General features: G+C 66.8%; 205 protein-coding genes, 1 tRNA gene and 2 pseudogenes (2 of these 208 running past the window's edge). 116 read left to right on the top strand and 92 right to left on the bottom strand.

Going from position 1 to position 230686, the window contains the following annotated elements:
* Positions 1-832 carry the 3' portion of a polysaccharide biosynthesis/export family protein gene (locus tag H0I76_RS04210; RefSeq protein ID WP_200607410.1) on the top strand. The gene continues 296 nt to the left of window position 1, outside the view, so the window shows 832 of its 1128 coding nt (coding positions 297-1128); its start codon lies off the left edge, out of view; it ends in the stop codon at positions 830-832.
* Between the two features lie 50 nt (positions 833-882).
* On the opposite strand, the gene ribD is transcribed toward H0I76_RS04210, so the two are convergent.
* Entirely contained in the window at positions 883-2013 is a 1131-nt protein-coding gene (ribD, locus tag H0I76_RS04205; protein WP_200607407.1) for a bifunctional diaminohydroxyphosphoribosylaminopyrimidine deaminase/5-amino-6-(5-phosphoribosylamino)uracil reductase RibD, read from the bottom strand.
* Positions 2014-2017: 4 nt separating this feature from the next.
* Positions 2018-2488 carry a transcriptional regulator NrdR gene (gene nrdR, locus H0I76_RS04200; protein WP_200607405.1) on the bottom strand — a complete coding sequence of 157 codons (471 nt, stop codon included), beginning with the start codon at positions 2486-2488 and terminating at the stop codon, positions 2018-2020.
* 224 nt (positions 2489-2712) lie between these two features.
* Between nrdR and H0I76_RS04195 the strand changes: the two genes are divergently transcribed.
* Positions 2713-3096: a DM13 domain-containing protein gene (locus H0I76_RS04195; protein ID WP_200607402.1), complete on the top strand. Its 384-nt coding sequence runs from the start codon at positions 2713-2715 to the stop codon at positions 3094-3096.
* Between the two features lie 72 nt (positions 3097-3168).
* Here the strand turns inward: H0I76_RS04195 and glyA are convergent, their stop codons facing one another.
* Complete coding sequence (gene glyA / locus H0I76_RS04190) at positions 3169-4464, bottom strand: serine hydroxymethyltransferase (protein WP_200607400.1); 1296 nt, start codon at positions 4462-4464, stop codon at positions 3169-3171.
* 287 nt (positions 4465-4751) lie between these two features.
* On the opposite strand from glyA, the gene H0I76_RS04185 reads away from it, so the two are divergent.
* From H0I76_RS04185 to H0I76_RS04145, 9 genes are all read left to right on the top strand, one after another.
* Positions 4752-5519 (top strand): NAD kinase, encoded by a 768-nt coding sequence (locus tag H0I76_RS04185; protein WP_200607398.1) that lies wholly within the window; start codon positions 4752-4754, stop codon positions 5517-5519.
* Positions 5520-5837: 318 nt separating this feature from the next.
* On the top strand, positions 5838-6197 hold the full coding sequence (locus tag H0I76_RS04180; protein WP_200607396.1) for a hypothetical protein: 360 nt from the start codon (positions 5838-5840) through the stop codon (positions 6195-6197).
* 162 nt (positions 6198-6359) lie between these two features.
* Positions 6360-7544, top strand: a complete 1185-nt coding sequence (locus H0I76_RS04175) for an AI-2E family transporter (protein ID WP_200607394.1) — start codon at positions 6360-6362, stop codon at positions 7542-7544.
* A gap of 5 nt (positions 7545-7549) precedes the next feature.
* Complete coding sequence (locus H0I76_RS04170) at positions 7550-8272, top strand: P-loop NTPase family protein (RefSeq protein ID WP_200607866.1); 723 nt, start codon at positions 7550-7552, stop codon at positions 8270-8272.
* Between the two features lie 5 nt (positions 8273-8277).
* Complete coding sequence (locus H0I76_RS04165; RefSeq protein WP_200607392.1) at positions 8278-10467, top strand: RNA degradosome polyphosphate kinase; 2190 nt, start codon at positions 8278-8280, stop codon at positions 10465-10467.
* 13 nt (positions 10468-10480) lie between these two features.
* On the top strand, positions 10481-12064 hold the full coding sequence (locus tag H0I76_RS04160; RefSeq protein ID WP_200607390.1) for a Ppx/GppA phosphatase family protein: 1584 nt from the start codon (positions 10481-10483) through the stop codon (positions 12062-12064).
* A 314-nt stretch (positions 12065-12378) separates the two neighbouring features.
* A complete protein-coding gene (gene proS / locus H0I76_RS04155) occupies positions 12379-13719 on the top strand; it encodes a proline--tRNA ligase (protein WP_200607388.1) in 1341 nt (446 codons plus the stop codon).
* 4 nt (positions 13720-13723) lie between these two features.
* Complete coding sequence (locus H0I76_RS04150) at positions 13724-14995, top strand: lipoprotein-releasing ABC transporter permease subunit (RefSeq protein WP_200607386.1); 1272 nt, start codon at positions 13724-13726, stop codon at positions 14993-14995.
* Positions 14988-15662, top strand: coding sequence for an ABC transporter ATP-binding protein (locus H0I76_RS04145; protein ID WP_200607384.1), 675 nt, complete (start codon positions 14988-14990; stop codon positions 15660-15662). The genes H0I76_RS04150 and H0I76_RS04145 overlap by 8 nt, the downstream gene beginning before the upstream one ends.
* An 88-nt stretch (positions 15663-15750) precedes the next feature.
* On the opposite strand, the gene H0I76_RS04140 is transcribed toward H0I76_RS04145, so the two are convergent.
* The 3 genes from H0I76_RS04140 to H0I76_RS04130 all read right to left on the bottom strand — a co-directional run bounded on the left by H0I76_RS04140 (position 15751) and on the right by H0I76_RS04130 (position 18103).
* The gene (locus H0I76_RS04140; protein WP_200607382.1) at positions 15751-16239 is read right to left on the bottom strand and encodes a hypothetical protein; all 489 of its coding nucleotides are present in this window, start codon (positions 16237-16239) and stop codon (positions 15751-15753) included.
* 127 nt (positions 16240-16366) lie between these two features.
* Positions 16367-17320 (bottom strand): agmatinase, encoded by a 954-nt coding sequence (gene speB, locus H0I76_RS04135; RefSeq protein ID WP_200607380.1) that lies wholly within the window; start codon positions 17318-17320, stop codon positions 16367-16369.
* Positions 17321-17323: 3 nt separating this feature from the next.
* Positions 17324-18103 carry a sterol desaturase family protein gene (locus H0I76_RS04130; RefSeq protein WP_200607378.1) on the bottom strand — a complete coding sequence of 260 codons (780 nt, stop codon included), beginning with the start codon at positions 18101-18103 and terminating at the stop codon, positions 17324-17326.
* Between the two features lie 160 nt (positions 18104-18263).
* On the opposite strand from H0I76_RS04130, the gene dnaE reads away from it, so the two are divergent.
* Entirely contained in the window at positions 18264-21716 is a 3453-nt protein-coding gene (gene dnaE, locus H0I76_RS04125) for a DNA polymerase III subunit alpha (RefSeq protein WP_200607376.1), read from the top strand.
* A 54-nt stretch (positions 21717-21770) separates the two neighbouring features.
* On the opposite strand, the gene H0I76_RS04120 is transcribed toward dnaE, so the two are convergent.
* Positions 21771-22250, bottom strand: a complete 480-nt coding sequence (locus H0I76_RS04120; RefSeq protein WP_200607374.1) for a DUF1330 domain-containing protein — start codon at positions 22248-22250, stop codon at positions 21771-21773.
* Between the two features lie 288 nt (positions 22251-22538).
* Here H0I76_RS04120 and H0I76_RS04115 point away from each other — a divergent pair, with 288 nt between their 5' ends.
* Both H0I76_RS04115 and H0I76_RS04110 read left to right on the top strand, forming a co-directional pair.
* On the top strand, positions 22539-24644 hold the full coding sequence (locus H0I76_RS04115) for an alkyl/aryl-sulfatase (RefSeq protein ID WP_200607372.1): 2106 nt from the start codon (positions 22539-22541) through the stop codon (positions 24642-24644).
* Between the two features lie 186 nt (positions 24645-24830).
* The gene (locus tag H0I76_RS04110; RefSeq protein WP_200607370.1) at positions 24831-26681 is read left to right on the top strand and encodes an adenylate/guanylate cyclase domain-containing protein; all 1851 of its coding nucleotides are present in this window, start codon (positions 24831-24833) and stop codon (positions 26679-26681) included.
* 202 nt (positions 26682-26883) lie between these two features.
* Here the strand turns inward: H0I76_RS04110 and hemA are convergent, their stop codons facing one another.
* Positions 26884-28107 carry a 5-aminolevulinate synthase gene (hemA, locus tag H0I76_RS04105; RefSeq protein WP_200607368.1) on the bottom strand — a complete coding sequence of 408 codons (1224 nt, stop codon included), beginning with the start codon at positions 28105-28107 and terminating at the stop codon, positions 26884-26886.
* Between the two features lie 427 nt (positions 28108-28534).
* Here hemA and H0I76_RS04100 point away from each other — a divergent pair, with 427 nt between their 5' ends.
* Both H0I76_RS04100 and H0I76_RS04095 read left to right on the top strand, forming a co-directional pair.
* Positions 28535-28846, top strand: coding sequence for a Rap1a/Tai family immunity protein (locus H0I76_RS04100; RefSeq protein WP_200607366.1), 312 nt, complete (start codon positions 28535-28537; stop codon positions 28844-28846).
* Positions 28847-28887: 41 nt separating this feature from the next.
* Positions 28888-29130, top strand: coding sequence for a glycine zipper family protein (locus H0I76_RS04095; RefSeq protein ID WP_200607364.1), 243 nt, complete (start codon positions 28888-28890; stop codon positions 29128-29130).
* 55 nt (positions 29131-29185) lie between these two features.
* Here H0I76_RS04095 and H0I76_RS04090 read toward each other — a convergent pair whose 3' ends face one another.
* From H0I76_RS04090 to guaA, 4 genes are all read right to left on the bottom strand, one after another.
* The gene (locus H0I76_RS04090; protein WP_200607362.1) at positions 29186-29422 is read right to left on the bottom strand and encodes an Lrp/AsnC ligand binding domain-containing protein; all 237 of its coding nucleotides are present in this window, start codon (positions 29420-29422) and stop codon (positions 29186-29188) included.
* 11 nt (positions 29423-29433) lie between these two features.
* Positions 29434-30258, bottom strand: coding sequence for an alpha/beta hydrolase (locus tag H0I76_RS04085; protein WP_200607360.1), 825 nt, complete (start codon positions 30256-30258; stop codon positions 29434-29436).
* Positions 30259-30363: 105 nt separating this feature from the next.
* Entirely contained in the window at positions 30364-31059 is a 696-nt protein-coding gene (locus H0I76_RS04080) for a DNA-3-methyladenine glycosylase I (protein ID WP_200607358.1), read from the bottom strand.
* Between the two features lie 52 nt (positions 31060-31111).
* Positions 31112-32677 (bottom strand): glutamine-hydrolyzing GMP synthase, encoded by a 1566-nt coding sequence (gene guaA, locus H0I76_RS04075; RefSeq protein WP_200607356.1) that lies wholly within the window; start codon positions 32675-32677, stop codon positions 31112-31114.
* Positions 32678-32906: 229 nt separating this feature from the next.
* Between guaA and H0I76_RS04070 the strand changes: the two genes are divergently transcribed.
* Entirely contained in the window at positions 32907-34475 is a 1569-nt protein-coding gene (locus H0I76_RS04070; RefSeq protein WP_200607353.1) for a trimethylamine methyltransferase family protein, read from the top strand.
* Here H0I76_RS04070 and H0I76_RS04065 read toward each other — a convergent pair.
* Entirely contained in the window at positions 34430-34780 is a 351-nt protein-coding gene (locus H0I76_RS04065; RefSeq protein ID WP_200607351.1) for a DUF6477 family protein, read from the bottom strand. The two genes, H0I76_RS04070 and H0I76_RS04065, sit on opposite strands and share 46 nt — an antisense overlap.
* A 208-nt stretch (positions 34781-34988) precedes the next feature.
* Here H0I76_RS04065 and H0I76_RS04060 point away from each other — a divergent pair, with 208 nt between their 5' ends.
* The 4 genes from H0I76_RS04060 to H0I76_RS04045 all read left to right on the top strand — a co-directional run bounded on the left by H0I76_RS04060 (position 34989) and on the right by H0I76_RS04045 (position 38298).
* On the top strand, positions 34989-36128 hold the full coding sequence (locus tag H0I76_RS04060) for a DUF6456 domain-containing protein (RefSeq protein WP_325166401.1): 1140 nt from the start codon (positions 34989-34991) through the stop codon (positions 36126-36128).
* 43 nt (positions 36129-36171) lie between these two features.
* Positions 36172-36804 (top strand): DNA-3-methyladenine glycosylase family protein, encoded by a 633-nt coding sequence (locus tag H0I76_RS04055; RefSeq protein ID WP_200607349.1) that lies wholly within the window; start codon positions 36172-36174, stop codon positions 36802-36804.
* A 4-nt stretch (positions 36805-36808) separates the two neighbouring features.
* Complete coding sequence (locus tag H0I76_RS04050) at positions 36809-37498, top strand: alpha/beta hydrolase (protein ID WP_200607347.1); 690 nt, start codon at positions 36809-36811, stop codon at positions 37496-37498.
* A 212-nt stretch (positions 37499-37710) separates the two neighbouring features.
* Positions 37711-38298 (top strand): HNH endonuclease, encoded by a 588-nt coding sequence (locus H0I76_RS04045; RefSeq protein ID WP_200607344.1) that lies wholly within the window; start codon positions 37711-37713, stop codon positions 38296-38298.
* A 191-nt stretch (positions 38299-38489) separates the two neighbouring features.
* On the opposite strand, the gene H0I76_RS04040 is transcribed toward H0I76_RS04045, so the two are convergent.
* On the bottom strand, positions 38490-38987 hold the full coding sequence (locus H0I76_RS04040; protein WP_200607342.1) for a disulfide bond formation protein B: 498 nt from the start codon (positions 38985-38987) through the stop codon (positions 38490-38492).
* Positions 38987-39568, bottom strand: coding sequence for a YqaA family protein (locus H0I76_RS04035; RefSeq protein ID WP_200607340.1), 582 nt, complete (start codon positions 39566-39568; stop codon positions 38987-38989). Before H0I76_RS04035 ends, H0I76_RS04040 begins: the two co-directional genes overlap by 1 nt.
* Before the next feature lie 98 nt (positions 39569-39666).
* On the opposite strand from H0I76_RS04035, the gene ypfJ reads away from it, so the two are divergent.
* A complete protein-coding gene (gene ypfJ, locus H0I76_RS04030; protein WP_200607338.1) occupies positions 39667-40551 on the top strand; it encodes a KPN_02809 family neutral zinc metallopeptidase in 885 nt (294 codons plus the stop codon).
* Positions 40552-40626: 75 nt separating this feature from the next.
* Positions 40627-40711, top strand: a tRNA-Leu gene (locus H0I76_RS04025).
* Positions 40712-40902: 191 nt separating this feature from the next.
* Here the strand turns inward: H0I76_RS04025 and H0I76_RS04020 are convergent.
* The 3 genes from H0I76_RS04020 to H0I76_RS04010 all read right to left on the bottom strand — a co-directional run bounded on the left by H0I76_RS04020 (position 40903) and on the right by H0I76_RS04010 (position 44935).
* Entirely contained in the window at positions 40903-41517 is a 615-nt protein-coding gene (locus H0I76_RS04020) for a response regulator (RefSeq protein ID WP_200607336.1), read from the bottom strand.
* 186 nt (positions 41518-41703) lie between these two features.
* Positions 41704-44289 (bottom strand): hybrid sensor histidine kinase/response regulator, encoded by a 2586-nt coding sequence (locus H0I76_RS04015; protein ID WP_200607334.1) that lies wholly within the window; start codon positions 44287-44289, stop codon positions 41704-41706.
* 94 nt (positions 44290-44383) lie between these two features.
* Positions 44384-44935 carry a molybdopterin-dependent oxidoreductase gene (locus H0I76_RS04010; RefSeq protein ID WP_234455067.1) on the bottom strand — a complete coding sequence of 184 codons (552 nt, stop codon included), beginning with the start codon at positions 44933-44935 and terminating at the stop codon, positions 44384-44386.
* Positions 44936-45490: 555 nt separating this feature from the next.
* Between H0I76_RS04010 and H0I76_RS04005 the strand changes: the two genes are divergently transcribed.
* The gene (locus tag H0I76_RS04005) at positions 45491-45976 is read left to right on the top strand and encodes a GNAT family N-acetyltransferase (RefSeq protein ID WP_200607332.1); all 486 of its coding nucleotides are present in this window, start codon (positions 45491-45493) and stop codon (positions 45974-45976) included.
* 19 nt (positions 45977-45995) lie between these two features.
* Here H0I76_RS04005 and H0I76_RS04000 read toward each other — a convergent pair whose 3' ends face one another.
* The 4 genes from H0I76_RS04000 to H0I76_RS03985 form a co-directional block, all read right to left on the bottom strand.
* Positions 45996-46835: an EamA family transporter gene (locus H0I76_RS04000; protein ID WP_200607329.1), complete on the bottom strand. Its 840-nt coding sequence runs from the start codon at positions 46833-46835 to the stop codon at positions 45996-45998.
* A 235-nt stretch (positions 46836-47070) separates the two neighbouring features.
* Positions 47071-47415 (bottom strand): ArsR/SmtB family transcription factor, encoded by a 345-nt coding sequence (locus H0I76_RS03995; protein ID WP_407704246.1) that lies wholly within the window; start codon positions 47413-47415, stop codon positions 47071-47073.
* Positions 47416-47426: 11 nt separating this feature from the next.
* Positions 47427-47930, bottom strand: coding sequence for a GlcG/HbpS family heme-binding protein (locus H0I76_RS03990; protein ID WP_200607327.1), 504 nt, complete (start codon positions 47928-47930; stop codon positions 47427-47429).
* A complete protein-coding gene (locus tag H0I76_RS03985) occupies positions 47927-48325 on the bottom strand; it encodes a thioredoxin domain-containing protein (protein ID WP_200607325.1) in 399 nt (132 codons plus the stop codon). Before H0I76_RS03985 ends, H0I76_RS03990 begins: the two co-directional genes overlap by 4 nt.
* 46 nt (positions 48326-48371) lie before the next feature.
* Here H0I76_RS03985 and H0I76_RS03980 point away from each other — a divergent pair, with 46 nt between their 5' ends.
* The 11 genes from H0I76_RS03980 (at position 48372) to H0I76_RS03930 (ending at position 58089) form a co-directional block, all read left to right on the top strand.
* On the top strand, positions 48372-49112 hold the full coding sequence (locus tag H0I76_RS03980; RefSeq protein WP_200607322.1) for a cytochrome c biogenesis CcdA family protein: 741 nt from the start codon (positions 48372-48374) through the stop codon (positions 49110-49112).
* A 17-nt stretch (positions 49113-49129) separates the two neighbouring features.
* Positions 49130-49690: a thioredoxin family protein gene (locus tag H0I76_RS03975; protein ID WP_200607320.1), complete on the top strand. Its 561-nt coding sequence runs from the start codon at positions 49130-49132 to the stop codon at positions 49688-49690.
* A 108-nt stretch (positions 49691-49798) separates the two neighbouring features.
* Positions 49799-50275 carry a sulfur oxidation c-type cytochrome SoxX gene (gene soxX / locus H0I76_RS03970; RefSeq protein WP_200607318.1) on the top strand — a complete coding sequence of 159 codons (477 nt, stop codon included), beginning with the start codon at positions 49799-49801 and terminating at the stop codon, positions 50273-50275.
* Positions 50276-50303: 28 nt separating this feature from the next.
* Positions 50304-50723: a thiosulfate oxidation carrier protein SoxY gene (soxY, locus tag H0I76_RS03965; RefSeq protein WP_200607316.1), complete on the top strand. Its 420-nt coding sequence runs from the start codon at positions 50304-50306 to the stop codon at positions 50721-50723.
* A 21-nt stretch (positions 50724-50744) separates the two neighbouring features.
* The gene (gene soxZ / locus H0I76_RS03960; RefSeq protein ID WP_200607314.1) at positions 50745-51074 is read left to right on the top strand and encodes a thiosulfate oxidation carrier complex protein SoxZ; all 330 of its coding nucleotides are present in this window, start codon (positions 50745-50747) and stop codon (positions 51072-51074) included.
* Positions 51075-51109: 35 nt separating this feature from the next.
* Positions 51110-51961 (top strand): sulfur oxidation c-type cytochrome SoxA, encoded by an 852-nt coding sequence (gene soxA / locus H0I76_RS03955; RefSeq protein ID WP_200607312.1) that lies wholly within the window; start codon positions 51110-51112, stop codon positions 51959-51961.
* A 125-nt stretch (positions 51962-52086) separates the two neighbouring features.
* Positions 52087-53778: a thiosulfohydrolase SoxB gene (gene soxB, locus H0I76_RS03950; RefSeq protein ID WP_200607310.1), complete on the top strand. Its 1692-nt coding sequence runs from the start codon at positions 52087-52089 to the stop codon at positions 53776-53778.
* A 23-nt stretch (positions 53779-53801) separates the two neighbouring features.
* A complete protein-coding gene (soxC, locus tag H0I76_RS03945; RefSeq protein ID WP_200607860.1) occupies positions 53802-55067 on the top strand; it encodes a sulfite dehydrogenase in 1266 nt (421 codons plus the stop codon).
* The gene (locus tag H0I76_RS03940; RefSeq protein ID WP_200607307.1) at positions 55051-56094 is read left to right on the top strand and encodes a c-type cytochrome; all 1044 of its coding nucleotides are present in this window, start codon (positions 55051-55053) and stop codon (positions 56092-56094) included. Before soxC ends, H0I76_RS03940 begins: the two co-directional genes overlap by 17 nt.
* Positions 56094-56795, top strand: coding sequence for a c-type cytochrome (locus H0I76_RS03935; protein WP_200607305.1), 702 nt, complete (start codon positions 56094-56096; stop codon positions 56793-56795). Before H0I76_RS03940 ends, H0I76_RS03935 begins: the two co-directional genes overlap by 1 nt.
* Positions 56796-56832: 37 nt before the next feature.
* Positions 56833-58089, top strand: coding sequence for an NAD(P)/FAD-dependent oxidoreductase (locus H0I76_RS03930; RefSeq protein ID WP_200607303.1), 1257 nt, complete (start codon positions 56833-56835; stop codon positions 58087-58089).
* 30 nt (positions 58090-58119) lie between these two features.
* Here the strand turns inward: H0I76_RS03930 and H0I76_RS03925 are convergent, their stop codons facing one another.
* The gene (locus tag H0I76_RS03925) at positions 58120-59184 is read right to left on the bottom strand and encodes a YeeE/YedE family protein (RefSeq protein ID WP_200607301.1); all 1065 of its coding nucleotides are present in this window, start codon (positions 59182-59184) and stop codon (positions 58120-58122) included.
* A gap of 167 nt (positions 59185-59351) precedes the next feature.
* Entirely contained in the window at positions 59352-60515 is a 1164-nt protein-coding gene (locus H0I76_RS03920) for a mandelate racemase/muconate lactonizing enzyme family protein (RefSeq protein ID WP_200607299.1), read from the bottom strand.
* Between the two features lie 616 nt (positions 60516-61131).
* Between H0I76_RS03920 and H0I76_RS03915 the strand changes: the two genes are divergently transcribed.
* Positions 61132-63384 carry an Ig-like domain-containing protein gene (locus tag H0I76_RS03915; RefSeq protein WP_200607297.1) on the top strand — a complete coding sequence of 751 codons (2253 nt, stop codon included), beginning with the start codon at positions 61132-61134 and terminating at the stop codon, positions 63382-63384.
* Positions 63385-63494: 110 nt separating this feature from the next.
* Here H0I76_RS03915 and H0I76_RS03910 read toward each other — a convergent pair whose 3' ends face one another.
* The 3 genes from H0I76_RS03910 to H0I76_RS03900 all read right to left on the bottom strand — a co-directional run bounded on the left by H0I76_RS03910 (position 63495) and on the right by H0I76_RS03900 (position 71656).
* Positions 63495-69536 (bottom strand): DUF5801 repeats-in-toxin domain-containing protein, encoded by a 6042-nt coding sequence (locus H0I76_RS03910; RefSeq protein ID WP_200607294.1) that lies wholly within the window; start codon positions 69534-69536, stop codon positions 63495-63497.
* 881 nt (positions 69537-70417) lie between these two features.
* The gene (locus H0I76_RS03905; protein WP_200607292.1) at positions 70418-70834 is read right to left on the bottom strand and encodes a hypothetical protein; all 417 of its coding nucleotides are present in this window, start codon (positions 70832-70834) and stop codon (positions 70418-70420) included.
* Positions 70835-71077: 243 nt separating this feature from the next.
* Positions 71078-71656: a cupin domain-containing protein gene (locus H0I76_RS03900; RefSeq protein ID WP_200607290.1), complete on the bottom strand. Its 579-nt coding sequence runs from the start codon at positions 71654-71656 to the stop codon at positions 71078-71080.
* A gap of 197 nt (positions 71657-71853) precedes the next feature.
* Between H0I76_RS03900 and gabT the strand changes: the two genes are divergently transcribed.
* The gene (gene gabT / locus H0I76_RS03895) at positions 71854-73311 is read left to right on the top strand and encodes a 4-aminobutyrate--2-oxoglutarate transaminase (protein WP_200607288.1); all 1458 of its coding nucleotides are present in this window, start codon (positions 71854-71856) and stop codon (positions 73309-73311) included.
* Positions 73312-73502: 191 nt separating this feature from the next.
* Entirely contained in the window at positions 73503-73967 is a 465-nt protein-coding gene (locus tag H0I76_RS19755; protein ID WP_200607286.1) for an alcohol dehydrogenase catalytic domain-containing protein, read from the top strand.
* On the opposite strand, the gene H0I76_RS03885 is transcribed toward H0I76_RS19755, so the two are convergent.
* From H0I76_RS03885 to H0I76_RS03865, 5 genes are all read right to left on the bottom strand, one after another.
* Positions 73874-74413, bottom strand: coding sequence for a carboxymuconolactone decarboxylase family protein (locus H0I76_RS03885; protein ID WP_200607284.1), 540 nt, complete (start codon positions 74411-74413; stop codon positions 73874-73876). The genes H0I76_RS19755 and H0I76_RS03885 overlap by 94 nt on opposite strands.
* A gap of 171 nt (positions 74414-74584) precedes the next feature.
* Positions 74585-75637 carry a ketopantoate reductase family protein gene (locus H0I76_RS03880; RefSeq protein WP_200607282.1) on the bottom strand — a complete coding sequence of 351 codons (1053 nt, stop codon included), beginning with the start codon at positions 75635-75637 and terminating at the stop codon, positions 74585-74587.
* A gap of 14 nt (positions 75638-75651) precedes the next feature.
* Positions 75652-75942 (bottom strand): hypothetical protein, encoded by a 291-nt coding sequence (locus H0I76_RS03875; RefSeq protein ID WP_200607279.1) that lies wholly within the window; start codon positions 75940-75942, stop codon positions 75652-75654.
* Positions 75943-75993: 51 nt separating this feature from the next.
* The gene (gene mdoH / locus H0I76_RS03870; protein ID WP_200607277.1) at positions 75994-78183 is read right to left on the bottom strand and encodes a glucans biosynthesis glucosyltransferase MdoH; all 2190 of its coding nucleotides are present in this window, start codon (positions 78181-78183) and stop codon (positions 75994-75996) included.
* Complete coding sequence (locus H0I76_RS03865) at positions 78180-79835, bottom strand: glucan biosynthesis protein (RefSeq protein ID WP_200607274.1); 1656 nt, start codon at positions 79833-79835, stop codon at positions 78180-78182. The genes mdoH and H0I76_RS03865 overlap by 4 nt, the downstream gene beginning before the upstream one ends.
* A 1961-nt stretch (positions 79836-81796) precedes the next feature.
* On the opposite strand from H0I76_RS03865, the pseudogene H0I76_RS19750 reads away from it, so the two are divergent.
* The 3 genes and pseudogenes from H0I76_RS19750 to H0I76_RS03850 form a co-directional block, all read left to right on the top strand.
* Positions 81797-82405, top strand: a pseudogene (locus H0I76_RS19750) (ATP-binding cassette domain-containing protein); the annotation flags it as partial.
* Between the two features lie 51 nt (positions 82406-82456).
* The gene (locus H0I76_RS03855) at positions 82457-84721 is read left to right on the top strand and encodes a glycoside hydrolase family 3 N-terminal domain-containing protein (RefSeq protein ID WP_200607270.1); all 2265 of its coding nucleotides are present in this window, start codon (positions 82457-82459) and stop codon (positions 84719-84721) included.
* Positions 84709-85998, top strand: a complete 1290-nt coding sequence (locus H0I76_RS03850) for a glucoamylase family protein (RefSeq protein ID WP_200607267.1) — start codon at positions 84709-84711, stop codon at positions 85996-85998. The genes H0I76_RS03855 and H0I76_RS03850 overlap by 13 nt, the downstream gene beginning before the upstream one ends.
* A 9-nt stretch (positions 85999-86007) precedes the next feature.
* Here the strand turns inward: H0I76_RS03850 and H0I76_RS03845 are convergent, their stop codons facing one another.
* The 3 genes from H0I76_RS03845 to H0I76_RS03835 are packed head-to-tail and all read right to left on the bottom strand — an operon-like array spanning position 86008 to position 89803.
* A complete protein-coding gene (locus tag H0I76_RS03845) occupies positions 86008-87387 on the bottom strand; it encodes a glycoside hydrolase family 15 protein (protein ID WP_200607265.1) in 1380 nt (459 codons plus the stop codon).
* Positions 87384-88223: an alpha/beta hydrolase family protein gene (locus H0I76_RS03840; protein ID WP_200607263.1), complete on the bottom strand. Its 840-nt coding sequence runs from the start codon at positions 88221-88223 to the stop codon at positions 87384-87386. The genes H0I76_RS03845 and H0I76_RS03840 overlap by 4 nt, the downstream gene beginning before the upstream one ends.
* A complete protein-coding gene (locus H0I76_RS03835) occupies positions 88220-89803 on the bottom strand; it encodes a glucan biosynthesis protein (protein WP_325166400.1) in 1584 nt (527 codons plus the stop codon). Before H0I76_RS03835 ends, H0I76_RS03840 begins: the two co-directional genes overlap by 4 nt.
* A 226-nt stretch (positions 89804-90029) precedes the next feature.
* Between H0I76_RS03835 and H0I76_RS03830 the strand changes: the two genes are divergently transcribed.
* From H0I76_RS03830 to cls, 4 genes are all read left to right on the top strand, one after another.
* Positions 90030-90842, top strand: coding sequence for a hypothetical protein (locus H0I76_RS03830; protein ID WP_200607261.1), 813 nt, complete (start codon positions 90030-90032; stop codon positions 90840-90842).
* A gap of 203 nt (positions 90843-91045) precedes the next feature.
* On the top strand, positions 91046-92023 hold the full coding sequence (locus H0I76_RS03825; RefSeq protein WP_200607259.1) for a tripartite tricarboxylate transporter substrate binding protein: 978 nt from the start codon (positions 91046-91048) through the stop codon (positions 92021-92023).
* 334 nt (positions 92024-92357) lie between these two features.
* Positions 92358-93113, top strand: coding sequence for an endonuclease/exonuclease/phosphatase family protein (locus H0I76_RS03820; protein WP_200607257.1), 756 nt, complete (start codon positions 92358-92360; stop codon positions 93111-93113).
* A complete protein-coding gene (gene cls / locus H0I76_RS03815; protein ID WP_200607856.1) occupies positions 93101-94522 on the top strand; it encodes a cardiolipin synthase in 1422 nt (473 codons plus the stop codon). The genes H0I76_RS03820 and cls overlap by 13 nt, the downstream gene beginning before the upstream one ends.
* A 169-nt stretch (positions 94523-94691) precedes the next feature.
* Here cls and ppsA read toward each other — a convergent pair whose 3' ends face one another.
* Positions 94692-97085 carry a phosphoenolpyruvate synthase gene (gene ppsA / locus H0I76_RS03810; RefSeq protein ID WP_200607255.1) on the bottom strand — a complete coding sequence of 798 codons (2394 nt, stop codon included), beginning with the start codon at positions 97083-97085 and terminating at the stop codon, positions 94692-94694.
* Positions 97086-97262: 177 nt separating this feature from the next.
* Between ppsA and H0I76_RS03805 the strand changes: the two genes are divergently transcribed.
* Positions 97263-98099 carry a GNAT family N-acetyltransferase gene (locus tag H0I76_RS03805; RefSeq protein WP_200607253.1) on the top strand — a complete coding sequence of 279 codons (837 nt, stop codon included), beginning with the start codon at positions 97263-97265 and terminating at the stop codon, positions 98097-98099.
* A 38-nt stretch (positions 98100-98137) separates the two neighbouring features.
* The gene (locus H0I76_RS03800) at positions 98138-98887 is read left to right on the top strand and encodes an SDR family oxidoreductase (protein WP_200607250.1); all 750 of its coding nucleotides are present in this window, start codon (positions 98138-98140) and stop codon (positions 98885-98887) included.
* A 34-nt stretch (positions 98888-98921) separates the two neighbouring features.
* Here H0I76_RS03800 and H0I76_RS03795 read toward each other — a convergent pair whose 3' ends face one another.
* From H0I76_RS03795 to H0I76_RS03785, 3 genes are read right to left on the bottom strand one after another with little or no spacing between them, the layout of a single operon-like run.
* Positions 98922-100211: an aspartate aminotransferase family protein gene (locus H0I76_RS03795; protein WP_200607248.1), complete on the bottom strand. Its 1290-nt coding sequence runs from the start codon at positions 100209-100211 to the stop codon at positions 98922-98924.
* An 11-nt stretch (positions 100212-100222) separates the two neighbouring features.
* Positions 100223-101326, bottom strand: a complete 1104-nt coding sequence (locus H0I76_RS03790; RefSeq protein WP_200607245.1) for a mandelate racemase/muconate lactonizing enzyme family protein — start codon at positions 101324-101326, stop codon at positions 100223-100225.
* 25 nt (positions 101327-101351) lie between these two features.
* Positions 101352-103802 (bottom strand): FAD-dependent oxidoreductase, encoded by a 2451-nt coding sequence (locus tag H0I76_RS03785; RefSeq protein ID WP_200607243.1) that lies wholly within the window; start codon positions 103800-103802, stop codon positions 101352-101354.
* 112 nt (positions 103803-103914) lie between these two features.
* On the opposite strand from H0I76_RS03785, the gene H0I76_RS03780 reads away from it, so the two are divergent.
* The 6 genes from H0I76_RS03780 (at position 103915) to H0I76_RS03755 (ending at position 111131) form a co-directional block, all read left to right on the top strand.
* A complete protein-coding gene (locus tag H0I76_RS03780; protein ID WP_234455066.1) occupies positions 103915-104781 on the top strand; it encodes a MurR/RpiR family transcriptional regulator in 867 nt (288 codons plus the stop codon).
* A complete protein-coding gene (locus tag H0I76_RS03775) occupies positions 104778-105878 on the top strand; it encodes an aromatic ring-hydroxylating oxygenase subunit alpha (RefSeq protein WP_200607238.1) in 1101 nt (366 codons plus the stop codon). The genes H0I76_RS03780 and H0I76_RS03775 overlap by 4 nt, the downstream gene beginning before the upstream one ends.
* 313 nt (positions 105879-106191) lie before the next feature.
* Complete coding sequence (locus H0I76_RS03770) at positions 106192-106815, top strand: FecR domain-containing protein (RefSeq protein ID WP_200607235.1); 624 nt, start codon at positions 106192-106194, stop codon at positions 106813-106815.
* Positions 106816-106821: 6 nt separating this feature from the next.
* On the top strand, positions 106822-108741 hold the full coding sequence (locus H0I76_RS03765; protein WP_200607232.1) for a CHASE2 domain-containing protein: 1920 nt from the start codon (positions 106822-106824) through the stop codon (positions 108739-108741).
* Between the two features lie 323 nt (positions 108742-109064).
* A complete protein-coding gene (locus H0I76_RS03760) occupies positions 109065-110465 on the top strand; it encodes a selenium-binding protein SBP56-related protein (protein ID WP_200607230.1) in 1401 nt (466 codons plus the stop codon).
* A 3-nt stretch (positions 110466-110468) separates the two neighbouring features.
* Positions 110469-111131 carry a hypothetical protein gene (locus tag H0I76_RS03755; protein WP_200607228.1) on the top strand — a complete coding sequence of 221 codons (663 nt, stop codon included), beginning with the start codon at positions 110469-110471 and terminating at the stop codon, positions 111129-111131.
* Positions 111132-111203: 72 nt separating this feature from the next.
* Here the strand turns inward: H0I76_RS03755 and H0I76_RS03750 are convergent, their stop codons facing one another.
* Entirely contained in the window at positions 111204-111944 is a 741-nt protein-coding gene (locus tag H0I76_RS03750; RefSeq protein ID WP_200607226.1) for a SpoIIAA family protein, read from the bottom strand.
* Positions 111945-112317: 373 nt separating this feature from the next.
* Between H0I76_RS03750 and H0I76_RS03745 the strand changes: the two genes are divergently transcribed.
* Positions 112318-113238 (top strand): DUF2189 domain-containing protein, encoded by a 921-nt coding sequence (locus tag H0I76_RS03745; protein ID WP_200607223.1) that lies wholly within the window; start codon positions 112318-112320, stop codon positions 113236-113238.
* Between the two features lie 39 nt (positions 113239-113277).
* Here the strand turns inward: H0I76_RS03745 and H0I76_RS03740 are convergent, their stop codons facing one another.
* From H0I76_RS03740 to H0I76_RS03720, 5 genes are all read right to left on the bottom strand, one after another.
* Positions 113278-114072, bottom strand: a complete 795-nt coding sequence (locus H0I76_RS03740; RefSeq protein WP_200607221.1) for an N-acyl homoserine lactonase family protein — start codon at positions 114070-114072, stop codon at positions 113278-113280.
* Positions 114069-114362 carry a putative quinol monooxygenase gene (locus H0I76_RS03735; protein WP_200607219.1) on the bottom strand — a complete coding sequence of 98 codons (294 nt, stop codon included), beginning with the start codon at positions 114360-114362 and terminating at the stop codon, positions 114069-114071. Before H0I76_RS03735 ends, H0I76_RS03740 begins: the two co-directional genes overlap by 4 nt.
* A complete protein-coding gene (locus tag H0I76_RS03730; protein ID WP_200607216.1) occupies positions 114359-115870 on the bottom strand; it encodes a tripartite tricarboxylate transporter permease in 1512 nt (503 codons plus the stop codon). Before H0I76_RS03730 ends, H0I76_RS03735 begins: the two co-directional genes overlap by 4 nt.
* Positions 115871-115873: 3 nt before the next feature.
* Positions 115874-116617: a hypothetical protein gene (locus tag H0I76_RS03725; protein ID WP_200607214.1), complete on the bottom strand. Its 744-nt coding sequence runs from the start codon at positions 116615-116617 to the stop codon at positions 115874-115876.
* A 61-nt stretch (positions 116618-116678) separates the two neighbouring features.
* Positions 116679-117686: a Bug family tripartite tricarboxylate transporter substrate binding protein gene (locus H0I76_RS03720; protein ID WP_200607212.1), complete on the bottom strand. Its 1008-nt coding sequence runs from the start codon at positions 117684-117686 to the stop codon at positions 116679-116681.
* A 122-nt stretch (positions 117687-117808) separates the two neighbouring features.
* Here H0I76_RS03720 and H0I76_RS03715 point away from each other — a divergent pair, with 122 nt between their 5' ends.
* From H0I76_RS03715 to H0I76_RS03690, 6 genes are all read left to right on the top strand, one after another.
* Positions 117809-118906, top strand: coding sequence for an isocitrate/isopropylmalate dehydrogenase family protein (locus tag H0I76_RS03715; protein WP_200607209.1), 1098 nt, complete (start codon positions 117809-117811; stop codon positions 118904-118906).
* Positions 118903-119931, top strand: coding sequence for a Gfo/Idh/MocA family protein (locus H0I76_RS03710; RefSeq protein ID WP_200607207.1), 1029 nt, complete (start codon positions 118903-118905; stop codon positions 119929-119931). Before H0I76_RS03715 ends, H0I76_RS03710 begins: the two co-directional genes overlap by 4 nt.
* The gene (locus H0I76_RS03705) at positions 119928-120605 is read left to right on the top strand and encodes a GntR family transcriptional regulator (protein ID WP_200607205.1); all 678 of its coding nucleotides are present in this window, start codon (positions 119928-119930) and stop codon (positions 120603-120605) included. Before H0I76_RS03710 ends, H0I76_RS03705 begins: the two co-directional genes overlap by 4 nt.
* A gap of 198 nt (positions 120606-120803) precedes the next feature.
* Positions 120804-121226, top strand: a complete 423-nt coding sequence (locus H0I76_RS03700) for a hypothetical protein (RefSeq protein WP_200607203.1) — start codon at positions 120804-120806, stop codon at positions 121224-121226.
* On the top strand, positions 121226-121753 hold the full coding sequence (locus H0I76_RS03695; RefSeq protein WP_200607201.1) for a plastocyanin/azurin family copper-binding protein: 528 nt from the start codon (positions 121226-121228) through the stop codon (positions 121751-121753). The genes H0I76_RS03700 and H0I76_RS03695 overlap by 1 nt, the downstream gene beginning before the upstream one ends.
* A complete protein-coding gene (locus H0I76_RS03690; protein ID WP_200607198.1) occupies positions 121750-122454 on the top strand; it encodes an RNA polymerase sigma factor in 705 nt (234 codons plus the stop codon). Before H0I76_RS03695 ends, H0I76_RS03690 begins: the two co-directional genes overlap by 4 nt.
* Before the next feature lie 57 nt (positions 122455-122511).
* Here the strand turns inward: H0I76_RS03690 and H0I76_RS19345 are convergent, their stop codons facing one another.
* Positions 122512-123354, bottom strand: a complete 843-nt coding sequence (locus H0I76_RS19345) for a LysR family transcriptional regulator (protein WP_200607195.1) — start codon at positions 123352-123354, stop codon at positions 122512-122514.
* 106 nt (positions 123355-123460) lie between these two features.
* Here H0I76_RS19345 and H0I76_RS03680 point away from each other — a divergent pair, with 106 nt between their 5' ends.
* The 4 genes from H0I76_RS03680 (at position 123461) to H0I76_RS03665 (ending at position 125421) form a co-directional block, all read left to right on the top strand.
* Positions 123461-123760, top strand: coding sequence for a hypothetical protein (locus H0I76_RS03680; protein ID WP_200607193.1), 300 nt, complete (start codon positions 123461-123463; stop codon positions 123758-123760).
* Positions 123761-123780: 20 nt separating this feature from the next.
* A complete protein-coding gene (locus H0I76_RS03675) occupies positions 123781-124464 on the top strand; it encodes a 5-formyltetrahydrofolate cyclo-ligase (protein WP_200607191.1) in 684 nt (227 codons plus the stop codon).
* Positions 124461-124823, top strand: coding sequence for a DUF488 domain-containing protein (locus H0I76_RS03670; RefSeq protein ID WP_200607189.1), 363 nt, complete (start codon positions 124461-124463; stop codon positions 124821-124823). Before H0I76_RS03675 ends, H0I76_RS03670 begins: the two co-directional genes overlap by 4 nt.
* A gap of 115 nt (positions 124824-124938) precedes the next feature.
* Positions 124939-125421 carry a PAS domain S-box protein gene (locus tag H0I76_RS03665; protein ID WP_200607187.1) on the top strand — a complete coding sequence of 161 codons (483 nt, stop codon included), beginning with the start codon at positions 124939-124941 and terminating at the stop codon, positions 125419-125421.
* A gap of 25 nt (positions 125422-125446) precedes the next feature.
* Here H0I76_RS03665 and H0I76_RS03660 read toward each other — a convergent pair whose 3' ends face one another.
* The gene (locus tag H0I76_RS03660; protein WP_200607185.1) at positions 125447-125989 is read right to left on the bottom strand and encodes a hypothetical protein; all 543 of its coding nucleotides are present in this window, start codon (positions 125987-125989) and stop codon (positions 125447-125449) included.
* Positions 125990-126304: 315 nt separating this feature from the next.
* Here H0I76_RS03660 and H0I76_RS03655 point away from each other — a divergent pair, with 315 nt between their 5' ends.
* From H0I76_RS03655 to H0I76_RS03640, 4 genes are read left to right on the top strand one after another with little or no spacing between them, the layout of a single operon-like run.
* A complete protein-coding gene (locus H0I76_RS03655; protein WP_200607854.1) occupies positions 126305-127426 on the top strand; it encodes an MlaE family lipid ABC transporter permease subunit in 1122 nt (373 codons plus the stop codon).
* On the top strand, positions 127423-128190 hold the full coding sequence (locus H0I76_RS03650; RefSeq protein ID WP_200607184.1) for an ABC transporter ATP-binding protein: 768 nt from the start codon (positions 127423-127425) through the stop codon (positions 128188-128190). Before H0I76_RS03655 ends, H0I76_RS03650 begins: the two co-directional genes overlap by 4 nt.
* A 27-nt stretch (positions 128191-128217) precedes the next feature.
* Positions 128218-129957, top strand: a complete 1740-nt coding sequence (locus H0I76_RS03645) for an MlaD family protein (RefSeq protein WP_200607182.1) — start codon at positions 128218-128220, stop codon at positions 129955-129957.
* A gap of 2 nt (positions 129958-129959) precedes the next feature.
* Positions 129960-130595, top strand: coding sequence for an ABC-type transport auxiliary lipoprotein family protein (locus H0I76_RS03640; RefSeq protein WP_200607180.1), 636 nt, complete (start codon positions 129960-129962; stop codon positions 130593-130595).
* A 217-nt stretch (positions 130596-130812) separates the two neighbouring features.
* Here the strand turns inward: H0I76_RS03640 and katG are convergent, their stop codons facing one another.
* Positions 130813-132987, bottom strand: coding sequence for a catalase/peroxidase HPI (gene katG / locus H0I76_RS03635; RefSeq protein ID WP_200607177.1), 2175 nt, complete (start codon positions 132985-132987; stop codon positions 130813-130815).
* A 349-nt stretch (positions 132988-133336) separates the two neighbouring features.
* Between katG and H0I76_RS03630 the strand changes: the two genes are divergently transcribed.
* Positions 133337-134284, top strand: coding sequence for a LysR substrate-binding domain-containing protein (locus H0I76_RS03630; protein WP_200607175.1), 948 nt, complete (start codon positions 133337-133339; stop codon positions 134282-134284).
* Positions 134285-134344: 60 nt separating this feature from the next.
* Here H0I76_RS03630 and H0I76_RS03625 read toward each other — a convergent pair whose 3' ends face one another.
* A complete protein-coding gene (locus H0I76_RS03625) occupies positions 134345-136324 on the bottom strand; it encodes a CocE/NonD family hydrolase (protein WP_200607173.1) in 1980 nt (659 codons plus the stop codon).
* A 67-nt stretch (positions 136325-136391) separates the two neighbouring features.
* Entirely contained in the window at positions 136392-137981 is a 1590-nt protein-coding gene (locus H0I76_RS03620) for an ABC transporter substrate-binding protein (RefSeq protein WP_200607171.1), read from the bottom strand.
* An 822-nt stretch (positions 137982-138803) separates the two neighbouring features.
* On the opposite strand from H0I76_RS03620, the gene H0I76_RS03615 reads away from it, so the two are divergent.
* The 11 genes from H0I76_RS03615 (at position 138804) to urtE (ending at position 150544) form a co-directional block, all read left to right on the top strand.
* On the top strand, positions 138804-139274 hold the full coding sequence (locus H0I76_RS03615) for a hypothetical protein (protein WP_200607169.1): 471 nt from the start codon (positions 138804-138806) through the stop codon (positions 139272-139274).
* A 169-nt stretch (positions 139275-139443) separates the two neighbouring features.
* Positions 139444-140034, top strand: coding sequence for a TetR/AcrR family transcriptional regulator (locus H0I76_RS03610; protein ID WP_200607167.1), 591 nt, complete (start codon positions 139444-139446; stop codon positions 140032-140034).
* The gene (locus H0I76_RS03605; protein ID WP_200607165.1) at positions 140031-140459 is read left to right on the top strand and encodes a cobalamin B12-binding domain-containing protein; all 429 of its coding nucleotides are present in this window, start codon (positions 140031-140033) and stop codon (positions 140457-140459) included. Before H0I76_RS03610 ends, H0I76_RS03605 begins: the two co-directional genes overlap by 4 nt.
* On the top strand, positions 140459-142135 hold the full coding sequence (locus H0I76_RS03600; protein WP_200607162.1) for an acyl-CoA mutase large subunit family protein: 1677 nt from the start codon (positions 140459-140461) through the stop codon (positions 142133-142135). Before H0I76_RS03605 ends, H0I76_RS03600 begins: the two co-directional genes overlap by 1 nt.
* Positions 142136-143071, top strand: coding sequence for a methylmalonyl Co-A mutase-associated GTPase MeaB (gene meaB / locus H0I76_RS03595; RefSeq protein WP_200607160.1), 936 nt, complete (start codon positions 142136-142138; stop codon positions 143069-143071).
* Positions 143072-143213: 142 nt separating this feature from the next.
* Positions 143214-144395: a M24 family metallopeptidase gene (locus H0I76_RS03590; RefSeq protein WP_200607158.1), complete on the top strand. Its 1182-nt coding sequence runs from the start codon at positions 143214-143216 to the stop codon at positions 144393-144395.
* Positions 144396-144928: 533 nt separating this feature from the next.
* Entirely contained in the window at positions 144929-146206 is a 1278-nt protein-coding gene (gene urtA / locus H0I76_RS03585; protein WP_200607156.1) for an urea ABC transporter substrate-binding protein, read from the top strand.
* A gap of 86 nt (positions 146207-146292) precedes the next feature.
* Positions 146293-147894: an urea ABC transporter permease subunit UrtB gene (gene urtB, locus H0I76_RS03580; RefSeq protein WP_200607154.1), complete on the top strand. Its 1602-nt coding sequence runs from the start codon at positions 146293-146295 to the stop codon at positions 147892-147894.
* Between the two features lie 23 nt (positions 147895-147917).
* Positions 147918-149096, top strand: a complete 1179-nt coding sequence (urtC, locus tag H0I76_RS03575; RefSeq protein ID WP_200607152.1) for an urea ABC transporter permease subunit UrtC — start codon at positions 147918-147920, stop codon at positions 149094-149096.
* A 4-nt stretch (positions 149097-149100) separates the two neighbouring features.
* Positions 149101-149847, top strand: a complete 747-nt coding sequence (urtD, locus tag H0I76_RS03570; protein WP_200607150.1) for an urea ABC transporter ATP-binding protein UrtD — start codon at positions 149101-149103, stop codon at positions 149845-149847.
* Between the two features lies 1 nt (position 149848).
* Positions 149849-150544, top strand: a complete 696-nt coding sequence (gene urtE / locus H0I76_RS03565) for an urea ABC transporter ATP-binding subunit UrtE (RefSeq protein WP_200607147.1) — start codon at positions 149849-149851, stop codon at positions 150542-150544.
* 251 nt (positions 150545-150795) lie between these two features.
* Here urtE and H0I76_RS03560 read toward each other — a convergent pair whose 3' ends face one another.
* From H0I76_RS03560 to H0I76_RS03535, 6 genes are read right to left on the bottom strand one after another with little or no spacing between them, the layout of a single operon-like run.
* Positions 150796-151101 carry an antibiotic biosynthesis monooxygenase family protein gene (locus tag H0I76_RS03560; RefSeq protein ID WP_200607145.1) on the bottom strand — a complete coding sequence of 102 codons (306 nt, stop codon included), beginning with the start codon at positions 151099-151101 and terminating at the stop codon, positions 150796-150798.
* Positions 151086-151895: an ATP-binding cassette domain-containing protein gene (locus H0I76_RS03555; RefSeq protein WP_200607143.1), complete on the bottom strand. Its 810-nt coding sequence runs from the start codon at positions 151893-151895 to the stop codon at positions 151086-151088. The genes H0I76_RS03560 and H0I76_RS03555 overlap by 16 nt, the downstream gene beginning before the upstream one ends.
* Positions 151888-152925 (bottom strand): FecCD family ABC transporter permease, encoded by a 1038-nt coding sequence (locus H0I76_RS03550; protein ID WP_200607141.1) that lies wholly within the window; start codon positions 152923-152925, stop codon positions 151888-151890. Before H0I76_RS03550 ends, H0I76_RS03555 begins: the two co-directional genes overlap by 8 nt.
* 2 nt (positions 152926-152927) lie before the next feature.
* The gene (locus tag H0I76_RS03545; protein ID WP_200607138.1) at positions 152928-153794 is read right to left on the bottom strand and encodes a heme/hemin ABC transporter substrate-binding protein; all 867 of its coding nucleotides are present in this window, start codon (positions 153792-153794) and stop codon (positions 152928-152930) included.
* Positions 153791-154846 (bottom strand): hemin-degrading factor, encoded by a 1056-nt coding sequence (locus tag H0I76_RS03540; RefSeq protein ID WP_200607136.1) that lies wholly within the window; start codon positions 154844-154846, stop codon positions 153791-153793. The genes H0I76_RS03545 and H0I76_RS03540 overlap by 4 nt, the downstream gene beginning before the upstream one ends.
* A gap of 11 nt (positions 154847-154857) precedes the next feature.
* Positions 154858-156960 (bottom strand): TonB-dependent hemoglobin/transferrin/lactoferrin family receptor, encoded by a 2103-nt coding sequence (locus tag H0I76_RS03535; protein WP_200607134.1) that lies wholly within the window; start codon positions 156958-156960, stop codon positions 154858-154860.
* A 365-nt stretch (positions 156961-157325) separates the two neighbouring features.
* On the opposite strand from H0I76_RS03535, the gene H0I76_RS03530 reads away from it, so the two are divergent.
* From H0I76_RS03530 to H0I76_RS03495, 7 genes are all read left to right on the top strand, one after another.
* A complete protein-coding gene (locus H0I76_RS03530) occupies positions 157326-157523 on the top strand; it encodes a hemin uptake protein HemP (RefSeq protein ID WP_200607132.1) in 198 nt (65 codons plus the stop codon).
* An 11-nt stretch (positions 157524-157534) separates the two neighbouring features.
* Positions 157535-158011: a hypothetical protein gene (locus H0I76_RS03525; RefSeq protein WP_200607130.1), complete on the top strand. Its 477-nt coding sequence runs from the start codon at positions 157535-157537 to the stop codon at positions 158009-158011.
* A gap of 49 nt (positions 158012-158060) precedes the next feature.
* On the top strand, positions 158061-159320 hold the full coding sequence (locus H0I76_RS03520; protein ID WP_407704248.1) for an imelysin family protein: 1260 nt from the start codon (positions 158061-158063) through the stop codon (positions 159318-159320).
* 248 nt (positions 159321-159568) lie between these two features.
* Positions 159569-160060, top strand: coding sequence for a bacterioferritin (gene bfr / locus H0I76_RS03510; protein WP_200607126.1), 492 nt, complete (start codon positions 159569-159571; stop codon positions 160058-160060).
* An 11-nt stretch (positions 160061-160071) separates the two neighbouring features.
* Entirely contained in the window at positions 160072-161610 is a 1539-nt protein-coding gene (locus H0I76_RS03505; RefSeq protein ID WP_200607124.1) for a di-heme oxidoreductase family protein, read from the top strand.
* Positions 161610-162647, top strand: coding sequence for an imelysin family protein (locus H0I76_RS03500; RefSeq protein ID WP_200607122.1), 1038 nt, complete (start codon positions 161610-161612; stop codon positions 162645-162647). Before H0I76_RS03505 ends, H0I76_RS03500 begins: the two co-directional genes overlap by 1 nt.
* A 61-nt stretch (positions 162648-162708) precedes the next feature.
* Complete coding sequence (locus H0I76_RS03495) at positions 162709-163746, top strand: DUF1513 domain-containing protein (protein WP_200607850.1); 1038 nt, start codon at positions 162709-162711, stop codon at positions 163744-163746.
* Between the two features lie 23 nt (positions 163747-163769).
* On the opposite strand, the gene H0I76_RS03490 is transcribed toward H0I76_RS03495, so the two are convergent.
* The 5 genes from H0I76_RS03490 to H0I76_RS03470 all read right to left on the bottom strand — a co-directional run bounded on the left by H0I76_RS03490 (position 163770) and on the right by H0I76_RS03470 (position 167976).
* On the bottom strand, positions 163770-164783 hold the full coding sequence (locus H0I76_RS03490) for an energy transducer TonB (protein WP_200607120.1): 1014 nt from the start codon (positions 164781-164783) through the stop codon (positions 163770-163772).
* On the bottom strand, positions 164783-165184 hold the full coding sequence (locus H0I76_RS03485; protein ID WP_200607118.1) for a biopolymer transporter ExbD: 402 nt from the start codon (positions 165182-165184) through the stop codon (positions 164783-164785). The genes H0I76_RS03490 and H0I76_RS03485 overlap by 1 nt, the downstream gene beginning before the upstream one ends.
* A gap of 3 nt (positions 165185-165187) precedes the next feature.
* Positions 165188-165574: an ExbD/TolR family protein gene (locus tag H0I76_RS03480; protein ID WP_200607116.1), complete on the bottom strand. Its 387-nt coding sequence runs from the start codon at positions 165572-165574 to the stop codon at positions 165188-165190.
* Between the two features lie 4 nt (positions 165575-165578).
* Positions 165579-166433: a MotA/TolQ/ExbB proton channel family protein gene (locus tag H0I76_RS03475; protein ID WP_200607114.1), complete on the bottom strand. Its 855-nt coding sequence runs from the start codon at positions 166431-166433 to the stop codon at positions 165579-165581.
* A gap of 856 nt (positions 166434-167289) precedes the next feature.
* Positions 167290-167976, bottom strand: coding sequence for a fumarylacetoacetate hydrolase family protein (locus H0I76_RS03470; RefSeq protein WP_200607111.1), 687 nt, complete (start codon positions 167974-167976; stop codon positions 167290-167292).
* A 170-nt stretch (positions 167977-168146) separates the two neighbouring features.
* Here H0I76_RS03470 and H0I76_RS03465 point away from each other — a divergent pair, with 170 nt between their 5' ends.
* The 5 genes from H0I76_RS03465 to H0I76_RS03445 all read left to right on the top strand — a co-directional run bounded on the left by H0I76_RS03465 (position 168147) and on the right by H0I76_RS03445 (position 172284).
* Positions 168147-168842, top strand: coding sequence for a FadR/GntR family transcriptional regulator (locus H0I76_RS03465; protein WP_200607109.1), 696 nt, complete (start codon positions 168147-168149; stop codon positions 168840-168842).
* An 86-nt stretch (positions 168843-168928) separates the two neighbouring features.
* Positions 168929-169900 carry an ABC transporter substrate-binding protein gene (locus H0I76_RS03460; RefSeq protein WP_200607107.1) on the top strand — a complete coding sequence of 324 codons (972 nt, stop codon included), beginning with the start codon at positions 168929-168931 and terminating at the stop codon, positions 169898-169900.
* Positions 169901-169975: 75 nt separating this feature from the next.
* Positions 169976-170737 (top strand): ABC transporter permease, encoded by a 762-nt coding sequence (locus H0I76_RS03455; RefSeq protein WP_200607104.1) that lies wholly within the window; start codon positions 169976-169978, stop codon positions 170735-170737.
* Positions 170724-171524 (top strand): ABC transporter ATP-binding protein, encoded by an 801-nt coding sequence (locus tag H0I76_RS03450; protein WP_200607102.1) that lies wholly within the window; start codon positions 170724-170726, stop codon positions 171522-171524. Before H0I76_RS03455 ends, H0I76_RS03450 begins: the two co-directional genes overlap by 14 nt.
* A 127-nt stretch (positions 171525-171651) precedes the next feature.
* Entirely contained in the window at positions 171652-172284 is a 633-nt protein-coding gene (locus H0I76_RS03445; protein ID WP_200607100.1) for an ABC transporter permease, read from the top strand.
* 446 nt (positions 172285-172730) lie between these two features.
* Here H0I76_RS03445 and H0I76_RS03440 read toward each other — a convergent pair whose 3' ends face one another.
* From H0I76_RS03440 to H0I76_RS03425, 4 genes are all read right to left on the bottom strand, one after another.
* The gene (locus tag H0I76_RS03440) at positions 172731-173579 is read right to left on the bottom strand and encodes a carbon-nitrogen hydrolase family protein (protein ID WP_200607098.1); all 849 of its coding nucleotides are present in this window, start codon (positions 173577-173579) and stop codon (positions 172731-172733) included.
* A 16-nt stretch (positions 173580-173595) separates the two neighbouring features.
* On the bottom strand, positions 173596-174666 hold the full coding sequence (locus tag H0I76_RS03435; RefSeq protein ID WP_200607096.1) for a C45 family autoproteolytic acyltransferase/hydolase: 1071 nt from the start codon (positions 174664-174666) through the stop codon (positions 173596-173598).
* Positions 174667-174831: 165 nt separating this feature from the next.
* Positions 174832-176283 (bottom strand): biotin carboxylase, encoded by a 1452-nt coding sequence (locus tag H0I76_RS03430; protein WP_200607093.1) that lies wholly within the window; start codon positions 176281-176283, stop codon positions 174832-174834.
* A 205-nt stretch (positions 176284-176488) separates the two neighbouring features.
* Positions 176489-177205 carry a type 1 glutamine amidotransferase gene (locus tag H0I76_RS03425; protein ID WP_200607091.1) on the bottom strand — a complete coding sequence of 239 codons (717 nt, stop codon included), beginning with the start codon at positions 177203-177205 and terminating at the stop codon, positions 176489-176491.
* Between the two features lie 259 nt (positions 177206-177464).
* On the opposite strand from H0I76_RS03425, the gene H0I76_RS03420 reads away from it, so the two are divergent.
* Complete coding sequence (locus tag H0I76_RS03420; protein WP_200607089.1) at positions 177465-178718, top strand: MFS transporter; 1254 nt, start codon at positions 177465-177467, stop codon at positions 178716-178718.
* Here H0I76_RS03420 and H0I76_RS03415 read toward each other — a convergent pair.
* Positions 178621-179628: a LysR family transcriptional regulator gene (locus H0I76_RS03415; RefSeq protein ID WP_200607087.1), complete on the bottom strand. Its 1008-nt coding sequence runs from the start codon at positions 179626-179628 to the stop codon at positions 178621-178623. The two genes, H0I76_RS03420 and H0I76_RS03415, sit on opposite strands and share 98 nt — an antisense overlap.
* 98 nt (positions 179629-179726) lie before the next feature.
* Here H0I76_RS03415 and H0I76_RS03410 point away from each other — a divergent pair, with 98 nt between their 5' ends.
* Entirely contained in the window at positions 179727-180050 is a 324-nt protein-coding gene (locus H0I76_RS03410; RefSeq protein ID WP_200607084.1) for a nuclear transport factor 2 family protein, read from the top strand.
* Positions 180050-180298, top strand: a complete 249-nt coding sequence (locus tag H0I76_RS03405) for a hypothetical protein (protein WP_200607082.1) — start codon at positions 180050-180052, stop codon at positions 180296-180298. The genes H0I76_RS03410 and H0I76_RS03405 overlap by 1 nt, the downstream gene beginning before the upstream one ends.
* On the opposite strand, the gene H0I76_RS03400 is transcribed toward H0I76_RS03405, so the two are convergent.
* The 5 genes from H0I76_RS03400 to fmdA form a co-directional block, all read right to left on the bottom strand.
* Positions 180288-180770 (bottom strand): hypothetical protein, encoded by a 483-nt coding sequence (locus H0I76_RS03400; protein ID WP_200607080.1) that lies wholly within the window; start codon positions 180768-180770, stop codon positions 180288-180290. The two genes, H0I76_RS03405 and H0I76_RS03400, sit on opposite strands and share 11 nt — an antisense overlap.
* Positions 180771-181395: 625 nt before the next feature.
* Positions 181396-182577 (bottom strand): MFS transporter, encoded by a 1182-nt coding sequence (locus H0I76_RS03395; protein WP_200607078.1) that lies wholly within the window; start codon positions 182575-182577, stop codon positions 181396-181398.
* A gap of 144 nt (positions 182578-182721) precedes the next feature.
* On the bottom strand, positions 182722-183021 hold the full coding sequence (locus tag H0I76_RS19745; RefSeq protein ID WP_200607075.1) for an FmdB family zinc ribbon protein: 300 nt from the start codon (positions 183019-183021) through the stop codon (positions 182722-182724).
* A gap of 66 nt (positions 183022-183087) precedes the next feature.
* Positions 183088-183639 (bottom strand): AmiS/UreI family transporter, encoded by a 552-nt coding sequence (locus H0I76_RS03385; RefSeq protein WP_325166397.1) that lies wholly within the window; start codon positions 183637-183639, stop codon positions 183088-183090.
* Positions 183640-183680: 41 nt separating this feature from the next.
* Positions 183681-184907, bottom strand: coding sequence for a formamidase (fmdA, locus tag H0I76_RS03380; RefSeq protein WP_200607073.1), 1227 nt, complete (start codon positions 184905-184907; stop codon positions 183681-183683).
* A 237-nt stretch (positions 184908-185144) separates the two neighbouring features.
* Here fmdA and H0I76_RS03375 point away from each other — a divergent pair, with 237 nt between their 5' ends.
* Entirely contained in the window at positions 185145-185921 is a 777-nt protein-coding gene (locus H0I76_RS03375; protein WP_234455063.1) for a response regulator, read from the top strand.
* On the opposite strand, the gene H0I76_RS03370 is transcribed toward H0I76_RS03375, so the two are convergent.
* The 21 genes and pseudogenes from H0I76_RS03370 to H0I76_RS03275 all read right to left on the bottom strand — a co-directional run bounded on the left by H0I76_RS03370 (position 185858) and on the right by H0I76_RS03275 (position 211727).
* The gene (locus H0I76_RS03370; RefSeq protein ID WP_200607069.1) at positions 185858-187078 is read right to left on the bottom strand and encodes a sensor histidine kinase; all 1221 of its coding nucleotides are present in this window, start codon (positions 187076-187078) and stop codon (positions 185858-185860) included. The two genes, H0I76_RS03375 and H0I76_RS03370, sit on opposite strands and share 64 nt — an antisense overlap.
* Positions 187075-189699 carry an ATP-binding protein gene (locus H0I76_RS03365; RefSeq protein ID WP_200607066.1) on the bottom strand — a complete coding sequence of 875 codons (2625 nt, stop codon included), beginning with the start codon at positions 189697-189699 and terminating at the stop codon, positions 187075-187077. Before H0I76_RS03365 ends, H0I76_RS03370 begins: the two co-directional genes overlap by 4 nt.
* Before the next feature lie 629 nt (positions 189700-190328).
* A complete protein-coding gene (locus H0I76_RS03360) occupies positions 190329-190799 on the bottom strand; it encodes an aminoacyl-tRNA deacylase (RefSeq protein ID WP_200607064.1) in 471 nt (156 codons plus the stop codon).
* Positions 190800-191311: 512 nt separating this feature from the next.
* On the bottom strand, positions 191312-193984 hold the full coding sequence (locus tag H0I76_RS03355) for a nitrate reductase (protein ID WP_200607062.1): 2673 nt from the start codon (positions 193982-193984) through the stop codon (positions 191312-191314).
* Positions 193985-194202: 218 nt separating this feature from the next.
* Entirely contained in the window at positions 194203-194544 is a 342-nt protein-coding gene (nirD, locus tag H0I76_RS03350; RefSeq protein WP_200607060.1) for a nitrite reductase small subunit NirD, read from the bottom strand.
* Positions 194541-196982 carry a nitrite reductase large subunit NirB gene (gene nirB / locus H0I76_RS03345; protein WP_200607058.1) on the bottom strand — a complete coding sequence of 814 codons (2442 nt, stop codon included), beginning with the start codon at positions 196980-196982 and terminating at the stop codon, positions 194541-194543. The genes nirD and nirB overlap by 4 nt, the downstream gene beginning before the upstream one ends.
* Positions 196982-198640: an ABC transporter ATP-binding protein gene (locus H0I76_RS03340; protein ID WP_200607056.1), complete on the bottom strand. Its 1659-nt coding sequence runs from the start codon at positions 198638-198640 to the stop codon at positions 196982-196984. The genes nirB and H0I76_RS03340 overlap by 1 nt, the downstream gene beginning before the upstream one ends.
* A 5-nt stretch (positions 198641-198645) precedes the next feature.
* Positions 198646-199731 (bottom strand): ABC transporter permease, encoded by a 1086-nt coding sequence (locus H0I76_RS03335; RefSeq protein WP_200607054.1) that lies wholly within the window; start codon positions 199729-199731, stop codon positions 198646-198648.
* Positions 199732-199827: 96 nt separating this feature from the next.
* Positions 199828-201207, bottom strand: coding sequence for a CmpA/NrtA family ABC transporter substrate-binding protein (locus H0I76_RS03330; RefSeq protein ID WP_200607052.1), 1380 nt, complete (start codon positions 201205-201207; stop codon positions 199828-199830).
* A gap of 258 nt (positions 201208-201465) precedes the next feature.
* Positions 201466-202629: a CmpA/NrtA family ABC transporter substrate-binding protein gene (locus H0I76_RS03325; RefSeq protein ID WP_325166396.1), complete on the bottom strand. Its 1164-nt coding sequence runs from the start codon at positions 202627-202629 to the stop codon at positions 201466-201468.
* Positions 202626-203210 (bottom strand): ANTAR domain-containing response regulator, encoded by a 585-nt coding sequence (locus H0I76_RS03320; RefSeq protein WP_200607049.1) that lies wholly within the window; start codon positions 203208-203210, stop codon positions 202626-202628. Before H0I76_RS03320 ends, H0I76_RS03325 begins: the two co-directional genes overlap by 4 nt.
* Before the next feature lie 132 nt (positions 203211-203342).
* Positions 203343-203456 (bottom strand): annotated as a pseudogene (locus tag H0I76_RS19660) (IS6 family transposase); the annotation flags it as partial.
* A gap of 308 nt (positions 203457-203764) precedes the next feature.
* Positions 203765-204784, bottom strand: a complete 1020-nt coding sequence (locus H0I76_RS03315; protein ID WP_200607046.1) for a cyclase family protein — start codon at positions 204782-204784, stop codon at positions 203765-203767.
* Entirely contained in the window at positions 204781-205875 is a 1095-nt protein-coding gene (locus tag H0I76_RS03310) for an SDR family oxidoreductase (RefSeq protein ID WP_200607044.1), read from the bottom strand. Before H0I76_RS03310 ends, H0I76_RS03315 begins: the two co-directional genes overlap by 4 nt.
* A gap of 1 nt (position 205876) precedes the next feature.
* Positions 205877-207037 carry an acyl-CoA dehydrogenase family protein gene (locus H0I76_RS03305; RefSeq protein WP_200607041.1) on the bottom strand — a complete coding sequence of 387 codons (1161 nt, stop codon included), beginning with the start codon at positions 207035-207037 and terminating at the stop codon, positions 205877-205879.
* Entirely contained in the window at positions 207034-207906 is an 873-nt protein-coding gene (locus tag H0I76_RS03300; protein ID WP_200607039.1) for a MaoC/PaaZ C-terminal domain-containing protein, read from the bottom strand. The genes H0I76_RS03305 and H0I76_RS03300 overlap by 4 nt, the downstream gene beginning before the upstream one ends.
* On the bottom strand, positions 207906-208820 hold the full coding sequence (locus tag H0I76_RS03295; RefSeq protein WP_200607037.1) for an SDR family oxidoreductase: 915 nt from the start codon (positions 208818-208820) through the stop codon (positions 207906-207908). Before H0I76_RS03295 ends, H0I76_RS03300 begins: the two co-directional genes overlap by 1 nt.
* A 12-nt stretch (positions 208821-208832) precedes the next feature.
* Positions 208833-209981, bottom strand: coding sequence for a thiolase (locus H0I76_RS03290; RefSeq protein WP_200607035.1), 1149 nt, complete (start codon positions 209979-209981; stop codon positions 208833-208835).
* Positions 209978-210367, bottom strand: a complete 390-nt coding sequence (locus tag H0I76_RS03285) for a Zn-ribbon domain-containing OB-fold protein (RefSeq protein WP_200607033.1) — start codon at positions 210365-210367, stop codon at positions 209978-209980. The genes H0I76_RS03290 and H0I76_RS03285 overlap by 4 nt, the downstream gene beginning before the upstream one ends.
* A complete protein-coding gene (locus H0I76_RS03280; RefSeq protein WP_200607024.1) occupies positions 210364-210939 on the bottom strand; it encodes a hypothetical protein in 576 nt (191 codons plus the stop codon). The genes H0I76_RS03285 and H0I76_RS03280 overlap by 4 nt, the downstream gene beginning before the upstream one ends.
* Positions 210940-210941: 2 nt before the next feature.
* Positions 210942-211727: an enoyl-CoA hydratase/isomerase family protein gene (locus tag H0I76_RS03275; protein ID WP_200607022.1), complete on the bottom strand. Its 786-nt coding sequence runs from the start codon at positions 211725-211727 to the stop codon at positions 210942-210944.
* A gap of 390 nt (positions 211728-212117) precedes the next feature.
* Between H0I76_RS03275 and H0I76_RS03270 the strand changes: the two genes are divergently transcribed.
* The 20 genes from H0I76_RS03270 to H0I76_RS03175 all read left to right on the top strand — a co-directional run.
* A complete protein-coding gene (locus H0I76_RS03270) occupies positions 212118-213263 on the top strand; it encodes an ABC transporter substrate-binding protein (protein WP_200607020.1) in 1146 nt (381 codons plus the stop codon).
* Positions 213263-214075 carry an ABC transporter ATP-binding protein gene (locus H0I76_RS03265; protein WP_200607018.1) on the top strand — a complete coding sequence of 271 codons (813 nt, stop codon included), beginning with the start codon at positions 213263-213265 and terminating at the stop codon, positions 214073-214075. The genes H0I76_RS03270 and H0I76_RS03265 overlap by 1 nt, the downstream gene beginning before the upstream one ends.
* Positions 214072-214803 (top strand): ABC transporter ATP-binding protein, encoded by a 732-nt coding sequence (locus H0I76_RS03260; RefSeq protein WP_200607003.1) that lies wholly within the window; start codon positions 214072-214074, stop codon positions 214801-214803. Before H0I76_RS03265 ends, H0I76_RS03260 begins: the two co-directional genes overlap by 4 nt.
* Entirely contained in the window at positions 214800-215669 is an 870-nt protein-coding gene (locus H0I76_RS03255; RefSeq protein ID WP_200606994.1) for a branched-chain amino acid ABC transporter permease, read from the top strand. The genes H0I76_RS03260 and H0I76_RS03255 overlap by 4 nt, the downstream gene beginning before the upstream one ends.
* Before the next feature lies 1 nt (position 215670).
* Entirely contained in the window at positions 215671-216675 is a 1005-nt protein-coding gene (locus H0I76_RS03250) for a branched-chain amino acid ABC transporter permease (protein WP_200606991.1), read from the top strand.
* Positions 216666-217826, top strand: a complete 1161-nt coding sequence (locus tag H0I76_RS03245; RefSeq protein WP_200606989.1) for an acyl-CoA dehydrogenase family protein — start codon at positions 216666-216668, stop codon at positions 217824-217826. The genes H0I76_RS03250 and H0I76_RS03245 overlap by 10 nt, the downstream gene beginning before the upstream one ends.
* Complete coding sequence (locus H0I76_RS03240) at positions 217823-218464, top strand: TetR/AcrR family transcriptional regulator (protein ID WP_200606980.1); 642 nt, start codon at positions 217823-217825, stop codon at positions 218462-218464. The genes H0I76_RS03245 and H0I76_RS03240 overlap by 4 nt, the downstream gene beginning before the upstream one ends.
* Complete coding sequence (locus tag H0I76_RS03235; RefSeq protein ID WP_200606978.1) at positions 218464-219795, top strand: phenylacetate--CoA ligase family protein; 1332 nt, start codon at positions 218464-218466, stop codon at positions 219793-219795. The genes H0I76_RS03240 and H0I76_RS03235 overlap by 1 nt, the downstream gene beginning before the upstream one ends.
* A 5-nt stretch (positions 219796-219800) precedes the next feature.
* Positions 219801-220886 (top strand): CoA transferase, encoded by a 1086-nt coding sequence (locus tag H0I76_RS03230; protein WP_200606976.1) that lies wholly within the window; start codon positions 219801-219803, stop codon positions 220884-220886.
* 4 nt (positions 220887-220890) lie between these two features.
* A complete protein-coding gene (locus H0I76_RS03225) occupies positions 220891-221688 on the top strand; it encodes an SDR family NAD(P)-dependent oxidoreductase (protein ID WP_200606973.1) in 798 nt (265 codons plus the stop codon).
* An 11-nt stretch (positions 221689-221699) separates the two neighbouring features.
* Positions 221700-222839 carry a CaiB/BaiF CoA transferase family protein gene (locus H0I76_RS03220; protein ID WP_200606970.1) on the top strand — a complete coding sequence of 380 codons (1140 nt, stop codon included), beginning with the start codon at positions 221700-221702 and terminating at the stop codon, positions 222837-222839.
* Between the two features lie 445 nt (positions 222840-223284).
* Complete coding sequence (locus tag H0I76_RS03215; protein ID WP_200606968.1) at positions 223285-223905, top strand: response regulator; 621 nt, start codon at positions 223285-223287, stop codon at positions 223903-223905.
* Entirely contained in the window at positions 223902-225284 is a 1383-nt protein-coding gene (locus H0I76_RS19655; protein WP_200606966.1) for a sensor histidine kinase, read from the top strand. The genes H0I76_RS03215 and H0I76_RS19655 overlap by 4 nt, the downstream gene beginning before the upstream one ends.
* Positions 225285-225407: 123 nt before the next feature.
* Positions 225408-226403: an AAA family ATPase gene (locus H0I76_RS03205; RefSeq protein ID WP_200606964.1), complete on the top strand. Its 996-nt coding sequence runs from the start codon at positions 225408-225410 to the stop codon at positions 226401-226403.
* Positions 226404-226407: 4 nt separating this feature from the next.
* On the top strand, positions 226408-227298 hold the full coding sequence (locus H0I76_RS03200; RefSeq protein ID WP_200606952.1) for a DUF58 domain-containing protein: 891 nt from the start codon (positions 226408-226410) through the stop codon (positions 227296-227298).
* Positions 227285-227647 (top strand): hypothetical protein, encoded by a 363-nt coding sequence (locus H0I76_RS03195; RefSeq protein ID WP_200606942.1) that lies wholly within the window; start codon positions 227285-227287, stop codon positions 227645-227647. Before H0I76_RS03200 ends, H0I76_RS03195 begins: the two co-directional genes overlap by 14 nt.
* Position 227648: 1 nt before the next feature.
* Positions 227649-228602, top strand: coding sequence for a VWA domain-containing protein (locus tag H0I76_RS03190; RefSeq protein ID WP_200606940.1), 954 nt, complete (start codon positions 227649-227651; stop codon positions 228600-228602).
* Complete coding sequence (locus H0I76_RS03185) at positions 228599-229534, top strand: VWA domain-containing protein (protein WP_200606938.1); 936 nt, start codon at positions 228599-228601, stop codon at positions 229532-229534. Before H0I76_RS03190 ends, H0I76_RS03185 begins: the two co-directional genes overlap by 4 nt.
* A 1-nt stretch (position 229535) precedes the next feature.
* Positions 229536-230162, top strand: coding sequence for a hypothetical protein (locus H0I76_RS03180; RefSeq protein WP_200606936.1), 627 nt, complete (start codon positions 229536-229538; stop codon positions 230160-230162).
* A protein-coding gene (locus H0I76_RS03175) for a BatD family protein (protein WP_200606934.1) crosses the window boundary here: on the top strand, positions 230156-230686 show its 5' portion. The gene runs 516 nt beyond the window's last position; the window shows 531 of its 1047 coding nt (coding positions 1-531); its start codon is at positions 230156-230158; its stop codon lies off the right edge, out of view. Before H0I76_RS03180 ends, H0I76_RS03175 begins: the two co-directional genes overlap by 7 nt.

Below are 230686 nucleotides of genomic sequence, written 5' to 3'. Positions count from 1 at the left end.
GCAGGGCGTGGGCGCGACGCCGCTGCCCAATGTCATGGTCGACGAGCGCGGCATGGTCTTTGTGCCCTATGTCGGACCGGTCCGGGCCGCGGGCCGCACGGTGAGCGAGCTTCGCGACGCGATCCAGACGTCGCTGGCCGAAAAGACGCTCAACCCGCAGGTCGACGTGCAGCCGGTCAGTTCGAACGGCCGGCGCGTCAGCGTGCAGGGGGCGGTCAACGCGCCGGGGCTCTACCCGATCGAGCGCTCGACCAACCGGCTGCTGCCGATGCTGGCGCGCGCCGGCGGCATCCGCGAGGATCCCGAGGTCATTCTCCTCAGCCTGCGTCGCAACGGGCACGAGGGCGAGATCTGGGTGCAAGACCTCTATGACAACCCGGCGCTGAACGTCGCGCTGCGCCCGGGCGACTCGGTGATCGCCGAGCGTGACCGGCGGGTCTTCACCATCCTCGGCGCGGTTGGCGGTCAGTCGCTGGTTCCCTTCCCAAGTCGCGACGTCACGCTGACCGAGGCGATGGCTCGCGCGGGCGGCCTGATCGACCAGATCGCGGACCCGACGGGTGTCTTCCTGTTCCGCGAGGAACTGCCCGAGGTCGCCGCCCGCGTGCTGGCGCTCGAGGGCGTCGAGGCAGCCCCACAGGGCACGCGCATCGCCTATGTCGTCGACATGACCAAGCCGGGCGGCATGTTCGTCGCCCGCGATTTCCGCCTGCGTGACCGCGACACGCTGTTCGTTACCAACGCGCCCTTCGTGCAGTGGCAGAAGGTCATGCAGTCGATCGCGCCGCTGGTCGGCTTCTCCGCCTCGGTCCGGACCCTCTCGGGGAACTGATCGCGAATACCCAAGACGCGCGCCTCCTCGCCAGGGCGCGGACGTCCCGCTCAACTGCGGCGCCAGACGCTCAGCGTGTCGGCGCCCACGCGCTCGATGCGATCGAGGGCGAGCGCCGGGGCCTCGGCCAGCCGGCCCAGGCCGAGAGGGCCTACCGACGCCGTGCCCTCCGCGCCGATTGCCTTGCCTGCGGTGAAGAGCCAGAGCTCGTCCACAAGCCCGGCTCGCAGCAGCGAGGCGGCGAGCCGGCCGCCCCCCTCGCACAGCACCCGGGTGAGCCCCGCGCCGGCGAGCGCGTCGAGCGCGGCACCGGGATCGACCTCGCGGCCGTCCCCGGGGATCGGGATCAGCCGGGCCCCGCTGTCGGTCAGTGCCTTCGCCCGATCCTCGGTCGCGGTGGCGCTGGGCCCGTGCAGGATCCACAGCGGCTGCGTGCCGGCGCTGCGTGCCAGCCGTCCGTCCGCGGGCAGCGTGAGCCGGCCGTCCAGCACGACCCGCACCGGTTGCGGCGCGTTCGCGCCAAAGCCGCGCACATCCAGCATGGGGTCGTCGGCCCGCGCCGTGCCCGCGCCGATCAGGATCGCGTCCGATCGCGCCCTGAGCCCGTGCACCCTCAGCCGCGCCTCGGGTCCGGTGATCCAGCGGCTCTCGCCGCTGGCGGTCGCGATCCGGCCGTCGAGGGTCGTGGCCAGTTTCAGCGTCAGATGCGGCCGCCGGTGCTCGATCCGACGGAGGAACCCGGCGTTGATCGCCGCCGCCTCGGCAGCCATCACGCCGATGTCGACCGTGAGGCCCGCGGCGCGCAGCCGTTCGAAGCCGCGCCCCGCCACGCGCGGGTCGGGGTCGCCAAGCGGGCAGACAAGCCGCGCGATCCCGGCGGCGACCAGCGCGTCCGCGCAGGGAGGGGTCAGTCCGTGATGGGCGCAGGGTTCGAGCGTGACATAGACGGTGGCGCCCTTCACCGCCTCGGGCCCGGCCAGGTCATTGGCCGCGGCCAGGGCCTGCGCCTCGGCATGCGGGCGCCCTCCGGGCGCGGTCACGCCCCGGCCCAGCAGCCGCTGGTCCTGCACGATCAGCGCCGCCACCGCGGGATTCGGCGCCACGCGCCCCAGCCCGCGCCGGGCGAGGCTCAGCGCCATGGCCATCCAGCGGCGGTCCTCGGCGGCGGTCGTCCCGCCCATCGGGTCAACTGTCCTGCGGCTGGGACTGCGGTCTGAGTTCGGACACGAAGTCCTCGAAATCCGTAACTTCCTGGAAGTTCTTGTAGACCGACGCGAAACGGACATAGGCGACCGTGTCGATCCGGCTCAGCGCCTCCATCACGATCTCGCCGATCGTGTCGGACGGGATGTCGGTGTCGCCCATGCTTTCCAGACGCCGCACGATGCCCGAAATCATCTGCTCGATGCGGTCGGGTTCGATCGGGCGTTTCTGCAGCGCGATCCGGATCGAGCGCGCGAGCTTGTCGCGGTCGAAATCCTCGCGCCGGCCGTTCTTCTTGACCACCACGAGGTCGCGCAGCTGCACGCGCTCGTATGTCGTGAAGCGTCCACCGCAAGCCGGACAACTTCGCCGCCGCCTGATCGCGACGTGATCCTCGGCAGGGCGTGAGTCTTTAACCTGGGTTTCGGTGTTGCCGCAGAACGGACAGCGCATCTGGCTCCCCTCGATCCTTCATCGCCGAGCACTATAGGGATACGCCAATGCGTTGTGTAGTAGGGGAAAGCGCCCCCCATATCTCGAATGGCGAATTATACCCGCGCTGTGGCTTCACGATGCGCCACAGACAGTCAATCGGGTGTGATCCCGTCTTCCACCAGATCACCATGACAATCACTTGCGCAGTGCCACGGCAGAACCATGAAAACCGGAGGGTCACAATGCGCGGGATCGTAGCAACCGGACTTGGCCTCGCCCTTTCGCTGGCGATGGCCCTACCGGCGTCGGCCGGCGCCGGCGGCGCGGGTGCGTTCACCGGCGACAGCAATCATGTCGCGAAAGGCGCGGTCGAACTCGTCGAGGCCGATGGCGGCTGGGAAATCCATCTCAAGGACGATTTTTGGTTCGACGGCGCGCCGGATCCGCGTGTGGGCTTCGGCACGCGGGGCAGCTTCGCCGCCGGCACCGATTTCGCGCCGCTGCACCGGAACGCAGGGGCACCGTTCTACAAGGTGCCCGCCGGCATCGACCCCGCCGATTTCGACACGGTGGTTATCTGGTGCCGCAAGTTCTCGGTCCCGCTGGGGCACGCAAGGCTGAACTGAGACACGCGCCCCCGGGAACGACAAGGGCCGGAGATGATCTCCGGCCCTTGGTTGTTCGGCGTGACTGTGGCGTCAGAGCCCTTCGTAGATCGGGAAGCGGTTGCAGAGCGCCTTGACCTTGCGCTTCACCGCCTCCTCGACCGCGCCGTTGGCTTCCTCGCCATGCGCCGCGAGGCCGTCGACAACCTCGCAGATCAGCTTGCCGATCTCGACGAACTCGGCCTCGCCGAAACCGCGCGTGGTTCCGGCGGGCGTGCCCAGGCGGATGCCCGAGGTCACCATCGGTTTTTCGGGGTCGAAGGGGATGCCGTTCTTGTTGCAGGTGATGTGCGCGCGGCCCAGCGCCTTCTCGGCAGCGACGCCCGTGACCTTCTTCGGCCGCAGGTCGACCAGCATCACATGGGTGTCGGTGCCGCCCGTGACGATGTCGAGGCCGCCCTCGATCAGCGTCGCGGCCAGCGTCTGCGCGTTCTTCACCACCTGCGCGGCATAGGCGCGGAACTCGGGGCGCAGCGCCTCCCCGAAAGCCACCGCCTTGGCGGCGATCACATGCATCAGTGGGCCGCCCTGCAGGCCGGGGAACACCGCCGAATTGATCTTCTTCGCGATGTCCTCGTCGTTGGTGAGGATGATGCCGCCGCGCGGACCGCGCAGGGTCTTGTGCGTGGTCGAGGTCGCGACATGGCACCACTCGAGCGGGTTCGGATGCTGGCCGCCGGCCACCAGCCCCGCGAAATGCGCCATGTCGACATGCAGGATCGCGCCCACGCTGTCGGCGATCTCGCGGAAGCGCTTGAAGTCGATCTGCCGCGGAATGGCCGAGCCGCCGGCGATGATCAGCTTCGGCTTGTGCTCGGCAGCCAGCGCCGCGACCTGGTCGTAATCGATCAGGTTGGTGTCACGCGTCACGCCATACTGGACCGCGTTGAACCACTTGCCCGACTGGCTGACCCGCGCGCCATGGGTCAGGTGCCCGCCCGAGGCGAGATCCATGCCCAGGATCGTGTCCCCGGGCTGGACCAGCGCCATCAGCACCGCCTGGTTGGCCTGTGCGCCCGAATGCGGCTGGACGTTCGCGAACTTGCAGCCGAAGAGCTGGCAGATCCGCTCGATCGCCAGTTCCTCGGCGACATCGACATACTGGCAGCCGCCGTAATAGCGCCGGCCCGGATAGCCCTCGGCATACTTGTTGGTCATCACCGAGCCCTGCGCCTGCATGACGGCGCGGCTGACGATGTTCTCGGAGGCGATAAGCTCGATCTCGTCGCGCTGGCGCGTCAGCTCATCCGCGATCGAGCCGAACAACTCGGGGTCGCGGGCGCTGAGATCCTCGGTGAAGAAACCCTTGTCGCGGGTTGTCGCGTCCATGTGGTCGCCTCCTTGCAGCGGTTGTCGTGGGCGTCTGGTGGTCACGGGGCATGGCCACCCTGCTGACGTCCCGTCAGCCGGTGGATTTCGCGCGCTTCTACACAAAAGCAAGCCGCTGGCAAACGGCAGTTCGCCAAAGAAAATCTTAAGGGCCCCATAATTTCCTCTCCGCGGAAGATGGCGCGCGGCGCGGCCTCCGGCGCGCGGGGTCGGATTGCCGCCTGACGGGGATGCCGCTAGGCTCGGTCCGACCATGACGCGGGGGCGACGGAGGGGCGGCGGGGCCGGTGGCAGTCACACGCATAGCATTCTTGGCGAGCTCCGCGGACGAGGCGCAGGCGGCGCAGGCGGCGCTCGAGCGCCGCTATGGCAGCGTGCAGCCAGAAGAGGCCGACGTGATCGTCGCGCTGGGCGGCGACGGGTTCATGCTGCAGACGCTGCACGCGACCATGGGGCTGGAGAAACCGGTCTATGGCATGCATCGCGGCACGGTCGGCTTCCTGATGAACGACTACGCCGAGGAGGGCTTGCCCCGGCGCCTTGCCGAGGCAAAGCGGGCCGTCATCAACCCCTTGCACATGGTCGCCGAGACCTGCGGCGGCAGCCGGCACGAGGCGCTCGCCATTAACGAGGTCTCGCTGCTGCGCCAGACGCGGCAGGCGGCCAAGATCCGCGTGATCGTCGATGGCGAGGAGCGGCTACAGGAACTGATCTGCGACGGCATCCTGGTCGCGACGCCTGCAGGGTCGACCGCCTACAACCTCTCGGCCCATGGACCGATCCTGCCGATCCGCGCGCGGCTGCTGGCCCTCACGCCCATCTCGGCCTTCCGGCCGCGGCGCTGGCGCGGTGCGATCCTCCCGCTCGAGACCCGTGTGACCTTCGAGATTCTCGAGAGCGACAAGCGCCCGGTCTCGGCGACCGCCGACCATGTCGAGGTCCGCGACGTGCTGCGCGTCGATGTCGCAGCGGCGCCCCAGATCGAGCTCCAGCTGCTCTACGACCCGGGTCACGGCCTCGAGGAGAGGTTGATTCGCGAGCAGTTCGCCACTTGAGGCGATTCTCGCGCATCGAGCCGCCCGAGAGGCCCTGACGCGGCGTCATGCCGGCACGAGTTGTTTCGATCTGACACAACCTGCGGCGGATTTCGTCCCTCTGAATGCCCGCCATATTTCGGCGACATTCTTGGCCAACCTTGCCTGCGGGTTGGGTGGAGCGTGAATGTGTCTTGTGTCGTGTTGTTTGGCTGCTTGGCGTCTGCTTCCCTCGTGGCGTCGTATGCTTTGGGGGCAAATGCGTCGGTGTGCCGCTTGCTATTTGAGTGCCGCGTCCACCCGCCGCGTCCGGTCTTGCCGGTCGCGGCGGGGAATTTCGTGGCCTTCGCGAGAGACACGCGCGGCGCGATCACGCTCGACTGGATGACCCTTTCGGCCGGTCTCGCGGTTCTGGCCGTCCTCGTCGTCGCCACATTCACTTACTTTGACCTGCTCAACGGCGAGGCGCTGGCCGCGCGCGTCGAGGCCGACGGGCGCGCGCATGCCGCCTCGAAACTCAAGGCCGAGCGGGTCGATCCCGGCGCCCAGTATGCACCCGGAACACCCGTCTTCGACCCGGGTGGCCGCGACCCCGGGGCGCTCGATGCACCTCCCACGTTGCCGTCTCCGGGCGCGGAAGCCTCCGACCCCGGATCATCGTCGCAGAACGCGGACGTTGTGCTGGCCCCGAACGCCTGAGCGGCCCCGGCGGGCACGGGACCGGCCCGCCTGCGCAGCTCACCGGCCCGGGTCATCCCGCGAGATTGCCTGCGTCGATCCGGTTGACGCGGCTGCGACGCGCCTGCACACCATGCCCGACGGAACGGGATCTTGAGCGCGCGAACGAGGCGGACGGACGGGATGACGATCGGCGAGCAGCTGAGATGGTGGGGCTTGGGCTTTGCCGTCGTCTGCGTTTTCGTCTGGCTTCTGGCCGATGCGCTGATGCCGTTCATCCTTGGCGCGGCCATCGCCTATCTCTGCGATCCGCTGGCCGACCGGCTCGAGCGCCTGGGCCTCAGCCGCCTCATGGCGACCGCGGTGATCACGCTCGCCGCGATCGGCGCGGCTGGGCTTGCCGTGTTGCTGGTCGTTCCCGCGCTGATCGAGCAGGTCCGCGCAGCGCTCGAAAGCGCCCCGATCTATCTCGAGCGCGCGCGCGGCTTCCTGGAGACCTCGCTGCCGCAATTGTCCGAGCCCGACAGCGTCCTGCGCAGCGGGCTCGAGGCCTTGCGCAGCCGGATCGAGGGCTGGAGCGTGTCGGCCGTCCAGAAGATCCTTTCGGGAAGCATCGCGGTCATCGACTTCCTGCTCGTGCTCTTCATCACGCCGGTTGTGGCCTTCTACCTGCTCTACGACTGGGACCGGCTGGTGGCGCAACTCGACGACATCTCGCCGCGCCAGCACCAGCCCGTCATCCACCGGCTGGCGCGCGAGCTCGACGATGTGCTCGCGGGGTTCGTGCGCGGACAGCTTACCGTCTGCGCGGTGCTCGGCACGTTCTACACCATCGCCCTCAGCGCGGTCGGGCTGCAGTTCGGGCTCCTGGTCGGCGCCTTTGCCGGGCTGATCAGCTTCATTCCCTTCGTCGGCTCGATCCTGGGCGGTGCGATCTCGATCGGCATCGCGCTCGCGCAGTTCTGGGGCGACTGGCAATACGTCGCGGCAGTCGCGGCGATTTTCGCCGCAGGGCAGGCGGTCGAGGGCAACGTGCTGACGCCCAAGCTGGTGGGCGGCCATGTCAAGCTGCACCCCGTCTGGCTGATGTTCGCCCTGTCCGCCTTCGGCTCGCTGATGGGTTTCGTGGGCATGCTGATCGCCGTTCCCGCGGCTGCCGCGATCGGGGTGCTCGTCCGTTTCCTCGTCGAGCAGTACAAGACCGGCCGGCTCTACCAGGGCAGCGCCGCGATGCAGGCGGCCGAGGCCCGGGCGCTGGGCCTCGCGCAGTCGGGCGCCGAAACGCATGCACCGGCGAAGCCCGCCGAGGCCGCGGCGGATAACGGGGAGCCCGATCCCGCGCGCGCGCATGAGGAGCAGTCAAGGTGAGCGCGATCGCCCGCCAGATGCCGCTCGACCTCGCCCATCGCCCCGCGCTGGGCCGCGGCGATTTCCTGGTCTCGCAGGCGAATGCCCAGGCGGTTGCGCTGATCGACGCCTGGCGCGACTGGCCCGGTGGCCGCCTTGCGCTGATCGGTCCGGCCAGCTCGGGCAAGACCCATCTGGCCCATGTCTGGATGGCCGAAAGCGGGGCTGCGCGCATCGAGGCGGCCGACCTCGGTGCGGGGATGGTGCCGGGGCTGGCCGCGCAGGGCTCCGTCGTGGTCGAGGATGCCGACCGGCTCGCCGGACTCGACCCCGAGCAGCGCCGTGCGGCCGAGGGCGCGCTTTTCCATCTGCTCAACCTCGTCGCGGCCGAGGGCGGGCGTCTGCTGGTGACCGGCCGGACCCCGCCCGCAAGCTGGTCGATCGACACCCCGGACCTCGCCTCGCGCCTCCAGAGCCTCGCGCTCGCCCGGATCAGCGCGCCCGACGACATGTTGCTGTCGTCGGTCATGATCAAGCTCTTTGCCGACAGGCAGTTGCCCGTCATGCCCGAAGTCGTGAATTATCTGGTCGAAAGGATCGACCGCTCCTTCGCCGCTGCCGAGCGCGCGGTTGCGGGGCTCGACGCCCATGCGCTGGGCGAGCGCCGCCGGATCAGCCGCCGGCTCGCGGCCGAGTATCTGGGCGAGGTCGACGACACCGACGAAACGGGCGACGCCCCGGGAGAGTGAGACGGATGCGCGCGGATTTCCTCAACACCACCGAGACCCACGTGCCCGCCGGGCACCGCGTCGAGATCGACCCCGCCTCGGCCGAGCGGTTCGAGAACCGCGAGCTGTCCTGGATCGCCTTCAACTGGCGCGTGCTCGAGGAAGCCGACAACCCGCACCAGCCGCTGCTCGAGCGGATCCGCTTCCTGTCGATCTCGGGCAACAACCTCGACGAGTTCTACACCGTCCGCGTCGCCGGCCTGCGCGCGCAGAAGCGGGCAGGGGTCGAGACCCGTTCGCTCGACGGGCGCACGCCGGCCCAGCAGCTCGACCTGATCGATGCCGACGCCGTGCGCCTGCTGGTGGCGCAGCAGCGCACCTGGGGCACGCTGCGACCGCTCCTGGCCGAGGCCGGCATTCATGTCCTGACCCGCGACGACCTGACCGAGGAGGACCGCGCGTCGCTCGCCGATTTCTTCCTCGCGCAGGTGTTCCCGGTCCTCAGCCCGCTGGCAATCGACCCGGCGCATCCGTTTCCCTTCATCCCCAACGGCGGCCTTGCGCTTGCGCTCCAGCTGGTGCGCCACCGCGACGGCGAGCCACTCAACGCGCTGATCCCCGTGCCCTCGCAGCTCAAGCGCTACCTTCGGCTGGCCGACGGCCCCAACGGCGAGGTCCGCTTCCTGCCGCTCGAGAAGCTGCTGGCGCTGTTCCAGGACGAGCTCTTCCCCGGCTACCGCTCCGAGGGGCACTGCATCTTCCGCGTGCTGCGCGACAGTGACCTCGAAATCGAGGAAGAGGCCGAGGACCTTGTCCGCGAGTTCGAGACCGCGCTCAAGCGCCGACGCCGCGGCGACGTGATCCGGCTCAAGATCTCGTCCGAGGCGCCCGAGCAGTTGCGCCGCCTGATCGTTGCCGAGCTTGGCGTCAGCCCCGAGGAAGCCATCACCGTCGAGGGCGTGGTCGGGATCGCGGATCTCGCCGAACTGGTGGTCGACGACCGGCCGGACCTGCGCTGGACGCCGCACCAGCCGCGCCTGCCCGAACGCGTGCGCGACCATGACGGCGACATCTTCGCCGCGATCCGCCAGAAGGACATGCTGCTCCACCATCCCTACGAGAGCTTCGAGATCGTGGTGCAGTTTCTCCAGCAGGCCGCGCGCGACCCCAACGTGCTCGCGATCAAGCAGACCCTCTACCGCACGTCGAAGGACAGCCCGATCGTCCAGGCGCTGTGCGAGGCGGCCGAGGACGGCAAGTCCGTCACCGCGCTGGTCGAGCTGAAGGCCAGGTTCGACGAGGCCGCCAATATCCGACAGGCGCGCGCGCTCGAACGTGCCGGGGCGCAGGTCGTCTTCGGCTTCGTGGATCTCAAGACCCATGCCAAGATCTCGACCGTCGTCCGCCGCGAGGGCAACGACCTCGTGACCTACACGCATTTCGGAACGGGCAACTACCACCCGATCACGGCGAAGATCTACACGGACCTCTCGCTCTTCACCTGCTCGACGCCGCATGGCCGCGACGCGGCCAAGATCTTCAACTTCACCACCGGCTATGCCGAGCCGCGCGGGCTCGAGAAGGTGCAGGTGGCGCCGCTGACGCTCAAGCGCACGCTGGTCGAGTGCCTCGAGGCCGAGGCCGAGCATGCAAGGGCCGGGCGCCCGGCGCAGGTCTGGGCCAAGATGAACAGCCTGATCGAGGACGAGGTGATCGACGCCCTCTACGCCGCCGGCCAGGCGGGGGTGAAGATCGACCTCGTGATCCGCGGCATCTGCGGCCTGCGCCCCGGCATCAAGGGGCTGAGCGAGAACATCCGCGTCAAGTCGATCGTCGGCCGCTTCCTCGAGCACAGCCGCATCACCTGCTTCGGCAACGGTCACGGCCTGCCCTCGCCCGACGCGCGGGTATTCATCTCGTCGGCCGACTGGATGGGCCGCAACCTCAACCGCCGGGTCGAGACCCTTGTCGAGATCGACAACCCCACGGTCCATGCGCAGATCATCGACCAGATCATGGCCGCCAACCTGCGCGACGAGGCGCAGAGCTGGGTCCTGATGCCCGACGGCCGGTACCTGCGCGCGAAGGCCGCGCCGGGCGAGGAACTTTTCAGTTGCCACGAGTTCTTCATGAAGTATCCCTCGCTCTCGGGTCGAGGACGCAGCGGTGCCGAGGATGCGCCGCGACTCACCCGGGAACGCAGTTCGGCCGCCTGACGCGAGAGGACCCGTGACGAGCGAGATGCTACGCCGCTCCGGCCTCGGTGACGCGCGCGTGCTTAGCGCCGCCGACATGCAGCGCGACTTCTTCGGCGCCCGTGCGCGGTCCTTCGCCAAGCCCGCGGCCGTCGGCACGGGCCGCATCGGCGTCATCGACGCGGGCTCGAACAGCGTCCGCCTCGTGGTCTTCGAGGGCGGGCAGCGCAGCCCCGCCGTCATCCACAATGAAAAGGTGATGTGCGCGCTGGGCGCGCAGCTCAACGACACCGGACGGCTCGATCCCGAGGGTGCGGTGCGGGCGCTCGCGGCGATCAGGCGTTTCGCCGCGCTGGCCGAGCATCTCGACGTCGCGGCACTGCAGGGCGTCGCGACCGCGGCGATCCGCGAGGCCGAGGACGGCCCCGAGTTTCGCGAGCGCGTCGAGCGCGAGGTCGGGATCAAGCTGATGGTCGCCAGCGGCGGCGACGAGGCGCGTCTCGCGGCCCAGGGCGTGCTGTTCGGGAACCCCGGGGCCGAGGGTCTCGTGGTCGACCTTGGCGGCGCCTCGATGGAGATCTGCCCCGTGGGCGGCGGCGGCGTGGGGCAGGGGGTGACCATGCCCCTCGGCCCGCTTCGCCTTGCGGCGATCGCGGCGCGGGGTCGCGACGTCGCGGCCGAGATCGGGCGTCACCTCGATGCCCTCGATCCCGCCCTCCGCGCCAAGGGTCAGTGCATGTACCTTGTCGGCGGCTCGTGGCGCGCATTGGCGCGGCTCGAGATGGACCGCAGCGACTATCCGCTCAAGGTGCTGCACGAATACACGATCACCCCGGAAGCGGCCTCCGACCTCGGTGCTTGGGCGGCGGCGGCCTCGCCCGAGGCGCTCGCCGCCTTCGCCGGGGTCTCGCAGTCGCGCGCGCCGGTCCTGCCCCATGCGGGCGAACTGCTGCGCGGCCTGATCGACAAGCTCGCGCCCAGTGATGTCAGGGTCTCGGCCTTCGGGCTGCGCGAGGGGGTATGCTTCGAGAACATGCCCCCGGTCCTGCGCCGCCAGGATCCGCTGATCGCGGGCTGCATCGACCAGGAACAGCGCCGCGCCCGCGCGCCCGGCTTCGGCGCCGAGCTGGGATCTTGGGTGCTGCGCGCGTTGCCCGCCGCAGACGCTGACGAGGAGCGACTGATCCGCGCTGCCGCGCATCTGGCCGACGTGAACTGGCGCACCCACCCGGACTACCGCGTGCAGGGCTGCTGGGAGACCGTGACCCGCGTGTCGATCAGCGATATCGGCCATCGCGCGCGCATCATTCTCGGCGCCGCGCTCTCGTATCGCCACAAGCGCGGCCGCAAGACCCTTGCCGATGTCGACGCGATGCGCCTGATATCCGAGGACGAGCGCGCGCGCGCCGAGCAGATCGGCCTTACCCTGCGCCTCGGCATCCAGATCGCGGCGGCGACGCCGGGTGTCCTTGAGGATGTCGATGTCATGCGCGACGCCGACGCGATCACGCTGTGCCTGAGGGGGGCGGCCGCCGAGCTTCAGGGCGAGGAGATCGAGCGCCGCCTGTCGCAGGTGGCCAAGGCGCTTGGGGTCCAGTCCCAGGTCACGACCGACTGACCCCGCAACCCGGATCCGGCGCGAAAAAGTCTGCTGACGATTGCGTTTGGAGCTTTACCTTGAGGTCCGGAACGTGATACGGCCCGCCGCGAGGCAGGCCGCTTCTCCCCTAGACCCGGACCGGACTCAGTGGGCCGTTCTTTTTTGTTGTGAAGCACCTATAGCGTGCCTGCGACCTGCTGTCACCCCCTCGCGATGGAACCTTTGCGAAAGAGTGCCGCGCCGCCGCCCGCGCTTGCCAGCGCGGCCCTTTGCCCCTACACCTCGGGCCCGATCGGCCCTTGCGGCCTCGCCCTTTCCGAAGAGAGTGACGCATGCGTCTGACCCGCTATTTCCTGCCCGTCCTCAAGGAAACCCCGGCCGAGGCGCAGATCGTCTCGCATCGCCTGATGCTGCGTGCCGGCATGATCCGCCAGGCATCGGCGGGCATCTATTCATGGCTGCCGCTGGGCTACCGCGTGCTGCGCCGGATCGAGGAGATCGTTCACCAGGAACAGCAGCGTGCGGGCGCGATCCCGGTGCTGATGCCGACCATCCAGTCGGCCGATCTTTGGCGCCAGTCGGGCCGCTACGACGCCTATGGCCCCGAGATGCTGCGGATCAAGGACCGCCACGATCGCGACATGCTCTATGGGCCGACGAACGAGGAGATGATCACCGAGATCTTCAAGGCCTATTGCGGCTCGTATCGCGACCTGCCGAAGAACCTCTATCACATCCAGTGGAAGTTCCGTGACGAGGTCCGGCCCCGCTTCGGCGTGATGCGCGGGCGCGAGTTCCTGATGAAGGACGCCTATTCCTTCGATCTCGACCACGCCTCGGCGATCCATTCCTACAACCAGATGATGGCGGCCTACCTGCGCACCTTCGAGCGGCTCGGCCTCAAGGCGGTGCCGATGAAGGCCGAGTCCGGTCCCATCGGCGGCGACCACGCCCACGAGTTCCTGATCCTTGCCGAGACCGGCGAGTCGGGCGTCTTCCTCGACCGCACGGTCGTGGACCTCAGCCTCGGCGGCCGCGAGATCGACTTCGACGACCGGGCACAGCTCCAGGCCATCTTCGACGACTGGACCGCGCCCTATGCCCGGACCGACGACACGCATGACGAGGCACTGTTCCATTCGATGGTCCCCGAGGAGCGCCGGGTCGAGGCCCGGGGCATCGAGGTCGGTCACATCTTCTACTTCGGCACCAAGTATTCCGAGCCGCTCGAGGCCCTCGTCGCGACGCCCGAGGGCGAGAAGGTGCCCGTGCATGGCGGCAGCTACGGCATCGGCGTGAGCCGCCTCGTCGGTGCGATCATCGAGGCCAGCCACGACGACAAGGGCATCATCTGGCCCGAGAGCGTGGCGCCCTTCGCCGTCGGCCTCGTCAATCTCAAGCAGGGCGACGCCGCGGTCGATGCGGCCTGCGAGGACCTTTATGCGAAGCTCGAAGCCGCCGGGCTTTCGGTGCTCTACGACGACACCGACGACCGGGCAGGGGCCAAGTTTGCCACGATGGAACTGATCGGCCTGCCCTGGCGTCTTACCGTTGGACCGCGCGGGCTCAAGTCGGGCGTGGTCGAGCTGGCCTGCCGCCGCACCGGCGCGTCCGAGGAACTGACGCCCGAGGCCGCGGTGGCGAAACTCGGGGCGATTTACGCGGGGCTCTGATCAAATGGCTTCTGGCGACTATGGCGGGGCCTTCTCGCGCCTCGAGTGGATGGTCGCGGGGCGCTATCTGCGGGCGCGGCGCAGCGAGGGCGCGATCTCGGTCATCGCGGGCTTCAGCCTCGTCGGCATCATGCTGGGCGTGGCTACGCTGATCATCGTGATGTCGGTGATGAACGGCTTCCGCACCGAACTGGTCGGCCGCATCCTCGGCGCGCAGCCGCATATCTCGGTCCTGTCGGCCGACGCCGGCGGCATCGCCGATTTCGACGGCATGGTGTCCCGCCTGCGCGAGAACCCCGAGGTGACGCGCGTCGCGCCGATCCTCGAACGCCAGGTGATGGCCTCGTCCGACGCCGGCAATTCCGGCGCCCTGATCCGCGGCATGCGGGCCCAAGATCTCGCGACGCTCGAGGCCGTGGCCGACCCCGAGGAAGCCCGCGGCAGCCTCGCCGAGTATGGCGAGGGCGGCGTCGCGATCGGCGCGGGCCTCGCCCAGCGCCTCCGGCTGGGCGTGGGCGACACGATCACGCTGATCAGCCCGCGCGGCCTGACCACACCCTTCGGCGTGGCGCCGCGCGTCAAGGGCTACCGCATCGCCTACATCTTCCGCATCGGCATGTCGGAATACGACCGCGCCTTCGTCTTCATGCCGCTCGCCGAGGCGCAGGCCTTCTTCAAGATGGACGGCCGGGTCGACGCGATCGAGGTGATGGTCGGCCAGCCCGACGAGGTCGAGCGCATCGGCGTGTCGCTTGGCCCGTCGATCGGCTCGGCGGGCTATCTCTGGAACTGGAAGCGCGCGAATTCGGGCTTCCTCTCGGCCCTCGATGTCGAGCGCAACGTGATGTTCCTGATCCTCGCCCTGATCATCCTGGTGGCGGCGCTGAACATCATCTCGGGTCTCATCATGCTGGTGAAGGACAAGGGGCGCGACATCGGCATCCTGCGGACCATGGGCCTGCCGAAAGGGGCCGTGCTGCGGATCTTCTTCATCTGCGGCGCCTCGATCGGTGTGGTCGGCACCGTGCTGGGCGTGCTGCTTGGCGTGGTGTTCACCCAGAACATTGCCGAGATCCAGTCGGCGGTCGAAGGGATCCTCGGCACCTCGGTCTGGGACCCCGAGATCCGGATGCTCACGCGCGTGCCGGCGGTGATGGTCCCCTCGGACGTGGTGATGACCACGGTGCTCGCGCTGTCACTCAGCTTCCTCGCGACGTGGTATCCGGCCTGGCGCGCCGCGCGTCTCGATCCGGTCGAGGCGCTGCGCTATGAGTGACGCCGTGCTCCGTCTCGACGGCATCACCCGGACCTTCCGGCAGGGGCCGCGGGTGATCGAGGTCCTGCGCGGCGCCGAGATGTCGGTCGCGCGCGGCGAGATCGTGGCCCTCGTCGCGCCTTCGGGCGCGGGCAAGTCGACCCTCCTGCAGATCGCTGGGCTGCTCGACACGCCCACCGGCGGCACGGTCTCGATCGGGGGCGAGCCGGTCTCGACCCTCGACGACCGCGGCCGCACCGGCGCGCGCCGGCGGCTGATCGGCTTCGTCTACCAGTTCCATCACCTGCTGCCCGAGTTCTCGGCCGAGGAGAACGTGTCGATCCCGCAGCTTGCGGCAGGCGCATCCCGCGCCGCCGCCCGCGCGCGCTCCGAGGCGCTCCTGACCCGCGTCGGCCTGACCGAGCGCATCAGCCACCGCCCGGCCGAGCTGTCGGGCGGCGAACAGCAGCGCGTCGCGATCTGCCGCGCGCTCGCGAACCAGCCCGCGCTTCTGCTGGCCGACGAACCCACCGGCAACCTCGACCCCGAGACCTCGGGCCGGGTGTTCGACATGCTGATGGAGGTGGTGCGCGAGACGGGGCTCGCCGCGCTGATCGCGACCCACAACCACGAGCTGGCGGCCCGGATGGACCGCACTGTCCGGCTCGAGGGTGGCGTGATCGTCTGACCCCCGTCACCCGCGGGGCCGAACGGACGAATGGGCGCGCATCGCCGGATGCGCGCCTTTTACGTTCATCGTGGCGGGCTGGGCCGGCTCAGGCCGCGAGCCGGGCCTCCCCACGCCCGCGCAAGAGCGTGTCGAGCGCCAGCCAATCCTGCTCGCGCAGCGCCAGCAGAAGCCACGAAACCGCGGCGACGATGATCGAGGGATAGAACAGCTGGCCGAACTGGAACGGCTTCTCGCCCGGCATCCAGAGCCAGAACGGGTCGATGAACCAGACCGAGACCGAGAACGCAACGAAAGCGTTCATCACCAGCTGGAAGGGCAGCAGCACCCGCCGGAACAGCCCCAGCGCAAGCGCGATCGCCGCCGCGACCTGGAACCAGCCGAAAGCCACCAGCAGCGCGTCGACGGTGAAAAGGCCTCCGTAGAACCCGTCGCTGACGGCCTGGCCGACGCCCAGGTTCAGGCCCTTGACCAGCCCCCACCAGAACATGAGCCCGGCCATCGCGATGCGGGTTGCGGCCAGTGCGAGGGCCTGCGAGGCCGGCGATGTGAAGGGGCGTTCGAGCGCGTCGAGCATGCGGCAATCTCCTGGCAATGGGCCCGGTGCGAACGCCCGGGCCGGGGTGGGGGCAGGTCGGAACGTCCCGGCAAAGCTAGGAATTTCGCCGCCGGATGCCGCCCCCCTCTCACGCAGGAGTGATGGCTCAGGCCGACCGCCCGCCTGTCATCGCGCATAAGAGCTCGAACATGATCGTCGCGCCGTTCAGCGCGGTGATGCCGCCCACGTCGTAGGGTGGCGAGACCTCGACCATGTCGGCGCCCCGGATGTCGAGCGCCGCCAGCGCGCGGACCATGCCTTGCGCCTCGCGCATCGTCAGCCCCCCCGCCTCGGGCGTGCCAGTGCCCGGCGCGAAGGCCGGGTCGAGGCTGTCGATGTCGAAGCTGACATAGGCGGGCGCGGAGCCGACGATGCCGACGGCCTCCTCGATGCAGGCGCGCCAGCCGCGTTCCTCGACTTCCTCGATCTTCATCACCCGCATCCCCGAGGCGTAGGAGAAGGCCCACATCTCGGGTGCGAACAGCGTGCCGCGAATCCCGATCTGCACGACCTTTGCCGGGTCGAGCAGCCCCTCGTCGACCGCGATCTTGAAGGGCGCGCCATGATGGAAGCGCGAGCCCAGGTAGTCATCGCCGGTGTCGCAATGGGCATCGATGTGGATCATGCCCAGCGGACCGTCCTTGGCGATCGCGCGCAGGATCGGCAGCGTCACCGAATGGTCGCCGCCGCAGGTCAGCGGCCGGATGCCGGCCGCGTGGACGCGCGCGTAGAAATCCTCGATCTCGGCATGGGCGGCGGTCAGGTCGAAGGGCCGCTTGACCCAGGCGTCGCCGATGTCGCTCACGGTGGCCGCCGCGAAGGGCGCGGCACCGGTCGCCTGGTTCACGCGCCGGATCAGCGAGGACTGGTTGCGCACCTCGCGCGGTCCGTGGCGCGGGCCCGGTCGGTTGGTGACGCCGCCATCATAGGGCACGCCGATCAGTCCGATATCGGGCGGGCTTGCCTCGAAGTCCTCGACATAGGGGAGCCGGAAGAAGGTCGCGAGCCCGGTAAAGCGCGGCCGCTGCTGCGGGTCGCTGTAGTCGAGGAATTCCGTCATGGCTCACTCCGCCGGATGCGTCTTCCCGGGCCGCGAGGGCGAGGGCGCCGCCCCCTCCGTCATCGCCTCAACCTTGCGGTCGTAGCCGGGATGGAGGGTGCCCATCAGCCGGTCCCAGACCGAGAAGAAATTGCCGAAGTTGTAATTGAAGAGTTCATGGTGCTGGTCGTGGAAGGTCGTGCAGACCAGCGGCCAGGGGCGCCGGGCGGTGGGGCTCGCGAAATACTCGAAGCCCGCATGCCCGATCTGGCCGTTGAGGTGGTCGTAGAGGCGATGCGCGATCAGCACCAGCGGCGGGATCGGCAGCAGCAGCGGCGCGACCAGCAGATAGCCCTGATGCACAAGCGCATCCACCGGGTCGTCCGAATAGGTCGACCAGACCGTGGGTGCCAGCGAGCGATGATGCAGCCTGTGGAACCGGTAGAGCGGCCGCCAGTGCATCAGCCGGTGGGCCCAGTAGAACCAGGCGTCGAACAGCAGGACCGAGACCACGAACATCCCCGCCGCCGCGACCCAGCCCTCGACCGGCGTCCACAGCGTCAGTCCGTGCCGCTGAAGGGTCAGGCCCGCGCCCATCATCGCGCAGATCGGGACCAGGGCCTTTAGGCTCTGGACGATCTCGGCCCGCGCATGGTCCTCGCCGCGCCGGTCGGTCTGGATGCGGCGCTCGGGATGGCGTCGGTTCCACCATGCCAGCGGCCAGCCCAGCCCGAAATAGGCCGCCATGTGCCCCGCGTAGAGCGCCGCCGTGATCCAGAGGAAATCGAGCGCGAAAGCCGCCATGCCCCGCCCATCCGCTTGCCGCCACCCGAAGGGGTAGGCCAAGGGGCGGGCGGGGTCAATGCGGCCGTGAGCGTCTCGGGGCACGGGCCACCGCGGATCCGCCGCGCTGATCCCGCTTCCGGGACTGGCGGTGCCCCGGGCCCGGCGCTAGGCTCGCGGCATGTCCGAGCCGCGATTCATCCACCTCCGCGTCCACTCCGCATTCTCGCTGCTCGAGGGGGCGATCCACGTCAAGAAGCTGCCCGCCATGGCCGAGAAGCTCGGCATGCCGGCGGTCGCGCTGTGCGACACCAACAACCTCTTCGGCGCGCTCGAATTCGCCGAGACGGCGGCCAAGGCGGGCATCCAGCCCGTGATGGGGCTCCAGCTCGCGCTCGGCTATGCCGAGACCCGCCCCGGCGAGAAGCCCGTCGCGCCCGCGCCGGTCGCGCTCTACGCCCAGAACCAGGCGGGCTGGCGCAACCTGATGGCGCTGACCTCGGCCGCGTGGCTCGACACCGACGCGGCCTCGGAGCCCTCGATCCCGCTCGACACCCTCGCGCGCCATGCCGAGGGGGTGATCTGCCTGACCGGTGGGGCCGACGGCCCGCTCGGCCGGCTCATCCGGCTCGGGCGCCAGGCGCAGGCCGAGGCGCTGGCCGCGCGCCTCGCAGGGCTTTTCCCCGGCCGGCTCTATGTCGAGCTTCAGCGCCACGGCACCGGCGAGAGCCTGCGCACCGAGGCCGAGGAAGCCGCCGAGCCCGCCCTCATCGGCATCGCCTACGACCAGGACCTGCCGCTCGTCGCTACCAACGACGTCTATTTCGCCGACCCCGCGATGTTCGAGGCGCATGACGCGCTGCTGTGTATCCGCGAGGGGCGCTACGTGAACGAGAGCGACCGCCGCCAGATCACGCCGGAGCACTGGCTCAAGCCACCCGAGGCGATGATCGAGCGCTTCAAGGATATCCCAGAAGCCATCGAGAACACGGTGGAAATCGCCCGCCGCTGCGCGGTTCGCCCGAAGACCCATCCGCCGATCCTGCCGAAATTCGCCGATGACGAGGTCGAGGAGCTTCGCCGCCAGGCACGCGAGGGGCTGGCCGCGCGGCTCGCCGTCATCCCCCACGCCGCCCCGGTCGAGGAGTACGAGCAGCGTCTCGACTTCGAGCTTGGTGTCATCGAGCAGATGGGGTTTCCCGGCTACTTCCTGATCGTCGCCGACTTCATCAAGTGGGCCAAGGCGCACGACATCCCCGTGGGCCCGGGCCGCGGCTCGGGCGCGGGCTCGCTGGTGGCCTATGCGCTGACGATTACAGACCTCGATCCGTTGCGTTATGGCCTCCTGTTCGAGCGCTTCCTGAACCCCGAGCGCGTGTCGATGCCCGACTTCGACATCGATTTCTGCCAGGACCGCCGCGAGGAGGTGATCCGCTACGTTCAGGAGCGCTACGGCCGCGACCGCGTGGCCCAGATCATCACCTTTGGCGCGCTGCTGTCCAAGGCCGCGGTGCGCGACGTGGCGCGCGTGCTGCAGATGCCGTTCAGCCAGGGCGACCGGCTCTCGAAGCTGATCCCGATGGAAGGGGTCAAGCCCGTCTCCATCGCCCAGGCCCGAAGGGAGGAGCCCCGCTTCGCCGAGGAAGCCGCCCGGGACGAGAATGTCGGCATCCTGCTCGACATCGCCGAGAAGATCGAAGGCCTCTACCGCAATGCCTCGACCCACGCCGCAGGCGTGGTGATCGGCGACCGCCCGCTGGTCGAGCTGGTGCCGCTCTACCAGGACCCCAAGTCCGACATGCCCGCGACCCAGTACAACATGAAATGGGTCGAGCCCGCGGGGCTGGTGAAGTTTGACTTCCTCGGGCTCAAGACGCTCACGGTGATCCAGAACGCCGTCGACCTGCTCAAGCTGCGCGGCGTCGAGCTCGACATCGGGACGATCCCGCTCGACGACCAGGCGACCTATGACCTCTACGCCCGGGCCGACACGGTCGGCGTCTTCCAGGTGGAATCGGCGGGCATGCGCGATGCGCTGCGCCAGCTCAAGCCCACCTGCATCGAGGACATCGTGGCGCTGGTGGCGCTCTACCGCCCGGGTCCGATGGAGAACATCCCGACCTACTGCAACGTCAAGCACGGGATCGAGAAGCGCCAGAGCCTGCATCCGTCAATCGACCCGATCCTCGACGAGACCCAGGGCATCATCGTCTACCAGGAACAGGTGATGGAGATCGCCCGCGTCATGGCGGGCTACAGCCTCGGCGGCGCGGACCTGCTGCGCCGCGCCATGGGCAAGAAGATCAAGGAGGCGATGGACGCCGAACGCCCGAAATTCGTCGAGGGCGCCGCCGCCAACGGCGTGAGCAAGACCAAGGCCGAGGAAGTCTTCGCGCTGCTCGAGAAGTTCGCGAACTACGGCTTCAACAAGTCCCACGCCGCGGCCTATGCGCTGGTCAGCTACCAGACCGGCTATCTCAAGGCCAACTTCCCGGTCGAGTTCATGGCCGCGGTGATGAACCTCGACCTGCATCTGACCGACAAGCTCAACATCTACGTGCAGGAATGCCGCCGCACCGAGATCGGGATCGAGGCGCCCTGCGTCAACCGCTCGGCGGCGCGCTTCACCGTCGAGGACGGGCGCATCCTCTACGCGCTGGGAGCGCTCAAGGGCGTCGGCGTTGAGGCGATGCGCGCCATCGAGCGCGCGCGGGCCGAGGGCGGGCCCTTCGCCGACCTCTTCGACTTCGCGCGGCGGGTGGACCTCAAGGCCATCGGCAAGCGCGCGCTCGAGATGCTGGCCAGGGCCGGCGCGCTGGGCGCGCTCGAGCCCAACCGCCGCCGCGCGCTCACGGCCCTCGACCGGCTGATCGACTACTCGGCTACGGTGCACGAGGAGCGGACCTCCTCGCAGGTCTCGCTGTTCGGCGGCGGGGGCGAGGCGCTGCCGCCGCCGCGCCTGCCCGACCCCGAGGACTGGTTGCCGACCGAGCGCCTGCGCGAGGAGCACGGCGCCGTTGGCTTCTACCTCTCGGGCCACCCGCTCGAGGACTACATGGGTGCGCTGCGGCGCAAGAAGGTCGCGACCCACGCCGAGTTCGCCTTCCGCACCCAGCGCTCGGGCGGGACGGGGCGGATCGCCGGGACGCTCGCCAGCGTGCAGGTCCGCAAGTCGGCCAAGGGCAACCGCTTCGCCTTCATCGGCTTCTCTGACACCTCGGGCGCCTTCGAGGTGATGGCCTTCTCGGACGTCCTGCTCGCTGCCGAGGGGCTCCTGGAGACCGGCAGCAACCTCGTCCTCACCGTTGAGGCCGAGGGCGGCGCCGAGGGCGGGCGCCTCATGCTGCGTGCCGTGCAGCCGATCGAGCAGGTGATCGCCGATGCCGCCGCCTCGGGCCTGCGCGTCCATGTCGAGGGCGAGGATGCGCTGACGTCGGTCCAGCGGCGCCTTGGCATCGGCCGCACCGCCGCGGGACGCGCCAAGCGCGGCGAGGGCCCGGTCTCGATCGTCGTCGCCCTGCCTGAGCTGAACCAGGAGGTCGAGATCGACCTGCCCGGCCACTTCCCCGTGGGCCCCGAAATCCGCGGCGCGCTCAAGGCCGTTCCCGGCGTGGCGGCGGTCGAGGAAATCTGAGGTCCGGGGCGTGCCCGTCGCACGGGGACCGCGCCGTCGTGCAGGGCAGGGACGTTAGCGCGCGGCCTCCGGCCCGCCTTCCCCGAACTCGCCGAACCGCGCGCCGGGCACGCCGGGCCACATCCGGATCAGCCGAGAATCCGCGACCGCGGCCTGCCGGTGGCGCACTGCCTCGCGATAGTCCGGGTCGCGCAGCATGGCGACGAAGGCCTCGACGCTTGGATACTCGGCGATGAAGGCGAGGTCCCAGCGCTCCTCGGCAGGGCCGATCAGCATGAGTTCGGGCTGCCCGATCCAGACCTGCCGCCCGCCCAGCCGTTCGAGCACCGGCGCGCTCTCGCGTGCATAGCTGCGATAGGCCTCGGCTCCAGTCACCTCGGCCCCAGTCACCTCGGCGCCCGTCGCCTCGGTTCCGTCGGGATACGCCGCTCTCTCGCGAAAGCGCAGCAGGTTCAGCATGTGGACGGGCCCCTCGCGCGTCATCTCGCGAAATCGCGCGAAGTCCTCCTTCGTCGGGTCGATGTAGCCGCTCATCCGATGCGCCCTCCCTCGGCTCGGCGTGACCGCGTTGCGCTCCGAGGCGCACCGGGCCCGGTCTCGGCATGCGTAGCCCGACGCGGGCCGCCCGTCGACGGCCTCGATCCAGAACCGGCCTGTGCCTCAATCGAAGTGCGCAGCCCCCTGGGCGCGGCGCGCTTCCCTTTCGCGATTTCGCCGCCCGGATCAGTGCCAAATCGAAACTGCACTGATCTGGGTCAATGAAGGGGCGCGCGGGCCGGGTTTCACTAAAAATATGAGTGGAACCATCCAGGAGGATCGATCATGACAACCCGGCGCGATTTCATGAAGGCGGTGCCATCGGCCGGGGCGTTGTTCGCCGTGGCGGGCCATGTGGCGCTCGAAGATGCCCCGGCGCGGGCGCAGGGCGCGGCGCCTCTCGAGGGGCATTTCCATCCCAAGGGCAAGGCGCCGTCCGAGCACACGCTCCGCGTTCTTGCCGAGGCGCGCAAGACGCTGCCCTTCGCCGACACGCGGGACTTCGACGAGCAGGCGAAGGGGCTGATCGCCGAGATGCCGCAAAAGCAGATCATGGCCGATGCCGGTCATGTCGCCTGGGACATGGCGCGCTTCGACTTCCTGAACGAGGATACCGAGTGGGACAGCATCCACCCCTCGCTCCTGCGCCAGTCGCGGCTCAACCAGGATTACGGCCTCTACGAGGTGCTTGAGGGCAAGATCTACCAGGTCCGCGGCTTCGATCTCTCGCAGATCTCGTTCGTGCGCGGCAAGACCGGCTGGATCTGCTTCGACCCGCTGATTTCCGCCGAGACCGCCCGCGCGGCCTGGGAGTTCTTCCAGGAGCACCGCGGCGAGGGCCTGCCGATCAGCGCGGTGATCTACTCGCACTCCCATACCGATCACTGGGGCGGCGTGCGCGGCGTCATCGACGAGGCCGACGTGACGTCCGGCAAGATCGAGATCATCGCGCCGCGCGACTTCATGGAGCACACGATTTCCGAGAACGTCTATGCCGGCAATGCGATGAACCGCCGGCTGTTCTACCAATACGGGGTTCTGCTGCAGGCGGGTCCGCATGGTTATGTCGGCCAGGGCCTGGGTCAGGGTACGTCGGCCGGAAATGTCGGCCTGATCGCGCCGAGCAAGATCGTCGAGGGCGATATCGAGTATCTCGATCTCGACGGCGTGCGCATGGTGTTCCAGAACACGCCGGGCACCGAGGCGCCCTCGGAGATGAACACCTACATTCCCGAGATGAAGGCGCTCTGGATGGCAGAGAACATCTCGTCGACGCTTCACAACATCTACACGCTGCGCGGCGCGCCGGTGCGCGATGCCCTGCGGTGGTCGAAGTACATCGCCGAGGCGCTCTATCTCTTCGGGACCGAGGCCGAGGTGATGTTCACGGCGCACCACTGGCCGCGCTGGGGCAATATGCGGATCCAGGAGGTCATGCGCGCGCAGCGCGACCTCTACGCCCACATGAACAATCAGGTCCTGCACTTCGCCAACCAGGGCGTCACGATCAACCAGATCCACGAGATCTACGAGCTGCCAAAGAGCATTCAGCAGCAGTGGCACTGCCGCGGCTACCACGGCTCGCCGGAGCACAACAGCCGCGGGGTCATCAACCGGTACCTTGGCTACTGGGACTGCAACCCGGCGACTTTGATCCCGCACGCGCCGTCCGACAGCGCGCCGCTCTATGTCGAGATGATGGGCGGGGCCGAGAAGATCCTGGTGAAGGGCCGGGAACTGCACGACGCCGGCGAGTACCGGCTCGCCTCCGAGATCCTCGACAAGCTGATCCATGCCGAGCCCGGCAACCAGGCTGCCAAGGAGCTTCTTGCCGATGTCTACGAGCAGCTCGGATACCAGCAGGAGAACCCGGGCCTGCGCAACAGCTTCCTCAACGGCGCCTACGAGTTGCGCTCGGGTATCGCCGAGGGCCAGTCGCCGAAATCGTCCGGGCCGGACGTGATCCGGGCGATGTCGACCGAGCTGTTCCTGAACTTCCTTGGCATCCGCATGGACAGCCGCAAGGCCGAGGGGATGCGCTTTACCATCAACCTGATCACGCCCGACAACGGCGAGAAGTTCGTGGTCGAGATGGAGAACGCGACGCTGACCAATCTCGAGGGCTTCCTCGCCGACCAGCCGGACCTCACGCTGGTTATCAACCGCGCCGATCTCGAGCGAACGATGACCGGTGAGATCACCCTCGAGGAGCAGATCGCCAGCGGCGTGGCGACGGTCGAGGGCGATGTCGGGATCCTCGGGGCGCTTGCCGCGACGATGGTCGACTTCGATCCGCTGTTCGAGGTCCTGCCGGGGACCGGGGCGACGGCCGGGCCGGTCTCCCATGCCGATCCATACGAGGCCGTCCCCGGCGCTCCGATCGCCGAGTGACCGGGGCGCGGGCGAGCCCGCATCGCAGGATCGTCTAGCCGGGGCGGCGCTTGCCGCCCCGTGTGGGGTTGCGCGGCAAAGTGCGCTCGGCACCGAAAGCTTCCAGGGCCGGAATGACCCGGCTTTTCCCGCGGCCGCTTTGGGGGGTGAACCTGCCGTGATAGGCTCGTCCGCATGGTTCGGCGAATGGCGGCGGTACTCGCGACCGACATGACGGGCTTCTCCCGCCTCATGGAGGCGGACGAAGCCGGAACGGTTGCGCGCCACAAGCGCCATTTCGAGGAGCTCATCCGTCCGACGATCGAGCGCGAGCAGGGCCATATCGTGAAGCTGACCGGCGACGGGTTGCTCGCCGAGTTCGCCTCGGTCGTGAACGCCGTGCGATGCGCGGTCGAGATCCAGCGGGAAATGGCTTTGCGCGAAGCGGATCAGCCTGATGCGCAGTCGATCCGCTATCGCATGGCGATCAACCTCGGAGACGTGATCTTCGAAGACGCCGACATCTATGGCGACGGCGTCAACATCGCGGCCAGGCTCGAGGAACTGGCCGAGCCCGGGGGCGTGCTGGTCTCGGGAACCGCCTATGACCATCTCAAGGCGAATATCGACGTCGGGTACGAGGACCTAGGCGAGCGCCGGCTGAAGAACATAACCCAGCCGGTTCGGGTCTACCGCGTGATCGACGTCCCCGGCGCCGTCGGCGCCCGCCAGCCCGGCCGGCGGCGCATGCCCTGGGCGGTCGCGGCGCTGGCGGCGCTGCTGGCGGCCGGTGGGGCATGGTGGTTCCTGAACCAGCCTGCCTCCATGCCGGCGGGTTCCGCATCGCTTGCCGAGCTGCAGGCGCGACCGGGCGTGGCGGTCTTGCCGTTCGACAATCTCAGCCCGGACCCCGAGCAGGCTTATTTCGCGACGGGGCTCACCGAAGAACTGACCGCACGCCTCGCGCAATTCTCGAACATCCGGGTGATTGCGCGGAACTCGGCCTCTCGCTTCGGCGGCGGCGCGCATGATCTTCGCGAGGTCAGCGCGGCCTTGAACGCCCGCTATATCGTCGAGGGAAGCGTTCGGCGCAGCAACGACCGCGTCCGCGTGACGGCACAGCTGATCGACGGCGAAACCGGCGACCACCTGTGGAATTCGAGCTACGACGAGGCCCTGACCGCAAGGGCGATCCTGGACATCCAGGACGAGATCGCGGCCAGCGTTGCCTCGAACATCGGTGGTCTCGGCGGCGCGATCAGGAAATCGGCAGCGATCCCGACCGCCTCGCGGCCGGATGATCTGGCCGCCTACGACTGCGTGCTCCTGCACTACAAGTTCTGGGACACCTTCGATCACGAGGTGCATGCCAAGGCGCGCGACTGTCTCGAGAGCGCAGTCAAACGGCATCCCGACTTCGCGCTCGGCTGGGCGGAACTCGCCTACACCTACTGGACGGAGCATGCCTACGGGGTCAATCCGAGGCCGGACGCGCTCGAGCGCGCGAAGGCGGCCGCCGAGCGCGCGATCGAACTCGACCCGCTGATGGCCGAGGGATACGGCGCGCTGTCGCAAACCTTTCGCGCCATGAAGCAGGCCGACGAGGCCGTCGCCGCCGCCGATCGTGCCTTCGCCATCAACCCCAACAATGTCGGGATCATCGGCGGCGCCGGATGCATGCTGACCTTCACCGGGCGGCTCGACCGCGCCGAGGTCTTTCTCGCCCGGGCAATGGCGCTCGATCCATTCGCGCCATGGTGGATCCCGTACTGCAAGTCGATCTGGTTCATCCAGAGCGGCGATCCTGAATCGGCGCTCGCCATTCTCGACGCCTACTCCGGCCCCGAGATCTGGCTTCTCGGATTTGCGCGGGTCGTCGCTCTTGTCGAAGCGGACCGGCGGGCCGAGGCACAGCAGGCGCGCGCAAGGCTTCTCGAAAAGGCCCCGGATCTGGATGCGAACGCGAGGTCCTATGTCGAGAAGAACTTCTGGGCACTTCCCGACTTCGCCGACCGGCTGCTCGTGGCGCTCCGGAACGCCGAAGGCCAGACGCAGTAAGCGGTGCCACGGGGCGGGCGTCCTGCGCTTGCCGCGCAGGCCCGAAGATTTTCGCACTCTCCATAGGGTAAGTAAATAAAATCAATGCGATAGATGCGGTTTCACGCGTGAAAGCCCGACGGCTTCGCGGTCCGGCGAAAAAGAAAGGGCCGGCGAGCCGGCCCGTAGGAGGAGGAATTCTTGGCCGCGTCCGGCCGGACGCTCACTCGGCCGCGCGCGGCAGCCTCGCAAGCTGGCACTGGGCCCACAGGCTCTCGAGCGCCTTCGCCAGGTGGTCGAGGTCCGCGTCGGTGTGCAGCGGCCCCGGGGTGAAGCGAAGCCGCTCGGTCCCGCGCGGCACGGTGGGGTAGTTGATCGGCTGCACGTAGATCCCCCACTGGTCCAGCAGCAGATCCGAGATGTACTTGCACTTCACGGGGTCCTTGACCATCACCGGGACGATGTGGCTGGGGTTCGGCAGGTGCGGGATGCCGATCGCGTCGAGCCGGGCGCGAAGCTCGGCCACGCGCCGCTTCTGAAGATCGCGCTCGGCGCTGCTTTCCTTGAGGTGACGGATCGCGGCGCGCGCGCCCGCCGCCACCGCCGGGGGCAGGGCGGTCGAGAAGATGAAGCCCGAGGCGTAGGACCGGACGAAGTCGCACAGCGCGCTCGATGCCGCGATATAGCCGCCCATCACGCCGAAGGCCTTGCCCAGCGTGCCCTCGATCACGTCGATGCGGTGCATCAGCCCCTCGCGCTCGGCCACGCCGCCGCCGCGCGGCCCGTACATGCCGACCGCGTGGACCTCGTCGATGTAGCTCAGCGCGCCGTATTCCTCGCAGACATCCAGGATCTCGGCGATCGGGGCGATGTCGCCATCCATCGAGTAGACCGACTCGAAGGCCACGATCTTGGGCCGGTCGGGGTCGATGGCCGCGAGCTTCTGCTCGAGGTCCATCACGTCGTTATGCTTCCAGATGACCTTTTCGGTCCGCGAGTGGCGGATGCCCTCGATCATCGAGGCGTGGTTCAGCGCGTCCGACAGGATCACCGCGTTCGGCAGCATGGCGCCCAGCGTGCCCAGCGCCGCCCAGTTCGACACGTAGCCCGAGGTGAACAGCAGCGCCGATTCCTTGCCATGCAGGTCGGCAAGTTCGTGCTCCAGCAGCACGTGGTCATGGGTCGTGCCCGAGATGTTGCGCGTCCCGCCAGCGCCGGCGCCGCAGCGGTCGAGCGCGTCATGCATCGCCGCGAGCACCTTGGGATGCTGACCCATGCCGAGATAGTCGTTCGAGCACCAGACCGTGACCTCGCCCTCGGCCTTGCCGCTGCGCCGGGTCGCGCGCGGAAAGGCGCCGCGATGCCGCTCGAGGTCGCAGAAGACGCGGTAGCGCCCTTCCTCGTGCAGCTTCGCGATGCGATCGCGGAAGAAGCCCTCGTAGTCCATGGGTCGTTCCCCTTGAAGTTCTGCCGGCTCCGGTCCCCGAGGCCAGGTCCCAAACCGGATTAAAAGTGACGTAAGCGGTTCCTCCGCCGATGTCGACCTCTCGCGGTGCCGCGAGGGACGCTTTGCCGCGCCTCGCTCAGGGATGCGGCGCAGGGCGAATACGTCCCTTCCGCATGTCCGCACTCTGGCATCGCCGCTTGCGTCCCTGCCTTGACCGTCGTCAAGCCGCCGACGGTGACGCGGCCGCCCGGGTGCACCGGGTGCAGATGCGTCGTTCGATGCGATGGTGCGGCTTCGTTCGCTCTGCTAGGGTTCGGGCGTTGAACAACCCGGAAGATGGGGACAGGGAAGGATCGGACCCTTGAGATATGCATTTGCGCTGGCGGCCGCGCTCGCGGCCTCGGGTGCGGCTGCGGCCGAACCCAGCATGGACGATTTCGACGCCGTCACGGTTGGATCGCTCGCGCGGCTGTGTGCGGCGGACGAGAACACCGAGGTCGGCAAATATGCCATCGGTTTCTGTTATGGCTGGATCGAGGGCGTGGAGCAGTTCTATGCCGCCCTGCTTCGCGACGAGCGATTCAACGTCGAGCCGGCGGCCTGTCCCGGCCGGGTCGTCTCGCGCGAGGAAGCCCGCGAGATCTTCGTCGCCTGGGCGGCCGGAAATCAGGGTGCGGCGAACCTGGAACCGTTGCAGGGCATCATCGAAGCGATGCGTGCAACCTTCCCCTGCAATTGACCGTTATCGATGCGAGACATGATGACGAGGGAGAATTCGTAATGTCGAGAAAAGGGATCTTCGTGGTGATGGCGGTTGCGGGCCTCACCCTTGCCGGCTGCGAGGGCTTCGACAACAAGTCGGTCCAGCGCACGGGTACGGGTGCTGCCGTCGGCGCCGCCACTGGTGCTGTGATCGGCGCGTTCAGCGGCTCGCCCGGCGCGGGCGCGGCCATCGGCGCCACGGTTGGCGGCGCGGGCGGCTACCTCTACGACCAGATGAAGAAGGACGGCACGCTGAACTGACGCGCCATCCGACCGAACAGCACGAGAACCGGCGCGGCGGGTATCTCCGCCGCGCTTAGAACGCCCGGAATGTGAGGGTCGTCAGCGAGCGGCTGATGCCCGGGATGTCCAACAGCTTCTCGTTGATGAAGCGGCCGATATCGGCGTCGTCGGGAACGTAGATCTTCATCAGCAGATCGTAGTCGCCCGAGGTCGAGTAAAGCTCCGACACGATCTCGCGCTCCCAGATGGCATCGGCGACGTCGTAGGTCTTGCCCGGCTCGCAGCGCAGCTGCACGAAGACACAGTGCATTCCGTCCTCCCTCAGATGTCGGTGAGCGCCCGCGTCAGCGCGCCGTCCGCCGCCGCGAGGCTGTCGATCACGTCGAAATGATGCTTGCCCGGCTCGACGACCGAGGTCGTCGCGGCCCCAAGCCCGGCCCAGACATTCGCCAGCAGCGCCGACTGGCGCTGAAACTCGGGCAGCTCGGCACCACCTGCCCAGGCGACGAGACGCGTGCCCGGGCGCGGTGTCAGGAGCGCGGGGCTCTCCGCCATCGCCTCGGCCGGATCGATCCCGAGATCCGCGTTCATCGCGGTGCGCATCAATGGCCGAAGGTCGTGCACGCCGCTGATCGAGACGACATGCGACACGCGCGAGGCGGTCTTCTCGTCCAGTGGCTCGTCGCCGCAGACCATGCGGGTCACCAGCTGTCCGCCCGCCGAGTGGCCGGCCAGCACGATCGGCCCCGGCACCTCGGCCGCGGCGGCGATGATGGCCGTGGCAACCTCGCGCGCGATCGTGGCGATCCTTGCCTGCGGTGCCAGCGTGTAGGTGGGCATCGCGACCGCCCAGCCGCGCGCCACCGGTCCCGCTGCGAGGTGCGACCACAAGCTGCGGTCGAACCGCCGCCAGTAGCCGCCATGCACGAACACGGCGAGACCATGCGGCCCGGCCTCGGGCAGGAACAGGTCGAACGCCTGCCGTGGGCCCGGGCCATATGCGAGGCCGGCACGCGCGCGATCACCAAGTGACGCGCGGAAAGAACGGGCATCGGCCTCCCATCGCGGGGGATAGCCGTCCGCATCCGGGACGTGATTCAGGTTCGAGTACGCCCCGTCCCAGTCGGTGATGTGAGTCCAGTGCATTCGCCGCCCGCAAGCTGTTCCGCCGACTATCATCAAAGTAGGGCCGCGTTGTCGAGACGTCGCCCTGCCGGCTCCCGCATGCCGCGATCGACGGCGAAGGGCGCTTCAGAACTCGACGCCCGCCGAGTTCGCGCCGATGCTGAGGCCCAGGATGCGGCTGATCGCCATCAGTGGCAGGCCGCTTTCCTGCGACCAGGCGTTGTAGGCCTTTTGAACGGCGGCCATCGCGGATTTCGAGGTCGGAGCCTTGTCGATAATGCCGGCATCGATCAGTGCCGCCACGCCGTCGCGCGAGAGCACGAAGCCGTCAACGCCCATCGCGCGCAGGAAATACTGTCCTGTCAGGCCGCCAAGCCGGTCTCCGCGACGCTTGAGGGTTTCGAGCAGGCCCGCGAAGTCTGACGCGGGCCAGGCGGCGATGAAGCTGCCCACGCTCCCATGCTCGTCCGCAAGCTCGCGGAAGAAGGCCGCGTTGCGTTCGACCGAGCGGATCTTGGCGGCATGGCGAACGATGCGGCGATCGGCGATCAGGCGCTCGAAATCCTCGGGCGTCATGACCTCCCAACGGGCAGGGTCGAAGCCCTCGAAGGCCGCCTCGAAGCCCGGCCACATCGAATCGACCACCTTCCAGTTGAACCCCATCTGGAAGACGCAGCGCGTTGCCTGCGCCAGCCACCGGTCGTCGGGCGTTTCCCGAATCTCGGTGGCCGGGCGCGGCTGTGGCAGCAGCCGCGCCAGGGCCTCGTCGCCGCCCTTGCGCTCGGCTGCGCGGGCATGGATGGCGGCGAAGGGAACGGTCATGTCGCGGTCTCCCGACCGATTGGGTGCCAGGTGATGGGGATCGGTCGCCGGCTCATTCCCACTCGATGGTTCCCGGCGGCTTCGAGGTGACGTCGTAGACGACCCGGTTGATGCCCCGAACCTCGTTGATGATGCGGCTCGCGGTGCGGCCCAGGAAGTCATGCGGGAACGGGTAGTAGTCCGCGGTCATGCCATCGACCGAGGTCACGGCCCTGAGCGCGCAGACATGGTCATAAGTCCGACCGTCGCCCATCACGCCCACGGTGCGCACCGGCAGCAGCACGGCGAAGGCCTGCCAGATCGTGTCGTAGAGCCCTGCCTTGCGGATCTCGTCTAGATAGATCGCGTCGGCCTGGCGCAGGATGTCGAGCTTTTCGCGCGTGATCTCGCCGGGGCACCGGATGGCGAGGCCGGGACCGGGGAAGGGATGGCGGCCCACGAAGGCGGCGGGCAGACCCAACTCGCGCCCGAGCGCCCGAACCTCGTCCTTGAAGAGTTCGCGCAGCGGCTCGACCAGCTTGAGCTTCATGCGCTCGGGCAGGCCGCCCACATTGTGGTGCGACTTGATCGTGACCGACGGGCCGCCCGAGAAGGACACCGATTCGATCACGTCCGGGTAGAGCGTGCCCTGGGCGAGGAACTCGGCTCCGCCGACCTCGCTCGCATGCTTGTCGAAGACGTCGATGAAGAGCCGCCCGATGGTCTTGCGCTTCTGCTCGGGGTCGGTGACGCCCTTCAGCTCGCCGAGAAACAGCTCGGAGTCGTCCGCGTGGATCAGCGGGATGTTGTAGTGGTCGCGGAAGAGGCTCACGACCTCGTCGGCCTCGCCCGCCCGCATCATGCCTGTGTCGACGAACACGCAGGTCAGCTGGTCGCCGATCGCCTCGTGGATCAGCACGGCCGCCACCGAGGAATCGACGCCCCCTGAAAGCCCGCAGATCACCTTGGCGTCGCCAACCTGGGCGCGGATCTTCTTGATCGCCTCTTCGCGGTAGGCCCCCATCGTCCAGTCACCGCTGAACCCCGCGATCCTGCGGATGAAGTTCGTCAGGATCTGCGTGCCCTTCGGGGTGTGGACGACCTCGGGATGGAACATCACGCCGTAGAAGCGGCGGTCGGGGTCGGCGAGAACGGCGAACGGCGCGTTGGGCGAGGCGCCCTGGACGTGGAATCCCGGCGGCAGGGCGGTGACCCGGTCGCCATGGCTCATCCAGACCTCGGTCTCCTCGCCGCGGCCGGCGACCCCCTCCATCAGCGCCGAGGTCTCGGCCATCTTCACGAAGGCACGCCCGAACTCGCGGTGATGGCCACCCTCGGCACGGCCGCCGAGCTGGTGGACCATCACCATCTGTCCGTAGCAGATGCCGAGCACGGGTACGCCCAGCTCGAACACCATCTGCGGCGCCCGCGGGCTTCCCTCGTCCTCGACCGAGGCGGGGCCGCCCGAAAGGATGATCGCCTTCGGTGCGAGGCGCCGGATGAGGGTCTCGTCCACCAGGTTGAACGGGTGGATCTCGCAATAGACGCCGGCCTCGCGCAGGCGCCGGGCGATGAGTTGCGTGACCTGGCTGCCGAAATCGACGATCAGGCAGGTTTCGTGCTGGGGCGTGGCGGTCATGGGGGCTCGGCCTCGGGTCGCGGTCCTGATTTTGCGCGATTCCATAGCCCGCGCGTGGCGCGCTGTCACCTGTCGCCGACCCGCCGATGTCGCCTTTCGCCAAGGGATGGCCGAAAACATCCGGTCAGGGGCGCGCCGCTCGGGCCATTCAGGAAGGGACGAGGCGGAGCCACCCGGCGCCGTGGCGCGCATTTCGCGCGCGCGAGCGCCGGGCCCGAAGGAGTGAGTAATGAGCACATCAGGCGCGGAACAGGACGGGGCGGGAGTTCGGCGCGGGCGGCGTGGCACGGGGGGCGGCGCGGCGCGGCGTGCCGAGCGTACGGCACCACGCCTCGAGGTCGCGCGCTACATCGAGCGCAATATCCCGGACTTCGAGATCCTGACGCCCGAGGCCATCGAGATCATCGAGGCCAATGCCGACACGGTGCTCGAAGAGATCGGCGTCAATTTCGTAGAGAACCCCGCTGCGCTCGATCGCTGGCGGGAGGCGGGCGCCGACGTGCGCGGCGAGCGGGTCCATATTCCCCGCGGCCTTGCGCGCGAGCTCTGCAAGACCGCGCCGTCGCGGTACATCCAGCACGCGCGCAACCCGGAACGCTCGGTCGAGATCGGCGGGAAGTCGCTGGTGCTGGCGCCGGTCTACGGGCCGCCTTTCTTCCGCGACCGCGACCGGGGCCGGCGCTACGCGACTATGGAAGACTTCAACACCTTCGTGAAGCTCGGCTACATGTCGAAATGGCTGCATCACTCGGGTGGCACGGTCTGCGAGCCGACCGACGTGCCGGTCAACAAGCGCCATCTCGACATGCTCTACGCGCACATGTCGCTGAGCGACAAACCCTACATGGGCAGCGTCACCGCGCACGAGCGCGCGGCCGACTCGGTCGCGCTCTCCGAGATCCTGTTCGGCAAGGAATTCGTGGCTGACAACACGGTCATGACCTCGCTCGTCAACATCAACTCGCCGCTGACTTTCGACGGCATCATGATGGGGGCGCTCGAGACATACGCCGCGGCCAACCAGGCGGCGATCGTCTCGCCCTTCATCGTCGGCGGCGCGATGGCGCCGGTGTCGGTGGCGGGCACACTGACGCAGGTTCTGGCCGAGGTTCTGGCGGGCGTCGCCTACAGCCAGCTCATCCGCAAGGGCGCGCCCGTGATCTTCGGCGCCTTCGTCACCTCGATCGACATGAACTCCGGTGCGCCGACCTTCGGCACGCCCGAGGCGTCGAAGATCCTCTGGGGTGCGGGGCAGCTTGCGCGGCGGATGAACCTGCCGTTCCGCTCGGGCGGCGGGCTGTGCGGCTCGAAGCTGCCGGATGCGCAGGCGGCCTACGAGACGGCGAACACGCTGAACGCGGCGCTGTTGGGCGGGGTCAACTTCATGCTCCACGCCTGCGGCTGGCTCGAGGGCGGATTGGTCTCCAGCCCGGAGAAGTTCGTGATGGATGCGGATCAGCTGGGCGTCCTGCATTCGATCGCATCGGGCATCGATATCTCGGAGAACGGTCAGGCGATGGACGCGATCCGCGAGGTGGGGCCGGGCGGGCACTATCTGGGCTGCGCCCACACCCAGGCGAACTTCAAGGACGCCTTCTGGCGCACGCAGCTTCTCGACTACAAGCCCTTCGAGCAGTGGTCTGACGAGGGCGGCGCGGACACCTTCGAGCTTGCCTCGCGGCGGGTGCGCCGGATGCTCGACGAATACGTGCAGCCCGCGCTCGATCCCGCGGTCGACGAGGAGCTGCGCGATTACATCGAGCGCAGGAAGGCGGCTGAACCCGACGCCTTCGTCTGATCCGAAAGTGCCGCGGGCGCCTTGTCGGGCGCCTGCGCACATGCCTCGCCAAGGCCGCAGAAGACAATCGCCAGCGCTTCGACATGCCGCGAAGGCCGGTAGACGGGTGAACCTGCCCGGCGCAACCCCTCGAGGGTTCGCTCGTGCTCGATCGCGTGTGCCAGCGCGGGCTTCGACATCGGCGCCGTCACGCGGTCGGCGCGGATCCGCGCGCCGATCCGCGCCGCCTCGACCAGGAGCCGCGGGCGGACCATCAGTGCCCCCGTCATCCCCCTCGTCGCCAGGTCGTTCTGCATCAGGCCCATTTCTGCCTCCGTTTCAGCGATGGCTCGATCTTGATCCGGGCGGGTTGTGCGTTGCAGCCCGGGTGGGGGCAGCGTGCGCCGTTAATGCTTTAGAAAAGTATCTTAATCTATTGTAAATAAATATATTTATCCACCTATTAACCATCGATTCATGTTCTGAGCCGTAGACAGGTTTCATAAAATTCGACGCAAACAAGGGCGTTTCACCGTGGCGAAAACACAGCAGGTTCTGGATCGGTGCGCGGATCTCGCGGGCACGGTCTTCGGGGAGCGGCGTACGTCATGCTCGGCGCATGATGCGGCGCTCTATCTCGCGCATACAGGGCTCGGCGAGAGCATCCGCGCGCTGGCGGCGGCAACCGGGACACATCCCTCGACCGTCTCGCGCACCATCCGAAGAGTCGAGGAGCGGCGCGACGATCCGCTGGTCGATCGAATGCTGACGCTCGCCGAGGAGCGGTTCTCGACCGGAGCCGAGGGGCCGGCACCGGCCCGTCCCGTGGCCGCGCCGGCCGACGATGCAGAGGTCGAGCGCGAGGCGCGGCGTTACCTGCGCCGTCTGGCCGAGCCGGGCAGCTTCCTGCTGGTGGCCGAGGGCGCCGAGCGCGCCGGCGTCTTCTGCGGCGCGAACGGGCACCGCAAACCGATCGCGATCTTCGCGATGCGCCTCGCCGCGGAATTCCTCAAGCGCGACTGGATCAAGCCCAGCAAGCGCGGGCATGCGAGCGTGCAGTATCGGCTGAGTGATGTTGGCCGCGCGTGGCTCAAGCGCAGGCTCGCCGAAGAAGCCGAGGGCCGGCGCAGGCGCGAGGAGCCACGCGGTTTCGCCGAGGCGCCCGATGCCTTCCAGCACCAGCACAAGCTGACGGCCGAGCGCGTCTTCCTCGATCCGCTCAGTGGCGAGGAGGAGGTCATCGAGGTGAACCTGGGCGAGAGCCCGATCGGCTGGCTTGCGCGGCGCAAGGGGCCGGACGGGCAGGCCTTCCTGACCCCCGCCGAGGTCGAGGCCGGCGAGCGTCTTCGCAGTGATTTCGAACTCGCGCAGATCGGCCCTTCTGTCGCGCAGGACTGGCGCAAGTTCCTGACGCCCGGCGATCGAAGTTCCGGGAATCCGCCGGCACGCGGTCCGGCCGAGGGGCCGATGATGGCGCGCGACCGGGTCATGAAGGCGCTCGACAGTCTCGGTCCGGGGCTATCGGACGTCGCGCTCAGGGTCTGCTGCTTCCTGGAAGGGCTCGAGGCCTGCGAGCGGCGCATGGGCTGGTCGGCCCGCTCGGGCAAGGTCGTGCTCAAGATCGCGCTGCAGCGGCTGGCAGAACATTATGGCCTTGCCGATTTTCGGCACTGACGGGCGTTGACCGTGGCCGCGGGGGCGGCAAGACTGCCCCCGCATGACGGGACGCATCATTCATTCCACCGACTGTATCGCCGAGGGCTGCGACTGGCTCGCCCGGGCCGAGCCACGCTTTGGCGAGGTGATCGCCCTGGCCGGGCCGCCGCCGCTGCGCCGGCGCGAAGGCGGGTTCCCGGCGCTCCTGAAGGCGATCTGCTCGCAGCAGTTGTCTGTGGCCGCCGCCGACTCGGTATCGCGCAAGCTCACGGCGCTGGGCGCCGAGGACCCCCGCGTCCTGATCGCTCTGGACGACGAGGACCTGCGCGGCTGCGGCCTGTCGCGGCCCAAGATCCGCTATGCGCGCGCGCTTGCCGAGGCGGACCTCGACTACGACGCGCTGGCGGTGATGCCCGAGGAGGATGCGATCGCGACGCTTACCGCGATCAAGGGCATCGGCGTCTGGACGGCCGAAATCTACCTGATGTTCGCGATCGGGCGCGCCGACGTCTTCGCCCCGGGCGACCTGGCGCTGCAGGAAGCGACGCGGCTGCTGTTCGACCTGCCCGCGCGGCCGCAGGAGAAGGCGTTGCGCGTCCAGGCCGAGAGCTGGAGCCCCTGGCGCGCGGTTGCGGCGCGGCTGCTGTGGCACTACTACCGGCACGCCAAGTCGCGCGAGGGAATCTCGGAGTAACCCAATGACCATCGCAGAGCCCGCCCTGACCGGGCCCCGGCATGCACCAAGCTCGGGCCAGACGAAATCGCTCGTGATCCTGCTGCATGGCTACGGGGCGGATGGTAACGATCTCATCGGCCTGGCCGAGCCGTTGTCGCAATACATGCCGGACACGGCCTTTCGCGCACCGAACGCGCCGGATCGCTGCAGCGTCAACCCGATGGGCTACCAGTGGTTCCCGATCTCGTGGATCGACGGGAGCCCCGAGTCCGAGATGAAGGCTGGTTTTCTTCGTGCCGCGGGGATCCTCGACGCCTACATCACCACAGCGATGGCCGAGGAGGGCGTGGGCCCCCATGAAACCGCGCTTGTCGGCTTCAGCCAGGGCACGATGATGAGCCTTCACGTGGCGCCCCGGCGCGAGGTGTCGCTGGCGGGCGTGGTGGGCTTCTCGGGCCGGCTCAACGCTCCCGAGCGGATCGAGGCCGAGGCGCGTGTGAAGCCGCCGGTCCTTCTGATCCACGGCGACATGGACGAGGTGATCCCTGTCGCAGCGCTTGGCGAGGCACATGATGCGCTGGCCGATGCCGGCTTCCCCGTGGCCGCGCATGTGAGCCGCGGCGTCGGACATGGCATTGCTCCCGACGGCCTGGGGCTTGCACTTGGCTTCCTGATGGACCGCTTCGGAATCGAGCGTCCGGTCGGCGCCTGAGCCGTCTTTCGCAAGGTTGTCGCGACGCCGCGCAGCCGTCATCTGCATGTCACGCCCATCTGCTATCTGCACCGTCAAGCAGTGGCTTATCTAGGCGCTTGCCTGTGAGCCGCCGCGAGATATAGTAATAGCGCAGGGGCGGAGTGTCCCCGGACCCACGCCCCGGCGGCGCCGCTTCGGATGCGGCGGCGGGAGTTGGAGGTGGGCTGACCATGCTCTACGGCAGTTTTGCAGGGCAGTTTGTTCGTCAGCCTGCCGGGCTGAGGGACCACCCCGCACTGGTGCTGAACGCCGATTTCCGGCCACTTAGCTATTTCCCGCTTTCGCTCTGGCCCTGGCAGGAGGCGATCAAGGCCGCTTTCCTGGACCGGGTGCAGATCGTCGCGGAATACGACGAGGTGGTGCACAGCCCGTCGATCGCCATGCGCCTGCCTTCGGTGGTCGTGCTGCGCGATTACGTGAAGCCCGCGCGCTACCCCGCCTTCACTCGGTTCAACCTGTTCCTTCGCGACGAGTTTGCCTGCCAGTATTGTGGCTCGCGCGGCGAGATGACCTTCGATCACGTCATCCCGCGTTCCCGCGGTGGCCGCACGACGTGGGAAAACGTCGTGGCGGCCTGCGGCCCGTGCAATTTGCGCAAGGCAAGCCTCACGCTGCGGCAGGCGGGCATGAGCCTCTCGCGTCCGCCCCGCCGACCCGACGCCGTCGAGCTGCAGAACAAGGGCCGCAAGTTCCCGCCCAACTTCCTGCACGACAGCTGGATGGACTTCCTCTACTGGGATGCCGAGCTGGAGAGTTGACGAGGCGCTTCCGGTGCAGGTGGTCAACGCCGAGACAGCATCGGCGGTGCTCCGACTGCGCCGCGTCAAACCTCGGGCGCAAAGCGCGGGTCAGTGCGCTACGAGAGCGAGCAATAGGCATATGGAACGCGGGGTCTGCTATATCGGCCGGATCAACTCGGGCCGGAGAGCTGATGTCGCGGTAGCGGCACTCAATCCCGCGCCGCGCCCTCGAAGGGCATGCGCCACCAGAGGAACGAGCCCGCCCAGAGCGCGGCAAAGCCGAGCGAGAATATCGCGTTCCAGCCGGCCATGGTCAGGCCCAGGAACTCCCAGACGATCTCGTCGCAGCGCACCAGCGGTGCGCCGAGAATCTGCGCCATCAACTCGTCCGCCGAGAGCTGGGTGATATCGCCCGAGGTGCAGGTCGTCGGCCCCTCCCACCAGTTCCATTCGACGCCGGCGTGAAAGGCGCCAAGCCCAGCCGACACCAGCATCGTGAGAGCGCCGAGCGCCGCGAGCCAGCGGCGCTGACGCCACAGGACCGTCACGGCGAGGAGGGCGATCATCACGGCGACAACATGCGGCCAGCGCTGCCAGATGCACATGGGGCAGGGGGGCAGACCTCCGAGGAACTGGAACGCGAGGGCCCCGAGCACGAGCGCAGCCGAGCCCGCGCCCGCCAGCAGGATGCGCCCATACGCCGTCATCATATCAGCACCTTCGCAACCACGAAGCCCCCGAGAAGGAGCGCCATCGACACCGTGAAGACGAGGCCCAGCCGCCGTTCGATGAAATCGCGCACGGCCGGCCCGAACTTCCACAGCAGCGCGGCGATCAGGAAGAACCGAAGCGCCCGTGCGATCAGCGATGCCACGGTGAACACCCAGATGTCGAGCGCGGTGACGCCGGACAGGATGGTGATGACCTTGTAGGGAAACGGGGTGACCCCCGCGATCAGCACGGCCCAGGCGCCCCATTCGTTGTAGCTCTGGCGAAACACGTCGAATTTCTCGGTGTAGCCGTAGAAGCCAAGGATTGGCTCGCCCACCTGCTCGAACAGGAAATAGCCGATCGCATACCCGGCCATGCCGCCTGCGACCGAGGCCAGCGTGCACACGCCGGCAATCAGCCAGGCGCGGTGCGGCGCTGCCAGGATCATCGGGATCAGCAACACGTCGGGCGGGATCGGGAAGACCGAGCTTTCGACGAAGCTGATCACGGCCAGGGTCCAGAGCGCGTGCGGCGTCCGGGCCTGGGCAAGAATCCAGTCGTAAGTTCGGCGGAGCATGTGGCAGCCTGATGCGAACGGAACGGAGCCTGCCGATTACAGGTGGTGGCCGCAGCTGTCCAGCGGCGCCCGCCACCGGCTCGAAGCGAGGACACGCGATGAAGTGGCGCGGACGCAGAACCAGCAGCAACATCGAGGACCGACGCGGCGCGGGGATGCGTGCCGGCCGTGGCCGCATGCCGCGCATGGTGCGGGTTGGCGGCGGGCGGGCGGGCGGCCTGGGTGCGATTGCCGTGGTGCTGCTCGGCCTCTATTTCGGCGTCGACCTTACGCCTCTTCTTACCGGTGGCGCGATCGTGGCACCGCAAGAGGAGGTCGCGGCTGCGCCTCCGCCGTCGGACGATCCGAGGGCGCAGTTCGTCGGCGTCGTGCTTGCCGACACCGAGGAGATCTGGAGCGGCATCTTCACCGGCATGGATCTGCGCTACCGGCCCCCGAATCTGGTCTTGTTCGATGGTCAGACCCGCTCGGCCTGCGGCTACGCGTCGGCGGCGACCGGGCCCTTCTATTGTCCCGGCGACCGCAAGGCTTATCTCGACCTCGATTTCTTCCGGGTTCTCGAGCGCGAACTCGGTGCGAAGGGTGATTTCGCGGCCGCCTATGTGATCGCGCATGAGGTCGCGCATCACGTGCAGAACGAGCTGGGCATCCTCCCCGAGGTCAGCCGCCTGCGCGCCGCGGCCGGCACGACCGAGGCGAACCAGCTTTCCGTGCGGCTCGAGCTTCAGGCCGATTGCCTGTCGGGCGTCTGGGCGCACCACGCCGAGGCACGCTTTGGCAGCCTCGAGCCGGGCGACATCGATGAGGCGCTGGGCGCCGCGAGCCGTATCGGAGACGACGCCCTGCAACGGCGCGCCGGTGGCGTGGTCGTGCCCGACAGCTTCACTCACGGCACGTCCGCCCAGCGCGTGCGGTGGTTCCGTGCGGGCTTCGAAAGCGGCAACCCGAACTCGTGCGACACCTTCGCGGCCGGCAGGCTCTGAGGCGAGCCGGCTACGGGTTGTGGCTGCAGCTTTCGCCTTGCGCAGTCCGCGCGCCCGCCTATAGTGCCGCCGAGTGCCCGGATGGCGAAATTGGTAGACGCAGCGGACTCAAAATCCGCCGCCGCAAGGCTTGTCGGTTCGAGTCCGACTCCGGGCACCATCTCGACGCTGCGCGTGCGGCGATCAACGCGCCGAGATTGCGCGTCATTCATGAGACCTTTGTAACTTCCGGATCGTCGTTCCGACGGGTGCTGTGATGCACACGCTGCGTGGAGCATCCGTGGGCAGGGCGCGATGCGGGTTCCGGGGCGTCGATCTAATCGATAGGGCGCCGGCTACGTCGCCGGCGGGTCAGCATAGACCGGCATCGCGCCCGATCATGGCCGCATGTGTCCGGTTCCGAGCGTCGAGCTTTCGACAGAGCGTCTTCACGTGGAGCTTTACCGTCACCTCCTTGAGCTCAAGCTCGCGCGCAATCTCCTTGTTCGAGAGGCCGCGGCCGAGGCCTTCGAGGACCTGCTGCTCTCGCTCGGAAAGCTTTTCCGACAACGGGTGCACCTGCGCCTCCTCGCGCTCGGTGATGAAGTTGAGCGGCGCGTATTGCTCACCGGCAGCCATGAAGCGCACCGCATTCACGAGCGACTTTGCCGCCATGGTCTTCGGCAAAAACCCGACTGCGCCGGCGGCGAGCGCCTGTTCGGCGATGTCGCGGCTCGCCGTTCCTGAAATCATCGCGACACCCTTTCCGCCGTTCTTGGAGAGCGCCGTGGCCAACCCCTCAAGGCCGTTCATGCCGGGCATCATGTAGTCCAGCAGAACCAGGTCGAACGGCCCCTCACCCTCGATCTTCTCGATGGAGCTCGGGAAGTCGGATGCCGACGACACCTCGATATCGTCCTCGCGTGCGAGGAAGGCCGAGATCGTGTCGCGGACCAGCTCGTGATCGTCAGCAATGAGGATTCTCACGCTTCCCCCCCGGAAACGATAATTCATTCGGATGCGGAGCTTCATCCTCGGATAAAGTAAACGCTTGGACGATACAATTTGCTTTGCGCCAGCGCCCGATATCGCTGCACCGGCCTGCGCGAACCCCTCGCCTGGCGTGCAGCCTTCGTCTCATTTGCAGCACTGCACCGCTGCAGCAGCGCGGGGTCAGTTCGCTGATGCCGGATCTCCCCCGGCTATACGCCGCGATGCGTCCTCGGGGCGCGCAATTTCGGTAAATTCCGCGATGATGGAGACGGCTTCCTCGGCAAGGGTGTCAACGCCGTCGGCGCAGATCAGGGCCCGGGCCAAGTCGCCGGTCTTGCAAGCGGTTTCGAGCCGATCAAGCCCGGAATGAAGATGCGCGGCGCCCAGGATGGCGGCGCTGCCAGCGAGGGCGTGCGCCTCATCGCGCAACGTGTCCAGATCTTCGCGCTCGACCGCCAGCCGAATTGCGGCGCGGGATGCGGCGACTTCCCGGAAGAAGCGATGAATCACTGCGTCGGCGCGGGAATCGCCGAGTGCCGCGCGCAAGGCGCCGAGCGTCTCCTCGTCGATAGGGTCGTCCTCGTTCATGTCGTCGTCGATGCTGCCGACGTCGAGTGGCGCCGGCAGTTTGGCGTTCGCCGAGCAGAGCTTGTCGACAATGCTCAGAAAAGACGAGCGTCGAACGGGTTTGACCATTACGGCGCTCATACCCGCCTCAACGAAACGCCGCTGCTCGCTGGGCAGGGCGTGCGCTGTTACTCCCAGGATTGGAACCTGTGCAGCAGCCGTGCCAAGTGCGCGGATGATCCGCGTCGCCTCGACCCCGTCGAGCTTGGGCATGCTGACATCCATCAGCAAGAGGTCGAACTCCCCGGTCGCTGCCGCCTCGATGCCGCTGGCGCCGTCGGTCGCCTCCACGACCTCGTGACCCGCTGATGCAAGCATTTCGCGCATCAGCAGCCGGTTGATGTCGTTGTCCTCGACCAGCAGGATCCGTAACCGTCGCGGCCTTGCGGTGCTCGGTTCCGGAACGCCGACCGGATGCGTATCGGCGGCCAGGCCGGTCGCCGCGCCGCGCAGGACGAGGCGGATCCAGAACCGGCTTCCTTTGCCGGCCGAGCTCTCGACGCCGATCTCTCCGCCCATCGCCGCGACGATGCGCCGGCAGATCGAGAGACCCAGCCCCGAGCCCGAGGCCTCGCGGTCGTAGCGCGAGTCGAGGGTCACGAAGTCCTCGAAGATCCGTGCCTGGTCTTCGTGCGGGATCCCGAGCCCGGTGTCTGACACCGAGATCTCGATCTCGGTGCCTTGCTTGGTTTGCCTGACGGGCCGAATGCCGACCTCGATCAGCCCGTCGCGCGTGAACTTCGCGGCGTTGCCGACCAGGTTCATCAGCAGCTGCCTGAGACGGTGCGGATCACCGGCAACCGTAGCCGCCGGGACCTCGCACAACGTCTCGATGCGGTTGCCCCGCAGACTGGCCAGCGGCTTGTTGATTGCCTCGACCTCGGCCGCGATCGCGCCCAGGTCGAGCGGCTCGCTGGTGAATTCCAGCCGCCCCGATTCGATGCGGGTAATGTCGAGGACGTCCTCGATGTGGCGGAGGAGGATCTCGCCCGACGTGAGCGCAACGCGGACCATATCGGCCTGCAGCTGGTCGAGCTGCGTTTCGCGCAGCAGGTCGAGGACGCCCAGAACGCCGTTGAGCGGCGTACGCATCTCGTGGCTCATGACCGCAAGGAAATCGGACTTCGCGCGGTCCGCGCTCATTGCGCGGTCGCGTGCGTCGCGCAACTCGCGCTCGACCGCCTGGCGCTGCGTGATGTCGCGCAGATACGCGATATAGATCGGCCCCGACGCATCGGAAACGCTTCCGATCGAAAGCTCGACCGGGAACTCCGAGCCGTCCGCCCTGAGTGCCGTCAGTTCGACGCGGCCGGCATCGATCACCCGCTTCTCGCCGGTGGTCAGAAAGCGGCGCATCCCCGCGCGATGCGCGGCCCGCATGTGCTCGGGGATCAGCAGCTTCGCCATTTCGCCACCAATCGCCTGGGCGCGCGGGTAGCCGAACACCTCCTCGGCCGCCCGGTTGTAATCGATGATCCGGCCGTCCGCGTCGACCACGACAATGGCTTCGAGCGACGAGTTGATCGTCGCGGTCAGACGCTCGCGGCTCCGAGAGAGGGCGTCGGCGCGCCGAATGGACTCGCGGTACTGCTTGACCAGAACCGCCAGCATCAGACCGAGCAGCAGGATCAGCACGAAGGCGACGGCTGCGGATTCGACCAGCAGGCTCTGGAATTCTTCGCGGCGCTGGTCGGACAGCACAGCCGTGATCTCCACGCTCTTGAGAGCGATCTCACGCGCCGTGTCCCGAAGCGCATCGAGCTGCTGGCCAAGGTTTCTGACGCCAGCGTCCAGAACCTCATCAGAGCCATCCACGATCGGCAGGGCGCTGTCGAGGAACCCCCTGATCTTGGCCAGGTCTTCTTCGACTTCCGGCTCCGCGCGAATTTCGGCGAAGACGCGGCCGCTCGCGATCGTGTCGAAGCGGCTGTAGAAGTTGTCGAAGCGCCGGCGGAACGCGTCCAGCCCCTCCGGCCCCGACGCTTCGCTTGCGGCCACGGCGGCGAGAAGGAGATCCACTTCGAGCTGCGACAGGGTCCAGCGAATGTTGTCCTGTGGTGCCGAGCGAAGCTCCTCGGCCTTCGAGAGCAGGCTGACAGAAAGCGCCACGACCGTCGCCGCGATGCCGGCCACCAGCATCACGAGTGCCGATGTCACGAAAAGCCGCGACGGGAGTCTCGAGGCGGTCATGGTGCGCCTATGCTTCCGGCCGCATCATGGCGCTATCCGCCGATCACTCGGTCACGATGATCCGCGCGAGTTGCCAGATGCTCAGAGAATAACTTCGCTCGGTCCTGAATTCGGGACGATCGTCGAATGGAAATATGATCCACAGCGGCCCCTTGCCCCGCGACGACATTGCCTCGCCGTCCATAAGATAAGCGACGATCGGGCCATCTTCGCGGGCTTCCGTCAATGGCATGGTGATGCTGTAGTCGTTCAGCGCCACTGCCTTGATCGCATCCCCGCGCGCGCCCACCGCCGCCAGGACGTCGCCAAGTGCGACGCCGGTAAACCGGTGCTTTGCCTCGGTCCAGATCGTCGTTGTCTCGAACTCGGTCACCGGCAGGGCCTCGAGCATCGCGCGATCGAAGCGCGCCGCGCCGTCCGCATTGGTATTCGAGATTGCGCCCTCGACCGTCAGCAACACGGACCCTTCGGGAGCCCGCAGCGGCTCGCTGAAGGCATTGGCACCGAAGCCGATGGCAAGCAACCAGACGGCGAAGTATCTGGTGAAAGTGCTTACAGCTACCATCCCGTGCATTCCGTCCCGCACATCGATCATCACGCGGTCATCACTCGAATTCCAATTTCTACCCTGCAAAATTGAGATTCTATAAGGCGATTTCGCGCTCGGACATATACGTTCGGATAGTCGAGGTGGCCGCGAGCGGTCCTTTCGGATCACCGCACTTGCGGGTGAGCGAGGTCGCGCCACCGGGTTCGACGACCGACCTGGCCGTGATGCAGTGGGTGGCGAGCCTGCCGTGAACGCATTGGGCGGGGACGAGAGCCTTCCCTCAATGGTGGTCTGTCCGCCGCACGGAGGCTCGTTTCTCATCCTCCGACGGTTGCCTTGTTTCCGCGCTCAGGCGAGCCTGCGCCCGAAAGCGCGGCTCGACGTCGGGCACGACGGCGTCCCAGTGATCGCGCACGGTTCGAGTGGAAGCCCCCGGGTTGGGGCAATTCGGCGATGTGTCACGAAGGGAGGCGGTCGGATGCGACAACCAAGGCAGGATGCGGCTGCGCGGGTTGCAGGGGGGCTGGTGTCCCGCGACATCTCGCGCGGGTCCCTGACCATCTGCGCGCGGCGGCCGAGGATTTCCGAGGGGGGGGAACGATGACCGGCTACACCATCCGCAGGGCGACGGCTGCGGATGCCGACCGGCTCCATGCGGCACTGGCTCGGCTCGCGCTTCATCTGGGCTCGCCTGAAAAGTTTCGCGCACGCCCGGCCGACTACCTGCGACACGGCTTTCAGGCCGAGCCGCTGTTCCGCGCGCTGATCGCCGAGGAAGGGGCAACGACCATGGGTGTGGCGGTGTATTTCCCTGAATTCTCGACCATGCGCGGCCGCCCCGGTGTTTACCTGCAGGATCTTTGGGTCGCGGACGAGGCGCGCGGCGGCGGCCTCGGCCCGCAGCTCCTTGCCGCCGTTGCTCGCGACGCAGCAGGCTGGCAGGCGAGCTACATGAAGCTGTCGGCTCATGTCGACAACCCCGGCGCCATCCGCTTCTACCGCCGGCTGGGTTTTGCCGAGGACGCGGGAGAGCAGGTCTTCGTGATCGACGGCGCAGGCTATGCAGGGCTTGCCGAGCGGGCATGACGGGCAGCAGGCAGGCCGCTCATGACGCCGTCGCCAAGGCCATGACCCCGCCCGCCACGATGACCGCGGCCATCAGTCGTCCCTTCCACGGTCGTTCGCCAAACAGGAGAACACCCATCAGCGCCGCGATCACGACGCTCGACTCGCGCACCGCCGACACCGCACCCAGCGGCGCAAATGACTTTACGTAGAGGACGATGCCGTAGGCCGCGACCGAGAGGCCGCCCGCGAAAAGCCCCAGCAGCAGTGTGCGCCGGTCCACATGACCGCCACGTCGCTGCCGGTGCCAGGCGATCGCGAGCGGAACTGGCGCCTCCAGCAGGAACAGCCAGCCCATGTAGCCCAGCGGGCTTTCCGACAGGCGCACACCGATGCCGTCGGCAGTCGAATAGACTGCGATGCAGACACCCAGCGTGAGCGCGAATGCGACGCTGCCGCGCGGCGCGTTGACCGCGCCTTTCTGCACCGCCAGCAGGCCGATCCCGGCCGAGACCGCAGCCACGCCCGCCCAGCCGCCCGGCGAGAGATCCTCGCCAATCAGCACCAGTGCCGAAACCGCCACCAGCGCCGGCGCGATACCGCGAGAGATCGGGTAGACCTGGCTCAGGTCTCCCAGCCGGTAGGAATGGAACAGCAACAGGTAGTAGGCGTAGTGAACCACGGTCGAGACCGCGAGCGAGGGCCAGCTGGCCATCGCGGGCAGGGGGGCCATGACCACCAGCGCGGCGCCAACGATGACGTTGGCAAGCGACACGCCCGTCAGCACCGCGGCCCGGTCAGTCGCGCCCTTGACCAGCGCGTTCCAGGTCGCGTGCATGAAGGCCGCGGCCAGCACCAGCGCAAGCGCGGAGGCGCTCATTCCTGTTCCTCCAGAATGGCCGCCTCGAGAATTCCGAGAGCCCGTTCGAGACCCTCGGGCGCAATCGGTGGTGACGGCGATTAGGCGAGAATGCGGATCGCCGCGATCTTGAAGCCGAGGTCAGCTTTGGGCAAGCGGGAAGACCTCGCCATGCCGCGCTGCCAACGCGGCCTGCCGTCTCAGGAGGGCTGTCGGGTGATGCCGTGGTCGCGCGCCGGAATGAGGCCGGGAGCCGTCACTTCGGCGCGCAGAAGATCTCGTGCAGAGTATCGAGGATCTGGCGCGCGCGCGGATCGGTCAGCGAATAGTAGATCGCCTTGCCTTCGCGGCGATTGGCGACGAGCCCCTGCAGCCGAAGCCGCGCAAGCTGCTGGCTGACGGCTGCCTGCTCCCAGTGCAGGAGCTCCTCGAGTTCGGTGACGGATTTCTCGCCCTCGGCGAGGAAGCAAAGGATCATCAGCCGGCCAGAATGGCTCATGGCCTTGAGCATCGTCGATGCTTCCTCGACGCGCTCGGCCATCTCCTCGGGTGTCATCTCCCGAGGCGGCTCGCCAGGTGCTCCTTGATTGGTCGCGAACATCGCGCAACTCCTCAGAATGCGATCTCGGCCTCGATGGCGGCGATGCCGGCCCGAGCGCAGGCGTCGTCGAGATCCGGGCCGGGTGCGCCCGAGACGCCGATCCCGGCCACGAGAGCGCCATCCCCGGAAACCACGGGAACCCCGCCGCCCAGTGCCAGCGCTCGCGCCGAATCACGAATCCCCGCCGACATCGTCCCCGGCTGGGTCTCGCGATCGAGGGCGAGCGTGTCGGTGCGGAAGCTCACGGCGGTCCATGCCTTGCGCGGTGCGATCTCCTCGACATGGGGCCCGGCGAAGCGGTCTCGAATGAAGGCTTGCAGCCCGCCATAGCGGTCAACCACGGCAACCCCGACCTGGTATCCCTGCTGCCGGCAGTCCTCCATCGCGGCGACGGCCATCTCGAGCGCGAGTTCCGGCTTCAGAATCTTCGTGTCGACGAACGCGCCATCGCCATCCTGCGCATGACCGGCGAATGGCACGAGCGCGATCGAAAGCCCTGCGAGAAACTTTTTCATCGTTTTGATACCTCTTGCTTTTCTGCCGGCAATCCCTCGATCAGCCGAGCCAGGAGCGGCCAGAAGAAATCCTCGCCGGGATAGCCTTCGATCCGGCCAACCTCGGCCCCGTCGTTGAAAAGGATGAAGGTCGGCGTGAACACCGGCGGTCGCGCGTAGTTGAAGCCGTCGGGCAGCGGGGAATGAAGATTGACGCGATGCAAGGGGGCGACGCGGCCTTCCGTCGTCAGGGCATAGGCGTCACCGACCTCGGCGTCCCAGCGCACGCACCACACGCAGCCGGGCTGCTCGACCATCACCAGGCGGACATCTGCCGCTGCGGGGGTCGCGATCCCCGGCAGTGCCGCGGCGAGAGCCGCGAAAAGTGCGGCGATTGACGTGCTCCGGATATTCATAGATATCTTTATATGTCTTCATACGTAGTGCGGGCAAGGGCAGTTCATGGATCTCGGCATCACTTTCGGAGGAGCGGCGCTCGCAGGCCTCCTTTCGTTCCTGTCGCCATGCATCCTGCCCATGGTGCCGTTCTACCTGTGCTACATGACCGGCATCTCGATCCATGAACTGCGCGGCGACGACGGCATCGCGCCGGGCGCGCAGCGTCGCCTCGTGACCCAGGCCGCGGTGTTCGCCCTGGGCGTCACCACGATCTTCGTGATGCTTGGCATGGGGGCCACCGCTCTGGGGCAGACATTCGCGCAGTGGAAGAACCAGCTCGCCTATGTCGCCGCCGCCGTGCTCTTCCTCTTCGGCCTGCATTTCCTCGGAGTGCTGCGCATCCCCTTTCTTTATCGCGAGGCGCGCATCGATGCAGGGACACAGCCCGCGACCCTGATCGGCGCCTACCTCATGGGGCTGGCATTCGGCTTTGGCTGGACGCCCTGCGTGGGGCCTGCGCTTGCCGCGATCCTGATGGTCGCCTCGGGCATGGGAGACATCGCGCAAGGTGGCGCGCTGCTCTTCGTCTATGGTGTCGCGATGACGTTCCCGTTCGTGATCGCCGCGTTCTTCGCGCGACCCTTCCTTGGCTGGATGCAGCGCAACAGGCGGCATCTGGGACATGTCGAGAAGGCGATGGGCGCGATGCTGATCGTCTTCGCGGTGCTGATCTCGACCAACTCGCTGACCTGGATCGCCGACTGGATGATCCGGTACGCGCCCTGGATGACCACACTCGGATAAGAGCTTGGGAGGACGATATGCGGATTCTCGCGGCGGCTTTCGCGGTAGTGGCGATTGCTTTTCCGGCCATTGCCGCGCCATTGGGCGATGACGGTCTGCACAAGCCCGACTGGCTGCGCGAGACCTTCAAGGTGATGGCGGAAGACCTCGAGGAGGCGAGCGCCGAGGGCAAGCGCATGCTGGTGATCTTCGAGCAGCGCGGATGCATTTACTGCACCAAGATGCACGAAGAGGTCTTTCCCACCCCCGAGGTGAACGCGCTTTTGCGCGAGAAGTACTTCGTCGTTCAGATGAACCTCTTCGGCGATGTCGAGGTGACCGATTTCGACGGCGTGACGCTGCCCGAGAAGGAGATGGCCGCGCGCTGGGGCGTCTTGTTCACCCCAACGCTGCTGTTCATGCCCGAGGAGGTGCCCGAGGGCGGCACGGCGGCCGAAGCCGCGGTGGTCGTGATGCCGGGAGCGTTCGAGAAGACGACGACGCGCAACCTTCTCACCTGGGTGCTCGAGCGCGGCTATGATGGCGAGGAGCATTTCCAGAAGTACCATGCGCGGAACCTTGGGCCCGCCACCCAGTGACGCCACACCTGTGTGCAGGTGCACAACATGCAAAAAAATAAATCTATGATTGCGTGCATACGTGTTTGCCACTAAGAGCATGTGAAAACGACAAGCGGGAGGAAATTCATGATTCGCGCGACGCTGGGTCTGGTGGTGGGGTGCGCTCTTGCGGGCGCCGCCGTCGCGGAGACCGCACCTGCTGACGTGAAATTCGGCGAATACGGGGAGGTTGCGGCATCCCTGACAGGTTCGGCTGGCGATCCGGCATCGGGGCGCAAGGTCTTCTCCGAGCGTTCGGCCGGGAACTGCGTTGCCTGCCACACGGTGAGTGAGATGGTCGAGGACGTGCAGTTCCACGGCGATGTCGGACCGTCGCTCGACGGGGTGGCCGACCGCTGGAACGAGGCCGAACTGCGCGGCATCGTGTCCAACGCCAAGAACGTGTTCGACGGCACCGTGATGCCCGCGTTCTACAAGACCACGGGATACATCAGGCCAGGTGACGCCTTCACCACGAAGCCCGCGACCGAGCCGCTGCCGCCATTGCTGACGGCGCAGCAGATCGAGGACCTGGTCGCCTACCTGATGACCCTCAAGGAATGAACTGAGCCGCATGGCACGGAGGAAACAGATGAACCTGACGAGACGAGGCGCCTTGGCGCTTGGCGCTGGCTTTGCGGCGACCGTGCTGCTGCCCGCCACTGCCCTGCACGCGGCTGTCGACGAGGCGCTCGCCAAATTCACCGGCGGTGCGGCGGTGGGCGAGGGCGGCATCACGCTCAGCACGCCCGAGATCGCGGAGAACGGGAACACCGTCCCCGTATCGGTGTCTGCGCCCGGCGCCGTCGCGATCATGCTGCTCGCCGAGGGCAACCCCAGCCCGGGCGTCTGCACCTTCAACTTCGGGCCGCTGGCCGCCAGCCAGTCGGCGACGACGCGCATCCGCCTCGCCGGAACGCAGCGCGTGATTGCCGTCGCGAAGATGGCGGACGGCTCGTTCGTTCAGGCGGCGAACGAAGTGAAGGTCACCATCGGCGGCTGCGGCGGCTGAGACGAGAGAGGAAACAGGACAATGGCCGACAACGTTAAGCCCCGGGTGCGTGTCCCCAAATCCGCCAAGGCGGGCGAGGCGATCGTCATCAAGACGCTCATCTCGCACCCGATGGAGAGCGGTCAGCGCAAGGACAAGCAGGGCAACCCCATCCCGCGCCAGATCATCAACCGCTTCACCTGCGAGTTCGAAGGGGAGATGGTTCTCGACGCGACGCTCGAGCCCGCGGTCTCGACCAATCCCTATGTCGAGTTCGAGGCGAAGGTGCCGGCGTCAGGGACTTTCAAGTTCACCTGGTACGACGACGACGGGTCGGTCTACGAGACCACCGAGGCGATCACCGTCAGCTGAGACTTCGGGGCCACCGAAGCGCAGGGAGGAAACCCATGTCTCAAAAATATGCACTGATCGGCGCACTGACGCTCGCTCTCGCGGCGGGTGCGAGCCAGGCGGACCCGGTGGAGGACACGCTCGTCGTCAACGGCGAGATCGAGATGACCACCGTGGCCCCTGCGCCCGAGCATCTCGGAGGCGCGCTCGACGTGGTGCGTTCGGGCTGGCTCTACCGTGGGGACGAGACGCGCGACATGCAGCGCGACGACTTCGAGAACCCGGCGATGCTCTATGTCGAGGCCGCGGCCACGGCATGGTCGACACCTGAAGGGACGGCCGGCAAGTCGTGTGCCGATTGCCATGGCGACCCCGAATCCATGCGCGGCCTGCGCGCGAGCGTGCCGAAGGTCAATCCGAACAACGGCGAGCTCTGGGCGATGGAGCAGTTCGTCAATGGCTGCCGTACCGAGCGCATGGGCGCCGAGGCCTGGAAGTGGGACAGCCAGGACATGCGCAACATGACGGCGCTGCTGTCGTCGGTGTCACGCGGTCTTCCGGTCAACGTGGCGATTGACGGTCCCGCTGCGCCGTTCTGGGAGCAGGGCAAGGAAATCTACTATACGCGCTACGGTCAGCTTGAACTGGCCTGTGCGAACTGCCACGAGGACAACAATGGCCGGTACATCCGTGCCGACCACCTGAGCCAGGGGCAGACCAACGGCTTCCCCGTCTACCGGCTCAAGCAGACGAACCTTGTCTCGCTCCACAACCGCTTCCGCGGCTGCATCCGGGACACGCGCGCCGAGCCTTTCGAGATCGGCTCGCCCGAATTCGTGGCTCTTGAGCTTTATGTAGCCTCGCGCGGCCAGGGTCTCTCGATCGAAGGTCCCTCGGTCCGGCAGTGACGCCTTGCCCGCTCCCCTGGATCGGGGGCGGGCGACACGGAAATCTTTTGTAGTGCCAGTCGATCCGGCGGGGCGGGGATGCCGCGCCGCACGGATCCGGCTTGCCTGATGACGGAGACGGACGAATGATCTCGCGGCGCGATTTCCTGCAGGCCACCGTGGCCGCCTCGGCAATCTGGGGGGCATCCGGCGTGGGCAAGTGGTCCCGGTTGGCGGCGCAACAGGTTCTGACGCAGGACCAGCTTCTGGAATTCGATCCGCTGGGCAATGTCACGCTGATCCACATCACCGATGTGCACGCGCAGCTCAAGCCGCTGTGGTTCCGCGAGCCCGAGGTCAACCTCGGTGTGGGTGATGTCGCAGGCCTGCCGCCGCATGTCACCGGAGCCGATTTCCTGAAGCTCTACGGGATCGACAGCGGCTCGCCCCACGCCTACGCGCTGACCTACGAGGATTTCACGGCGCTGGCCGGGACCTATGGCCGGATGGGCGGCATGGATCGGGTCGCGACGGTCGTGAAGGCGATCCGCGCCGAACGCCCCGAGGCGTTGCTGCTCGATGGCGGCGACACCTGGCAGGGCTCGCTCACCGCGCTCCGCACCAACGGGCAGGACATGGTCGACGTGATGAACGCCCTCGGCGTCGAGGCCATGACCAGCCACTGGGAATTCACCCTCGGCATCGACCGCGTCAACGAGATCGTGGAAAGCCTGCCGTTCCCGTTCCTCGGCGCGAACATCTTCGACGCGGAATGGGACGAGCCGGCCTACGAGCCCTACAAGATCTTCGAGCGCGGTGGCGCGAAGATCGCCGTGATCGGTCAGGCCTTCCCCTACATGCCGATCGCCAACCCGGGCTGGATGTTCCCCAACCTGTCCTTCGGCATCCGCGAGGAGCGCATGGCGGCCGTCGTGCAGGAAGTGCGCGATGCGGGCGCCGATCTCGTGGTCGTGCTGTCGCACAACGGGTTCGACGTGGACCGCAAGATGGCGGGCCGCGTCCCTGGCATCGACGTCGTCCTCACCGGGCACACGCATGATGCGCTGCCCGAGCCGGTGATGGTCGGCGAGACGCTGGTGATCGCGTCCGGCTCGAACGGGAAGTTCGTCACGCGCCTCGATCTCGACGTGCGCGAGGGCCGGATGATGGGCTTCAGGCACAAGCTGATCCCGATCTTCTCGGACGTCATCGCGCCGGATGCCGACATGGCAGCCGTGATCGACGGACATCGTGCGCCCTACCAGGCCGAGCTCGACGAGGTCCTGGGCACGACCGAGAGCCTGCTCTACCGCCGCGGCAACTTCAACGGCACCTGGGACGACCTGATCTGCAACGCGCTCCTCGAGGAGCGCGAGGCCGACATCGCGCTGTCACCGGGCTTCCGCTGGGGCCCCAGCCTGCTGCCGGGCGAGCCGATCCGGCGCGAGGATCTGATGAACGCGACCTCGATGAGCTATCCGGCCGCCTACCGCTCGGAAATGAGCGGCGAGCTCCTGCACACGATCATGGAAGACGTTGGCGACAACCTCTTCAACCCCGACCCCTACTACCAGCAGGGCGGCGACATGGTTCGCGTCGGCGGCATGGGCTACGCGATCGACGTGTCGAAGCCGATGGGCTCGCGCATCTCGAACATGACGCTGCTTAAGACCGGCGAGCCGATCGATCCGGCGAAGACCTACGTGGTTTCCGGCTGGGCCAGCGTCAACGAGGCGACCGAAGGCCCGGCGATCTGGGACGTGGTCGAGGCATACCTCAAGCGGCACGGCACTGTGTCCGTTGAGCCCAACACCTCCGTCAAGGTGTCGGGCGCATGACGAAGAACGGGAAGGAACTGGAGATGACCGACAGGAACGGCGCCTCGCGGCGCGATTTCCTCAGGGCGGGCCTCGCCGGTGGTGCGGCTGCGCTCGCGACGGGCACGGTGGCGCGGGCGGCAGGCCCCGATCCCGCGATCACCGAGCAGCAGCCCTGGCGGACGATGCTGGGCGAGGGTGTCGACGCGCGCCCCTATGGCGCGCCGTCGCAATACGAGGCGCATGTCGTGCGCCGCAATGTCGAGTGGCTGACCGCGGACCCGATCAGCTCGGTCAACTTCACGCCTCTGCACGAACTCGAAGGCATCATCACGCCGAACGGGCTGTGCTTCGAGCGCCATCACGGCGGCATCGCCGAGATCGATCCCGCCAAACACCGGCTGATGATCAATGGGCTGGTGGATACCCCGCTGGTGTTCACCATGGCGGACCTGATGCGCTTCCCGCGCGAGAACCGGGTCTACTTCCTCGAATGCGCGGCGAACTCGGGCATGGAGTGGCGCGGCGCGCAGCTCAATGGCTGCCAGTACACCCACGGCATGATCCACAACCTGGTCTACACCGGCATCCCGCTGAAGTACCTGCTGGACGAGGCAGGGGTGCGCACCAACGGCAAGTGGATCCTGCCCGAAGGCGGTGATGCCGCGGGCATGACCCGTTCGATCCCGATCGAGAAGGCGATGGAGGACTGCCTCGTCGCCTTCAAGATGAACGGCGAGGCGCTTCGCCCCGAGCAGGGTTACCCGCTTCGCCTCGTGGTGCCCGGCTGGGAAGGGAACATGTGGGTCAAGTGGCTGCGCCGCATCGAGGTCGGCGACGAGCCCTGGCATCACCGCGAGGAGACGTCGAAATACACCGACCTGCTGGCGGGCGGTAAGGCGCGGCGCTTCACCTGGGTCATGGATGCCAAGTCGGTGATCACCAACCCCTCGCCGCAGGCACCGATCACCCATGGCCGCGGGCCCGCCGTGCTAAGCGGCGTGGCATGGTCGGGCCGCGGGACGATCCCGCGCGTCGACGTCACCATCGACGGCGGCAAGAACTGGTACCAGGCGCGGATGGACGGCCCGTCCTTCGACAAGTCGATGCACCGCTTCTACTTCGAATTCGACTGGGATGGCTCGCCCCTGCTGCTGCAGTCGCGCGCCCATGACTCGACCGGCTACGTCCAGCCGACCAAGGACGAGCTGCGTGCCTTCCGCGGCTACGAGTCGATCTACCACAACAACGGCATCCAGACCTGGTACGTGAACGAGAAGGGAGAGGCCGAGAATGTCGAGGTTTCTTGAGACCGCGCTCGCGCTCGCGATCCTGGCCACTCCGGCGGTCGCGAGCGAGAAGCTGGGCATCGGCCGTCCCGCGCTGCCCGAGGAGGTTGCCGCCTGGGACATCGACGTTCGCCCCGACGGGCAGGGCCTGCCCGAGGGGCGTGGCGACGTGATGACGGGCGAGCCGCTCTACATCGACAACTGCGCGATCTGTCATGGCGATTTCGGCGAGGCCATCGGCCGCTGGCCGGTGTTGTCCGGCGGGCAGGGGACCCTGACCCGCGACGACCCGAACAAGACGATCGGCTCGTACTGGCCGTATCTGTCGACGGTCTTCGATTACGTTCGCCGGGCGATGCCCTTCGGCAATGCCGAGTCGCTGAGCGACGACGAGGTCTATGCCATCACCGCCTACCTGCTCTACCTGAACGATCTGGTGGATGACGACTTCGAGCTGAGCCGCGAGAACTTCACCGAGGTGCGGCTTCCGAACGAAGAAAACTTCTTCATGGACGACCGCGATACGGTCGAACTGCCGGCCCTGACGCGCGAGCCTTGCATGGAGAATTGCAAGGATTCGGTCGAGATTACCGCGCGCGCCGCGGTGATCGACGTGACCCCCGAAGACACGGCCGCGCGCGAACAGCGTGCCGAGGGAGCAGCCCAGGCCGAGGTCGCCGCCGCCCCGGTAGAACCCGCGCCCGAACCCGAGCCGGCGGTGTCGGAGGAGATGCTTGCCGCGGGCGAGAAGGCGTTTCGCGCCTGCCGCGCCTGCCACAAGGTGGGTGAGGGCGCCAAGAACGGGACGGGCCCGGTGTTGAACGGCGTCGTTGGCCATCCGGCTGGCATGGTCGAGGGATTCAAGTACTCGAAGGCGATGAAGAAGCAGGCCGATGGCGGGCTCGTCTGGACGCCCGAGCAGCTCGACGCCTTCATTGCTGACCCGCGTGGCTTCCTGAAAGGCACCCGCATGGCCTATGGTGGCATGAAGGACGACGATCAGCGGGCTGCGCTGATCGCCTATCTGGCGACCTTCTCGGAGGATTGATGCGTCTCTTCCTCGCCGCTTTCTCGATTAGTCTGCTGCTCGGCTTGGAGGCGCAGGCATCCGAGATCGGGGACCGGGAACGCGGCGAGCAGCTCTTCGAGGTCTGCGCCCATTGTCACGAGGTCGGGCCGGGAGCCGTCGACGGCATCGGCCCGCACCTCAACGGCATCTTCGGGCGGCGCGCGGGATCGGTCGAGGATTACGAGTATTCCGAGGGGCTCGCCCGGATGGGCGCGGACGGCGTTGTGTGGACGCTGGAAACTCTCGACATCTACATCGAGAACCCGCGCGCTTTCGTCTCGCGCACGCGCATGGCGTTTCCCGGGCTCGACGATCCGCAGGACCGTGCGGACGTGCTGGCGTATCTGCGGGATTTCTCTGACAACCCGCGGGATATTCCCGAGGCCGAGCCCACCGCGCGCCCCGAGCGCTACGCGGTCGCCCCCGAGGTCCTCGAAATCGTCGGAGACCGGGAATACGGCGCTTACCTCTCCTCCGAATGCCGGACCTGTCATCAGGAAAGCGGCGCGAGCGAGGGGATCCCCGACATCACGCAATGGCCGACGGAGCATTTCGTGCTGGCGATGCATGCATATCGCGACGGCGTGCGCCCCCACCCGGTGATGCAGATGATCGCCTCGCGCCTTGGTGACGAAGAAATCGCTGCGCTGGCCGCGTATTTTGCTACGCTCGGCGAATAGCTGCGCGAAAGCGGCACCAGACAGGGAGGATTGCGCCATGTTGATGAACCGGCGGGTGTTTCTTGGCGCTACGGCGCTCGTGCTTGCGGCTCCGGCGGCGATCGGACAGGCCAAGCCTCGGCTTGTCGTGATCGGCGGCGGCGCCGGCGGTGGCACGGTCGCACGCTATGTCGCCCGCGACGGCCAGGGCGCTGTCGATGTCACTCTGGTCGAGCCGAACGCGATCTATCACACCTGTTTCTTCTCGAACCTCTATCTCGGTGGCGTCCGGAGCTACGACTCGCTCGCCCACAACTACGACCGGCTGGTCGGTGACCACGGGGTGCGGCATGTCGTTGATCGTGCGGTGGGCGTCGATCGCGACGCGCGCGTCGTGACCACGGCCGGCGGCGAGCGGATCGAGTATGATCACCTGGTGGTCTCGCCCGGAATCGATTTCGTCGAGGGCTCGGTTCCCGGCTGGACGCTCGACGACGCCGAGATGATGCCCCATGCCTACAAGGGCGGCGAGCAGGTGCGGCGCCTGAAGTCGCTCGTCGAGGCGATGCCCGAGGGCGGGGTCTTCGGAATGGTCGCGCCGCCCAACCCCTATCGCTGCCCGCCGGGGCCCTACGAGCGGATCTCGATGATCGCCACGCTGCTGAAGGCGAAGAACCCCACCGCCAAGATCCTCATCGTCGATCCGAAGGAGAAGTACTCGAAGCAGGCCCTGTTCGAGGAAGGCTGGCAGCGGCACTACCCGGGCATGATCACCCGCATCGGTCCCGATTTCGGCGGCGGAAGTATCGAGGTACGTCCGGCGGCAGGAGAGTTCGTGGTCGACGGTGTGGTCGAGAAGGTCGATGCGGCCTGCGTGATCCCCGCGCAGCGCGCCGGCGACATCGCCGCTCAGGCCGGCCTGACGAACGATGCCGGATGGGTCCCAATCGATCCAGCCAACATGCGCAGCCTCGCCGATACGGCGATCACGGTGCTCGGGGATGCATCCCAACAGGGCGACATGCCGAAATCCGGATTCTCGGCCAACAGCCAGGCAAAGGTCGCGGCCAACGCGATCCTTGGCGAACTGACCGGCTCGCGCGTCTTCCCGGCGAAATACTCGAACACGTGCTGGTCTTTGATCGCGCCGGAGGACGGCGTGAAAGTCGGCGCATCCTACGAACCGACGCCGGAGAAGATCGCCAGCGTGCACAGCTTCATCAGCGAAACAGGCGAAGACGCGATGCTGCGCAAGGCCACCTTCGAGGAGAGCCTCGGCTGGTACGCGGGCATCACGGCGGACATCTTCAGCTGACGCTGGCGATGCTTTCAGGCGCGGCGCTGGTCAGGGCGTGGCGGTGACGCCACGTTCCTGGTCGAGAAGGAAGTCCGTCGTGACGGCGCCGATCCACATGCAGGTGAGGGCGAGCCAGGCGGTGGCGACGAAGATCGACCCGCCAGTGACGCCTGCGCCGATCGCGCAGCCGCCCGCCAACATGCCGCCGAAGCCCATGAGTGCCGCGCCCACCATCGCGCGGCGCATCGGGCCAGCGCCCTCGAAGCCTTGCAGCTTGAGCTCGCCGGCCGCGCCCGCGGCAATCAGCGCGCCGAGGAAGACGCCGGGCACTAGGCCGACATCGAAGCCGAGATCGGGAAACGGCTCGAGGAAGAACATCAGCGTCCGCGCCGAGGGGCCGGTGAAAGTGGCCGAGGTGATCGAGACAGGCTCGAAGCTGTTCTGCGCGAGCCAGAAGGTAAGCCCGTAGCCAAGCGCGATCGCGAAGCCGACGCCCGAGGCGAAGACCAGTCTGGACAAGCCGATCCGGTTCCGCCGGGCCAGGACCAGCGCGATCGCGGCGGTGATGATGCCCAGCATCAGCCCCGAGGCGTGAGGCACGCCCAGAAGGCTGCGCAGATCGAGGTTGCGGCCCCCTGGCGTCACCCAGAGCGCGGCGAGGCTGTTGCGCAGCGGTGCCAGCCAGCCATGCAGGCTCATCTGGGCCACGACCGCGAAGATCAGGCCCGAGATCACCGAGCGCAGGTTTCCCGTCGCGGCCAGAACGAGGAGCCGACCAGAGCATCCGCGCGCCAGCACCATGCCGACCCCGAACACAAGCCCGCCGATGATGGCGCCGGACCAGCTTCCGGTCACGGCCATCATCCGTGCCTCCTGCGCGCGCAGGAAGCCCAGCGCCTCGGCGCCCTGGACCCAGACCACGGCCGTCGAGAACGCGAGCAGCCACACCGCGACGCGCGCGCCAAGCTGGCCGCGGGCGAACTCGACCGTCGCGGCGCGCAGGCAGAACGCTGAGCGCTGCGCGGCGATACCGAAGACCGCGCCCGTCAAAAGGCCGAACAGGGCGGCGACGGGTCCTTCACCGATGGCGTCGATCAGGTCTACGAGCGACATGTGCTGCATCCCTCGGAACTTCGGCGGCACCATGGCCGAAGCGAAGGCCCCACGCCTTGACGCAGATCAGGTGATGGCCGCGCGGCATCCGGGAACGTGGATTCGCGCGCGCAGTGTGGCGCCGGCGCATCCCAACCCGCCCGTTACGGTCGGAACCGGCGAATGTCTCATTCCGCCAACTGGCGCATCTCGGCGATCAGCTCCGCTTTGCCCTCGAAGCCGATGCCCGGCAGGTCGGGCATCACGATATGCCCGTCCTCGACTTCGACGCCATCCGGGAAGCCGCCATAGGGCTGGAACAGGTCGGGGTAGCTCTCGTTGCCGCCAAGACCCAGCCCGGCGGCGATGTTGAGGGACATCTGGTGTCCGCCATGCGGGATGCAGCGAGACGGCGACCACCCGAACTGGGCCAACACATCCAGCGTCCGCAGATACTCCACGAGGCCGTAGGAGAGCGCACAGTCGAATTGCAGCCAGTCGCGATCGGGCCGCATGCCGCCATATCTGAGCAGGTTTCGCGCGTCCTGGTGCGAGAACAGGTTCTCGCCGGTCGCCATGGGGCCCGGGTAGAACTCGGACAGCGCTGCCTGGAGCGCGTAGTCGAGCGGATCGCCGGCTTCCTCGTACCAGAACAGCGGGTAATCCCGCAGCATCCTCGCATACGTGATCGCGGTCTCGAGATCGAAGCGCCCATTGGCATCGACGGCCAGCCGCGCCGCCGTGCCGATCTCGTCGAGAACGGCCTCGATGCGTCGCCGGTCGTCATCGATCGGCGCGCCGCCGATCTTCATCTTGACCACGGTGTAGCCGCGATCGACATAACTGCGCATCTCGCGGCGCAGGGCGTCGTCGTCCTTGCCGGGATAGTAGTAGCCGCCCGCGGCGTAGACGAAGACGCGAGGGTCGGCCTCGATCCCCTCTCGCTCGGCCAGAAGGCGAAACAGCGGCTTCCCCGCGATCTTGGCGACCGCATCCCAGACGGCCATGTCGATCGTTCCGACCGCGACCGAGCGCTCGCCATGGCCACCGGGCTTCTCGTTACTCATCATCGCCGACCAGATCCGGGCGGGGTCGAGGTTGGACCCGTCGTCATCAACCAGGCTCGCCGGATCCGCCTCGAGCACCCGGTCGCGAAAGCGCTCGCGGATCAGGCCGCCCTGGCCATAGCGCCCGTTCGAGTTGAAGCCGTAACCCACCACCCGTCGCCCGTCGCGGATTACGTCGGTGACGACGGCCACGAGGCTCGCGGTCATCTTCGAGAAGTCGATATAGGCGTTGCGGATTGGGGACGAGATCGGCTTGGTGACTTCGCAGATATCGACGATGCGCATGGAACGGTCCGTTGCTGCGGAAAAACGCGTTTGCGGCCACAGGTTAAGCATTCCCGGGGCTGTCAGGCGAGGGAAGTTTGGCTGCAGCACCCTTTCCGCTCCACCGGGCTGCGAAATCCTGCGTCTCCCTGCAAATCTACAATATCTAGTCAATTGATGCGCCGATGGCGCGACATATGGTGAAAACGCTCGCGCCGTCCGGCCTTGGATGATACTGTTTTCGCCAGCGAATGATTCCGCGTTCGACCGGGAACCGTCTCCGATCCTTGGCGTTGAAGGGTGGCGGGGACGAGCGTGGCAAGTGGGCTTTCCCCGGACGAATTGGCAGTGACCAGACCGCGGCGGTCTGTAGCGTAAGCATCCAGTCTCAGCGGAATGCGCCAAGCGCGCGCCGGCAGCTTTCAGACAATCAGCCGCGGGGGTCGAGAGGCGGTCAACAGGCGTCTTCCCTCAGGGTGACGTGAAAGGGTGCGCGCACGCGCACCCTCCGGGAACTTCGTGCCAGGGCCCGTCAGAGGCGCCGGCAGCGGGCGAACCGATCGGCGCAGTGTGATGGCGCATTTGACGACTGCCTCTCCGCTTCGAATGAACACGGAAGAACGGAGAGAAGACGAGCATGCCGAGGCAGGACAAGAGCGGAAAGGGCGGTCCCGGGGCGGGGGCTCCTTCCAAGTCGGGTACGAACGAAAACGATGTACTCGATGGGTCGGGCGGCTCGTTCCGACTGGAAGGGTTCGATGGGGACGACCTCTATATCGTGGATGATGTCGGCGACGAGGTCGTCGAGAAGCCCAATCGCGGGACGGACACTGTTGCTGCCTCGATCACTTACACGCTCCCGAGGAATGTCGAGAACCTGACGCTCACGGGTTCGGCAGCCATCGACGGCACCGGCAACGACGACGCCAACGAGATTACGGGCAACGCCGGTAATAACCGGCTGTTCGGGCTCAGCGGCGACGACATCCTCTCGGGCGGAGCAGGCGACGACATCATCGACGGCGGGGACGGCATCGACACTGCCGTCTATGGCGGGCTCTCATCCGCCTATTCGCTCACCCGGCTCGCCGATGGCAGCTGGAGGGTCGTGCACCTCGCCTCGGGCGACACCGATACGCTGACCGGGATCGAGCGGCTCGCATTCGACGATGGCGTCTTCGCACCGGATGACCTGCTCGGTGACGGGCCCGTGGCCAATGACGACACGGCCGTAATGCTCGAGGACGAGGCGACACTGATCGACGTGCTTGGAAACGACCAGGGCAACGGCCTTTCGATCGTGTCGGTGTCCGGCGGTGCGCTGGGGACGACCGTGATCGCCAGCGACGGCAAGGTTCAGTACGAGGCCGCGCCCGACGCCGCCGGCACCGACACGCTCACCTACGAGATCGTCGATGCGGCTGGACGCCGTTCGACCGCCACGATCCAGGTTCAGATCGACGAGGTCAACGATGCGCCGGTGGCCGTGGCCGACGACGCTGCCACATCGGAGGGGAGCGCGGTCACGATCGACGTGCTCGCCAATGACACGGACGTCGACGGTGACACGCTCTCGGTCGAGAGCCTCGGGACCGCGGTGCACGGGTCAGTGAGTCTGGATGCCCAGGGCCGTGTGATCTACACGCCCGAGGCCGGGTTCTCCGGAACGGACAGCTTCACCTACACCGTCGGTGACGGGCGAGGAGGGAGCGGATCGGGCACGGTGACGGTCAGTGTGGCCGCCGGAGAGCCGGACCCCGATCCGGGTTCCGATCCGGAGGAGCCTGGCTCGGAGACACCTCCGTACTACGTCACAAACCTTTTCAACGACGCCTGGCGGATGAATGCGCCCGAGCCTTACGGCACGTCGGCCGTGGTGACATTCACCTTCCTCGACAGCACTCCGAGCTACTACCAGAACGGCCTGAACAGCAGCGTGTACACGGACACCTTTGCCGCGTTCAACGAGACCGAGCGCCAGGTGACGCGCGATGCCCTCGCTGCAATCTCGGATTTCGCCAACATCGAGTTCGTCGAAGTTTCGAGCCCGGAGCTTGCTCAGGTCACCTTCGGTTTCGCCGATCTCGGCTTTGCCGCTGGGACGACGTTGTCACCGTCCGGTGATGGGACCGGATACTCGGACAACGATATCTGGCTGAATGTCGACTATCGCAGCGGGAGCTTCGTCGTCGGCTCGGAGGAATACAAGACCCTCATCCATGAAATCGGCCACGCGCTCGGGCTCGATCATGTTGGCCCAGGCATCGGCTGGGAGGAGAACCACAGATCCTACACCGTGATGTCCTATTCGGATCCGCTCGGGCTCGCCTACGAGCCATCGACCTACATGCTCTTCGACATCGCGACGCTGCAGTATCTGTATGGCGCGAACACCGGCTTCCGCACCGGCAACGATGTCTACCGCTTCGGTGAGTTCGACCAGCAGCTCAAGACGATCTGGGATGGCGGCGGCTACGACACGGTCGATTTTTCGGCCGCCTCCTACGGGGTTGAAATCGATCTGCGCGAAGGTGGTTTCGGCAGCGCCGATCCTTACGCGTCGAACACGTTCTCGGTCGCGTATGGCACGGTTCTCGAGGCAGCAATCGGCGGGGCCTACGGCGACCGTCTTATCGGGAATTCGTCGGACAATGTCCTGACCGGCGGCGGTGGCGCGGATGTTTTCGTCTTGGGCTCCGACTGGGGGCAGGACCGGATCACCGATTTCGTTCGCGGCGTCGACGTGCTGGACCTGTCGGCAACCGGGTTGTCGTGGTCCGACCTCTCCGTGTCCGAGACGGGCGGGGATACGGTGATCAGCAGCGGATCGAACAGGGTGGTGCTCGAGGGCGTGACCGGGCTCGACGCGGGCGACTTCCTCATGGCCTGAGAAAGGCTCGCCGCTCTCCGAGGACGCTCTCGCGAGAGGTGTGTCTCTGCTGAATGCGCCGGCCCCGGAGATGCTCTCCGGGGCCGGCAGCGTTTTCGTTGATGTGGTGATCAGACCGCGAACGTGTCGTCGACGCCCGCGATGATCCCGTCGGCATTCTCGAGCGTGCCATCGATGCCGGTGCGGAAGGTGGCGATGTCATAGTCGCCGTCGTCATCCATGATCTTCGCCTGCCAGTCGAGCGCCTGGTCCTCGGTCGGCTGGGGCAGGCCGATCTCGAAGTCGAGCAGCCGGACGCCGACATTGGTGTCAATCTCGCCATCGACGAGATCGAACGTGGTTCGAACATAGATCGCGTCGAAGCTCTCGCCTTCATGGCCGAGGTCTTCGCGCATGAGGGTGACCGGGACCTCGTTGTTGCCTCCCGGAACCTGGATGGGGGCTTGCCCGTAGTCCACGATCGCCCCTTCGTCGACGATGTACCAGTCGAGATAGACGGTGTTGAGCTGCGTCGGGCCTCCTCCCCCGACGTACTCGATGGAGAAGCTGAGGCTCGCCATCTCGACCAGCACGTCATCCGCGGTCGACACCGTGTTCTTGGTATCGAGAATGGCAGCCGTGAACGCTTCGTTGTGGTTGAACTGCGACGACTGGTTCCCCGTGCCGGACGGCCCCTTGATGCCGAAGCCCTCGTTGTTCGGGTTGCCGTCGTCGCCGGCATTGGCCGAGCCAGCGCCGGGCAGGTCCACGAGGTTCGTGCCGTCGTTGTCTTCCCTCGGGTCCTGAGCCTGGGCCAGGGTCCCGGTCACGTTCGGGGACCAGACTGCGTCGGTCACCAGCAGCCCGTCGAACAGCGCGACCAAGCCTGCCTCGCCGATCGGCGGGGACAGGATCTCCTTTGGCCCGCCCGACGCGATGGCACTGAAGTCCACCGGCAGCGAGACCGGAGGCGGGCTCTGGAACGCCTCCCACTCATACCACCAAGTGGTCGAGTCCGCGGCGCTGTCGTGGATGGTGAGGCGGAAGTATTCGTCTCCCTCTCCATCCTCCTCGTCGAAGTAGCCCACGATCTTGCCGTTGTCCGCGGGGTCGGCATAGGCGTAGAGCGTCAGCCCCTCGGCGTATTCGATGGTGGCGTCGAGCGCCGTGACGGTGACGCCGCCACCACCCTCGTTCTCGTCGGTGCCGATATGGGTCTCGAGGAGCGTCTGCTCGCCATCGCCCGAGCCGGCGGCGAAACTGATCGCCTTGTCGGGCACGTTGTCGGCGCCGTCCGGGTCGCTGATCTCGTCGCCATTCTCGCCATTGTCGCCGATGTCGGGGATGTCGTCCTCGATGGCCTGCTGGGCGAAGGTCGCCGGCAGGTCGAGAATGTCGCCATCGCCTTCGGTGACCAGCAGGGCCGGGGTGAGGTTCAGAACCTTGTTCTCCTCCTGGTCGTCGTCGTCCACGCCCAGGCCACTCGCCTCGATCCGTTCGGTCGCGGTCGCATGGTCGATCTGGTCGATGGCGAGGAAACTGGCGAGCCCGAGTCCCGTCACCGAGAAGGTGAAGACCAGGCGGTCTCCGTCATCGAGCCCGGCCGTGCCGCTGTCGACGAATCCGGTCAGGACGTAGGTGTCGTCCTCGGGGTCGTCGTCCTCGGGGTCGGCGATGTCGTCATTGAATCGTTGGACGTCGAAGGAGACCGTCTCGCCCTGCGACTGGAGCCCCACATTGGCGGCCGCCACTGCGGTCGTGTCGAGGTTCATCGAGAAGATCAGGGTCTTCTCGACGCTCGTCGTGATCGAGGGCTTGAGGTCGAAGTTGTCATACCGGTGGTTGGTTCCCGACCCGTCCTCGTCGAGGCCGGTCGACTGCACGTCGGCTGGCAGCGTCGCTGCGTCCGGCAGGTCGTCCTCCTCGATATCCGGCAGGTCGTTGGAACCGGCAGACGGCCCGTCGTCGTCGATCGACAGCACGGTCTCATCGTCGTCGATCAGCGTGATGTCGTGGAAGTCGGAGGCAGTGTCCTCATCACCATCCTCGACCATTGCGGTCCAGCGGACGCTGAGGAAGTCGGCTGCGTCCGTGGTGAGAAGCCGCGCCTCCTCGTCCGAGAGGTTGGGATCGCCGTTCTCGACCGGCGCGAACTGCTCGTAAACGAAGAATGCGCTCGCCGGCGTGTCAGCGTTCTCGATTGTCATGCGCAGGATGACATAGTCGTCGTCGCCCGTACCCAGCGTGCCGTCATCGCCGGGCACGCGGCCCTCGATGACGGTGTCCGAGACCTTGACCAGCCAGATCGTGCGGCTGGCCACGCCGAGCCCGTCGAGTGCCGAGCCCTCGACGTCCGTCGCGACGAGGGTCGTCTCGATCGGTGCCTCGTCGGTCGAGGAGAGCACGAAGCTCAGCGTGTCCGTACGGCCGGTGCTGCCGTTGAGGGCGCCCGCGCCGTCACTGCCGAAGTCGACATCCGTGGCGTCGAACAGCGCGGCGATCTGGCCGGCCGTCGTGCGCAACTCGCCGATCGCCTGCGAGACGGCGGCCTGCGTCGTGTCGTAGCCCGCCTCGAAGCCGTCCGGAGCGGTTTCCCAGACCGGCTGGTTGGCCGATGCCGCGCCGTTGGCGACGATCACGTCGTCGAGATCCCCGTTCACCGGGCCGCCATTCGACTCGCCCTCGCCCGTCCGGTAGCGATCCGCGTTGTCCGGGATCAGGTCCCCATCGGGGTTGATCGTCTCGTCGAGGTTCCGAGCAAGCGTGCTCACGTCGCCGTTGGCGGACCCGACGACGGTCACGGACGGACCGTCGTCGTCGATCTTCGTGATCGTGGTTATGTCGACGGTGGCGGAGGCCGAATCCCCGTCCTTGTCGTAGATCGTCTTTCGCACGACGACGAGGTCGGAGCCCGGATGGATCAGGGTCTCGTCATGGCTGCCCGGCGGGGTGGTGCCGTCGCCTTTGGTTGGATGCACGACCGCGCGCGATTGGCTGACCGTGACAGTGCCGGTCGAGGCATCGATCTCGTACCGGATCACCTCCTCGCCGTCATCCGGGCCACCGTCGACCGTGCCGATGATCACGCCGCCATCAAGATTGTAGACAACGGGCATTCCCGAGACGCTGTCGGTGAGCCCCGATGCTGCGTTTGTGCCCGGGTCATCAAGGGCGTAAGTCGTGGCAGTCAGGTCCTCGGTGTCGGTGCCGGCGTCCTTCGTTTCGGTGAAGTAGTCGATCGCGTCGATCGAGTCCTGGGCAAGATATGTCCCCGCCTCGTCGCCATCATCGGCCGTCTCGTCGAGTAACAGCTCGGCTCCAGCCTTGAGCGTGAGGCTGAGCAACGGCCCGTCATCATCGAAATCGAAGGGCGAGCCCGACATCGTGATCAGATCGCGCGAATGGCTGTCGGAATCCGTGTCGCCCTCGAAGTCGGTCCGGGTCACGGTGAGCTTCAGGGCGACCTTCTCGGTGCCGAGCAGGGTCGCGAGCGTGATCTCCTCGTCGAAGACCGACGGGTTCTCGGTGCCACCATGGTCATAGGCCAGGAACTGCTGCACTCGGATCTGCGAGGCCGGGTCGGTGGCGTCGAGGATGGCGATGCGCAGGGCGACGTCACCGCTCGCATCGGTCTCGCGCCCGATGATCTCGCCGCTCTCGAGGAACAGCACCACCGTCTCGCCATTGACCGTGGTCGTGAGGTTGGTGGCGATGCCGTCATCCCCGACCTCAGTGAACTCGAACTCGAACAAGTAGCCAAGCGCGCCGCCCGACCCGTCCGACCCGTCCGAGCCGGACTGGTTGAACAGCGAGCCGATGCCACCTGCCGCGGTGGTGTCGAGCTGGCCGATGGGCGTGAGCAAGCCGAAATCATTGACCGTATCGTCGGCCGCCGCGTTGTCATCGAACGGGGCGACGTCGCCAGCGCCGTAACGATCGTCCTCTCCGGCCGGCAGAGCAGCGCCGATCGTCTCGTCGAGATTGACGTTCAGCACCTCGTTGACGACAGCGGCGGACGCCGTCACCACCTGGTGCGGGCCGTCGTCGTCGAACGAAATGTCGTCGGTGACGTCGGCGATCGCGGTCTTGCTGTCGCTGTCGTCGTCGCCGTCCACGATCGTCTTGTCGCGTTGCACGCCCAGATAGGAGTCGGCGTCGGTGATCGACAGGACGAGGTTCTCGTCATGCGTCGTGGTCGTGCCGCTGTGCAGGATCGGAATGTAATGCGTCACCTTGAGGTTGGCGGTCGCGGGATCAGTGCTGGTGAGCTCGATCACGAAGGCGACGTTTGCCGTGACGGTGGTGTCCGTCTCGCCGTCGACCATTCCGTAGACCTTGCCGCCCGCAAGCACGAGGTCGATCGTGTCGTCGGTGAAGGCACTGCCCGGGTCGGACACGCTCAGGTCGGTGGCCAGCGTCGTCACGGTCGCGTCCGCGCCATCGACAAGCACCAGCTTCACCTCGTCCGACGCAGATAGGCCGCCCGGGTTCGTGGGGGCGCCGTTGCCATCGGTGTCGAAGGTCGACGACGTGTTGAACAGCGTTCCGACCACCTCGTTGGAGGTCACCTGGCCGATCGCGCCGGCAGGTAAGCCGCCGGGCTCGTCGTCGTCGGCGTTGTCGTCGCCGACGGCCGCTTCGGCCGCATCCGCATACCGGTCGTTGATGTCCTCGCCCACGCCGGGCAGGTCGGCGCCGATGGTCTCGTCAAGTTCGAGCCCGGTGAGCGAGTTCCCGTTCGCGGTCAGCGTCAGGGACAGACCCGCATCGTCGAGCGCGAAGATATTGAGCGGAATCTCGCTGTCGTTCGACTGGCTGGTGGAGAAGCCGCCGATGTCGCCCTTGTTGCCGCCGCCCGCGGTGGGGTCGACCCGCGCCGTCACCGTCGTGTACAGCCGCGAGAAATTGGTGCTGGTGCTGACGCTCGTGAAGTCGTTCTTGAGGAGGCCCATTACCTCGACGCCGCCGGATGACTCGTCAGGATTGGTGGCGCCCCAGTCACTCGGCGTGAAGTCGACGGTGATCGTCCGGCCGAAGCCAATCTGGGTGACAAGCCCGTCGGCGTCCTGGTCCGCCGAGTCGAAGGTAAGCTCGCCACCACCGGCCAGATCGACCGTGACGCTCACGATGGTAACGGCCGTGTCGTCCATCAGTTCGGTCGAGAAGAAGTCCGTTCCACCGTTCTCAGCGCCAGCGCCAGCGGCCGCGGCCGCGATGAGCACGCTCATCGTCCCGAAATCCTGGGCGATCTTGAAGGACGCCTCGTTGATGGTGTCGAGGGCCGAATATGAGATGTTGTTGATGTCTTTCGCCTGCTGGTTCGTCAGATTGTCGGGAAGCAGGAAGCTTCCGGTCCAGGTCTTCACGAACGTCGCGACAAGGGTTTCCCCCGGATCGGCCTGCTGATTGTGCCAGCCGAAGGCAGTGGGATCGGTCTTCGATGAATTGAGCTTGTTGAGCTCATACAATCCGGTGATCAGGAGCACTTCGCTGCCGCTGAATGCCGGTGCGGCCTGGAACAAGACATTGGTGGCGGGGTTGTCACCAAAATTGAACCCGCTCAGCTCCGAGGCCTTGATGCCGATGAAGTTGTCGAGGTTGATACTGTTGTCCGGATCGTTTGAACCGGTCAGGTCGTCCCGGATCGCCTGGAAGGTGACGACCGCGAAGCTCAGCTCCTTCTCGTCATCCAGCGGGTCGGCGTCCGCGACCTTCATAAAGGCCGCGAAAGCAAGATCGCCACCTGCGTCGACACCGAACACGACCTGCCCGGAAAGCGCGCCGGCCATGCCGTCATAATCGCCGAACAGGTAGACGGCCTGCTCGCCGTCGGTTGTGACGATGGTTGTCGGATGGCCAGTCGTCGGATCGGTGACGCCCGGGTCGTAGTTGTCGAGATCGACACTCGTGCCTGTGCCGCTGTTCCAGCCCGTGAGCGAGATGTCGGTCAGCGAGCCTTCGAAGCCGACGGTCATGTAATTGGTCTCGGCCGCGATCCGGCCGTTCGAGGGGAATGCCGGGTTCAGGGCAAGTGTCGTGAACAGCAGCGTGTCGAATGCTGCAAAGTCCGTTGCCAGCTGGGCTTTCGTGATGTCGCTATCGGCTGCATCTACGCCCGAGCTTTCATCGAGCACGATCTTCAGCGAAGGGTCGGTGATGGTGAAGGTAGCCATGATGTCCGTCCGTTGATTGTTCTTCTTCGGCGCCGTTGACGTGGCTCACGCTGCTGTACGGGAACTCCTCGGCCTGCGGCGGCGGCCCGAATGGGCTCGCGCGCGCCGCGCAAAACGACTGCGGGCGCTGATCGCCTATTGCGACCGCGCCTGTATCAGCGTCCTTGGCCTCTCGGAGGTTTTTTGCGGGCGTCCAAACTCGGGACACAACCTTAAGTTGTATTATGCCACATAATCACATAAATACAACCTTAAGTTGCGCAAATCTCTCGTGACTGAAAAAGTTCGCGCGATCATTCCGTTAAGGCCAACTAGCCGCGAATACTTGAGCCATATTGATACACGCGCAAATCGCGGCATCCATTCCGCAAGGGCGGAATAGTTGCCAGCTCCACGCCTAGATAACGACTCGGGGTCTTCGGTGTGTTTTGTCGGGCCACGTCCCCGGCAAGTTGTGCGCGACGCCGCCTCGTGCGAATGCCGTCATGGGAATTAAGACCGTGCGACGGGACTTCGAACCCGACGCGCGATGAGGACCACGGCGCATCATGGCGTCAAGCGCATGCTGGGCCGAGACTGCCGCCGGATCGACTTCGGGAGCGCGGCATCAGTCCCGCGAAATGCGCATGACCCCGTTCCTCGCTCTGAGGACGCGGGCCTGGTCATCCATGACCCGGCATCCCGGATGGTCGACTGTTCGACATTTCCGCGCGCAAAGAGCGCGCGGGGAACCCTGCGCCGGAACAGGAAGTCCATGTCGGGATCACGGTCGCAGCCGAAATCTGCGCCGCGACGCGCCACACAGCGGGTTCGCCGCGCGATCTCGAGCGGCGGATGGATCTCGTCCCGGGCCTTGCGAAAGCGGCCCGGGCGCGCGCGGCTCAGTCCTGCTCGACCTCGGCCGCGATCTTGTTCCACTCGGCCAGGACGCCGTCGAGGAAGATGCTGTACCAACGCCAGTTGCGGCTCCATTCCGGGACGCCGGACAGGGCTCTCAGCCGCGGTGCGACGGTGTCGAGCGGGCTTTCGGCAAAGGCGCGATGAAGCTTCTCGCGCACGCTGCCGCCCGCCTTGAGCCACAGCACACATTTGAGCTGGGCATAGCTCGCGTCCTCGCGGAGCCAGCGGGCGCCGGTGTTCCGGGCGTCCTCGGTCAGCGTGCGCAAGTATTCCGCGCGCGATGCCCGAAGGCGCTCGATCGCGGCGTCGGCCGCGCCAGCCTCATGCTCCTGGCTCGCCGGAGCGGCCAGGCTGAGCTCGTCGACTTCGTGCGATTGCTGCGTGTAATGCTGGTTCATCGGATCTCGAGATGCCTCGTTACGATGTCTCGCTCTGTATTAGCTGTGCGCCTCATGGGCGACTGAATCAAGGAAAAATCGCCAATCGGTTGCAAGGCGTGATGGCCGGTACGCCCGGAAGGCACCATCCTGGCAAGGCCTGCCCGCATCCGGGTCCGAAGAACCCGGCGCTCTGATTATGGTGTGAAGGTGGAGCGCGAGGCGATTGCCCGCCGGGGCCGCGCCAAGCGGCCTGCCGCTCGTTCAGAACGTGGGCGGCGTGCAGGCCGAGACGATCACGCAGTCGATGTCGCCGATATTGCGAAAGCGGTGGGGCGTGCGGCTGTCGAAAAGATACCCGTCGCCCGGGTTGAGCACGCGCACCTCGTCGCCCACCGTGATCTCGATGATCCCCGCAATGACCACGCCGCCTTCCTCGGACTCGTGCTGCAGCATCTCGGTTCCGGTGTCGGTGCCGGGCGGGTAGCGCTCGTGCAGGATCTGGAGCGTATGGCGCGACGCGTCGCCGACCTGCCTCAGCGACACGCGTGCCGCGCCGTGGCCGTTCATGCCGATATCGGCAGGCGAGAGCTCGGTGAACTCGGACGCGGCGTAGAAGCGGCGCGGCGCGTCCGCGTTCTCGGCGACCGCGAAGAACTCGGACAGGGTCATGGGGATGGCGTCGAGCAGGCTCTTGAGGGACGACACCGAGGGGCTGCTCTTGTTCTGCTCGATCAGCGAGATCGTGCCGTTGGTCACGCCCGACCGCGACGCCAGCTCGCGCTGCGACAGGCCGCGCGTCTCGCGCACCTCCTTCAGGCGCCTCCCGATGTCGATATCCATGCCGCCTCCTTGCTGCTGTTTAGAAAATCGATCATCCGGAAAATTTTTCAAGGGGCGTGAAGCATGGCGGTCAAGCCCATGAAAATCCGATGTTCTCTTATACAGTCCTTCCCCGTCGCGGCAAATCAAAATGCCGCTGGGATTTATAAATTAAACATGATACCGATATTTTAAACGTCGCTGTAAGGAGATTCGATATGGCCGACGCACGCACCCCCAAGACCAGCCGGGCCAGCACCGCCAAGAAGGCACCCGCCAAGCGCAGCACGCGGACCAAGGCGGAATCCGCCGGCGCCGTGGCGCCCGCGGCCTCGGCGCCGGTCGCGCCCCCGGCAACCGGCCAGACCAATGCCGGGCTTCTTGCCCGTCGCGAGGCCGCCGTCGCGCGCGGCGTCGCCTCGGCCACGCAGGTCTTTGCCGCGCATGCCGAGAATGCCGAGCTTTGGGACGTCGAGGGCCGGCGCTACATCGACTTCGCCGGCGGCATCGCCGTGCTCAATACCGGCCACCGCCATCCGAAGGTCATGCAGGCCGCGGCCGAGCAGTCGGACCACTTCACGCACACCAGCTTCCAGGTCGTGCCCTACGAGTCCTACGTCGCGCTGGCGGAGAAGCTGAACGCGCTTGCGCCGGGCGACTTCCCGAAGAAGACCCTGCTGGTCACGACCGGTGCCGAGGCGGTCGAGAACGCGGTCAAGATCGCGCGCGCGGCCACCGGCCGGCCCGGCGTCATCGCCTTCACCGGCGGGTATCACGGGCGCACGATGCTGACCCTCGGGCTCACGGGCAAGGTCGCGCCCTACAAGAAGGATTTCGGGCCCTTCCCCGGTGACATCTTCCGCGCGCCGCTGCCCGACGCGCGCGCCGGCACGACCGTCGCCAACTGCATCGAGGCGCTCAAGACCATCTTCCTCACGGATGTCGAGCCGTCGCGGGTCGCCGCGATCATCCTCGAGCCCGTGCTGGGCGAGGGTGGCTACATCCCCGTTCCTGCCGAGATGTGGCGCGCGCTGCGCGAGATCTGCGACCAGCATGGCATCCTGCTCATCGCCGACGAGATCCAGTCGGGCTTTGCCCGCACCGGCACCTGGTTCGCGGTCGAGCATTCCGGCGTGGTCCCCGACCTCATCACGGTCGCCAAGAGCATGGCCGGCGGCTTCCCCATCGCTGGCGTCATCGGCCGCGCCTCGGTGATGGATGCGGTCGCGCCCGGCGGGCTCGGCGGCACGTATGGCGGCAACCCCGTAGCCTGCGCCGCGGCGCTCGCGGCCATCGAGGCGATCGAGAGCGAGGGTCTGCTGGCTCGGTCGGCGGCGGTGGGCGAGTTGTTCCGCCAGCGCTTCGCCGAGATTGGCGCGCGCACGGCGCCCTGGCGCATGTGGGACATCCGCGGCATCGGCGCGATGCTGGCGGTCGAGTTCGTGACCGACTTCACCTCGGCCGCACCGGATGCGGCCCTGACCAAGGCGATCGTCGAGAACGCGCGCAAGCTGGGGCTGATCCTTCTGTCCTGCGGCATGCATTCGAACGCCATCCGCATCATGGTCCCGCTCACGGCCTCGGATGCGCTGATCGAGGAAGGCCTCGCCATCTTCGAGACCGCGCTGGCCCAGGCCATCGCGCAGGAGAACGCGGCCCGCCCCGCGGTCGCCTGAGCCGCGACCCTCAGCTGATGCTTGTGGCGCTCTCGGTCCGCCGGGGGCGCCTTTTCTTTTCTGGCGCCTCGGGAGCCGCTTAACGTCGTGTCGCGGGCACAAGATCTGCGGGCGCCTGACTCGACCGATCGCGAGGCGACGGCCGCATCTGCGTCTATCCTCGAACCCGATCGGGGGCGATCAAGGCGCGGATGCGCGCGATGGACTCCGAACGATCGGCCGGCCCGTTGTGCTCCGGGAAATGCCCGTGCCCATGCGCGGCCGCGGCCAGGGTCGCCACCGACGTGGCGGCCGGTGGCGGTTGCCGGACGGATCTTCACATCGTCGACGTCGATCTCGGCCAACCCAGGCTTCCGATCGTCTTTGACCACGAAATCGTCGGACTGATCCGCGAATGCGGGGCAGGGGGCGATGGGCTCGAGCCCGGCGTGCGCGTCGGCGTCCCTTGGCTCGGTCACACCTGCGGCGCGTGCCCCTGTTGCGCGATGGGGGCCGAGAACCTGTGTGCTGCGCCGCTCTACACCGATTATACCTGTTACGGCGGTTATGCCGGGCGCTTACGTCAGGTGTCGAGCGGCCTCGCAGCCAGCGCCTCGACAACATCGGCGTCGAGTGGCGTGCCGAAGCTTTTCACGATGAAGGCAAGCGTGGTGTAGAACCCCACGGTCGCGATCAGGTCGAGCACGCCTGTCGCCCCGAGCCTTTCGGAAAGCTCCGCCTGCAGCGGCTGGGGGAGGCGGGCCTCATCGACCAGCGCGTCGACCGCGCGGGCCAGCAGCGCGTCGTCCGGCGCCATCTCGTCGGCCGAGCCGCGAAGTGTTCGGATCCGGCTGTCCGACAGGCCGGCCTTGCGGCCACGGACGACGTGGTGATCCCACTCGTAGGCGGCATCCAGCCGGTGCGCGACACGCAGGATCACGACCTCGATGCGCTCGTTTCCCAGCGCGTTCTCGGTCACGACATGCTTGCGCAGGCCCGACCAGGCGCCGAGGAGTTCCGGGTGATGTGCCATCACCCGGTAGACATTGCCACGTCCCACGAAGCTGTCCCTCAGATGCGAAAGGGCTTCGGGCCAGTCGTCGTCGGTGAGCGGGGCGAGCATTGCCGAGTGCCTCCTGCGTCGTTGGAGGCCCAAGGTTAAACCCGCGGATCGGGAATCGAAACGCCGCGTGTCCCGGCTGGGGCGCGGCGTCAATGGCAGTCCCGGGGATGCGGGCGAGGCCGGGTCGCGGGACACGGGCACGGCACGCGCCCCCCAGCCCTGCCAAACGGATCAGGCCACCTTCACCCGGTTTGCCTCGAGGGCCGCGTCGACATTCGCGACGACTTCCTCGATGCCGGCATGGTTGAGGCGAAGCTGGCGGCCAATGCACTGCACCACGCGGTCCACGCGCTCGATCATCGGCGACCCGGCGACCACGGCGCGGGCGGCCGAGGACGGCTTGAGAAGGCTCTCGGCAGCGCGAGCATATTTCTCGAACGGCACCTGGGCCTCCGGCTCGGCGCCAAGGCGGCGGGCGATGGCGTCGACATGCTCGTAGATGGACCGCGACAGCTCGAGATCCTCATGCACGGCGTCGCGGATCGAGCGCGCGCCCGACGGCAGGATGCAACGGTAGTTGCCCGTGAGCAGCATGCTCCACTTGGCGAGCGGCGTGAACAGCGAGTCCGACACGCGCAGCTTCACCGGCACGTCCTTGCCGTCGATCGTCACGGCGTCGATGTCGGCCTCGAGCGTGCGCAGCATCTCGGTATGAGCCTCGTCCTCGAAGCCCGCGGCCTTGAAGTTGGTCGGCAGGCCGACATGCAGGACATTCGGCGCCTCTCCCTCGGGACGGAAGGCCTGCGGGTCGGGCGAGCAGAGCGTCACGAGGCCAGGCTCGAAACGGTCCCAGACGCGTGCGTCAGTGTAGGCGGGCTCCAGCAGTCGCGTGTCGATGCCGGGCAGCCGCTTGAGGAACGGCAGGGGCGGCATGTTCATGATCGACAGGCACGGCACGCGCGCGTCGGCGACGCGCATCATCAGCGTGCGGATCGCGTGCGCGCAGTACTGCGGCTCCTGCATCGCGAGGGCCACCAGGTCGTAGGCCGCCGGGTTGGCCTGCTCGGGGGTCACGGCGTCGATCCGGCCGGGCAGCCCGGCCGAGCGGATCGAGCGGTGCTCGTCCTCGTCCTTTAGCTTGATGCGGACCTCGGTGCCCTCGGAGTTGATCAGCTTCGCCGTGGCGGCGCGGCAAACCAGGGTCACGTCATGGCCGGCCATTGCCAGCTTGGTGCCCAGAAGCGAGCCATAGGAAGCGCCGAGGATCAGGATTTTATGGGGCATTGTCGCTCTCCCGCTCACTTGATTCGTTCGATGCCGGCGTTGCGTTTTCCCGACGCAATATTATTACCACCGGGATCGCCGACATGCATTTCAAACCGGGTTTCTGTGTTGATTGTAGGGTTTACAATCTTCACAAATGTAAATTTGTAAACAGGAAGGAATGCCGCCGACGATCCTGAAATCGGACCCGATCGCAACGCGGCGCGGGCCGACACCTCGCAGCGTCGTGTCCATAGCGCGTTGATTTGAAATGATATCTTGTCTGGCGCGAGCCAGACCGGCCGCAGCCGCACCGTGAGCCACACCGTGCGCACCGGCCAATGCGCCGCACGGTGCCGTCGTCGGGCAATCGGGGTTTACATGCCCAGTGCGCCCCTGGAGCTTGGGGCAGGCTCGTCCCAGCGCGCGCCCCACAGCCGCAGCAGGTCCGCCGAGCCGACCAGCACATCCCGCTCGGCGGGGCTGAGCCAGCGAACCGCCTGCGCGGGCGACGCTGCCGCCTCAATCTTTGCCCTCAGGGTGACGCGCAGGATGGTCTGCGACTCGGTCCAGTCGGGCTCCGGCCCGAGGGCCCGCAGATGCGCCGCCAGCGCGGCCCGATCGTCCGCCAGAGCCTCGAGCGAGGGGCTGGCGAGCGCCTCGAACTCTTCCTCGAGGTCGTGCGCCGTTTGCATCAGCGCGGGCTTCGACGTCTCCTCGGGCGTGGTCAGCAGGCCGGCGCGCTCCACCCACGAGGCGGCACTCCGCGCGCTGCTCCAGCGGGACAATGCGGGGGCGAGGATCAGGCCCGCCAGAACGGGCGTGATCCAGATCACCTGGTTCGGCGCGAACCATGCGAACGCCGCGCCCACGGTCAGGCCCGCGACGACGCTGGTCCAGTGGTGGGCTAACGCCTCGGGCCACGAAAGCTCGGCTCCCTCGCGCTGCTGGCGCCCCCAGCCCGAGTCGCGGCCGAGCAGGATGTCGGTCACGTGCCGCGCCTGCAGGAGCATCAGGACCGGCGCATAGAGCGCGCTCAGCACCACCTCGAAGACCGCGCTGGCAATCAGCCGGAACGCGCCGCCGGTCTTGCTCCGCACCCGGCGCAGCAGCAGAGCGCGGCACAGGCCCACCGCCTTCGGCAGCAGCAGAAGTGTCATTGCCAGCATGAAGAGACGGCGCATCCGCTCGGCATCGAACACCGGCCAGTCGGGGAATAGCTGCAGGCCGTCGGGGAAGTACTCGGGCCTGATCAGCAGGGTCTGGGCGGTCAGCACCATGCCGACCAGCAGCATGGCCAGCCAGATGGTGGACATGAGGTAGGCACCGATGCCGATCAGCATGTGGATCCGGTTCGGCAGCCTCAGCCGGTGGGCGCCGACGATCTTCGAGTGCTGCAGGTTGCCCTGCGCCCAGCGCCGGTCCCGGGTCGAGAGGTCCAGGAGCGAGGGCGGCGATCCCTCCCAACTGCCCTCGAGGTCGGGGTCCATCCGGACCTCCCAGCCGCCGCGCCGGATCAGGGATGCCTCGACGAAATCATGGCTCAGGATGTGGCCGCCGAAGGGCTTGCGCCCCGGCAGTTCAGGCAGGCCGCAGTTCTCGGCGAAGGCGCGCACCCGGATCAGGGCGTTGTGGCCCCAGTAGTTGCCGTCCATCCCCTGCCACGCGGCGACGCCGCGCGCGATGACGGGGCCGTAGATGCGCCCGGCGAACTGCTGGAGCCGCGCGAACAGGGTCGAGCCGCCGGCCAGGATGGGCACGGTCTGAAGGATCCCCAGCCGTGGCGCAGCGTCCATGCGCCGGACCATCTCGATGATCGTGGGCGCGTCCATCAGGCTGTCGGCGTCCAGCACCAGCATGTAGTCGTAGCGTGCACCCCAGCCGACCATGAAGTCGTGCAGGTTCCCCGCCTTCTTGCCGGTGTTCTGCCACCGACGCCGGTACCAGACGGCAATCCGCCCCGCCAGCCGGTGGCGCAGCTCGGCGAAGGCCGCGGTCTCGGCGAGCCACACGTCGGGGTCGCGGGTGTCCGAAAGGATGAAGATCTCGAAGGAAGTGCCGTGACCGCTGTCCGCCTGCGCTTCGCCCATCGCGGCCAGGGCACCGCAGGTCGATGCGGGGCTCTCGTTGTAGACCGGCATCAGGATCGCGGTCCGCCCCTTGAGCGGCCCGTCGCGCGGCACGTCAGGTCGTCCCGGCGCGCAAAGCAGGCCGGCAATCGTCTGCGTCGCCGACAGGGCGATCCAGCCGAAAGTGATGGTGAAGAGCCCCAGCAGCACCAGCTGCAGGAATGTGCGGGTCTCCTTGCCGAAGACCAGCAGCATCTCGTTGAAGCCATATGCCGTCAGCACCGCTGCCCCGCCAAAGGCGATCAGCCGCGCGAAGGCGGTCCCGAGGCTCGAGGGCGGGAAGGCCACGATCGGCCCGCGCGCCAGGTCCTGCGTCGGCATCTCGAGCGGCGCCGATGGCGGCGTGGGCGCGTGCAGGAAGTCGGGCTTGCGGATCTGCGCTCCCTCGGTGTCGTTGAAGACGACCGGGCGGTTTTCGCCCTGGCTCGCGGAGGTCATCGTTCTGCGGTCCATCTGTAGAGCCAGGTTTCCGATTGCCGCAGCCCGGCCTCGTCCTCGAGCGCAAGCTGCAGTTCGGCGGCTTCGGCGTCGCCGGGCTCAAAGGTAAAGGCGGCGCGGATCAGCTGGCCTCCGGGCAGGGGCGTCAGCGTGACCGGCGAGACCTTGCCGGTGCTGGCGGTCAACGTGCCCCGCAGCGCCGGGTTGCTGTCGGGCGCCGTCACGAAATCCACTGCGAAGTCGCGCATCGCCGCATTGTGGATCGAGCGGCCGCCGCGCGTCGCTTTCACCCGGGCCAGCGGCGCGGCGTCGGGCGGGGCAGCGCACCAGTGGAGCCGGTAGGAAAAGTCATGTCCCTCCGGTGACGGCTTCAACGGGTCGCGCGGACGCCAGAAGGCGACGATGTTGTCGTTGAATTCGTTCTCCACCGGGATCTCGACGAGCATGACGGTACCGGGCCCCCATCCGCCCAAGGGTTCCACCCATCCGCTCGGGCGCCGATCATAGCGCGCTTCGGCGTCCTGATAAAAGCCGAAGTCGAGGGGGCGCTGCGTCAGGCCGAAACCCTTGGGATTCTCGTCGACGAAAGCCGAAATCTCGACGCGATCCGGGTTCGTCAGCGGCCGCCACAGGCGCGTGCCCTGGCCGGTGATCATCTGCAACCCGGCGCTGTCGTGCACCGCGTCGCGGAAATCGTCGATGCCGCGCCGGCGCGCGGGGCCGAAATAATACATCGAGGTCAGCGGTGCGATTCCGATCTGGTCGATTTCAGTGCGAGGAAACAGCCGGCAGCGCGTTTGCATCACCGTGGACTCGCCCGGGCGGATCTCGAACTCGAATGCGCCCGTGGCCGACGCGCTGTCGAGCAGCGCATGTACAACGATGTCGCGCGCGTCGGGTTCCGGTTCGCGGATCCAGAAATGGCGGAAGACGGGAAATTCCTCGCCGCGGGGATCAGCAGTGCCGATCGCGAGGCCGCGCGCCGAGAGCCCGAAGATCATGCTGCGCGCGATGCCGCGGAAATAGCTCGCCCCCTGGAACACCAGGAACTCGTCAAGGACGTCGGGGCTGTTGATCGGGCTGCGCAGGCGAAAGCCCGAGAAATCCATGCCCTCGCCCGATCCGCTCGGGGCGATCCCGTCTGGGAAGGGGAAGATGGCCGGATCGAACTCGAACAGGTCGGACGAGAAGCCGAGATCCTCGATCCCCGTGGCCCGGACGATCGAGATGGCGACCCGCTGGCGGTAGACCGACCCCGGCGGCAGCAGGTCGATGGCGAAGGCGCTGCCCGATCCTGCAAGCGGGCGTGCCTCGGGCCGGAAGCGGATCGCCCGGTACTGGTCGTATTCGAGGTTCGCAAAGGGCCCGCGCAGCGTCATCGACGGCGCCGAGTATTCCTTCTCGGCGCGAGTGCGGGCGATCTCGGCGACATCCGCGAAGCCGAAGATCGGGGGTGCCGGCTCCGGCTCAGCAGGGGCGGCACTCGACCCGTCGCCGGCCTCCTGGGCCAGCGCCTTTCCGGTCGTGGCGCCCAGAACGCCCGTGCCCAAGACGCCCGCGCCTGCGCCCGCGATGAACTCACGCCGCGTCAGGCGCAGCCCAACGGCGGCCAGGGCAGCCAGCAGTTCCGAGCCATTTTCCGAACCGGGCATCGGTGATCCTCAGGAGAACGGTGCAGCACGACGAGCAACGACGCGTCCGGGCCCTTGCCTTTATGCTTGGGAAACCGGGTGTTAGAGCCGCTCACGCCTGCCACCCGGCAGGCACCCCGCGGCCCGTGCGCGAACGCGCCGCTAAATAATAGGCTTTGCTGCGCCCATCAATACGCAGCGCGAGCGTGGCGCGGAAGCAACGGCAACAAAACATATTTGGGCATTGTTGCCCTGAGCAACCCCACATTTCGTCTTGGTCGCAAGTTTGCCGCAATTGGTGACACATTTTGGGTCAGTTGGAGTTTGTAGAGACTGTTCCTGGGCGGTGGATGGTTCTGAATAGGTTGGAGCTTCGTGTGCGTCGATGGGGGCCGCTGCTGCGGATAACCGCCCCCCATTTCAATTTAAAGGCAGCGTGGATCTTAGGGATTTCTGCGCTGATCGCGTCGTTTCCGGTTGTATTAGCCAACGCGCCTCCCGAAATGCGGGAAACACTCGCCGTTGCTTGCACCATTACCTTTGACGTTTTCGCGATCACCCTTGCTGTCATCCTTTCGATCGGGCCGTGGAGCGCGGTACATCTGCTTGGTCGTGTCCCGCTTCTATCGCTCGCGCGGCGCCCTCTCGTCGCGCCCGGGCGAACGGCCACCTCGCGCATGCGTGGCTTCTGGGGCCTGCTGACGGCCTACTGGTTCTCAGACCGCTGGGTCGAGGCCTGGACGCTCACCATCGGCATGTTCGGCCTGACGACCCTGATCAGCAAGAGCAGCGTCTGGGCGGCGACCTCGAGCGCGGATTTCCTCAATTCCCTCGTGCGCTTCCACCGGCCCGAGGACGACATCGATCCGGTGTCCTACCTGATCACCGCGGCGGCGGTCTTCGCGGCGGTGCATCTTGGCCGGATCGGCGTCGTGGGCATTCGGCACCTGTGCTCGAGCACGCTGCACCGCAAGGCGCGCGGCTGGACACAGGAGCAGTTCTCGAAGGCGATCCTCGCCCAGAACCACGTCGCCGCCAGCCTGATGAGCGACCGCGACACCGCCGCTGGCGCCCGGTTGCCCGACAACATCGACCAGCGTGTCGATGAATGCACGATGAACGTCTATGCGGGCCTCGTCGGGCTCGCGATGGGGGTCTGGGGCGCGGTCGCCTCGATCTACTTCATCTCGGTCGCGGTGATCGAGCGCTCGACCGAGGTCGCGTTCCTCGAACGCGGCGCGCGGGCGTTCTCGGGGTTCATGTCAGACCGTTTCGGCCCGTCCGTCGGCGCGTGGTTCGACTTCTCGCCCGGCGAATATGGCAGCGCGCTCCTGGTTCTGCTGCTGGTCTGCATCTACGTGCCGGCCGGCCTCGTCTTCGCCTGGCGTATCGGCCGGGTGCTCGAGCGCCAGACGCTTGCGCAGCAGGCGACCGGGGGGTCGTGGCGCGGCGAGTTCAACGCCATGCTGGCGCGTTCGGGCCAGATGGCGACCTCGCATGGCGAGCGCGTGCAGGCCCGCGTCAACACCCGCCTTTACTCGGCGGTCGACAGCGTGTGGCACCGCGTGAACATCACGCGGCTCAACTTCATGGTCTTCACCGACGCTTACAACTTCATCGCCAGCCGCCTCGTCGCCTATCTGCCGGCGCTGCCCGCCTTCCTCGAGGGGGCAATGAGCTTCCGGCGTTATTCTGCGACCTCGGAACTGGTGGCGCAATTCATCAACGATACCTCGTGGTTCATCCAGGTGATGCCGGCCCTCGCGACGCTCAAGGCCAATGCGCGCCGGTTGAACGAGCTCGCCGTAGCTATCGAGGACGCGCAGGACCGCTCCGAGTTCTACACCCGCACCGGCGTTTCCGACTTCCGGTTCGAGACGCAGGACCGCGCCTTTGGGCTGGCCGTCCGCCAGGTCGAGCTGCGCCACCGCGGCCACGATGCCCAGCCGTTCCTGCGTGCCCGCGGCCTCGTGTTCCGGCCCGGCGCCTGGGTCTATGTCCGCGGCGAGAACGGCTGCGGCAAGAGCAGCCTGATGAAGGCGATCACCGGGCTTTGGCCCTATGGTTCGGGCGAGATCGCGTTCGGCGAGGGCATGCACTGCTTCTTCGCGGGGCAGGACCCGGACCTGCCCGAGCGGCTGACCCTGCGCGAACTGGTTTGCTACCCGCGCTACGACGAGGTCTATGCCGAGCGCGACGTGGCGGCGGTGCTGGCCGATGTCGGCCTTGGCAAGTTCATCCGCGAAATGGATGCGGCGCTGCATAACGGCCGCCCCTGGGAAAGTGTCCTCAGCGGCGGCCAGCGTCAGCGCCTGGTGCTGGCGCGCATCCTGCTCCAGCGACCCGAGATCCTGCTGCTCGACGAGGCGACCTCGGCCCTCGATCCGGATTCGGTGCGCGAGTTCCACCTGCTGTTGCGCGAGCATTGCCCCAACGCGGTGGTGCTCAGCATCATGCACGACGCCGAGATCCCCCGCGATCCCAAGGGCACGCCCTTCTACAACCAGATCCTGCTCATTGCGGATGGCGAAGCGATGCTGCTTCCGGTAGGCTCCGCGCTGGCCGAGCGTCGGGCGATCGCGGCAGAGTGATCCGCCCGAAAGGCGCGCCGGCGCGGCACGTCTGGCAGCACGGTCGAATAATTGAGACGCCCCCCGAACATCGACGAACTCCTGCAACGCATGACGCTTGCCGAGAAGATCGGCCAGCTCAACCTGCTCAGCGCGGGCGAGGGCCCCGAGACCGGGAGCGCCCACAGCCGCGACATCCGCGCCCGGCTCGAGGCGGGCCAGCTCGGCGCGATCTTCGGCACGAAATCCGTGCGCTCGGTGCGCGCCTGGCAGGAGATCGCGGTCGAGGGCTCGCGCCACGGCATCCCGCTGCTCTTTGCCGAGGATGTCATCCACGGCCATCGCACCATCTTCCCGCTGCCGGTGGCGCTGGTCTGCTCATGGGACATGGCGCTGGTCCGCGCCACCGCGCGGGTGGCGGCGACCGAGGCCGCGGCCGAGGGGATCAACCAGGTCTACGCCCCGATGCTCGATATCGCGCGCGACGCGCGCTGGGGGCGGATTGCCGAAAGCCCGGGCGAGGATCCGTTCCTCGCGGCGCGCTACGCCGAGGCGATGGTCGGCGGCCTGCAGGGCGATGACCTGACCGCGCTCGACACGGTCGCGGCCTGCCTCAAGCACTTCCTCGCCTATGGCGCGGCGGCGGGCGGGCGCGATTACGACAATGCAAGCCTCGCCCCGGCCGAGCTGATCGGCGTCTATGCCGAGCCCTTTCGCGCCGGCGTTGCCGCGGGCGCGGCAAGCGTGATGGCCGCGTTCAACGCCGTGAACGGGTGCCCCATGCACGCGCATCGCGGGCTGATCGAGGGATGGCTCCGTGGCGTTTGCGGCTTCGACGGCCTCGTGGTCGCGGATTACACGGGCGTGCACGAACTCATCGCCCATGGCTTGGGCGATCGCGCGACGGTTGCGGCGCGCGCCCTGCTGGCCGGGGTCGACATGGACATGATCGGCGAGGATTACCTCGCCTGCCTCCCCGAACTTGCCGAGGCGGGCCTTTCGCGGCCCGAAGCGGCGCTTGACCTGGCGGCCCCCGCGATCATTGCGGCGATCGACCGGTCCTGCCGCCGGGTGCTTTCACTGAAGCAGCGGCTTGGCCTTTTCGAAGACCCCTACCGCTACTGCGACGAGGCACGGGCGAAGGGCGCCGCCCTCGCGGCCCCTCATCGCGACCTTGCCCGCCGCGCCGTCGCGGCCTCCTGCGTTCTGCTCAGGAACGAGGGGGTCCTGCCGCTCAAGCCCGGATCGCGCGTCGCGCTGATCGGCCGGCTTGGCGACGATCGCGCCAACATGCTGGGCACCTGGGCCGTGTCGGGCGATCCGGGGCAGGCCGTCACCATCCTCGAGGGGTTGCGCGCCGTCCATGACGGTCCCGTCGATCATGCCAAGGGCGCGAATATCGTGGACGATGCGGACATCGCCGCGCGTCTCGACGTGTTTGGCCCGACGGTTCTGCCCGATCCGCGCCCCGAGGCCGAGCTCATCGCCGAGGCGCTCGCGCTCGCAGCCCGGGCCGATGTCGTCGTGCTTGTCGCGGGCGAAGCCAAGGAGCATTCGGGCGAGAGCTCGAGCCGCACCGAGCTCGACATCCCCGCGCCGCAGCGCCGCCTGCTCGAGGCGCTGGCGCAGGCGGGCAAGCCAATCGCGCTGGTGGTCATGGCCGGCCGTTCGCTGGTCCTCGCCCGCGAGTCGCGCCTCGCCGACGCGCTGCTTCTTGCCTGGTTCGGCGGCACCGAGGCGGGGCATGGTATCGCCGACGTGCTGACCGGCCGGGCCGAGCCCGGCGGGCGGCTTGCCGTGTCGCTTCCGGCGTGCTCGGGGCAGGTGCCAATCCACCACGGCGCCGAGACCACGGGCCGCCCCTGGACGGGGCAGTTCCAGAAGTTCCGCACCGGCTATCTCGATCTTCCCGGCGAAATCCCGCCGGCCAGAGGGCTTTATCCCTTCGGTTTCGGCCTTGGCTACACGCGCTTCGAGTGGGGCGAGCCCCGCGTCACGCCTGCGTCGCCCGGCGGGCCGGATGCACGGGTCACCGTCGCCGTGACCATCCGGAACGCGGGCGACCGACGCGGCACGGAGGTCGTGCAGCTTTACGTCTCGGACCCCGTTGCCCGCATCGTGAGGCCCTCGCAGGAACTCAAGGGGTTCGAGCGGGTCACCCTCGATCCGGGCGAGGCGCGCGAGGTGCGGTTCACGCTCGCCCGCGACGACCTCACCTATCTGGTGGGCGACAGCGTCGAGGGCCTGAGCCGGGTCTGGGACCCGGGCAGCTTCATCCTGCGCCTCGGCCCGAACTCGCGAGACCTCACCAGCATCGAGATCACATGGAACGACTGAACACCGGCCGCCCCGCTTCCGGCCTCGACGACGCCGCGCTGCTCGACGCCGTCAGCCGCGCGGCGCTCGACTACTTCTGGTCCTTCGCCCACCCGGTCAGCGGCATGGCGCGCGAGCGCAGCGGCGGCAGCTTCGGCTACGACACCGATGAGACCGTCACCACCGGTGGCACGGGCTTTGGCGTCATGGCACTGCTTGCGGGGGTCTCGCGCGGCTGGCTCGACCGCGACGAGGTCCGGCGGCACCTGTCGCGCATGGTCGATTTCCTGCTCGCGGCCGAGCGCGAGCGGGGCGTCTTCCCGCATTTCCTCGACGGTACGCTGGGCACCATCATCCCGTTCAGCCCGCTCGACGATGGCGGCGATCTTGTCGAGACCTCGTTCCTCATCGCGGGTCTTCTCGCCGCGCGGCAGGCTTTCGCCGAGGACGCGCGGCTTCGTACCGGCATCGACCGCCTCTGGCACGGGGTCGAGTGGTCCGCGCATCTGCGGCCCTCGGACGGCGCCCTGATGTGGCACCGCTCCGAGCGCCATCCCTGGAGCGCGCGCAGCCTGCCCATCCGGGGCTGGAACGAGTGCCTGATCACCTATGTGCTGGCTACCGCCTCGCCCACGCATCCGATCCCCGCATCGGCCTATCACGACTGCTGGGCGCGCGGTGAGCAGTTCCTGAACGGCAGGTCATATCACGGCATCCGCCTGCCGCTCGGGCCCGATGGCGGCGGGCCGATGTTCCTCTCGCACTACTCGTTCCTCGGGCTCGATCCGAACGGTCTGACCGACCGCTATGCCGATTACGGCGAGCAGGTCTGCGCGCATGCCGCCATCAACCGCGCACACTGCATTGCGAACCCCAACGGCCATGTCGGCTACGGCCCCGACTGCTGGGGCCTGACGGCGAGCGACAGCCCCGGCGGCTATGCCGCCCACTCGCCGACCGTGGATCTCGGGGTCATCACGCCCACCGCGGCGGTCGCGTCGATGCCCTATCTGCCCGAGGCCTCGATGCGCGCGCTCAGGCACTTCGTCGAGGACCGGGGCGACCGGCTCTGGGGACGGTTCGGGCTTGCCGACGCCTTCGCGCCCGCGACCGGCTGGGTGGCGCCCGCAACCCTTGCCATCGATCAGGCCCCGATCGTGGTGATGATCGAGAACCACCGCAGCGGCCTGATCTGGGATCTCTTCATGTCGGTGCCCGAGGTCCGGGCGGGCCTTGCGTCGCTGGACTTCACAAGCCCGCGCCTCGAATCCGACGTTCGGGGCGCCCCTTCGGTCTAGCGCCAGGCGTCACCCTTGGCCGCACAGCCGCTCGCGCGCCCGAAGCCGCGCATGCGCGGCCGATACCAGCGCGGCATGACTCCAGCTCAGGTCGGGGCACGAAACCGGCGCCCCCGTCTCGCGGTGGATCTGCTCGGGCAGCCGGCCGTCGCCTGGGACATGCCGGCGCAGCGTGGCAAGAAAAGCCTCTCCGCCGGCGACAAGCCATCGGGCCATCGCCCCGCTGTCGCCGGACGGCGCCGCCGGGCCGCCGTCTGCCGCACGCCGGAAGAGCGCGCTCGCGACGGCTGCATCCGGCACGGATGGCCCGGCGAGGAACCGCTCGGCCAGTGCGAAATGAAGCTCGGCCATGCCCAGCGTCGTCGGCACCCAGGGGTTGCCGCCGAAGAACCTGTCATCCGGCCCGCGCCCGATCGCGGGCGCCCCGTCGCGGTTGATGGCAAAGCTCTGGCGCGACCAGTCGATCAGCCATGCAGCCGCGCCGAGAACGCGCGGATCGGTCGGTCCGAACCTGTCATCCTCGGGGTCGGTCAGCAGCGCCCCGAGGATCACCGCCGCGTCACTCGTGCCCGGTCGCCCCCCCGCCCGCGCCCCAAGGACGCCCGAGGTCGCGTCCACGAGCCCCTCGAGTGCCGCCTCGATGTGTGCGAGCGCCACGTCCGCGCGGGCGCCTTCCGGGCGCCCGTGTGCGACCGCCATCCGCAAGGCTGCGCGCTGCGCCATCAGTGTGAACGCGTGCAGTTCGTGCTCGCCTTCCTCCTCCCACGGTCCGATGCAGGCTGCCGCGGCGTGGCCGAGCGTGTAGCCAAGGTCGAGCGCCAGCAGCGCGTCGGTCCCGGCGGCCCCGGCCGCCATCGCGGTCATGCAGGACAGCGCGCGCAGGGCAGGGCCGTCATGCTGGGGGCGTGACCAGCGCTCGACATCCACGCTCCCGTCGATGTTCGCGCGCGGCTCGCCCAGCAGCTTCTCGCCGCGCAGGGCGGCAAGCTCGGCATCGGGCCGCAGGAACCGCTGGAAGTCCGGCCGCGTCGTGGCCCGTAGGGGGTTCGTCTCGGGGCTGGGCCGCGTCGCCATGCGCAGGCTGAACGCGATGTAATCCTCCACGCGCGTGCGCCAGGTTTCTGGCTCGTCCTGTGCCAGCAGCGGCGCAAGCCGCATCACCACCGCCGCGTCGCGCACCCAGTGATAGGCATAGTCCGGCTCGGGATCCCACCGGGCTTTGTGGCGCGACGCAAGCACGCTGCCCGGCGCCGCGTCGACCACTTGCCCGAACCCCGGACGCTCGTGCCGGAATCCCTCGGCCGAGACGCAGGCGCGCAAGGCCTGTCGCGAGACGCGCTCCTGCCGCGCGAGCCATGCGTCGAGGCCGTCGGCGCCCATGTCCGTCATGGCTGGCGGCACGCGGACAGGATCCGGTCCAGCGCGCGGTCAAGGCTTGCCGCGTAGACGGCGCCCGAGGGGCAGTGCTCCTCATTCGCCAGGATGTCGAGCGCCACGACGTTCGGCAGCGCACGCGCCAGGCGCTCGGCATCCGCGGGCGGCGTCAGCGCGTCAGCGGCGCCCGTCATCACCGCAACCGGAACCGTGATCCGTGCCGCCATCGGCAGCAGGTCGTGCTCGAGCCAGGTTTCCAGCGCGCCGGGCACCTCCGACGCCAGGGCTTGCAGCGCCGCCGCGCCCATCCTGCGCCGCGCCGCGATCAGCGACGCGCCCGACACCACGGGCGAAACCGCGACCACGCCGCCGATCCGACCGCCCGCGTCCTCGGCGGCGAGGCGTAGTGCGGCATAGGCGCCCATGCTGTGCCCCATCAGGATCGGCGCCGCCGGCAGGTCGGTCAGCTCGGGCAACGCTTGGGTCCAGACGACGACGGCGCGCAGCTCGGCGACATGCCCGTTGATCGTGAAATCCTCGGGTCGGCCAGCCCCGTCGCCGGCCGCCGAGTTCGACAGCTGCGGCGCGACCACAATCAGCCTGCGCCGCAGGGCCGCGTCGGTCATGCACGCGACTTGCGGCTGGCCGGGCGCGCCGTTGCGGCCATGCGCGACGATCGCGATCCCGGCGGGAGTGCTGCCGGGGCGCACCACCTCGACCGGCATTGCCCCGCGCGCCGCGCAGGCCGCCAGCTGATGCCGCGATGATACGGGCGCCTCCCGGGTGGGCACTGTCGCGGCGGGGCCGGGCGGCCATCGCTTGGGCGGCGCGCCCGTTGCGTCGTCGCTCATCCCTTGCGGTCTGTCGTGGCCAGTGCGACCCAGGTTTCGGTCAGCGCGGCATCGCCACGGCGCAGATAGGCGCGCAATTGCACCGGCTCGGGACCGTCGGCCGAGAAGTCGAAGCTCAGCCGCCACCTGTCGGTGCCGACCACCGGGCGGCAGCCGATTGGCCCCAGGATCCTTCCGCCGACGGCCTCGATCACCGGCTCTACCCCGCTGTCGACGGTCAGGCCCTTGAGGGCCTGGCCCTGGAAATCGATCACCATCTTGTCGATCCCCTCGGGGATGTCCTGGCCGGGCGCTCCGCCCTGGCCTTGCCGGGTCGAGAACACCCGCGCCACCGTCGACGGCGGGTCGCGCTCGTCCCAGTGGATGCGGTAGTCGAAGGCCAGCATCTCTCCCGGCGCCGGCTGCTCTTCCGGGGTCCAGTAGGCGACGATGTTGTCGAAGGTCTCGTCCACCGTGGGAATCTCGATCAGCTGTACCGCGCCCTTGCCCCAGGGGCCCAGCGGCTCGATCCAGGCCGAGGGGCGCCGGTTGTAGAAGACGCCGTCGTCCTGGTAGTTCTCGAACGCCCGGTCGCGCTGGATGAGGCCAAAGCCTTTCGGGTTCTCGTCGAAGAAGCTCGATGTGCGCACGACGTTGGGATTGCCAAGCGGGCGCCAGATCCGCTCGCCTGCGCCGGTCTCGATCGCCAGCCCGTCGCTGTCGTGGATCTCGGGGCGCCATTCGTCCGCCAGGATCCGGCTGCGCTCCGAGAACCAGTACATGCTGGTCAGCGGCGCGATCCCTAGGCGCTCGACCGTGCCGCGCATGAACAGCCGCGCCGAGATGGTGGTCACATGCGGCTCGCCCGCGCCGCCCCGGCGCAGCCCGAACTGGTAGGCGCCCGACACCGATGGCCCGTCGAGCAGCGCCCAGGCGGTCACCGTGTCGTCGGGGTCCACGGCCGGGCCGATCCAGAAATGGCTAAAGCGGGGGAACTCCTCGGGCATGGCAAGGCCGGTATTGACCGCGATTCCGCGCGCCGAGAGGCCGTACTGGCCCATCGGCCCGTCGGTCCGGAAATACGAGGCGCCGAGGAACGAGACCCAGTCCGGCGCAAGCCCCGGCCGCATCACGCGAAAGCCCGCGAAGCCCACATCCTCGGGCAGGTCCCGGGCCGGGCTGTCATCGGGCATCGAGAAGAAGCCGCGCCGGTAATGGATCTCTCGCGCGGCGCCGTTCTCGACCAGGTGCACGCGCACTGGCTCGCGGAAATACCGCCCCGGATGGAACAGCTGGATCGGCGCCGACGGTCCGGCCGGCATCAGCGAGGCGTCGTCGCGGAAGCGGATCTGCCAATGCGCGTCGTAGTCGATCAGGTCGATCTGCTCGGGCACGGCAATCACGGGCGTGCGGTAGGGCTCGCTCGCGGAGCGGCGGGCAAGCTCGACCAGCCGGTCGAAACTGAAATCCGTCGGCGGGCCGAGAACGGGCAGCGTCTCGGCCGTTGCGTGCGCCGCGCCGGTAGCGCCGGCAATGGTCAGCCCAAGGGTGGCGGCGAGGCCGCCTCCGATCATCTCGCGACGCGAGAGCACAGTCGTCACTCGATCTCTCCGGGTCATGTGCAGGTGATTACAGGCTACCCACTCCTGATCGCCGCGCAATGGCAAGCGCGCAGAATGAAGCATGGCGCAAGCGACGGCGCGGGTCGGTTCTCACTCCGTACTCACAGTCGCTCGGGGCCTTGTGAACATTCTTACAGACCCGACTCGGGTATATTTGCATCCTGACAATCGAGCGAGACGACCCGCAAGGCGGGGGAGGCACAAGATGCCCAGCTTGAACAGTTTCATCATTACGGTCACCGCGAGCGCTCTTGTCGCCACGAGCGCGCTCGCCGAGCCATACGCCGTAAGCCAGACCGCGGCCTTCGAGGTCGAGGACGAGGTGCGCAACCTCTCGGCCCGGAGGATTCGCGAGGAAGATCAGAAGGATCGCCACCTCGCCATCTCGCGGCGCGTCGATTTCAAACCCTTCGATGCCTCGCTCGGCGCCCTGCAAACGGTCCGCGTCGACATGCAGCTGTTCCTGGAACAGGGTTTCTCGGGCGTGATCGGGGACGGGGCCCCGCTGGACGAGGCGCCGGGGCCGGTCGATGTCGAGGGCCGGCTGGCGACGCGCGTTGACGTTGTCGGCTCCGACGGCGGCTTTCTGCATGCCGAGGTGGTGCCCAGCGCCAGCGCGGGATGCGCCTCGATCGGAACCTGCGCCTTCGCGCATGATGAGCGGCGGGCGATGCAGCTCTCATTCACGCCGTCGACCCGAGTCTTTTCCGACGACGATCCCGTGAGGCTTACGATCCGCGCCACAACCATCGGCGGCGTGGTCTCGCAGCTCTGCGCGCCGTCGGACGGGTGGGACAACTGCCAGATCCGCCAGGCGCGGATCGGCGTCACCGTCCCGCGCGAGGGCATCCGCCTGACCTATCTCTACGCACCTGTGCCGCCGCCCAAGCGCGCATCCCTGATCCAGGATGGCGGCACCGGCTTCGTGCTCGACCGTCTCTCGGTCGTCGGCGTCCTCTTCGTGGTCAGCCTCGGGGTCGGGCTTTCCATCGGCCTTTACCGCAGGCGTGTCCGCTGAGGGCGGGGATCCCGACCACGCCCCAGCGGCGGCCGCCCGATCCGCCGCGAAAACCCTTTCCCCATCACGCACCGAGATTTCTGAGGGATTGCCGTGAGGCGCCGCTTGCCGCAGTCTGGGCAGTCTCAGGCGGCTGGTTGAGGGCGTTCGCCCGCTCGGCAGCGCTTTTTCCAGTACCGGCCGCGCAGATTTGAAGGCGCGCCATGAGTTTCAAGACTGCCTTCCCCGGCGCATTAGGGGCCATCGCCATCATCATCACCGCCTTTGCCGGTGCAGCGGCCGCGGCGGATCTCGACCGGCTTCACTTCCTGATCCCCGGCGGCAACGGGGGCGGGTGGGACACCACCGCGCGCGCGGTGGGCGAGGCGCTGACCAGCGCCGGCATCGTCGGCTCGGCCAGCTACGAAAACCTTTCCGGCCGCGGCGGCGGCAAGGCGATCGCCCACCTGGTCGAGACCGGCCCCGGCGGGGACGACATCCTGATGGTGAACTCGACGCCCATCGTCATCCGGTCGCTGCAGGGCGTCTTCCCTCACGATTTCCGCGACCTCACGCCGGTCGCCAGCATCATCGGCGACTATGCCGCGCTGGTCACGCGTGCCGGCAGCCCGATCATGAGCTTCGCGGATTTCAAGGCCGCCTATGACGCGGACCCCCAGACGCTTGCAATGGGTGGCGGGTCGGTCGCAGGCGGCATGGACCACCTCGTCGCCGCGCTGATCCTGCGCGAGGCCGGCTCCGATGCCACCAAGCTGCGCTACGTGCCCTACGATGCGGGTGGCGAGGCGATGACGGGCCTCCTCGGGAACGAGGTCGACGTCCTCTCGACGGGCTTCTCCGAGGCCGCCGCGATGACGCTCGCGGGCAAGGTGAACTTGCTCTGCGTCACCGCGCCGGCGCGGCTGCCCGATCACCCCGACCACCCGACCTGCGCCGAGGCCGGCGCCAACGCGGTCTTCATCAACTGGCGGGGGTTCTTCGCCGCGCCCGGCCTGCCCGCCGACCGGCGTGACGCCTATGTGTCCGCGCTCGAGCGGATGCTCGGCACGCCGGAGTGGGAGGCGATCCGAAGCCGTTATGGCTGGGTCGAACTGTTCAAGACCGGCGACGACTTCAAGGCGTTCCTTCTGGTTCAAGAGAAGCAGATTGGTCAGCTGATGCAGATGCTTGGATTTATTTGATAAGGTGGTGCACTAGGGAATGAATTGCCCTCGCCGCGCCCCAGCGCGTGCCGGGGGAGGTCGTCTGTTCGCGGCTTGCGGCAATGCCTTCGCGCCGCGTGTTCTTGCCTGCGCGCGCCGGCGTCACCAGATTGAGCCTGCATCCCCGCGCCGACCGAAGCTGCGCATGTCCCGGCCGGCGCACCATCTGCCAGCCACCGACGCCTGACGGGTCCGATTGACTCCAATGGCTTGCGCCGCCGCCTTCGACGCGGTGGAATGGGCGTGTAGGGCCGGGCTTTGTCGCGCCGGACCATGAGCTTGGAAGACAATCTTCCCGGAGGCGAGATCACCCGTGTTGCGTGTGGCAACCTACAATATCCGTAAATGCGTCGGCCTCGACTGGGTGCGCCGGCCCGAGCGCATCCTGTCGGTGATCGGCGAGTTGCGCGCCGACGTGGTGGCGCTGCAGGAGGCCGACCGCCGGTTCGGGGGGCGCCCCGCCACACTCCCGATGGACCTTCTGATCCAGCGCACGGGCCTCAAGGCGGTGACCCTTGGTGACGGCACGCGCAGTTCAGGCCATCACGGCAACGCCATCCTGGTGCGCGAGGACGCCGTGATCCATCGCGTCACGCCGCTCGACCTTCCCTCGCTCGAACCGCGCGGTGCGCTGATCGCGGATCTCTCGATCGACGGGGCCATGCTGCGCGTCGCCGGTGTCCATCTGGGCCTGCGCGCCACCGACCGCGCGCGCCAGGCAAGGGCGCTGGTGCGGGCGCTCGAAGACGCCCGCGATCCGCTGCCGACCATCGTGCTCGGCGACGTCAACGAATGGACCCCGCTCGGCGCCGCGGGGGCCGAGATGTGCAAGGCGTTCCAGCCGTCGCGCCCGCTCGCGTCGTTTCACACCTCGGTCCCGGTCGCGCCGCTCGACCGCATCTTCGTCGGGCCCGGCGTCAGCCTGGGGGCCGTGCGCGTCCATCGCTCGATCACGGCTCGACGGGCGTCTGATCATCTGCCCTTGTATGCCGAGGTCAGCCTTGCCGACGCGGCGACGGCTGTGGCCCGGTCCGCCGAGGCAGGGGAGGGCGCGTCATCGAACACCTGATCATCACCGTCGCCGTCATCGCGGTCCAGGCCGCGACCATCGCCGCCGCGATCCGAGCGACCCGCACGGCACGCACGCCCCAAGGAGCTGTCGGCTGGGTCGTGTTCCTGTTCTCCGCGCCGTTCATCGCGCTCCCCGTCTACCTGTTTCTCGGCCACTCGCGGTTTCCCGGCTACGTGACGGCCCGGCGCTCGTCGCACCGGGTCATCCGGGCGATCAAGGATTTCGGCCGCGAGCATCGCGCCCGCGTGTCGGACGACGCCGACGCGGGCGGCGGCGGCGTGAAGGCCTTCGAGAACCTCGCCGAGATGACTGTGGTATCGGGCAATGCGACGCGGCTTCTGGTCGACGGGGACGCGACCTTCGGCGCGATCCTCGAGGCGATCGGAAACGCCCGCTCCTACGTGCTCATCCAGTTCTACATCCTGCGCGACGACGCGATCGGCCAGGACCTCAAGAACGCCCTGGTCGAGAGGGCGCGCGCCGGCTGCCGGGTCAGGGTGCTCTACGACTCGATCGGCAGCCACGGCCTTGGCGAAGACTACATCCGCGAACTGCGCGAGGCCGGCGCGCACATCGAGAACTTCCACTCGATCCACCAGCCCCACAGCCGCCTCCAGATCAATTTCCGCAACCATCGCAAGATCGTCGTGATCGACGGCGAGGTCGGCTTTGTCGGCGGGCTCAATGTCGGGGACGAGTACATGGGCCGCGACCGCCGCTTCGGACGCTGGCGCGACACCCATCTGCGCCTCGCGGGGCCGGTGGTAGCGCAGCTCCAGCTGATCTTCGCCGAGGACTGGCACTGGGCGACCGAGGAGCGTCTCGAACTCAACTGGAACCCCGCGCGCCAGACCGACGACCGCGACGCGCTGATCCTTGCAACGGGGCCTGCCGATGTCCTCGAGACCGGCAGCCTCTATTTCTGCAACGTGATCAACGCCGCGACCGAACGGGTCTGGATCGCCTCGCCTTATTTCGTGCCCGACACCGACATTCTGCGCACGATGCAACTTGCCGCGCTGCGCGGGGTCGATGTCCGGATCCTTGTCGCGGACAAGCGCGACCACCTGTTCGTCTGGCTTGCCGCCTTCGCCTATTTCGACGAGGTGCGCGACGCCGGCGTGCGCATCTGGCGGTATGCCGACGGCTTCATGCACCAGAAGGTCGTGGTGGTGGACGACCGCTTCGCCTCGGTCGGAACCGTGAACCTCGACAACCGATCATGCCGGCTGAACTTCGAGGCCACCGCCATCGTCTTCGATCGCGAGTTCGTCGGCGAGGTCGTTGGGATGCTCGAGGCCGACTTCGCGCAGAGCCACCTCTACGAGACGCGCCTGAACGACCAGCCCAGCCTGCTCAAGAAATATGGCGCGCCCCTCGCCCGCCTGACGGCGCCGCTGCTCTGACGGCCCGCCGGGCGGCGGATCGCGCTTCGCGGGGCAGGGTCCTTGCCGATCGCATGCCCGAGATCGCGGGATGAATAGAAAAATCGATAAATTTCAAGATAATAATATCGATTTCACGCGTGAAAGCCACCCCGGCGGCATGATCTTCCGTCGTGCCGGCGCTCCCTGCCTACCGTCCCAACTCGCGCTCCGCTGCCGCGACATGCTGCTTCACCGCCAGGAAGCTGTCCGGCGTGACCGAGATCGAGTCGATCCCGTGCTCGACCAGCAGCCGCGCGAAGCCGGGGTCGTTGCTCGGCGCCTGTCCGCAGAAGCCCACCTTCACGCCCGCCTCATGCGCCCGCTCGATCACCGTGCGGATCATCCATTGTACCGCCGGGTCGCGCTCGTCGAAGAGGCTCGCGAGCCGCTCCGAGTCGCGGTCGACCCCTAGCGTCAGCTGCGTGAGGTCGTTCGAACCGATGGAGAACCCGTCGAAATGCCGGGCAAACTCGTCGGCCAGGATGACGTTCGAGGGGATCTCGCACATCACGTAGATCTCGAGCCCCTCGGCACCGCGCTTCAGCCCGTTCTCGGCCATTACCGCGAGCACCTGCTCGGCCTCCCCGGGCGTGCGGCAGAACGGGATCATCGCCACCACGTTGCGAAATCCCATCGCCTCGCGCAGGTGCCGGATCGCCTGGCACTCGAGCGCGAAGCCGTCGCGATAGGCGTCCGAGTAGTAGCGCGACGCACCTCGGAACCCGATCATCGGGTTCTCCTCGTCCGGCTCGAACTGGCGCCCGCCCAGCAGGTTCGCATACTCGTTGGTCTTGAAGTCGCTCATGCGGATGATCACGGGTTGTGGGTGATAGACCGAGGCGATCCGTGAAAGCCCGCGCGCCAGCGTCTCGACGAAATAGTCGGCCCGATTGGCATGTCCCGCGGTGAGCGCCGCGATCTCGTTCCGTGCGGCCCCGTCGGTCAGCTCGTCGAAGCGGACCAGCGCCATGGGGTGGACCTTCACGGCGTTGCTCACCACGAACTCCATCCGCGCGAGGCCCACCCCGTCGGCCGGCAAGCGCCACCACCGGAACGCCGCCGCGGGGTTCGCGAGGTTGACCATGACCTTCGTCCGGGTCTGCGGCAGCTCGGCCAGCGTGGTCTCAGTGACCTCGACCTCGGCTGTGCCCTCGTAGACGAAGCCCTGCTCGCCCTCGGCGCAGGACACCGTGACCTCCTGCTCGTCATGCAGGATCTCGGTGGCGTGCCCCGTACCCACGATCGCGGGCAGGCCCAGTTCGCGGCTGACGATGGCGGCGTGCGAGGTGCGCCCGCCGTGATCGGTGACCAGCGCCCTGGCGCGCTTCATCACCGGCACCCAGTCGGGGTCGGTCGTCGATGTCACCAGCACCGAGCCGTCCACGAACCGGCCGATGTCGGCGGCCCGCTCGATCAGGCAGACATGCCCCGACACCACCGCGTCGCCAATGCTCAGGCCATCGAGCAGCCGCGCGCCCTTCGAGGTGATCCGGTACGACCTGAGCGTGCCCTGCACCGCGCGCGACTGCACGGTCTCGGGCCTCGCCTGCACGATGAAGATCTCGCCCGTCTCGCCGTCCTTCGCCCACTCGATATCCATCGGCTGGCCGTAATGGCGCTCGATCGTCATCCCGCAGCGGGCAAGCTCGACGATCTCGGCGTCGCCGAGGACGAAGCGCCGCCGCTCGGCGCGCGAGGTCGGCACGTCGCGCGTGACCGCCTCGCCCCGCGTGGCGTAGATTATCTTGCTCTCCTTTGCGCCCAGCATCTTCGCGAGGATCGGGTCGCCCGCGCCATCGGCGAGGGCGGGCTTGAACACCTGGTACTCGTCGGGATCGACCGCGCCCTGGACGACGTTCTCGCCGAGGCCCCATGCCGCGTTGATCAGCACGACCTTGTCGAAGCCCGACTCGGTGTCGATCGTGAACATGACCCCGGCGCCGCCAATGTCCGAGCGCACCATCTGCTGGATACCGACCGAGAGGGCGACCTTCCCATGCTCGAAGCCCTTGAGGTTGCGATAGGTGATCGCGCGGTCGGTGTAGAGCGAGGCGAAGCAGCGCTTGCAGGCGGCAAGAAGCGCGTCCTTGCCGCGGATGTTCAGAAAGCTTTCCTGCTGGCCGGCGAAGCTCGCATCCGGCAGGTCCTCGGCTGTGGCGCTCGAGCGCACGGCGACGGGCAGGTCGGCCACGCCCGCGCGCGCCGCCAGCTTGGCGTAGTTCTCGACGATCGCTTGGCGCAGATCCTCGGGCCAGTCGGCCGCGACGATCATCTTGCGAACTGTCCTTCCGGTCTCGTCGAGCGAGAGCTTGCCGGCGTCGAAGGCGGCCAGCGTCCCGGCGATCCGCGTGCCCAGCCCGTGGGCCGCGAGGAAGGCCCGGAACGCGTCCGCCGTCGTTGCGAAGCCCGGCGGCACGCGCACGCCCGCCTGTCCGAGCCTGGCGATCATCTCGCCCAGCGAGGCGTTCTTCCCGCCGACGCGGCCGACATCGCCGCGCCCGAGGTCCTCGAACCAGATCACGTTTGCGGCGGTGCTCGGCATTGGCGGTCTCCGGGACAGGGGGGCGGCGATCCGGACATGCTGGGCCGAGAGCAGCTGCGCTTGCATTGACCTCCGTCAACGATCGGCGCGGCGTCCCACGCGGACCCGGGGTGTCCGCGGATGCGCAAGCGCAAGAATGGCATTGAGCACGGCGGTTGGTGCGCCTAGCCTCCGGGGATGACCCAGCCGATCCTGCGCCAGATGTCCCGGGACGAGCTCGCCACCGTCGTCGACTGGGCGGCGGCCGAGGGCTGGAACCCGGGTCTCGACGATGTCGTTCCGTTCTATGAGACGGACCCCGAGGGCTTCTTCGTCGCCGAGGTGGACGGACGCATCGCCGCCGCGATCTCGGTCGTCAATCACACGCCCGGTTTCGCGTTCCTTGGCCTTTATATCTGCCATCCCGAGTTCCGGGGGCAGGGGATCGGCTTCGCGCTCTGGAACCACGCGCTGGACCATGCGGGTACGCGCACCGTCGGGCTCGACGGCGTCCCGGACCAGCAGGAGAACTACGAGCGCTCGGGCTTCGTGCGGGCGGGCGAGACGCTGCGCTATGCCGGGGTGATCGAGGGGCGACCGCATCCCGCGGTCAGGCCAGCCCAAAGCTCCGAACTTCCGGCGCTCGCCGCGCTCGAGGCGGCGGCCAGCGGGGTGGAGAAGGAGCGCTTTTTCACCGGCTGGCTTGCCGACACCGCGGCGCGCAAGACGCTCGTGCTCGACCGCGGCGAGGGACCTCGGGGCTTTGCGACCCTTCGCGAATGCCGCGACGGCTTCAAGGTCGGCCCGCTGGTCGCGGAGAACCCGGAGGACGCGTTCGACCTGCTCCATGCCGTGGCCGCGCTGACCGAAGGCGCGCCTGTCATGGTGGACGTGCCCTCGGGCAACGAGGCGCTCGGCGACTATTGCCGCGAACTCGGGCTCGAGGTGCCGTTCTCGACGGCACGGATGTACAAGGGGCCGGCGCCCGCGACGGGGCGGCATCTGCGCGCCGTCGCGACGCTCGAGCTCGGGTGACGGCGCGGGCCACGGCAAGCGAAATCACGGAGAAGGCGATGAGACTGCAAGGCAAGACGGCCCTGGTGACCGGCGCGGCCTCGGGTTTCGGGCGGGCCATCGCCCGGCGTTTCGCGCGGGAGGGTGCGCAGGTCGCGGTCGTCGATCTCAACGCCGAGGGGGCGCGTGCGGTCGCAGCCGAGATCGGCGACGCGGCGATCGCTGTTGCCTGCGACGTGGCCGACGGTGCGCAGGTCGCATCCTGCTTCAACGATACCGTGCAAGCCTTTGGCAAGGTTGACGTGGTCGTGAACAACGCGGGATGGAGCCATCCCAACCAGCCGCTCCTCGACGTCGACTACCAGACCTTCCGAAAGGTCTATGCGATCAATGTCGACTCGATCTTCCACATGACCCATACGGCGCTGCCGCACTGGCGCCAGATCGGCGGCGGCGTGATGTTGAATGTCGGCTCGACCGCCGGCATCCGGCCGCGCCCGGGACTGACGTGGTACAACTCGTCCAAGGGCGCGGTGAACCTGATGACCAGGTCGCTGGCGGTCGAGCTTGCGCCCGACAAGGTGCGCGTCTGTGCGCTCGCGCCGGTGATGGGCGTCACCGGCCTGCTCGAAACCTTCATGGGCATGCCGGACACGCCCCAGAACCGCGAGAAGTTCCTGGCAACCATTCCGCTCGGCAGGCTCTGCGAGCCCGAGGACATGGCCAATGCGGCCCTCTTCCTTGCATCGGACGAGGCCGAGTTCCTGACCGGCGTCGTGCTCGAGGTCGATGGCGGGCGCACGATCTGAGCCCCCGCCAGCCACCACCCGCGTGCCGGCAGGCTCAGTTGCCGGCGCTCTCGCCCAGCGCGCGCGCGGCTGCGGCGATCGCCTCCTCGGTCAGGGCGAAGTCCTCTTCGGTCAGGGCAAGGCTGGGATAGACCTTGCCAGGTGACTTGAAGACGCCATTCTCGCGCAGCACCGCGTTGAGGCGGGCATTCATCCCGGCATCGGCTGCCAGCACGTCTCGATAGGTCCGCACGTCCCGATCGGTGAAGACGATGTCGAAGAGCGTCGGGTGCCCGACGATCCGGTGCGGGATGCCTGCATCCGACAGGTGGCGGGCGAACATGCCCTGCAGCCGCGCGCCATTGGCCCTGAGCTGGTCGAAGGCGCCGGGGCGGCGCAGGATCTCCATGGTCTTGAGGCCTGCCACGGCGGCAACCGGGTTGCCCGACAGCGTGCCCAGCATCATCAGCCAGCGTTCGGCGCCGACCGCGGCCTTGTCGAAATGGGCCATGACGTCGGCACGCCCCGCGACCGCGGCCAGCGGGAAGCCGCCGCCGATGATCTTGCCAAGGGTGCAAAGATCGGGAGTGACGCCATACGTCTCCTGCGCGCCGCCATAGGCGAAGCGGAAACCGGTCACCACCTCGTCGAATATCAGCACGATGCCGTAGCGGTCGCAGATCGCGCGCACGGCCTCGAGATAGCCGGGCTCGGGCGGGATGATGCGCTGAAGCGGCTCGATGATGATGCCGGCGATCTCGTCCCCGTGCTCGGCGGCAAGGCTTTCGAGATAGGCCACATCGTTGAAGGGGGCGATCAGCATCTCGGCGCGGACCGCCTCGGGGATGCCGGCGCTGTCGGGAACGGCCTGCGGGAAATTGACCAGCCGCGTGGGCGCGAGGCTCATCTGCGCCTCGGCCGACATGCCGTGATAGCCGCCCTCGAACTTGAGGATCTTGTCGCGGCCGGTAAAGGCGCGGGCGAGGCGCATGGCGTACATGTCCGCCTCGCCGCCCGACGACAGGAAGCGCGCCTGCTCGGCGCAGGCGACGGCGCGCACGATCTCCTCGGCCAGCTCGACGCCAGCGGCATTGTTGGCAAAGAAGGTCATGCCCTTGGGCAGCTGCTCGGCGACCGCCTCCAGCACCTCGGGATGGCCGTGGCCCAGCAGCATCGGGCCCGAGCCGATCAGGTAGTCGACATACTCGCGGCCGTCCTCGTCCCAGACGCGGCTGCCGCGACCCTCGCGGATGAAGATCGACGGGTCGAAATTGCCGAAGCCCCCGGCAGGCAGCACGGCGCGGGCGCGCTCGGCCCAGGTTTGCATCGCGGTCTTGTCGAGCATCGGGGTATCTCCTAGTCGATCACGGCCACGGGCTGGCCCAGCATGTCGGGGTCGGGCGCGACGCCGAGGCCCGGCCCCTCGGGCGGCCGGATGCGGCCATTCTGGCGCGCAGGTCCCGTCGGGTCGAGCCTTGGCGCGACATAGCCCGAGAGGTCGCAGGTGTTCAGCACCGAACGCTCCGGCGTCGCGGCGGCCAGGTGGAGCAGGGCGGCCGTCGTCACGTCCGAGCCCCAGGTGTCCTCGACGCACATCCGCGCGCCGAGGTGGAGGCACAGGTCACGCGCGCGCCGCGTGGCCGAGAGCCCGCCGAACTTCGAGAGCTTGAGCGCCACCGCGTCCATGCAGCCCAGCTCCCACGCGCGCAGCAGCGAGGCGGTATCGTGCGCGGTCTCGTCGAGCTTCATCGGCAGGCTCGTGGCGGCGCGCACGGCGGCGCATTCCTCGAGCGTGGCGCACGGTTGTTCGAGCATCACGTCGGCATCCGCGACCGCGCGGCCGACCCGCGTGGCGTCGAGCCTCGTCGCGCCGCAGTTCCAGTCGCCATAGACCAGCGGGCCGGGCCCCACGGCCTCGCGCACAAGCCGCAGCCGCGCGACATCGGCCTGCCAGTCGCCATCGGCGCCCAGCTTGGCCTGGAACTGGGTGATCCCCTCGCGCTGCGCCTCGCGGGCGATGCGGGCCATCTCCTCGGGTGCGACGCAGGTGATCGAGTGGTAGAGCGGCATGTCCGCCGACTGCCGACCGCCCAGCAGCGCGCAGAGCGGCAGCCCCGCGACCCTGCCGGTGATGTCCCAAAGCGCGATGTCGAGGGCCGACTTCGCGTAGCGGTGCCCCAGGAGCCAGGCATCGGCGCGGGCCATCAGCGCCTCGGGCCCCACCGGATCCCCGCCGATCACGACGGGCGCAAGCTCCTCCAGCGCGGCCTGTACGCCGCCCGCATAGGCGGGCAGGTAATGCGGGATGGGGCAGACCTCGCCCCATCCCGAGATGCCGGCGTCGGTCTCGACGCGCAGAACCATCGACGAGACCGTGTCGCAGGTCTTGCCGCCTGCCATGTGGTAGGCCACGTGGCTGGTCAGCGGCACGTCCCACAGCGTCAGGCGGGTGATTTTCACGACACGGCTCCTCGTCCAGCCGGTTTCACTGCGCCGCGACACGCGCCGCGTCGGCACGCGGCAGCAGGCTCTCGGCGTCGTAGGCAGGCTGCGACAGCACGGTCGCGGCGCGCGGCTCTCCCATGATCACCACGTCGAGGCGCGTCCCCGGCGTGGCGTGCGCGGGCTTCACATAGGCGAAGGACAGCAGCTTGCCCACAGCGTGCCCGTAGGCGATCGAGCTGACGGTGCCAACCTGGCGGCCGTCCGCCAGGACGGCCTCGCCGCCATTGCCGTCCGAGCGGCCATCTGCCTCGACCGCGAGATAGACACAGACCCAGCGCAGCGGCTTTGCCGCGGCCTGCTCGGTCGCCGCCTTGCCGCGGAACTCCTTGTCGAGCTTGACGAAACGCATCACATCGGCCTCGGGCAGGGTGACCTCGTTGGTCAATTCGCCCGCGCCCTTGAACGCCTTCTCCATGCGCATCGCGTTCATCGCGAAGGATCCGTAATTGACCAGCCCATGCGCCTTGCCAGCGGCCTTCATCGCCCGGAAGGCGGCCAGGATTGCGTCGCGCGGCCCGTGGAACTCCCATCCCAATTCGCCCGCATAGGACATGCGGAACGCCCAGAGATGGTGACCACCGACCTCGATTTCCTGCGCCGTCAGCCACTTGAACGCGGCATTGTCCAGCGCGGCAGGCGTGCAGTCGGCGAGGATCTCGCGCGAGAGCGGCCCGTTGAGCGCCAGCGCGCCCCAGTCGGTCGAGCGGTTGGTGATCTCGATGGACTCGTTCACGCGGGCATAGGTGAGGTAGTCGACCAGCCGCTGCTCGAAGAAGGCGGCGCAGACCAGGTAGAAGCGGTCCTTGGCCAGGCGCACGATGGTGGTCTCGAGCTCGATCCGGCCGTTCTCACCCAGAAGATGGGTCAGCGCGATCCGTCCCGGCGCCGAGGGCAGCCGGTTCGGCACCAGCCGGTCGAGGAAGGCGGCGGCGTCTGGCCCCGAGACCTCGACCTTGGCGAAGGCCGAGATGTCCATGATCCCCGCGCGCTCGCGCACCGCGCGAACCTCGGTCCCGACGATGTCGTGGAGCGCGGTGCGGCGGAAGCCGTAGATGTCCTTCGCCTCGACACCCTCGGGCGCGAACCAGCGCGGGCGCTCGTGGCCAAAGACCTCCTCGAAGACCGCGCCTTCGGCCTTCAGGTCGTCATAGAGCGCCGAGGGCTTTACCGGCCGCCCGTCCGGGCGGTTGAAATGCGGGAAGGGGATCTCGTGGCGCAGGAGGTAGTCCTCCTTCGCCTTGGTCACCTGGTAGGTCTGGTCGGCATAGGGCCCGAAGCGGCGCGGGTCGAACTCGCGCATGTTGATGTCGGCGGCGCCATGCACCATCCAGCGGGCCAGTTCGCGCGTCAGGCCCGGCCCCCAGCCGATGCCGATCTGCGTGCCGCAGCAGCACCAGTAGTTGCGCAGGCCCGGCGCCGGGCCGATCAGCGGGTTGCCGTCCGGCGGATGGCTGATCGCGCCATGCACCTCGCGCTTGATGCCCAGCTCGGCCAGGATCGGCATCCGGTCCATGGCGTTCTCGAGCCAGGGCATGATGCGGTCGTAGTCGGGGTCAAACAGCTCGTTCTCGGCCTCCCACGGGCAGTGGTCTTCCCAGACGGTGTTGGGATTGGCCTTCTCGTAGATGCCGATCAGCCCCGACTTCTGCTCCATGCGGATATAGCCCGAGACCAGCCGGTCATCGCGAACCACGGGCAACTCGGCATCGAGCGCGAGGAACTCCGGCACGGTGTCGGTGATCAGGTAGTGATGGGTCATCGAGGTGGCGGGCAGGTCATAGCCCGACCAGAGCGCGACCTGCCGCGCATAGGTGCCGCCGGCGTTGACGACATGCTCGCAGGAGATCGGCCCCTGCTCGGTCTCGACCAGCCACTCGCCGTTCGGCTGCTGGGTGACGTTGGTCGCGCGACAGCGGCGGATGATCTCGACGCCCAGCTGGCGCGCGCCCTTGGCAAGCGCGAATGCCGCGCCCGCAGGATCGACATGGCCGTCGTCGGGCGTGTGCAGCGCCGCCTTGACGCCGTCGAGGTTGTAGAAGGGGTGCAGTTCGCGGATCCGGTCCGGCCCGACGATCTCCATCGGGAATCCCAGGCCCTTGCCGACCGAGATGGTCTGGTAGAGCCAGTCGAGCTCGTCATCCGTGTAGGCCAGCCGCAGCGAGCCGCAGCCATGCCAGGTTACCGACTGCCCGGTCTCGGCCTCGAGCACCTTCGAGTAGAGGTCGATGTTGTAGCCCACGCATTTGCCGAGCGCATGGCTCGAGGTCGAATGCGTGATCTGGCCGGCTGCGTGCCAGGTCGAGCCGCTGGTCAACTCGGCCTTTTCCAGCAGGACGACATCGGTCCAGCCCTCATGCGCCAGGTGGTAGGCGAGGCCGCAGCCCATCACGCCGCCTCCGATGATCACGACCCGAGCATGTGAGGGAGCCATCGGCGAGTCCTTTCGAACGAATGTTTGATGTAGACTTCTCTAGGAGACATTCGTATCTTCGTCAATCATGGATGGTACAAACGTGTCAAAATCTCTGACGGCCCCGGAGGTCATGGATCGCCTGCAGGAACTCCGGGGCGATCTGACGCCCGAGCTGCGGAAATCCGCGACCTTCCTGCTCGAGAACCCCAACGAGATCGGCGTGAACTCGATCCGCAAACTGGCCGAGAAGGCGGGCGTGCGGCCAAACACGCTGGTACGTTTGTCCCACGTCCTTGGCATGGAGAGCTACGCCGCCTTCCGCGAGGTCTTCCGCAACGAGATCAGGCAGGGCCGCGAAACCTACCCCGACCGGGCGCGGTGGCTTCAATCGCTGTCGCGGCGGGGCGAGCTCGCGCAGCTCTACGCGACTTTCGCCGAGGCCTCGATCGACAACCTCGAAGGCTTCTTCGCCTCGACCGACCACGGCGCGATCGAACAGGTCGCCAAGGCCATCGTCGCGGCGCGGCGGACCTATGTGCTTGGCGTGGGCGTCAACCACGGGGTGGCCCAGAACTTCGCCTATCTGGTCGGGATGGCGATCGACAGCGTCCGCATCCTGCCGAACGGCGGGACGCTGCCGGTCGACGGCCTGTCGCGCGCCGATGGCGACGACCTTCTGGTCGCCGTGACCTTCCGGCCCTATCGCAGCGAGGTGGTCGACGCGGTCGAGGCGGCGCGAATGCGGGGCATTCCCTTCATCGCAATCTCCGACAGCCTGGCGAGCCCGATCATGCCGGGCGCGAAGCACCAGTTCGTCATCCCCACCGACACGCCGCAGTTCTTCATCTCGACGGTGGCATTGACCGCGTTCTTCGAGGTCCTCACCGCCTTCGTCATCGCCGCGGCGGGCGAGGATGTCGTCTCCAGCATCGAAGCCTTCCACAGCCGGCGCCACGCGCTCGGCATCTATGTCGAGGAAGAGGACACCGACAGATGACGGTTCAGGACACGCCCCAGCTCGTCCACTCGCTCGAGGCCCGCTACTACACCGACCCCGTCATCTTCGAGCGCGAGCGGCGCGGCCTGCTGGCGCGGACCTGGCAATATGCCGGGCACGAGAGCCAGGTGAGGAACACCGGCGACTATTTCAGCTTCGAGATCGCGGGCGAGAGCCTGTTCTGCATCCGCGGCCGCGACGGGGAGCTGCGCAGCTTCTACAACGTCTGCCAGCATCGCGCCCATCAGCTGGTCGAGGGGTCGGGCTCGACCCGTGTCGTCGTCTGCCCCTATCACGCATGGACCTACGAGCTGTCGGGCCAGCTCAGGGCCGGCCCGAACATCAAGGCCGTGCCGGGCTTCGACCGGGGCAAGGTCTGCCTCACGGGCGTGCGGACCGAGGTGTTCCACGGCTTCATCTTCGTCAATCTCGACGACAACGCCGCGCCGATGGACGAGTGGTATCCGGGCGTGCGCAAGGAACTGGCCGAATACGTCCCCGACATCGCCAGGCTCGAACCGCTCGAATGGGTCGAGATCCCCGAGCATTGCAACTGGAAGGTCTCGGTCGAGAACTATTCCGAGTGCTATCACTGCTCGCTCAACCACCCGACCTTCGCCACCGGCGTGATCAAGCCCGAGACCTACGACATCCAGCCGACCGCCAGGGGCTATTGCCTTCGCCACACGACCGAATGCCAGAACGTCGAGGCGATGACCTACGAGATCGACCTGGCCAAGCCCCATGCGGGCGAGTATCGGTCCTTCTTCCTCTGGCCGATGTTCTCGTTCCAAGTCTATCCCGGCAACGTGCTCAACACCTATCACTGGCGGGCGCATGACGCGGATCACTGCACTGTCTGGCGCGGCTGGTACACCGAGGGCGGCTGGGACAGCGAGGTGATCCGCCGCCTTGCCATCCAGGACCGCGCAACCACGGTCGAGGAGGACATCCGCCTCGTCGAGAGTGTCCATCGCGGACTCAAGAGCCGCGGCTACAAGCCGGGGCCCCTTGTGCTCGATCCCGCCTGCGGGCTGAACTCCGAGCACTCGATCCGGACGCTCCAGCAATGGATGCGTGAGGGCGTCGACGCCTGACGCGCGCGGGCGCGCCCCAAGCGCGGGGCGGGAGATGGGGGCGCGCCAAGGATCGCAGTGTTCACGATGGGCGCGAAGCTGGGATTCGGAGCGGCGTCGTCGGGCACGATGAAGTCGTGGAACGAACATCAATGAATGCCGGCCGGGAAGGGGCGGTCGTCCTTGCGTCTGGCGACATTGCTACCCCATGCCCGCGCCGCCCGTTTCCACGTCCTCCGACGATGCCCGGCAAGCCGAATTAACCTCGCGGTCAGGACCTGATAGTCTGGCAGGCGGCGGCGCCGGTCGGCCGCGCACGAGCGGGAAGGATGCCATGATCCGTATGGGCCTGATGGTGATCGGCCTCGGCGTCCTGCTGGCGCTGGGCTGGCAGGGTACGGCGCATGCCCAGGCCCGCACGGCCTGCACGGTTGTCGATGTCAGCGGCCCCTCGGCGCGGATGTGGGCCGACGGCACGTGGACGCAGCTGCGTCCGGGGGCGGCAGCGGTGCGCGATGCCAAGATCGTCACCGACGCACAGACGCGTGCGCGCATCGTCTGCGAGGACGGGCTCGCGGTGACGGTCGGCACCTCGACCGAGGTGAACCTCGAATCCCTGACCGACATCGGCGGCGGGCGCGTGATGCAGATCATCGAGGGCGTTCTGGGGATCTTCGGCGCCGCCGACACCGCGGCTGGCATGAAGGTGCGCACGCCGCTCCTGATCGCCTCGGTGCGCTCGACGCGATGGACGGCCGAACACTCGCCCTCGGATGGCAGCGCCGTCTTCGTGCGTAGCGGCGGGGTCCGAGTGGTCGGCCGCGACCGCGTGGCGGTGGTGCTGGCCGATGGGCAGGGCGTGACCGTAACCGGGCAGGGCGAAACCGGCGAGGTCAAGACCTGGGGCGAGGCCCGGATCCGCAAGACCATGGACGCACTCGGCTTCGACTGGAACTGACGCGGCATGGCCCGGCTTCCACGCCGCATGGTCTGGCCCGGCGTGGTGCTGTCGATCGTCGTGGCGGCGGCCCTCACTTTGTGGCGCACGGGCGTCGGCGATCCGCTGAGCGACGCCGCCGAGGCACGGCTGCTCGATCTGAGATTCGCGATCCGCGGGGCGGCCGCGGTGCCAGAGGACATCGTGATCGTCGCGATCGACGACGCGACCGTGGACGCGCTGGGCTGGATGCCACCGCCGCGCCTCGCGATCGCCGAGGCGATCGAGACACTGCGCGAAGCCGGCCCGGCGGTGATCGCGGTCGATCTCCTCTTTCTCGAACAATCCGCCGCGGGCCCGCGGCTGGCCGCAGCCATCGCCGCCGGCGGGGACGTCGTCGTCGCGGTCGCTTCTGCCGGGCGCGGCCTTCACGTGGTGGCCGAGGATGGGCTCTCCGCCGAGCAGATCGCGGCCTTCGAGCGCAGCACCTTCGACGTGGTGGTCGGCGCAGTCCCCACCGGCATGCCCGAAACCGGCCTCCTGATCCCGGATCCGGCGCTGCTGGGTGGTGCGACCCTCGGGCATGTGAACATTGCGCGCTCGGGCGACCGGGTGGCACGGATGGTGCCGCTCGCCCTCTGGATCGGCGGTGATCAGTTCCTTCCCGCGCTGTCGCTCGAAGCGGTCCGGCGCCTGCAGGGGCTCAGCACCACCGATGTCGTGCTCTGGCCCGGGCGCGCGGTGCGCCTCGGCGCGCACGAGATCGGCACCGATCCCAGCGGCGGTGTCGTGCTCAACCACTACGGCCCAAGTGCGACGATCCCCACGCTCAGCCTGCTCGACATCATCGAGGGCAGGGTTGCGGCCGGGGCATTGCGCGGCAAGGCCGTGTTCATCGGCGCCACGGCCGAGAGCCTGTCGGACCAGTTCGCCACGCCCTTCGGGCCCGATGTGCCAGGCGTCGAGATCCTGGCCACGCTCGCGGGCAACCTGGTGGACCGTGGCCCCCTGCGCCGCGACGCTTCGTCGGCACTGGCGACGCTGGTGCTTGGTACGCTCGGGGCGGGCGGCGTCGCTGCCGCCGCGCTCGGCATGCGGCGGCGCGGCCTGCTCGTGGCGGTGCCCCTGGTCTGGGCGGCGGCGCTCGCGGCGCTCCAGGCGGCGTTTGCCGGGCCGGGGCTCTGGCTCGATGCGACGGCCGTGATCGTGGCGCTCGGCTTCGCCACGCTCTGGGGCCTTGGCAGGCGCTTGCGCTGGCAGCGCGCGATGTCTGCCGGGCTCGGTGCGCAGCGCGACAACCTCTCGCGGTTCTTCTCGCCGCGGCTGGCGGGCAGGTTGGCCGAGGGCGGTGCCGCGGCCTTTGCCGAGCGTTCGGCCGATGCGGCCGTGCTGTTCGTCGACGTCGCGGGCTTCACCACGCTCTCCGAGATCCGCACTCCCGCCGAGACCACCGCGTTCCTGCGTGACCTGCACCGCCTGTTCCAGGCGTCGGCCGACCGCCGCGATGGCGTCGTCATCTCCTACGAGGGCGATGGCGCGCTGCTCGCCTTCGGTATCGATGCCGACGATGCCGGTGCCGGTGCGGCCACGAACGCGCTGCGCTGCGGCCTCGACCTGCTCGACGGCGCCAACGCACTCGGCCCAGTGGCGGGGGCAGGCGGCGGCGAGGCGCTGCGCCTGCGGGTGTCGATCCATCACGGCCCGGTCTCGGTCGCCGTCGTGGGCGGCGAGACGCATGCGCAGCTCACGGTGACTGGCGATACCGTGAACGTGGCGAGCCGGCTTCAGGACATCGCCAAGTCCTCGGGGCGTCGTCTGGTCGTTAGTGCCGCCTGCCGCAACGCGGCGCTTGCCGATGCGCCCGAGCTTGCCGCCCGGACATCGCGGGTTGGTCGGTTCCCGATCCGGGGCCGGCGCCAGGATCTCGAGGTCTGGGGGATCGAGTGAGGTCCGGCCGATCATGGCGGTATAGCCCGTGTGAGGGAATCTCCATATAATTTAATTAAATCAAATACTAGACGACGTTTTCACGCGTGAAAGCCCGCGTAACTCCTGCGCAAGCCCGCTCGTGCGCAGCGTCTCGCACCCCTTCCGGCCGCATCGTGCGCTTGACGGTCGGCGCGGTCGACCACAGGCTGATCGTGTATTATGCTCGGCGCCGGGCCGTTTGGGACCGGGCCTCACTTGCCCGCGTCGGATTTTCTTGTCGAACTTTGATCGCGACAGCCGGGCGCGAAGACCACGGCGTCGCCACCTTCCGGGAGAACGCCATGAACCTGAGACCTGATCCGACCTTCTACCCATCGCCGAAGCTTGCCATGGCAGGCCCTGCCGAGACGCTTGCCTACACGCTCATGCTGAGCCCGGACGCCTCGCAGCCCGATGGCCTCGCGGTCGTCAACGTCAATCCGCAGTCGGCGGAATACGGCCAGATCGTCCACAAGCTGATCATGCCGAACAAGGGTGACGAGTTTCACCACTTCGGCTGGAACGCCTGCTCGTCGGCCCTGTCGCCCCTGAGCGGGCACGCCTTCCTCGAGCGGCGCTACCTGATCATTCCGGGCATCCGCTCCTCGCGCATCTACGTCGTCGACGTGAAGGGCGGGCCGACGGCCGCCAAGATCCACCGGATCATCGAGCCCGAGGAGGTCTTCGCCAAGACCGGCTACTCGCGGCCGCACACGATCCACTGCGGGCCCGAGGGCATCTATGTCTCGACCCTCGGTGGCGGCGGCAAGGACGGCACCGACGGCCCGCCGGGCATCTTCATCATGGATTGCGAGACCTTCGACGTGATCGGCCGTTACGAGATCGACCGTGGTCCGCAGGACAAGCAGTACGACTTCTGGTGGAACCTGCCGCGCGACTACATGGTCAGCTCGGAATGGGGCCTGCCGCCGCAGTTCGAGGGCGGCGTGGTGCCCGAGGACCTGCTGTCGAACAAGTACGGCCACAGGCTTCACTTCTGGGACCTGCGCGCGCGCAAGAACGTCCAGACCATCGATCTTGGCGAGAACCACCAGATGGCGCTCGAGGTTCGCCCCGCCCATGATCCGGTGAAGGAATACGGGTTCTGCGGCGTCGTGGTGGACACCACCAACCTCGAGGGATCGATCTGGACCTGGTGGCGCGAGGGCGGCAAGTTCCATGCGAAGAAGACCGCCACGATCCCGCCCGAGCCCGCCAAGGCCGACGACCTCCCGCCGCTGCTCAAGGGCTTCGAGGCGGTGCCGCCGCTGGTCACCGACATCGACCTCTCGCTCGACGACCGGTTCCTCTATGTCTCGTGCTGGGGGACGGGCGAGATGCGCCAGTACGACGTCTCGGACCCGATGAACCCCAAGCTCGCGGGTTCGGTCCATGTCGGCGGGATCGTGCGGCAGGCCAAGCATCCCAGCGGTAACGCCTTCGGCTATGGCCCGCAGATGGTCGAGATCAGCCGCGACGGCAAGCGTGTCTACTGGACGAACTCGCTCTATTCGACCTGGGACGACCAGTTCTACCCGGGCGACCGGGGCGCGGCGATGGTCAAGGCCGATGTCGGCAAGGATGGGGGGCTCACGCTCGACAAGAAGTTCTGGGTCGAGTTTCCCAAGGGCTACCGCGCCCACCAGATCCGGCTCGAAGGGGGCGACTGCTCGACCGACAGCTTCTGCTATCCGTCCGCCTGAGCCTTGGAGGGTCTGACCGGCGCCGCGGCGGGTCTCTGGCTCGCCGTGGTGGCAAGCGGGGTCTATCACGGCGTCAATCCCGGAATGGGCTGGCCACTCGCGGTGTCGGCAGCCCTGATGGAGCGGCGGCGCGCGGCATTGTGGCGCGCGCTCGCGGCACTCGCCGCCGGGCATCTGGCGGCGATGCTGGCGATCCTTCTGCCCTTCGCTGCGCTGACGCTGCTGATCGCGTGGCAGGCCGAGATCCGCATCGTGGCGGCGGTGCTGGTCATCGCCCTCGGCGCGTGGATCTTCGTGACGAAACGGCACGCCCGATTTCTCGCGCGCGTGCCGCCCTCGCGCCTTGCCTTGTGGTCGTTCCTGGTCGCGATTGCCCATGGTGCGGCGCTGATGCTGGTTCCGATCTACCTGGGCCTGTGCCACGCCGGCGAGATCGATGCTGGCCACGAGGCGGCAGGCGAATTGATGGGGACGTCTGTCGGCATCGCCTTCGCGGTGGCTCTCGTCCATTCGGCGGCGATGATCGCCTCGGGCGGAGCGCTCGCCTGGGCGGTCTACCGCTGGCTCGGCCTGAAGGTCCTGACCCGCGGGTGGTTTGATCTCGATCGCGTCTGGGGCGCGAGCCTGGTCATCGTGGGTGTGGTCGCGCTGGCCACCGCCTGGTGAGCAGGGCGTCATGGGGCAGGGCGCCGACAGGTCCGGCGCCGCTGCCGTGTAGGTAATGCCGCGCAGAAGGCGTTACGCGCGCAGCCACTCCCACGCTTGGTCGAGCTCTGCCGGCTCGAAGACCTTGAGGGGGTAGGGAAGAAGGCCGCGCGGGAAATGCTCGGCGCACCAGCGCACTAGCCCGGGCCCGGCCACGACGGCAAGTTTTCCGACCCGATCGCGCCATGGCGAGAAGGCCATCGCGATGTCGTCGAGGCACGCCTTCGGCGTCCATCCCCTGAAATCGTCATCGATGATGGCGAGCAACCGCAGCTTGCCGTCCTGCGGCAGGCGCCGCGTCAGCTCGGCCTGCATCGCGTCGTAATCGTCTTCCCGGAGCCTGCCGGTCACCCGGATGCCGACGACGTCACCCCGGCTTTCCGGCAGGATCGCGACATTCGGCGGTTCGGGTTCGCTCTCGAGCAGCCAAGCCTTTGCCGCGTCCTGGTCTGAAGCCGCAAAGGTCCGGATCGGGGTTCCGTAGAGCGGCTCCATCATCGGCGCGGCGCGCAGCCACCACTGATCGCCCGCGATCGCGATGCGCGCGACCTTGGGTTGGTGCGCATGGACAAAGCGCAGATGCGCAATCAGCGCCTTGGTGTCGTCCCAGCCCTGAAAACCGCGCGCGTCGACCAGCAGCCCCTCGAGCCGCCCACGCCGAGCGATGACGGGGTCGATGACCTTTGCAACACTCTTGAAATCGTCGTCGTCGATCTCGCCATCCGGCCTGATCGCGAGGACCTCGTCCTCGCGGAGCCATTCGGTTCGGATCATGTCGTTCTCCCTTCGTAATACCGAAGCCTTCAGGTCCGGAGAGGAGTGGTGCCGGGCAAGCCACACTGAGGCGACGCTTGTGACACGGCCCCCGTGTGCCGGTCCTTGGTCCGGAACATCAGCACTTGAACGAATTTGGTCCCATGACGTGCGCCTATCCTAGACGCCGCTCGGACGGTGTCTACCGCGAGGCTGGACGTTCCGGAGTGGCGCGTTGTGCGTTCGGTCAGGCGCAATCGGACAATGCGGCCAACGAAAATTCTGCTATAGTTTCAATCCTAGATACACCGCCCGAACTGCCAGACCGACAAGTCGCAGATCGTTTGGGCTATGCCGGGGCGGCAGAGACGGCTCGTGACCAGGGAGGTTGACCATGGTCGCAGCAATACGCAACCCGATTGAATGGCTGGCAGATCAGATCGGCGGCGGATCGCATCACATCGGTGCCGCCACGGAAAGCCTCGGCGTCGAGAAGGGCGAGGTCGGGCTCGAAGACGTCCGCATCCAGCACATCGACATTCCCGACCTACGCGACGCCCTTCGTGCCGGATTGGCCGATCTGGCTGCCTGTCGCACGGACGTGGTCTTTCTTTGCCTCGTCTACTCCATCGGGGGGCTGATCCTCACGTTCATCGCCTTCGACCAGAACCTGCTGCAGCTGTTGTTCCCAGCGATGGCGGGTTTCGTGCTGCTAGGCCCCGTGGCGGCGGTCGGGCTCTACGAACTCAGCCGCCGGCGCGAGAAGGGCGAGGCGGCGGACTGGAGACATGCCCTGGCCGTGCTCGCGTCGCCGTCCTTTGGCGCGATCGTGGCGCTGGGTCTGCTGCTTGTCGGATTCTTCGTCGTCTGGCTGATTGCCGCGCAGATCATCTATGACGCGACGCTGGGGCCCGAGCCGCCGGCCTCGCTGGGGGCGCTTCTCAGCGATGCCCTGACCACCGGGGCGGGATGGGTCATGATCGTGGTCGGGTTCGCGGTCGGCTTCGTGTTCGCAGCCATCACGCTTGCGACCAGCGTCGTCTCCTTTCCGATGATGCTCGACAAGCATGTGGGTGCGCCGACGGCCATAGTGACGTCGCTCCGCGTGACCGCAAGGAACCTGCGTCCCATCGCGGCGTGGGGGCTTATCGTGGCTGTTGGGCTGGCGGTGGGTTCGATACCCCTGTTCCTGGGCTTGGTCGTGGTCCTTCCGATCCTTGGTCACGCGACATGGCATCTCTATCGGAAAGTCGTGACGTATGAGGGCGTCGGCACGAGCAAACGGAAAGCAGCGCGAGGCGCCAAATCCGGCTAGCGCCCGCGGGAGATTTCGCCGAGGGACGTCATCGGGCGATCAGCCTGGCTCGGAGACGGGCCCCCGGTCGAGCCGGTAGGCATAGGGCGGCCCATCCTGTGGGAAGCATCGGGTGACCAACGGGTCGTGCCCCGGAACGATCAGTCGGCGCGCCGAGGCAAGTCGTTCGAGCATCGCGAAGCCGTCGAGCATCTCCTGCAGGTCGACGACGATCGGGAAGGGTTTCCGGGTGAAAAGGTTCTCGTAGAAATGCGAGGCGTCCGATGCGAGGACCAGCCAGCCCGCCTCGGTCCGGACGCGAACGGCTTGCAGCCCGCGCGAATGCCCACCAATGCGATGGACCGTGACCCCCTCCGCGACCTCGCCATCGCCATCATGGAACACGACGCGCCCACTGTAGACCCGCTTGACGGCTTCGCAGACATGCTCGGCGGTGAAGGGCATCTGCAGCGTCGGATGGCACATGCAAGGTCCCGTGGCATAGGCCATCTCGCGCGCCTGCATATGAAGCGTCGCGTTCGGAAAAAGCGCGAGGCCGCCCGCGTGATCGTAATGCAGATGGGTCACGATCACGGTTGAAATCGCCTCCGGCACAAGCCCGAGCGGGGCCAGCGCCGTGCGAGGGTCGATCAGGATCGGCCGGCCGCGCCGTTCCGCCTCGGCGCCGTCATACCCTGTATCGACCAGGATCACCTCGTCCCCGCGGCGCAAGAGCCAGATGAAGTAGTCCATCGGGTGAGCCGCATCATGTGTCGCGTCGAACATGAAACTGTCTGCGCGGATGCGGCTGTTCCGCTCGGCGTATTTCAGAGCATGAACTTGCCACGCGCTCATGGTCCGACCTCCCGGAAGAGTTCCACATGCTTCTCGGCGACGAGATTTGACGTCGCTTCATCGAAGGCCCGGAAATGTGTGCTTCGCAAGTGGACGTCGAAAGCCGCGCGGTCGTCGTAGAGTTCGTAGAGAAAAACCTCGTCGGGACGGCCGGGATCGGTGAGCACGTCGAAGCGCGTGCATCCCGGCTCGACGGCCAGCGATGTGGCTGCGTTCTCGTGCATCAGCGGCATGAAGCGCTCGGCGCCGCCGGGATGCAGGCGAAAGCGGACGACGACCGCGAGCGTCATGACAGCACGCGCCCACGCCGGGTCAGCAACCGCTGCAATGCGGGCACCTGGCTCAGGATCAATGCAACATTCAGCACAAGAAACAGCGCGGCCATGGGGCGTGTCAGGAAGATTGTCGGGTCGCCATCCGATAGCAGCATCGAGCGGCGGAAGGTCTCGTCGAAGAGGCCTCCGAGTATGACGCCGATCACGAGCGGGGCAATCGGGTACTTCATCGCGTTCATCAGCGTGGCCACCGCACCGACGCCGAGCATCAGATAGAGATCGTTGATTCCGCCGCCCACGCTGAACGAGCCGATCGTTGTCAGCACCATGACCACGGGCAGGAATGCCACCGGCGGCACCTTAAGTATTCGCACGAACAGCCGCGCCGTGAGAAGCCCGACGGCGAACATGGTGATCGAGGCGAGCACCATGATCGCCACGACGCGCATGATGATCGCGGGGTCGATGGTGGGGCCCGGGATCACGTTGTTGATCTTGAGCGCGCCGAGAAGCGCCGCGGCAGGGGGCGAGCCGGGGATCCCGAGCACGAGGAGCGGGATCAGCGCGCCACCGATGCAGGCATTGTTTGCCGTCTCACTGCACAGAAGGCCCTCGACCGATCCCTTGCCGTAATTCGCACCGTCGCGGCCGACGCTCTTGCCGACGCCATAGCTGACCCAGCCGGCCACGTCCTCGCCGACACCGGGCAGGGCGCCCACACCGGTGCCGATGACGCCCGAGCGCGTGATCGTCGGAAGGTGCCGCAGGATGGTCCGGCCGTGAGGCAGGATGCGGCCAGTCAGCGCCAGCATCTCGCCGGGTCTTGCGGTTCGCAGACCCTCGATGATCTGGGGCACCGCGAACGCGCCCATCAGGACCGGGACCACCTGGAAACCCGACAGGAGATACGACCAGTCGAAGGTGTAGCGTGGCTCGGAGAGCAGCGGGTCGAGGCCGACCATCGCCATCGCGAGGCCGATCAGCCCCGAGATCCAGCCCTTTATCGCGAGGTCTTCACTCATCAGTGTCCCCGACAGGAGGATGCCGAAGAGCGCCAGCAGCGCCTTCTCGGGGCTCGCGATGTTGCTCGAGATCGCCAGCAGCAGCCACACGAACACAAGGAGCGCCGCGGTGCCGACGAGCGTGCCGATCAGGCTGGCAGTGGTGGTCAGCCCCAGCGCCTCGCCACCGCGGCCCTGCCGCGCCAGCGGATGGCCGTCCATGGCGGTTGCCGCGCTGGCGGCCGTGCCGGGGATGTTGAGCAGGATCGAGGGGTAGGAGCCACCGTAGATCGCGCCGACATAGGCGCCGAGAAGCGCGATGAGCGCATAGTCGATCGGAACCTTGTTGCCGAAGAAGCCCGTCAGGATGGTGACAGCGAGCGTCGCTGTCAGCCCCGGAAGGGCGCCGAAGACGATGCCAAGGATCATCGCCGACAGCATGTAGAGATAGGTCACCGGGTCCAGCACCAGCCCCGTGAAGGCGCCCCAGAAACCGGCGAGCTGCGCGACGAAGTAGTCCATTACTTACTGGCTCCAGAGTGGGCGCAGATCCAGGTAGTAGGTCCGCTCGATCTGGCTGAAGATCAGTCCACCGCGGTTCGGAACGTTCTGCCGGAAGCCGAAGGCCATCGCCGTGACAAGGATCAGTGGCGCGATCACGGCGATCAGGGGCATCGCGCGCGTCAGCCGGTTTCGGTCCGGCCGTGTGAGGGCCCAGGTCGTCAGCAGGATCCAGATGGCCAATGCGACCCAGTCGTCGTCATGCGGCTTGTTCCACTCGCTCTGCGGAAGATGCCGGATCAACGCGTAGCTTCCCGCCAGCACGACTGCCCCCGCTGCCAGCCCCATGCGGCCCGCCTGGCCGGTGGAATACCCCCAGATCAGCGCGGTGATCAGGAGCCCGCTCGCAATGATGAAATCGACACGCGGGACCAGCCCGAGGATGTAGGCGGCCATGGCGGCCGCAATGGTTCCGATGCGCCAGATCTCGGCGCAGTCGAGACCGATGCCGGCGCCGCTCAGGGCCCGGGCAGCGTCACCCGAGACGATCGAGTTGGCCAGGAGGATCAGCGACAGGATAAGCAGCGCGCCGAAGATGAAGTAGGGCACGACCGCCGCCGAGTCGTAGAACTGCACCGACGAGACGCCAGCCACGCGCGTCGCCTGGAGCGGTATCGACGTGGTCTGCCAGATGAAGAACCCCGACAGGGCAATCAGGCCCAGCGAGGCCCAGAAATCGCGTGCACGCAGTTGCGATTTGTCGTCCATGACGGCCTCCCCGCCGGAACGGCATTGGCCGGCCCTTTCTCCGGGCCGGCCGCGCCGTGCCTCAAGGCTTCGGGATGCCGAGCGAGGCCGGGTCGACAGTCGTCTGTCCCAGGTCCGCGAGTGTCCAGGCGAAGCTGCTCTCGAGCCGGGCGAACAGTTCGCTCGCCTCGGCACCCGACTGTCCGCCGATGTCATAGTGGTTCATCTTCGCCCATTCGGCGACGACATCGGATTTCATCGCTTCCTGGAAGGCATTGGTGAGCACCTGCTTCACGTCGTCGGGCGCGGAGGCCGCAACGGCAAATCCGATGGCCTGCTTCAGGGGCAGATATGCATCGAGCCCGTCATACATCGTGAAGGCGGATTCGACCGTCTGCCCGGCGATCTCGGCGCTCTCGGGCGTCAGCATCGCGAGCGGACGCAGCTTGCCGCCTTCGATCAGCGGGGCCTGCTCGGCGAGCGACGTCACGACCAGTTGCACCTCGCCGGCCAGGGCTGCTTCCTGTGCGGGGGCGGATCCCTTGTAGGGAATGAACTTGAAGGTCGCGCCTGCACCCTTTTCGAGTGCGAGGAGATTGAGATGGTGGATCGAGCCTGCACCGCTGGCTCCCGCCGGGATGGTGCCGGGTGCGGCCTTGGCCGCGTCCACGAGTTCCTTCAGCGAGGTGTAGGGCGACGAGGCCGGGACCGAGATGAGATCGGGCGATCCTCCGACGATGAACGGATACCAGACGTCGAACCGCTCGCCCCAGCCGCCCTGGACCGCGGCGGTGACGTTGGACTCGGATATCCCGGCGAGCGTATAGCCGTCGTCGGGCTGGTTCATCGCATAGACCATGCCGTTGGAGCCGGCGACGCCGCCCGTGACGTTGGTCACGCTGATGCTGACCGGGAGGTGTTTCTCCATCTCGGCCATGATCATCCGGTTTATCGTGTCGGTGCCGCCGCCGGCGCCCCATACGACCACGTTGGTGATGTCGCGGTACGGATAGCTCTGCGCGCTGGCCGCGGTCGCGGACAGCCCCAGCACGATGGCCGCGGAGGCCACGGCGCAGATCAGGCTTTTCATCCCGTCCTCCCCTTCTTGACGGTTTAATGTTATTAGTGTTGCATAAAGTTGCGTATACATTAAAACACGCACTGTCAACGACATTGAGACACGGCAAGGAGGCCGCGGCGACGCGGGGTGCGATGGCCCGAACATTCGAGATTGCGGTCTTTCAGGGCGACGGTATCGGCCCTGAAGTCATCGCGCCGACGCTGAGCCTGCTCGACGAGCTTGCCGAGGGATCGCGTGCCTACTCGCTGCGATTCATCGACCTGCCCGCGGGGGCGGGGCACTACGCCACGACCGGCGAGGCATTGCCGGCCGCATCGATCGCCGCGGCACGCGATGCCGACGCGATCCTCCTCGCGGCCATGGGGCTGCCAACGGTCCGCTATCCCGACGGCACCGAGATCACGCCACAGATCGACCTGCGCATGGAATTCGGGCTTTATGCCGGACTGCGGCCCGTCCAGATCCGCCCTGGCCAGCCGACGCCGCTCCGCCTCGACGGAGGGCAGCCTGTGGATTTCGCGCTGGTCAGAGAGAGCACCGAGGGGCTTTTCTTCACGCTCGGCAAGGGCGAGGTCGGCGCGGACGAGGCCCGCGAGACGCTGAGGATCACGCGCCGCACCTCGGAGAAGCTGTTTCGTTTCGCCTTCGAACTCGCCCGCAAGCGCCGCGAGGAGGGGAAGGGGCGCGGCCATGTCACCTGCGTCGACAAGGCGAACGTCTTTCGCGCCTTCGCCTTCTTCCGTGGCATCTTCGACGAGATCGCGCGGGAGTATCCCGATGTCACCCATGATCACGCCTATGTCGACGCGATCTCGCTGTGGATGGTCGAGCGGCCATGGAGCTTCGACGTGCTGGTGACCGAGAACATGTTCGGCGACATCCTCTCGGATCTGGGCGCGGGCCTGATGGGGGGGCTGGGGCTGGCGCCGTCGGCCGATATCGGGGACGCGAACGCCCTGTTCCAGCCATGCCACGGGACGGCGCCGGATATCGTGGGCAGGGGGCTCGCCAATCCGATCGCAATGGTGCTGTCGGCCGGCATGATGCTGGATTGGCTGGGCACGAGACACGGCATCTCAGAACTGCGGGAGGACGCGGCGCGTATCGATGGGGCGGTCGGGTCGGTGCTGGGCGAGGGCAACGTTCGGACGCGGGACATGGGCGGGACGCACGGGACCGAGGACATGATCACAGCGATCCGCACGGCGATGCAGCGCGTTTCGGCATGAGCGCCGGGCCGACGGTCGCCTGTCTCGGGGCCGGCTATTTCAGCCAGTTCCACTACGATGCATGGTCGCGCATGCCTGGTGTCGAGGTCGTGGCTTCCTGCGACCGGCAGATCGAACGGGCGCAGGCGACCGGCCTCGCCGCCTACGCGGAACTTGGCGAGATGCTCGAGCGCGAGCGGCCCGACCTGCTCGACATCATCGTCCCGCCTCCGGCCCATGCCGAAAGCATCCGCGAGGCGGCGCGGTTCGGCGTGCGCGCGGTGATCTGCCAGAAGCCCTTCTGCACATCTCTGGCCGAAGCGCGCGAGATGGCGGACCTGGCCGATGTGGCCGGGATGACCCTGGTGGTGCACGAGAATTTCAGATTTCAGCCCTGGTATCGGGCAATCCGCGCGGCGATCGATGGCGGCAAGATCGGCGCCGTACTTCAGGTGACGTTCCGGCTGCGCCCGGGTGATGGGCAGGGGCCGCGCGCCTATCTCGACCGACAGCCCTATTTCCAGACGATGCCGCGTTTTCTCGTGCACGAGACCGCCGTCCACTGGATCGACACGTTCCGTTACCTTCTGGGGCCGCCAACCGAGGTCTATGCCGACTTGCGCAAGCTCAATCCCGCCATTCTTGGCGAGGACGCGGGATATATCGTCTTCGGCTTCGAAGGCGGTGTCCGGGCGCTTTTCGACGGGAACAGGCTTCTCGACCACGCTGCGGGCAATCCGCGCCGGACGATGGGCGAGGCGCTGGTCGAGGGCATGGCGGGCACGATGATGCTCGACGGCGAGGGTGTCGTTCGCCTGCGTCGCTTCGGCGCCGTCGAGGACGACTGCCTCTTTACCAACGCGCCCGACCGGGGCTTTGGCGGCGACTGCGTCTTCGCGCTGCAACAGCATGTGGTTCAAGGGCTTGCAGGACAATGCAGCATCGAGAACACTGCTCGTGACTACCTGGCCGTGAAGATCATCGAAGAGGCTGTGTATGACTCTGCCCGCACAGGGCGTCTGGTGAGCCTCGCGGGGTCGCCATGAATGACGTTCGGATCAAGCCGCTCTCCACGAGTCATCGCGCCTACGAGGAGCTTCGCGATCTGATTTTCCGCGGGGAGCTGGCGGCCGGATCAGACCATCTCGAGACGGAACTCGCGGAACGCCTCGGGATGTCCCGCACGCCGGTGCGCGAGGCCGCGCTCATGCTCGAGGCCCAGGGGTTGCTGGAGGTGCGTCCGCGGAAGGGGGTGCGCATCCTGCCGATCTCTCCCGACGACATGCGCGAGATCTACGAGGTCCTGACCGAACTGGAAAGCCTGGCGGCCGAGCGCGCGGCTGCGGCAGGATACGATGATCCGGATCTGAAGGCGCTGAGCGTAGCCATGGATGACATGGACGTCGCTCTCGCCAGCAAGGACCTCGAGGCCTGGGCGCGCGCCGATGATGCGTTCCACACGGAACTCGTTCGACTGGGCGGGAATTCTCGGGTCTGCTCGATCGTCACCATGATGGCCGACCAGGTCCGCCGCGCGCGGCTGGTGACGCTTCACCTGCGCCCGCTGCCGACAAAGTCGAACGAGGATCACCGTGCCGTGCTGGAGGCGATCCGCAACCATGACCCGGCCTTGGCGCGCAAACTGCACCGCGCTCACCGTGCCGATGCGATGGCAATGCTCTTGGACCTGATCGAGCGAAGCCGCCTGCGACACCTCTGAGCCCGCTGCGAAGGCTGCCGTCAGACCTTGCGTGCGGGGCTGCGAGCAACGCCGAAGTGCCGGCTGCCCCAACTCATCATCTTTGCGCGCCGCACGAGCCGTTCAGAAATCTCTCCGGCTGCCCGGGAACCTTTGTCGCGTCGTCGCATCCAACGGGGTGAGCCAGGGCAGGGGTCCTGGTCGCCAGAGGAGACAGACATGTTCCACAGGATGATTATCGCCGCACTCGGCGCCACGCTTTTCATGGCGGCTCCCGCCAGCGCCCATGACGAGGAGGCCCTTCGCAACGCGCCTCCGGCCGCGCCCTATGCCAAGGTCAGTGACCTCGTCGCCCTGCCGGATTTCCTGCCCGGCCTTGGCATGCTCTACGTCGATCCCGCCACGCTGCCGGCCGGCCCGTTCCTCGGCTACGACCGCGACGGAAAGCTGGCGGCGACGATCTACATGACGCCGATCGAAGCGCTCGAGAGCGGCACTTCCTTCGACGACCTCGGGGTCGGCTCGCACAACGTGTCTGCGGTCGACATCTACTACAACGCCGGTCATCCGGGCGTCGACAAGCCCCATGCGCATGTCGTGCTGCTGCATGGCGAGGACGCTCGGGCGCGGCTGGCCGAGTGATGATCACGCGAAGACAGTTCGGAAGGGTGGCGGGCGGTGCGCTCGCCGCCCTGGCCTCCCGCAGGCCTGTCGGTGCGGCGGCGCCGCGCGACATCGAGATGCGCGGAACCGCGCGGGGCGAACGGGTCTGGTTTGCGCCGCTTGCGATCGCCGTCGCGCCCGGCGCAATGCTGCGTTTCGTGAACCATGACAAGGGCAACAGCCACACCGCCACGACGTATCATCCGGCGATCTTCGACCGCCCACGGCGCATTCCGTCAGGTGCGGCGCCCTGGGACAGCGACTTCCTGCTTCCCGGCGCGAGCTTCGAGGTCACGTTGAGCGTGCCTGGCGTCTACGACTATTACTGCATTCCCCACGAGCATGCGGGCATGGTCGGGCGCATCGTGGTTGGCCGACCGGGCGATCCCGGCTGGGAGGGTCCCGCGGGGGATGCGGGCGACTTGCCCGAGGCGGCGCTGAAAGCCTTTCCGAGGGTCGCCGAGATCCTTGCGAAGGGACGGATCATGCCCGAGGATCTGGCATGATCCCCAACAGCAGACAGCACCGAATTCGCGAGCCGCGCGATCTTGACGAAAGGGCGCTGGTCGCCGGCGCCCGCGATGGCGACGAGGCGGCGGTACGCGAACTGATCCGTCGCCTGAACCCCCGGCTCTTCCGTGTCGCGCGCGGCATCGTCGACAGCGATGCCGAAGCCGAGGAGGTTGTGCAGGAAAGCTATCTTTCTGCTTTTACACGGCTTTCCTCGTTTCGTGAGGAAGCGCGTTTCTCGACCTGGATCACCCGCATCGTTCTCAACACCGCGCGCATGCGCCGCCGCGCCGCGCGCCCTCAGGAGGAGTACGATACCGTGGCTGAGAACGAATTTCCGGGCGCCGATGTCCTGGCATTTCCGGCGCGGGGAACCGAGAGGCCCGAAGTGATGCTCGCCCGTACGCAGGTGCGCGCGATGCTCGAGACTGCCGTGGCCAGCCTACCCGACGAGCTCCGCGTCGTGTTCCTGATGCGCGAGGTCGAGGGCATGAGCGTGCGCGATGTGGCGCATGACCTCTCGCTCAACCCTGTTACCGTCAAGACGCGCCTCTTCCGCGCGCGCCGACGGTTGAAGGCAATTCTCGAATCCGAGGTAAGTGCGGGCTTCGAGGCAATCTTTCCATTCGATGGCGCCCGCTGCGCCGGGATGGCCGAGCGGGTTACTGAGAGGCTGAAGCAAGACGGTGTGCTCTGAGCTGCGCGGGGCAGGGAAGGTCGCGGGCCGATCCTGCTTTGGGTGGCGCTGTCGTGATCAGACAGTCGCCGCCGCCCGCCCTGCGAGCGCCTCGATCATCGGATCGATCAGCTTCGTGTCCCGGTCATGCGGATAGACAGCCCAGATCGGGAGCACGAAGGCGGGGGCGCCCGGGACCTCCTCGAGCCGGCCGTCAGCGACGAGGTGCCGGACCTGGCGCGACGGAAGATATGCCGATCCGCCATGATCGAGGATATGCTGCAGCGCCAGCCATCCCACATTGACCGAGAGATGCGGGCCCGGAAGATCCGGAAAGCTCGCGCTGTGCTGGGAATAGAACTCCGGCCCCCAGTTCACGTAGACATAGGCGCCTTCATGCGGCGCGGCACGTGCCGACCGGACCAGGACCAGCCTTTCCTCGGCAATGCGCGCCAGTTCCATGCCTGGTCTTCGCTGCGGGGCATACATCACGCCAATGTCGATGCGACCATCGATCAGGCCTTGCATCAGGTCGGGCTCGAACCCGATTTCCGCGCTGAACGAGATGTCGGGGATGCTCGTCGTCAGTTCCGCCAGCCAGTCGAGCATGAGGCCATCCCAAAGGCCGATACGAGCACCCACGACGACTCCGGCCCGGAAGCCGCGCGGGAGGCCGATGTCATGGCGCGCCTGTTCGACGGTCCGGACCAGCAACGCCGCATGTTTCTGAAACCTGCGCCCCGCGTCAGTGATGACGGCGCCTGCCTTGTTGCGGGTGAAGAGCCGGCGGCCGAACTGATCCTCGAGCGTCCGGATGCGCGCGCTCACGGTCGATTGGGTGACGTGCAGGCGTTCGGCTGCGGCGACGAAGCTCCCGGTCGCCGCGACGGCAAGGAAGGTGCGGGCGAGTTCCGTGTCCATGGCAGTTTAATATTGGAAATGTCGAATTTAAAATCAAATAACTTTTGTTTTCGTGATCTTATCGAACCCGCTATCGTCATGCTGATGGAGAGCATGGGTCAGTGTCATGCGCAGCGACGTTTCCGCATTTGATGTCATCGGCCATACCTTCTGGCTGGGCGCCGAGCCGGACATTGCAAACCCGCGGATGCGGCGCATCGCGGAATGCGTTGGCGATATCCGACCCGCTATCGTTCGGGCCGCGGCGGCCTATGGCGACCGGCGGATCGTCTGGGCACTCACGGCAATCATCGTCGACATGGCGATCGAGGCCGGCGACGCCGAGATGGTCGCGGCGATTTTCCGGACGAATGCGCGACTGCTCGAACGGGAAACGGGCGTCGACCTTCTCGGCATCGACCCGTGACCACGGAGGAAGGAGACGTGATGCAAGACGATACGGACGGCGCAAGCTTTGCCTCGCCCCCCTGCTTCGCTCACGAGCTGGCTCTGGGCCCCGACGGCTATGTCGTGATGGATGCGGACACGGCTCGGGACGTGGCGCGCTGGCGCAAGGCTGAGCGCGAGCGCCTGATCGCCTCGCGCCTTGCCGTGCCGGCAGCCGAGCGCCAGCGCGTCGCCGAAGAGGTGGCGGCCGAACTCGATCGGCTGATCGAGCCTCGGCCCGGTGTCACGGTCAGCCTCTACTGGCCGTTTCGCGGTGAGCTGGACCTGAGGGAATGGATGACCCGCGCCGCGATACGCGGCGCGAGCATCGCGTTGCCGATCGTCGTCGAGAAAGGACAGCCGCTGGTCTTCCGCGCCTGGCACCCCGGTTGCCGGATGGAGAGGGGCGTCTGGAACATTCCCGTGCCGGCGGATGGCGAGCAGGTGATCCCGGACGTCACGATCGCACCGGTGGTGGGATACGATCCCGCAAGCTATCGGCTTGGATACGGGGGCGGTTTCTTCGATCGAACGCTCGCGTCGTTCGCGGCGCGTCCGCAGGTGATCGGTGTGGGTCACCCCTGCGCGGCGATACCGACAATCCATCCGCAGCCACATGACATTCCGATGGATGTTATCGTGACGGGCGCTGGTCGGGTGCAGACCAGGACGGATGCGCGGTGAGCGGGCTGCGCGTAAAGCGCGCCTATCGCGCGGCCCGTCAGTCGGACGGGCAGCGCGTGCTGGTCGACCGGCTCTGGCCGCGCGGGTTGGCGAAGGATCGGCTTCGCATCCACCACTGGGCGCGCGACCTTGCGCCAAGCGAGGGGCTCAGGACGTGGTTCGGCCATGATCCCTCGAAGTGGAACGAGTTTCGATGGCGCTATGCACGTGAGCTCGACGGTTGCCCGCAGGCCATCGCGGACCTTCGCCAGCGGCTGAGGGAGGGGCCGGTGACGCTCGTCTACGCCGCGAAGGACGAGGCGCACAACAACGCGATCGCGCTGAAGGAGTATCTCGAAGCCGCCGACGTTCGGACGTGAGGGCAACGGCTCTTGCCAGGATCGCGAATGTCGGTTTTCGAGGCGCCAGTTCGGCGGGTAGCGAAGCCGAGCGCCTGCATTGGGGCCGCCCCTGAGCGCCTTTTGCCCCGCGGCCATGGCGCAGTGGTTCAGTTTGGTTGGTAAAGCGAAGGATGCGCCGATGGATCTCGATGCACTCGGCCGCAGGCTGATCGAGGGAATGCCCGATGCGCTGGTCGTGTCGGATGCGCACGGGATCATTCGCTTCTGGAATGAGGGCGCCGAGCGGATCTTCGGTTTTGAGCGGAGCGAAGCGGTCGGCCAGTCCCTGGACATCATCACGCCTGAGCATCTGAGAGCCCGGCACTGGTCCGGCTACCTCCGTACGATGAAGACGGGCAAGACGCGCTATGGAGCGGGGGACCTGCTTTCGGTCCCAGCCACGCGCAAGGACGGGACGCGGATCTCGATCCAGTTCTCGATCATGCCGGTCGCCGATGAGCATGGCGGGCTGTCAGGCGTTGCCGCCGTCATGCGCGACGTCACGGCCGAGTTCGAGGAACGCAAGCGGCTCAAGGCGGAACTGGCGCGGCGCGACAGGCTGGCGTCGGCCGGATGACAGTGAGGGCGCGTCGAAGCGCCCCTCACTTGACCTTGATGAACTTGGCCCCGCCAGTCGAGCCTTCCTTGTCGGCCGCGTTGCCGCCGAGTGCGGGTGCGCCGCTGCCCGGTTTGGGCGCTTCCATCATCTTCGGCTCGGCGGGCGGCAGGGGATTGTCGCTCATCGCGGTCTCATTGAGTTCGAGGCCCTGGTGTGCGGTCCCACGAGGGCGTTCGTTCGACCAGCGCGTGCCGCTTGCGCGGCTGGAGTCCGGGACGAGGTAGCGTACGGCGACGACCTTCTCGCCGTGAACGACGCAGTCGAAATGCACGCTCTCGGCATCGTCGAAGTCGGCGTTGCCATAGAAGTGCCATTGCCGGTCTCGCAGAACGAGACTTGTCTCCCGCACCTCGAGCGCTTTCTGCGGGCCCGACATTTCAGTCATGCACAGTTGCTTCGCCTCGTCTTCCGTGGCTGCTTCGGCGGGTCCGGTCTGGAAGCCGAGCGCGATAATCGCCGCGATGGCGAGCGACAATGCAAAGCGCGCGCGATCCGATCCAGTCAAGCTGCCAATCAAGTCTGACATGAGGTCTCTCCCTCGTGATTTCATGCCGAGCCTACATGACCCGAGCACGAGACTTCAAAAGTGAATCGCGAAATCCGGGCTGAAGCCGTGATTTTTGTGGTGTCGGGCGACGGTTCTTGCATCGGAGTCTTGCCGGTATCGGCGACCCGGCGCCGGCGGCCGCGCGGGCGGCGATGTTTCGGGGGGCGCTCCCTGCCCATTTTTCCGGTGGAGCGCGGGCAAGGATGCAATCGTTTACGGCCCGCCGTGAAAAGGCCACGATCGGGCGTCGAAGATTCGGCAGGTTGCCGGGGCGCACGGGAGCATGACATTGCGATGAGCGGTGTGAGCGTCGACATGAGACGCGAAGGCGATGGAGCGGTCCTGAGCATTGCAGGGCAGGTGGTGATGGCCACGCTCCATGTGCTCGAGCCCAGCCTGAGCAAAGCGCCCTCGGGTGCTCGGGTCGTTATCGACCTGAGCAGGGTCGATACGCTCGACACCGGCGGAGCATGGCGGATCCTTCAGCTTCAGGCGAAGCTAGAGGCGGAAGGCTCGCGCGTTCAGATCGTCGGCCTCGACCCGCACGAGGCAGAGCTGCTCGAAACGGTGGCGCGCGGGCTTCCCGCGGCGGAGGGGATCGAAGAGCCCCCGGGCGGCTTCGTCGGCTGGGTCGCGGGGGTCGGTGAGAAGGTTGCGGATATCGCCCGCACCAGCATCGAGATCCTCGGCTTTATCGGCCTCGTGCTGGCGCGCGCCGTGAACACATTGATCCGGCCGAGCCGGCTGAGGGGAACCGCCCTCGTCCACCACATGCAGGAGGTCGGCTTCAACGCCGTTCCCATCGTGTCGCTCATGGCTTTCCTGATCGGCGTGGTGTTGGCGTTCCAGGGCTCGGTGCAGCTTCGCCAGTTCGGCGCCGAGGTCTTCGTCGTGAACCTGATCGCGATCTCGGTGCTGCGTGAGCTTGGCATCTTGCTCACCGCGATCATCGTCGCAGGCCGCTCGGGCTCTGCATTTACCGCAGCGATAGGGTCGATGAAGATCCGCGAGGAAATCGATGCGATGCGCACGCTCGGGCTTGATCCGATCGAGGTGCTGGTCCTGCCGCGGGTCTTTGCCCTTTTGTTCATGCTCCCCGTGCTCGGGTTCATTGCCAACGTGATGGGGTTGCTCGGTGGCGGCCTGATGAGCTGGATCGAGCTTGGGGTCAGCCCGGGCATGTTCATTGCCCGACTCTACGAGACGACCGACATCTGGCATCTTGGCGTGGGCTTCATCAAGGCGCCGTTCTTTGCCTTCATCATCGGTGTCATCGGCTGCTACGAGGGTCTCAAGGTGGAAGGGAGCGCCGAGTCGGTCGGCCGTCTCACGACCGCTTCGGTCGTCCTGTCGATCTTCTCGGTGATCGTGGTCGACGCGATCTTTTCGGTGTTCTTCGCGGAGATTGGCGTATGAGCGGAGCGCGCGAGCCCGTTATCGAGGTGCGGGGGCTGGTCAACCAGTTTGGCAGCCAGGTCGTGCATGATGGCCTGGACCTCGATGTCTACCGTGGCGAAGTGCTCGGCGTCGTCGGCGGATCGGGAACCGGGAAATCCGTGCTCCTGCGCACGATCGTCGGCCTGATCCGTCCGAAGGCCGGGTCGATCCGGGTTTTCGGACGCGACGTGCTCAAGGCGTCCGATGCCGAGCGGCGCGAGATCGAAAAGCGGTGGGGCGTGCTTTTTCAGGACGGCGCGCTGTTTTCGTCGCTCACCGTTCTGCAGAATGTCGAGGCGCCCATGCGTGAGCAGCTTTCGCTGCCGCATTCCATGATGAAGGCCTTGGGCGAGCTGAAGATCTCGATGGTCGGTCTGCCGCCGCTCGCCTGCGGCAAGTTTCCCTCCGAGCTTTCGGGGGGCATGCGCAAACGCGCGGGGCTCGCGCGTGCGCTCGCGCTCGATCCCGAGATCGTGTTCCTCGACGAGCCGACGGCCGGTCTCGACCCGATCGGCGCCGCCGCGTTCGACGAGCTGATCGGTCAGCTTCAGAAATCGCTCGGGCTTACGGTCTTCATGGTAACCCATGACCTGGATAGCCTTCAGGCGATCTGCGACCGGGTCGCCGTCCTTGCGGAGAAGCGAGTACTCGTGACCGGCACGATGGACGAGATGCTGAAGGTCGACCACCCTTGGGTGCACGAATATTTTCATGGCCCCCGCGCCCGCGCGGTTACGGCCTGACAGAAAGCGGGAGAGGGTCGAGCGCGGATGGAAACACGTGCGAACTACGTCCTGATCGGGCTCTTCACCATTCTCGGTGTACTCGGCGCGCTCGGCTTCTTCCTGTGGCTGGCAAAGGTCGAGGTCGACCGGCAGTACGCCTATTACGATGTGCTCTTCGACAGCGTCTCCGGCCTCGGTTCGGCAGGTAGCGTGCGCTTCAACGGGCTTCCGGTCGGACAGGTCGTGTCGCTGGCCCTGGACGAGGACAACCCCGGCAAGGTGCGCGTCGGCCTCGAAATCGCGGCCGAGACGCCTGTCACGACCGACACGGTGGCCACGCTCGAGTTCCAGGGCGTCACGGGCGTCTCTTACGTGTCTCTCTCGGGCGGCAGCCCGGGCGCGGCGCCTCTCGCGCGTCCGGCCGATGGCTCGAACCCGGTCATTCCCTCGGCCCGTTCAGCCTTCCAGAGCATCTTCGAGGGAGCGCCTGAATTGCTGGAGAAGGCAATCTCGCTGCTCGAGGAGGTGCGCGAGGTCGTCAGCGACGAAAACCGCGAGGCCATCACGGGGATCCTCAGTAACCTCGAGAGCGCGTCGGGTGAGCTCGACACCGTGCTGAAGGATTTCTCGGCGCTGTCGGCCGACCTCTCAGGCGCGGCGCGTGAAGTCGTCGAGTTCTCAGGCACGCTCGACGGTCTCGCGGTAACGGCTGATCGCACCCTCAACAGTGCCGACGAGACGATGCGGGCGGCGACGGAAGGGATACGCAAGGCCGAGGTGGCGATCGGCGACGCGTCGGCAGCGCTCAAGAGCGCCGAGGCCACTTTCGGCAGCGCGAATGAACTGATCGCGAACGATCTGCCCAAACTCATCGCGTCGGTGGATCAGACGGCCGTCACGATCGGCAACGTCGCCCAGGACCTGGGAATGCGCGCGGGTGGCGTTGCCGACAGGATCGAGGTTCTGACCGACACCGCGATCGCGCGGCTCGTCGAGGCCGAGACCGTCATCGCCCGCCTCGACACGACGATCGACCAGGCCGACACGACGCTGAAATCGGTCGATACGCTCGCCCGTGATGTCGACGCGCTGGTCACGGGCGAGGGCGCGGCGCTGGTTCGTGAAGCGCGCGCTGCCGTCGAGGGCGCCAGCACGGCCATCGACAGTGTCAACCGCGTCGTCGATCAGGATGTTCCTGCCATCATGGCTGACGTGCGCAGTGCAACCGGCGAAATCAACCGGCTGATCACGACGCTCGGTCCCGAGATCGAGACCGCGGCCGGCCGGCTCGAAGCAATCACAGTCGGTGCCGAGAGGACGCTTGGCGCCGCGGCGGAGACGTTCGAGCGCGCGAACGTGACGCTTGCGGCCATCGACAATACCTTGACCGGTGCGGACGCCGCGCTGGCCTCGGCAACCCGCACCTTCGACAGCGCGAGCGTCCTTCTCGAACAGGATGCAGGCGCCATACTCGAGGACATCCGCAATACGGTGGCGTCGCTCGAGGAGTCGGTCGGCGCTGCCTCGGCCGATCTTCCGCGCATCACCGCGGATGTCCGTGCCGTTCTGGACAATGCGCAGAGCCTCGTTGGAAACATCAATGCGATCGTGGTCGAGAACCGAGACGAGATCGACGGGTTCGCCCAGGTCGGGCTGACCGAGTTCGTGCGCTTCGTGCAGGAGGCGAGAAAGCTCGTCCAGAACCTCGAGCGGCTCACGGCGCGGATCGAGCGTGATCCGGCGCGGTTCCTGCTCGGCACCCAGGCCCCCGAATTCCGGAGATGATGATGTTGTTGAACCGCTTCGGCGCGCTGGGCGCCGCCTTGTTGCTGTCCGGGTGCACGGGGCTTGCCACGCTCAATGCCGTGACGACCCCGAAGGATCTCTACGAACTCACGCCCAAGAGCAGCTACGATCCGGGGTTGCCGCAACTCAATGCGCAGCTCGTGATCGAGGAGCCGACAGCGGCGGCCGGGCTGAACACTGACCGTATCGCCGTGAAGCCCAATCCGTTTGCGGTGCAGTATTTTCCGAAATCCGGCTGGGTCGACCGTGCGCCGCTGATGGTGCAGACCCTGCTGGTCGAGAGCTTCGAGAACACCGGCAAGGTCCGATCGGTGGGGCGACAGGCGATCGGGCTTTCGGCCGATTACACCTTGCTGACCGATCTGCGCGAGTTTCAGGCGCGTCTCGTTCCGAACGGGGGAAGCGACATCCTCGTTCAGGTGCAGCTCAACATGAAGATCGTCGAGGAGCCGCGTGGCGTCATCATCGCGTCGGAGTCCTTCGGATTCGAGACACCCGCGGCATCGGGCGAGATGCTGGATGTGGTCGCCGCCTTCGACGAGGCGCTCGGCAAGACGATGCGCTCGGCCGTCGATTGGGCGGTGGTGCAGAGTGCCGCGGCCGCAGCCAAGCGTTGATCGGCTGCATCATGGGCGACAGGCACTGAACGGCACGGGCCCTAAATGAAGACAGCGCGATCGCAGCGGTGCCAAGGCTTCGGAAAGCGCGACGCATTCAGGGTGTGGGGGAGCTTGCCCGCGTCTCGGCCGCGCCTGACCGGCGGCGGGTTACGGCGCCGCGGGTGGCACCCGGGCATGGCCAGCATGGCCACGCCCGGGCGCGCGATCGTCTCGATCAGGCGAGGTCGAAGCGATCCGCGTTCATCACCTTCGTCCATGCCGCGACGAAGTCGTGCACGAACTTCTCCGCGCTGTCGTCCTGGGCATAGACCTCAGCATAGGCACGCAGGATCGAGTTCGATCCGAACACGAGATCCGTGCGGGTGGCGGTCCACTTGACCGCGTCCGTCTTGCGGTCGCGGATCTCGTAGGTGCCATCTCCGACCGGCTTCCAGCTATAACCCATGTCGGTCAGGTTGACGAAGAAGTCGGTCGTCAGGGCCCCTTCGCGGTCGGTGAAGACGCCGTGCTTGGTGCCGCCGTGGTTGGTGCCCATGGCGCGCATGCCACCGACCAGAACCACCATCTCGGGAGCGGTCAGGCCCATGAGCTGGGTGCGGTCGAGCATGAGTTCCTCGGGGCTGACGGCATAGTCCTTCTTCAGCCAGTTGCGATAACCATCGGCCAACGGCTCCAGCACGTCGAAGGACTCGGCGTCCGTCATCTCCGCGGTCGCGTCGCCACGGCCCGGCGCGAAGGGCACCTCGATGTCGAAGCCCGCGGCCCTAGCCGCCTGCTCGACGCCGACGTTGCCGGCCAGCACGATCACGTCGGCGATGCTGGCCCCGGCCCCGGCCGCGATCGGCTCGAGAACCGAAAGGACGCGGGCGAGGCGGTCGGGCTCGTTGCCCTCCCAGTCCTTCTGCGGCGCGAGGCGAATGCGGGCGCCGTTGGCTCCGCCGCGCATGTCCGAGCCGCGATAGGTGCGGGCGCTGTCCCAGGCGGTAGACACCATGTCCGGGATGCTAAGGCCGCTCGCCGCGATCTTGGCCTTCACCGCCGCCACGTCGTAGCCCGTCGAGCCGGCGGGGATCGGATCCATCCAGATCAGATCCTCTTTCGGCACATCCGGGCCGATGTAACGGACCTTCGGCCCCATGTCGCGATGGGTCAGCTTGAACCAGGCTCGGGCGAAGGTGTCCTTGAAGTACTCGGGATCGGCCATGAACTTCTGGCAGATCGCGTTGTAAGCGGGGTCCACCTTCATCGCCATGTCGGCGTCGGTCATGATCGGGTTATGCCGGCGCGACGGGTCGCTGGCGTCAACCGGCTTGTCCTCTTCCTTGATGTCGACCGGCTCCCACTGCCAGGCGCCTGCGGGGCTTTTCCTCAGCTCCCACTCGTAGCCGAACAGCAGCTTGAAATAGCCCATGTCGAACTGTGTCGGGTGCGTCGTCCAGGCGCCCTCGAGGCCCGAGGTCACCGCGTTGGCCGCCTTCCCCTTCATGTTCGGGTTCGCCCAGCCGAAGCCCTGCAATTCGATGGGCGCGCCCTCGGGATCGGGGCCCAGAGCCTCGGCGTCGCCGTTGCCATGGCACTTGCCGACGGTGTGGCCGCCGGCGGTCAGTGCGGCGGTTTCCTCGTCATTCATCGCCATGCGCGCGAAAGTCTCACGCACCTGCGCGGCGGTTTTCAGCGGGTCGGGCTTGCCGTTCACGCCCTGCGGATTGACGTAGATGAGCCCCATCTGCACGGCTGCGAGCGGGTTCTCCATCGTCGACGGGTCGTCGACGCTCCCGTAGCGTTCATCGCTGGGCGCAAGCCATTCCTTCTCGGCGCCCCAGTAGACGTCCTTCTCGGGGTGCCAGATGTCCTCGCGCCCGAAGCCGAAGCCGAAGGTCTTGAGGCCCATCGACTCGTAGGCAGCGTTGCCGGCGAGGATGATCAGGTCGGCCCAGCTGATCTTGTTTCCGTATTTCTTCTTGATGGGCCACAACAGTCGCCGAGCCTTGTCGAGGCTGGCGTTGTCAGGCCACGAGTTCAGGGGCGCGAAGCGCTGGTTGCCCGTTCCGCCGCCGCCACGGCCATCGGCGAGGCGGTAGGAACCGGCGGCGTGCCATGCCATGCGAATCATCAGGCCGCCGTAGTGACCCCAGTCAGCGGGCCACCAGTCCTGGCTGTCCGTCATCAGCGCGTGGAGATCGGCCTTCAGAGCATCGACGTCGAGTTTCTTCAACTCGTCCCGATAGTTGAAGTCCTTGCCCATCGGGTTGGTCTTGGTGTCATGCTGATGCAGGATGTCGAGATTGAGCGCATTGGGCCACCAATCCATCACCGAGCTTCCGACTTCGGTAACTGCGCCGTGCATCACCGGGCATTTGCCTGCATTCGGGGCGTCGTTTCCGTCCATTTCCGTCTCCGATCGTGGCTATGTTTGGTCGTTCATGGTGCGGGCAAGGGGGCGATGCCGCATCCCGGTGTGGATCTCGATACATGCGCTGCGCGACAAACGCGTCCACGCGCCTCCAAGATCTCTTGCTACCAGAGGGTTACGCTGAGCGGCGTGTTCTCGGTCATGATGCAACCCCGCTGTTGTGTTCGTCTGGGTCGTCGGAAGAGGTCCGCCTTGCGTTCCGTTCTCCGAGAACCCGCGAGCCGGAGGCAAGAGTGGCTGCCGATCGGCTCCGCTTCAAGCTTCTTATCAAGGTTGCGGCATCAGGCTAAGTTGGATTTTCTGATCGCCGGAATAAGTTTCGATTATGAAAAACCTCACGCTCAAGCAACTGCGCTACTTCGAGTCGTTGGCCCGGCATCGCCATTTCGGGCGCGCGGCCGATGCATGCGCGATCTCGCAGCCGGCATTGTCCATGCAGATCAAGGAGCTCGAGCAATCGCTCGGCGCGGCACTGTTCGAAAGGGGCGCGCGTCAGCTGCAGCTGACGCGACTCGGCGACGAGTTTGCCGAGCGGGCGCGCGAGATCCTTCGCGCGGTCGAGGAACTCGGCGACCTTGCGCGTGCAGCGCAGGGGCACCTGTCGGGCCGCCTGCGCCTCGGCGTCATTCCGACGGTCGCTCCGTACCTGCTGCCCACCGTTCTTCGAGAGCTTGCGGATGTTTATGGCGCGCTGGAGCTCTATGTGCGCGAAAGCCAGACGGCGAAGCTGATCGAGGAGTTGGCTGATGGACGCCTTGATGCGGCGATTGTCGCACTGCCGGTGTCCGAACCGTCGCTGACCGAGGTCGCGCTCTTCAACGAGGAGTTCGCGTTTGTGCGGCCGATCGCGGACGAGGGAAAGCCGGTGCCGAACCGCGAGGCGCTGCGTGAAATGCGCTTGCTGCTGCTCGAAGAGGGGCACTGTTTCCGTGACCAGGCGCTTTCGTTTTGCGATCTGCACGCCACGCGATCGCGGGAGCTGCTGGACGGGAGCTCGCTTTCAACGCTCGTGCAGATGGTCGGCGCGGGGATCGGTGTCACGCTGATCCCGAAAATGGCAGTTCCGGTCGAGACCCGCTCTGCCGGAGTTTCGGTCGCACTGTTTGAGGATCCGAGGCCAACGCGGACGATTGGCATGATCTGGCGCAAGACCAGCCCGTTGACCGACCAGTTCATGAAGATTGCCGACGTCGTGCGGCGCTCCGCCGGAGTGGTCGAGCATCGGGCAGGCATCGCGGCGGGCGATATCCATTCGGAGCGCGAGCCAGGTTGAGATCGCATTCGACCGTCGTTGCGGTCCACGTGTCAGTCGAGGCTCCGCGCTTTCTCGCAGCTACATCAGGTCGCGCTCGATTTCCGAGCGCCACGCGCGCGAGAAGGTCTCGGCGCCGTCGACACGGGTTGTGAGACTCGCCTCGATAAACCAGCGCTCGGCGCTCGCCGTCAGCCGGTGATGTGCAGTGACTTCGGTCTGGACACCGTCGCGGAGGCGCATCGCGACCATTTCTTCCACGCCCTCGAAGCCGAGCGGGTCGTCCGGCCCGATCGACCACGAGGAGCGACGCGTCTCGCGCCAGATCATGCCGTTTCCGGGATGCTCGATCTCGCCCGTGTCATCGCTGCGGTCGACCGTGACGCGGCCCGAGCCGGGATCGCGCCGGACCTCGTGGCTGGCGGAGGCCGGCGCGTGCATCGGATAGCGGGGCAGGGGAGAGGGGTCGTCGGGCGGTGAAACCTCGACATCGTGCGCCGCCGCCCGGGGCACCACAAGCTCGGCCGTGCCGGTTTCAATGGTCGCCGCAACGGCACCGGGTGCTGGCAGGACCATCGGGAAATACGCCGTTGAGAGTGCGAGCCTGATGCGGTGGCCAGGCTTGAACCGATATCCCGCCGCGTCGAAGACGATCTCGACCGGCTCGGCCTTGCCGGGGTCCATGGGGTTCGGGGTCTCGCTGCCATGCCGGTGCGTCAGGTTGAGGATTGCCATCGACACCCGGTGTGCGGCGCCGTCCGGATGGACGTCGACGAGTCGGGCCACGAGCGCCCCGACCGGCGCGTCGAGCGCGACGCGAAGGCGCAGCACCGGTCGCCCGATCAGGTCGATCGGCTGTTCCAGCCTTCCTGTCTCGAAGCAATGCGAGAGGGCATCGTCCGCCCGCTGATCGCCCGGCAGATCGCCTTCGGGGTTCACCGTGAAGAACTCGCCGCCCTCGGTGCCGCAGTCCTGTCGGGTTGAAATCGTCACCGGCTTGGCAGGGCCTGGCCGGTCGGCCAGCCGGCTGTCGACAAGCCAGAACCGGCTTTCGGAGGCAGGGCTCTGCGCGTCGATCGAGACCCAGCGTCCCGATTCGTCTTCGCGTCGACCGCCGGGTCGGACGGCTTCCGAGACGAAGAGGCGATGGAGCGGCAACTCGGCGCCATCCCGGCCCGCCAGCCACCGGTTGAACCATTGGCCGGCCTCGGAGACGAAATCGGCACGCGGGCGTGGCCATGCGAAATGCGGATACTTGTGGATCCAGGGGCCGGTAAGCGCGCGAACCCGTCCGCCGGTCCCTTCGACAGCCTTCCACGGTGTGTTCCGATACCCGTCCGCCCAGCCCGCAATGACGAGGGAGGGGGTGATGAGCCGGGAAAAATCCTCGCAGACGGAACCGTGCCGCCAGAAATCGTCTCGACGCTGGTGCCGCAGCCACGTCGAAATGGGCGGTGTCAGCGCATCGAGGCGCTTTTGCCAGATCTCGCGCCAGGCGGGGCCGACCACGGCGCTGTCAGGTGGACGCGCAATGTTGCCGAGCATCGTGTTCGACCAGTAGGCCTGCGCCGAAAGCTGCGCCCCGCCGCGATAGTGGATGTCGTCGGCGAACCGGTCCACCGTCGATGCGATCGAGATCACGGCCTTCAACGCGGGTGGCTTGCGCCAGGCTACCTGCAAGGCGTTGAAGCCGCCCCACGAGATGCCCATCATGCCGACCGAGCCCGAGCACCACGGCTGCGACGCGATCCAGGCGATCACCGCTTCTGCGTCGGAGAGCTCGGTTTCCGAGTACTCGTCGTCGTAGAGCCCATCGCTGTCGCCCGTGCCACGCATGTCTACCCGGACGCCGGCAATTCCCTGCAGGGCGAGGCCCGGATAGGTGCTCTCGTCGCGCGGCGCGGTGACGTCGCGGCGCCGATAGGGAAGGAATTCCAGAACAGCCGGCGCCGGGTTCGCTCGCGCGTTCTCGGGCAGCCAGATACGCGCCGCGAGGCGCGTGCCGTCGGGCAAGGTGATCCACTCGGTCTCGATGACCTCGACCCCGACTGGTTCATCCATGGGAATACCTCCGACGCCCTCCGGCGGATGGACCGCCGGAGGGGAAATCGTTACGCGAAAAGCGGGGTCAGGCCACCCACCAGCGCTCCATGAAGCGGCCGCCATCCATGTCCCAGTTGGCTGCGACCTTCTCGCCGTGCTGGACCTTGTCGGTGCGGGCATCGACATAGTTCGCGAAGGCCCAGACCACGACGCCGCCATCGTCGCGCACGATCTGTTGCATCTCGCGATAGATCTCGGCGCGAACCGACGGGTTGAGCTCGGCGCGGCCCTGCTTGAGCAGCACGTTGAAGCGCTCGTTGCTCCAATAGGTGTCGTTCCAGTTGGCGCCCTCGGCATAAGCCTGGCTGAACATCCAGTCGCAGGTCGGCCGGCCGCCCCAGTAGCACTGGCACCAGTCCTTCTTCATCCAGACATTGGACCAGTAGCCGTCGTTGGGCTCGCGGACGACATTGATGTCCATTCCCGCAGCCGCCAGCTGCTCCTTCATCAGAACCGCCGCGTCGACGGCGCCGGCATAGGCTGCGTCTGCGGCAGAAAGATCAAGAGTAACACCTTCATACCCGGACTTCTTGAGATGGAACTTCGCTTTGTCGGGGTCGTAGGTCCGTTGTTCGAGATCGGCCCAGAACGGCACCGAGGGCGCGATCGGATGGTCGTTGCCGATTGCGCCATGGCCGCGCAGGATCTTCTCCAGCAACTCGTCACGGTTGATGCCGTGCTTGATCGCAAGCCTCAACTCGTTTGAATCGTAAGGAGAATTAGTGGTGATCATCGGCGCCGTGTAGTGCAGGAAGCCGGTCGATTCCTCGATATGGATCTCGGGACGCCGCGCGAGCAGATGCACGGTCTTCAGATCGGCGCGCTGCAGATAGTCTACCTCGCCCGTGATCAGCGCATTCTGGCGAGCCGCGGGATCCGCGATCACTACCATCTCGATCTCGTCGATATGGGCGCGTCCCGGCTTCCAGTAGTTCGGGTTGCGCTTGAGCGTGGCGCGGATGCCGGGCTCGAAGGTGTCGAGGACGTAGCCGCCGGTCCCGATGTAATTCTCCCAGTCCGCCTTGCCGTCGACGGCCGGCATGATCAGGAGGTGATAGTCCGCCATCAGGTAAGGGAAGTCGGCATTGCCGTTCTTCAGGTCGAACACCACGGTGTTGTCGTCAGGCTTGCGGATCTCGGCGATCGGGTCGACGTTCGACTTTGCCGCCGACTTCGAGTCCTCGCCCCTGTGGTGGTTGATCGAGGCGATGACGTCGTCAGCGGTCAGCGTCTTGCCGTCCGAGAACTCGACGCCCTTGCGGATCCGGAACGTCCAAGTCTTGGCGTCCGTGCTCGCTTCCCAGCTTTCCGCGAGGTCGCCGACCAGTTCGCCCTCGGGGTTGATCTCGGTCAGCGTGCCATGCGTGCCGAAACCGATCGAGAGCATGAAGGTGTCTGTGTAGGTCTGCGGATCGAGGCTGTCGGTCGTTGCGCCCTGTTGCATCGCAACCCGTAGCTTGCCGCCTTTCTTGGGTTCGGCGGCTCTCAGGTCACGTGGCAGCAGCGCAGGTCCGAGACCCGCGGCCAGGCCGAGCGCAGCCGTTCCACCGAGGAAACTGCGCCTGTCGGGCCGAAGGATTCCGCCGGTTTTGCTTGTTCCGTTCTTGTTGGTCATTGTGATTGCTCCCTTGCCGTTTGTTGCGCGGGGTTGCCGCTCGTCGTCCTTTGCCGACTCGGTCTGAGCGGGATCCGCCGGATGGTCATGATCAATGATTAGTGCATGTCTGAGCGCGGGTCGACCGCGAGGATCGCGGCGCGCGCAGCAATGTCTGGCGGGCTCCTGGCTATCAATGCAAGTTTTGCAGTTTGGATCTGCCAAATGCACGGGAAACACTTGAATTCAGGTGTTAAACTTGCCCGATTCCAGCCGTGCCTGGGGTATCGGACAGTGATCGATGACTGCCGCGCATTCTTGGAGTTTACCGACGCCCGATGACCGATCGTTGAAAGGCCTTTCGTGACGTAGAACTGCCGCGTTCCGTGGCTGCGCCAAGGCAGCGATGACACCGGGCTCGCTCGTCACGACGACGAAGATGCGGGCCGCGCCCGCAATCGGGATCACTGCCATATCGGTCGGAGCTCTTGGCTGTCATGCTGGAGCGGCGGCATGCCCCGGGCGACCCGTGAGGAGATCGTCGTGGCGATCGGTGTCGCGATCCATGTGAACGGCGGTCCTTCGGTGGGCTGCAAAGCAGCTGTGTCCCCACCACCATTTGCACGTGGCGGGCAAGGCAGGTTCGGGTCCTTCGTGCAGCATTGTCAGAGGGGCCCCGTATGATACCTTCCTCGCGAATTGATTTTGTGATCGGCGGCGCTCGGGAAGACCATTCTCGGAAACACACGATGATCCTGTCCTCTCGTCAGGCGAGCGGACAGGGAAGGGCGATCAAGCCTGGGTGCACTGAAGCGATCCGCCGGAAAACTGGGAGAGGGAAAAATGAGCTCGGATCACTCGAAGACCCCGCCGAGCGGCGTTCCCAGTGCCGAAGACCTGCGACGGATGCTGCTCGAAAAGCAGCTGGAAGAAATGGCGCGGAAGGACAAGGCCCGCGAGGCTGAAGAGAAGGAGCGGTCCGAGTTCATTACGAAATTCATGACCGAGCACGTCACCGAGAAGGAGCGTACCCTGATCCGACGCCTCGTCATGAACGCCGTCAAGGACGGCGCGATGGAGGCGATGGTCTACAGCTTTCCGGCCAAGCTGTGCACCGATGGCGGGCGCGCGATCAACAATGGTGACAAGGCCTGGCCCTCGACGCTCCAGGGAAAGGCGAAGGAGTTGTACGAGCGATACGAGGGCTTCGCCAAGCCGCAGGGGTATCGGCTGAAAGCCGCCATCATCAACTTTCCGGACGATCTGCCGGGGGATGTCGGGCTGTTCCTCAACTGGGCGCCTGAGCACTACTGAAAATCAGGGCGGTCGGCCATCGTAGGCGATTGAGAGCCCGCTTCCGATGCACGTTTCTCCTGCAGGCGAGACGGAGGCGTGTCGCCTTGAGCGCGATTGCCTCTGCTGGGCGCTTGAACGATTTTCACGATCGTGTTAACCAAACGTTTGTTAGGTTATGGTGTCGGACATGAAAACGGCGACTCGCTCGAACAACCGCATCGAAACGCTGCTCGACAGCGCGGCCGAGTTGTTTTCGACGCGTGGCTACCAGGCGACCACGATGCGGGACATTGCCGAGAGCTGCGGCATGCGTCCCGGCTCGATCTATTACCACTACCCGAACAAGGAAGCGCTGCTCGTCGCGGTCTACGAGGAGGGGGTGAAGCGCCTGACGGCACGGGTGCTCGATGCACTTGCGGATGAAAACGACCCCTGGGTGCGGCTTGAACGGATGCTCACCACCCATATCGGGATGATCATCGAACCGACCGCCTATGCGAGTGTCATCATCCGGATCCTGCCGGATGCGGTCCCGTCCGCCGAAGCCGATCTGGTCGAGCTGCGCGACAGATACGAAGCAATCCTGAAGAGCCTGGTCGCAGCGTTGCCCCTTCCCGGGGACGTTGATCGACGGCTGCTGAGACTGTTCCTGATCGGGGCGGTGAACCATGTGCAGGTCTGGTATCAGCCCGGCGGAACCGGCCCGGCAGAGATTGCCCAAGAGCTCGTACGTCTTTTCCGCTGCACCGCCCGCACCCAGTCAGAAGGATCGGAATGATGGGATATCCGGAGAGAGTGCTGGTCACGAAAATCGGATTCGACGGCCATGATCGGGGCAGCCGTGTCGTGGCGGCCTATCTGCGTGATGCCGGCATGGAGGTGATCTACACGCCGCCATGGCAGGAAATCGCGGCGGTCGTGAACCTGGCTCTTCAGGAAGACGTCGACGTTGTCGGTGTCAGCTCGCTGGCCACGGACCATCTCATCCTGCCTGAACTGGTTGGCGCGCTTCGCGAGGCGGGGCTTCACCACGTGCGCGTCATCGTTGGCGGGATCATCCCTCAGAACGAACAGCCCGAGCTGATTTCGGCCGGGGTCAGCGCCGTCTTCAATCCGGGCGCCACCAGCCAGGAGATCGTCGAAACCGTGCGCCGCCTTGCTCAAGAGGCCCGTATCGCGCGCGAAGCAGCGGAGATCGCATGATGACGAAATTCCATGACAACGCGGATGCTCGGAACCTGCAGGCATCCTTCGACGACTGGAATGCGCGGTACGAGCGCGAGATCGGGCGCGACCGGGCGGTTGTGAACCGCTCGGGCATCGAGGTGCGGCCGCTCTACACGCCGCTCGACTGGTCCGAGGACCGCTATGCGGACGATCTGGGAATGCCGGGCGAGCCGCCTTACACGCGCGGCATCTACAATACGATGCATCGCGGGCGCACCTGGACCCAAAGGCAGCTGATCGGTCTCGGCACGCCGCAGGACTATAACCAGCGCGTTCGGATGCTGCTGCAGCAGGGCGCTACTGCCATCAGCCTGTTGCCCTGCAACTCCGGCTTCAGGGGAATTGACTGCGACGAAAGCCCGATCCCGCTGCTGGGCACTTGCGGCACGGTCGTCAACACGGTCGATCACATGGATGCCGCGCTCGACGGCGTTCCGATTGACCGGATCTCGACCGCGATGAATGACCCGACGCCGTTTACCCTGTTCGCGTTCCTTCTGGGCGTGGCCAAGCGGCGCGGCGTTCCGTTCGACAAGATCACCGGCACGGCGAACCAGTCGGACTATATCTCGCACTACGTGGCGAACCACATGTTTTACCGCCTCAGCCAGCCGGGCGCGCGGCGTGTCTTCGTCGATCACGTCAAGTTCTGCCGCGAGCACGTGCCGAACTGGAATCCGGTTTCCGTCGTCGGCCAGCATATGCAGCAGGCCGGCGCCACGCCGGCCGAGACCATGGGCCTGACCCTGTCCACGGCGATCCAATACGCCGAGGACTGCATCAACGCCGGCATGGATCCCGACAACATCTTGCGGCGGTTCACATTCTTCTTCGACATCTCGATCAGTTTCTTCGAGGAGGTGGCGAAGTTCCGGGCGGGCCGACGGATCTGGGCGCGGATCGCGCGCGACAGGTTCGGCGCGAAGGATCCGAGGTCCTGGAGGTTCAAGTTCCACGGCCAGACCTCGGGCGTGGACCTGACCCAGCAGCAACCGCTCAACAACATCGCCCGGGTCACGGCGCAGGCGATCGCCGGCATCTTCGGTGGCCTCCAGTCGATGCATACGGACGGCTTTGACGAGGCGCTGGCCTGCCCGACCGAAGCGTCGGCGCGGATCGCGGTCGCGACCCAGAACATCCTGCGCGAAGAAGCCCATCTTTGCGACGTGATCGACCCTCTGGGCGGCTCCTATTACGTCGAGGCCCTGACCAACGAGATGGAGGAAAAGATCCTCGAGGTCATGGACGTCATCGAGAAGGCCGGCGGCATGTACAAGGCGGTCGATGCCGGGATCGTCCAGCGCATGATCGGCAAGTCGGCTCTTGCGTATCAGAATCGCATCGAATCCGGGGCGGAGAAGGTCGTTGGCGTGAACTGCTACCAGGCCGAGGCCGAGGTGCAGGAGGTGGAAACCTATCGCCCCGACCGCGCGGCGATGGAGGCGCAGGTCGCAGAGTTCCGGGCATTCAAGGCGGCCCGGGACAAACGCGCGGTGAGCGCGGCGCTCGACGACCTCGCCCGTGCCGCGAACGGGTCGGAGAACGTCTACGAGAAAGTTGTGGATGCGGCACTGGTCGGCGTGACGCATGGCGAGATCATCGCGTGCCTCAGGCGCGAGCTCGGGTTCGGCCACCCCCAGATGGTGGCATGAATGTCCACCGAGCCGACATCCCGTGCCGAGCGCCTGGCGCAAAGGGTGCGAGACGGCGACCGGCGCGCGCTTGGTCGGGCTTTGACGCTTGCGGAGAACGGCGGCGAAGACGGCAAGGCGCTTCTTGACGCGTTGCGCGGGGACATCGGCCGGGCGCGCGTAATCGGTTTCACCGGCCCGCCGGGCGCGGGCAAATCGACACTGGTTGATGCGCTCATCCACGAGTGGCGCAGGAAGGGGCAACCGGTGGCGGTTCTCGCGGTGGACCCTGTTAGCCCGATTTCTGGTGGCGCAGTCCTGGGGGACCGGACGCGCATGGGGGCGCACAGCCTTGATGATGGGGTCTTCATTCGCTCGGTCTCGGCGCGCGGTCATCTGGGCGGGCTTTGCCTGGCAGCGCAGGATATGGCTGACGTGATGGATGCGGCCGGGTGGCCTCTTATCCTGATCGAGACCGTCGGTGCGGGGCAGTCCGAGACGGAGATCTCGCAAGTTGCGGATCTGAGCGTGGTGATCTCGGCGCCCGGGCTGGGCGACGAGCTTCAGGCGATCAAGGCAGGTATCCTGGAAATTGCGGACGTGCTGGTGGTGAACAAGGCGGACCGTGACGATGCCGAGCAGACCGCGAAGCATCTTGAAGCAATGCTGTCGCTGCGCGCCGGTGACAAGCAAGGGGTGTCGGTTCTGCGCGTGGCCGCCTCGACCGGCCTTGGTGTCGCCGAACTCTGCCGTGTCCTCGACGACCGGCTTGAGGCGGCGGGCACCGACCGGGCAGCCCGAAGGAATGCGCGCAAATTGGCCATCGAGGTTCAGAGACTGGCGGGCCGGATCACGGAGAGCATCGCCGGAAAGGATATCGGCAGCCTTGAGCCGGAAGAACTCGAACGCGTCGTGAAGCAGTCACTCGCAGCGCTTGCCGCGGGCTCGCGCAACTGAGGCGCGGCGAGCCCCTTGCCAAGTGGCGGGGGCGCCCATGCTTTCGAGCGCAGATGGCTTCCCGAGAAGACGAGAGACGCCGGCCCCAACGATTGGAAGCTGTCGTCCGTTGATGCGGTAACCCCAGGAAAGACGATCAAGAATGGCACGGTTTCAAGAGCGTATCGCTTGCCTTCAAGACCGCATCAGGGAGCGCGACCTCTCGGGGGCAATGACCCATGCGTCCAGGGACATCTATTACTACACCGGCACGGCACAACCCGGATGGCTGGTCGTCTTGCCATCTGACGCCTTCCTGTTTGTCCGCGCGGGGCTCGATTTCGCGCAGACCCAGTCCGCTCTGAGCGGCGATCGGATTCTTCGAGAGGGAAGTCTCGAGAGGATCGTGTCCAGCGTATTCGGTCACAACACCGCCGGGCTGGTGATTGGGGCGGAACTCGATCTGATGACGGTCCCACAATATCGAAAGCTGCAAGAGCAGCTGCATGACACGCGGCTGGTCGATATCTCTTCGGACATCCTGGATCAGAGAATGATCAAGGACAGCAAAGAAGTCGCCGCCATTGAACTGGCAACCGCTGCACTTGACGCCGGGCACAGGGCGGCCGTGGAAAACTGGCGCCCCGGCATCAGCGAGTTGGAGGCGTCGGCGTTCGTCGAGGATGGCCAGCGCCGGGCAGGGCACGAGGGCGTGTATTTCGTCCGTCAGCCGGACTTCACCATGGGCCGCGGCCCCCTCGCATCGGGCGAGAACATCGGGCGGATCAGCGGCGTGGTGTTCACGATCTCGGGCTGTGGTCTGAGCGCTGCCGTGCCCGCCGGAGCTGGCCGTCGATCGATCCGGGCGGGCGACCTCGTGATCGTCGATATCCCGACCTGTGTCCAAGGCTACCACGGCGACCAGACCCGCACATATTGCATGGGGCGCCCGAGCGACGAGACTGCCCGGCTCTACGAGCGGCTGCGTGACGTGGCAGACGGGCTGATCGCCGACATCTTGCCAGGCATGAGTTCGGGGGATGTCTTTGCCAGGGCCTGCTTTCACGCAGACAGGCTGGGACTGCATGACGCCTTTCTGAAGTTTCCCGATGGCAAGCAGGCGCATTTTGTGGGCCACGGCGTCGGCCTGGATCTCAACGAGCCACCCTTCCTGTCGCGCGGTGGCCGCGAGCCGATCCGGGAAGGCATGATCCTGGCGGTCGAATTGCACGTGTGTGACGAGCAGGCCGGAATGGTAAAGCTCGAGGACATGGTCCTTGTGGGACGGGATGGTTGCCGCTTGCTGACGCACTCGCCGCGCGAGCTCATAGAAATTTCTTGCTGATAGTGGGCCCCGGCACCGCTGACCGTAGGGTTGCTGCCCCATCCCAGCCGTAGAACCGGCCCGTGTGCGCGCGCGCCATCAGGTTTTCGATATTGTTGAGCGCCGGTGCAAAGCGCGATGGCATCGCACTTGATGGTGCCCTGAACGGTCTCGACGCCGTTGATGCGCCCTTTCGCGGTCAGGATGCCTGTGACGCCGGAGGACTCGAAGAGGCGTCAAGAAACCTGAATGAACTGTCCCCATTCCCGTGTGAGAACCGTGCGGCGACGGATCCGCCTCATGCCGGCTTCCGCTGACAGCGCCCATACGATTGGTCGGATATCAAACGACGCCTCTCTGTGAGGATAATGTGACCAGTGTGTAAATTAGTGGTGAAAAAACAATCATAAATCGAATGCCAATTAGCATAAATTTTATGCGATATGCCTTTACAGGGGAAAATCAAACCACATTTCAGCGCAAACATCAGCTGATCGGCCATGTGGCATGGCCCTTGCTTCTCCTCGGGGAGCAACAGCTGGAGGACCACCCCTATGTTCAAGAATGGATTGATCGCTTCGGCGATGGCGGTATCGGTGTTCGCCGCATCTTCCGCGCACGCGCAGGACACGATCAAGGTCGGGATCCTGCATTCGCTTTCCGGCACGATGGCGATCTCCGAGACGACCCTGAAGGACGTGATGCTCATGCTCATCGAAGAGCAGAACGAGAAGGGCGGGGTCCTCGGCAAGCAGCTCGAAGCGGTGGTCGTCGACCCTGCCTCGGATTGGCCGCTCTTCGCCGAGAAGGCGCGCGAGCTTCTTGACGTGCACAAGGTCGACGTTGTCTTCGGCAATTGGACCTCGGTCAGCCGCAAGTCGGTGCTGCCGGTGTTCGAGGAGCTGAACGGCATCCTCTTCTACCCGGTGCAGTACGAGGGCGAGGAGAGCCAGCGCAACGTGTTCTACACCGGTGCCGCGCCGAACCAGCAGGCGATCCCGGCCGTTGACTACCTGATGAACCAGGGCATCGAGCGCTGGGTTCTCGCCGGCACCGACTACGTCTACCCGCGCACCACCAACAAGATCCTCGAGCAATATCTCAAGGACAAGGGCGTCGCCGCCGACGACATCATGATCAACTACACGCCGTTCGGGCATTCCGACTGGCAGACGATCGTCAGCGACATCAAGACCTTCGGCTCGGCCGGCAAGAAGACCGCGGTGGTCTCGACGATCAATGGTGACGCCAACGTGCCGTTCTACAAGGAGCTCGGCAACCAGGGCCTCGCGGCGACCGACATCCCGGTTGTCGCCTTCTCGGTGGGCGAGGAGGAACTCGCGGGCCTCGACACCGGACCGCTGGTCGGCCATCTCGCCGCGTGGAACTACTTCATGTCCGTGGACACGCCCGAGAACGATGCCTTCATCGAGGCTTGGCATGGCTTCATCGGCGACGAGAACCGCGTGACGAACGATCCGATGGAGGCCCACTACATCGGGTTCAACATGTGGGTGACGGCCGTCGAGAAGGTGGGCACCACCGACGTCGACGCGGTGATCGACGGCATTATCGGTGTCTCGGTTCCCAACCTTTCCGGCGGCTACTCGGCGATGATGCCCAACCATCACATCACCAAGCCCGTGCTGATCGGCGAGATTCAGGACGATGGGCAGTTCGAGATCGTGTGGGAGACCCCGGGCCTTGTCGTCGGCGATGCGTGGTCCGACTTCCTGCCCGAGTCCGCCAAGCTGATCTCGGATTGGCGCAAGCCGATGAGCTGCGGCAACTTCAACGTCGAGACCAGCAAGTGCGGTGGCATCGCGAACTGATCGTTGCCTGAGCTTGCCCCTCCCCTTCGCGGGGAGGGGCGTACCAGCGCGCAGTGGTGCGCGCGACCGACGGTCCGGACATCGCCATGCCGCTCCTCCACCTCTTCGTGTTCCTCGCAGGCCTTCTCCTTTCGGGGGCCGCGGCCGCTCAGACCCTCGAGGAACTTGTCCAGAAACTGCCGGATGGCGGGTTCGAAGATCGTGCCCGCGTCATCGAGCAGATCGCCGCGACCGGCGACGAGCGCGCGGCAGGCATCCTCGACCGGCTCGCGGCTCGCGAGCTCGAGGTGCTCAAGGCCGATGGTCGCGTCGTTCGTGTCGTCAAGGAAGGCAAGACGGAAACGGCGGTTGATCCGTTCTCCGGCGAGAAGATTGCCGAGCTCGGACGGCGCGATACGCAAAGCATCAAGCTAAACAACAACCTTCGCCGGGCGATCGAGAAAGCGCTCGGCGCGCTGAGGCTCGGCGCCGCCGAGCCCGCGAAACGGCTCGAAGCCGCTGAGGCGATCTTTCGGGCTCGCGACGCAAGCCAGCTCGAAGCGCTCGATGCGGCACTCGCAACCGAGACCGTACCGAATGTTGCTGCCGCGATGCGCCGGGCACGGGCGGCCGTGACCCTGGGCTCGAACCGGCCCGAGGCCGAGCAGATCGAGGCGATCGAGACGCTTGCTTCCGAGGGAGGGCGCGACGCTCTTGGCATCCTTGCCGCGGCGATGAATGCCGAAAGTCCCGCAGTTGCGGATGCCGCACGTTCTGCCGTCGCCGATTTCGAGCGCCGCCAGCAGCTCTGGCAGGTTGCCGAGAACGTCTGGTACGGGCTGTCGCTGGGGTCGGTCCTGATGCTCGCGGCCATCGGACTTGCCATCACCTTCGGAGTGATGGGCGTGATCAACATGGCTCACGGCGAACTGGTGATGCTTGGTGCATACACCACCTTCGTGGTGCAGGAGATCATCCGGACCCATGCCGTCTGGCTGTTCGACTGGTCGCTCGCCATCGCCTTGCCGCTCGCCTTCCTGGTCTCCGCCGCGGTCGGGGTAATGATCGAGCGCGGGGTGTGCCGCTACCTGTATGGCCGCCCGCTCGAGACGCTGCTCGCGACCTGGGGGGTTAGCCTGATCCTGCAGCAGGCGGTGCGTTCAATCTTCGGCCCGAACAACCGCGAGGTCGGGAACCCCGGCTGGATGTCGGGTGCGTTCGAGCTTGGCGCGATCACGATTACCTACAACCGGCTTTGGATCATGGTGTTCGCGCTGATCGTCTTCGCGGTTCTGCTCCTGGTCCTGAAGCGCACACCCGTCGGATTGCAGATGCGGGCGGTGACGCAGAACCGTCCGATGGCGTCGGCGATGGGCATTCGAACCGGGTGGATCGACGCGACCACCTTCGGCCTTGGCGCCGGGATCGCCGGCATTGCGGGCGTCGCTCTCAGCCAGATTGGCAATGTGTCGCCCAATCTGGGTCAGACCTACATCGTCGACAGCTTCATGGTCGTCGTGTTCGGCGGGGTCGGCAATCTCTGGGGCGCGCTGGCCGGTGCGTTCACCCTCGGCGTCGCCAACAAGTTCCTCGAGCCCTTCGCGGGTGCCGTGCTCGCCAAGGTCCTTGTGCTCGTCTTCATCATCCTCTTCATCCAGAAACGCCCGCGAGGGATGTTCGCGCTCAGGGGACGGTCGGTGGAACAATGAGCAGTTTGCCGAAGAGCCGCCCCATGTTGCTCGCAAGTCTCGACCGTCGGTCGTGGACCTTCCTCGCGACGCTTCTTGCCGCAGGCATCATCGTTCCCGTAGCCAATCTTGCCGTTGAGCCCGGGCATGCCGCGCATCTGCCGAGCTATGCCGTCGCGTTGATGGGCAAGTACCTCACCTATGCGCTGCTCGCGCTGTCGGTCGACCTGATCTGGGGCTATTGCGGCATCCTTTCGCTGGGACACGGAGCCTTCTTTGCGCTGGGCGGCTACGCGATGGGCATGCACCTGATGCGGGAAATCGGCCCGAGGGGTGTCTATGCCGACCCGGTCCTGCCCGACTTCATGGTGTTCCTGAACTGGAAAGAGCTTCCCTGGTTCTGGTGGGGCTTCGACATGTTCTGGTTCGCCTGCCTGATGGTGCTGCTGGTGCCGGGGCTCCTGGCCTTCGTCTTTGGATGGTTTGCGTTCCGCAGCCGCGTGACGGGCGTCTATCTGTCGATCATCACGCAAGCCATGACCTACGCGCTGATGCTGGCCTTCTTCCGCAACGACATGGGGTTCGGCGGCAACAACGGTCTTACGGACTTCAAGGACGTGCTGGGCTTCGATCTCCAGTCGGATACGACGCGCGCCGGCCTCTTCGTTTTCTCGGCTCTGGCGCTTGCCGCGGGATACGTCGTTTGCCGCGTGATCACGACCTCGCGCGCGGGAAAGGTCCTGATCGCGGTGCGCGACGCCGAGAGCCGGACGCGGTTCCTTGGTTATCGAGTCGAGCATTACAAGCTCTTCGTCTTCGTCGTCTCGGCGATGATGGCGGGGCTGGCGGGCGCGCTCTACGTGCCGCAGGTCGGGATCATCAACCCGGGTGAATTCAGCCCGGCGAACTCGATCGAGATCGTGATCTGGGTCGCTGTCGGCGGCCGCGGCACGCTCATCGGGGCGGCAGTCGGTGCACTCACGATCAACGGGCTCAAGACGGTCTTCACCTCGGTTGCGCCGAACGAGTGGCTCTTTGCGCTGGGCGGGATCTTCATCCTTGTCACCCTGTTCATGCCGCGGGGCATCCTGGGCGAATGGGATGTCCTGAAGGCACGCCACGCAGCCGAGAAGCGTGAGCGCATCGCCACCGGTCTGAGGCGGATGCGCGCGGCTGCGGCCGAGGGCGCACATCTCACCTCAGCGGTCGAAGCGGCGGAGTGAGCAAATGACGGCGTCAGGGACAGCGCTCTATCTCGATGGCGTCTCGGTCACCTTCGATGGGTTCAAGGCGATCAACGAGCTTTCGCTCGTCCTCCGTCCGGGCGAGATGCGCGCGATCATCGGCCCGAACGGCGCCGGCAAGACGACCATGATGGACATCATCACGGGCAAGACGCGGCCGGACCGCGGGCAGGTGATCTTCGACGGGGAGGTCGATCTCACACGGCTCGACGAGACCGACATCGCGCGCCTCGGGATCGGCCGGAAGTTTCAGAAGCCCACGGTGTTCGAGACGCACTCGGTCGAGGACAACATCCTGCTCGCCCTCGCCGGCAAGCGCGGTGTTTTCGCGACGCTCGGCGCCCGCCTGTCTGGTGACGAGGCACGCCGTGTCGACCGCATCCTGCGCCTGATCAGACTGGATGGCCGGCGCAAGGAGATCGCCGGTGCGCTCAGCCACGGGCAGAAGCAATGGCTCGAGATCGGGATGCTGCTCGCGCAGAACCCGAAGGTCCTGCTTGTCGACGAGCCGGCAGCGGGAATGACCGATGCGGAGACGATGGAGACGGCCGACCTGCTCAAGGAAATCGCTGGCGAGCACACCGTCGTGGTCGTCGAGCACGACATGGAGTTCGTCCGCGCGCTTGGCGTCAAGGTCACGGTGCTGCACGAGGGCTCGGTCCTGGCCGAGGGGTCGATCGATCATGTCAGCGCCGACCAGCGGGTGATCGACGTGTATCTGGGGCGCTGACATGCTGACGGTGAACGCAATCGACCTTCACTATGGCGCGGCGCAAGCCTTGCGCCGCGTCTCGATCGAGGCCCGCGTCGGGCAGGTCACGACAATTCTGGGCCGTAACGGTGTCGGGAAGACCTCGCTCATTCGCGCGATCATGGGGCAGCAGCCGATCAGCGCTGGCGAGATCGTCTGGGAACGGACCGACATGCGTCCGCTTCCCCCACACGCCCGTGCGCGCAAGGGTTTCGCGCTTGTCCCGCAGGGGCGCGAGATCTTCCCGCTTCTCAATGTCCGAGAGAACCTCGAAACCGGGTTTGCACCCCTGCCACGAGCGGAGCGGACGATCCCCGATGAAATCTTCGAGCTCTTTCCCGTCCTGGGCAAAATGCTGCGGCGCCGGGGAGGGGATCTCTCTGGCGGTCAGCAGCAGCAACTTGCGATCGGTCGCGCGCTTGTCACCCGCCCCAAGCTCCTCATCCTCGACGAGCCGACCGAGGGCATCCAGCCATCGATCATCAAGGATATCGGCCGGGCGATCGACTATCTGCGGGCGCGTGGCGACATGGCGATCATTCTTGTCGAGCAGTATTTCGAGTTCGCCCATGAACTCGCCGATCGTATCTACGTGATGGAGCGAGGCGAAATAACGCGCTCGGGCAAGCGCACGGATCTGGTTGCCGACGAGCTGAGACAGTTGCTGATCGTGTGACGGCTGAAGGTCGATCGCTCGGCCGAATGAATCTTTGGATGATGCGCATGGGAATGCCGCACCCGCACCCGCACGGGCGACGCCGCGGCCTTTCTCGGATTGTTGGGGGATATGCATTTTCCGGCTGAGCGGCCCTCAGGACCAGCGCCTGAGCGGGCGGCGGTGGTGAAGCTGGCCTCCGGTCATTGGCACAGATCGGCGCGGACGCGGCGGGTGAGCACACGCCGCAGGATCCGCCGTTGATATGCTGGTCAGAGGTCGACCATAGCGAACCCCTCGAATTGCGGATGACCGAGGTAGAGCTGCGCGCTTTGGCCGGCGCCGCGATGCGCGGCACGGAATTGCTCGGAGCGCGTCCACGCATCGAAATCGGCGTGGCTGTCCCAGACCGTGTGTGAGGCGAACAGGGTGTGGTCGTCACCCTCGGACCCGCGCAGCAGGTGGAAGCTCCGGAAGCCCGGCATCTCGGCGAGCTTGCTTTCACGGCTTCGCCAGACCTGCTCGAAGTCGGCCTCGCGGCCCTTCACGACGCGAAAGCGGTTCATTGCGATAAACATTGGCTGTCTCCTTTGGAATGTTGGCCGATCACGGGGATTACTGCGGGGGCGCCGTCCGGTCCCTCGGCGAGGGCGACCGGGTGGCCGTAAAGCTGCGACAATCGCGCGGCCGTGAGCACTTCGCGCGGCGGTCCATCCGCCTCGACGCGGCCCGAGCGCATCAGCACGATGCGGTCTGCGACGCGCGCCGCGAGGGTGAGGTCGTGAAGCACGATGAGAACCCCGCCTCCCGCAGCCGCCTCGCGCGCCGCCCGCAGGACGGCCACCTGATGGGCGAAGTCGAGGCTCGCCGTGGGCTCGTCCAGCAGCAGCCAGCGTCCGCCTCCGAGCGCCCGTCCCGCCATCAGCTGCGCGATCACGCGTGCCATATGCGCCCTGTGACGCTCGCCTCCGGACAGTGTGGTCACGGGTCGCCGCGCGTCGCGAGCGAGGCCAAGGGCCGCAAGCGCCCCGGCCACGATCCCGCGCGCCATGTCAGTCGGGATCTCGCGCGGGATGCCGAGTGCCACGAGGTCCGCGACGGGGAAGGCCACTTCGGTTCCGGGCGACTGGTCGAGAACCGCGCGGCGCCGTGCCAGCATTGCCGGATCGAGGTGATGCGGCACGTCGCCGTCGATCCGGACCGTGCCGGCCGAAGGCACGAGCGCACCCGACAGGCACCCCAGGAGGGTCGATTTCCCCGCCCCGTTGGGCCCGGCGACGGCGACGATCTCGCCCATGCGAACCGAGAGCGAGACACCGCCGAGCACCTCGCGGCCACCGCGAGACAACGAGACTTCGCGCGCCTCAAGCATTGGACGACGGCGCCCGGCGCAGAAGCAGCCAGAGAAAGAAGGGCCCGCCGATAAGGCTGGTAGCAAGGCCAATCGGCGGCTCGGCCGGTGGAACGACGAGGCGGACCGCGAGATCGGCCGCCAGCACCAGAACCACTCCCATGAGCCCTGCGGCGGGGAGAAGAAGGCCATGTGCCGGCCCGATCACGAGTCGCGCAAGGTGGGGTGCGACCAGCCCGATGAAACCGATAGGTCCCGCGGCTGCCGTCACCGCCCCGATCCCGAGCGCGGTGGCGAGCGCGATCCGGCGCTTGACCCGCTCCGTGTCGAGGCCGGCATGAAAGGCCGCTTGCTCGCCAAGCTGCATCAGGTCGAGCGCGCGCGCATGGATCAGTAGGATCGGAAGTGCCAGCGCCGCAAGCAGTGCGGCTGCAGCCGCCAGATCCCAGCCGGCGCCGCCAAGCGCGCCCATGCTCCAGAACGTCAGGTCCCTGAGCTGCCGGTCGTCGCTCAGATAGACGAGCGCACCGATGCCTGCACTGGCGATTGCGTTGATCGCGACGCCGGCAAGGATCAGTGTCGCGACCGGGGTGCCTGTCGAGCGGCGCGCGAGGGCAAGGACGAAGCCGATCACGATCCCGCCGCCCGCAAAGGCCGCGATCGGAAGAAGCCAGGGCCGCAGGCCCTGCGGCAGGCCGCCGGCGACGACGTCGCCGAGCACGATCACCGCCACTGCTCCAAGCGAGGCGCCCGCCGTCACGCCGATCAGACCGGGATCGGCAAGAGGGTTGCGGAGCATTCCCTGGAGCGCCGCGCCCGACATGGCGAGCGACGCGCCAACGGCAATACCGAGCAGAAGGCGAGGCAGCCGGATCTCGCCGACGATCGCCACGTCTGCGGGGGCACCTCGACCGGCGATGGCCGCGAGGACGCGCTCGGGCGTGATTTCGACGGGCCCGAGCGTAAGGGCTGCGAGCGCCAGGACGAGCGCGAGAAGTGAGACTGCCGTGAACCACGGCAACGCCGTGCCGGCGGTTGGAAGAAACAGCACCCTCACCTGAACCCCGCTGCCAACAGCGCTGTCGCGGGATGCAGTGCGCGCGCGAGCAGATCCACGGCCTCGGGCGTGCGTGGACCGAAGCCAAGGAGCAGGTTTCCCTCCATTGTCACGCCGAGCCGCTCGCGGCCCGCGGGCGTGAGGGCAAGGTCGGGGCGCGACAACACCGCGTCGATGCCGCCTGCAGCATCGGCGTGACTGGTCATCATGATGACCGCCTCGGGCGCCGCGGAAATGATTGCCTCGCGCGACATCGGTTTGTAGCCGCCGAAGCCGGTTGCAGCGTTCTCTGCGCCCGCGAGGCGCAGCATCTGGTCGGCTGCAGTCCCCGACCCGGCGACCATCGGTGTGCCGTCCCGCACCATCAGGACGAACAGCACGCGCGGCCGGCTTTGCAGTAACGCGACGCGGCTCGCGATGGTCTCGAGGTCCGCCTTGATCCGCGTGGCGAGTGCGCCGGCCCGTTCTTCCTCGCCAAGGGCGTCACCGACGAAGCGGATCTTGACGGCGATGCTGTCCGGGCCCTCGGCATCCGGCGCGCGCGAGACGGGAACACCGGCGGCGCTGAGCTGCTCGAGCACGGTGTCAGGGCCGGCATCGCGCGCGGCGATCACGAGGTCGGGTGCGAGCGACAACACGCCCTCGGCCGAGAGGCGGCGCATGTAGCCGATCTGCGGAAGTTCCGTTGCCGCGGGCGGATAGGTCGAGGTCTGGTCGACACCCACGACAAGATCGCCCGCGCCCAGCGCAAAGGCGATCTCGGTCAGATCACCGCCGGCAATCACGACCCGTTCCGCCGCCGGTGCGGGCACACTCAGCCCCCAGGCAGCCAATTGCACGGCGAGGATGATCCGCCCGATCATGATGCGGTCTCCGCTGCGGTTGCCACGAGGCGCGACCACTCCGGCCGCTCGGGCTGCCCCGCGGCGCGCTGGCCGAAGAACTGGCAGGCCATCGTGCCTTGGGCGTCGAACAACTCGATCGAGGTGATGCGTCCCCGGCTCGCCGTCGGCTTCACGACGCGCCAGACGCTCGCGATCCGGTCGGTTCGAAGGTGCAGGTTGAACTCCGGATCAAGAATGTTGAGCCAGGGTCCAAGCGGCTTGATCGTCTGCACGGGACCCGAATGGATCTGGATGCAACCCGGATTGCCGACGAAGCACATGATCGGCAGGCCGGATGCGGCGGCCCCATCGAGCAGGGCCTGAACAGCGCCTTCGGCCACCGGGCGGGCGAGATCCTCGCCGACGAGGCGCAGCGCCTGTAGGCGCCCGGCACAATTGCGGTGCAGGAGTGCGTGGAAGTCGTGACTGTGCTCGAGCGCCAGCCAGCCGCGCCGCAGCGCCTCGACGTCGATCTCGGCATCCGGCCTATCCGGGGCCGGTGGGCGGGACGCTGCGAAGCTGGTGGGCCCGCCGTCGGGGTCGAGGAGCCCTTTGGTCAGCTCCGACCATGCGCCCGGATCCGTGCCGTCGACCGCATAGACCTTCAGCACCGCCGTGCCCGCTGCGTCGAACACCTCGATCGAACGGCGCAGGCCCGAGCGGACTTCCTCCTCGACCGCGTAGGCGACCGTCCAGCGCGACAGAAACAGCCGCAGGTCGATCTGGCCCGTCACTTGTCCGATGACGTTCGAGATTGAGACCTCGCCCATTCTTCCATGCGTCTCGTGGACGGCCGCGTCGTTTCGGGTGAGCGTCATGATCCGACCCACGCCGGAGATGCCTTCGATCAATGTGGCGAACCCGGCGCCGCGCGGCGCGAGGCGAGCGACGTCGCCCGTTTCCCGCCGCGCGTCCAGAAGCTTGCCCTCGCTGACGCCCAGCCACTCGGCGGCGTCACGCGCGCGGATCTGCGGCTCGGCGGCGCGCAAAGCGTGCCATTCGTCGAGAAGGGTCGTCGTCGAAGTACTCATGCCTCGGCTCCTCAGAAGTCGTAGCTGACGCCCAGCTTGAAGGTCAGCCCGGGCTGGTTGAGCCCGTTCGGATGGATGCGGTATTGGCGGTCCGTCAGGTTGTCGATGCCGGCGGCGAGGGTCGCGCCCTCGAACGGACCGCTCGTGGGCACCCAGTTGGCGAACACGTCGAAGACCGCATAACCGGGCGTCTCGAGGCTGCCTGCCGGCACATCGTCTTGGCCGTCGGCAAAGGTCGCACGCCCGCCGATCTCTACATCTCCGACGGGGCGAACGCCGGCAGTCAGGACCAGCCGGTCCTGCGGGATCGAGGCAAGCGCGCCGCCCGACCGGTTGCGACCGCGCGGGATCGTCAGCCCGGCGCCCGTGAACCAGAGGCCGGCATCGTAGGTAACGTCGGCCTCGAAGCCCCACAGGTCGGCATCGACATTCTCACTGCGGGTGGTTCCGTCGAACTCGACGAGGCCTGTTCCGGGATTGAATGTGCCGGTCGAGAAATCGATGAATGTCACCTGAGTGTCGACGAAATCGTCGACGCGCGAGAAATAGACATTGCCCGAGAACGAGAGGCGGCCCCCGGAGCCGAGGAAGTCGGGCGCATCGTAGCGTCCGCCGATCTCGAACTCGAGCGCGCGCTCAGGGTCGAGATCGGGGGCCGGCACAAAGACATTGTTGCCGGTGAATGCCATCCCCGGCCCGAGCGAGAAGCCCGGCACCGAGAAGTGGACGCCGTCGGTGTAGAGTTCGGTGAGCGACGGTGCGCGGAAGGATCGCGCGACATTGGTATAGAGCTGGAAAGGCTCGACGGGGCGCCACGAGACGCCGAGCCGCGGCGAGACCTGATGCTCGGTGCGGCTTTCGTAGCTTCCCTCGGGATCGAGGTCGAACAGGTCGAAGCGGAGCCCGGGCGTCAAGGTCACGGTCTCGGTCACGTCGATGTCGGCCTGGGCGAACCCCGCGAGGAAGAGGACGCTGGCGTCGGGCGCCTGAGGGCGTGGCGCGCCGTTTCGGGTTGCCTCCTGCCGATCGCGGTAGGTCTCGACGCCATAGGTCAGGCGGAGCGGCAAGCCGATGTCGAAGCGCGAGCGGTTGACGGCCTCGAAGCCAAGGGTGCGGTAATCGGTCTTGTCGAGCCGACCGTCGGCAATCCGGTCCTCGGTCGCGCGCGTGTCGTTGTAGTACGCAAGCACCGACAGATCGACGAGCTCCGATCCGGTGGGCGCCCAATCCCAGCCCAGACGGACGCTGTCGTAGTCGAGGGTCCGGCCCACGACGGTTTCGGGTGTCGACGCGGCGTTGGCATTGGGCGGCGTATCGCCGTTGTCGCTGTAGTGCGTGTAGCCAAGCTCGATGCGATGGGCGTCGGAGGGCTGCCAGCCAACCTTGACGAGGCCGTTTAGTGTGTCGATCTCGGAGTTCAGGATCGGGTCCCCATTGCCGTCATCGATGTCGCTGAACATCGGGCGGTAGGCGAGGAATGCGATCGCGTCGAAGGCGTCCGCACGCACTGCGCCCGTCGCGCTGGTCAGGAACTCGTCCCCCTGGCTCGAGTAGCCGAGCTTCACGCGCCCGCCCCATCCTTCGTCGCCCATCAGGATGTCGTCGGCGTCCTTCGACTCGAGCAGGATCGCCCCGCCGAGCGCACCCGAGCCATAGAGCGTCGACGAGCCGCCCCGCAGGATCTCGACGCGCTTGAGGATGTCGGGGTCGAGAAAGAACCGGCCACGGTGGTCGAGGTTGAAGTTCTGCCGCGCGCCATCGATGCGCACTGCCACCTGCTCGTCCTGGAAGCCACGGATGTTCGGCTCCTGCGCGATGGCGCGCGGGCCTCCGGATATGGTGACGCCGGTCTGATCCCCGATCAGTTCCTCGTAAGTCGAGGGTTGCCGCCGCAGCACCTCCTCCTCGCCCACGATGTTCACCGCATTTGGCGTGTCGAGGAGATCGCGCTCGTCGCGCGAGCCCGCGGTGACGATGATGGGCGACAGTTCCAGCGGATCGCTCGATTGCTCCTGCGCGAGCATGTCGCCAGGGGTGAGCGCCGCTCCGCCCACCGCTACGAGTGTGACGACCGAGCGGTGCCGGATGCCTCGGAATGAAGATGAACCACGCATGTGCCTGCCTCTTGACCCTAGAAGGAACCGCGGGCTTCCGGGCAGAGGCTGGGTGGCGTGAAGCGGTAGCCGGTCACTAGTGAATTCAGACTAAATTTGTCAACAATTAAATTCCTGCACGCTGCGTGCCCACACGTTGGCGTTAAGCGTCAGATTCTTCGCGTGATTTTAGCTGCGGCAAGGGCAGCCGCAAAAAATCAGACAAAATCAGTCGGACACTCTTTTTCCGAGCGAAACACTCTGCTATTCACGAGTCGATGCAAGCCACCGGCACGGGGTCCGGAAGCCAGCCGTGACAGTGAAACCCTCTTTTCGAACGCGCTCGCCCGGCCCTCGCCGGGCGCCGGGAGGCTTGGATGGATTACATGGCAGGACGTGGACATGGGGAGCCCGGGGCGACGCCCCGTTTCGACGGAAGTGCGAAAGCAGGAGTTGCCGGGGCAGTCGCGGACATCGACAGCAAGGCGCTGTTCGGCGCTGCCAAGGTCGTGCTGATCCGGCATGGCGAGGACGTCTATACCTTGCGCATCACGCGCTCGGACAAGCTGATCCTGACGAAGTGATGGGCGGCTTCATGAAATGGCGCCGGGAAGGCTCCGGGCACCCGGAAGCCGAGGACCGGACAGGCTGGCTTGCGGACGCCGATCCGGTCGAGCAGGGCTTCGTCCTGATGTTGCGCTCGTGGCTGGATGGCCCACAGGCGCAGGCTGCGCTTTGGGATGCGCTGGTGCGATCGGCCGGGGTGACGGGTGCGCGCCGCATCCTGGCGTGCTTCGAGCAGCTGATCGATGTCCTGGCCCGAAGTGCGCTGCGCCCCTTCCGGCGTCACGCGACCCGTTGCCCATGCCTCGGCGCGGACGAGGCCGCACTGTCGGGCATGGTCCGGGCAGCGGCGCGGGGTCGGCGTGCGGCGGCCGAGTCGCACGTGCGCGGCCTGCTGCGCGAGGCCGATCTCGTCGAGGTTGTCGAGCGCGCCGCCCGGCTCGGCATGCAGCTCGACGAGGCTGGTGCCTATCCGACGACGTCGCGCGAGGCACGAACGCTGCATTGAGAATCAAGAGGACAGAGACGTGATCGAGAGGTTGGAGGGCAAGATGAAGATGGCGAAGTTCATGGTGGGGGCAGTGGTGACAAGCGTGATCGCCGGCCATGCCGCCGCCGCGGAGGCGCCCGACAAGCAGGCCGTCCTCGACACCTACATGGCGATCGCCGAGGCGGCCTATGGCGACAGTCTTGTGTCCGCGCGCGCGCTTCATGCTGCCGTCGACGCGTTGATTGCCGCTCCCTCGGAAGTCACGCTCGCCAATGCCCGGGCCGCATGGATCCGAGCGCGCGTGCCCTATCAGCAGACCGAGGTTTATCGCTTCGGGAACCCCGTGGTCGACGCCTGGGAAGGCAAGGTGAACGCCTGGCCTCTCGACGAGGGGCTGATCGACTACGTCGCGGGCGGCGGAGCGACTGACCTCAACCCCTATGCTGCGCTCAATATCATTGCCAGCCCCGAGATCACCGTTTCAGGCCGAACAATCGACGCGTCCACCATCACGCCGTCACTGATCGGGGAGCTTCACGAGCTTGACGAGATCGAGGCCAATGTCACCACCGGCTATCACGCGATCGAGTTCCTGCTGTGGGGCCAGGACATCAACGGAAGCGGGCAGGGCGCGGGCCAGCGCCCCGCCACCGATTTCGACCCGCAGGCCTGCACGAACGGAAATTGCGACCGGCGCGCCGCCTACCTGAAGGCCGCGACGGACCTTCTCGTCACCGATCTGGAATGGATGGCGGCGGCCTGGTCGCCGGGCGGTGAGGCGCGGGCCGAGCTGCTGGCGAAGGGTGCCGATGGCGGCATCGTGTCGATCCTCACCGGGATGGGCAGCCTCTCCTACGGCGAGCAGGCGGGCGAGCGGATGAAGCTCGGGCTTCTCCTCAACGACCCCGAGGAAGAACATGACTGCTTCTCGGACAACACCCACAACAGCCACTACTACGACGGGCTGGGCATCCGGAACGTCTATCTCGGCCGCTACGTGCGCATCGACGGCTCGGTCGTCGAGGGGCCCGCGGTGACGGACCTCGTCGCCGCCGCCGATGCAGTGGCCGACGCGCGGCTGCGCGACAGCCTCGATGCGACCATGGCGGCGCTGGGGGGGATCAAGACGGCGGCCGAGGCAGGCACCGCCTATGATCAGATGCTGGCACCCGGCAACGCCGCCGGCGAGGCGCTGATCCAGGCCGCGATCGACGCATTGGTCGCGCAAACCCGCGACATCGAGCGCGCCGTCGCGGCCCTCGCGCTCGAGCCGATTGCGTTCGACGGGTCGGACAGTCTCGACAATCCCGGCGCCGTGTTTCAGTGAGGCCGCGATGATCGTCTGCTCTTGCGCCGTCATCACCGACAAGGACATCCGCAGTGCCGTCGAATGGATGCGCGCCGCCGACCCGCAGGCGGTCGTGACGCCTGGCAAGGTCTATCGCGCGCTGGGCAAGCGACCCGTCTGCGGGGGCTGCGTGCCTCTTTTCATTGCGAACATGGAACTTGGTATCGACAATCCGCTACCCATGCACTTGCGCGGGCTCCGCGCAATCACACAGGAAGGACGGGCAAATGAAGGGCGAAGCGAGCGTCATCGAGTATCTGAACCGGGCACTCCGCAGCGAGCTGACAGCGGTGAACCAGTACTGGCTGCATTATCGGCTGCAGAGTGATTGGGGCGTCGGCAAGCTTGCCGCCAAGTCGCGCGAGGAATCCATCGAAGAGATGCATCACGCCGACAAGCTGATCGACCGGATCATCTTTCTCGAGGGGCATCCGAACCTCCAGACGCTGGATCCGCTTCGCATCGGACAGAACCCACGGGAGACGCTCGAGGCCGATCTCGCCGCGGAGCATGACGCGCGCGCGCTCTACCGCGAGGCCCGTGAGCATTGCCATTCGATCGGGGACTACGTGTCGATGAAGCTCTTCGAGGAGCTTCTGGCCGACGAGGAAGGGCATATCGACTTCCTCGAGACACAGCTCGACCTCTTGGCTGCGATCGGCGAGGAGCGCTACGCACAGCTCAATGCCGAGTCTGCGAACGACGTCGGCGAGGACTGACTTCCCTTATGATGCCGCCCGCTTCCCTTGTTCCTCTGCTGAGGGCCGCGGCCATCGGCACTTGCCTTGGCGCTTCCGTGGTGGTGGTTCATGCCGGTCAGGGTGACGCCATCGCCACGGCCGAGCCGCACCTTTCCATCATCCCTCGCGCGGCGGCCGAGGCCGCGCGGGTCGAGCAGGTGACCACGCCGGCCACGGATTTCTCAGCGCCCGAGAAGTTCGAGGCACGGCCGGCGGGTGCCGCGACCTCGCTCAAGCGCGTCAACCATGACGCCTTTTCGCACGCCTCGGCCAACATGCCGTTCGAGCGGGAGATGGATTTCAAGGTCGGCAACGGGCTCTTTCGCAAGGTCTGGGTCGCAGCGCCGTCCTCGACCGAGGCCTCGGACGGGCTTGGCCCGCTCTACAATGCTCGGAGCTGCCAGCGTTGCCACATCAAGGACGGCCGCGGCCATCCATACGAGGGGCAAGACGACAACGCCGTATCGATGTTCCTTCGGGTCTCGGTGCCCGGCGGCGCTCCGGGGCCCATTCCAGGCAGTCACCGCGTGCAGCCCGATCCGGTCTATGGCGAGCAGTTGCAGGATTTCTCGATCCCCGGTGTCCCGGCGGAATACCGGCTCGACGTCAGCTGGGAGGAAATCGAGGTCGCGCTTTCAGGGGGCGAGACGGCATGGCTGCGGCGCCCGACCTGGCGGGCCGAGCAACTTGGCTATGGCCCCCTTGCCGAGGGGGCGATGCTCTCGCCGCGCGTCGCGCCGCAGATGATCGGGCTGGGGCTGCTCGAAGCAGTGCCCGCGGCCGACATCCTGGCCTTGGCCGACCCCGAGGATGCCGACCGAGACGGCATCTCGGGCCGGCCCAACATTGCCTGGTCGCGCGAGTTTGACCGTCCGATGCTGGGCCGCTTTGGCCTCAAGGCAGGGGCCCCGACGATCCGCCAACAGTCGGCCGCTGCCTTCTCGGGCGACATGGGGCTGTCGACCAGCCTATTCCCCGCAGGCGCGGGCGAGTGCACCGATGTGCAGCCTGAATGCCAGGCCGCTCCCGATGGCGGGAGCCCCCTCGAGGTTGACGACGTGGCGCTCGACCTCGTGACCTTCTACAGCCGCAACCTGGCCGTCCCCGCCCGGCGTGACGTCGACGACCCGCGGGTGCTTCGCGGCAAGCAGGTCTTCCACGATGCCGGCTGCGCCGCCTGCCACACGCCGAAATTCGTGACCCACCGGCTTGCGGACCGGCCTGAGCAGAGCTTCCAGCTGATCTGGCCCTATACTGACATGCTGCTGCACGACATGGGCGAGGGGCTGGCCGACAACCGGCCCGAGGGGCTGGCGGATAGCCAGGAGTGGCGCACGGCGCCGCTCTGGGGCATCGGGCTCACGCAGACGGTCAGCGGCCACAGCAAGTTCCTCCACGACGGCCGCGCGCGGAACCTGCTGGAGGCGGTGCTCTGGCACGGTGGCGAGGCCGAGGCCTCGCGTGCGCAGGTGGTCGAGATGCCGCCGGCGGACCGCGCTGCGCTGCTCACTTTCCTCGGATCGCTGTGATGTTGCGCCTGATCCTGGCGGCTGCCCTCGCGCTTCTGGCACCTTCGGCTCGGGCCGAAACCGACCACCGGGCGGTGGCGACGCGGATCCTCGAAGCCGTGATCCTGCCCGGGTCGGATGCGTTTGCCGACGCCGCGGCGCGCCTAGCCGACGCGGCGGCGGCCGAGTGTGCCGAGGTCGACGCTGCGGTGCTGCGCGAGCGGTTTCACCTGGCTTGGGACGCCTGGATGGCGATCCAGCACTTTCGGTTCGGGCCGCTTCAGGAGGGGGATCGCGCCTTTGCCATCGCGTTTTGGCCAGACGAGCGGGGCGCGACCGGGCGCACGGTCGCGCGCGTCCTGAAGGCGCAAGATCCGGCCGTCGACGATCCAGCGGCCTTCGCGGAGCTTCCGGTCTCGACACGGGGGTTCTTCGCGCTCGAGCGGCTGCTCTGGGACGATACGGGCTCGGCCGCGCCGATCGACGATTACCAGTGTCGCTATGTTGCGGCTGGCGCTGCCGATCTCTCGCGCCTTGGCGCCGAGATCGCGGCACGGTGGCGCGACCCCTGGGCCGAAACGGTCACGACGGCGGGCGAACCCGGCAATGTCACCTTTCTCGCAGCTTCCGAGGTGACGCAGCGCCTTCTCGCGGTCATGCTCGCGGCACTGGCCGAGACCCGGAAGGACCGCATCGCCACCCCGCTTGGCAGCTTCGACCGGCCCCGCCCGCGGCTTGCCGAGGCATGGCGGTCGGGCCGTAGCCTGAGGCAGATCCGACTTCTGCTCGAGGCGGTCGAGGCGACGGTCCGCAGGGGCTTCATGCCCGAGCTGTCCCCAGCGCGAGCCGAGGCACTGGATGCCGCGTTTCGCGACGTATTCGCGCGGCTGGCGACCGCCGAAGAGGCGGCGCCGCTGTCCGAGGCGGTCGCGGGGCAGGGTAGGATCAGGGTCGAGGCGCTCGGTCAGGCGGTCGCGCGTCTGGAGGTCGCGGTCCGTGACGGGCTCGGCCCCGACCTCGGAATCACGCAGGGGTTCAACGCTGCAGATGGGGACTGAGGTGCGACTCACGCGACGGCGTTTTCTGTCCCGGACCGGAGCATTATGCGCCGTGGCTACCATGGCAGCGCCCGGCTGGGCCGCGGCGGGAGCGCCCGCCTACCTCGCCGCCGCGCGGAGCGTGGACGGCGCCTATCGCCTCGCCGGCCTCGACGCGTCGGGCGCGCCAATCTTCGAATTGCCGTTGCCCGGGCGCGGCCACGCCGCGGCGGCGCACCCTCTTCGGCCCGAGGCGGTCGCCTTCGCGCGGCGCCCTGGGGCCTTCGCGCTGGTGATCGACTGCGCGGCGGGGCACGAGACGGCGCGGCTGGATGCTCCCGAAGGGCGGCATTTCTACGGCCACGGTGCGTTCTCGCGTGACGGTGCCATGCTTTTCACGACCGAGAACGCCTATCAGACCGGCGAAGGCCGGATCGGTGTGTGGGACGCGCGTGATGGCTATCGCCGGATCGGCGAGGTTGCCTCGGGCGGGATCGGCCCTCACGATATCTGCCTGACGCCGGACGGCTCGATGCTGGTCGTCGCCAATGGCGGCATCCGGACCCATCCGTCGAGCGGGCGCGAGAAGCTCAACCTCGACACCATGCGCGCCTCGCTCGCCTATGTTCGCGCGTCCGATGGCGCGTTGCAGGCCGAGGCACGGCTGCCGGAGGCGCTGCGGCTCGGTTCGATCCGCCACCTTTCGGTTGCGCCGGACGGACTTGTTGCCGCGGCGATGCAGTGGCAGGGAGACCCGGACGAAGGCGTGCCGCTGCTGGCCTTCCATCGACCGGAATGGCCCGGTCTGTTGCTGGCTGAGGCTGAACCCCATGTCCTGGCGCGTATGAAGGGCTATGCAGGAAGCGTCTCCTTTGACGCCGTGGGTCGCGCAGCGGCGATCACCTCACCACGCGGCGGTCTGGCGCTGGCTTGGGATCGGCAGGGCGCGCAGATCGCTGGCTGGGCACGCGAGGACGTGTGCGGCATCGCCTCCGGCGCAGGCGCGGGATGGGTTGCGACCGACGGGCTCGGTGGCGTCACCCTGCTCGACAAGGATCTCGCCCCGATCGCCGCGAGCCGAGCACCGGGTGCCTGGGACAACCATCTCGTCGGTCTCTGAGCCGTCGACGCGCGGTCCGGGCATCAACGCAACTGGAACGCAACCGGAATCACGAAGCTGAACTCGGCTCCCGGTAGCTCGACGGGGGCGCTGGGGTAGCGGTCGACCGTGCGGGCCGCGTCCAGCGCAGCCTCGTCCAGGAGTGCCTGGCCGGACGAGCGCGCGATATCGGCACCGATCAGCCCGCCGTTGCGTGAGATCGTGACACGCAGCGCCAGCATCCCCTCGATCCGGCGAAGGCGGGCGCGTCGTGGATACGATTTTTCACGCTCGATCGCGGCCCGCACCGCGGCGCCGAGGCTCAGCTTTGCGTCGGCGGCTCCACCCCCTCCCGCCGTGCCGGTGCTTCCCGACCCGGCCGAACCGTTTCCGGTGGAACCGGCGGCAGCGTTTGCCACCGCCGAAATCGGGTCTGAGCCTTCAGTCGCATGCTCGGACGGCGCCGAGCGGGCGTTCGGCTTCGCGGCCTCCGGCGGCTTTCGGGCTTCAGTCGACGGTTTCGGCGGGGCGTCATCTGCAGGTTCGCCGCGCGCGGGGCGATGCGGAAGGATCTCGCTCGGCAGGTCTGGCTTTGGACCGGGAATGGCGGCGGTCACGGGGCCTGCAGCCCTCTCCGAGGCCGGCTTCGCCACTGGCTCCGCCGGGGCCGTGACGATTTCGGACCGCTCTGGATGCTCCGCCATCGACGGGGCCTGCGTCGGGGTCGGAAGAACTCCGAGCGGCGAAAGCCGCGCGACCGCGAGGGGCGGGGGCTCGGGCCGCCGCGCGGTTCCCGGGGCCGACATCGCCGAATGAACGCGGGGCGCCAGCGACTTGGGGTCGGATGAGGCGATGAGCTCGGGCGGCTGGGCGGCGGGCTCTGGCTGGACTTCCCATGCCTCGACCAATGCCATGACCTCGGCGGGCGCGGCGGTGATCGACCTGATGCCGCCACCTCCACCGGCTTCCGGAGCGTCCGGATGAAGGGCGATGCCCAGCAGCGCAAGGTGCACCAGCACCGCCAGGATGAGGAAGAGCGGTCCCTCGGCGCGGCGCATCACGGCGCGGGCTCCGTCACGAGACGGGCCTGTGATACTCCCGACTCGGCAAGTTCGGACAGCAGGCGCGCGATCGCCGCGCCGTCGGCCCGCCGGTCGGCGCGAATGAGGAGCGGGGCGCCTTTGGCCCTCACATGGCTGGCTGCTGCATGCACGGCGCTCGCGCCTCGGGTCTCGCGCCATGCCAGGCTGCCGTCGGCGGCGACGTGCAGTGCATCGGCCGCGGTGGGATCACTTTGGGCCGCGCTCTCGTCCCGGCTCGCGGGCGGGATCGTCTCGAACGGCTGGGGCGGCGCTATCGTGGCGGTCATGAGGAAAAAGACCAGCAGCAGGAAGACCACGTTGATCATTGGCACGATGCTCTCGGCTCTCGTGCGGCGAGCTGGGGTGGCGAAGTCCATGTCTCACTCCGCCAACACGACGCGACCGATCCCTGCGGCGCCGAGTGCATCGAGCACGCCGACGACGGCCTGCAGGTCGGCGCCGCCGGATGCGCGCAGGACGACCAGAGCATCGTTGTCCGGCATCAGCGGACGCAGCGCCTCGGGCAGGGCCGCGAGGTCCACCGAACGCCCGTTCAGTCGCACCCCCTCCGGCGTAACCGTGACGAGGCGCGGCGCGCCGCGATACTCGCCGCCGCCGGCCAGTGCCGCGCCCACGGGGATCGCCTGCTCGATGCCGAAGCGGGCCGCCAGCATGAAGAACACCAGCAGCAGGAACACAACGTCGATCATCGGTGTGAGGCTAGGGCGGCGCCGACGCGCCGGCCGGCCGAAGCTCGGCGTCGCCATCGTTTCACTCGGCCGCGCGGGCGAGCGCTGGTGCCTCGGCCCGGACGAAGACGCGCGTTGCAAGATCCTCCATGTCGAGGCGGACGCGGTCGGTCACGCTCTCGAACCATGTAAGTGCCGCGGACGCGGGGATCGCCACAGCCATGCCCGCGGCGGTCGTCAGCAGCGCCTCCCAGATCCCGCCGGCGAGCGCCGAAGGGTCGGTACGTGTGCCTGCACTCTGGAGCGCCTGGAAGGCACCGATCATGCCCAGAACGGTCCCGAAGAGCCCCAGCAGCGGCGCCACCGTCGCGATCAGCTCAAGCGCGCGCAGGCCCGAGCCCACCTCGGCCAGAAGGCGGCGGGCGACGCGTGTGGTCTCGTCCCGCGCATCGTCGGTCGCGCCGCCGTGGAGGCGCACTGCACTGAACGCGGTGGCAACGAGACGATCGCGTACCCCCCGGCCGCGCAGAACCGCCTCGGCCGCGGCCGCATGATCGCCCCGGCACCAGAGGGTCACCGCCGTCTCGGCATTCCGGCCGCCCCAGGCACCCATGCGGGCAAGTCGCCACAGTTTCAGGAAGACGAGCGCGAGAGTCACGACCGAGAGGGCCGCGATCAGCCACATGGCGATGCCACCCTTGTCGAGGAACTCCGCACCGCGCGTAAACAGGTCAAGCGCGGGGTCGGTTGCTCCGGGGTCTGGGATGGCCTCGGTGCGCGAGATCTCGGCTGTGACCCCGGTCTCAGGGGTCGATGATGCCGTGTCTGCAGTCGTGGGCGTCGCCAGGCCGTCGGCCGACGAAGCGTCGGCACTCGACCCAGTGGCCTGCGGATCCGGTGCAGCCAGCGTGGTAACGTTGGACGTCTGATCCGTCATGTCACGGCCTCCCGCCGGATCGACCCCGGTTGCGGCTGGCGTCGAGCACCGCTTCGTGACCGGATGCAGGGCGAGGAAAGCTCTTAGAGCGAGTCCCGCGGATCCCGTGGACGTTGCGCTTCTTCCTTCGGATATCGTCGGTCGTGCCAGCCATGTCCGAGCGAGACAGCGCGTCGACCGCGGCCCGAGGCCGGATCGCCGGAATCGTGCCAGCCTGCATCGTGTTGTGCTGCCGGCAGAATTGTTCAATCTCATGCGCAACGACTCTCTGCGCTGCGACAGATACGATTTTCGCGCCGGCGGGAAAGGCATCGCGCATCCCGGTTCCCCTCAGGTCAAACCTACCGTTCTCGAGCTTCGGAAGGCTGCCTGGCGGAATGCTGGGTGAGCTCGGCTACATCGGCTAATTTATCAGATCGATTTAGTCAACTACTCGCGCAAACCGCATCGGGAAGTGCTGGCCAATGCGTGCACAGCGATCCCAGTTGCAAGTGGTGGATGCGCAAGGCTGCACCGACCTGACGCCACTACCTCTGAGTGGCGCCTCGGTTGAGCGTGCCAAGAGGACGACGGTAAAGAGGCGAAGCCTCGATTTCCTGGAAGCATACTTCCGTGCGCCTCGATGTTCGGAAGGGGATGTGCGCCTGCGCGAACCCGACGCACGTCATGGCCGCCAGCGGGGTCGCCACTGGCGACGTCTTGAACAAGCGGAATCGATACTGCTTGCTTCCTCCGGAAGGGATGGCGGGCAGGCACCCCGCCGCGAGCGAGTGCACTCTGACGCTCCGTTTACGCGATCATCACTGGGCGGCGACGCAATCTTTCAAGCGGCACCCAAGCGGTCCGGCTCGACGGGTCAGGTAACGGTGACCTTGAGCGTCCCGACGTGCTCGATCCTGCCTTCAAGAACGTCGCCACGCGTCACCGCCGCGACGCCCGACGGTGTTCCGGACATGATCACATCACCTGCGGCGAGTTCGAAATAGTCCGAGAGGTAAGAGATCATCTCGGGCACCTTCCAGATCATCTGGTCAAGGTCACCTTCTTGTCGGACGGTGCCGTTGACCTTGAGTTCGACCTGCCCTCGGTCGGGGTGACCGATGCGCGACGCAGGAACGATCGGGCCGCACGGAGCCGAACGCTCGAACGCCTTCCCGATCTCCCAGGGGCGCCGAAGGTCCTTCGCCTCTCCCTGAAGGTCGCGCCGGGTCATGTCGAGGCAGACCGCATAGCCGAACACGTGGTCGAGGGCCCGCTCGACGGGGATGTTCGTGCCGCCGGATTTCAACGCGACCAACATCTCCAACTCGTGATGCACGTCGGAGGACTTGGGCGGGTAGGGGAATTGACCGGACGTGTCGAGGTTGTCCGGGTTCTTCTGGAAAAAGAACGGCGGCTCCCGGTTTGGGTCGCCGCCCATCTCGATCGTGTGGGCGGCGTAGTTGCGACCGATGCAATAGACCCGCCGAACCGGGAAGACGGCTTCCGTACCCTCGACCGGCAGGGTGGGAGTGACCGGCGCAGTAATGACAAAATCGGGCATCCGACTCTCCGTTCGCTCGATGATCTGTGAAATGCCTTAACCAGTTTGCCGAGGTAGATCAATCGCAACCAATATGTCCGATCAATGCATGTTTGATTGCTGGCGCGCGAAATTGGGTATAATCTAAAAATTGATCACCTATTGATGGACCAATCGAGGAAGTCGATGCGGTGCTGACACGTCCCGACAGAAGCGAGCGCGAGGAGGCGACCGCGAGGCTCAGAGCCTTGATCGAGGCGGGCGGATACCGGACTGGCGATCGGTTGCCGCCCGAGCGCGAGCTCATAAGCACCCTGGGGATGAGCCGCACGACGCTTCGGAAGGGGCTGGAAGAGCTCGAGCGCCAGGGCGCCATCTGGCGCCACGTGGGCAAGGGCACCTTCGTGGCCGGAGGGGGCGGCATTGCCGAGGTGCCGTCGGGCAGCTTGGCCGCGCTCGGGCAGCAGCTTACGCCCATGCGCATGATGCGCGCGCGGCTGTGCATCGAACCCGCAATTGCGCGCGAAGCAGCGATCAATGCTTCGCGCGAGGCGGTGATACGCATCAATTTGCTGAAGGATCGCGCTGCGCAGGCGTCATCCTGGTCCGAATACGAGAGATATGACGATCTGTTTCACCGAGCGGTGGCAGAGGCGTCCGACAATCTTCTGCTCGTGACGCTGTTCGACCAGCTTAACGAGGTACGCCGCGCCGTCGCGGGTGCGAGTGTCGTGCGCGACAGCATCCGCCCTCCCGAAGGGCATTCGAGCTTCTCTGAGCACGAGCAGATTTCTGCTGCGATCGAGCAGCGCGACCCGCTGGCGGCTCAGGACGCGATGCGACGGCATATCGGCTCGGTCTCGGCCCGGCTCTTCGGAGAGGCGTGAGAAGTCAAAAGCGACCCATCGATAGGAGAACATCCAGAAGCCAAAACGGCAACGACGATCAAAAACAGTTCTCAGGGAGGAACATCATGACAAAGTTGCTCAGAAATTTGGTGGCACTATGCGCTCTGGTTCTCGTGGTATCCGCGGGAGGCACGTCCGATGCCCGCGCCGAGAAGATACGGATCGCGCTCGCCGAGACGCCCTCCGACGAACTCGCGGCGTTCTTCGTCGCGCTCGACAGGGCCAAGGCCAAAGGCCTCGACTATGAATGGACGGCCTTTGCGGACGAGGAACTCGCGATCCAGGCGGTGCTGAGCGGGCAGATGGACATCGGCTTTGGCACGCCATACGCGGTGATGCAGAAGTCCAAGGCGCCGATCCGCATCGTCTTCCAGCTTTCGAAGCTGAAGTTCTTTCCGGTGACCTCGAAAAAATACAGCAAGCTGGAGGATCTGAACGGCGAACCCATCATGCTGCATTCTCGCGGCGGCGGTACGGATTCCATCGCCAACGTCATCGAAGAGAAGGTCGGCATCAAGTTCGGAACCCGGTCATATGTCCCCGGCTCGGCGAACCGGGTCGTTGCGCTTGTCGGCGGTCAAACCGACGCGACGATCGTCGACCTTTCGAACAAGAACAAGCTGATGAAGCAGCATGGCGACCAGTTCAACGTGCTGCCAATGTTCGAGGTCGATGCGAGCGACGAGGCGCTTTTCGGAAACCTGGACTGGATCAAGGCGCACGAGAAGGAAGTCGACATCTTCGTGAAGGCGCTCCTCAGCGTCTATCGCGACATGGCCAAGGATCCGACGATCATCCGGCGCGAAACCGATCCCAACGGACCGATCGGACAACTCCCCAAGGAAATTCTCGACAGTCTGGACGGCTTCTACACCGATGCCGTCGAGGGCGGGCTCTATGATCCCGATGGCGGCGGGCGCAAGGCTGCACTCGCTGACATGGAATGGTACTCGAGGGCCGGGCAGCTCACGGGCGACCCGGCGAGCCTGAACATCGAGGACTTCTGGTATCTCAAACCGCTCGAATCCGCGCAGTGACGCGGCCTGAGGGGCCGTTGGCCGGGTGTCGGCCAATGGCCCGTTCGTCCGGTTCGCGAGTTCGGTAGAAGACAGATGCCAAGCCGTTCATTTCTGCTCAAAGTGCTCTCGTCCGCGATCGTCTTCGGGGCCTGGGAGATCGCTGGCCGCATCCCGGTGAGCTACGCCTTCCCGACCTTCCTCGAGTCGATGCAGGCCCTGGTCGCGCTGACGCTCGATGGCACGCTCTTCGCGGCCTACGCCGAGACGCTGCGGCCGCTGGTTCTGGGCGTTCTGATATCGTCGTTCCTGGGCATCGCGCTGGGGCTCTGGATTGGTCTCAGCGCGAGGTTCGACTGGCTGTTCTCGCCCATCTTCATCGTCATGCAGGCGGCGCCCCTTGCGGCGCTGATCCCGTTGTTGGTCATGGCATATGGGATCGGGCTCACCTCGAAGGTGTTCGTGGTGTGCATCATGGCGATGCCCGTGATCGTGCTCAACACGGCAGGCGCGGTGCGAAACACGCCATCCTCGCTCAAGGAGATGGCGCGCGCATTTCTCGGCTCGCGACGCGACGTCATTCTGAAGGTGATCCTCCCGGCGGCCTCGCCGATCATCTTCTCGGGCCTGCGCCTGGGGATCTCCGCGGGCTTCATCGGGGCGATCCTGTCCGAGCTCAAGATCACCCCGACCGGCGTGGGAGATATCATCACCTACAGCCGTTCGATTGCGGATTATCCCAGCATGTACGCGGCGATCTTCTCGATCATCCTGCTCGCCGTGCTCTTCCTCAACCTGCTGGAAAAGATAGAGCTTCACCTCTTCAGGGGAAACAATCGTGGGTATGTCACAGATTAGCCTGGCATCACGTCAGGCGGCCAAACCGGCCGCCGAAATTGCTGTCAGGACACGCGATGTCTCGAAGAACTACGGCAGCGTCGAGGCGCTGAAGAAGCTCTCGCTGGATTTTCCGCGGGGCCAGCTGACGTCGTTGCTCGGGCCCTCTGGTTGCGGGAAGACGACGCTCCTCAAGATCATCGCCGGGCTCATTCCACCGACGTCGGGCGAGGTCGAGGTGAACGGCAAGACCGTGACGGGACCGGGGCCCGACAGGGCGTTCGTCTTTCAGGATTTCGCCCTTCTGCCCTGGGCCACCGTACTTCGCAATGTCGCCTTCGGCCTCGAGCTGCGCGGTGTCGCGCAGTCGGAGCGGGAAGACATCGCTGCGAAGTATATCCGTGATGTGGGTCTCGCGGGTTTCGAGACGAGCTATCCGCACCAGCTGTCTGGCGGGATGCGCCAGCGCGTCGGGCTCGCCCGCGCGCTCTCGGTCGATGCCGAGGTGCTTCTGATGGACGAGCCTTTCTCGGCCGTGGACGAGCAGACCCGCAGGAAGTTCCAGGAGGATCTGCTCACGCTGGTCGCGAACGAGAACAAGACATTCATCTTCGTCACGCACTCGATCGAGGAGGCCGTCTACGTCTCGGACCAGATCGCGATCCTTCTGCCGCGGCCCAGTCGTGTCTCGGAGGTCATCCGTCCGACCGGCATCCGCGAGAAGGGGACCGAGAACATCCGGCGCGATCCGGAATACCTCGACACGGTCGACCGGATCTGGGCTTCGCTGCGCAGCTACGTGGAGTGAATGACCCGTGAAGCTCTTTGGCCACCGCCTCCCCGACATGTCGTCTCTGATCCTGTGGGGCTTGCTCTGGGAGATCGTTGGTCGCCTTGGCGTCACCTTCTTCATCCCGCCACTAAGCGCGGTCTTTGTGACGCTGATCGAGATCATCGGCACGCCGGCTTTCCTCAAGGCGCTGGGCGAGACCGCCTACGCGTTCTCGGTCGGGGTGCTTGCAGCAGTCGTGATCGGCGTGCCGACGGGCATCATGATGGGCAAGAGCAGGCTTCTCGACGAGCTTCTTCTTCCCTGGGTGAACATCTTCCTCAGTGCGCCTTTGACCGCGCTTGTGCCTGTTCTGATGGTGCTTTTCGGGTTCGGGATGAAGTCGATCATCATCACCACGGCGCTCTTCGCGATCTGGATCATCATCCTCAACGCGCGTGCGGGGGTCATGCAGATAAACCGTTCGCTCGTCGAGATGGCGCGCTGTTTCGGCGCCTCGCCGCTGGATGCCTTCGCCAAGGTCTATTTCTGGGCGGCGCTGCCGGAAATCCTGAGCGGCGTACGGATCGGCGTCATTCGGGCAGTGAAGGGCGTGATTATCGGCCAGCTTCTGATATCGATCGTCGGCTTCGGCGCGTTGTTTGAACTCTACTCCGCGAATTTTCTGATGACGCATTTTTGGGCCGTCCTAATCGTATTGTTCGCGATGGCGTTCTCGATCTCGGAGTTGCTCGCGTATCTTGAGCGCCGCGTATCGTATTACGCAGCCAAGCGATGATCGATCACGGCAGGCCTCGTGATCGGGAGCATGCGATCACCACGGGCGGCTGTGCCGATCACCTGAGCGAGCGAGGTGGTGCCAGATCGATCCAAGCCAGTCCCGTTTTGCCAAGGCAGGAATTCTGGGTGCGGGATCGAACGGACGCTACTCAGCGCGACCGGTGGCTCCATAGCGTTTGAAGATGTTCCAACTCGGAGGGGCTGCGTTCCTGGTTGAAGCGGTCCCGGACAGAGGAATGGGCGGCGGCGAAGCACGACAGACGACGCGCGCACCGGATATCGGCTGCACCTTCGACGGAGACCCGCGCCACCAGAACCGCACGGTATCGTGGCCCATGATCTCGATCTAGGTCTGACGCACCGGAAAGTGTGTGGCTCTCTCACCACGACAGGTCAGGGAGGCCGCTTCCCGGCATCAAGCCGGGTTTCTCCGCCAGAGCCCGGTCAGGCGCGGGCTGGCTTCTCCAGAGGGCCCAGCGAGTCGAGATAGCCACGGTCGAAGTTCGGCTCGTAGATCGGGAATCTGATCTCGCTGTCGCGGAAGCTCTTGAGCGGCTGCCCCATGTTCAGGATGCCCCGGCGGCGCTGGCGCCGGACGAGGTCGAAGTCGACCTCGATCATGATCATCTCTTCCTGCACGTTGCCCTGATGAAGCACGCGACCCGCCGGGTCGTATACCATCGAATAGCCATTCCCGCCCGCCAGTAATCCGTTGATATGGAACACATAGCTCTGGAACATCGCCGCCGTCGCCTGGGCGACGGCGAGGTCAGCGGGACGGTCCATGAAATGTGCGAGAACCGGGTTGATCAGCACCTCGGCGCCCATCGAGGTCAGCGTGCGCGACACCTCGGGGAACCAGATATCGTAGCAAATCGACAATCCCAGCCGACCGACGCCGGGCACGTCGAACACGCAGAACTGGTCGCCTGCGGTCACGCCTTCCTCGTAAGGCGCGAAGGGGAATATCTTGCGATAGCGTGCGATGATCTCACCCGATGGATTGATCACCGGGGCCATGTTGTAGACCTTGCCGTCCTGCGCCTCAAAATATGATCCCGGCAAAAGCCAGATATCGAAATCCCGCGCCATCTGCGAGAATTCCTTGTCGAGATCACCGCCGGCAGGCTGCGCAGCGTGAAGCGCCGGACCATGCGCGGCAAGCTCGCTGAAGACGACCATCTGCACCCACGGGTAGAGCTGCATCATGATCTCGAGCCGCCGACGCATTTCGTCGACGTTGCGTTTCATGCCGATGTGCATCTGGATCGCGGCGATGGCGAACTTGCTCAACTTGTTTCTCCCGATGTCATGATTTGTAGATGCCGATGTCGGCATGGGGTGTCCGTGGCACGTCCTGCGGTCCGGCGAGTGTCGGCGGAGCGTCTATCCCGCGCGGGCCCGTGGCGCGAAGCCAGGATCCGTTCTGGTCGTAAACCGCGGTGATTTCCGCAGGGACGAAATGGTCGATGGACCAGCTGTGCTCGGACTCGGTGGACCAGATCAGTGTCGCGGTTCCCTCGAGCGGGCGGTAGAGCACGGTGTAGACCGTCCCGAAGCCTGACGCATAGCCCGTCGAGAACAGGGGTTTCTGGCGAAATTCCTGCATCAGGCCGGCCCCCGAGAGAACTTTGCGATTGAACAGGTTCTCGAGGTGCTCGGAGCGAAGCAGGGTCCGCGAGATCCTGCCATGCTGCGGCCATTCCACGCCCAGCTGGTGATTGGTCGCATACGGTGTCGTGCGCAGAATAGTCGGCCGATCCGGGGCGACGAACACTGTCGCCGAGGCTCCGCTGCGGTCGATCAGCGTGACATTGTAGGACATGTGGCTGGGCACGGCACGCAAGACCTCGACGGCTTCGTCGACGGACGAGCACGTCTCGAGGATGTACCGGACGATGATCGGGATGCCGAAGCCCCGTCCCGCCACAACTCGTCCGCCGAATGCGAGGGACACGGCCAGGCCGGCATCGTTCATGCCGTCCGCAAGCCCGGCCATGCCGTCGACCATTCCCATCACCCTGCGTCCACGCCATCGGGAATGCAGCATGGTGGTCTCGTTGAGGCCCGGGTCGAGGTCGTAGTTTCGGATCAGCCCCGGACCGCGTTCGTCGATAAAGGCGGCCTGGGAACAGCCGACCAGATAGCGAGGCGGGCGCCAGAAGCTCAGGAACCGCGCGGCGTCTGCATCGGCCCGAGCGGTCGTGACAAGGGCATGCCACAGCGGTTCGAAGTCGGGCATGTGCTGGCGCAATGCCCGCTCCGCCGCGTTGCGGGTCGGCTGACTGTCGCCGCCGCGGCTCAAGAACCACCGGCGCCAGCCGGGCCAGCCTCGTTCGAACACATCCTTCCAGGCAAGCCCAGGCTTGTCCTCGCTCATCCCTCGAAAGACGAGAGAGACGGGCTGACGGCGATGTGATGCGCTCTCCATCTCGCGGTGGCCTCAGCTACGCTGCCCGAGTGGCGCAAGGGGATGCCCAGGCCACTCGGCGCCATTTATCAAGCGCGCCGAGGGATCGCGCGGGGCTGACAGGCGGCATCCACGTCAGAACCATTTAGCCTCCGAGAGATCGGACGGCATGGACACCGGCGGCGCGGCTGCGATCGGCACGCTGTGGAACTGCGACTTGAGCCCCGCATTCCACCGGCGTGCCCGCTCGGTCAGCTTGCGCTTGTCGGTCTGCATGCGTCCGCGGGCAAGCAGGCAGCCAAGATCGGCGCCGTGATAGCAGTACTCGCCGACCCCGTGCACCCGCAGATAGAAGGCCTCGTTCTCGTCGGCAAGGCTCGTGACGTTGAGAGCGTTGCGCAGGAAGCTGACCTCGCCGCCAATTCCCATCCGCCAGATGCCGGATCTCGGCGCGCGGGTGATCAATTCGACCTTGTCCTCGGTCTGTTTCAGGATGAGCTGGGTCCAGTGATCGTAGTCGTTCCACCGGGCCTGTACCGCCTCGACGTCGATCTCGTAGTCGACATCGAGATATTCAAGGAGGTGGAACAGGAAAAGCGGGCAGCCGCCATAGGTCGAGGTGATCAGGTTGGTTGGCGGCGACGCGCCGCTGACGCGCGGATTGAGTTCCCCGAGATAGACCTCGTTCGTGTCCGTATCGAGCAGGAAGTCGATGCAGAATACGCCCTTGTAGCCCTCGCGATAGAGCCGGTCGCCGAACCTCTGCGCCATGTCGCGGACCTTCTCGGGCACGCCTTCGGGCAGGATCGTCGGAGAGATGTCGTTGCCGCACCAGCCGCCCTTGTAGGGCGTGATCTCCTTGAAGCCGGTGATGTCGGTCATCACCGGGCCAACGAAGGTCCCAAGCCGTGTGGCGCAGCCCTCGATCGTGCCGGGCAGGTGATTGAGCCGCTTCATCACCTTGAGGTCCTGGTCGATGACCTTGGCGGCGACCTTGTCCCAATCCTTCTCGGATTTGATGAAGAAGGTCGTCCGGCCGCTGTCCCCATAAGGTGTCTGCACGACGAGGTCCGAGCCGAGCCCGGCGCTCTTGGCAAGGGCAATCAACGCCTCGTAGCTCTCGGCCCGGCCGAGCACGTTGGGCGCGCTCGGAACATTCGCCTCGTTGCCGAGCCGCGTCGTCTCGATCTTCGAGTCGAGCCGAGTGCGCAACGCCGCTGGGGCGAGGGCGATGTCGAGTCCGACCTGCTCGCACAGCGCCTCGGTCTCTTCGTCGAACATGACGAAGATCGCCTTGCCGCGCGGGCGCGACTTGACCCGGTCACGGAACTGGGGATGCGCGACCAGGTAGTTGGCGACATCCTCCATCGACTGGAACTCGGGCGCCGTGATCGTCGCGGGCACGAAGACACGCGGATGGGCGCCGTCGAAGATGTCGAAGTAGTTCACGAATTCCATCGCGCCGACCCACTGATCGAGCCCGAGCAGGCTGTATGGCGTCGGCGTGATCACGTAGATCGGTGTCGTGTTCTTGCGCAGGAAGCGGAAGATCTCGGTCAGGCTGGTCAGCTTCTTCGTCTTGGCCATGGTCGTCCAATTCCTCTCACGCAGCTTGCGCCGTCGCCGGGCAGGCGTTCACGGCAGGTGTCGCCCCGCCACCGGGCTGTGGCATTGCCCCGGTGTCCCGATGCCCCCTCCCGACAACCATATGCGGGACGCACGGTTGCGCCCATCCCGAAGACGCTGTCTCTCGATGATCGGAACCCGGACCCGTTCGCTTCCGGCGGGGGAACTAGACGGATGGCTTGGCATTCTCGGGACTCCGAGTTCCTCGCGGGCGTTTCAGGAACGCTTCCACCATGTCGCCAATCAGCGCTGAGTCCGTTGGTTCGCCGAGCGAGACGAGCGCTTTACGGGCGATGTCATCGGGCAGAAGGTCGCGCCGCGCCTCGATCAGGTCCCTTACGAAGGTCCGTTGGAACTCGGGATGGGGCTGGATCGTGAGCGCTCGGTCGCCATAGGCCAGCGCCGCGTACCGGCAGAACGGCGACGAGCCCAGCACCTCGGCCTCGCTGGGCTTCTCGATCACCTGGTCCTGGTGCCAGGCCATCAGGGCGATCGGGCTGGCGAGGCCGGCGAACTCGTAGGTTTCGCGTCCGACCGACCAGCCTCCCGCGAACTTCTCGACCTTGCCGCCGAGTGCCTGTGCCAGGATCTGGTGTCCGAAGCAGATTCCGACGATCGGCACGCCGGCCGTGAAGCTGCGGCGGAGGAATGCCTCGAGCGGCGGGATCCAGGGATGCGGTTCGTAGGTCCCGAATTTCGAGCCGGTGATCAGCCAGCAATCGGCCTCATCGGGCTCGGCGGGCAGGATGCCGTCAAGCACCGGGTAGGTGACGAACTCGAAACCGCGCCCGTCGAGGAAGCGGCGGAAGAAGTCATCATAGTCGCCATGCGCCGTGCGTAGCTCCTCCGGCGAGCGACCCGTCTGCAGTATCCCGAGCTTCATCAATTGTCCTCAGAGCTTGTCGACCGTCCTGGGGCCGGCGTCGTTCTTCTCGGCCAGCAGGCAGAGCCAGTCATGCACTAACACTCAACTTGGACCAGTCAGATCAGGCTGCTCAGTGCCGCTCATCCTCGTGCTCACGCGATGTCTCCGGCAAGGAGCCCGATGTACCACGCAAACCCAATGGCGCACGGGGTTCGAACCTAGGTGAAACGGTGCGGCTGAATTACTGTCGTGATCTGGCCAGAGGGGAGGCTGCACGATGTCAACCATGGTGAAAATCACACTGATGTTTGTCGTGTTCGTCGACCTGATCGGCCAAGGCCTGGTGTTCCCGATCATCGACACGCTGGTCATGAAGCCCGAGTCGAATTTTCTGCCGGCGGGAACATCCACCGCGCGGCGACATTTCGACTACGGTCTGGTGATTGGCATCTTCTTCCTGTCGTGGTTCCTGGAGGTGGTTTACGTCTCGCGCGTGTCGGACGCGATTGGACGGCGCAATGCGCTGCTGATCTGTCTTGGCGGAGCGTTCGCGGGCTATGTCGTCACCATCATTGCGCTGACGATCAGCAGTCTTTGGCTCCTGATCATTGGCCGCGCGATCACCGGGTTCACCGCGGGGAACCAGCCAATCGCGCAGGCGGCAATGGTAGATGGAAGCGTCGACGCCGCCGATCGCGACCGGAACATGGGCTACATCGTTACCGGTGTGAGCTTCGGGCTCGTCGGCGGCCCCATCATCGGCGGCGTACTGTCGGACAAGGACCTGATCGGCGACGTGGCGAGCCTGACCACACCGTTCTACGCGGCGCTGGGGCTTGTTTTGGTGGCCATCTTCCTTGTCCTCGTATTCTTCCGCGACATGCGCACGGAACGTGAGCCCTTCGTTTTCCGCCCGCGCGACATCGTCGACAGCCTCTGGCGCGTGGCCGATCAGCCGCTCGTGTTGCGGATCATGCCCGTCTATGCGTTCTTCATGATTTCGAACGTAACCTTCTACGTCTTTATTGATAACTATCTCACCAGCGCCTTCGGCTATGGCGAAATCGGGGCCAGTGCCGTGATGCTGGTGATCGGTTTTGCACTGGCGTTTTCCAGCACGTTCCTGGTCAAGCCGGCGCAGGCACATTTTGCCAAGCCGCAGATCATCACCGTCACACTTGCCATGATGGCGCTCTGCTCGCTCGCAGTCGTCCTCTCGCCGGTCGCGCTTCTGTGCTTCGTGCCGGTGTTCTTTTTCTATTTTCTGTTCGGCGTCACCTATCCGACCCTGCTCGGTCTCTTCTCGATCAGCGTGAAGGAAAGCGAGCAAGGCTGGGTCATGGGTGTGACCACGGCCGTCTTCTGTCTTGCGGGCGGGGTGATGTCGCTGATCGGCGGCGGACTGATGAGCGTCGATATCCGATTGCCGTTTTTCATCGTGACGGTTTCCGCGGTCTGCGGGCTCGTCGCCATGTATGCGTCCCAACGGGATCAGCGGATGAAGCGTCTGATGATTGGGAATCCCAAGTAGCGGCCGCGCGACGCGCATTGTTCGCCAACTCCCGCGCCATGGCGAGAAAGGCAGCCAGCCCGGCGGATGGATGGCGGCGACTCGGAGAGTAGAGGCAATAATCCGAGCGTGGCGGCGTCCAGTCCTCGAGAAGCCGGGTCATGCGGCCAGCCGCGATGTCGTCGCAGACGCTCTGCTCGAGGAAAATTCCGATGCCCGCCCCCCGAAGCACGGCGCATCGCGCGACGCCGGCATCGTCCAGGGTAAGTCTGCCCGTCACGTCAACCGATACCGTCTCGCCTTGGCGCTCGAAGTGCCATCGCAGGAGGGCGCCGCTGGGCAGGCGTGCGCGGATGCAGTCGTGGTCCTTGAGATCGCCCGGATTCTGCGGTGGTGCTCGGTCGGCCAGGTATTCCGGCGAGGCGACCACGGCGTAGCGCTGCCACTGTCCGATCGAAAGCGCGATCATGTCCGTCGGCACGAGGTCGCGTACCCTGATACCGAGATCGAAGCCCTCGGCGACGATGTCGACAAGACGTTCCTCGGTTCTCAGATCAACTTCCATCCTTGGATGGCGGCGCAGGAAGTCCGGGACGAGACCCGACATGATCGCTTCTGCGGGCACCGCCGAGGCATTGATGCGCAGCACGCCGGAAGGCGTCTCGCCATGCGAGCGGGCTGAATCCATTGCGCGGTCAATATCCGACAACGCCGGGCCGATGCGGTCGACGAACTGCTGCCCTGCCTCGGTCAGAGCTACAGTACGGGTCGTTCGATTGAAGAGGCGGATGCCAAGCTCGGCTTCCAGCCGAGCGATCCCATGCGACAGCGCGGTGGTGGAAATGTCCAGTTCCGTCGCCGCGGCGCGGAACGAACCGCGGCGCGCGATGGCCAGCACTGCCTCCAGATCTCTCAGACTGATCTTGCTCATTGTCCCGAATATCGTATCAACGCATGCCAGTTTATCGACCTTATCGGGACGGAAGACAATGGGTAGATGTTCCTCGAACAAGAACGAGGAATGACATCATGACCCTTCCTGAACCGATAGAAAGCTACTTTGCTGCCGATGCCCGCAACGACGTGGACGCGCTGGTCCAAGCCTTCGCGGCAGATGCCATCGTGCATGACGAGGGCGGGACATACCGGGGCGCCAAGGCAATCCGCCACTGGTTGCAGAAAACCAAGGCGGCTTATGGCGCTATCGCAGAACCCCAGGAGCGGACCGCAACCGACGATGACCAATGGATCGTGTCGGCCAGGGTCAGCGGCAATTTTCCCGGCAGTCCTGTGATCCTGACTTTCACTTTTGGGCTGACGGGCGACCGGATTGCGAGCTTGGAAATCCATTGATGAGTGATTTCCTGCACTTCGATGACAAGGGCGCGCTTGTCATCGGAGGCAGCCGCGGCGCCGGAACTGAGACCATTGCCCCGATGCGGAACATGGGCGCAAGCCTGCTGACAACCGTGAGGTCCGGGCGGGAGGCAATGAGTGCCTGCCCGCAGACTCGAGATCCATTTGCGCCGTTCCAGTTTGGCAAGGCATTTTCTGCGTGCCGCAGCCTGTCGTGGCGCTTCGTTCTCCGGATCAGGCGGTGACGGGCGGTGCGATCAGCAGGTAGAGCCAGGTCAGCGCCAACACGGCTGGGACACCGATTGCACCGACCATTCCCATGACCGGGATCGCGGGAGTGTGGGGCATGACGATCGAGTACTGGCCGCGGCTGTACTGTCCCGAGTAGGCGCCATTCTGGCACTTCGCGCGCCACTGCCGGCTCCGCCAGACCGCGGCAAGGATTGCGACCAGCACGAGCAGGCACAGCACCACCCCGAGCAACGGGATCAGCGGGAAGAACAGGCTGTCGCCGACCGCCGTGCCGCGCGTGCCAATCGTGAGAGGGACGAACAGAAAGGCCTGGCTGGCGACCAGCCAGTTCACGCGGGCATTGATCAAACCGAGCTCGAACTGGATCTCGCTGCGGATGTAGCGGTAGATCTCATCGTTCTCAGGCGTCCTTTCGATCGGGATGCACGTGCTCGGGTCGGTGAGCGTTCTGGAACCATCAGACAAAGCAGTTCGTCTCCTCTTGAAATGCCTGGAAACGCGCGAGCACCTCGATTTCAGAGCCCACAACCAAGCCTGCGCCACGGCAGTGAAGCTGTCGCGGATTGAGCGCTCGTCTTTACGCCCGCCCTAACCTCGACCTTCGTCCTTGCGGAGCGCTTGGCCACAGAGATCAGCACCAAGCGCATGAGATTGCCTTGACGAATAGCCACACTGGTACTGCCCGCGTGGGGTCAGATCAATTCGAACCAGTATCGGTTTTGCCGGGGCAGGGGTGTTTAAGGCCAAATCCGATTGACACCAGCCGGCGAGAGCGGCGGCGTTGGTCAGCCTGAACACGCTCCCACTTGAGAGGCTGGGTTCCTCGTTGAATTGGATGTGACGGATGCATGGACGGAGGCGAAGGTCTGCAGGCTTCGCTTTCGCCGGAAGAGGAGCATCGCTCGCACGCTTTGTCGCAGGGGCAGGTGCAAGTTCTTGCCGCGGTATTCATTCACCATCCCGTCGACTGCACATGTGTCCCGCGGATCTCGCTCGGTGCGGCGCGCTTGCATCGCATCTCGGCGGCGAGCGCTGGTCCAACTGATGCCACGAGAACCGCACGGTCTCGTCTCTGACGCCTATCCTGCGCTCAACGCCATTTCTCAGTTCGAAGTGCAAGAAGGCAACCCAACCCGATAGCGGCGGAACACAATGCGACGGTGATCGCAAGATCGTAGCCCCCCTGCTGCCACAGGCGAGAGGAGACGGTGGGAGCAACGGCGAACCCCACGAGGCAAGGCAGCGCCAGCCATCCGGAAATGGTGCCGAATTCGGCACGGCCCATGGTCTCCGCGGTCACCGAGGGTCGCAGGATGCTCGTCAGGCCATAGGCCGCGCCCTGCAAACCAGCGAACACGAAGACAAGCACCGTGACCTGGCGGCTGGCCAGCAAGGCCAGCGATGCGAGGCCGAGGCCAAGGAAGGCGAGACACGCGAGAACGCGGCTGCTGACGCGCCCCGCGACCGGCAGTATCGCCAATCGGCCAATCACCTGCATTGGCCCCACCAATGACGCCGCAACGAATGCCATGGTATCCGACACTCCGCGGTCGACCACGAGGGGCACGATGTGAGTGAGCAGAATTCCATGGTTCAACGACGCCATGGTGAAGGCCATTGCTACGAGCAGGAATGGCGCCGAGCGCATGACATGGACAGCTGACCGATGCCGCGCGTCCGAGGCTCGGAGTTTCCGGGGGGGCTTGGTGCCCCTCTCCAACAGTGTCACCCCGATCCAGTTGAGCGGCGCGGCGCCAACGGCCACCAGCGCCGCGAGCACGAGAACTGCAGTCCGCCAGCCGAGTTCCTCGCCAATTGTTGCGGCGAGGAGGAAGGCAAGCGGCGAGGCGAGTCCTGCAATCAATGCGATGCGGAGAATTCCCACGTTCGCGGCTGCCCCGAGCCGCAAGGTAACAAGCGCGAAACACGCCTCGTAGAGACATGCTGCTTGGGCAAGGCCGATGATCAGCCAGACAAGTCCGAACTCGACCTCGGTCTGCACCGAGGCAAGCAGGACGAGTGCACCCGATCCCATGATCGGACCGAGGCACAGGACCCTCCGCCCGTGGCCGGCATCGATCATTCCCCCGACCAGCGGCGCAGTGACCGCCGAGACCAGGACCGCGACGGAAAAGCCAAGTGCGAGTTCCGTCTTTTGCCAGCCCTGGCTCCTCTCCCAGGTCAGCAGCAGTGCCGCAAAGCTGTAAAAGAGGCCCGCCCACGCCAAGACCTGACCCGCCGCGAGAAACCATATCCCGCGCAGGTCGGGCACAGCCGGCGGGCATGCGTCACTCGGTGGATGGCCCGAGCTCGAAGGCTCCGACATGAGATCAGGCCATCCGCACGCACCAAGTGACATTGCCGCGAGGTGTGTCGCCCCGAGGCCAAGCCACCGCACCCGAAGCGGGCGGCACGCTTAATGGCCGATTGACCATCGCTTTCTTACGTTGTTCTGGCGGGGGCCCAACTTGCAGATCGCACAGCCACACCCTGCGAGATGTTTCTTCTTCACCACCTTCGGCTCGCTTCCAGACTTCTCGGAACGAGCGAACGCCCCGCGCAGCGTCGGGTTCATCGTCGCGAGATGCGGCATCGCCACTTCTCGCCTGCTCTCGGCCCCGCATGACGGGCAGGCGCATGACTGGTCGGAGCGGTCGAGGGTGGCCCAGGAATCGAACGGGCCGCAGGAGGTGCACAGGTAGCCATAGATTGGCATGTTTGACTCCGGGATATGAATTCACTCAGGCGCTGCGCCGGGATACCGGCGCAGTCGCGAGACCTTTCAGAGCAGACCCTCGAGCAGCAGAAATCCGGGAAGCCAGCCCGTTCCGATCCCGACGAGCAACGTCACGATGCCCGTTTGCCGCAGGATGGGTCGCTGCAAGGCGAGGAGCAGGAAGTACATGAACCAAAGGACCGCCCAAGCGCTCCAGTTCAAGGCCATCCATAAATCAAGCGCGGTCGATGAGTTGGCGAAGGACTGCAGGGCCACCGGCACCGCGGTGATCGCGACGAACAGGCTGAACCATCCAAGCCCGCGGCCGTCGACATCGACAGTTCGATTATAGGCGACCCAAAGATAGGTCGTGCTGAACAGAAGCGTCAGTGCCGCCGCCTTCACCGAAGCAAGGTCCGCATCAACCCCGAAGGCCGACGACATAGCGACCGAAAGCGTGACGAAGCCCGAGACGACATTGATGACGATGATCTCGCGGTCCTGGATTCGGCCGAGAAGCCAGAGCCCATTGAGAAACAGGACCGCGCCAACATAGAGCAGCGCAAAGCCGAGCAACATGATCGTTCTCCTCCCCCGTTTCGCCGCGCGCAGGGACATGCCGACCGCGCGCGACGGTTTGGGCCATGACGGCCGTTGGCTCAGCTTGTGCGGGCGACATCAACGCCGGACACCTGCCGGGTCGGCCCCGACGCGTTCGGATTGATGTCGAAATCGAAGATGGCCGTCGGGATCGCGAGTGTCGCGCAGACATTGGGAATGTCCACGATGCCGGCAATCCGCCCCTCGACCGGGGCCGTTCCCAGGATGCTGTAGGCCTGCTCGCCCGTGTATCCGAATTTCTTCAGATATTCGATGGCGTTGAGGCACGCGCGGCGATAGGCGACATGGGCATCGAGGTAGTACTGCTCGCCCGTGTGCTCGTCGACCGAGATACCCTCGAAGATCAGGTAGTCGTCGAAATGCGGATCGATCGGGCTCGGCTTGAAGATCGGGTTGATGACGTTGTACTTCGCCATGCCGCCCTTGATGATGTCGACGCTGATATCGATCCAGCCGGCCATTTCGATCGCGCCGCAGAAGGTGATCTCGCCATCGCCCTGGCTGAAGTGGATGTCGCCCATCGAGAGGCCGCCACCCTTCACATAGACAGGGAAGTAGACCTGCGAGCCGCGCGACAGGTTCTTGATATCGCAGTTGCCGCCATGCTCGCGCGGCGGAACCGTGCGCCAGGCTTCCTCGGCTGCCTTTCGTGCGGCATCGCCCTTCATCTGACCCATCAACGCCGTGTCGGAATAGGGCAGAGCGGCAAGCGGTGGCACGCGGTTGGGATCGGTCGCAACCAGTTCGGCCTCGCGCCGGTTCGCCTCGGCCAGGAGCTTGTGATCGGGCAGGCAGCCGATCAGGCCGGGATGGATGATGCCGGGATAGCGCACGCCCGGGATGTGCCGGGACGTCGTGTAGATGCCTTCGAAGTCCCAGCACGACTTGGTCGCGTTCGGATAGTGCTCGGTCAGGAAGCCGCCGCCGTTCTCCTTGGCGAAGAGGCCATTGAAGCCCCACTCGGAATTCGGAAGCGCGCCGATGTCGAGGATGTTGACGACCAGCAGATCGCCCGGCTCGGCACCCTCGAAACCGAACGGACCGGAGAGATAGTGCACCCGGGTAAGGTCGACGTCGCGCACGTCATTGGCGCTGTCGTTGTTGCCGATCTGGCCGCCGGTCCAGTCATAACACTCGACGCGGAAGACCTCGCCTGTCTTGAAGGTCTCGACCATCGGAATGTCGGGATGCCAGCGATTGTGGGTCTTGATCTCCTGGTCCTCGGGCGCCTTGTTCAGGTCGATCGAGAAAACTGTCTTGGGCATTGTTTTCCTCCACAGGGCGGCTCGCCATTGTTGTCCGGCGGGCGAGCGCAGCTATTTCCTTCCGCGCCAGGGCGGCGGGAGGGCCTATACCGGTGAGAAAACGCTAGCGGGCCTACGTAATCGCAGTGCGACGGCGCAGCCCTGCACTGTAATCTTTTGTAATCAGAGCCCCATGATGCACTCAGGGCGCAGTCTCGATCTCGACGCTCCACGCCGCCTGTGCATATGCTGACCGCCATGGCTGCGATGACACAGCGCCGGGTCCTAGCCGTGGACGATGATCGTCATCTCTGCGCGGCCCTTGGCCGAATTCTGAAGGACGAAGGCTACGGCTTCCGCGCCGCTCAGGACGGGCCGTCGATGCGGCGTGCTTTGGCGGACGAGCGGTTCGACCTCGTAATTCTGGATATCAACTTTCCGTCGGGTGAGGATGGTATCTCGCTGGCCCGTGGCCTGCGCACGCAGCACGATCTTCCGCTCATCATGCTCTCCGGGAAGGACAACACCATCGACAAGGTGGTTTGCCTGGAGCTCGGAGCCGATGACTATGTCACCAAGCCCTTCGAGCCGCGGGAGCTTGTAGCCCGGGTCCGAACAGTTCTCCGACGCTATGGGCGCCAGCCGGGATCGTCTCACGCACTCCCTGCGGGCTCGGGCGATACGGGAGAGATCTGGCATTTTGCCGGTTGGCAGCTCGATGCGACGACACTCTCGCTCGTTCCTCCGGAGGGCGGCCCGGTTCGCCTGACAGGGCAGGAGTTTCAGTTGCTGAAGGCCTTGGTGGTGCGTCGTGGCCGCGTCCTTTCGCGAGAGCAGATCCTCGACATCGTCTCGCATCGACAATGGACGCCGTATGACCGGAGCATCGACGTGCTGATCGCCAAGTTGCGACGCAAGCTCGACGATCACGCCGGTCGCTCGAAGATCATTCGCACGATCCGGGGCGTCGGCTATACGTTCGTGCCTCGGGTCGACGTGTCCGAGGCTTCCGAGGACGTCACGCAGGGAAAATAGAGATCGACCCGCGTCCCTTCACCGGGCGCACTCGCGATCGCCATATACCCACCAGCCTGACGGATGAAGTTGTCGACCATCGGAAGGCCCAAGCCGCTTCCCTGTCCGCGGGGCTTGGTCGTGAACAGCGGCTGCAGCGCGCGCCTCCTGATCTCGGCGGACATTCCGGTGCCGCTGTCTGCCACGGAAAGCCTGATGTAAGCGCCTGGGATCGCGTCATCGACCGATCCGGGCTCCGGCAGGATCGCGACCTTACGGGCATCCAGCGCAAGCCACGCGCTTTTCGTCATCGCGTCGCGCGCATTCAGTGCGAGATTGAGCAGGGCGGCTTCAAGGCCGCCGCGCGAGGTTTGCACCGGCAACGCCTCATTCGCAACCTCGACCGTCACTGCCACGTCTTCGCCAAGCGTCCGGCGCAAAAGGCGAGCGATCTGCGGCAGCTCACCCTGCAGGTCCACCATCTCGGTCTCGCCGGCACCCATGCGTCCGAAATCCAGAAGGCGTTTGGCCATCGTGCGGCCCGACTCGAGTGACCCGAGCGCGTCGGCGACCGCATCGGCCATCTCGGAACCCGTCGGAAGATGGTCCTCGAGCCAGCGCAAGGTGGCGTACTGGACCGAAAGCATGTTGTTGAAGTCGTGTGCGATGCCGCGGGTCATCTGACCGATCGCTTCCATGCGCTTTCGGTGGCTCAGCAGTTCGCTCGCACGGCGATGTCGTTCAATCAGTTCGAGCCGCTCGAAGCACCGCGCGAGGGTCGCGAGCAGGTCATGCGAGTAGAACGGCTTGCAAAGATAGTCGTATGCGCCGGCTTGCAAGGCTTGGATCGCCGTTTCCAGAGAAGCGAACGCCGTGACGATCACGCAGATCATCTCGGGGCGATGGCGGCGGAGCTCCTGTACCAGATCCACGCCACTCTCGGAGCCCAGCCGAATGTCGACCAAGGCAACCAGCGCGCCGCTCTGGATCAGTCCGGCAAGCGCACTCTCGACATCGTGCGCAACGTGAACCCTGTAGCCCTCTATGCGCAGCAGGTTTGTCAGGCTTGCGGCGAAGTCCTTGTCGTCATCGACGACAAGAACGCGCTGTCCAGCAGATGCTGGTGCGGACGGCGTGTCGCCCTGAGGCGGCTCGATCGACGGTCCCATGCCGGTCATCGCGACGCATGCGCGACGGGAAACGAGAGCGTGACGGTTGTTCCTTGACCGTGCTCGCTCGCAATCGAGATGTCACCGCCGTGCTGATCCACGATCCGCTTCACGATAGGCATCCCGAGACCGACCCCGAAGGCTTTTGTACTGTAAAGCGGCTCGAACACCTTCGTGATTGCATCGTCCGCGATTCCGATACCGTTGTCTGCAATCCACAGGATGACCCTATCCCCCTCGTGGCGCGTTCCGACGACGATTTTCGGATTGGTGCCCTCGCGCGCCTCGCAGGCATGGACGGCATTGACAAGAAGGTTGCCGAGAATCTGGCGAAGTCGTTCGCTGTCTCCCAGCATTGCGCGGCCCGCACGAAGGTCTAGCTCTGGCTCCACGTCGACCCCGAGATCCCCGGACGCCAACTGGCCGCGCACCCAGTCGTCGATCGAGATCGGCGCCATGATCGGGTCCCTGTTGCGCGAGAATTCCAGCAAGTCGTCGATGATGTGGACACAACGCCAGACATTGCGCTGCAACCGCTCCAGCTCCTCGCGCACGGGCTCGGCGCCACGGGGCAGCAGGCGGCCCAGGATCTCCGACGACGTCACCATGGTCCCGAGAGGGTTTCGCAGTTCGTGGCTCACCGTTGCGGTGATATGGCCGATCGCGGCAAGCTTCTCGTTGCGGGTCAATTCCTCCTGTGTTCGGCGCAACTCGTCGAGCGAGGTCATGAGTTCATACTCGGCCAATTCTCGGCTCTCATGCGAAAGGACGACCCACCACGCACCGACCGCCAACAGCGGCAACATGGCCAGGAAGGTGCGGAAGAGAAGCTGGCCACTGTCTCGGGGCGTGGCTTCAGGGTAGTCGATCAGCCGATAGGTCAAGAGGAATACCGCAGCCGCAACGACGACGAGCCCGAAGAAGATCACTGCGACCTTTCGCAGGCGTCGCTCCATGAAGGGAGCGATCTTGCCGCGCGACGCGCGGGAGACAATTCCTGCCTCCCTGGGATCGTCCGCCCTGCTGGTCTGCTTGCACATGTCGTGACATTGCGCGTCGAGGCTGCAGCAGAGCGAACAGAGTGGGCTCTCGTGAAACGGGCAGCGCACCATGTCGGGCCGCTCGTACTCGGCACCGCAAAGTGCGCATTGGATTACATGATCACGCGCCTTGCCAAAGACTGCCGGCTGACGCGCAAGATAGTATTGCCCCTTCGTCGCGACACCGATCACCACCGCGGCGATCAGCGCCAGCAAGAATGCCAGCGGCGCGGCAAATGCTTCGGCCACCGGCCCGGCAAGGCCGGCGAAGCAAAGAATGCCAATAAGGGCGCCGAACGCCATCGAGCCGCACCCAACCGGATTGAAGTCGTAAAGATAGGCGCGACGGAACTCGATGAATGACGGGCTGATCCGCATGGGCTTGAGGATGGCCAGATCGGCAAACAGCGCTGCGATCCAAGCGGCTGCGATCACGGAATAGACCGCCAGCACGAGTTCCAGCGTCTGGAAGATTCCGAGAAGCATCAGCAACAAGGAAATCAGTATATTGAAGATCAACCAGACGACCCGTCCCGGGTGCTGGTGCGTCACGCGCGAGAAGAAGTTGGACCAGGCCAGAGAGCCCGCATAGGCATTCGTCACATTGATCTTGATCTGAGAGATCAAGACGAAGATTGCCGCCGCGGCGAGGACAATCTTCGGATCATCAAACATGTAGCTGTAGGCGCCGATGAACATGTGGATCGGTTCGAGCGCGGTTTCTCGGGGTAGCCCTGCGCTGACGGCAAGAACCGCCAACAGGCTTCCGAACAGGATCTTGAAGCCGCCGATCACGATCCATCCCGGCCCGGCCGAGACCACGGTTGCCCACCAGCCGACGCGATTTGCACGGGTGCGGTCGGGCAGAAAGCGCAAATAGTCGACCTGTTCGCCAATCTGGATCGAGAGCGCGAAGAGGATGCTTATCGCCGAGCCGAACGCGATGACATCGAAGCCGCCGTGGTCGGTGGCCGTGCCGGCGTGATCAATCCAGAGCCGCACCGTCTCCGGATCCCCGACGACGACCGCGAGGAATGGCGCGAAGAGCATGACAATCCAAATCGGCTGCGTAGCGATCTGCAAGCGGCTGATCATCGTCATGCCCGCGAACGTGATCGGAATCACGACAAGCGATGAAATGATGTAGCCAAGCACCAGCGGAATATCGGCATAGAGCTTGAGCGCCTGAGCCATGATTGCGCCTTCGAGCGCAAAGAAAATGAAAGTGAACGACGCATAGATCAGCGAGGTAATGGTGGAGCCGATATAGCCGAACCCGGCTCCGCGGGTGAGCAGGTCCATGTCGACCTTGTGCCGGCTCGAGTAGTAAGCGATCGGAAAATTCGTGACGAAGATGAAGAGGCAGGTCACGATGATCGCCGGAAAAGCGTTGTGGAATCCGAAGCTCAGCGTGATCGCGCCACCGATCGCTTCAAGCGCGAGGAACGAGATACCCCCGAGCGCCGTGTTTGCGATCACGAAGGGAGACCAGCGGCGGAAGGACTTCGCGGCGAAGCGCAGTGCGTAGTCTTCCAGGGTCTCGTTGGCGACCCAGGAGTGGTACGATCTCGGTCTCGGACTGTGCTTCAAAGCTATGCTCCGGCCTTCGGCGCCTGACGCTCGAGGCGCGAGCCTCCTCAGCCATCATCCACCGTTCGAACTCACCTCGACGCCTAGGTCCGATCGACACTTCGCAAATCGCGCCGCCCCCAGTTGGGTCACGAAGCCGCCAAGCGTCAAGGTTCGCGGCAAGGCGATTGCCGGCACCAGGCACGCTGGTCACCGGGCGGGATGTCATCAGACGAATTCGAACCTGCCTGAGTTTATCTGAACGTGCGGGAGTTTAGGCGGGCGAGATCTGCCGCCGCTCGTCGAGTGGGTGGTGCGGGCCCAACTAAAGGCCGGCATGCTGGAGCGGGTTTGTTCCTGGTTGGAGCGGGCCATCGGCACTCGTCGTTGAGTGCGCCAAGCATGTCGACGTCATGACCATCAGGCGAATGATCTCGGGCAACCTCTTGAAGTGGCAGTATGGGTTCGGCTTCCTCGTCCTGAGGGACTAGGGAAGCGACTAACTCTACTCATGACGAGCTCTTGTGAGAGAGCCCATTACCGTGTCCGTTTTTCGTAGGTGCCGAACGTCGCGCGCCGGCATTGTAGCGCTGTCCTCGCGCCCGTCACCATCGCCGGATCTTCTCGGTTTGGAGCCGGCGGTGGGCCCGTCAGACGTGCTCGCTAAAGGCTGCGCACTGAGAGGCCGCCAGAAGATGCCGGAAATCCTGACCCGAGACCAATACCAAGGTGCGGTGATCGCCTCCTTCGAAGTATACCTCGTTGACTTCATTCAGACTTTCGTCGAGCAGCGTGGGCAGATCGTAGGCAGCGCCGACGGGCGGAACGGCGCCGGGCAAGCAGTCTTCAAAAACGCTTTCGATCTCCTTCTCGCTAGCAAGGCCCAGCCGAGCTCCGACGAGATCCTGGACCGCACTCAAATTGAGACGGCGTGTGCTCGGCGCGACAGCCAAGACATAACCCCGTTCGTGATGGATCAGTACGCCCTTCGCAACCAGGTCCCCAGGCACGTGGGTAGCCTGAGCGCTCTCGCTGGTCGTCGCAGTGCGCGGGTGCGCAATCGTATCGTACGCGATGCGTTCGCGCTCGAGATGCTCCTTGAGTTTCTTGGAGATAGTCATGCCTTCCTCCCTTCCCTGCCGGACGTGAGGAGCGCTGCAGACCGACGGATCAGCGCGCACGCCCGACGATCTCCGATTACTCGACAAGTCTCGCTGATCGTGGAGCCGGGAGCAAGACAATGGCCCGAGTTCGGAAGGAGCGGGAAGCATGTGCCCGAGTGTTCAGGGAGGGCCGTCGTTCGTGCTGACCTTAATCCTCGTGGACGGAGTTGTATCAAGCATTTCGCGTTTGGAGGCCGCTTTCATGGACCACTTGGCTTGAGGCTGGTGGAGACCATGTTCCAGCAGAAGCGCATGCGTTTGTGGCTAATCTCTATTCCGCGCCCATGCAGAAAGTCCTCGACGTTCCCCGGTGGGGCCAAGAGCCTCACGTAGATCGCCAGCGCCGGGGAGTGGTTTAGGAAATTGTCTTGAACCATCTAATATTGTGCGGTTTTCTTGTTCCGAGAGGGCGGGGGTGTGCTTGCCCGCCTCAAGCCGGGTTACTTCAACAGCATTACCGGGTCCACGTCTCACTCTGCGGCCAGGGCCGGCCGGACGCGGGCGATCAGCGCCCGCAGCTCCGGCAGGCACGAGCCGCAATTCGTTCCCGCGCGCAGCGCGCGCCCGATATGCGCCACATCGACGAGCCCCTGCATCTCGATCGCTTCGAGAATGGTGTTTGCGCCAATGTCGAAGCAGGCGCAGACGATGGCGCCGGGATCCTTGCGCGCCGCCCCAGGGCGGCCGGCGAGGATCTCGGCCGCCGTCGCGCCGCCCCTCACGGCGTCCCGGACATGGGCGCGGGCGACCTCGACGGGCCCCGGCGCGGCGAACAGGGCGCCTGCGACGCGGCCATGCTCGACGATCGCGATGCGTGCGGTCCCCCGCGCGTGGTCGACAACGCTGACCGTCTCGCCGCCGCTGACGCCGAAGAGGTCGCGGGCGAAGGCGGTCCAGTCCTCCGGCGCCTCGGCATCGGCGAGCTCGGCCTGCCAGGCGCCGTCCAGCCGCGCTCGCGCCCAGTAGGCCGTCGCCGGCGTGAACGGTCGCGCCGCCATCGCGAAGCCATGCCAGCCGACCGCGAACGGGCTGACGCGGACTGCGGAGGCCTTGAGATCCGGCTGGCCCGACACCGGGTCGGTCACGGCCCGCACCAGCGCCCCCGCGCGGCCACGGCTCGCCCACTGCGCGGTCCAGTGCATCGGGACGAAGACGTTGCCGCGGCGCGTGCGCTTGGTCACGACGGCGCGCGCCACCAGCCGGCCGTGGGGGCTCTCGACGAGAGCCAGGCCGGCGGGCGCGATGCCGGCGGCTGCGGCGTCCTCGGGGTGCATCTCGACAAAGGGCTCGGCCATGTGCCGCGACAGGCGCGGCGACTTTGCCGTGCGCGTCATCGTGTGCCAGTGATCGCGGACCCGGCCGGTGTTGAGACGGAGCGGAAGCGCCGCGGTGCAGGGTGTCGCCTCGGGTCCCTGCTCGACAGCGATCATCCGGGCGAGGCCGTCGGGATGGTAGAAGCCGCCCGTCGCGAAGAAGCGGCCGCCCGCGGCAGCGGCCGAAATCGGCCATTGCACCGGCGTGAGCGCCTCATAGGCGTCGTCAGTCAGGCCCGCGAGGCCAGAGATGTCGAAACCGCGGCCAAGCCCCGCGGCGACGCCCGAGAGCGCGGCGTGCTCGCGCAGGATCGCGGCGGGGCTTTCGTAGGCGAAGGCGTCGCCCCAGCCCATGCGGCGGGCGACGTCGCAGACGATCTTCCAATCCGGGCGCGCCTCGCCGGGAGGTGCGAGGAACGCCCTCTGGCGCGAGATCCGCCTCTCGGAGTTGGTCACCGTGCCCGACTTCTCGCCCCAGCCAGCCGCGGGCAGTACCACGTCCGCCACTGCCGTCGTGTCGGTCTCGGCCATGATGTCCGAGACGACGACGAAGGGGCACGCCGCGATCGCGGCCCGCACGCTGTCGGCCTCGGGCAGGCTCACGGCGGGGTTCGTCGACATGATCCAGAGCGCCTTGATCCGGCCGTCGGCGCAGGCGCGAAAGAGGTCGACCGCCTTGAGGCCCGGCCCGGCGCAGATGCGGGGCGAGTGCCAGAACGCCTGCACCACCGCCCGGTGCGCGTCGTCCTCGATCTCGAGATGACAGGCGAGCATGTTCGCGAGCCCCCCGACCTCGCGCCCGCCCATGGCGTTCGGCTGCCCGGTCACCGAGAACGGGCCCGCGCCGGGCCGGCCGATGCGTCCGGTGGCGAGATGGCAGTTCAGGATGGCGTTGACCTTGTCGGTTCCGGCCGATGACTGGTTCACGCCCTGGCTGTAGACCGTCACGACCCGCTCGTTTCGCACCCACAAGGAGTAGAAGCGGGCGAGTTCGTCCTCCGTCAGGCCCGTCAGCCGGGCGACCTCGGCAGGCGTCATCCGGCGGGCCGATCCGAGCGCCTCGGGCAGGCCCGCCACATGCGTCGCGACGTAGTCGGCATCGATCGCGCCATCGGCCTCGATCGCGTTCAGCAGACCGTTGAAGAGCGCGACATCCGAACCCGGCCTGAGGCAGAGCTCGAGATCCGCAAGCTCGCTCGTCGCCGTGTGGCGCGGGTCGATGTTGACGACAGTCAGCCCCGGCCTCGCCTCCTTCGCCGCCGACAGCCGCTGGAAGAGGACCGGGTGGCACCAGGCGAGGTTCGAGCCGACAAGGACGACGAGATCCGCTTCCTCGAGATCCTCGTAGGTGCCCGGCACGATGTCAGCCCCAAAGGCCCGCCGGTGGCCGGCAACCGAGGACGCCATGCAGAGCCGCGAGTTCGTGTCGATGTTGGCCGAGCCGATGAAGCCCTTCATCAGCTTGTTCGCGACGTAGTAATCCTCGGTCAGAAGCTGGCCCGAGGCGTAGATCGCGACCGAGTCCGGCCCGTGCAGGCGGATCGCCTCGTCGAATTTCTCGGCGACGAGCCCGATGGCCTCGTCCCAGCCTGAGCGCCGCCCCCCGATCAGCGGATGGAGGAGGCGCCCCTCGAGATCGAGCGTCTCGCCGAGGGCCGCCCCCTTCGAGCAGAGCCGCCCAAAGTTCGAGGGATGCCCGGGATCGCCCGTCACCCGCGCGCCGCCCTTTCCGTCGGGCGTGGCGAGAACGCCGCAGCCGACGCCGCAATAGGGGCAAGCGGTTCGCACAACCGCTTGGTCCGAACGCGCCCCGGTCTGTCCGTCCGCCATGTCGCGCCCCCTCATCGGGCCGTAACGGTCGCGGGGGCGATGCACCCGGACCTGTCGGCATCTGTCATTGTCTTGACGCCTTTTTGCGGCGTGGCACGGGACATCCGTTCATCTCTCTCGCGGTGGACGAGTCACGTTGCTGCGACAGCAGGTTGCTCGGGCGTTTCCTCGCATTCGCTCCAAGGCGCGTGCGCATCCGGTTCTGGCGCCGGGCGGCGTCACGCGACCCCCTTCACCAGGAGCGCCCGGTCCAGGAGGACGCGCCCGTCGTCGATCCGCGCGGCGAAGGTCTCGATCCGACCCTCGTCGGCGCCCTCGGCCTCGCCGGTCTCGAGATCGAATACCCAGTTGTGCAGGGGACAGGTGACCTTCCGGCCATGCACGATCCCCTCGGAGAGCGGCCCGCCCTTGTGCGGGCAGGCGTTCGAGGTCGCGAAGACCTCGTCCGTCGCTGTGCGGAAGACCGCGACGCAGCCGAAGCGGGTCTTCACCACGCGGGCGCCGCGGACCGGAATCTCCGCAAGCGGCCCGATGTCGATCCAGCGATGCTGCGCGATCATTCGGCGGCCTCCTGAGTGAGATCTGCGAGAGGGGCGTAGGCGCGCTCGGTCGCGGGCGTCGCGCGTTCGGCCCATGGATCCTTCTGGAAGACCTTCTGCGACAGGTCGAAGCGGCGGACGAGCTCGCGGCGATGTTCGACATCGTCGACGACGCGCTCGCGCACCCAGTCCATCCCGACCTTGGCAACCCACTTATAGGGGCGATCGAGATACCTGGCGTTCTCGCGGTAGAGCTGGACGAAGGCGACAATGATCTCCAGCGCCTCATCCTCGCCTGCGACCTTGGCGAGGGGCTCGGTCGCCTTCACGTCCATCCCGGCGGCGCCAGCGACACCGACCTCGAAGCCCGCGTCGACGCAGACCACGCCCACATCCTTGCAGGTCGCCTCGGCGCAGTTCCGCGGGCAGCCGGAGACCGCCATCTTGACCTTGTGCGGCGTCCACGCGCCCCACATGCGTTTCTCGAGCGCGACGCCGAGCCCGGTCGAGTCCTGCGTGCCGAAGCGGCAATGGTCGGTGCCGACGCAGGTCTTCACGGTGCGAAGCCCCTTGGCATAGGCATGGCCCGAGACGAGGCCGGCGGCGTTCAGGTCGGCCCAGATCGCGGGCAGATCCTCCTTGCGCACGCCGAGCAGGTCGAGCCGCTGGCCGCCCGTCACCTTCACCGTCGGGACGTTGTACTTCTCGGCCGCGTCGGCGATGGCGCGCAACTCGCGCGGGTTGGTCAGCCCGCCCCACATGCGGGGCACCACGCTGAAGGTGCCGTCCTTCTGGATGTTCGCGTGGTTGCGCTCGTTGACGAAGCGGCTCTGCGGATCGTCGTGATACTCCTCGGGCCAGTCGGCCAGCAGGTAGTAGTTGAGCGCCGGCCGGCAGACATGGCAGCCGCAGGAGGTCTTCCAGCCGCATGTCTGCCAGACGGCGGGCATCGACTTCAGCTCACGCGACTTGATTAGGCGCCGCACGTCCTCGTGCGTGAGATCCGTGCAGCCGCAGATTGGCTTCGCCGACGGCACGCTGAACCCGTCACCAAGGGTCAGGGCCATGACCTGCTCGACCAGCCCCGTGCATGAGCCGCACGAGGCCGAGGCCTTGGTCACGGCCCGCACCGCCTCCAGCGTCTCGGCCCCGCCGCGGATCGCGGCGACGATCTTTCCCTTGCACACGCCGTTGCAGCCGCAGATGTCCGCATCATCCGGCAACGCTGCAACGGCCGCCATAGGGTCCAGGGCGGCCCCCCCGGCATAGGCGGGACCGAAGATCAGCGTGTCGCGGATAGCCGATATATCCTCGCGGTCCTTCAGCTTCTGGAAGAACCAGCCGCCGTCGGCAGTATCGCCATACATCACGACGCCGATGATCCGGTCACTCTCGATCACCAGCCGCTTGTAGATGCCGCGCATCGCGTCGCGGTAGACTATCTCCTCGCGCCCCTCGCCCTCGGCGAAATCGCCGGCCGAGAAGAGGTCGACGCCCGTGACCTTGAGCTTGGTCGAAGTCTCGGCTCCCTCGAACGTCTCGTGGAAGCCGAGGAGATTGCGCGCCGCCACGCGCGCCATGTCGTAGAGCGGCGCCACAAGGCCGTAGCAGACGCCGCGGTGCTCGACGCACTCGCCGATGGCGAAGACCTCGGGGTCGTCGGTCTTCATCTCGTCGTTGACCAGGAGGCCGCGGTTGTATTTCAGCCCACAGGACTGGGCGAGGCCGAAGTTCGGGCGGATGCCGACCGCCATTACCACGACGTCGGCCTCGAGCACGCGGCCATCCTCCAGCAGCACTGCCTCGACCTTGCCCTCGCCGCGGATCTCGCGCGTGTTGGCGCCGCAGATGACGTGGATGCCGCGGCGCTCGAGCTCGCGCTGGAGGAGATAGCCGGCCGAGGCGTCGAGCTGGCGCTCCATCAGGTGGCCCATCAGGTGGACCACCGTCACCTCCATGCCGCGCGCCTTGAGCCCCGCCGCCGCCTCGAGCCCGAGCAACCCGCCGCCGATGACCACGGCCTTCGTGCCCGGCTTCGACGCGTAGCCGAGCATCCGGTTGACATCGCCAAGGTCGCGATAGGCCAGGACGCCGTCGAGGTCGCGCCCCGGCACGGGAATGATGAAGGGGGCCGAGCCGGTGGCGATCAGCAGCCTGTCATAGGGCGTCTCGCCCTTCTCCGAGATCACCACCTTGCGCATCCGGTCGATCGCGGTCACGCGCTCGCCGAAGCGGCAGGCGACGCCGTGCGCCTCGTACCAGGCGGCGTCGTGCGTGACGATTTCCTCGTAGGACTTCTCGCCCGACAGCACCGGCGAGAGCATGATGCGGTTGTAGTTGCCGCGCGGCTCGGCCCCGAAGAGCGTGATGTCGTAGAGTTCGTCATTGGCCTCGATCAGGTGCTCCATCGCGCGGCCCGAAGCCATGCCGGCGCCGATGACGACAAGTTTCAGGGCCATCACGCGGCCTCCTTCTTGTGGGCGCCGTGCTCGTACTCTTCGAGGAAGCCGAGGAGATCCTCGCGATAGGCGTAGTAATCCGGGTGCTCGAGCAGCGCCTTGCGGCTGCGCGGGCGGGGAAGATCAACGTCCATAACCTTGCCGATGCGGGCATGCGGCCCGTTCGTCATCATCACCACGCGGTCGGCGAGCAGGATCGCCTCGTCGACGTCGTGCGTGACGCAGACGGCGGTCACCTTGGTGCGCGACCAGACCTCCATCAGCACCTCCTGCAGCTCCCATCGGGTGAGGCTGTCGAGCATTCCGAAGGGTTCGTCGAGCAGGAGGAGCTTCGGGCTGAGCGCGAACGCGCGCGCGATGCCGACGCGCTGCTTCATGCCGTTCGAGAGCTCGGCCGCGGGCTTGTTCATCGCGTCCGCGAGGCCGACGCGCTCGAGGTAATATTCGACCACCTCTTGCCGCTCGGCCTGCGTCGCCTCTGGATAGACCCGGTCAACGCCCACGGCGACGTTCTCGCGTGCGGTGAGCCAGGGAAAGAGCGACGGCGCCTGGAAGACAACCGCGCGCTCGGGGTCTGCGCCCGTCACATGCTTGCCGTCGAGCACGATGGCACCGCCCGAGATGTCGTTGAGGCCCGCCGCCATCGTCAGCACGGTCGACTTGCCGCAGCCGGAATGGCCGATCAGCGAGACGAACTCGCCCTTCCTGAGCGTCAGGTCGAACTCCTCGACCACCGTGAGCGGCCCTTTCGGCGTCGGATACGCCTTGGAGAGCTGCGAGAACTGGAGGTAGCGGTCGTCGGTGACTGCTTTCGCCGCTTCGGCATAGGCGCTCGGCAGGCTGTGTAGCGGCGTGACCTTTGGCAGGCGGCGCATCTCGGGCGCCTTGGCGGCGATGCCGACCTCCATGAGGTATTGCGTGACCTGCCCGCGCAGGCGCTTGAACGCGGGATCGTGGTTCATTGCCGTGCGGTCGCGCGGCCGGTCGAGCCCGATCTCGAACTGGGCACCAAGCGTGCCGTCCGGGTTCAGCGCCACGATCCGGTCAGCGAGGATCAGCGCCTCATCGACGTCGTTGGTGATCAGCACGACGGTCTTCCGGTCGGCCTCCCAGATCCGCTCGATCTCGTCTTGCAGGTTCGCGCGCGTCAGCGCGTCGAGCGCCGAGAGCGGCTCGTCGAGAAGCAGCACCTCTGGGTTCATGGCGAGCGCACGGGCGACCGCCACGCGCTGTCGCATGCCGCCAGAAAGCTCGGCCGGGCGCCGGTCGCGGGCATGACCGAGGCCGACCATCTTGACATGGCGGTCGACCAGTGCCGCGCGCTCGGCCTTGTTTGCCCCGCCATGCACCGCGTCGACCGCGAGCCCCACATTCCCCGCGACCGTGAGCCAGGGCATCAGTGAGTAGGACTGGAAGACGACGCCGCGCTTCGGGTCAGGTCCTTCGACCGCGCGGCCGCGGAAGTTGACCTCGCCGCGATCGGGCAGTTCGAGCCCCGCGAGAAGGTTGATCAGCGTCGTCTTGCCCGTGCCCGAGAAGCCGAGGATCGCCAGGAACTCGCCCTCGCGCACCTCGAGATCGACGCCCTTCAGCACCTCGACCCGGCCCGCGCCTTCGCCGAAGCCCTTGGAAACCTTGGAAAGCTTGAGGATCCCCATGGCGCTCACCGGTTGACCGAGTAAGTGAAGAGCGACTGGATCGCGAACATCATCCGGTCGAGCACGAAGCCGATGATGCCGATGGTGAAGACCGCCACCATGATGCGCGCGAGGCTGTCGGAGGAGCCGTTCTGGAACTCGTCCCAGACGAACTTCCCGAGACCCGGGTTCTGGGCCAGCATCTCGGCTGCGATCAGCACCATCCAGCCGACGCCAAGCGAGAGCCGCAGGCCCGTGAAGATCAGTGGCAGCGCCGACGGCAGGACGAGCTTGGTGATCTTCGCCCAGGTCGACATCTTCAGCACGCGACTGACGTTGACGAGGTCGCGGTCGATCGAGCTCACCCCGAGCGCCGTGTTGATCAGCGTCGGCCAGAGCGAGCAGAGCGTGACCGTGATCGCCGAGTTAAGGAAGGATTTCGAGAACAGACCGTCATTTGTGACATAGAGCGCCGAGACGACCATGGTGACGATCGGCAACCAGGCGAGCGGCGAGACCGGCTTGAAGATCTGGATCAGCGGGTTGAGTGCGGCGTTCGCCGTGGGGCTCAGCCCGCAGAGGATGCCGAGAGGCACCGCGACAACAGTCGCGATCAGGAAGCCGAAGAACACCGTCTGGAGTGAAGTGACGATCTGGTCGAGATAGGTGGGCTTGCCGGTGTAGTCGCGCCACTTGACCTGGTCGGACTTGCCCTCGGCCGCGAGCTTGGCATTGCGCGCCTCCTGGCGCTCGTGGAAGGCTGCGGCCTTCTCGCGCTCGCGGAGGTGATCGGCATGCAGTACCTCGACCTGCGCCCAGACCTGCGCGGGCCCCGGTATCGCGCCGAGCGATGTCTCGACCTGGGGCGCAAGGCGAGCCCAAAGGACGAGGAATACCAGGATCGCCACGACCGGCACGCCGAGGAGGCGCCAGATCTCGCGGACCTGCGCCTTCGGATCGTCGCCGGCAGCGGCGCGCAGGAGCGGGGTCACGAAGGCGAGGCCGATCACGCGGAACCAGCCGTCGAGCCGGTTGATGCGGGTGAGGCGCTTCGCGCGCCGCGCCTCACGGCTGGCCGTTCGGGCGAAGTCGGGGTCGGTCAGGGCGGTCATTTCTAGCTGCCTCGTCTGGCTGGAGCGTCGGGTCGCGGCATTCACTACGGGAAGGGCAGGGGCGGGGCGCGCGGTGCCCCGCCGGATGGCCGGGCGTCAGCCCTGAACCTGGTTGCCGACGACCTTCTGGTCGCCTTTCAGGCCGATCGGGAACTGCTCGAGATACGCGTTCGGTTTGTGCCCGTCATAGGTCGCGCCATCGATGAACTCGGCCGTGGGCGCGCGGTAGCCGTCGCTCTCCCAGGGGAAGTCGGCCTCGTTCGCCAGGCCTTCCTCGACCAGCATCCGCGCGGCGCCGAGATAGATGTCCGGGCGGTAGACGCTGCGCGCGACCTCGTCGTACCAGGCGTCGGGCTTGGGTTCGCCGATCTGGCCCCAGCGGCGCATCTGGGTCAGGTACCAGACGGCGTCGGAGTAGAACGGATAGGTCGCGTTGTGGCGGAAGAACACGTTGAAGTCGGGGACCTCGCGCTTGTCCCCCTTCTCGTATTCGAAGGTGCCCGTCATCGAGTTGGCGATGACGTCGGCGTCGGCGCCGACATATTCCGACCGGCTCAGGATCTCGACCGCCTCGGGCCGGTTGCCGTTGTCGTTTTCGTCGAGCCACTGCGCCGCGCGGATCAGCGCCTTGGTGATGGCGAGCGTGGTGTTCGGATACTGCTCGGCGAACTCGGCGGTGATCCCGAAGACCTTTTCGGGGTTGTTCTTCCAGATCTCGTAGTCCGTGATGACGGGCACGCCGATGCCCTTGAACACGGCCTGCTGGTTCCACGGCTCGCCGACGCAGTAGCCGTAGATCGTTCCCGCCTCCATCGTCGCCGGCATCTGCGGGGGTGGCGTCACCGACAGGAGGACGTCGGCGCCGATCTGCCCGGAGATGTTGTCGGTCGAATAGTAGCCGGGCTGCAGGCCGCCCGCGGCGAGCCAGTAGCGCAGCTCGTAATTATGGGTCGATACGGGGAAGACCATGCCCATGTTGAAGGGTTTGCCCTCGGAGCGGTAACTCTCGACCACCGGCTTCAGGGCGGCCGCCGAGATGGGGTGGACGGGCTTGCCCTCTGCGTCATGCGGGATGTGTTCCTTCATCTGGGCCCAGACTTCGTTCGACACCGTGATGCCGTTGCCGTTCAGGTCCATCGAGAAGGGGGTGATGATGTGCGCCTCGGTCCCGAAGCCGATCGTCGCGGCGAGGGGCTGGCCCGCGAGCATGTGCGCGCCGTCGAGCTGCCCGTCGATCACGCCGTCGAGCAGAACCTTCCAGTTGGCCTGCGCCTCCAGGGTCACGAAGAGGCCCTCGTCCTCGAAGTAGCCCTTCTCGTAGGCGATCGCGAGCGGGGCCATGTCGGTCAGCTTGATGAAGCCGAAGGTGAGTTCATCCTTCTCGAGCGCGAGCGTCCCGGCGCCGGCCGTGGCCGCGCCGAGCGCGGCTGCGAAGGCTGAAGCCGCTGCATGTCCGATGAGTCTGCGGAGGTCCATCTCCCGTCTCCCTCATTTGCCCGGCCGGCAATGCCGCCGAGGCCCGAAAACACGAAAAGCCGCACGTTCGGTGGTTGCCGTCTGGCACCACGGAACGAGCGGCTTTGCTCGAAACCCTCAGCGTCGGGGTGATCTTGTCGGACGGACGCCTTTGCCCTGCCCGAATGGATTCCTAGCAGATGGCAGGAATTTCGCAAGTGCGAAGATCACGTATAACGCACAACTTCTTTATTGCCTAAATTACAGGCAAAATACAGATTATTTACCGGGCACTGGATCGAAGATTTCGCTATCAAAGAACCGATCCGGCCCAAGGAAGAGGCGCCCATGCGAAGACGCGACGGGCATCGACGTGTCGAGGGCGCCCTCCAGTTTCTCCGACGCCCCGGGCAAATCGGCGCCGATGGGCCCGAGATTCGCCCGGAACAGGTCGGCCCGGAAGGTGAGTCGCGCCTCTGGCGACGCTTCGACCCCCAGTCGTTTCGACAGCCGCCCGGCGATCCAGGCCGCCTGGCTTCGCCACGGGAACTGCGCCGCGCCGCCGAAGAACTCGATGAAGCGCGGCGCGCGACGCTCCTCGCCGAGCGGCGAGACCACGAATCTGCAGTTCAGGGTCCGCTCGATGATCTCGGCCGAGACATCGAGATAGCCCTTCCGCGCGAGGATCTCGGATGCCGCCAGGTTGTGCTCGGGGTCGCCCAGCCAGCGCCCCGCGCGCCAGACGGCGCGCATCAGGCGCGCCGTGCGATCCGGCGCCTCGGTGGTGAAGCACCGCCGCACCGCGAGCACTTTCTCAGGCGCAAAGCCCCAGATCGCGCAACCGGGCAGCACGACTTCCGCGACGCCGCGCTCGGCTGCGACCGATCCCCAGGGCTCGCCGACGCAGAACGCGTCGATCTCGCCCGCCGCCATCGCGTCTGCCATCAGCGGCGGCGGCACGGTGCGGACGACAAGTTGTTGTGGCGCCTGAACCCCGAGCGCGCCGAGCCAGTAGTAGAGCAACTCGGCATGCATCGAGAAAGGGAAGGGCACGCCGACCTTCAGCGGCGGCGTCGCGGCCTCGATCAGCGCGCGGCCCACCGCCGCCGCCATGAAATCGCTCGGGGCGCCACGGTCCCGCATGCGTGCCGCGAGGTCGCGCGAGACGCCGATCACCGTGCCGTTGACCGAGAGCACCATCAGCGCGTCAATGGCCATCGGCAGCCCGCCCAGCCCCATCGACATCGCCACGGGAACGGGCGCCAGCATGTGCGCGGCATCGATGCGCTCGAACGCGAGCATGTCGCGCAGCGCCGACCAGGAGGGCTGGCGCTGGAGCGCCAGGTCGAGGCCCTCCTCCTCAGCGAAGCCAATCTCGCGCGCGATCGCCAGCGGAGCGCAGTCGACCAGCGGCATGAAGCCGATATTGAGGCGATCGCTCACTTGAGAAGCTCCGACGCGGTGACGAGCGCGGCTGCGACCTCTCCGATTTTCTTGCCCTGGTCCATCGCGGCACGGCGCAGAAGGGTGTAGGCCTCGCCCTCGCTGATGCCCTTCGCCGCCATCAGCAGTCCCTTCGCGCGGTCCACCATCTTGCGCTCCGCCAGCGCGGCCTTCGTCTCCTCGAGCTCCCGCCGCATCCGGCTCACCATCTTGAACCGGGCGATCGCGGCGTCGAGCACCGGCTTGATGCGCTCCGGGCGCAGGCCGTCCACGACATAGGCGCTGATGCCGGCCTCGATCGCCGCCGTGGTCAGTGCGTCGTCGGAGCGGTCGACGAACATCGCGACCGCGCGCTCCATCGGAGACGAGGCAAGCGCCATCTCCTCGAGCGTGTCGCGGCTGGGGTTCGCGATGTCGATGAGCACGACATCCGGATCGAGAGCGGCGAGCTTCCGGGCGAGGCCGGTCACATCCCCCAGAACCGAGACCTCGTAGTCGCCTGCCTCCTTGAGCGCGTCGACAACCTGCAGGGCACGGTCCCTGTCTCGCTCTACGACCGTGATCCTCAGGCGCTGTTGCATGGCTCCTCCTCGCGCGCATGCTGCAGCGCGGCAAGAGAGATTGCAATTCGGCACTGTCAGATGAATGCGAACCAGCCTCAGTTTGCCTGAGCTTGCGGGACTCCAGGCGGAACAGAGCTGCCGTCACACTTGAAGGAGGTCCTCGACTTTTCGCGCCGAGAGCGGGAAGCGGACGAAAATCGTCACCGCCAGGCGGATGATCCCGGGCGCGCTCTTGAAGTGGCGAAAGGGGTTCGGCTTGGTTATCTCGAGAGGGCAGGGAGGCTGCGTCCTCGCCTCAAGCCGGTCTTCCCTGACCGTGCCCGCCAACGACATCCTGGTGGAGCAGAGCACGATCGGTTCGAGACGCACTGACTGTCGGAGACGATCACGCCGTCGCCGACGTAGTGACGACGGGGATCAATCACCGGACCCCGGAGCAGCGGTTGATCCCGGCTCTGGTGCTGGAACGTCGAGATGGGCAGCATCGGCCGATGCGGAAAGCCAAACATGCTGGCAGTCCTGGCTCAGGGAGCGTCGCCGACACTGCCTGAGCCAGGATTGTCTTCTGTCCCTCAGACCGTGCCGATTGGTGTCAACGGCGAGCCGACGGAGCCGGGCAGGTTGAGTGGCGGCGCGGTGAGGAAGAAATGGCTCCGGCCGTTGGCCCGCAGCCAGCGCGCCAGTTCGGCGAAGTTCCAGAGCTCGCCCAGATGGATGCCGAGCTTAAACAGGCAGAGATTGTGGAGCGGCAACCCCGGGAAATGATCTCCCTTTCCTTCGCGCGCGGGATAGGCCTCGACCGCGAAGTTGTCGGCACAAATGGCGACGAGGCCGCTCTCGTCGATCCAGCGTTGCAACCGCTCGTCCCGGCCGTCGAGAACGGCGCAGGAATTCGCCAGCACCTCGCCATCCGGGTCCTTGTTCATCGACAGGACCAGCTCGGCAAAGCCGGTGTGGAGGCAGAGGAAATCGCCCGTCTCGACGGTTGCGGCCTGCGAGTCGAGCGCCTGCATCAGCTCGTCGTATCCAACCAGCTTGCGCTCGCGGCCATAGTGGCGCTCGAGGTCCACCAGCACGCCGCGTCCCTGCACGCAGGACCGCGCGAGGTTCTCGATCCCGAGCGCCGAGGCACCATGCGGTCCCTCGCCATCGTCGGGGCCCACGATCTCGACCCCGCCGCGATAGCCGTTGTAGAAAACCTTTTCGGGGGTTCCGTCACCATCGGCGTCGAACATCTGCCCGACGTGACCGAGCGCGTCCCACTGCGTCGAGTACTGGGTATAGAGGGTCACCGCGTCGTCGCAGATCACGTCGTCGAAGCAGCCGCAGACATCGCTCAGTTCGTAATTGTAGTTGTGCCCCTTGCCGCGCTTGGCATGGTGGAACTGCGGCGGAAAGCGGTAGGGGGTCAGCTTGTTGCTGCCGGGATAGTCGAGCGGCAGGGAAAGCAAGAAGGCGATACCTTCGCGGATCTCCCCGGCAGCCCTGCGGCGGATCTCGGGCGTCACCAGGTTCATGCGCCCGATCTGGTCGTCGGCGCCAAAGTCGCCCCAGTTGGATCCCTCGGGCCGGTTTTTCCAGCGCTGTGTCATGGGGTGCCTCCCTTGCTGTCGCGGGGCGGAATGATCCGCCGTTCCTGAAGCCCGGCGATCTGGGCGCGAAACATTGCTTCGGTGTCGATGCAGTCGTGAAATCCCGCCTGCCGCAGCTTGATGGTGCTGACGAGGGCCGGCGCCGGCGGCCGTCTGACGCCATGGGCGAAGACGAAATCGGCATAGTGGTGCGAGTGGCCGACAAGATCCCGGATGCTCGCGGGGCGAAGGCCGTGCCGCGACACGATCTCCTGCCAAAGGTCTTCCTTTTGCGGCAGGGCCCCGGCCAGCGAGAGCGGCTCGTCCGGCCCCGGCGCGACGCCGAGCGCATCCGCGATCGCGGGCCAGACATTCTGCCAGACCATCACGTCGCCATTGGTGATGTTGAAGGTCTCGCCCCTCGCGGTCTCGGCCCCCGCGGCCCAGGCCAGCGCCCGGGCGATCAGGTCGGCATCGACTGCCTCGAGCAGGTAGGGCGGCCCGCCGGGGAAGGCGAAGGCCCGCCCCTCGGCCTTGCAGATGGCGGCCCAGATGCCGATGACGGGGGTCAGGTTCATGGCGACGCCGGTGGCATCACCGAACACGACCTGCGGGCGGAAGATGGTCGTGGCGAAGCCCGCCTCGGCCGCGCGCGCCTTCAGCCAGTCCTCCTGCAGCCAGTAGAAGTTCTCGTGGTCGTGGCGCGGCCAGCTCTCGCGCGCCGGGACCGGGAAGGGGCGGATATGCACGCCATAGGCCTTGGTGCCCTGAAAAAGCGAAACATGGGCGAGTTGCGGCCCCAGCGGCTCGACCAGGTTCCGCAGCATGGCGAGGTTGATCGCCATCTGCTCGGGGTCGCGCCAGCCTGCGACCAGGTCCGGCTTTTCATAAAGGGCGGCGTAGACCACATGCGTGACCGCATGGCCCGACAGCGCCTCGCGGCAGGCGCGGGCGTCGGTCAGGTCGAGCGGCAGATGCGTGACGCCCGCCACCGGCTCGGGCGCGCGGCGCGAGATGGCCAGCACCTGCCAGCCGCCGAGCGCCGCGAAATGGTGCATCGCTGCCTGGCCGATGACGCCCGTTGCGCCCGCGATTAGGACGGTGCCTCTCATCTCAGGCGCGCTGGTTGAAGCGCCGACCGACCAGGGCGCCGGCGATGTTCACCTTCTGGATGTCGATGGCGCCGCCCGCGATGCCCCAGCCATAGCTGTCGCGGAGGCGCCGCTCCATGCCGTATTCGCGGGCATAGCCATAGCCGCCCATCAGCTGCATGGCCGCCGCTGTCACCTCGCGCGTGATCTCGTTCGCGAAGCACTTGGCCATCGAGGCTTCGAGCGGGTCAGGCAGGCCAGTTCCGGCATTGGCCGCGGCGCGGTGGATCAGCAGGCGCGCGGCCTCGACCTTCACCGCCATCTCGGCCAGCCGGATCTGCACCGCCTGGAAGTCGATGATCGGCTTCCCGAACTGGGCGCGCTCCTGCACATAAGTTGTAACCTGCTCAAGTGCACCCGCCGCTACGCCGAGCGCCATGGTGGCATTGCCGAGCCGCTCGATGTTGAAGAGGCCCATGAGGCTCGCGAAGCCCCCCGCCTCGACCAGCAGGTGGGAGCGCGGCACGCGCACATTTTCGAACGTCATGTCGGCCGAGGGCACGCCGCGAAAGCCCATCAGCTTTTCTTGCGCGCCGAAGCTCAGGCCCGGCGTGTCGCGGTCGACGAAGACCGCGCCGATGCCCTTGGCCCCCGGCGCGTCGCCGAACCGGCAGAAAACGACATAGCCCTGCGAGTGACCGGCGCCCGAGCACCAGCGCTTGGTGCCGTTGATCACGATCTCGTCGCCCTCGATCACGGCGCGGGTGCGCAGGTCGGTCAGCGCGGTCCCGGCGTCGGGCTCGGACATGGTGATCGCCACCAGCATGTCACCCGACAGCATCTGCGGCATCACTCGGGATGTAAGGCTTGTTTCGCCATGCGCCTCGACGATGCGGACCGGGCCGGTGCAGCACTCGAAGACCGGGAAGGCCACTCCGACCGAGATCTTGGCGAATTCTTCGAGCACGATTAGCGCATCGAGCAGCGGCAGGCCCAGGCCGCCATGCTCCTCGCGCGTGTTGATACCGAGAAAGCCCATCTCGGCGTAGCGGTGCAGCCAGTCCTCCGGCACCGGATGACCGGTCTCCTCGACTTCGTTGGCGAGGGCGGGCAGCTCGGTCTGGGCGAATTTCCGCGCGGTCTCGCGCAGGGCAAGCTGGTCGTCGGTCAGGTGAAAGTTCATGCCGAGGCCTCGTGGAAGGTGAAAAGACCGTTGTTGATGACGACGGCGTCGCGGGTCGCGACGCGGGCCCGGTAGGCGGCCGTCCCCGCGCCTTCGTCCCAGATGTCGATGGTGATCGTGTCGCCGGGGAAGACCGGCGCCGAGAACCGGCCCGCAAGGCGCTGGTGGCGTGCCGGGTCACCGCTGCAGCATGCCCCCACCAGGGCGTTGCCCGCGATGCCGAAGCTCGCCAGCCCGTGCAGGATCGGGCGCTCGAAGCCCGCCGCCCTGGCCGTGGCGGGGTCGGAGTGCAGCGGGTTCCAGTCGCCGCTCAGCCGGTAGATCAGCGCGATTTGTGGATGGGTCGGCATCTCGACGCTGCGATCCGGCGCGCGGTCGGGCAGGGGGTGTGGCTTGCGGAGCGGCTCGGGCGAGCCGCCAAAACCGCCGTCGCCTCGGCAGAACACGGTCTGGCGGATGGTGGCGTAGTCCTCGCCGCTTTCGGCGTCGAAGATCCGGCGCTCGACATAGACGAGGGCGCCCTTGCCCGCGCCCTTGTCGGCGAGCCCGACGATGCGCGAGCGGCCGATCACGCTTCCCCTGGTCGGCAGGGGGCGGTGCAGTTCGGTCTCGTGCTCGCCGTGCACGACGCGCAGGTAGTCGATCCCAGTCTCGAGATCGCGCATCCAGAAGCCCGGATAGGCCAGCACATTGGCCATGGTCGGCGCTGCGACGAGCTTGGTCTCGTCCACATATTTCAGCTGGCCCTCGTCGAGCGGATCGATCCCGGCGCCAAGGCCCAGACCGTAGAGGATGCAGTCGCGCCAGTCGTAGTCGTGCCGGATGTCCGGGAACTCGAGCGCCAGCAGCTTTTCGGGGTCGATCGCCATCAGACCGGATCCCAGCTGAAGACGTCTGCCGAGCGCTCGAGCGGCGTGAGCGAGGGGCCGAAGGCGCCGGGCAACTGCTCGGCCAGCGCGGCCGCGGTCCACCCCTCGCCCCGGTGGAGCGAGCGCACGGGGCGCGGCTGGCTCATCAGGAAGACCTCGTTGTTGCGCACGGCGAAGACCTGGCCCGACACGCCCTTCGCTGCGTCCGAGCCGAGGAAGGCCACCATCGGCGCGATCTTCTCGGGCGTCATCTGCTTCAGCTTGGCGACGCGGATCTTGTCGGCCTCGGTCTCGGTCGGGATCGAGCTGACCATCCGGCTCCAGGCAAAGGGCGCGATGCAGTTCGAGCGCACGCCAAAGCGCTGCATGTCCATCGCGATGGCGCGGCTGAGTCCGACGATGCCCAGCTTGGCCGCCATGTAGTTGGCCTGGCCGAAATTGCCGATCAGCCCGGCGGTCGAAGTCATGTGCACGAAGGCGCCGCTCTCCTGCTGGCGGAAATGCTGGGCGGCGGCGCGGCTCACGAGGAAGCTGCCCTTCAGATGGACGTCGATCACCGCCTGCCACTGGTCGGGCGCCATCCGGTGAAAGATCGCGTCGCGCAGGATGCCCGCGTTGTTCACCACGAGGTCGATGCGCCCGAAGCTGTCGATCGCGTCCTCGACGATGCGGAGCGCCGTATCCGGCTCGGAGACCGACTCGCGGTTGCCGACGGCCTCACCGCCACGGTCGCGGATGCCGGCTGCGACCTCCTCGGCGGCTGAGGGGTTCTCGCTCTCGCCCGTCAGGGTGACGCCGATATCGTTGACGACAACCTTCGCGCCCTCGGTCGCCAGCCCTTCGGCGACGGCCCGGCCGACGCCCTGGCCCGCGCCGGTGACGATCGCGACCTTGCCTTCGAGTAGTCCGCCCATCTTCTCTTCTCCTCAGATTGTCGCGGCCGTGCCGAGAATTGCGGTTGCCTGGCTGGAGAGAACTCCGCCATTGGCATGGGCGAGCGCGACTTCGGCGCCCGCCACCTGCCGCGCGCCGCAGCGGCCGCGAAGCTGCTCGACCGCCTCGATCACGGTAAAGATCCCGTACATGCCGGGGTGATTGCACGAGAGGCCGCCGCCATTGGTGTTGACGGGCAGGCTGCCGCCCGGCGCGATGGCGCCCGAGGCGCAGAACGCCCCGCCCTCGCCCTTGGCGCAGAAGCCCAGATCCTCGAGGAACATCAGCGTGCAGATCGTGAAGGCGTCATAGACCATGACATGGTCGACCTCGCCGGGGCCGAGCCCTGCCATGCGATAGGCCTCGCGCCCCGACTGGACCGCGCAACTGGTCGTGAGGTCGGGCATTGCCGCGATCTGGCGGTGGCTGACCGCCGTGCCGACGCCGAGGAGGTACGCAGGCGCTGCATGATCGCGCGCCCGGTCGGCACGGGTCATCACCAGGGCCCCGCCGCCATCCGTGACCAGGCAGCAATCGGCCTTGCTGAGCGGGTCGCTCACGATGCGAGACGCCAGCACGTCCTCGACGGTCAGGTCATCCCGCTCGAATGCCGCGGGATTGAGCTGCGCCCATTTTCGGGCGGCGACTGCGATCTCGGCCAGTTGCGCGCGCGTCGTGCCGAACTCGTGCATGTGCCGCTGGGCAGCAAGCGCGTAGCTCGAGATCGGGTAGAGCGCCTTGTAGGGTGCCTCGTAGGGCTGCGGGTCGGGCATCGGCACGAGCCGCCCGCCCGCGCTGCGCTGGTTCGAGCCATAGGCGATCAGCGCCACATCGCAGAGCCCGGCGTTCAGCGCCGCCATGGCCGAGCGCATGTGGAAGATGAAGGACGAGCCGCCCGCCATCGTCCCGTCGGCATGGCGAATGTTCAGCCCCAGCTTCTCGGCCACGTTCAGGACCGGCAGGCCCGACACCGACATGGCGCAGAAAAGGCCGTCGACATCGCCGAGGCTCAGCCCCGCGTCCTCGAGCGCCAGGATCGAGGCCTCCTGCAACTGGTCGAAGGCGCTGAAACCGGGCGCGTCCCAGCGATTGGTGATGCCGGTGCCGATAACGGCGGTGGTGCCGCGGTGCGGATCGCTCATTTCGCGGCCCCCACGATGTCGAAGACCACCAAGGGAGCGCCGTCTTCCGTCGTCACGATGCGCGCGGCGACCGGCCGGCCGATGCGTACCCGGTCGGGATCGCCCTCGACGCGGCTCATCATGCGGGCTCCTTCAGCCAGATCGATGATCGAGACGTTGTGACTGCCGTCACGCTTGCGCACCGTGGTCGTGCTGTAGATCGTGCCCCGGCCACTTGCCTCGACCATGGCAGGGGCGGCTGCGCCGCAGCTGCGACAGGCGAGGCTGGGCGGGAACTGGGCCGCGCCGCATGGCGCGCAGCGCTGGATCAGGAAGCGGCCCTCGGCCAGCGCGGCCTGCCATCGGCTGTCCGGCCCGGGGCCGTCGAAGCGGGAGTCCGTTATCATGCATCCTTTCCCGTGTGGAACCAGAGGTCGAAGTCGAGCGCCTCGGAAAAATTCAGGTGACGCGAGGCATTGAGCGCGGCGCGACGGCGGCGCGCCTCGGCGGGTGAGCCAAGCGCGGCGATGCGGGCAGCCATCGCAGCCTCAGGGTCGGCGGTGCGTTCGGCGTGGCCCGAGGCAACCAGCGTGGCGACAGGGTCTGCCGCGCCGAACACGAGGCGACGGGCGCCCACCGGGCCAAGGGCACGCGCGGCGAGGGCGGCGAGAGCAGGCGTCGACGTAGGGTTGGGCATCGCCGCCGTCTCGTCGACAATCGCGATATCGGCGAGCAGCAGGAGCGCAAGCCCGCGCGGACCCAGTTCGCCCCCCGCTGCGACCGCGACGGGCAGGGGCGCGTCTGCGAGCATCATGACCCAGCGGGCAAAGGCCTGCGCGTCATCGGTGCCCGCTGCCACGTCGCCCTGCAGCGACAGGGCCGTCGCCTCGCGGTCACGAAGGGCGCGGCGGATCGCTCCGGCCAGATCGGCGTCGCCGGTGCCGGGCGCGATGGAGAGGGTTGCAGCCGAGGAGCCCATTTTCACCGCCCCTCGAAGCGCGGCCGGCGCTTCTCGAGGAAGGCCGCCACCCCTTCATGCGCATCGGCGCTGGCGAGCAGGCCGGACATGATCTGCACCTCGGCGTCGAGACTGGCGCCGAGGGGCGCCGACCAGGGCGCGCGCATCGCCTTCTTGGCGGCGCGGGCGGCCAGCGGTGCCTTGGTCGCAATCTCGTGCGCGAGGTGCAGGGCCGCGTCGATGACATGCGCGCTCGGCACCACCCGGTCGACGAGGCCGATGCGCCGAGCCTCCCACGCGTCCACTGTGCGGGCGGTGAGCGCGGCCTCGGCCTGCGCGCCGGCGCCGGTGCGCGGCGCCCAAAGCTGGGTGCCTCCGGCGCCGGGGATGATGCCGATATTGATCTCGGGCTGCCCGAAGATCGCGGTGTCGCCAGCGACGATCAGATCGCAGCCGAGTGCGATCTCGCAACCGCCGCCGAGGCAGTAGCCCGCCACCGCCGCGACGACCGGCAGGGGCGTGGCGCGGATCGCGTCAAAGGCGCGGCGATTGACCGACCCGGGGTAGGTCGCCGCCGTATGCCCGCCAAGCGCGTCGATATCGGCGCCGGCCGAGAATACCTCGGTGCCGCCGGTGATGACGATGGCGCGTAGAGCGCTGTCGCGTCCTGCGGCATCGAATGCCTCGGCCAGCGCGTCGAGCAGCGCGGGGTTGAGCGCGTTTCTCGCGGCCGGCCTGTCGATTCGAATGACCCGTACGGCGCCGTGGATTTCTGTGCCGACGCCTGGATCGGCGTTCTTGTCCGGCATGGCGATTCCTCCGTTGATTGCGGCGAAGGCTACATACCATACGGTATCTTGGCAAGCGGCCTTGCGCGAATCTTACTTCCCGGTCCGCGGCGCTTCTCTTGATCCCGGCGCTCGGAAGGCGACCTGTAGGCTCGCCGGAGCTGATGGAAAACGCTTACCTGGCGCGCCATTCTCTCGGAAGATATTTTTATAATATGATATAAATAAACGATAAAAGTCTTACTTGCCGCATCTCTTGGGGCCGGATCGGTCTGCGTCTGAGGAGCGCGGGGGTCGGGCGTTTTGGGTCGAGGCTTCTGACGCGCAGGATTTCTCCCGGCGAGCTTGTTGACCGACTGGAACATACCAATTAGTATGCAGCGATAAATAACAGCAACGGGAGGATAAGGGATGACTCTCAGGAAGGTTGTTGCCGCGGCTGCGTTGGCCGTCGGCGGAATGATCGGCGCGGCGCAGGCGGCGGACGATCCGGTAAAGGTTGGCGTGATCTTTCCGCTGAGCGGTGGTGCGGGTCCGCAGGGACAGCACATCAGCCATGCGATGGCCGCCATGGCCGAGATGATCAACGAGGATGGCGGCGTGCTCGGCCGTCCGATCGAACTGCTTATCCGGGACGACGAATCGACGCCGGCCGTCGGGGTCTCGCGGGCCTCCGAGCTTATCTCGGAAGAGGTGTCGGTCATCATCGAGGGCTGGAACAGCCCGGTGACCCTGGCCATGCAGCCGGTGATCAGCCGCGCGGACATCCTGGACATCACGGCGATCTCGAAGGCGGACCCGATCCTGTCGGGCGAAGGCAATCCGCTGGCGATCAGGCTCAACAGCTCGAACGCCCAGGATGGCACGGTGATTGCGAAGTACATCGCCGACAAGGGCTTCTCGCGCGTCGCCTTCCTGACCGAGAACGACGCCTACGGGCAGGGGGCGCAGGCCTCGATCGAGGGTGCGCTCAAGTCGCTCGGCCACAACTACGAGGTCGTTGCCGTCGAGCAGTTTCCCTTCGACCAGGCCGACTTCCGGGTCGCGCTGACGAATGTCCGCAGTGCAAACCCCGAGGTGACCATCGCGATCAACGCGAACGAAGGACTGGGCATGCCGGCGATCATCCGCCAGGCCCATGCCGTGCAGTTGCCGGGCGAACTGGTCGCCGCCGTCGGCACCATTGCGCCAAGCGTCATCAGCGTGGCCGGTCCGGCGGCGAACGGGTTGATCGGGGCGGATATCTACTTCCCCGGCATCGAGCCCTTCTCGACCTATCCGGCCAATCAGCGCTTCATCGCCAAGACCGAGGAGAAGTTCCAGGAAACGCCCGACAAGTTCATGGCGCTCGGCGCGCTGGCGCTTCAGGTCTGGGCGATGGCGGCGAACGAGGTCGAGAGCCTCGAGAAGACGCCGATCGCCGAGCGGATCCGCGGCGGCTCGTTCAGCGGCACGATCCTGGGCGACATCACCTTCGCCGACAACGGCCAGCTCGCGAGCCGCCACTATCTCTTCGACGTCGTCGACGAGAAGATCGTCGTGCGCCCCGGTCAGTGATGACCGTCGTCGCTGACATGCAGTGCGGGTCCGTCGCGGCCCGCACGACACCCCCCATCCTCGGCGTCGAGGAGCTGGGTGTGCGCTATGGGGCGCTCGAGGCGCTTGCCGGGGTGAGTTGGCAGGTCGAGCCCGGCCAGATCCTGGGCATCATCGGCCCGAACGGCGCGGGCAAAAGCACCTGCTACGACGCCGTGACCAATCTGGTCGTCCGCTCGGGCCGGGTGGTCCTGGACGGCGAGGACGTGACCAAGGTACCCGCCCATGCTCTGGCTTCGCGCGGGCTGCGTCGGGCCTTCCAGCAGAACGCCTTCTTCGACCACCTGACGGTGCTCGAGAACATGGTCGCCGTGCTGCAGGATGACTGGGGGACCTCGTTCCCCGGCTGCATCTTCCGGCCGCTGGCCGAGCGTCGCCGCGCCGCCGATGCGAGGGCCGCCGCCGCCGCGCAGCTGGCGCGCATGCGGGTCGAGCCGCGGTTTCACGACAGATACCCCACCGAAATCCCCTATGGCACGCAGCGCATGCTCTCGATCGCGCTCGCGCATGGCGGCGGAGCCAAGGTGCTGATGCTGGACGAACCTGCCGCCGGATTGGGCGGCGAGGACATGCGCGCGCTGGTCGAGCTTCTCGGCGCGCTGCGCGACGACGGGCTCAGCATCGTCGTCATCGAACATCACATGGACCTGATCATGTCGGTCGCGGATCGCATCGTTGTGCTGGATCAGGGGCGGATGCTCGCCGAGGGCACGCCGGCCGAGATCCAGGCCAATGACGCCGTGCTCGACGCCTATCTGGGGCGGTCGGAATGAGCGCGCGAGTTTTGGAAATCGCTGATCTGACGGTGCGCTACGGGGGCAACCGCGTGCTGGCGGTCGATGGCCTCTCGCTCGGCGCGGGCGAGGTTGTCGGGGTGGTTGGCGCAAACGGAGCGGGCAAGTCCACGCTGGTCAATGCGACGCTCGGCTGGTCGCGCGGCAAACCGGTCGTCTCGGGCCGCGTCTTGCTGGACGGCAAGGATGTGTCCGCGCTTCCGACACCCCGCCGGGTGGCCGAGGGGCTGCTGCTGATCCCCGAAGGCAAGCTGATCTTCGGCACCATGACGGTCGAGGAAAACCTGGCCGAGGGCGCGACCGATCCGGGGCCGGACCGCCGCGCTTATTCGGCCGAGGATGTCTACTCACTCTTCCCGCGGCTGAAGGAGCGGGGCGGCCATCTCGGCTCGCAGCTTTCGGGGGGCGAGCGGCAGATGCTGGGGATCGGTCGTGCGCTTCGCCTGGCGCCGAAGGCGCTGCTGCTCGACGAGCCGTCGATCGGGTTGGCGCCGAAGCTGGTCTCGACCGTGCTCCACACCGTGCGCGAGCTCTGCCGCGACGGGCTCTCGGTCCTCTTGGTCGAGCAGAACGTCAAGGCCGCGATCGCCGTCGTCGACCGGATGATCCTGCTCGAGCGCGGGCGGATCGTGCTCGAGGGAACCGCCGGCGAGATGCGCGACAACCCGCGCATCGCCGAAGCCTATCTGGGGACGCAGCAGGCATGAACGTCGGACAACAGATCATCAACGGGCTGGTGCTCGGCCACAGCTTTGCGCTGGTCGCGATCGGCTGGACGGTGCTGCTGGGCGTGGCGCGGCTGGTGAACTTCGCGCATGGCCAGATGTACATGCTGGGCGCCTTCGTCACCTGGGCAGCCATCGCAGAGTTCGGCCTGCCCTATGCACTGGCCATTCCGTTCACCATGCTGGTCGGCATCGCGGTCGGCTTCCTGATGCAGCGGGTCATGCTGCAGCTGACGCTGAAGCAGGATCTTGTCTCGATCATGATCGTGACGTTGGGCTTTGGTCATGTGCTGCATGGCGTCGCGGCGCTGGTCTTCGGCTCGACCGGGCAGATCCTCGACACGCCGTTCTCGACGCGCAACGTCTACTGGAACGATCTGTGGTTCACCTGGCAGGACGTGGCGATCGTCGTGGTGACGATCCTTGTCTTCGTGGCGCTGAAGCTGGTGCTCGACCGGACGCGGCTTGGCCGGCTCGCACGCATGGTGGCCGAGGATCCGCAACTGGCGCTCCTCGCCGGGATCGACGTGCGCAAGGTCTATTTCGGCGTCTTCGCCTTCCAGGGGGCGGCGGTTGCGCTGGCGGGTGCGATGATCGGGCCGCGCACGCCCATCCTGACCTCGATGGGCTTCGACGAGGTGATCATGACCTTCGTGGTCGTCGTGCTGGGCGGGATCGGCAGCGTCTGGGGCAGCTATATCGCCGGGATCTCGCTTGGGCTCTTCACCGCGTTCTTCGGCGCGCTGGTCTCGCCCGCCTACACGACCCCGGCGGCATTCCTGGTGCTGATCGCGGTCCTGGTGCTGCGACCCGGCGGGCTGGCCGCAAAGCCGGGGGGAGGGCACTGAGATGAATATCGGTCTTCAGGTTGCCATGCTCGCCGTGCTGGCCGTTGCGGGCTACTTCCTGCCCGCGCTCTTCGGTGGCTCGGGCGCAGTCTACAGCGCCTTCGTGCTGATCGCGATCTTCGCAGTCATGTCCTACGGGCTGGATCTGATCGTCTCGGACCTTGGCGAGGTCTCGCTCGCCCATCCGGTTTTTTTCGCCGCAGGTGCCTATGCAACGGGGATCATTTCGGTGCGCCTCGGGCTCGGGCCGATCGCAACGCTGGTGGCGAGCATCGGCGTGGCAATGCTGCTGGCTGGGGTGGTGGGCCTCATCACGCTCAGGCTGCGCGAGTTCGTGTTCTCGCTCGTCACCTATGCGGTCAGCGTGGTCGCGCTGACGCTGGCCGAGAACTGGGCGTTCCTCGGCGGCTCGGACGGGCTGACGGGTATCCCGCTCTTCAAGCTCGATCTCGGGGTGGCCTCGTACCGGGCGGTGACGGACAAGGATCTCTGGCCGGTCGCCTATGTCATGCTGCTCGGCGTGCTCTGGATCGTGCGGGCTTTCCGTCGCTCGCGTCTCGGCAAGGCGGCGATGACGGTCCATCTCAACCCCCGGCTCGCCACCATGTCGGGCATTGATCCGCAGCGCACGCGGCTGATGGTCTTCCTCGTCTCGGCGCCGATCACGGCGGCGGCCGGGTGGCTTTATGCCTATCAGCGCGCCTATATCAGCGCGGACGTGCTTTCCCCCTACTTCCTGATCCTGATGCTGACCGCCGTGGTCATCGTGGGACGCGGGCTGCTCTTTGCGCCGCTGATCGGGGTCGCCCTGATCCTGGCGCAGGAAAAGTTCATGTCCTTCGGCGGTTATGTCGACCGCATCATCCTGGGGACGGCGCTCATCCTGACACTCTCGTTCCTGCCCGGCGGCCTCTACGAGGCGGTGCGCGCGCTGATCGCGCGGCTCGGCCCTGCAGGCGCGAAGCAGGACACTCAGATCGAAGAAGGAGCCACCGAATGCCGGTAATCTGGGAACCCGAACTGGACGCCGGTGCCGCGTCCTGGCGCAAGTTGGCCGCAGGCCTGACCGAGAAGCACTTCGCGCCCCTGGCCGAGGAACTGGACCGCGAGCAGCGCTATCCCTGGGAGAGCATCGAGGTCATGGCGGAGCATGGCCTTGCCGGCATGTTCATCCCCGAGGCCTATGGCGGCCGGGCCGCGAGCCTGACCGAGACCGTCGCCGTGGTCGAGACGGTCGGCATGGGCTGCTCGTCCACGGCCGCGATCCTCTGCGCCCTGCAACTCGGCGCTTTCCCGGTGCTGCTGGCGGGGCGCGAGGATCAAAAGAAGTTCTATCTCGGCGAGATGGCGAGGGGCGTGGGGACCAGCTTCGCGCTCTCGGAACGCTCGACCGGCTCGGACGCCGCGGCGATCGAGGCGACCGGCGTGCAGGAGGGTGACGGCTGGCGCCTGAGAGGCGAGAAGTACTGGATCGGCAATGGCGGCGCGTCGCGCTACTACGTCACCTTCGTCAAGACCGACCCGGCGGCGGGCGGGCGCGGCATCTCGGCCTTCATGGTCGACAGGGAGGCCGAGGGCGCGACGATCGACGAGCTCTCGGACAAGATGGGCCTGCGGGGCACGCAGACCTCGAACCTCAAGCTCGACATCGTGGTGCCCGAGGAGGCCCGCGTGGGCGAGCCGAACCGCGCCCTCAGGTTGGCCTTCCAGACGCTGAATGTCGGGCGGATCATGGTCGCGGCGCAGTCGCTGGGCCTTGCGCTCGGCGCCTATCGCGAGGCGGCCAGCCGGGCGGCCTCGCGCCGCGCCTTCGGCAAGGCGATCATCGAGAACCAGGGCATCTCCTTCAAGCTGGCCGACATGGCGACCGAGATCTCGGCCGCGCGGATGATGCTCTACGAGGCCGCGCGCGCCTATGACCAGGGACGCGATGTCGCCAATCTGGGCGCGATGGCCAAGCTCTACTGCTCGGAGGTCGCGCATCGCGGAGCCGACGTGGCAGTGCAGATCTGGGGCGGTTTCGGCTATTGCAAACCTTGTGTGGCCGAGCGGCTCTACCGCGATCAGCGGGTGCTCGAGATCTACGAGGGGACCTCCGAGATCCAGCGCCTCGTCCTCGGCCGGGCGATCCAGAAGGAGGTCGAGGAGGCTGCATGACCAAGACCAGGGCCACGCCGATCGAAGACGACGCCCCTCGCCGCGAGATCATCCGCGCGGCGGCAGAGCTCTTCATGGATCTCGGCTATCGCGCGACCTCGATCGACGCGATCGCCGAGCGGATGGGGGCGACCAAGGGGCGCGTCTATCACTGGTACGGCTCGAAGGCCGAGATCTATTTCGACGTGCAGATCAACGCGATGCAGAAGCTGATCGACCTGATCGAGCCGATCGCACGCGGGGGCGGCACGCCGCGCGAACGGCTCGAGCGGATGGCGCGCGCCCATGTCGACATCCTGCTCCACGACCTGCCGATGCAGAAGGTCTCGGTGCAGGGTCTCGAGACGCATGTGATCAGCTCGACCGGCACGCGCCACACCAAGGCGATGCGCGACATCGTGCGGCTGCGCGACGACTACGAGCAGATGTTCTGCGAGGTGATCGACGAGGGCACGCGCCAGGGGGTCTTCGTCGACCTGCCGGCGCGCATGCTGTCGAAGCCGTTCTTCGGGGCGCTCAACTGGCTGACCATCTGGTATCGCCCCCGCCGCCTGCAGACCGAGGAGGACCTCGAGGCCATCGCCGAGAACCTCACCGGCTTTGCCATGCGCGGAATCCTGAAGGAGCAAGAACGATGATGCCTGCCGTGAAGGCCCCCCACTCGGCCGAGGTCTGGGACGAGATCGAGCTCTGGTCGCGCGACCGGATCGAGGCCTTCCAGCTCGACGCGCTCCGCCGGCAGCTCGAGCGCGTCGGGCAGACCAGCGGGCATTATCGCGAGGTGTTCCGGACGGCGGGCTTTGCGCCGGGCGACCTGCGGAGCCTTGCTGACCTGCGCGCGCTGCCCCTGACCCGAAAGGCGGACTATGTGGCGGGTCTCGCGGCCGATCCGCCCTTCGGCACCTTTCGCGCGATCGACATGGCCGATGCGGCGCGGGTGCATTTCTCGTCCGGCACCACGTCGCGCCCGGCGCCGGTGCTCTGGTCGCATTCCGATATCCGGCGGTGGTCGGATGTCTATGCGCGGTATCTCTACGCGCAGGGCCTGCGGCGCGGCGACATCTTCCACTGCATGTTTGGCTATTCCTGGTTCGTGGGCGGGCTCGGCGCCTCGCTCGCGGCGCAGCATCTGGGCGCGATGGTCATCCCCGGCGGCTCGGTCGACACAAGGCGTCAGGTCGAGACCATAGTCGAATATCGCCCGCGCGCGGTGATCGGCACGCCCTCGTTCATGGCGCATATCGCCGAGGCGGCGATCGAGATGGGCGTCGACCTGCCGAATTCGTCCGTCGAGATGGTGATGGTGGGCGGCGAGCCGGGCGCGAGCGTGCCGGGCACGCGCGAGCGGCTCGAGCGCCTCTGGGGCGCGAAGATGTTCGACTGCTATGGCGCGCTCGAAGCTCAGCCGATCGGCTGGGACACGGCGCTGCAGCTCGGCCCGACGCTGGCCGAGGACTTCGTCTATGTCGAGATCCTCGACCCCGAGACCAACGAGCCGGTCGCCGATGGCGAGCGCGGGGTGCTGGTGCTGACCCATCTCGACAAGCAGGCCTGCCCGCTGGTGCGCTGGTGGACCGGCGACGTGGTGGTGCGCGACAGCAGCGTGGCGCCCGACGGGCGGACCCATGCCCGGTTGCCGGGCGGCGTGCTCGGGCGGGCCGACGACATGTTGATCGTGCGGGGCGTCAACCTCTTCCCGACCGCGGTCGAAGACATCGTGCGCGCTCATCCCGACACCACGAACGAGTATGTCCTCGTCGTCCGCGACGAGATGAAGGACCCCAACACGGGGATGCTGAGGGGCGTCGGACTGCGGGTCGAGGCGGCGAGCGGAGATATCGAGGGCGTGCGGCAATCGCTTGGCACCCTCCTGCGCGACAAGCTGAGCGTGCGCTTCGAGATCGAGGTGCTGGCGCCCGGCTCGCTGCCCCGCACCGTCCACAAGGCCAAGCGCGTCGTGAAGGAGTAGGCCGGATGCCGGTTCCCCAGCCCCTAGCCGGTTGCCGCGTGGTCGAGTTGTCGCAGTTCATCGCCGGTCCGACTGCCGCGCAGCTTCTGGCCGATTTCGGCGCCGAGGTGATCAAGATCGAGCCGGCGCGCGGCGACGGCACGCGCGCGCTGGTCGGCACCGAGTTCGGCAGCGGCTATTTCCGCTGCTTCAACACCTCGAAGGCCAGTCAGGTGCTCGACATCGGCGCCGAGGGCGGGCGCGCGGAACTCGACCGGCTGCTTGGCTCGGCCGATGCGCTGGTCTGCAACATCGCGCCCGCGACCCTGGCGCGGCTCGGTCTCGACGCCGAGGCCCTGCGCCGGAACTTTCCAGATCTGGTCGTCACGCTGGTCTCGGGCTTCGGCCAGCAGGACGGGCGCACCTGCATGGACACCATCGCACAGTGCGAGAGCGGATTCGCCGCGCTCAATGGGGCCGAGGACGGCACGCCGCGGGTCTCGACCTCGTGGCCCGTGGATTTCTTCTCGGGCCTCTTCGCCGGAATCTCGACGGCCATGGCGCTCGCCGACCGCAAGCGCGCGGGCGGGGTCACGGTCGATGTCTCGATGATGGAGGTTGCCGCCGCGGTCATGCTGGGCCCAGCCGCGATCATCGCCAGCGAGGGCGGCAGGCTCGAGGCCCCAGCGGGAAACCGCGACAGGGCGGCGGCTCCCTCGAACGTCTACGCCTGCGCGGACGGTCATTGCTACATCTATGCCGGGCTCGATCCCTTCTGGGCAAAGCTGAGGCCGGTGGTCGGCGGCGAGGAGGCCGGCTATTCCGAACGCCTCGCCCGCGCCGCCGAGTTCGATGCCCAGGTCGAAGCCTGGACCTCGGCCCGCCCGCGCGACGAGGTGCTGGCCGAGATGGCGCGCCTCGGCATCCCTGCAGGCGCGGTCCGCGCGCCGGCCGAGGCGATCGAGGCAATCCGCGCGCTGCGCCCGGACGCCGTCACGACCCGTCTGCCGAGCGGCGAGCATGTCCCGGCCTTTCCCGCCCTCTTCTCCGGCGAACGACTGCCTCGCCGCCCCGCGCCGGACCTCGGCGCCGCGAAATCGAACAGGAGCTGATCTCATGACCGAGCCAACCAATCCCGAGGTGCTGCGCGATGGCCTGTTCGGCGGCGCGAGGGCGCTGGTCACCGGGGCCGGTACCGGGATCGGGCGGGCGATCTCGCTTAGGCTCTGCGCGCTTGGCATGTCGGTGACGGGCGTAGCCCGCCGCGAGGCGCCACTGGCCGACACGGCGGAATTGGCGGCGGGGTTGCCGGGTGGCTTCGACTTCCGCACCTGCAATGTCCGCGACACCGACGCGATCGAGGCCATCGTGGCCGAAGCGGGCGAGGGCGGGCTCGACCTGCTCGTCAACAATGCGGGCGGCCAGTTCTTCGCCCCTGCAACTGGTATCAGCCAGAAGGGCTGGAACTCGGTCATCGATCTGAACCTGAACGCGGTCTTCGCGGTGACGAAGGCAGCCTATCCGTATCTGAAGGCGCGCAAGGGTGCGGTGGTCAGCATCTCTCTCTCGGGCGTCGACAGGGGCGGCATGGGGCTTGCCCATTCCATCGCCGCGCGGGCGGGGGTCCTGGGTATGACCCGGACGCTGGCGCTCGAATGGGCGAAGGACGGGATCCGGCTGAACTGCATCGGGCCGGGAACCGTCGTCACATCTGGCCTGGCGGACGAGGCGGCGCGCCAGCTGCTCGACAACCTGGTCGCGGCGACGCCGATGGGCGAGCCGACGCCGCCCGAGGACGTGGCCGAACTGGTGGCCTTTCTCGCTAGTTCGGCTGGTCGGCTGATGACCGGCCAGCTGATCCAGATCGACGGCGCCGCGCATCTGGGCGCCGGTCTCCACATGCTGTCGGCATGAGGCCCGCGATGATGGCGTTGGAAGGAATCCGGGTTCTCGATCTCTCGCGCGTGCTGGCCGGGCCGTGGTGCACACAGACCCTGGCCGATCTGGGGGCCGAGGTCTGGAAGATCGAGCCGCCCGAGCGGGGCGACGACACGCGGGGCTGGATGCCGCCCGAGATCGGCGGCGAGTCGACCTATTTTCAGTGCTGCAACCACTCGAAGAAATCGGTCGCGCTGGACCTGAAAACCGACGAGGGCCGTGCCGCCGCGCTGGCGCTGGCGAAGGAGGCCGACATCCTCGTCGAGAACTTCCGCCGCGGCACGCTCGAGCGGTTCGGCCTCGGTTACGAGCAGCTGCGCACGGTGAATCCGCGGCTCATCTACTGCGCGATCTCGGGCTATGGCCGGACCGGCCCGCGGGCGGACGAGCCGGGCTATGACTTCACCATCCAGGCGGAAAGCGGCCTCATGTCGATCACGGGTGAGCCGGACGGCAGCCCGATGAAGCATGGCGTGGCGATCACCGATCTCGTGACGGGGATGAACGCGGTTCAGGCGATCCTGGCCGCGCTGATCGCGCGCGGTCGCACGGGGCAGGGGCAGTTCCTCGATATCGCCCTCTTCGACTCGGCGGTGGCGCTGACGGCCAATATCGCCTCGGGCTATCTCGGGACGGGCAATGTCGGCCGGCGCTATGGCAATGCCCATGCGACGGTGGTGCCTTACCAGCTTTTCGACACGGCCGATGGCACCCTGGCGCTCGCGGTCGGCAATGATGGGCAGTTCCGCACGCTCTGCCGCGAGGTGGTCGGCATGCCGGAACTGGCCGAGGACGACCGCTATCGGACCAACCGCGCGCGCGTGCTGAACCGCGAGACGCTGATCCCTCGCTTGCAGGCGGTGTTCTCCGCTGCTCCGACCGAAGAATGGATCGAGCGGCTGCGCGCCAACGGCGTGCCGGGAGGCAAGGTACGTAGTATCGGCGAGGCCTTGGAGTCACCCGAGGTGGCGGCGCGCAGGCTGGTGGTCGAGGTGCCTGATCCTAACCACGGCAGCTTGAGGTTGGTTGGATCGCCTTTGAAGCTGTCCGAGACGCCGGTTCGACCTCCGGTCACGCCGCCGAGGTTAGGTGAACACACTCGCGAGGTGATCGGACGAATTTCGTAGGGAGCAAATCGCTACCGCCGCGGTGTCATGTGAGTGCATCCACCTCGTGGGAGGTAGGACATGTGCTGCTCCCATTCCTCAAAGTATCAGCGGTTTCGGAAAATCGTCGGCCCGCGCCCGTTACACGGATCCACCCGTAGTGCCAGCCGAGCTGAAAGTGTGGACTTCACCCCGTCACTGGTCCGGACCGAGGCTTGGCGGCGGCACTGTAACGCCATCCGACCGTACTCCGCTCCGGGCTGGCGCATACCGGCTCCGAAGGTCCGGTTTCCCGAAATTGCGCTGTCGCCCGCAACGGCCGCGTCAGTTCGCATGGCCGAAGACGCAATCATCCACTAACATTCACGCTGGAGCCGCCAATGGGGGGCAGCCAGCCACGGGCCCGGTTATCGTGTTCCGGATCGGTATCTGGCACAGGGAGGGCTGACTGGATACGGCCGCGATATTGCTGGTCGATGATCACCCTGTCGTGCGGGCGGGCTATCGTCGTTTGCTCGATGGCCGCCCCGGCTTTCGCGTCATCGCCGAGGCAGCCGACACGCGGGGCGCGCTTGCGGCCTTCCTGGCGCATCGTCCCGACCTCGTGCTGATGGACATCTCCATGCCGGGGGCGGGCGGTCTCGAAGCGGTGCGGGCGATCCTCGCGCGCCAGCGCGACGCGCGGATCGCGGTCATCTCGATGCATCAGGGAGCCGCCTTCGCCCTCAAGTCGCTCGAAGCGGGCGCGCTCGGCTATGCAACGAAGAGCAGCCCCCCGGACGAGATGCTGGAAGTGGTCGCCGCGGTCGCCGCCGGACGACGGGCCGTGTCGCGCGACATCGCACAGGAGATCGCGCTCGATGTGACGGCCGAGTTGCGGAACGGGGCCGTCTCGCTCTCGCCGCGAGAGACCGAGATCCTTCGACTGATGGGAACGGGCGCGCGTGCGCGTGACATTGCCGAGGCGCTTGGGCTCTCGCCCAAGACGGTGCAGAACGTCGTGTCGCAACTGCGCGCCAAGCTGGATGCGCGCTCCGACATTGACCTGATGCGCAAGGCGCTGGCTGCGGGCCTCGTCGAACTGTGAGGCGCGAGGGACGCAGCCTCGTCGTCGGCATCGCGCTTCGAATTCTGCTGGTCGGCACGCTCTGTCTCGGAATAGCCACCCTCTGGCTGGTGCGCGATACGGCGGCGGAGCTGCGCCGGGATGCGCAGGCCTCGGCGCAGCGCGTGGCCGAGCTCTTCGGGTCGCGCACCACCTATATCGGGCTGATGAGCCTATCCATTGGCGGCGTCGCGCCCAGCCCCGTCTTCTACGACTGGCAGGACTATCCCGCCCCCTATCTGATCGCACCGGGGGTCTGCGTCGAATTCGGCCAGTCCGACGAGACGAAGCGCCGTCGATGCGGCGCCTGGGATCCCGATGCGGTCGCGCCACCGGCATGGTTCAGTGGGATTTTCGCTGGCCTGCTGGATGCGCCCAGCCCAGCCAGGGTCGAGGTCATCTATCGCAACCGCGTCTATGGCGAGGTTACGGCGCATCTCGACCCGACGGCCGCGCATGGCCGTGCCTGGTCGCGGGTGCGTGTCCTGCTCGGCGTCGCGCTGGTGATGACGACTGCGATCGGTGGGCTCAGCGCGCTCGTCATCTGGCACGCATTGTTACCGTTTCGGCAGATCCTGCACGGCCTTCGCGCCTTCGAGACGGGCGACTTCAGCCAGAGGCTGCCGCTCTTCCGGGCGCTCGAGTTCCGCCGGCTGGCCAGGGCCTACAACGACATCGCATCGGCCCTCGCGCGGGGGCGGGACGAGCGCAAGGCGCTGACGAGAAAGCTCTTCAGCGTTCAGGAGAACGAGCGGCGCATGATCGCGCGCGAACTGCACGACCAGTTCGGCCAGTGCCTGACAGCGACCCGCGCGATCGCCGCCGCGATCGAGCGTCGTGCCGATCCCGACGATGCCGAGCTGGCCGAGGACGCGCGGACGATCTCGCAGATCTCGGCTGACATGATGGACGATCTGAAGAGGGCGCTGTTCAGGCTGCGCCCTCCCGAACTTGACCAGCTTGGCCTGGAACTGGCCCTGACCCGGATGGTGAATGGCTGGCGCGCGCGCAGCGGGGGAACCCGGTTCACATTGAGCATCTCGGGCGATTGCAACGGCCTTGCCGAGGACGTTTCGCTCTCGGTCTACCGGATCGTTCAGGAGTGCCTGACGAACGCTATGCGTCACGGGGCGCCGTCGCAGGTGTCGGTCAGTGTGACGGTTGCGGCGGGCGGACTGGTTCGGATCTCCGTCGCGGATGATGGCGGCGGTGCGGTCGGCCACCCGCAGGAGGACGAGGCGTCCGGCTTCGGCCTGCTCGGCATTCGGGAGAGGGTCGAAGCCCTGGGGGGTGAGACTGTCATCGAGCAGGGCGGAGAAAAATTCGAGGTTGTTGCGACCATTCCGCCTGCGCAGGACTGAGCCGCGCTTCAAGTGCCCCGAGATCGGGAAATCTTCCCGGCCCACATCGGGAATGCGTCTCTGGCGGCAGGGGGAGCGCGGCGCTAGCGTCGTCCTGCGTAACGGCGGCAGAAGGGGTTCGGTATGGACCATCGCGTTGACGGGAGCGCGGACAACAGCGGAGAGGCCATCGACGACCGGCCGATCCCCCGGCTTGCGCGAGAGATTTCCGCCGGGCTCGTCGGGCTAGAGACGCTGGTCGAGCGATTGCTGATTGCCTTGCTGGCAGGCGGGCATGTCCTGATCGAGGGCGCGCCGGGGCTTGCCAAGACCCGCGCGGTCAAGCGGCTTGCCGGGGCGCTCTCCGAGCCCTTCGGCCGTGTCCAGTGCACGCCGGACCTGATGCCGGCGGACCTGATCGGCATGCAGGTGTTTCGCCGAGGGTCGGAGACCTTCGACTTCATCGCAGGGCCGATCTTCAACGCGCTCGTCCTGGTCGACGAGATCAACCGGGCGCCCCCCAAGGTGCAGTCGGCCCTGCTCGAGGCGATGGCCGAGGGTCAGGTCACGACGGGCGGCGAGACGCGGCGTCTGCCCGAGCTCTTCATGGTCGCCGCCACACAGAACCCGATCGAGCATGAGGGAACCTTTCCATTGCCCGAGGCGCAGCTCGACCGCTTCATGATGCGCGTCGACCTGACGTTTCCGGGCAAGGCGTCCGAACTCGCGATCCTGGACATGGTCGAGAGCGAACTGCTGACGCAGCAGCTGCCCGTGACACATCCCGTGATGCGCGAGGATGTGCTGAAGGCGCGCGAGGACGTGGCGAGGGTTCACCTCTCTCCCGCGCTGAAGGACCATATCGTGCGACTGGTGATCGCGACGCGCGAGCGGGAAGCGCACAAGCTTGGCAAAAACATCGCGCATCCGGTGTCGCCGCGCGGCAGCCTTGCGCTTGCGGCGGCCGTCCGGGCTCGTGCCTATCTGAGAGGGCGCGATCACGGATTGCCCGAGGATGTCGTCGATCTGGCCCCGGATATCCTGGCGCATCGGCTGGCGCTGACCTGGCAGGCCGAGGCCGAGGGGCTGACCACGCGCGACGTCATCGCGCGCCTGCTCGATCATGTTCGGCCCTACTAGGACGATGCCGCGAGATTGCACCGGCACTGGCGCGGGCTTCGACGCGGCGTATCTGATGGGGCTGCGCGAGGTCGCGCGCCACGCCCCGGACCTCACCGTGCCAGCCGCGGATCGCCCCGGTATCGTGTCGGTCGCCGCCCCCGGCAGCGGCAGCGACATCCGTGAGATCCGGCCCTATGTCGAAGGCGATCCGCTGCGCAGCATCGATGCGCCCGCGACCGCGCGGCGCGGCGAGCTTCACGTCCGCAGCTTTCACGACGAGCGCGAGCGGATTGTCCTGCTGGTTGCGGATTTCCGCCGCCCGATGCTCTGGGGAACCCGCCGGCGGTTCCGGTCGGTCGCGGCGGCCGAGGCATTGGCCATAGCCGGGTGGCGGGTTGTCGACGGCGGCGGGGCGGTAGCGCTCGCGATCATCGACGATCGGGGCCTGACGGCGCTGCGCCCTCGGACGCGCGTGGCAGGGATGGCGGCGGTCGCCGAGGCGCTGGCGCACGGGCATGCGAAGGCCCTCGCGCACTGCGGCGTTGCGACGGACGTTCCGCCGCTTGGGGCGATGCTGGGTCGTGCCGCAAAAGGGGTGACGCCAGGGTCGACTGTGCTTTGCGCGACAAGCCTCGACCATCCGGGCCCCGATCTGGAAGCAAATGTCGCAAGGCTCGCGCGGCGCGGTCGGATAGCGATGCTTCTTCTTCGCGATGCCTTCGAGCGCAACCGCCCCCCCGGTCGGTTCTCCTACTATTCGGAAGAGGGCGCAGTTCGGCGCGGCCGGATTGCGGGGCAGGCCGACCATCTGGGCGGCTGGATCGAAAGGTTGCGGGCGGTCCGGGGCACGGTCGGACTGTTGGATACGGATGCCGAGAATCTGCTGGAAGGGTTGCGGGATGGACCCGGCTGAGCTGACGTCGCGCCTGCGGCCGCCGAGATTGCCCGACGACTTCCTTGCCGTCGCACCGCAGGACATGGTTGCGGCGTTCGGCCTTGGGCTGCTGCTGGCCGTGCTGATTTCTCTCCCGATCCGACGGGTCCTGCGGCGAACGGAGCCTTCGCGCGTGAACCTTCGCGAGCGGCTGGCGCGCCTGTTGACCCTCCCCACGCCGCTCCGGCTGCTGAGGCAGGCCGAGATCCTGCACGAGCAGGGCCGCGCCCTCGAACAGGGCGAGCGCGAGGCGCTTTATCGTCCCGGTCTGACGGTCGATCATGCCCGTATCGACGCGCGGATCCTCGGGCAGGCGCGCGGGCGCTGAGATGTGGAGCCTTGCCACACCGCTCGCGATGTTCCTCCTGCCGTTGCCGTTGGTGCTGCGCCGTGTGCTGCCACCTGTCCCGGGCGGTTCCATGGCGCTCTACCTTCCGCCCGGGGTCGCGGGGATGCTGGATGACTCGGATGGCGCGCGGCGGAGAGACCGCGTCTATCGGGCGATGAATGCCGCGCTCTGGATCTGCCTCGTCATCGCGTTGGCGGGGCCGCAGCGGGCAGGGCCGTCCGGCGTGATCCCCGCGTCGGGCCGGGATATCGTGCTGGCGATCGACCTGTCGGGCAGCATGGAGAAAGAGGACTTCTCGCTCGGCGGCGCCCCGATCTCGCGCCTCGAAGCGGTCAAGCGGGTGGCGGCACGCTTCGTCGCCAGTCGGCGCGGCGATCGTGTCGGGCTGGTGCTGTTCGGCGATCGGCCCTATGTCGCGGCGCCGCTCACGTTCGACATCGATGCGGTGGCCGAGGCGATCCGCGGCGCGGCGATCGGCATTCCCGGCCGGTCGACGGCCCTGTCCGATGGGCTTGGCCTCGCCATGAAGCGAGTGATGCGTTCCGATGGCGAGACACGGGTGGTCGTGCTGCTCTCGGACGGGATCGATACCGCGCGTCGCATCGATCCACGCGAAGTAGCGTCGTTCGCGGCGGAGAATGGCATTCGCATACACACCATTGCCCTGGGTCCGCAGGATCTCGGAAGCGCGCCCGCCGCTCGCGATGCGGTCGATGCCGAGACGCTGCGGATCATCGCCGCCGCCAGCGGGGGCGAGAGCTTTCGGGTCCGTACGCTCGAAGATCTCGATGCGATGGCGGCGGCGCTCGACACGCTCGAGCCGAACCCGGCATTGCGACCACCCCTGCTGGTCCAGCGACAGTACTGGACCTGGCCAGCGACGCTCGCGCTTGGCCTTGCCTGTCTCCTGGCACTACGCCGGCGCGAGTCATGATCGGCGGGGATCCCGTCTGGCTCTTGCGTCCCTGGTGGCTGCTGGCCCTGCCGGTGATCGGCTTGCTGACGGCCTGGCAGTGGCATCGCACACCGGAGGAGGGCGCCTGGTCGCGCGTGATCGACCCGGCCCTGTTGGCGGCAATGCGCGAGATCGGCCAGATGGCAAAAGGGGGATCGGTGGCGCTGCGGCTGGCGCCTCTTGCCGCGGCGGCCGGGGTCGCCGTCGCGCTCGCCGGGCCGGCCATCCAGCGTAAGGGCGCGCCTGCCCTCCGAAATCTCGATGAGGTCATGATCGTGATGGACCTGTCGCCATCCATGACACAGGGCGGCTCGCTCGATGACGCGCAGGCCGCCGCGGCGGCCCTGCTGCACGGCGCGGCAGGCCGGCCCGTCGGCCTCATGCTCTATGCGGGCGAGCCCTATCTGATCGGACCGGCGAGCGATGACCCCGCAACGCTCGAGACCCCGATCTCGGTGCTCGATGCCGAGACCTTGCCCGTCAGGGGCAGCCGGCCCGATCGCGCGATTGCCGCCGTGCGCGAGAGGCTGGGCGCTGCCGGCATCAGGACTGCCGACATCGTGCTGATCACGGATGGCGGTGGGATAGGGGACGGCGCGATCCGCGAAGCAACGCGGGTGCGCGACGTCGGCGGCAAGCTTTCCGCGGTTCTGGTTGAGCCGGATCGCGGCGCGGCGACCCAAGGCGTACCCTTTGCGGATGCCGAGGCGCTCGGCCGTCTCGTTGCGGCGGGCGGTGGCGTTCTGACCGATGCTCACGATACCGAAGCTGTCTCCCGCCATCTGGCGGCTCGGCGTTCGGGCCTTGCCGAGGACGCCTCGTTGTCTGCGCTCCTCCTTCACGACATCGGGCGATGGCTGCTGATGCTCGCGATGGTCCCGGCCCTGGCGCTCTGGCGACGGGGAAGCTGAGATGGGACGGCGGCGGCTACTTCTCGTCTGCCTTGCCTCGGTACTGTGCCTTGTGCTCGGCGGACCTCGTGCGCTTGGCAAAGTGGCGCTGTTGCTGGGCCTGCCGTCGCTGGCCGCCGAGTTGATCTCGGACCCCGTCGCGCGCGGTGCCGCGCTCTATCGCGCGGGCCGCTACGCCGAGGCCGATGCCGCCTTCGCCGGGGCAGGGCGATCGGCAACGTATAACCGGGGCCTCAGCCTCGCGGCGACGGGCGACTATGCCCTTTCCGTTGCCTATTTCGATGCTGTGCTCTTCGCCAATCCGGCGGACGAGGATGCGCGCCATAATCGCGGAATCGTTGCGGCGATGGTCGAGCCTGTTATCGGCGACGCGCGCGGCCACGGGCGCATCGCTGCCGCGGTCGCCAAGATCGGCGCCGCGGATTCCGCCGAGGCAGCAAGACTGAGCCTGCCGGACGCCTCGAAGATCCGCAAACCGCTGGAGGTCGGCGCGTTGAGCGCCGATGCCGACTGGATGAACGCGATCACCGACGACCCCGGCGAGTTCCTGAAGCGCCGCCTGCGCGCCGAGCACGAGCGCCGGCTCGCCAACGGCCTGATCCTTCCGGAGGAGGGCAACCCATGGTGAGGGCGGCCGGAATTCTGGTGCTGGCGCTCATGCTCGTGCCGCTGATTGCAATGGCCGACGGGCGTTCTTCCGACAGGCTGACAATCGAACTCGATCCGCGCGAGGCGCCGCCCGTGACGGGAGAGATGATCATCGCGACATTACGCGGGATCTATGGCCTTACCATCCTGAGGGAGGCGTTGGAGATCCCGCGCGGTGGCGATTTCGAATGGGTCCAACTCGATCGCGACATGTGGAGCCGCCGACAGGTCGACGGTCGCTCGGTCGTCGTCATGGAGCGTCGGCTCGCGCTGTTCCCCAAGCGCCCGGGCAATCTGTCCTTCGGTCCGCTGGAACACCGGATGCGCGTCACGGGCGCAAGCGGCCAGCCGGAGGATGTGGCGATCGTGGCGGAACCGATCCACCTCAGCGCCCTGCCGTACCCCGGGAAATCGACTGATGCGACCCTCTCGGCCGACGTCCTGGAACTGACCGATGAACTGAGCGCCGATCCCGGAGCATTGCCGGACGGTGCGACGCTCACC

Origin of the sequence: Thermohalobaculum xanthum, assembly GCF_016623495.1 — a bacterium.
Lineage (GTDB): Bacteria > Pseudomonadota > Alphaproteobacteria > Rhodobacterales > Rhodobacteraceae > Thermohalobaculum > Thermohalobaculum xanthum.
This window is presented reverse-complemented; position numbering and strand designations above follow the sequence as displayed.

Coding starts and splice junctions, on each gene's coding strand:
- ribD (WP_200607407.1), bottom strand. CDS start 2,013: ATGGGCGGGACGACCGCCGCCGAGGACCGCCGCTGGATGGCCATGGCG.
- nrdR (WP_200607405.1), bottom strand. CDS start 2,488: ATGCGCTGTCCGTTCTGCGGCAACACCGAAACCCAGGTTAAAGACTCA.
- H0I76_RS04195 (WP_200607402.1), top strand. CDS start 2,713: ATGCGCGGGATCGTAGCAACCGGACTTGGCCTCGCCCTTTCGCTGGCG.
- glyA (WP_200607400.1), bottom strand. CDS start 4,464: ATGGACGCGACAACCCGCGACAAGGGTTTCTTCACCGAGGATCTCAGC.
- H0I76_RS04175 (WP_200607394.1), top strand. CDS start 6,360: ATGACGATCGGCGAGCAGCTGAGATGGTGGGGCTTGGGCTTTGCCGTC.
- H0I76_RS04165 (WP_200607392.1), top strand. CDS start 8,278: ATGCGCGCGGATTTCCTCAACACCACCGAGACCCACGTGCCCGCCGGG.
- proS (WP_200607388.1), top strand. CDS start 12,379: ATGCGTCTGACCCGCTATTTCCTGCCCGTCCTCAAGGAAACCCCGGCC.
- H0I76_RS04150 (WP_200607386.1), top strand. CDS start 13,724: ATGGCTTCTGGCGACTATGGCGGGGCCTTCTCGCGCCTCGAGTGGATG.
- H0I76_RS04145 (WP_200607384.1), top strand. CDS start 14,988: ATGAGTGACGCCGTGCTCCGTCTCGACGGCATCACCCGGACCTTCCGG.
- H0I76_RS04140 (WP_200607382.1), bottom strand. CDS start 16,239: ATGCTCGACGCGCTCGAACGCCCCTTCACATCGCCGGCCTCGCAGGCC.
- speB (WP_200607380.1), bottom strand. CDS start 17,320: ATGACGGAATTCCTCGACTACAGCGACCCGCAGCAGCGGCCGCGCTTT.
- H0I76_RS04130 (WP_200607378.1), bottom strand. CDS start 18,103: ATGGCGGCTTTCGCGCTCGATTTCCTCTGGATCACGGCGGCGCTCTAC.
- dnaE (WP_200607376.1), top strand. CDS start 18,264: ATGTCCGAGCCGCGATTCATCCACCTCCGCGTCCACTCCGCATTCTCG.
- H0I76_RS04120 (WP_200607374.1), bottom strand. CDS start 22,250: ATGAGCGGCTACATCGACCCGACGAAGGAGGACTTCGCGCGATTTCGC.
- H0I76_RS04115 (WP_200607372.1), top strand. CDS start 22,539: ATGACAACCCGGCGCGATTTCATGAAGGCGGTGCCATCGGCCGGGGCG.
- H0I76_RS04110 (WP_200607370.1), top strand. CDS start 24,831: ATGGCGGCGGTACTCGCGACCGACATGACGGGCTTCTCCCGCCTCATG.
- hemA (WP_200607368.1), bottom strand. CDS start 28,107: ATGGACTACGAGGGCTTCTTCCGCGATCGCATCGCGAAGCTGCACGAG.
- H0I76_RS04100 (WP_200607366.1), top strand. CDS start 28,535: ATGGACGATTTCGACGCCGTCACGGTTGGATCGCTCGCGCGGCTGTGT.
- H0I76_RS04095 (WP_200607364.1), top strand. CDS start 28,888: ATGTCGAGAAAAGGGATCTTCGTGGTGATGGCGGTTGCGGGCCTCACC.
- H0I76_RS04090 (WP_200607362.1), bottom strand. CDS start 29,422: ATGCACTGTGTCTTCGTGCAGCTGCGCTGCGAGCCGGGCAAGACCTAC.
- H0I76_RS04085 (WP_200607360.1), bottom strand. CDS start 30,258: ATGCACTGGACTCACATCACCGACTGGGACGGGGCGTACTCGAACCTG.
- H0I76_RS04080 (WP_200607358.1), bottom strand. CDS start 31,059: ATGACCGTTCCCTTCGCCGCCATCCATGCCCGCGCAGCCGAGCGCAAG.
- guaA (WP_200607356.1), bottom strand. CDS start 32,677: ATGACCGCCACGCCCCAGCACGAAACCTGCCTGATCGTCGATTTCGGC.
- H0I76_RS04070 (WP_200607353.1), top strand. CDS start 32,907: ATGAGCACATCAGGCGCGGAACAGGACGGGGCGGGAGTTCGGCGCGGG.
- H0I76_RS04065 (WP_200607351.1), bottom strand. CDS start 34,780: ATGGGCCTGATGCAGAACGACCTGGCGACGAGGGGGATGACGGGGGCA.
- H0I76_RS04055 (WP_200607349.1), top strand. CDS start 36,172: ATGACGGGACGCATCATTCATTCCACCGACTGTATCGCCGAGGGCTGC.
- H0I76_RS04050 (WP_200607347.1), top strand. CDS start 36,809: ATGACCATCGCAGAGCCCGCCCTGACCGGGCCCCGGCATGCACCAAGC.
- H0I76_RS04045 (WP_200607344.1), top strand. CDS start 37,711: ATGCTCTACGGCAGTTTTGCAGGGCAGTTTGTTCGTCAGCCTGCCGGG.
- H0I76_RS04040 (WP_200607342.1), bottom strand. CDS start 38,987: ATGACGGCGTATGGGCGCATCCTGCTGGCGGGCGCGGGCTCGGCTGCG.
- H0I76_RS04035 (WP_200607340.1), bottom strand. CDS start 39,568: ATGCTCCGCCGAACTTACGACTGGATTCTTGCCCAGGCCCGGACGCCG.
- ypfJ (WP_200607338.1), top strand. CDS start 39,667: ATGAAGTGGCGCGGACGCAGAACCAGCAGCAACATCGAGGACCGACGC.
- H0I76_RS04015 (WP_200607334.1), bottom strand. CDS start 44,289: ATGCTGGTGGCCGGCATCGCGGCGACGGTCGTGGCGCTTTCTGTCAGC.
- H0I76_RS04010 (WP_234455067.1), bottom strand. CDS start 44,935: ATGATCGATGTGCGGGACGGAATGCACGGGATGGTAGCTGTAAGCACT.
- H0I76_RS04005 (WP_200607332.1), top strand. CDS start 45,491: ATGACCGGCTACACCATCCGCAGGGCGACGGCTGCGGATGCCGACCGG.
- H0I76_RS04000 (WP_200607329.1), bottom strand. CDS start 46,835: ATGAGCGCCTCCGCGCTTGCGCTGGTGCTGGCCGCGGCCTTCATGCAC.
- H0I76_RS03995 (WP_407704246.1), bottom strand. CDS start 47,415: ATGTTCGCGACCAATCAAGGAGCACCTGGCGAGCCGCCTCGGGAGATG.
- H0I76_RS03990 (WP_200607327.1), bottom strand. CDS start 47,930: ATGAAAAAGTTTCTCGCAGGGCTTTCGATCGCGCTCGTGCCATTCGCC.
- H0I76_RS03985 (WP_200607325.1), bottom strand. CDS start 48,325: ATGAATATCCGGAGCACGTCAATCGCCGCACTTTTCGCGGCTCTCGCC.
- H0I76_RS03980 (WP_200607322.1), top strand. CDS start 48,372: ATGGATCTCGGCATCACTTTCGGAGGAGCGGCGCTCGCAGGCCTCCTT.
- H0I76_RS03975 (WP_200607320.1), top strand. CDS start 49,130: ATGCGGATTCTCGCGGCGGCTTTCGCGGTAGTGGCGATTGCTTTTCCG.
- soxX (WP_200607318.1), top strand. CDS start 49,799: ATGATTCGCGCGACGCTGGGTCTGGTGGTGGGGTGCGCTCTTGCGGGC.
- soxY (WP_200607316.1), top strand. CDS start 50,304: ATGAACCTGACGAGACGAGGCGCCTTGGCGCTTGGCGCTGGCTTTGCG.
- soxZ (WP_200607314.1), top strand. CDS start 50,745: ATGGCCGACAACGTTAAGCCCCGGGTGCGTGTCCCCAAATCCGCCAAG.
- soxA (WP_200607312.1), top strand. CDS start 51,110: ATGTCTCAAAAATATGCACTGATCGGCGCACTGACGCTCGCTCTCGCG.
- soxB (WP_200607310.1), top strand. CDS start 52,087: ATGATCTCGCGGCGCGATTTCCTGCAGGCCACCGTGGCCGCCTCGGCA.
- soxC (WP_200607860.1), top strand. CDS start 53,802: ATGACCGACAGGAACGGCGCCTCGCGGCGCGATTTCCTCAGGGCGGGC.
- H0I76_RS03940 (WP_200607307.1), top strand. CDS start 55,051: ATGTCGAGGTTTCTTGAGACCGCGCTCGCGCTCGCGATCCTGGCCACT.
- H0I76_RS03935 (WP_200607305.1), top strand. CDS start 56,094: ATGCGTCTCTTCCTCGCCGCTTTCTCGATTAGTCTGCTGCTCGGCTTG.
- H0I76_RS03930 (WP_200607303.1), top strand. CDS start 56,833: ATGTTGATGAACCGGCGGGTGTTTCTTGGCGCTACGGCGCTCGTGCTT.
- H0I76_RS03925 (WP_200607301.1), bottom strand. CDS start 59,184: ATGTCGCTCGTAGACCTGATCGACGCCATCGGTGAAGGACCCGTCGCC.
- H0I76_RS03920 (WP_200607299.1), bottom strand. CDS start 60,515: ATGCGCATCGTCGATATCTGCGAAGTCACCAAGCCGATCTCGTCCCCA.
- H0I76_RS03915 (WP_200607297.1), top strand. CDS start 61,132: ATGCCGAGGCAGGACAAGAGCGGAAAGGGCGGTCCCGGGGCGGGGGCT.
- H0I76_RS03910 (WP_200607294.1), bottom strand. CDS start 69,536: ATGGCTACCTTCACCATCACCGACCCTTCGCTGAAGATCGTGCTCGAT.
- H0I76_RS03905 (WP_200607292.1), bottom strand. CDS start 70,834: ATGAACCAGCATTACACGCAGCAATCGCACGAAGTCGACGAGCTCAGC.
- H0I76_RS03900 (WP_200607290.1), bottom strand. CDS start 71,656: ATGGATATCGACATCGGGAGGCGCCTGAAGGAGGTGCGCGAGACGCGC.
- gabT (WP_200607288.1), top strand. CDS start 71,854: ATGGCCGACGCACGCACCCCCAAGACCAGCCGGGCCAGCACCGCCAAG.
- H0I76_RS19755 (WP_200607286.1), top strand. CDS start 73,503: ATGCGCGCGATGGACTCCGAACGATCGGCCGGCCCGTTGTGCTCCGGG.
- H0I76_RS03885 (WP_200607284.1), bottom strand. CDS start 74,413: ATGCTCGCCCCGCTCACCGACGACGACTGGCCCGAAGCCCTTTCGCAT.
- H0I76_RS03880 (WP_200607282.1), bottom strand. CDS start 75,637: ATGCCCCATAAAATCCTGATCCTCGGCGCTTCCTATGGCTCGCTTCTG.
- mdoH (WP_200607277.1), bottom strand. CDS start 78,183: ATGACCTCCGCGAGCCAGGGCGAAAACCGCCCGGTCGTCTTCAACGAC.
- H0I76_RS03865 (WP_200607274.1), bottom strand. CDS start 79,835: ATGCCCGGTTCGGAAAATGGCTCGGAACTGCTGGCTGCCCTGGCCGCC.
- H0I76_RS03850 (WP_200607267.1), top strand. CDS start 84,709: ATGGAACGACTGAACACCGGCCGCCCCGCTTCCGGCCTCGACGACGCC.
- H0I76_RS03845 (WP_200607265.1), bottom strand. CDS start 87,387: ATGACGGACATGGGCGCCGACGGCCTCGACGCATGGCTCGCGCGGCAG.
- H0I76_RS03840 (WP_200607263.1), bottom strand. CDS start 88,223: ATGAGCGACGACGCAACGGGCGCGCCGCCCAAGCGATGGCCGCCCGGC.
- H0I76_RS03830 (WP_200607261.1), top strand. CDS start 90,030: ATGCCCAGCTTGAACAGTTTCATCATTACGGTCACCGCGAGCGCTCTT.
- H0I76_RS03825 (WP_200607259.1), top strand. CDS start 91,046: ATGAGTTTCAAGACTGCCTTCCCCGGCGCATTAGGGGCCATCGCCATC.
- ppsA (WP_200607255.1), bottom strand. CDS start 97,085: ATGCCGAGCACCGCCGCAAACGTGATCTGGTTCGAGGACCTCGGGCGC.
- H0I76_RS03805 (WP_200607253.1), top strand. CDS start 97,263: ATGACCCAGCCGATCCTGCGCCAGATGTCCCGGGACGAGCTCGCCACC.
- H0I76_RS03800 (WP_200607250.1), top strand. CDS start 98,138: ATGAGACTGCAAGGCAAGACGGCCCTGGTGACCGGCGCGGCCTCGGGT.
- H0I76_RS03795 (WP_200607248.1), bottom strand. CDS start 100,211: ATGCTCGACAAGACCGCGATGCAAACCTGGGCCGAGCGCGCCCGCGCC.
- H0I76_RS03785 (WP_200607243.1), bottom strand. CDS start 103,802: ATGGCTCCCTCACATGCTCGGGTCGTGATCATCGGAGGCGGCGTGATG.
- H0I76_RS03780 (WP_234455066.1), top strand. CDS start 103,915: ATGGATCGCCTGCAGGAACTCCGGGGCGATCTGACGCCCGAGCTGCGG.
- H0I76_RS03775 (WP_200607238.1), top strand. CDS start 104,778: ATGACGGTTCAGGACACGCCCCAGCTCGTCCACTCGCTCGAGGCCCGC.
- H0I76_RS03770 (WP_200607235.1), top strand. CDS start 106,192: ATGATCCGTATGGGCCTGATGGTGATCGGCCTCGGCGTCCTGCTGGCG.
- H0I76_RS03765 (WP_200607232.1), top strand. CDS start 106,822: ATGGCCCGGCTTCCACGCCGCATGGTCTGGCCCGGCGTGGTGCTGTCG.
- H0I76_RS03760 (WP_200607230.1), top strand. CDS start 109,065: ATGAACCTGAGACCTGATCCGACCTTCTACCCATCGCCGAAGCTTGCC.
- H0I76_RS03750 (WP_200607226.1), bottom strand. CDS start 111,944: ATGATCCGAACCGAATGGCTCCGCGAGGACGAGGTCCTCGCGATCAGG.
- H0I76_RS03745 (WP_200607223.1), top strand. CDS start 112,318: ATGGTCGCAGCAATACGCAACCCGATTGAATGGCTGGCAGATCAGATC.
- H0I76_RS03740 (WP_200607221.1), bottom strand. CDS start 114,072: ATGAGCGCGTGGCAAGTTCATGCTCTGAAATACGCCGAGCGGAACAGC.
- H0I76_RS03735 (WP_200607219.1), bottom strand. CDS start 114,362: ATGACGCTCGCGGTCGTCGTCCGCTTTCGCCTGCATCCCGGCGGCGCC.
- H0I76_RS03730 (WP_200607216.1), bottom strand. CDS start 115,870: ATGGACTACTTCGTCGCGCAGCTCGCCGGTTTCTGGGGCGCCTTCACG.
- H0I76_RS03725 (WP_200607214.1), bottom strand. CDS start 116,617: ATGGACGACAAATCGCAACTGCGTGCACGCGATTTCTGGGCCTCGCTG.
- H0I76_RS03720 (WP_200607212.1), bottom strand. CDS start 117,686: ATGAAAAGCCTGATCTGCGCCGTGGCCTCCGCGGCCATCGTGCTGGGG.
- H0I76_RS03715 (WP_200607209.1), top strand. CDS start 117,809: ATGGCCCGAACATTCGAGATTGCGGTCTTTCAGGGCGACGGTATCGGC.
- H0I76_RS03710 (WP_200607207.1), top strand. CDS start 118,903: ATGAGCGCCGGGCCGACGGTCGCCTGTCTCGGGGCCGGCTATTTCAGC.
- H0I76_RS03705 (WP_200607205.1), top strand. CDS start 119,928: ATGAATGACGTTCGGATCAAGCCGCTCTCCACGAGTCATCGCGCCTAC.
- H0I76_RS03700 (WP_200607203.1), top strand. CDS start 120,804: ATGTTCCACAGGATGATTATCGCCGCACTCGGCGCCACGCTTTTCATG.
- H0I76_RS03695 (WP_200607201.1), top strand. CDS start 121,226: ATGATCACGCGAAGACAGTTCGGAAGGGTGGCGGGCGGTGCGCTCGCC.
- H0I76_RS03690 (WP_200607198.1), top strand. CDS start 121,750: ATGATCCCCAACAGCAGACAGCACCGAATTCGCGAGCCGCGCGATCTT.
- H0I76_RS19345 (WP_200607195.1), bottom strand. CDS start 123,354: ATGGACACGGAACTCGCCCGCACCTTCCTTGCCGTCGCGGCGACCGGG.
- H0I76_RS03680 (WP_200607193.1), top strand. CDS start 123,461: ATGCGCAGCGACGTTTCCGCATTTGATGTCATCGGCCATACCTTCTGG.
- H0I76_RS03675 (WP_200607191.1), top strand. CDS start 123,781: ATGCAAGACGATACGGACGGCGCAAGCTTTGCCTCGCCCCCCTGCTTC.
- H0I76_RS03665 (WP_200607187.1), top strand. CDS start 124,939: ATGGCGCAGTGGTTCAGTTTGGTTGGTAAAGCGAAGGATGCGCCGATG.
- H0I76_RS03660 (WP_200607185.1), bottom strand. CDS start 125,989: ATGTCAGACTTGATTGGCAGCTTGACTGGATCGGATCGCGCGCGCTTT.
- H0I76_RS03655 (WP_200607854.1), top strand. CDS start 126,305: ATGAGCGGTGTGAGCGTCGACATGAGACGCGAAGGCGATGGAGCGGTC.
- H0I76_RS03650 (WP_200607184.1), top strand. CDS start 127,423: ATGAGCGGAGCGCGCGAGCCCGTTATCGAGGTGCGGGGGCTGGTCAAC.
- H0I76_RS03645 (WP_200607182.1), top strand. CDS start 128,218: ATGGAAACACGTGCGAACTACGTCCTGATCGGGCTCTTCACCATTCTC.
- H0I76_RS03640 (WP_200607180.1), top strand. CDS start 129,960: ATGTTGTTGAACCGCTTCGGCGCGCTGGGCGCCGCCTTGTTGCTGTCC.
- katG (WP_200607177.1), bottom strand. CDS start 132,987: ATGGACGGAAACGACGCCCCGAATGCAGGCAAATGCCCGGTGATGCAC.
- H0I76_RS03630 (WP_200607175.1), top strand. CDS start 133,337: ATGAAAAACCTCACGCTCAAGCAACTGCGCTACTTCGAGTCGTTGGCC.
- H0I76_RS03625 (WP_200607173.1), bottom strand. CDS start 136,324: ATGGATGAACCAGTCGGGGTCGAGGTCATCGAGACCGAGTGGATCACC.
- H0I76_RS03620 (WP_200607171.1), bottom strand. CDS start 137,981: ATGACCAACAAGAACGGAACAAGCAAAACCGGCGGAATCCTTCGGCCC.
- H0I76_RS03615 (WP_200607169.1), top strand. CDS start 138,804: ATGAGCTCGGATCACTCGAAGACCCCGCCGAGCGGCGTTCCCAGTGCC.
- H0I76_RS03610 (WP_200607167.1), top strand. CDS start 139,444: ATGAAAACGGCGACTCGCTCGAACAACCGCATCGAAACGCTGCTCGAC.
- H0I76_RS03605 (WP_200607165.1), top strand. CDS start 140,031: ATGATGGGATATCCGGAGAGAGTGCTGGTCACGAAAATCGGATTCGAC.
- H0I76_RS03600 (WP_200607162.1), top strand. CDS start 140,459: ATGACGAAATTCCATGACAACGCGGATGCTCGGAACCTGCAGGCATCC.
- meaB (WP_200607160.1), top strand. CDS start 142,136: ATGTCCACCGAGCCGACATCCCGTGCCGAGCGCCTGGCGCAAAGGGTG.
- H0I76_RS03590 (WP_200607158.1), top strand. CDS start 143,214: ATGGCACGGTTTCAAGAGCGTATCGCTTGCCTTCAAGACCGCATCAGG.
- urtA (WP_200607156.1), top strand. CDS start 144,929: ATGTTCAAGAATGGATTGATCGCTTCGGCGATGGCGGTATCGGTGTTC.
- urtB (WP_200607154.1), top strand. CDS start 146,293: ATGCCGCTCCTCCACCTCTTCGTGTTCCTCGCAGGCCTTCTCCTTTCG.
- urtC (WP_200607152.1), top strand. CDS start 147,918: ATGTTGCTCGCAAGTCTCGACCGTCGGTCGTGGACCTTCCTCGCGACG.
- urtD (WP_200607150.1), top strand. CDS start 149,101: ATGACGGCGTCAGGGACAGCGCTCTATCTCGATGGCGTCTCGGTCACC.
- urtE (WP_200607147.1), top strand. CDS start 149,849: ATGCTGACGGTGAACGCAATCGACCTTCACTATGGCGCGGCGCAAGCC.
- H0I76_RS03560 (WP_200607145.1), bottom strand. CDS start 151,101: ATGTTTATCGCAATGAACCGCTTTCGCGTCGTGAAGGGCCGCGAGGCC.
- H0I76_RS03555 (WP_200607143.1), bottom strand. CDS start 151,895: ATGCTTGAGGCGCGCGAAGTCTCGTTGTCTCGCGGTGGCCGCGAGGTG.
- H0I76_RS03545 (WP_200607138.1), bottom strand. CDS start 153,794: ATGATCGGGCGGATCATCCTCGCCGTGCAATTGGCTGCCTGGGGGCTG.
- H0I76_RS03540 (WP_200607136.1), bottom strand. CDS start 154,846: ATGAGTACTTCGACGACGACCCTTCTCGACGAATGGCACGCTTTGCGC.
- H0I76_RS03535 (WP_200607134.1), bottom strand. CDS start 156,960: ATGCGTGGTTCATCTTCATTCCGAGGCATCCGGCACCGCTCGGTCGTC.
- H0I76_RS03530 (WP_200607132.1), top strand. CDS start 157,326: ATGGCAGGACGTGGACATGGGGAGCCCGGGGCGACGCCCCGTTTCGAC.
- H0I76_RS03525 (WP_200607130.1), top strand. CDS start 157,535: ATGAAATGGCGCCGGGAAGGCTCCGGGCACCCGGAAGCCGAGGACCGG.
- H0I76_RS03520 (WP_407704248.1), top strand. CDS start 158,061: ATGGCGAAGTTCATGGTGGGGGCAGTGGTGACAAGCGTGATCGCCGGC.
- bfr (WP_200607126.1), top strand. CDS start 159,569: ATGAAGGGCGAAGCGAGCGTCATCGAGTATCTGAACCGGGCACTCCGC.
- H0I76_RS03505 (WP_200607124.1), top strand. CDS start 160,072: ATGCCGCCCGCTTCCCTTGTTCCTCTGCTGAGGGCCGCGGCCATCGGC.
- H0I76_RS03500 (WP_200607122.1), top strand. CDS start 161,610: ATGTTGCGCCTGATCCTGGCGGCTGCCCTCGCGCTTCTGGCACCTTCG.
- H0I76_RS03495 (WP_200607850.1), top strand. CDS start 162,709: ATGGCAGCGCCCGGCTGGGCCGCGGCGGGAGCGCCCGCCTACCTCGCC.
- H0I76_RS03490 (WP_200607120.1), bottom strand. CDS start 164,783: ATGCGCCGCGCCGAGGGACCGCTCTTCCTCATCCTGGCGGTGCTGGTG.
- H0I76_RS03485 (WP_200607118.1), bottom strand. CDS start 165,184: ATGGACTTCGCCACCCCAGCTCGCCGCACGAGAGCCGAGAGCATCGTG.
- H0I76_RS03480 (WP_200607116.1), bottom strand. CDS start 165,574: ATGGCGACGCCGAGCTTCGGCCGGCCGGCGCGTCGGCGCCGCCCTAGC.
- H0I76_RS03475 (WP_200607114.1), bottom strand. CDS start 166,433: ATGACGGATCAGACGTCCAACGTTACCACGCTGGCTGCACCGGATCCG.
- H0I76_RS03470 (WP_200607111.1), bottom strand. CDS start 167,976: ATGCCCGATTTTGTCATTACTGCGCCGGTCACTCCCACCCTGCCGGTC.
- H0I76_RS03460 (WP_200607107.1), top strand. CDS start 168,929: ATGACAAAGTTGCTCAGAAATTTGGTGGCACTATGCGCTCTGGTTCTC.
- H0I76_RS03455 (WP_200607104.1), top strand. CDS start 169,976: ATGCCAAGCCGTTCATTTCTGCTCAAAGTGCTCTCGTCCGCGATCGTC.
- H0I76_RS03450 (WP_200607102.1), top strand. CDS start 170,724: ATGTCACAGATTAGCCTGGCATCACGTCAGGCGGCCAAACCGGCCGCC.
- H0I76_RS03435 (WP_200607096.1), bottom strand. CDS start 174,666: ATGAGCGAGGACAAGCCTGGGCTTGCCTGGAAGGATGTGTTCGAACGA.
- H0I76_RS03430 (WP_200607093.1), bottom strand. CDS start 176,283: ATGGCCAAGACGAAGAAGCTGACCAGCCTGACCGAGATCTTCCGCTTC.
- H0I76_RS03425 (WP_200607091.1), bottom strand. CDS start 177,205: ATGAAGCTCGGGATACTGCAGACGGGTCGCTCGCCGGAGGAGCTACGC.
- H0I76_RS03420 (WP_200607089.1), top strand. CDS start 177,465: ATGTCAACCATGGTGAAAATCACACTGATGTTTGTCGTGTTCGTCGAC.
- H0I76_RS03415 (WP_200607087.1), bottom strand. CDS start 179,628: ATGAGCAAGATCAGTCTGAGAGATCTGGAGGCAGTGCTGGCCATCGCG.
- H0I76_RS03410 (WP_200607084.1), top strand. CDS start 179,727: ATGACCCTTCCTGAACCGATAGAAAGCTACTTTGCTGCCGATGCCCGC.
- H0I76_RS03405 (WP_200607082.1), top strand. CDS start 180,050: ATGAGTGATTTCCTGCACTTCGATGACAAGGGCGCGCTTGTCATCGGA.
- H0I76_RS19745 (WP_200607075.1), bottom strand. CDS start 183,021: ATGCCAATCTATGGCTACCTGTGCACCTCCTGCGGCCCGTTCGATTCC.
- H0I76_RS03385 (WP_325166397.1), bottom strand. CDS start 183,639: ATGTCCCTGCGCGCGGCGAAACGGGGGAGGAGAACGATCATGTTGCTC.
- fmdA (WP_200607073.1), bottom strand. CDS start 184,907: ATGCCCAAGACAGTTTTCTCGATCGACCTGAACAAGGCGCCCGAGGAC.
- H0I76_RS03375 (WP_234455063.1), top strand. CDS start 185,145: ATGGCTGCGATGACACAGCGCCGGGTCCTAGCCGTGGACGATGATCGT.
- H0I76_RS03370 (WP_200607069.1), bottom strand. CDS start 187,078: ATGACCGGCATGGGACCGTCGATCGAGCCGCCTCAGGGCGACACGCCG.
- H0I76_RS03360 (WP_200607064.1), bottom strand. CDS start 190,799: ATGACTATCTCCAAGAAACTCAAGGAGCATCTCGAGCGCGAACGCATC.
- H0I76_RS03355 (WP_200607062.1), bottom strand. CDS start 193,984: ATGGCGGACGGACAGACCGGGGCGCGTTCGGACCAAGCGGTTGTGCGA.
- nirD (WP_200607060.1), bottom strand. CDS start 194,544: ATGATCGCGCAGCATCGCTGGATCGACATCGGGCCGCTTGCGGAGATT.
- nirB (WP_200607058.1), bottom strand. CDS start 196,982: ATGGCCCTGAAACTTGTCGTCATCGGCGCCGGCATGGCTTCGGGCCGC.
- H0I76_RS03340 (WP_200607056.1), bottom strand. CDS start 198,640: ATGGGGATCCTCAAGCTTTCCAAGGTTTCCAAGGGCTTCGGCGAAGGC.
- H0I76_RS03335 (WP_200607054.1), bottom strand. CDS start 199,731: ATGACCGCCCTGACCGACCCCGACTTCGCCCGAACGGCCAGCCGTGAG.
- H0I76_RS03330 (WP_200607052.1), bottom strand. CDS start 201,207: ATGGACCTCCGCAGACTCATCGGACATGCAGCGGCTTCAGCCTTCGCA.
- H0I76_RS03320 (WP_200607049.1), bottom strand. CDS start 203,210: ATGCAACAGCGCCTGAGGATCACGGTCGTAGAGCGAGACAGGGACCGT.
- H0I76_RS03315 (WP_200607046.1), bottom strand. CDS start 204,784: ATGACACAGCGCTGGAAAAACCGGCCCGAGGGATCCAACTGGGGCGAC.
- H0I76_RS03310 (WP_200607044.1), bottom strand. CDS start 205,875: ATGAGAGGCACCGTCCTAATCGCGGGCGCAACGGGCGTCATCGGCCAG.
- H0I76_RS03305 (WP_200607041.1), bottom strand. CDS start 207,037: ATGAACTTTCACCTGACCGACGACCAGCTTGCCCTGCGCGAGACCGCG.
- H0I76_RS03300 (WP_200607039.1), bottom strand. CDS start 207,906: ATGGCGATCGACCCCGAAAAGCTGCTGGCGCTCGAGTTCCCGGACATC.
- H0I76_RS03295 (WP_200607037.1), bottom strand. CDS start 208,820: ATGGGCGGACTACTCGAAGGCAAGGTCGCGATCGTCACCGGCGCGGGC.
- H0I76_RS03290 (WP_200607035.1), bottom strand. CDS start 209,981: ATGAGCGATCCGCACCGCGGCACCACCGCCGTTATCGGCACCGGCATC.
- H0I76_RS03285 (WP_200607033.1), bottom strand. CDS start 210,367: ATGATAACGGACTCCCGCTTCGACGGCCCCGGGCCGGACAGCCGATGG.
- H0I76_RS03280 (WP_200607024.1), bottom strand. CDS start 210,939: ATGGGCTCCTCGGCTGCAACCCTCTCCATCGCGCCCGGCACCGGCGAC.
- H0I76_RS03275 (WP_200607022.1), bottom strand. CDS start 211,727: ATGCCGGACAAGAACGCCGATCCAGGCGTCGGCACAGAAATCCACGGC.
- H0I76_RS03270 (WP_200607020.1), top strand. CDS start 212,118: ATGACTCTCAGGAAGGTTGTTGCCGCGGCTGCGTTGGCCGTCGGCGGA.
- H0I76_RS03265 (WP_200607018.1), top strand. CDS start 213,263: ATGACCGTCGTCGCTGACATGCAGTGCGGGTCCGTCGCGGCCCGCACG.
- H0I76_RS03260 (WP_200607003.1), top strand. CDS start 214,072: ATGAGCGCGCGAGTTTTGGAAATCGCTGATCTGACGGTGCGCTACGGG.
- H0I76_RS03255 (WP_200606994.1), top strand. CDS start 214,800: ATGAACGTCGGACAACAGATCATCAACGGGCTGGTGCTCGGCCACAGC.
- H0I76_RS03250 (WP_200606991.1), top strand. CDS start 215,671: ATGAATATCGGTCTTCAGGTTGCCATGCTCGCCGTGCTGGCCGTTGCG.
- H0I76_RS03245 (WP_200606989.1), top strand. CDS start 216,666: ATGCCGGTAATCTGGGAACCCGAACTGGACGCCGGTGCCGCGTCCTGG.
- H0I76_RS03240 (WP_200606980.1), top strand. CDS start 217,823: ATGACCAAGACCAGGGCCACGCCGATCGAAGACGACGCCCCTCGCCGC.
- H0I76_RS03235 (WP_200606978.1), top strand. CDS start 218,464: ATGCCTGCCGTGAAGGCCCCCCACTCGGCCGAGGTCTGGGACGAGATC.
- H0I76_RS03230 (WP_200606976.1), top strand. CDS start 219,801: ATGCCGGTTCCCCAGCCCCTAGCCGGTTGCCGCGTGGTCGAGTTGTCG.
- H0I76_RS03225 (WP_200606973.1), top strand. CDS start 220,891: ATGACCGAGCCAACCAATCCCGAGGTGCTGCGCGATGGCCTGTTCGGC.
- H0I76_RS03220 (WP_200606970.1), top strand. CDS start 221,700: ATGGCGTTGGAAGGAATCCGGGTTCTCGATCTCTCGCGCGTGCTGGCC.
- H0I76_RS03205 (WP_200606964.1), top strand. CDS start 225,408: ATGGACCATCGCGTTGACGGGAGCGCGGACAACAGCGGAGAGGCCATC.
- H0I76_RS03200 (WP_200606952.1), top strand. CDS start 226,408: ATGCCGCGAGATTGCACCGGCACTGGCGCGGGCTTCGACGCGGCGTAT.
- H0I76_RS03195 (WP_200606942.1), top strand. CDS start 227,285: ATGGACCCGGCTGAGCTGACGTCGCGCCTGCGGCCGCCGAGATTGCCC.
- H0I76_RS03190 (WP_200606940.1), top strand. CDS start 227,649: ATGTGGAGCCTTGCCACACCGCTCGCGATGTTCCTCCTGCCGTTGCCG.
- H0I76_RS03185 (WP_200606938.1), top strand. CDS start 228,599: ATGATCGGCGGGGATCCCGTCTGGCTCTTGCGTCCCTGGTGGCTGCTG.
- H0I76_RS03180 (WP_200606936.1), top strand. CDS start 229,536: ATGGGACGGCGGCGGCTACTTCTCGTCTGCCTTGCCTCGGTACTGTGC.